The sequence below is a fragment of the Pseudomonas sp. LB-090624 genome, assembly GCF_003205205.1.
Classification (GTDB): domain Bacteria; phylum Pseudomonadota; class Gammaproteobacteria; order Pseudomonadales; family Pseudomonadaceae; genus Aquipseudomonas.
The window spans coordinates 113,174-339,033 of the sequence record NZ_QJRL01000003.1; the positions used below are offsets into that span (position 1 = coordinate 113,174).

Sequence of the window (225,860 nt, forward strand, 5' to 3'; positions counted from 1 at the left end):
ACAGCCGACCGGCCGACCGCCACGGCGTGGCCATCAGCGTCGTGGTACCGGCCAAGGTGCGCCCGAGGAAGGTATTCGATGCGCTGGAAAAGGCCTTGCAGGGCACAACTGCCCTGCTCGCCTCACCTGCGGCCAAGGTATCGGTGAAAACGTCCACGTTGGAGTCTGTGGAATACGAAGCCAGTGGCTTCATTGCCGAGGCTGCACGCAAGACCGAAACGCGCAACCAGCTGTTCGACCTGGCGCACCGCCATCTGGAGGCCAGCGGGGTGATGTGGAACGTCGATTTGACCCTGCCTGCGCGCAGCCGCCAGCGCGAGGTCCTGGACGAAGTGCGGGTGTTCCGCTCGCTGAGCGATGAGGAACGGGATGCGTTGAGCCAGCGCATGACCGCAGTGGAGTACCTGGCGGACCAGGTGATCCTCGGCGTGGGCGAGCATTCCGATCATTTGCTGGTGATTGGCAGCGGTGTGGTGTCGGCATCGGTGCGCGATGGCGAGAAGCTGCTGGAAGCCGGGCGCATGGGACCGGGTGAAGTATTGGGGGTCGAGGGGATCATCGACGAAGACAATTCGTTTGCCGAGTTCCGTACGCTGACCAGTTGCGTGCTGTACCGGATCGACAAGGAACAGGTGAAGACCTGTTTGCAGCAGCGTGGCGACGTGCAGACGGCGCTGAGCAAATTGCAGCGGTTCCGGCGGCAGAGCCGGGAGTCGTTGTTGCTGCAAAAGCCGACCTTGATCAAGAAAGGCGGCTTCCTCAGCTGGCTGCACAAGTAAGCCTGCGCCGGCCTCTTCGCGGGCGTGCCCGCGAAGAGGCCAGTGTCCTTACAACACTACCCTCAGACACTGCCCCGCGTGGTAAAGCGAGAAGCCGGACTCGTAGAACGCGGTCCGCAGCGAAGGTGCACTCACGCCGCTCATCGGCGAAAACGGAATCGGCAGGCTGTCCGCCTCACCCTTCAGCAGGAACTCGGCAAACGCCCGGCCAATCACGGTGCCGGTGGTATTGCCGCGCCCGTTGTACCCGGTCACTGCCACCAGCCCAGGCGCCGGCTCGAACAGGCGCATCAGGTGGTCGGGGGTGAAGTCGATGCAGCCGGTCCAGTGCATGTCCCACTCGACCTTGCCCAGCTCCGGGTAGTAATGGCTCTGAATGCGGTCAGCCCAGCTGCGCACGAACCAGGACGGTTTGTTGTCGACTCGGCCCAGGCTGCCGAGCAGCAGGCGGCCCTGGTCGTCACGGCGGATGCTGCTGAGCACGGTGCGGGTGTCCCACGAACCTTGCCCGTGTGGCAGCACCTTGTCGGCCGCCGCACCCTGCAGCGGTTTGGACGCCACCTGGTAGTAATAGCCGCGGAAGAACTGCTTCTGCAGGTTGCTCCAGTCGCCTTCGGTGTAAGCACCAGTGGAAATCACCACCTTGTCGGCGCGCACCGAGCCACGTGCCGTCTTCACCCGCCAGGCGTCGCCATCACGCTCCAGGCCTTCGACCGAGGACTGCTGGAACAGCTTGCCACCCAAGCGTGCCACGGCAGCTGCCAGGCCCTGGGTGTAGCCCATCGGGTTGATGGTGCCGGCGCGCCGGTCGAGCAGCGCGGCGGAAATCTTGTTGGTACCGCAGTATTCCTGGCATTGGGCGCCGGTCAGCAGCTCTACGTCGGCACCGCGGCGGCGCCATTGTTCGTGGCGGGCCTCGAGGTCGGCGATGCCGGTGGCGTTGTGCGCCATGTGCAGCGTGCCTTTGTGCTGGGCCTGGCAGTCGATGCCGAGCCGCTCGATCATGGCGAACACTTCAGCCGGGGCTTCGCCAAGCACCTTGTTCAGGCGGCTGCCCTGCTTCTGGCCAAGGGTGGCCTCGACGTCGTCGGGGCGGATCCAGGTACCGGCGTTGACCAGGCCGACGTTGCGCCCCGAGCCGCCGTGGCCGATCTTCCAGGCCTCCAGCAGGATCACTGACTTGCCCTGTTCGAGCAGGTGGATGGCCGCCGACAGGCCGGTAATACCGCCGCCGATCACACAGACATCAGCCTTGTGCTCACCGGCCAGGGCCTGGGCGGCGACGGTCGGTTTGCTGACGTGTTCCCACAAGCATTGTTGACGCAGTTCGGACATGGCCGGCTCCAGCAGTGTTGTTCTTGTAGCGGTTGGAGCGGCGCTGCCGCCCATTCGCCGGACAAGCCCGCTCCCACAGGGACCACACAGGCCTGAAGGCCAGCGGAGATCCTGTGGGAGCGGGCTTGCCCCGCGAACCGGGGGCCACGCCCCCGGCCATGCAACATCAATACATCAGTCGAACACGATACCCTGCGCCAACGGCAGTTCACGCGAGTAGTTCACAGTGTTGGTCTGGCGACGCATGTAGCCTTTCCAGGCATCCGAGCCCGACTCACGACCACCGCCGGTTTCCTTCTCGCCACCGAACGCACCGCCGATCTCAGCGCCGCTGGTGCCGATGTTGACGTTGGCGATACCGCAATCGCTCCCCGAAGCACTCTGGAAGCGCTCGGCTTCACGAATGTCGGTGGTGAAGATGCACGACGACAGGCCTTGTGGCACTTCGTTGTTCAGGCGCAGGGCCTCTTCGAAGTCGTCATAGGCCAGTACGTAGAGGATCGGGGCGAAGGTTTCGTGGCGTACCACGTCGCTTTGCGCCGGCATTTCGGCAATGGCTGGCGACACGTAGTAGGCGTTCGGGTACTGATCGGCCAGCTGACGCTCGCCACCAAACACCTGGCCACCTTCGTCGCGGGCCTTGGCCAGCGCGCCCTGCATGGCGTCGAACGACAGCTTGTCGATCAGCGGGCCAACCAGGTTGTCCTTGCGTGGGTCGCCGATGCGTACTTTGCCGTAGGCAGCTTTGACGCGGGCAACCACTTCGTCCTTGATCGAACGGTGCACGATCAGACGGCGCAGGGTGGTGCAGCGCTGGCCGGCGGTACCCACCGCAGAGAACAGAATGCCGCGCACGGCCAGGTCGAGGTCGGCGCTCGGGGCCAGAATCATGGCGTTGTTGCCGCCCAGTTCGAGGATGCTGCGGCCGAAGCGGGCAGCCACACGCGGGCCGACTTCGCGACCCATGCGGGTGCTGCCGGTGGCGCTGACCAGCGGTACGCGCGGGTCGTCGACCATGGCTTCGCCGGCTTCACGGCCGCCGATGACCAGTTGCGCCAGGCCAGCCGGAGCGTCGCCGAAGGCTTTCAGGGCTTTTTCGAACAGCGCCTGGCAGGCCAGGGCGGTCAGCGGAGTCTTCTCGGACGGCTTCCATACCACCGAGTTGCCGGCCACCAGGGCCAGGGCGGTGTTCCAGGCCCACACGGCAACCGGGAAGTTGAAGGCGCTGATAACCCCGACCACGCCCAGCGGGTGCCAGGTTTCACGCATGTGGTGGCCCGGGCGCTCGGAAGCGATGGTCAGGCCGTAGAGCTGGCGTGACAGGCCAACGGCGAAGTCGCAGATATCGATCATTTCCTGGACTTCACCCAGACCTTCCTGGGTGATCTTGCCGGCTTCGATCGAGACCAGCTCGCCGAGGTCGGCCTTGTGTTCACGCAGCACTTCGCCAAACAGACGCACCAGCTCGCCACGGCGTGGGGCCGGCACAGTGCGCCAGGCTTCGAAGGCGCTCTGGGCCTGATCGATGCGGGCGATGGTCTCGGCCTTGCCGAGCAGTTTCACCGAGGCGATCTGGCTGCCGTCGATCGGCGTGTGAACAGGGTAGTCGCCCTGGGTGTAAGCCTCGGCGGCAACGCCAAGGCGCTCGAGCAATCCAGCAACCATTTGTGCATCTCCTACATCGGTGATGGGGTGGAAAAATGATGTGGATCAGTATTAATCCGATCACATGGGTACAACAAACGACCTTTATTCCGCATATCATTCCGCCAGGTAATGATTTGAGCCGCAGAGACCACTATGTCCAAACGCCTGGTGCCCTCCATGACCGCCCTGCAGTGCTTTGAAGCTGCAGCCCGCCATTTGAGCTTTACCCGTGCCGCCGAAGAACTGCACCTCACCCAGAGCGCCGTCAGCAAGCAAGTGGCGCAGCTGGAAGACATGCTGCGCCATCACCTGTTCCTGCGCATCCGCCGGCGCTTGCAGCTAACCCCAGCCGGCAGCCTGTACCTGGCCGAGGTCAACAAAATCCTCACCCAGGTGGACATGTCCAGCCGCTACGTACTCACCTACGGCGAGCAGACCGAGATATTGAAGGTAGCCACTCAACCGAGTTTTGGCGTGCGCTGGTTGATCCCGCACCTCAAGGGGTTCGGCAAACGGCACAGCAATATCCACCTGGATATTCGCAACGAGATGGAACCGTTCGCCCTGCTGCAGGGCTCGGCTGACGTGGTGTTCTTCTATGGCCAAGGTACCTGGCCGGGGGCTACCTGCGTGGAACTGTTCCGCGAAGAAGTGGTGCCGGTATGCGCGCCGGAGCTGCTGGCCGGGCGTGAGCTTGGGGGTGCCGAGGAGCTGGCCGAGCTGGTACTGCTGCAAAGTACCTCGCGGCCGGAGGCCTGGCATGAATGGTTCCTGGAGCAGGACCTGCAGAGCGTCAGCGCCTACCACGGCCCGCGCTTCGATACGTTCTATATGGCGTTGAGTGCGGCACAGGCGGGGTGCGGGGTGGCATTGGTGCCACGTTATCTGGCCGCGAAGGAATTGGCGGACGGTAGCCTGGTGGTGCCGTGGAACCATGCGATGCGCAGCACCGGGGCGCATTACCTGGCGTATGCTGAGCATGCGGCGGAGGTTCCCAAGGTGCGGGCGCTGGTGGAGTGGATTCACGAACAGCTGCAGGCTTGAAGGGTCTAGCCGCGAAAGAGGTCTGAGGTCGATCAAAAAAGGAATGACACACTCACTTTTTTTCGCTTGTGAGCCAAGTGCATTCCCAGCTTTCATGTAAGCGTCCGAACCTAACCAGGAAGCTAGCGATGCCCGCCCATGATTTCGTCAGCCCCGACAGCATTCGCGCGCAGTTCTCTGCCGCCATGTCGCTCATGTACAAACAGGAAGTGCCGCTGTACGGCACGCTGCTGGAGCTGGTGAGCGAAATCAACCAGCAGGTCATGGCCCAACAGCCCGAGGTCGCCCAGGCCCTGCGCTGGACTGGCGAAATCGAGCGCCTGGACCACGAGCGCCATGGCGCCATCCGCGTTGGCACCGCCGAGGAACTGGCAACCATCGCCCGCCTGTTCGCGGTAATGGGCATGCAGCCGGTTGGCTACTACGACCTCAGCTCTGCCGGCGTGCCTGTGCATTCCACTGCCTTCCGCGCCGTGCACGAGCAGTCGCTGCACGTCAGCCCGTTCCGCGTATTCACCTCGCTGCTGCGCCTGGAGCTGATCGACAACCCGCAGCTGCGTGAGCTGGCACAGGGCATTCTGGCGAAGCGCCAGATCTTCACCGCCCGCGCCCTTGAACTGATCGCCCAGTGCGAGCGCGACGGCGGCCTGAACGCCGCAGACGCCGAAGCGTTCGTGCAGGAAGCGCTGCACACATTCCGCTGGCACCATGACGCCACCGTCACCGCCGAGCAGTACCAGCAGTTGCACGACCAGCACCGCCTGATTGCCGACGTGGTGGCCTTCAAGGGCCCGCACATCAACCACCTGACCCCCCGCACGCTGGACATCGATGCGATTCAGGTCGGCATGCCGGCCAAAGGCATCCCGCCAAAAGCCGTGGTCGAAGGCCCGCCCACCCGCCGCCACCCGATCCTGCTGCGCCAAACCAGCTTCAAGGCCCTGCAGGAAAAGGTCGCCTTCAGCGACCAACAGGGCAGCGAAGGCAGCCACACCGCGCGCTTTGGCGAGATCGAGCAACGGGGTGCGGCACTCACGCCGAAAGGCCGTCTGCTTTACGACAAGCTGCTTGATGCGACCCGCGCGGCCCTCGGTGGTGCACCGGCCGAAGCGAACGCCGAGCGCTACATGGCATTGCTGAAGGAAAGTTTTGCCGAGTTCCCGGATGACCTGGCGCAGATGCGCGAGCAGGGCCTGGCCTACTTCCGCTACTTCGCCACCGAGAAAGGCCTGGCTGCGCGGGACCAAGCTGGCCGCCCGACTACCCTGGAGGGCTTGATCGAGGCGGGCCATGTGCACTTCGAGGCACTGGTGTACGAGGACTTTTTGCCGGTGAGTGCGGCGGGGATCTTCCAGTCCAACCTGGGTGACGATGCGCAGGCCGAGTACGGCAGCAATGCCAACCGCGATGCATTTGAAGCGGCGTTGGGGCTGCAAGTGCAGGATGAGCTGGCGCTGTATGCACAGAGCGAGCGGCGCTCGCTGCAAGCCTGCGCGCAAGCATTGAACCTGGGTTCGATGTAAGCCTGTAGAGGGGCCGGGGGCGCCTGTGGGAGCGGGCGTGCCCGCCTCCACCAAGGTTTCTCAAGCCTTAGCGCTTGAGCACGAACGTTGCCCCTACAGGTACCATGCAGGCGGCTGTTTCAGCGGAAGCGGTCCACTTCCTGGCGCAACTGCGCCGCCAACCCTTCTAGTTCCCGTGCGGTAAACGCCAGCTCATTGGCCACCTCACGTTGCTCGCCGTTGGCCTGGGCAATGCTCTGCAAGTTGCGGCTGAGCACGGTCGCCGTGCTGCTCTGCTCCTGGGTCGCCGTACTGATCACAGCAAACTGCTCGCCCGCCGCGCGGCTTTGCTCGTCGATACGCGCCAGCGCCTCTGCCACCTTGTCATTACGCTCCAGACCTTCCTGCATCAGCTGGTTACCCTGCTCCAGCGTGGTGATGGCATGTCCGGTCTGCTGCTGGATGCTGGTGATCATCCCAGAGATCTCATCGGTGGCCTGGCGGGTTCGTGCTGCCAACCCACGCACCTCATCAGCCACCACTGCAAAGCCACGCCCCTGCTCACCGGCGCGGGCCGCCTCGATGGCCGCATTCAACGCCAACAAGTTGGTCTGCTCGGCAATTGCGGTGATCACGCTGATGATGCCGCCGATTTCTTGCGAACGGGCCCCCAGGCTATCCATCACCGTGGCGGTACCACCAAGGGCCTCGGCAATCTGCTTCAGCGAGCGCGATGCCTCATCCATGGCGCTGCGGCCGATGCGGGTCTGCTGGGCGTTATCGCGCGCCATACGCTCAGTGCCCGCCATGTTGTCGGCGATGTTCATGGATGTGGCGCTGAACTCCTCCACCGCACCAGCCATGCTGGTGATTTCGCCGGACTGCTGGTCCATACCCTCGCAAGCACCAGCAGACAAGCCGGACAGCGAACGGGCGCGGGTGCTGACTTGCTCGGAAGCGCTGCGGATATGCTCGACCATGGTCGACAACGCCTCGCCCATCTGGTTGAAGCTACGGGCCAGCTGGCCGATTTCGTCATGGCTGGTCACGCTCAGCCGCGCGTTCAGGTCGCCAGCTCCAAGCGCTTCGGCCTGACGCACCAGGTCGTCCAGCGGGCGCAACTTACGCCGCAGTAACCAGAGTGTGGCTGCCACAGCCAGCAGCATGGCCAGCAAGCTGCCAATGGCCAGGCGCAGGCCGACGCTCCAGGTCACCTCGCGAATTTCCGCCATCGGCATGCTCGCCACCACCGTCCACGGGCCTTCGGCAAAGGGCGCTGTGACCCTGTACAGCGGCTGCTCGGCATTGGCGGGCGGTACCAGCCATTGGCCCTTCTCGTCCTGCAACGCCAGCGAACCAGTCTGGCCGATGCGGAAGCGCTTGAGGTTGGCAAACTGGGCGTTCTGCGCGTCGGTGTAATCGAAACCGACGAACAACACGGCGATCACGCGGCCATTACTGTCGCTCACCGGCACGTAGCGGGTCATGTAGTTGCGCTCGAACAGCACGGCGCGGCCAACGTACATTTGCCCGGCCAGCAGCTTGGGGTAGGCCGGGTGCTGGCGATCGAGCTGGGTACCGATGGCGCGGCTGCCATCCTGCTTCTTCAAGTTGGTGCTGATGCGCACGAAGTCGTCGCCACTGCGCACGAACAAGGTGGCTATGCCAGCGGTCATCCGCTGGAATTCGTCCACCTGTTGAAAGTCGTTGTTCAGCAGGTGGTCGCCTTGGTACAAGGCCGGCGTGGCTTGCCCGGCGACCTGCACGGTCTCGCCAGCATGCAGCGACAGGCCCGAGGCGAAGCGGCTCTCGAACAGGCCGCTCAGGCGCTGGGTATTGTCCTTCAGCGAGCTGTGGAACGTGTCGAGCTGGTCGGCCAGCAGGCGCGCTTCACTGGCCAGGTGGGCCTGACGCGTGGCGAGGTTGGCATCGTCCAGCGAACGCAGGGCGAACAGGGTACTGCCGGATATCACCAACGCCAGCACGATGGCGAGGGCGACACCGAGTTGCGAGGCGATGCGGGCACGCGGTTGAGACATGGGAAGCTCCTGGCAAGAGGCCGGGATCATCCTGATCACGCTGACCGCCCGCATTCTTGTAGACGGGAAGCGCGCCCTCTTCCGGGACGCTGGTGCCAATGGATCGGCGTCGCTGGCAAATACTTGAGTGTCGGGCCGGGATATTCGCAAACGTTTTCCATCGTCTGTTCCGGCCTTCCCACAGGCACTGGCAGGGTCAGGCCGTGCGCACGGCTGCTCCTACAGGAGTTTGGCCTGTGCAGAAGATCAGACGGGTGGCAGGATTTCCACGTCGGGCAAGTCCATCGCCGCCACCTCCTGCTCAAGAAACGCGCTCAACCGCCGCAAGCGCTCCCCCCCGCGCCGGGTCCGCGGCCACACCAGGTAGTAATCCATGCCACTGGGCACTGCGGTCGGCCAAGGCAGGCTCAGGCGATTCTGCGCCACATCCTCGGCCACCATCAGCAAGTCGCCCATTGAAATCCCGTAGCCACGCGCTGCCGCAATCATGCCCAGCTCCAGGGTGTCGAATACCTGCCCCCCCTTGAGCGACACCTTGTCGCTGAGGCCCATGCGCTCCAGCCATTCGCGCCAGTCGCGTTTATCCACCGTGGGGTGCAACAGCTCGATGCCGGCAAGCCTGCAGACGTCCCAAGGTTCTTGGTCGAGCAGGTCTGGGGCACCGACGGGGATCAACAACTCCGGGAACAGCTTGCGCACCTCCCAGTCCGGCGGGAACACCCCGTCGCTGAGCAACACCGCACAATCGAACGGTTCCTGGCTGAAGTCCACATGGTCCACGTCCATCCAGGCGCTGGTCAGCTGCACCTCGTTACCCGGCTGCAGGTGGCGAAAGCGGCTCAGGCAGGCCAGCAACCAGCGCATGGTCAGGGTCGAAGGTGCCTTCATGCGCAGGATGTCATCTTCGCCACACAAGGTTTCGCAGGCCCGCTCGAACGCTGCAAACCCTTCACGCACCCCCGGCAGCAACACCCGCCCCGCCTCGGTCAGTTGCAGGCTGCGCCCGCTGCGCACGAACAGGCGACAGGCAAAATGCTCTTCCAGCGTGCGGATATGCCGGCTTACGGCACTTTGGGTAATCGACAGTTCTTCGCCAGCGCGGGTGAAGGAGCTGAGCCGTGCGGCAGCTTCGAATGCGCGTAGGGCATACAACGGTGGTAGCTGGCGTGGCATGAGGCACCTGCAAAATGGGCGTGAGGGCTGAATCACCAATGAGCATACATACATGAGTTCAAATCATGGCAACCATCGCTTTTATCCTTTTGTGCAAAGTTGACCGAAGCCTCAGAATCGCCCTTCGGTCATCACCCCAGGAAGAAGGACAGCCCTCATGCACGTTGCGCCCACCACAGAACTCAAGGCTTTGCTGCGCCTGGCCGGGCCGCTGATCGCCTCGCAGTTGGCGCACATGCTGATGGTACTGACCGACACCCTGATGATGGCTCGCATCAGCCCGCAAGCCCTGGCCGGTGGTGGCCTGGGGGCGGCAAGTTATTCGTTCGTGTCGATCTTTTGCCTGGGCGTGATCGCCGCGGTCGGCACCCTGGTCGCGATTCGCAAGGGCGCCAACGACATCGAAGGCGCCACGCGCCTGGCACAGAGCGGCCTGTGGCTGGCTTGGGGCCTGGCACTGTTCGCCGCGCTGGTGCTGTGGAACCTTGAACCGGTGCTGCTGCTGTTCGGGCAAAAACCCGAGAACGTGGCTTCGGCTGCGCAGTTCCTGACCCTGCTGCCGCTGGCCCTGCCGGGCTACCTGACCTTCATGGCCTTGCGCGGCTTCACCAGCGCCCTGGGCCGCTCGACCCCGGTGATGGTCATCAGCCTGGTAGGTACGGTGCTCAACTACCTGTTCAACGTGGCGCTGATCGAGGGCATGTTCGGCCTGCCCAAGCTGGGGCTGATGGGCATCGGCCTGGTCACCGCAGTGGTGTCGATGGGCATGGCCATCGCCCTGGCCTTGTACATCCGCTGGCACCCGGCCTACGCCGCCTATCCGCTGCGCAAGGGGCTGTCGCGCCCGTCGCTGCCGGCGCTGCGCGAACTGTGGCGGCTGGGCCTGCCGATTGGCGGCACGTACATGGTGGAAGTGGGCCTGTTCGCCTTCGCCGCGCTGTGCATGGGTGTGCTGGGCAGCACCGAACTGGCGGCGCACCAGATCGCCCTGCAGATCGTGTCCACGGCGTTCATGGTGCCGACCGGGCTGTCTTACGCAGTGACCATGCGCGTAGGCCTGTACTACGGCGCCGGTAACCTGCTGGCGGCGCGCAGCGCCGGGCGGGTGGGCATTGGCTTTGGCGCGACCATCATGTTTGCTTTCGCAGCGCTGTTCCTGCTGCTGCCCGATGCACTGGTGGGGTTGTTCATCGATCGGAATGACCCAGGCTTTGCAGCCATCTATCACCTGGCGGTGCAATTGGTGATGGTAGCCGCGTGGTTCGAGTTGTTCGATGGCATGCAGACCATTGCCATGGGCTCTATCCGCGGGCTGAAGGATGCCAAGACCACCTTCCTGATCGGGCTTTGCTGCTACTGGCTGGTGGGCGCGCCGAGTGCCTGGCTGTTCGCGTTCAACCTGGGTGGTGGGGCGGTCGGGATCTGGTGGGGCTTGGCGCTGGGCCTGGCGTGTGCGGCGGTGGCGCTGACGTTTGGCTTTGAGTGGCGGATGAAGCGGTTGATGAGAAAGGCTGGTGTGCCCGACAGGTCCGCAGTGCCAGTGTGATAGTCGGGGCTGCTCTGCCGCCCTACCGCAACACCAGGCCGCTCCCACATGGCATGGGGGAGCGGCCTGGTGTTGCGATGGAGGGCCAAGCTCTCCCCTGCGATGTCACAGGCTAACCAGCTTCGGCCTGCTGCAATCCAGCAGAAAATCGATCAACTCCGCCACCGGCAGCGGCTTGCTGACCAAAAAGCCCTGCACCTGGTCACACCCAAACCCGCGCAGCAATGCCAGCTGCTCTTCACTTTCCACCCCTTCAGCCACCACCTCGAGGTTGAGGTTGTGCGCCAGGTTGATCATGGCGTGCACCAGCTTGCGATTCTCTTCGCGCATCTCCATCTCGGCAACGAAGCTGCGGTCCACCTTGAGCAAGGTAATCGGCAGGCTGTTGAGGTGGACGAACGACGAAAAACCGGTGCCAAAGTCATCCAGCGAAAAGCGCACGCCCAACCGGCCGAGAGCGTCCATGGTCTGGCGCACCAGTTCGTTGCGGCGCATCACCGCCGTTTCGGTCAGTTCGAATTCCAGCCAGCGGGCGTCTACGCCGTGCTCGAGGATCAGCCGGCTCAAGGTGGCCAGCAACTGGCTGTCCTGAAACTGGCGGAAGCTCAGGTTGACCGCCATGTGCAGCGGCTCCAGGCCGCGCTCGCACAACGCCTGCATGTCGCGCAGGGCGCGGGAGATCACCCAGTAGCCCAACGGTACGATCAGCCCGCTCTGCTCGGCCAGCGGCACGAACTCGCTGGGCGGCAGCAACCCGCGCTCGGCATGCCGCCAGCGCACCAGCGCCTCAAGGCCGACGATACGCCCGTCAGCCAGGTTCAGCCGCGGTTGGTAGTGCAGTTCCAGTTCGTCACGGCGCAGGGCGCGGCGCAGCTCGCTTTCCAGGTCGGCGAGGCTGCGGGCGTTGCGGTTGATACGTTCATTGAAGACATGGAAGGTGCAGCCCTGGCTGCCCTTGGCCTGGCGCATGGCGATATGCGCGTGCCACATCAACGGGTCGGCGCCGCCCTGGGCACGAGCATGGGCCAGGCCCAGGCTGCAGCCTAGCAGCAGGCTTTCGCCGTCGATCCAGTAGGGTTCGGCCAGGGCCTCGACGATACGCTCGGCAATCCACTCGGCGCGGTTGGCGTCGCGGCGGGTGTCGATCAGCAAGGCGAATTCGTCGCTGCCCAAGCGTGCCAGTTGGTCGCCCGCCTCCAGCTGGTGCTTCAGCCGCGCCACCACCTGCAGGATCAGACGGTCGCCGCTCTGATGGCCAAGGGCATCGTTGACATGGCGAAAGTTGTCCAGGTCGAGATGGCCAAGGGCAATGCCACGGCCTTCATTCTCGGCCAGGCGTGCGGTAAGCAGGGCCTGGAAGCCTTGGCGGTTGGCGATGCCGGTCAGCGGGTCTTGCTCGGCCAGGCGTTGCAAGGTAGCCACCAGCACCCCGCGCTCACGCACATGGCGCAGTGAGCGGCGCAGGGTATCGGCGTTAAGCTGGCCACGTACCAGCCAGTCGCTGACACCGCTGGGTGCAGCCGCAGGCTCGTGGTCGAGCAGCAGGATCGTCGGCAGCTCGCAGCGCCCGGGCGCTGGTTGCAGTGCCGAGGTTGCCAGGATCACGGCTTGGCGGTCGTGGCTGAACAGGCTGTCCACCGCTTCCCAGTTCGGTGCGGTCAACAGCACTGCGCTGCCGTCCAGTGCCTGCACGCAATCGCGCAGCAGCACGGTCCATTCCGGCTCATCAGCCAACAGCAGCAAACGCAGAGGTTCGACAGGCGTGGACAAGCGGGCTCCTTAGGGCTTTACGGTGCTACGGGAGAGATCGGGTATGCTACTGCATTAATGAAAATGATTTACACTTTTATACATGCAGTGAAAGGTGCTGCGTCCCGACGTATTTTGTCGTGCATCCTGCGCGAAACCTGACCGGTCGGCAAATACGATTTTTCCAGTACATGGCATTAGTCTGACTAATACTCACGGCTGCACAAAAGTCTGACTCAGACGTCAGACGGTCGCGCCACAACCGCCCCATGCCTGTTAGAATGCGCGGCTATTTTCTGGCGACCCCCGGTTTCTAGCATGTCCCGACTCAATCCCCGGCAACAGGAAGCCCGTGACTACGTCGGCGGCCCTCTTTTGGTGCTCGCCGGTGCAGGTTCGGGCAAGACCAGCGTAATCACGCGCAAGATTGCCCACCTCATCCAGAACTGCGGCATCCGTGCCCAGTACATCGTCGCGATGACCTTTACCAACAAGGCCGCGCGCGAGATGAAGGAGCGAGTCGGGACTTTGCTGCGTCCGGGGGAAGGCCGCGGCCTGACGGTGTGCACGTTCCACAACCTGGGCCTGAACATCATCCGCAAGGAGCACGAGCGCCTGGGCTACAAGCCGGGTTTCTCGATCTTCGACGAGTCCGACATCAAGGCATTGCTGTCGGACATCATGCAGAAAGAATATTCCGGCGACGACGGCATCGACGAGATCAAGAACATGATCGGTGCCTGGAAGAACGACCTGATCCTGCCGCCAGAGGCCCTGGAAAAGGCGCGCAACCCGCGCGAGCAGACCGCCGCCATCGTCTACACCCACTACCAGCGAACGCTCAAGGCGTTCAACGCGGTGGACTTCGACGACCTGATCCTGCAGCCGGTCAAGCTGTTCCAGGAGCACCCCGAGGTGCTGGAGCGCTGGCAGAACCGTGTGCGCTACCTGCTGGTGGACGAATACCAGGACACCAACGCCAGCCAGTACCTGCTGGTAAAAATGCTGATCGGCATGCGTAACCAGTTCACCGTGGTGGGCGACGACGACCAGTCGATCTACGCCTGGCGTGGTGCGCGCCCCGAGAACCTGATGCTGCTCAAGGAGGACTACCCCTCCCTGAAGATCGTCATGCTCGAACAGAACTACCGCTCCACCAGCCGCATCCTGCGCTGCGCCAACGTGTTGATCGCCAACAACCCGCATGCGTTCGAGAAGCAACTGTGGAGCGAAATGGGCGTGGGCGACGAGATCCGCGTGATCCGCTGCAAGAACGAGGAAGCCGAGGCCGAACGTGTGGCCATGGAAATCCTCACCTTGCACCTGCGCACCAACCGCCCGTACAGCGATTTTGCCATCCTCTACCGGGGCAACTACCAGGCCAAGCTGATCGAGTTGAAGCTGCAGCACCACCAGGTGCCGTATCGCCTGTCGGGCGGTAACAGCTTCTTCGGCCGCCAGGAGGTCAAGGACCTGATGGCCTACCTGCGCCTGCTGGTGAACCCGGACGATGACAACGCCTACCTGCGGGTAATCAACGTACCGCGCCGCGAGATCGGCTCCACCACCCTGGAAAAGCTTGGCAACTATTCCACCGAGCGCGGCATTTCGATGTACGCCGCCAGCGAAGAGCTGGGCCTGGGCGAGCACCTGGACGCGCGCTACACCGAGCGCTTGCAGCGTTTCAAGCACTGGCTGGACGGGGTGCGCCACAAGGTTGCCCTGGAAGACCCGATTGCCGCACTGCATGAGATGATCCGCGACATCGACTACGAGAACTGGATCCGCCAGCAGACCGCCAGCGACAAAGCTGCCGAGTTCCGCATCAGCAACGTCTGGTTCCTGGTCGAAGCGCTGAAGAACACCCTCGAGAAGGACGAAGAGGGTGACATGACCATCGAGGACGCCATCGGCAAGCTGGTGCTGCGGGACATGCTCGAGCGCCAGCAGGAAGAGGAAGAGAACGCCGAGGGCGTGCAGATGATGACCCTGCACGCCTCCAAGGGCCTGGAATTCCCTTACGTGTTCATCATGGGCATGGAAGAGGAAATCCTCCCGCACCGCTCCAGCATCGAGGCCGATACCATCGAAGAAGAACGCCGCCTGGCCTACGTGGGCATCACCCGCGCGCGCCAGACCCTGGCCTTCACCTTCGCTGCCAAGCGCAAACAGTACGGTGAAATCATCGACTGCACGCCCAGCCGGTTCCTCGACGAACTGCCGCCGGACGACCTGGCCTGGGAGGGCCTCGACGATGCACCGGTCGAGGTTAAGGCCGCTCGCGGCAACAACGCCCTGGCCGATATCCGGGCAATGCTCAAACGCTGATCAACCATTACTCTTTAACTTTGCCGCCTCCAGCGGCAACCTTTGTTACATCGAGGAAATCACAGTGGAAGCACTGCATCAGAAGATTCGCGAAGAAGGCATCGTGCTTTCCGATCAGGTTCTCAAAGTCGACGCGTTTCTCAACCACCAGATCGATCCGGCGCTGATGCAGCTGATCGGTGACGAGTTCGCCCGCCTGTTCGCCGATGCCGGCGTGACCAAGATCGTCACCATCGAAGCCTCGGGCATTGCCCCGGCCGTAATGACCGGTCTGAAGCTTGGCGTACCGGTGATTTTCGCCCGCAAGCACCAGTCGCTGACCCTGACTGAAAATCTGCTGACCGCCTCGGTGTACTCCTTCACCAAGCAGACCGAGAACACCGTGGCCATTTCGCCGCGTCACCTCAACAGCAGCGACCGCGTGCTGGTGATCGACGACTTCCTGGCCAACGGCAAGGCCTCGCAGGCGCTGATCTCGATCATCAAGCAGGCTGGCGCCACCGTGGCGGGCCTGGGCATCGTGATCGAGAAGTCGTTCCAGGGCGGCCGTGCCGAACTGGACAGCCAGGGTTACCGCGTTGAATCGCTGGCCCGCGTGAAGTCGCTGGAAGGTGGTGTGGTCAGCTTCATCGAATAAACGCGGCACTGCTTCGCGGCCACGCCCGCGCCCACAGGCACAGCACAGTTATCGAACGCTGTGCTGTGCCTGTGGGCGCGGGCGTGGCCGCGAATGGCAGCACCCGTTTCATCTGGTTGCCACCAGCCCCGCCAGCAACAAGCGCTGGTAAAGTTCTTCTTTCAGCCCCTGCGGCTGCCCCAACTGCATACGCTCCAGGTGGCGCTCGTACCCCTCTGGCCCCGGCGCATCCAGCGCGGCCTTACCCAGCTCCAGCACCTCGCTCAGCTTGAACTTGCTCTTCAACCAGTTCAGCGCCCGCAACAGATCCCGCTCCTCGGCCGTAAAGTCCGTGCCCATCGGATACTCCGGGAACAGCCGCGCATGCTGTGCCCTGATCGCCTCCAGGCGTTGCGGGGTATTGTCGGTAAAGCGCGCCTCCAACTGAAAGTCGTCAGCAAGCTTGCCAGCTTCTTTGGCCTGCTTGATCAGGCCCGGCTGGAACCGCGAATCGCTCACCGCCAACAACCGCGCGATCACTTCGCTGTCAGTCTGCCCACGCAGGTCGGCAATGCCGTATTCGGTCACCACGATATCGCGAAGGTGCCGGGGGATGGTGCAGTGGCCATAGGTCCATAACAGGTTCGAGGTGACCTCTCCGCCCGCTTCACGCCAGCTGCGCAACAGCAGAATCGAGCGCCCGCCCTCCAGCGCATGGCCCTGGGCAACGAAGTTGTACTGCCCGCCCACACCACTGAGCACACGGCCGTCCTCCAGCTGGTCGGCCACTCCGGCGCCGAGGAGGGTCATGCCGAACGCAGTGTTGATGAAGCGCGCATCGCGACGCTGTCGGCGCTTGAGTTCCTCCTGCCCATAGAGCTCGTTGATGAAGCTGATACGGGTCATGAAAAATTGCGCACGCTGCTCCAGCGGCATCTCGCGCAAGCGCTGGTAGAACGCTTGCGGGCCGAGGAAAAAGCCGCCATGCAGTATTGCCCCCTGCTCGTCCGCCGGGCGTCGTAGCAGCCCTGCTTCGGCCAACACCAGCAGGCCGTTGACGAACATCTCGCTACAGCCATACAAGCCCTGGGCGAACGTATCCAGGCCTCCTTCCCGCTCGATCAGTGGCTGCCACGGGCCGACATCCAGCGCCTTGAGCACCGCACGGTAACCGGCGTTGTCCCCCTGGCGTGCCAGCAATGCCGCCGCAACTGCATCGCCCATGGCACCAATGCCAATCTGCAGGGTGCCGCCGTCACGCACCAGGCTGCTGGCGTGCAAGCCGATACAGTGATCCTGGATGCCGACCGGCATGTTCGGCGTGGAGAACAGGCGGTGTTGTTCCGCCTCATCCAGCAGCAGGTCGAAGGCATCGATGGGCAGCTCGGCATCGCCTGGCATGTAAGGCAGTTCGGCATGCACCTGGCCCAGCATGAGGATGGTTTCGCCAGCTGCCCGGCGCTTGGCAATCATCGGCAGCAGGTCGAGGGTGATGTCGGGGTTGCAGGCCAGGCTCAGGTGGACAGGCTTTTCGGGTGTGGCGGCCACCAACTGGGCAATCAGGTTCAAGCCCTTGGCGTTGATATCACGTGCGGCGTGGCTGTAGTTGCTGCTGACGTAGTCCTGCTGGGCCGATTCACTGTGCAGCAGGCTACCGGGCTGCATGAAGAACTGCTCGACACGGATGTTCGGTGGCAGGCTGTCGTTGCGCAGGTCTGCGAGGTAGCTGAGTTCTTCGTAGTCAGCGAAGACACGCTCGACGAAGGGTTCGAGAAAGCGCCGTTGCAAGCCATCGCCCAGCGGCGGGCGGCCAAGGGACAGGGCGGTATAGATGGTCAGGCGACGTTCGGGCAGCTCGCGTACACGGGCATAGAGCGCGTTGACGAAGGCATTGGGTTTGCCCAGGCCCAAAGGCAGGCCCATATGGATATGGGTTGGCAGCCGGGACAAGACCTGCTCGACAGCCTGGTCGATGGAGCAGAGGTGCATCAGGGCCTCCTGAAACATCCATGGGTTCAGGGGTTGGACATAGGGCTGAAGTAATTGGTTGCCGGCGAAGAGGCCGGCCAGGCAACAAAAAACAAAGCCCGCCATCAACGGCGGGCCTCATGCAATTCAGCTGTAAATCACAGCCCGGACATTTTCTTGATTGCCCCTTTCAGGTCTTCATCCGAGCAGTCGGCACAGGTGCCCTTCGGCGGCATGGCGTTGATACCGGTAATGGCCTTGGCCAGGATGCCATCCAGGCCGCCCTGGTGGTCGGCGCGTTCTTTCCACGCGGCGGCGTCACCAATTTTAGGCGCGCCGAGCAAGCCGCTGCCATGGCAGGCGTTGCAGTGCTTGGCGATGATCTCGTCCGGCGTCTTGGCACCTCCGCCACCAGCAGTTGCAGCCACTTCCATGCCTTTGCATTCCTGGCCCTGCACGCACACCTGGCCAACCGGCTCCAGGCGTTTTGCGATGTCGTCATTGGTCGCAGCGGTTGCGCTCATTGCCCAGAGGGCGAATACGGCTGCTGGTACGGCCAGCATCTTCTTGATTTGGTTCACGCGAACACCCTCATGGTGGCTAATCACGCTCGCGGCCACGGAACGGCGAGCGTTGAAAAGTATAGCGGGAACCCAGAGGCCGTGAAACGACCCTACACTGGAAAGGGGTATTGCCGAATCAATGCACTGCGCTGGATCAAAAGTTTGAAGGCGTCGCCGCACTGATCAGCCGCGCAGGCTGGTCAAACGGGTTGCGGAAGCGATGCGGCCGGGTGCTTTCGAAGTAGTAGCTGTCGCCTTCTTCAAGGATGAATATCTCGTTGCCGACCACCAGTTCCAGTCGGCCTTCCAGCAGGATGCCGGTTTCTTCGCCGTCATGGGTAAGCATCTCGGCACCGGTATCGGCACCCGGCGGGTACACCTCGGTGAGGAAAGCTATGGCGCGATTGGGGTGCGATTTGCCGACCAGTTTCATGGTGACCGCACCGTCCGAGATATCGATCAGTTCGTGCGCCTTGTAGACGATCTGCGCCGGGCTCTCCGTCTCCAACTCGACCGAAAAGAACTCGACCATCGACATGGGAATGCCGCTCAGCACCTTGCGCAGCGAGCTGATGGAGGGGCTGACGCTGTTCTTCTCGATCATCGAGATGGTGCTGTTGGTGACCCCGGCTCGCTTGGCGAGTTCGCGCTGGGACAGGCCCTTGAGCTTGCGGATGGCTTGCAGTCGTTCGCCGACGTCCAAAGCTGGAGCCTCCTGAAACGGTGAAAGGGGGTGGATGTGAACGATATCATGGCAATGCCGTTCAGTATTTACAACACACCGCCCCTCAACCTGTCCGCTTCAGCGTGTCATTCGCCGACGTAGTCCCGTGGTACCCGCTTCAGGTTGCAGAAGATCTGGTACGGAATGGTGCCCGCATGCGCGGCCACCTCACTGGCCAGCACCTGCTTGCCCCACAGCTCGACCGGGCTACCGACGGTGGCTTCAGGCACGTCGGTGAGGTCGATGCAGAGCATGTCCATCGACACTCGGCCGATCAGCTGGGTGCGCTTGCCGGCCACCAGCACCGGGGTGCCGTTGGGTGCCTGGCGCGGGTAGCCATCGGCATAACCCATAGCGACCACGCCGACACGGGTTGGCCGGGGGCTGACGAACTTGGCACCGTAGCCCACCGGCTCACCGGCGGGCAGCTCGCGCACGCTGATGACCCGCGATTGCAGCGTCATCACCGGTTGCAAGCGTTCGGCCTCGGCCTGGGGCTCGTCGAACGGCGAAGCACCGTACAGCATCAGGCCTGGGCGCACCCAGTCGCTGGGCGCTTGCGGCCAACCCAGAACGCCAGGGGAATTACGCAAGCTGCACTCGGCAGCCAAGCCCTGTCGGGCGGCTTCGAACACTGCGATCTGCTGCGCGGTGGCATCGGCGTCCAGCTCGTCGGCGCGGGCGAAGTGGCTCATCAGCACAATGCGTGAAACCTTGCCGCTGGCCAGCAGGCGCTGGTAGGCCTCGTGGTAGTCCTTGGGGTGCAGGCCGGCGCGGTGCATGCCGCTGTCCAGCTTCAACCAGACGGTCAGCGGCTTGTGCAGCTGGGTCTTTTCGATGGCTTCCAGCTGCCAAAGCGAGTGCAGCACGCACCACAGGTCGTGCTCGGCGATCAGCGCCAGCTCGCTGGCTTCAAAGAAGCCTTCCAGCAACAGGACCGGGGCCTTGATACCGGCGGCGCGCAATTCCAGCGCCTCTTCGATGCAGGCCACGGCAAAGCCGTCGGCTTCGGCCTCCAGGGCCAGGGCACAGCGCACGGCGCCGTGGCCGTAGGCATCGGCCTTGATCACGGCGAGGGCTTTGGCGCCGGTCAGTTCACGGGCCAGACGGTAGTTGTGGCGCAGGGCCTGGAGGTCGATCAGGGCGCGGGCGGGACGCATGGCGGCTGCCTTATGGTGGTTCACAGGTTGAAAACGGTGTTGGGTTCTTCGCGGCTAAAGCCGCTCCCACAGGGGACCGCACAATGTCCATGAACATGCGATCCTTGTGGGAGCGGCTTTAGCCGCGAATGAGCCGGCACAGGCTATTACTGCTGGTGAGCCGGCGCGCTTTGCCCGTGCTTGGCCACTTCCCGGCTGTTGCCATAACGGGAAATGTCCAGGCCTTCGGCACTGATCTGCGGCTTCTTGCGCGCAATCAGGTCGGCAAGCAGGCGGCCCGAGCCGCACGCCATGGTCCAGCCCAATGTACCGTGACCGGTGTTCAGGAACAGGTTGCGGAAGGCCGTGGCACCGACGATCGGCGTACCGTCCGGGGTCGCCGGGCGCAGGCCGGTCCAGAAGCTGGCCTGGCTCAAGTCACCGCCGCGAGGATAAAGGTCGTTGACGATCATCTCCAGTGTTTCGCGCCGGCGCGGGTTCAGCGACAGGTCAAAACCGGCGATTTCAGCCATCCCGCCAACGCGGATGCGGTTGTCGAAACGGGTGATCGCAACCTTGTAGGTTTCGTCGAGAATGGTCGAGGTCGGGGCCATGTCGGCGTTGGTGATCGGCACGGTCAGCGAATAACCTTTCAATGGGTACACCGGGGCCTTGATGCCCAGCGGCTTGAGCATCTGCGGCGAGTAGCTGCCCAGCGCCAGCACATAGCGGTCAGCGGTTTCCAGCTTGCCATCGATCCACACGCCATTGATACGGTCACCCGCGAAGTCCAGACGTTGGATGTCCTGGCCGAAGCGGAACTCCACGCCGAGCTTCAGCGCCATGTCGGCCAGCTTGGTGGTGAACAGTTGGCAATCGCCGGTCTGGTCATTTGGCAGGCGCAGCGCGCCCGCCAGGATGTCTTTCACGCCCGCCAGGGCGGGTTCGACGCGGGCGATGCCGTCGCGATCAAGCAGTTCATAGGGCACGCCGGACTGCTCGAGCACGGCAATGTCCTTGGCAGCAGCATCGACCTGGGCCTGGGTGCGGAACAGCTGGGTAGTGCCCAGGCTGCGGTTTTCGTAGTTGATGCCGGTTTCGGCGCGCAGTTCGTCGAGGCAGTCACGGCTGTACTCGGACAGGCGCACCATGCGCTCCTTGTTCACCGCGTAACGGCTGGCGGTGCAGTTGCGCAGCATCTGGGCCATCCACAGGTACTGGTCGACATCACCCGTGAGCTTGATCGCCAGAGGGGCGTGGCGCTCCAGCAGCCATTTGATGGCTTTCAGTGGCACGCCGGGGGCGGCCCACGGCGAGGCATAGCCGGGCGAGATCTGGCCGGCATTGGCAAAGCTGGTTTCCATGGCCACCGCTGGCTGGCGGTCGACCACCGTCACTTCGAAACCTTGCCGGGCCAGGTAGTAGGCACTGGCGGTTCCGATTACGCCGCTACCAAGTACCAGAACTCGCATCGTTGTATCCCTCATACGCGGCACGCCGCAGACTTTTATTGAAATGGCATGAATGGGCGCAGTATAAAAATTTGAGACCAGTGCAATTCACTATATAAAAGCCTATTATTGGCGAGAATTCTCGGCAAAAACGCCTTTCACGGAGGGGCATCCCCTATGAGAACCCAGCACCAGAGCAAGCGTGAACTGGACAAGATCGACCGTAACATCCTGCGTATCCTGCAGAATGACGGGCGTATTTCCTTCACCGAACTGGGCGAGAAAGTTGGGCTGTCCACCACCCCTTGCACCGAGCGGGTTCGCCGCCTGGAACGCGAGGGCATCATCATGGGCTACAACGCCCGCCTGAACCCGCAGCACCTCAAGGGCAGCCTGCTGGTGTTCGTCGAAATCAGCCTGGACTACAAGTCCGGCGACACCTTCGAGGAGTTCCGCCGCGCGGTGCTGAAGCTGCCGCACGTGCTGGAATGCCACCTGGTTTCCGGTGATTTCGACTACCTGGTGAAAGCGCGCATTTCGGAGATGGCTTCGTACCGCAAGCTGCTCGGCGATATCCTGCTGAAACTGCCGCACGTGCGTGAGTCGAAGAGCTACATCGTGATGGAAGAAGTGAAAGAGAGCCTCTGCCTGCCGATCCCGGACTGAGGCTAGACCAGCACCTGGCGGGTGGTGGCAATGAACTGGTGCACCAGTTGCTCGGCAGCAGGGTCGATCATCGGTTCTGGGCCACGGCCACGTGGGCAGGCCAGGCGCGGGGTAGTGCCAAACAGGCGGCAGATCATCGGCCGCTCCTCGTACACAGTGCACCCGTTGGGGCCCAGGTGCACGCAATCCAGGCGCTCCAGGGCGGCGTCCTGCTCGGCCTGGGACTTACGTGGCAGACGGGCCATTTCTTCCGCCGAGGTAGTGACCGGACCGCAACAGTCATGGCAGCCGGGTTCGCACTCGAATGAAGGGATGAGTTCGCGCAGGAAGTGGATCTTGTGGCGGTTGCAGGACATGGCTGAGTACAAAGTTGGAAACTGAGGTTGGATTATAGGGCCAATCGCCGGCAAGCCAGCGCCCACAGCCACACCACTGGTCTCGGGGACTGCACAGACCCTGCAAGGCTGGGTTGCTGGCGATGAGGCCGGTTGCCCACCCTAAAGCCCCGGCTTATCCTCCTCCCCTCGCCCACCAGCCACAGGACCGATGCAATGATCCACAGCGCGCAGCACGCCGCCTCCTACTACGCCGCCAGCAGCGCGCCACACCCGGATCATTCGTTTCTGCAAGGCGAACACAGCGCCGACGTATGCATCGTCGGCGGTGGCTACTCAGGCCTTAACACTGCCATCGAACTGGCCGAGCGCGGCTTCTCAGTTGTCCTGCTGGAAGCGCGCAAGCTCGGCTGGGGCGCCAGTGGGCGCAATGGCGGGCAGCTGATTCGCGGTGTCGGCCATGGCCTGGAGCAGTTTCTACCGGTCATTGGCGAGGACGGCGTGCGCAGCATGAAGCTGATGGGCCTGGAGGCCGTGCAGATCGTCCGCGAGCGGGTTGAAAAGCACGCCATCGCCTGTGACCTGACCTGGGGCTACTGCGACCTTGCCAACAAACCCGCCGAATTGCTGGGCTTTGCCGAAGACGCCGAAGCGCTGCGCAGCCTGGGCTATGCACATGAACTGCGCCTGGTCGGCAAGGACGATATCCACAGTGTGGTGGGTGCCGACTGCTATGTAGGGGGGCTGGTCGACATGGGCTCTGGGCATCTGCACCCGCTCAACCTGGCACTGGGCGAAGCCGCCGCAGCCGCCCGCCTGGGCGTCAAGTTGTTCGAGCAATCCGAAGTCACCCGCATCGACTATGGCACTGAAGTGCAGGTGCATACCGCCCAAGGCCGGGTGCGCGCCAAGACCTTGGTGCTGTGCTGCAACGCCTATCACAACAACCTCAACCGCGAACTGGGCGGCAAGGTGTTGCCAGCCGGCAGTTATATCATCGCCACCGAGCCGCTGGGTGAGGAGCGCGCCCGCAGGTTGCTGCCGCAGAACATGGCGGTGTGCGACCAGCGTGTGGCGCTGGACTACTACCGCCTGTCCGCCGACAACCGCCTGCTGTTCGGGGGTGCGTGCCATTACTCAGGGCGTGACCCGAGCGATATCGCCGCCTACATGCGGCCGAAGATGCTCAAGGTGTTCCCGGAGCTGGCCGACGTGCGTATCGATTACCAGTGGGGCGGCATGATCGGCATCGGTGCCAACCGCCTGCCACAGGTCGGCCGACTGGCCAGCCAGCCGAACGTGTATTACGCCCAGGCCTATTCGGGCCATGGGCTCAACGCCACCCACTTGGCGGCGCGCCTGCTGGGCGAAGCCATCAGTGGCCAGGAGAGCGGGCGTTTCGACCTGTTCGCCAAGGTGCCGCATATCACCTTCCCTGGCGGCCAGCACCTGCGCTCGCCGCTGCTGGCGTTGGGGATGCTCTGGCACAGACTCAAGGAATTGGTCTAGGGCCCTGTCCTGTCAGTCCCTCCAGAATGGTTTATGTCCCTCGATTCGGGCTTGCTCCCAGCTCAGCCCGACATCGCGTAACTCATCATCGGTCAACTGCAGCAGCGCCCTGCGGGTGTGCCAGCGATGCAGCATCAGCCCCCAACGCCCCAGCCCAGCCGGCGCATTGAAAACCCTGGCCTGCTGCCCGGCGTCCAGTTCCTTGGCCAACAGTTGCAAGCGCACATCGCTCATACCACCCATCACTGCACCCTCCCGTTCAGTTGATACCGTGGGGAAAGCATGCGCGTCGGCAGCGCCGGCAATACAGATCCAATACAGCCTTATTATTCCCATACAGAATTGGCCGACGACCTACTGAATGCTGTATTTTCACTTCAACTGTACCGGTCGCTGTCCCAAGGCAGCGTAGGAGTATGCCGTGACCCTGTACCTGAACCTCGCCGAACTGCTCGGCGCCCGCATCGAACAGGGCCTTTACCGCCCCGGCCAGCGCCTGCCGTCGGTGCGCGCCCTGAGCGTCGAGCACGGGGTCAGCCTGAGCACCGTGCAGCAGGCCTATCGCATGCTCGAAGACAGCGGCATGGTCTCGCCGCGGCCCAAGTCCGGCTATTTCGTCAGCGACCAACGGCAGTTGCCGGCACTACCCGCAGTCAGCCGCCCGGCCCAACGCCCGGTGGACATTTCGCAGTGGGAGCAGGTGCTGGAACTGGTACGAAGCAACCCGCGCCAGGATGTGGTGCAGCTGGGTCGCGGCATGCCCGATATCGACAGCCCCACCCTCAAGCCACTGCTGCGCAGCCTCGCGCAGTTGAGCCGCCGGCAGGACATGCCTGGCCTGTACTACGACAACATCCACGGCAACCTGGCCCTGCGCGAACAGGTAGCACGGCTGATGCTCGATTCCGGCTGCCGCCTGGGCCCGGCCGACCTGGTGATCACCACCGGCTGCCATGAAGCGCTGTCGTGCAGCATCCGCGCAGTGTGCGAACCAGGCGATATCGTCGCAGTCGACTCGCCCAGCTTCCACGGCGCCATGCAAACCCTCAAGGGGCTGGGCATGAAGGCGCTGGAAATCCCTACCGACCCGGTCACCGGCATCAGCCTGGAGGCACTGGAGCTGGCCCTGGAGCAGTGGCCGATCAAGCTTGTCCAGATCACCCCCAGCTGCAACAACCCGCTCGGCTACATCATGCCCGAAGCCCGCAAGAAGGCCCTGCTGAGCCTGGCCCAGCGCTACGATGTGGCCATTCTGGAAGACGATGTGTACGGCGACCTGGCCTACACCTACCCGCGCCCGCGAACCCTCAAGTCGTTCGACGACGATGGCCGCGTGCTGCTCTGCAGTTCGTTCTCCAAGACCCTCGCCCCCGGCCTGCGGGTTGGCTGGGTGGCGCCCGGCCGCTACCTGGAACGAGTACTGCACATGAAGTACATCAGCACCGGGAGCACGGCCAGCCAGCCGCAGCTGGCCATCGCCGACTTCATCGCTGGCGGGCACTACCAACCTCACGTACGGCGCATGCGCAGCCAGTATCAGCGTGGCCGCGACCTGATGAGCGACTGGGTAACCCGCTACTTCCCGGCGGGCACCCGGGTCAGCCGGCCGCAGGGCGGCTTCATGCTCTGGGTGGAATTACCCGAACATTTCGATACCCTGCGGCTGAACCGCGCTTTACTGGAGCAGGGCGTGCAGGTTGCCGTAGGCAGCATCTTCTCGGCTTCGGGCAAGTTTCGCCATTGCCTGCGCATGAACTTCGCCGCGCGGCCTACGCCGCAGATCGAAGCGGCCGTGCGCAAGGTAGGTGAAGCCGCCCTTCGTCTACTGGATGAAGAAAACGCCGACGCGTAACTTTGCACCGCCCGCCACGGTCCAACCCCTAGAGCCCATGCTGCACAGGACGATCCACCCTTGAGACTCCAGCGAGCCTTGCCTTTGCTGCTGATGTTGCTCGGCCTAGCCGGCTGTGCCAGTGTCAGCATGCCCCGCGAAACCAGCCAGGCGCTGCCCGCCAACGACTCGGCCTTCGGCCGCTCGGTGCTGCGCCAGGCCGCCCCCTACGGCGGTCGTTCGGGTTTTCGCCTGTTGCCCAACAGCAACGAGGCATTTCGCGCCCGTGCCGAGCTGATCCGCAACGCGCAAGGCAGCATCGACCTGCAGTACTACATCGTCCACGACGGCCTCAGCACCCGTGCCCTGGTGCATGAACTGCTGCGCGCCGCCGACCGTGGGGTGCGCGTGCGTATCCTGCTCGACGACACCACCAGCGATGGTCTGGACACCATCATGGGAACGCTCGACGCCCACCCGAATATCCAGATCCGCGTGTTCAACCCGCTGCACCTGGGCCGCAGCACCGGCGTGACACGTGCCGTTGGCCGGCTTTTCAACCTGTCACGCCAGCACCGGCGCATGCACAACAAGTTGTTCCTGGTGGACAACAGCATGGCCATCGTCGGCGGGCGCAACCTGGGTGACGAGTACTTCGATGCCGAGCCCAACCTCAACTTCACCGACATCGACCTGCTGGGTGTTGGCCCGATTGCCGAACAGCTCGGGCACAGCTTCGACCAGTACTGGAACAGCGCCCTGGCCCGGCCGATCACCGACTTCCTCTGGCATGACCCGGACGCCAGTGACCTGCGCGCCAGCCGCCACCGCCTGGAGGTGTCGCTGGCCGAAGCCAGGACCCAGCGCAAGGCCCTGTACGATCGCCTGATGGCCTATCAGTCGCGGCCGCACCTGGATGTGTGGCGCAACGAGCTGATCTGGGCCCACGCCCAGGCGCTGTGGGATGCCCCGAGCAAGGTGCTGGCCGACGATGAGCCAGACCCGCAGTTGCTGCTGAGTCAGCAATTGGCGCCAGACTTGGCCAGTGTGAAGCTCGAGCTGATGCTGACCTCGGCCTACTTCGTGCCGGGTGAACCGGGGCTGCTGTACCTGACCGGCCGTGCCGACGCCGGGGTTTCGGTGAAGCTGCTTACCAATTCGCTGGAGGCGACCGACGTGCCTGCGGTACACGGCGGTTATGCGCCCTATCGCCGGGCCTTGCTTGAGCACGGTGTAGAGCTTTACGAGCTTCGCCGCCAACCCGGTGACCCCAGCGCGGGCCGCTTGAGCTTCCGTGGAAGCTCGGATTCGAGCCTGCACACCAAGGCGATCGTGTTCGACCGGCGCAAGACCTTTATCGGCTCGTTCAACTTTGACCCGCGCTCGGTGCTGTGGAACACCGAGGTCGGGGTGCTGGTGGACAGCCCGGAGCTGGCCGAGTACACCCGCGAACTGGCCCAGCAGGGTATGGCCCCAGCGTTGAGTTACCAGGTGAAGCTGATGGGCGACAAGCTGGTATGGGCGACCGAGGACAATGGCCAGCAGCATGTACTGACCTCTGAGCCGGGCGGGATGTGGCGCAGGTTCAACGCCTGGATCAGCAAGGCGGTTGGCCTGGAGAAGATGTTGTAGCGGCATTTTCCGGGGGCATTCCACCTTTGTGGGGGCAGCCCTGCGCCGCGATCGGGCCGCAAAGCGGCCCCAGAATCTTCAGGCAGACACTGCCTCGAAAGCCCCACGCCGCTGGGTCAGCACCACCAATCCTGCAGCACCTGCGGCCATCAGCAGCAGCAACGCATGCCCGCTGATCCACTGGCTCCCCGCCCCCGCCAGCAATGGCCCAAGCAGGCAACCAATGCCCCAGAGCTGCGCCACATGGGCGTTGGCCCGCACCAGCTCGTCATCACGGTAGCGCTCGCCAATCAGCACCAGCGACAGCGTGAACAGGCCGCCGGCACTGGCCCCGAACAATACCCACAACGGCCAGATCAGCGGCGTGTGCAGCAACAGCGGAATCGCCAGGCTGGACACCAGCAAGGTCACCGCACAACCGGTGAACAGCGCGCGTCGCGACATGCGGTCAGCCAGCGCGCCAATGGGCAGCTGCAGCACCGCGTCGCCGACCACCACGGTACTGACCATGAACAGGGCGATTTCAGTGGTAAAGCCTTGCTGCAGACAATAGACCGGCAACAAGGTCAGGATCATCGCCTCGAATGAGGCAAACAGGGCAATGGCCCAGGCAATGACTGGCAAACGCCGGCAAAAGCCGAAAAGGTCGCCGAAACTGACGCTGCAGGCTTCGGTACTCGGCGCGCCGCCACGCCCCAGCAGCGCCAGCGGCGCAAGCAGCAACAGGCCGGTTGCGGCCCAGAAGCCGAAGTCGTCGCTGGAGCCGAGGAAGCCCAGCACCAGCGGCCCTGCCAGCTGGCTCAAGGCGTAGCTGCTGCCATACAGCGCCACCAGTCGGCCGCGCCATTGCTCGACCACTAGTTGGTTGATCCAGCTTTCGCCAAGGATGAACACCACAGTCAGGGACATGCCGATCATCAGCCGCAGCAGCAGCCACAAGGGATAGCTGGGCAGGAGTGCGACCAGGCCGATCGACAACGCCCCGCCCCACAGGCATATGCGCATGGCCGAAGGCACACCGACCCAGCCGGCCAGGCGGCTGGCCAAGCTGGCTCCGGCCAGAACGCCCAGGGCTGGCATCGCCGCCATCACGCCGATGGCGAAGCTGCCATAGCCCCAGGCCTCCAGGCGCAGGGATACCAGTGGCATGCTCACACCCAGCGCCAGGCCCACACTCAGCACCGAGGCCAGTACGGCGAAATAGGTACCCCAACGCATTGCAGCCTCCCAGGCAGGTTTTTCCAGGCCCATTCGCGGGACAAGCCCGCTCCCACAGGTCCCCTTGGCTGTTCAAAGGCAGCGGTACCTGTGGGAGCGGGCTTGTCCCGCGAATGGGCCGCAAAGCGGCCCCTGCTGGAATTACAGCTTGATCCAGGTCGCCTTCAGCTCAGTGTACTTCTCGAGTGCGTGCAGCGACTTGTCACGGCCGTTGCCCGACTGCTTGAAGCCGCCGAACGGCGCGGTCATGTCACCACCGTCGTACTGGTTGACCCAGACGCTGCCTGCGCGCACGGCACGGGCGGTCTTGTGGGCCTTGGAAATGTCCGAAGTCCAGATACCAGCCGCCAGGCCATAGGGCGTGTCGTTGGCTATGGCCACAGCTTCTTCGGCAGTGTCGAAGGCGATGACCGACAGCACTGGGCCGAAGATCTCTTCCTGAGCGATGCGCATGGCGTTGGTCACGCCGTCGAAGATGGTCGGCTCGACGTAGGTGCCGCCGGTTTCTTCCAGGGTACGCTTGCCGCCAGCCAGCAGCTTGGCGCCGTCCTTGTGACCTGCTTCGATGTACGACAGCACGGTGTTCATCTGCTGGGTATCGACCAAGGCACCGACAGTGGTCTGTGGGTCCAGCGGGTTGCCTGGTTTCCAGCCTTTCAGGGCCTCTACCACCATCGGCAGGAACTTGTCCTTGATCGAACGCTCGACCAGCAGGCGGGAACCTGCGGTGCACACTTCGCCCTGGTTGAAGGCAATGGCGCTGGCAGCAGCCTCAGCGGCAGCTTGCAGGTCTGGGGCGTCGGCGAAGACGATGTTCGGGCTCTTGCCGCCGGCTTCCAGCCAGATGCGTTTCATGTTCGACTCGCCCGCGTAAACCATCAGCTGCTTGGCGATCTTGGTCGAACCGGTGAACACCAAGGTGTCCACGTCCATGTGCAGGGCCAGGGCCTTGCCGACGGTGTGGCCGTAGCCTGGCAGCACGTTCAGCACGCCAGCCGGGATACCGGCTTCGATCGCCAGCTGGGCAATGCGAATGGCTGTCAGCGGCGATTTTTCGGACGGCTTGAGCACGACCGAGTTACCGGTGGCCAATGCAGGGCCGAGCTTCCAGCAGGCCATCAGCAGCGGGAAGTTCCAAGGTACGATGGCGCCGACCACACCTACCGGCTCGCGGGTAACCAGGCCAAGCTGGTCATGCGGGGTCGGGGCAACTTCGTCGTAGACCTTGTCGATGGCTTCGGCAGTCCAGTGAATGGCTTGGGCCGCACCTGGGATGTCGATGCTGGAGGAGTCGCCAATCGGCTTGCCCATGTCCAGCGTTTCCAGCAGCGCCAGCTCTTCGACGTTCTTGCGCAGCAGGTCGGCGAAGCGGATCAGCTTGGCCTTGCGCTTGGCCGGGGCCAGCTGCGACCAGACGCCGGAATTGAAGGTGGCACGGGCGTTTTCTACAGCGCGGTTGGCATCGGCCAGGTCGCAGCTGGCAACCTTGGCCAGGAAGCGTCCGTCGACCGGGCTCAGGCACTCGAAGGTTTCACCGGATACGGCATCGGTGTATTCGCCGTTGATGAAGGCACGGCCTTCGATCTTCAGTTGCTGGGCACGTTGTTCCCAGTCCGCACGGGTCAGGGTGGTCATACGAAACTCCTCCTCTTGTTTAGGTGCAACGCCGCACTGAGGACTCACAGGCGTTGTCAGAATTCTGGCCGGGCGACGACCGCACACTGGCAAGCGATACCCTAAACCAGCCCGTATAAACTATCAATATATTTGACACGAAAGGCCTAAAAGCCTACTGATGTTCATTTTATTAAACAAAAACAGGAGCCGCACCATGAGCATCGACAGCATCATCGACTTCGCACAGGTCATCACCGAAGCCGAACGTTACCGCCCGGCCGCGGAGAAAATCCTCAAGGGTGAGCCCGACCAGGCCGTCTACAACCATTACACCAGCCCATGCGGGCAGTTTGCAGCTGGCGTCTGGGAAGGTGAGGTGGGGCAGTGGACGGTGAGCTACACCGAGCATGAATACTGCGAGATCGTTCAGGGCGTTTCGGTGCTGCGCGACCAGGACGGCGGCGCGAAAACCCTGCGTGCCGGCGATCGGTTCGTCATCCCCGCCGGCTTCAAGGGCACCTGGGAGGTGCTGGAGCCGTGCCGCAAGATCTACGTGATGTTCGAGCAGAAGTAACTATGTAGCGCAGGGATGTTACAGGCATGCGTGAGGATGACCCTGCCCGTTTCGGGCCATTCAGCCTCACAAGGAAAATCAGCATGACCAACGAAGAAGTTCTGCAAACCCTCGCTCACCTGGTCGGCACCCGCTACGTGCCGGAGCTGAAAGGCACCATCTGCGCCCTCACCGGGCGCACTCGCGTGGTTGGCCCCAACGAGATATCCACCCGCGACTACGACGCCGAGCGCATCCAGATCAAGGCCGACGCCGACCTGACGATCCAGAGTTTCGCCTTCAACTGACCCTGCTGCAGCCAAAAAAAAACCCGCGTCCTTTCGGATGCGGGTTTTTTTTCAGGTCGCCGATCAATTACTTGATCTTGGCTTCCTTGTACACCACGTGCTTGCGAACAACCGGATCATATTTCTTGATCTCGATTTTGTCCGGGGTGGTGCGCTTGTTCTTGTCGGTGGTGTAGAAGTGGCCGGTACCGGCACTCGAAACCAGACGGATCAATTCACGCATGATGCTCTCCCTTAAACCTTGGCGCCAGCTTTACGGATGTCAACCAGAACGGCGTCGATGCCGCGCTTGTCGATGATACGCATGCCTTTGGCGGAAACGCGCAGACGCACGAAACGCTTCTCGGATTCAACCCAGAAACGGTGGTGCTGCAGGTTCGGCAGGAAACGACGACGGGTTTTGTTGTTTGCGTGGGAAATGTTGTTCCCGGTTACTGGACCCTTACCAGTAACTTGACAGACTCTCGACATGACTCAGCCCTCTAAAACCACATGCCCAACCCGGCATGGGTTGGCCGCTTAATCTCTCAGTCTTTGGCGCCTGGGCGCCGTGATTCTGGAGGTCTTATCGACCGGATCCGCTGATGCGACAGGCCGAGCCCCTAGAAAAGAGCGCTGCTTTATACCAGAAAGACTTGGTTGCAACAACAGTAGATGTACATTGCCGCAAGCCAGAACGCGCCGGGCCAGCATAGCGGCAGGCCCCGTCAGCCGTCGACCGCTCGTCGCCAGATTTGTAAAAAAGGGTGTGGTCATTTGCCAGCGGGCGCACTAGGGTAAGCCTTTTCCAGACTGCACTGGCAGATGGGCCATCTGACAGCCAAGGAGCCACGATGCGTGCCGCCGCCCTTTCGTTACTGTTCAACTCCCTGTTCGCCGCTGGCGCCCTGTTCACGGCCAGCGTTGCCCAGGCTGCGCCGCTGAGCGTTTGCAGCGAGGCCAGCCCCGAAGGCTTCGATGTGGTGCAGTACAACTCGCTGACCACCACCAATGCCACCGCCGACGTATTGATGAACCGCCTGGTAGAGTTCGACGCCGCCCAAGGCAAGGTGGTACCCAGCCTGGCCGCCAGCTGGACGGTATCGGCCGACGGCCTGGTGTATGAGTTCACCCTGCGTGACGGCGTGAAGTTCCACAGTACCCCGTACTTCAAGCCCAGCCGTGAGCTGAATGCCGATGACGTGCTGTTCAGCTTCCAGCGCATGCTCTACCCGGCGCATGCCTGGCACAAGACCGCGCCGGGCGGCTACCCGCATGCCCAGTCGCTGCAGCTGGGCAGCCTGATCAAGGCAATCGAGGCGCCGGCACCGAACACCGTACGCTTCACCCTCAGCCACCCGGATGCCACCTTCCTGGCCACCCTGAGCATGGGCTTCGCCTCGATCTACTCGGCCGAATATGCCGACAAGCTGCTCAAGGCCGGCACGCCAGAAAAGCTCAACAGCCAGCCGATCGGCACCGGTCCGTTCGTGTTCCAGCGCTTCCAGAAAGATGCCGTGGTGCGTTACCGCGCCAACCCGGACTATTTCGCTGGCAAGCCAGCCGTCGACCCGCTGATCTTCGCCATCACCACCGATGCCAACGTGCGGCTGCAAAAACTCAAGCGTGGCGAATGCCAGGTTGCCCTGTCGCCGAAGCCGCTGGACATTGCCGAAGCGGGTAAGGACGGCAACCTCAAGGTGGCCACCACGCCGGCATTCATGACTGCCTTCGTCGCCATGAACAGCCAACACCCGCCGCTGGACAAGCCGGAAGTGCGTCAGGCGATCAACCTGGCCTTCGACAGGCAGGCCTACCTCAAGGCCGTGTTCGAAGACTCTGCGGTGGCTGCCAACGGCCCCTACCCGCCTAATACCTGGAGCTACGCCAAGGACCTGCCCGGCTACCCGCTGGACCTGAAGAAAGCCAAAGCCCTGCTGGCCAAGGCCGGGCTGGCCGACGGCTTCAGTACCACCATCTGGACCCGGCCCTCGGGTAGCCTGCTCAACCCCAACCCCAGCCTTGGCGCGCAGATGCTGCAAGCCGACCTGGCGAAGATTGGCGTGAAAGCGGAGATCCGCGTGATCGAGTGGGGCGAACTGATACGCCGCGCCAAGGCCGGCGAGCATGACTTGCTGTTCATGGGCTGGGCGGGCGACAACGGCGACCCGGACAACTTCCTCAGCCCGCAGTTTTCCTGTGCAGCAGTGGGATCGGGGACCAATTTCGCGCGCTTCTGCGACAGCCGCCTGGACCAGCTGATCAGCGCCGGGCGCACCACGAATGACCAGAGTGTGCGTAGCCGGTTGTATCAGCAGGCGCAGACCTTGATTCAGCAGCAGGCGCTGTGGGTACCACTGGCGCATCCGACAGCGGCGACCTTGCTGCGCCAAGGCGTCGAGGGGTACCAGGTGAGCCCGTTCGGGCGGCTGGACTTCAGCAAGGTGACAGTGACCAAGTGAGTTTTGGGGCGCCTGCCTTAAGCGTTGTGGCGTCTGTGAGATCGAGCGCCGCCCGCGCGGCGCATCGCGAGCTGCGCTCGCTCCTACATTTTTTCGGGCCAGTAACGCCAGTGACAGGCGCGCGCGACCGCCTGGTTTGTACGACGCGATATCGCGCCATGCGCCAAGGCGTACGCGCGCAAATCCCACAGGAATAATTGGCCCGAAACAACCGTAGGAGCGAGCGCAGCTCGCGATGCGCCGCGCGGGCGGCGCTCGATCTCACAGACGCCACAAACCTCAAGACAGGCGCGTGCTAGCCCTGACCGCATTGACCTGCCTAAGCCACAATCCACCCATGCTCGACCATCGACAACGGCTCCCCGTCGCCAATGATGATGTGGTCCAGCACCCGCACGTCGATCAACGCCAGCCCCCGCTTCAGCGACAAGGTCAAATGCACATCGTCCTGGCTGGGCTCGTTGTTGCCTGAAGGGTGGTTGTGGCACAGGATCAACGCCGCCGCGTTGTGCAGCAGTGCCCGCCGCACGACCTCCCGCGGGTAGACACTGGCCCGGTCTATCGTCCCCCTGAACAGGATCTCAAACGCCAATGGGCGGTGCTTGGTATCCAGAAACAGGCAACCGAATACCTCACTGATCTCATGACGCAACATGGCCTTGAGATAGCGCCGCACCGCCGCAGGGCCCTCTAGCGCCGCTGCGCGCTCGAGGTTCTCATCCAGATAACGCCGGCCAATCTCCAACAGCGCCTGTAACTGTGCGTATTTCACGGTGCCAATACCCGGCTCGCGCAGCACCGCTTCGCGTTCGGCCTCAAGAAACTGCCTGAGCCCGCCAAAACGCACCAGCAGCCCTCGCGCAAGGTCCAGCACATTGCGCCCGGCAACCCCGGAGCCCAGCAGTACGGCAAGCAACTCTGCATCCGACAGCGCAGCAGCCCCTCGCTGCAACAACTTCTCCCTCGGCCGTTCTTCAGCCGGCCACTCCCTGATATTCATCCCTGCCCCTTGCTGCGGCCTATTTCGGCCCTGTGGTAATCTATTTCGCCTCGTACATGCGACGTTCTGCCGCAGGCATTTTCAAACGTCGCCGCCCGCTCTCACTGGAAAAAGGCAAGCCTATGCAGCGGCTGTATCGCAAGCGCATCGTTCTCGGCGTAGGTGGTGGCATTGCCGCCTACAAAAGCGCCGAGCTGATTCGCCGACTCCTGGAGCACGGCGCGCAGGTGCGCGTCGTCATGACCCGTGGTGGTGCCGAATTCATCACCCCGCTGACCCTGCAGGCGCTGTCGGGCCATCCGGTGCACATGGACCTGCTCGACCCGGCCGCCGAAGCGGCCATGGGCCATATCGAACTGGCCAAGTGGGCCGACCTGGTGCTGATCGCCCCAGCCACCGCCGACCTGATGGCGCGCATGGCCCAGGGGATGGCCGACGACCTGCTGACCACCCTGGTACTGGCCACCGATGCCACCGTTGCCGTGGCGCCTGCGATGAACCAGGCCATGTGGCGCGACCCGGCCACCCAGGCCAACCTCGACCTGCTCAAGAGCCGTGGGATCCAGGTGTTCGGCCCGGCCTCCGGCAGCCAGGCCTGTGGCGACGTCGGCCTGGGGCGCATGCTTGAAGCCACCGACCTGGCCTGGTGTGCCGCAGAAAGCTTCAAGCGCCAGGCACTGACCGGCAAGCACGTGCTGATCACCGCCGGGCCGACCCAGGAAAACATCGACCCGGTGCGTTACATCACCAATCATAGCTCCGGCAAGATGGGCTTCGCGCTGGCCGAAGCGGCCGCTGAAGCCGGGGCTCGGGTAACCCTCGTCACCGGTCCGGTGCACCTGCCAACCCCAGACCGTGTCAGCCGCATCGACGTGGTCAGCGCGCGGGACATGCTCTCGGCCTGTGAAGCGGCCATGCCGTGCGACCTGTTCATTGCCTCGGCAGCGGTTGCGGACTACCGCCCCGAAGTGGTTGCCACACAAAAACTGAAGAAAGATCCTACGACCGGCGACGGCATGCTGCTGCAGATGGTGCGCAATCCCGATATCCTTGCCACCATTGCTGGCCGCGCCGATCGCCCGTTCAGCGTCGGCTTTGCCGCCGAAACCGAGCACCTGCTCGATTACGCCACGCGCAAGCTCAAGGACAAGAACCTCGACCTGATCGTCGCCAATGATGTGGCCAACCCCAGCATCGGCTTCAACAGCGAAGAAAACGCCTTGACCGTGATCGACCGCCAGCAGCACCAGACTCTCTTCGCGCAGACCAGCAAGGGCAAGATTGCCCGGCAACTGGTCGCCTTCATCGCCGAACGGCTCAATCAGGTTCAATAAGTTACATGCACGCTCTTCAAGCCAAGATCCTCGACCCACGCCTGGGCAGCGAATTCCCGCTGCCGACCTACGCCACCCCCGGTTCCGCCGGCCTCGACCTGCGCGCCCTGCTGAAGGAGGACACGGTCCTCGAGCCGGGCCAGACCCTGCTGATCCCTACCGGCCTGTCGATCTATATCGGCGACCCAGGCCTGGCTGCGGTCATCCTGCCGCGCTCGGGCCTGGGCCATAAGCACGGCGTCGTGCTGGGCAACCTGGTCGGGCTGATCGACTCGGACTACCAGGGCGAACTGATGGTGTCGTGCTGGAACCGCGGCAACACCCCGTTCACCATCGCGGTTGGCGAACGTATCGCCCAGTTGGTGCTGGTACCGGTGGTACAGGCCCACTTCGACATCGTCGAGGCATTCGATGAAAGCCAGCGGGGCGCTGGCGGCTTCGGTCACTCCGGCAGCCACTGAGCCGGCAAATGACCGTTCGGGCCAAGGATGGCGAACTCTCTGGCGAAACCACCGTCCAAGCGTTCAGTTTGCGCCTGCCCAGAAAGCCTTTGACTAATGGAGCTTCCAGAGATGAACGACATGGCCCGCCTGGTCCCCGCCGCATTGCCAGACAGCATTTTCCGCGCTTATGACATCCGCGGCGTGGTCGGCAAGACCCTCCACGCCGAAACCGCCTACTGGATCGGCCGCGCCATCGGCGCACAGAGCCTGGCCCAAGGCGAACCGCAGGTTTCGGTAGGTCGTGATGGCCGCCTGTCCGGGCCGATGCTGGTCGAACAGCTGATCAAGGGCCTGGTTGACGCCGGCTGCCAGGTCAGCGACGTCGGCCTGGTTCCTACCCCGGCGCTGTACTACGCAGCCAACGTACTGGCCGGCAAGTCTGGCGTGATGCTGACTGGCAGCCACAACCCGTCGGACTACAACGGTTTCAAGATCGTCATCGCCGGCGACACCTTGGCCAATGAACAGATCCAGGCCCTGCTGACCCGCCTGAAAACCAACGACCTGACCCTGGCCGAAGGCCGCGTGGAAAAGGTCGAGATTCTTGACCGCTACTTCAAGCAGATTGTCGGCGACGTGAAGCTGGCGAAAAAGCTCAAGGTAGTAGTGGACTGCGGCAACGGTGCCGCCGGCGTGATTGCGCCACAACTGATCGAAGCCCTGGGCTGCGAGGTGATCCCGCTGTTCTGCGAGGTCGATGGCAACTTCCCCAACCACCACCCGGACCCGGGCAAGCCGGAAAACCTCGAAGACCTGATCGCCAAGGTCAAGGAAACCGGTGCCGACATCGGTCTGGCCTTCGACGGTGACGGCGACCGGGTCGGTGTAGTGACCAACACCGGCAGCATCGTCTACCCAGACCGCCTTCTGATGCTGTTTGCCCAGGACGTACTGGAGCGCAACCCGGGCGCCGAGATCATCTTCGATGTCAAATGCACCCGTCGCCTGACCCCGCTGATCGAACAGCACGGCGGCCGCGCACTGATGTGGAAAACCGGCCACTCGCTGATCAAGAAGAAGATGAAACAGACCGGTTCGCTGCTGGCTGGCGAGATGAGCGGTCACATCTTCATCAAGGAACGCTGGTACGGTTTTGACGACGGTATCTACAGCGCAGCACGCCTGTTGGAGATCCTCAGCAAGACCGAGCTGAGCGCCGAAAACCTGTTTGCCGCCTTCCCGAATGATATTTCCACGCCGGAAATCAATATTGATGTGACCGACGAGGGTAAATTCAGCATCATTGATGCACTGCAACGCGACGCCGACTGGGGCGAAGCCAACCTGACCACCATCGACGGTGTGCGGGTCGACTACGACCACGGCTGGGGCTTGGTTCGCGCCTCCAACACCACGCCGGTGCTGGTGCTGCGCTTCGAGGCCGACAGCGACGCCGAGTTGCAACGTATCAAGGATGTTTTCCGTACCCAGTTGCTGCGGGTTGAGCCTGAGCTGCAACTGCCGTTCTGACCGACTATCTGTTCCTTACAGGAGCCCTGCATGACCCTCGATCGCGATGCCGCTTCCCATGTAGCCGAGGTTTTGTCCGAAGCACTGCCTTACATCCGCCGCTTTGTCGGCAAGACCCTGGTGATCAAGTACGGCGGCAACGCGATGGAGAGCGAGGAGCTCAAGACCGGCTTCGCCCGTGACATCGTGTTGATGAAGGCTGTGGGCATCAACCCGGTGGTGGTCCACGGTGGTGGCCCGCAGATCGGCGACCTGCTCAAGCGCTTGTCGATCGAAAGCCACTTCATCGACGGCATGCGCGTCACCGACTCGGCGACCATGGACGTGGTGGAGATGGTGCTGGGTGGCCAGGTCAACAAGGACATCGTCAACCTGATCAACCGCCACGGCGGTAGCGCCATCGGCCTGACCGGCAAGGACGCGGAGCTGATCCGCGCACGCAAGCTTACCGTCAGCCGCCAGACGCCAGAGATGACCACCCCGGAAATCATCGACATCGGTCACGTCGGTGAAGTGGTGAGCGTGAACACCGACCTGTTGAACATGCTGGTGAAGGGCGACTTCATCCCGGTCATCGCGCCAATCGGCGTGGGTGCCAACGGTGAGTCTTACAACATCAACGCCGACCTGGTGGCGGGCAAGGTGGCCGAGGCGCTGAAGGCCGAGAAGCTGATGCTGCTGACCAACATCGCCGGCCTGATGGACAAGCAGGGCCAGGTCCTGACCGGCCTGACCACCGAGCAGGTCAACGAACTGATCGCTGACGGCACCATCTACGGCGGCATGCTGCCGAAGATCAAATGTGCGCTGGATGCGGTGCAGGGCGGCGTGAACAGCTCGCACATCATCGACGGTCGAGTGCCGAATGCAGTGCTGCTGGAGATCTTCACCGACAGCGGCGTGGGCACCCTGATTACCAACCGCAAACCGCGCTGATCATCGCATCTTCGCGGGTTTGCCCGCGAAGGGGCCGGAACAGGCAGCATAAAAAAGGCGACCTTCACCAGAAGGTCGCCTTTTTCATTTCCAGGCCAGGATCAAATCCCGTACTGCGCCCGGTAGGCCTCGACAGCCGGCAGGTGCTGCTTCAGCTGCGGATCGTCAGCCAGGAACTCCAGCACCTGGGTCAGCGAAACAATGCTGACCACCGGGATCCCGAAGTCGCGCTCCACTTCCTGAATCGCCGACAACTCGCCATTACCACGCTCTTCGCGGTTCAGCGCGATCAGCACGCCGGCGGCCTTGGCCTGCTGGGCGTTGATGATCTGCATGACCTCACGAATGGCGGTACCGGCAGTGATCACGTCGTCGATGATCAGCACTTCGCCGGCCAGCGGTGCGCCGACCAGGCTACCGCCTTCGCCGTGGTCCTTGGCTTCCTTGCGGTTGAAGCACCATGGCACGTCGAGCTGATGCTGGTCAGCCAGCGCCACGGCGGTGGTTGCCGCCAGCGGGATACCCTTGTAGGCCGGGCCGAACAGCACATCGAAGGGGATTTTGCTGTCGACGATGGCGGCGGCGTAGCAACGGCCCAGTTCAGCCAAGGCGGAACCGGTGTTGAACAGGCCGGCATTGAAGAAATACGGGCTGGTACGCCCCGATTTCAGGGTGAATTCACCGAAACGCAGTACCCCGCGATCGATGGCAAAACGGATAAAGTCGCGCTGATACGGCTGCATGAATAGTCCCGGACACCACGGATTTAGCTAAATGGGTTGAGCTCGGGTATCATACACGCACGAGATTTATGGGGCCATTTATGCGGATCATCAGTGTGAACGTAAATGGCATTCAGGCTGCAGCCGAGCGTGGTTTGCTCAGCTGGTTGCAAGCCCAGAATGCCGACGTCATCTGCCTTCAGGATACCCGCGCCTCGGCCTTTGAACTCGATGACCCAGCTTTCCAGCTCGATGGCTATTTCCTTTATGCCTGCGACGCGGAGGTGCCAGCCCAAGGTGGTGTGGCCCTTTACTCGCGCATGCAGCCCAAGGCAGTCATCACCGGCCTGGGCTTCGAGACAGCCGACCGCTACGGGCGTTACCTGCAAGCAGATTTCGACAAAGTCAGTATTGCCAGCCTGCTACTGCCTTCGGGCATGAACGGCGACGAAGACTTGAACCAGAAGTTCAAGTTGATGGACGACTTCGCCAAGTACCTGGACAAGCAGCGCCGCAAGCGTCGCGAGTACATCTATTGCGGCTCGTTCTATGTGGCGCAGCAGAAGCTCGACATCAAGAACTGGCGTGACAGCCAGCAGTCGCCGGGTTTCCTGGCACCTGAACGCGCCTGGATGGATGCGATAACTGGCGAAATGGGCTACGTCGATGCCCTGCGCGAAGTCAGCCGTGAGGGCGACCAGTACAGCTGGTGGCCGGACAACGAACAGGCCGAGATGCTCAACCTGGGCTACCGGTTCGACTACCAGATCCTCACGCCGGGCCTGCGCCGCTTCGTGCGCAATGCCCGCCTGCCGCGTCAGCCGCGCTTCTCCCAGCATGCGCCGCTGATTGTCGACTATGACTGGACGTTGACCATCTGACAGGCAGATACAAAAAAGCCGACAGTGATGTCGGCTTTTTCGTGTCTACAGCAACGGTCAGTCAGCCAGTGCGGCCTGCTGCAGTTCGAAGATATCAGTCATGCCTTTCTGCGCCAGGGCGAGCATGGCGTTGAAGTCTTCCGGCTGGAACGGCGCGCCTTCGGCGGTACCCTGTACCTCGATGAAACCACCGGCACTGGTCATGACCACGTTCAGGTCGGTTTCGGCGGCGGAATCTTCCAGGTAGTCCAGGTCGAGCACCGCTTCGCCCTGGTACATGCCGACAGATACGGCTGCGATCATGTGCTTGAGCGGGTTGCCGCCCTTGAGGCCGCCGCGCTTCTTGATCACTGCCAGGGCGTCGCACAGGGCGACCATGGCACCGGTAATGGACGCGGTACGGGTACCGCCATCGGCCTGGATCACATCGCAGTCGACGTACAGGGTGATGTCACCGAGCTTGCTCATGTCCAGCGCAGCACGCAGCGAGCGGCCAATCAGGCGCTGGATTTCCAGGGTGCGGCCACCCTGCTTGCCACGGCTGGCTTCGCGCTGGTTACGCTCGCCGGTGGAGCGCGGCAGCATGCCATATTCGGCGGTCAGCCAACCTTGGCCCTGGCCTTTGAGGAAGCGCGGCACACCGTTTTCCACGCTGACCGTGCAAATGACCTTGGTGTCACCGAACTCGACCAGTACCGACCCTTCGGCGTGCTTGGTGTAGTTGCGGGTGATGCGGATCGAGCGGAGCTGATCGGCGGCGCGACCACTTGGACGTTTCATCTGGGATACCTGTACTGGGACTTTGAATCTGCCGAGCATTATAGAGCCCGCAGCCCGGCGAGGACATGCCTATTGTCGTGCGCGGGGCTGCCCGTCGCCTTTTCCTACCACTGCAGCCACCCCTCGGTAACATAGGCGGATTGGGCGCCACGGCCCCACTGCGCTACAATCCTGCGCCTTGCAGCCGAAAGGCTCCCACCGTTCATTCAACTACGCGAGGTACTCCCCATGGTGCACAGCATGACCGCTTTTGCTCGTGTCGAGCGCGCCGGCAGCCAAGGCACCCTGGTCTGGGAGCTGCGCTCGGTCAACCACCGTTACCTGGAGCCGCACCTGCGCCTGCCCGAGGCCCTGCGCGACCTTGAAGGCGGCGTGCGTGAAGGCCTGCGCCAGGGCCTGTCGCGGGGCAAGGTGGAATGCACCTTGCGCCTGAACGAAGACAGCAATGGCAAACCCCTGAAGGTAGACCGCGAGCGTGCCGCGCAACTGGTGGCCGCCGCCGAAGAGGTGGCCGGCCTGATCAAGCAGCCCGCCCCGCTGAACCCGCTGGAAGTGCTGTCGTGGCCAGGCGTGCTAGTGGCCGACACCAGCGACCCGCAGGCGCTGAACGCCGAAGCCATGGCGCTGTTCGACGAAGCCTTGGCCGAACTCAAGGCCGGGCGCCAGCGCGAAGGCCAGGAACTGGCCCGGTTGATCAACGAGCGCCTGGACAACATGGCCGGCGAAGTCACCACTCTGCGCGCACTGGTGCCGCAGATGCTGGCGGCGCAGCGGCAGAAGATCCTCGACCGCTTCGGCGACATGCAGGCCGAACTCGACCCGCAGCGCCTGGAGCAGGAGATGGTACTGCTGGCACAGAAAAGCGACGTGGCCGAGGAACTCGACCGCCTCAGCACCCACGTTACCGAAGTACGCCGGGTGCTCAAAGGAGGTGGCGCCGCCGGCCGGCGCCTGGACTTCCTGATGCAGGAACTCAACCGCGAGGCCAACACCCTCGGCTCCAAGGCCTTCGACCCACGCAGCACGCAAGCGGCGGTCAACCTGAAGGTATTGATCGAACAGATGCGTGAACAAGTACAGAACATCGAGTAAGGCCACCCCGACCATGAACCACAGCAGCGGCACCCTCTACATCGTTTCGGCCCCTTCCGGCGCCGGCAAGACCAGCCTGGTCACCGCCCTGACCAAGGACGACCAGCAGATTCGCGTCTCGGTCTCGCACACCACCCGCGCCATGCGTCCGGGCGAGCAGCACGGGGTGAACTACCACTTCGTCGTCCACGAGGAATTCAAGGCACTGATCGCGCAAGGTGACTTCCTGGAACATGCCGAAGTGTTCGGTAACTTCTATGGCACTTCGCGCAGCGCACTGCAGCAGACCCTGGACCAGGGCTATGACCTGATCCTGGAAATCGACTGGCAAGGCGCCCAGCAGGTACGCAAGCTGATGCCGCAGGCACTGTCAGTGTTCATCCTGCCGCCAAGCCAGGAAGCGCTGCGCCAGCGTCTGGACGGCCGCGGGCAGGACAGCGAAGAGATCATTGCCGGGCGCATGAAGGAAGCGGTCAGCGAGATGGTGCACTACGACGAATATGACTACGTGATCATCAACGATGATTTCGACGCGGCGCTGGCAGACTTGAAAGCGGTGTTCCGTTCGAATCGCCTGCTGCTGAAGAAGCAGCAACAGCGCCACGGCGCATTGCTGAAACAGTTGGTTGGCTGAAAACGAAGGGGCCGCTTTGCGGCCCCTTCCAATTATTCCTGCAGGGGCAAGGTAGCCTGCTGGCGCAGGGTAGCCCCCAGGAAGTACGCCGGCGCGCGCATGCGCGACAGCATCATCAAGCCAATGCCAAGCGCCGAGATGATCGCGGCGATGACGAACACCAGCCCCAGCCCACCTACATGCGAGCCGCTGCCGAAATCCGGCGAAGCGCTATCGATGGCGGTACGCGCAAAGATCACCGACAGGATCACCCCTCCCACGAGCGGGCAAAGGCCGCGCATGATGAAGTGGCGCACGCTGTCGAACAGGCTGTCACGGAAATACCAGACGCAGGCAAACGCGGTCAGCGAATAGTAGAAGCAGATCATCATGCCAAGCGCGGTGATGGTATCTGCCAGCACGTTCTCGCTCAGGGTACGCATTGTCACGTAGAACAGGCCTGCCGCCAGGCCGGCGCAGATGGTGGCATAGCGTGGAGTCTGCGAACGTGGGCAGACGCTGGCGAACTTCGGAGGTACCGCGCCGTAGTATCCCATGGCCAACAGCGTGCGCGCCGGTGCCACGAAGGTTGACTGCAGAGACGCTGCCGTACTGGCCAGCACGGCAATGGACATCAGGATCGCCAACGGCCCCATGACCGGGCCTGCCAGGTGGGCGAACACGTTCTCCTGGATGCGTGGGTTGTTCAGCCCCAGGCCGGTTTCGCTGATACCGGCAAACTGCAGCGTGGCGATTGCGGTGAACAGGTACAGGCCGAGGATCAACATCACGGTCCAGGTGGCGGCCTTGCCCGGCACCTCTTCACTGCCTACCGACTCTTCGCTCACGGTCAGGCACGTGTCCCAACCCCAGAAGATGAAGATCGACAGCGACAGGCCGGCGGCAAAGGCCGAGAAGGATTCGACGCCGAACGGGTTGAACCAGGCGAAATCGAACTCCAGCGGTGGCGGCGCGGTGGTGCCACCGAAGGCGGCGAAGGCAAAGCCGATCAACACCAGCAACTGCAAGGCCACCAGGCCGTACTGCACGGTCATGGTGGTGGCAATGCCGCGACAGCAGATCCACACCGCCAGGGCGATGAACACGCAACAGGTCGTGATGTTGATCAACAGGTTGTCGGCCAACGCCGCCAGCTCATGCTTGCCGGTGATCTGGCCGAGGAACAGGTAGAAGAAGTCGACCGCCACCCCGGCCAGGTTGGACAGCACGATAGTGGTGGCAACGACCAGCCCCCAGCCACCGATCCAACCGATCATCGGCCCGAAGGCACGCGCCGACCAGGTAAACGACGTGCCGCTGTCAGGCTCTGCCGAATTCAGCTCGCGGTAACCCAGGGCCACCAGCAGCATCGGCAGGAAGCCGACGATGAACACGGCCGGCAGGTGGGCCCCCACCTCGCGCACGGTAGGGCCCAGGGCGCCGGTCAAGGTGTAGACCGGAGCGATGGTGGAAATGCCCAGCACCACGCTGGCCAGCAAGCCCAGGCGGCCTTGGGCCAGGCCCTTGCTGCGCTGAGTGTTTCCCGCGTCGGCCGCCACATCGGGTGGGCGGCCGGCTTCTGTGTAATTGCTCATGAGTATTTGCCGTAAATTTTGGAATTGTTTTCACAGGCCTTGCGTACAAGGCCCGCTTTCACTCATTGAAAGCTTGCTGTCGGGAACCAGTCATCCGAGACCTTCGGCTGACGCCAGAATCACTCCTGCCGTGCACCCTCCCGTGCTGCATAAGCAATGCAGGCCTCGCGAAACGCCTGAAACAGACGCAGCGAAACCGGGTTTTCATTGAAGCGCCACTCCGGGTGCCACTGCACACCAAGCACGAAGCCAGGCGCATCGGGCATGGACACTGCTTCGATCAGGCCGTCCGGGGCCCGTGCCTCGACGCGCAGCCCGGGGGCCAAGCGATCGATGCCCTGGCTGTGCAGCGAGTTGACCTCGAACTGCGCCGCCAGGCCTAGGCGCTCGAACAACCCGCCAGGCTCGAGGGCGACGGGGTGACGAGGGCCATATTGCACCTCCAGGGGTGCGTCCTCAGGTTCGCGGTGATCAAGGTAACCGGGCAGTTCCTGCACACGCTGATGCAGGCTGCCGCCAAGGGCCACGTTCAGTTCCTGATAGCCACGGCAGATGCAGAACACCGGCACGCCGGCAGCGATGGCCGCCTGCAGCAGCGGCAGGGTCAGGCGATCACGCGCCAGGTCATGACGGGTACCGTCCGCACTGGGGGCGCCATTGTAATGATGCGGTTCGATATTTGAAGGCGAGCCGGTAAAAACAATGCCGTGCAGCCGGGCCAGCAAAGCGTGCGTGTCGCTGCCGCCGTCACGGGCTGGCAAGATCAGCGGCAAGCCAGCAAAGCCGGCCGCCTCGACATACTTGTCGCCTACCGTGTGCGACGAGTTCTTCCCCACCTGCTGGCGGCAGGCGCTGACACCGATCAAGGGGACCGCAATTGCGCTCATGGGCTTACACCGTGTGCAGGTACCAGTTGTACTCAAGGTCGGAAATCGACACCTCGAACTCGGCCAGTTCGCTTTCCTTGCAGGCCACGAAGATATCGATGTAGTCCGGGCTGATGTATTGGTTGAGGACTTCGCTGTCGTCCAGCGCACGCAGGGCGTCGCGCAGGTTGTTCGGCAGGCTCTGCTCCAGCTGTTCGTAAGAGTTGCCTTCGATCGGCGCCTCGGGCTCGACCTTGTTGGTCAGACCGTGATGCACACCGGCCAGGATTGCCGCCAGCATGAGGTACGGGTTGGCGTCGGCGCCCGCCACGCGGTGCTCAAGGCGCACGTTGTCGCTGCTGTCGGTCGGTACGCGTACGGCGACGGTGCGGTTGTCCAGGCCCCAGCTTGGCGCATTGGGCACATAGAACTGCGCTCCGAAGCGACGGTAGGAGTTGATGTTCGGGCAGAGGAAGGCCATCGACGCCGGCATGGTTTCCAGCACGCCGCCGATCGCGTGGCGCAGCGTGTCGCTTTGCAGCGGGTCGTCGCTGGCGAAGATGTTCTTGCCGGTCTTCTTGTCCAGCAGCGAGATGTGCACGTGCAGCCCATTGCCGGCCTGGCCCGGGTAGGGTTTGGCCATGAAGGTGGTGTCCATTTCATGGTCGTAGGCAACGTTCTTGATAAGGCGCTTGAGCAGAATCGCGTAGTCGCAGGCCTTCAGCGGGTCGGCCACGTGGTGCAGGTTCACTTCGAACTGCGCCGGGGCGCTCTCCTTGACGATGGCATCGGCTGGCAGCCCCTGCTCCTTGGCCGCTTCGAGCATGTCTTGCAGGCAGTCGGCATACTCGTCGAGGTCGTCGATCAGGTATACCTGGGTCGACTGCGGGCGCTTGCCGGAGATCGGCGAACGCGGCGGTTGCGGGCGCCCGTTGAGGTTGTCCTGGTCGATCAGGTAGAACTCCAGCTCGAACGCGGCGCAGATATCCAGGCCCAGGTCGTCGAACTTGCTCACGATCTGGCGCAGCACTTCACGCGGGTCGGCAAAGAACGGCTGGCCATCCAACTCGTGCATGGTCATCAGCAGTTGGGCGGTCGGCCGCTTCTGCCACGGCTCGTCCGACAGCGTGCCGGGGATCGGGAAACAGATACGGTCGGCATCGCCGATGTCCAGGCCAAGGCCGGTGCTTTCAACAGTAGAGCCGTTGATGTCCAGGGCGAACAGCGATGCCGGCAGGTTGATACCCTTTTCGTACACCTTGTGCAGGCTGGCCCGCTCGATGCGCTTGCCACGCACCACGCCGTTCATGTCGGAGATCAGCAGATCGACGTACTGCGTGTCCGGATGGGCCTGGAGGAAGTCATTCATCTCGCTGGAAGAACTGGCGCACGGGGTTACCGACGTCATGGCTGTACATCCTTTGATTTGCTGCGGCGATGTGGGGATACGGCTGGCGCCTCACGGGCGACGATGGTTGCAGCTGTTGTTCTTTTCACTTTCCCATCGTGGGGACTGGTTACCCGACCGGACGCATTGATTCCGGGGGGCCGTTTCACTATAAAATGGCCCTGACGCAACAGACATTGGCAATTCGGCAAGCAGAGCGTGCACCAATGCAATATCAGATTACCCACGCCGACCTCTCCCTGGTCCTGGCACTGGAGCGCGGCCGCTCGCTGGCCAAGGCCGCCGAGCTGCTGAAAGTCGATGTATCGACCGTGTTCCGCTCAATCCGCAGGCTGGAATCGGCACTCGGCACCGCGCTGTTCGTAAAAAGCCGTAAAGGCTACCTGCCGACCGATACTGCCCAGGCCCTGGCTGAGCAGGCCGAACGCGCCGAACAGGCACTGGAAGCCGCGCGCATCGCCATGACCAGCGGCGAGCAAGTGGTTAGCGGCACAGTGCGCCTGACCTGCACCGAAGCGGTGATGCACAGCCTGCTGCTGCCGGCGCTGGCCGAGTTCATGCCCAACTACCCGGCCTTGTCGCTGGAGATGGGCACCTCCAATACGTTCGCCAACCTCAGCCGGCGCGATGCCGACATTGCCTTGCGCCTGACCAACACGCCGCCGGAGCATCTGGTGGGCCGCAACCTGGGCTCTACGTCCTATGTAGTTTGCGGCCAACCGCAGTGGCGCGAGCGCCTGGCCGAATCGCCCGCCGGCACGCCGTGGATCGCTCCTGACGACTCGATGCAGGACCACCCCACCGTGGTCTGGCGCAACCAGCAATACCCAGGGCTGAGCCCGCGCTACCAGTGCAGCAGCATGTCGACCATCGCCCAACTGGTGACCGCCGGGCTAGGCGTGGCGGCGCTGCCGGACTATATGGTGCATGCGCTGCCGGGTGTGGATGCGCTGAGCGGACCGTTGGCTGGCTGCGACACCCAGCTGTGGCTGCTGACCCGGCCGGATTGCCGGGCACTGCGCTCGGTGCAGACCTTGTTCGAAGAACTGACCCCCCGGTTGCGCGGCGCGATGCTCTGAGGTTATCGTCAGGCTCATCCATTGACGGCGTCTGTTCCGGCCGTTTCGCGGCGAAAGCCGCTCCCACTGGGTGCGGTCCTGGGCCTGAGGTTAACGTGGCCCGACAAAACAGCGCTTCCCTATTGGCTGGTGAATTTTTATACTATCGAGTCCGCCTGCCCATTATCGGGCTGCACGCCCACCGCATTTGCTACTGAGGAAGACCATGGCCCGCGTAACTGTTGAAGACTGCCTGGAACACGTGGATAACCGCTTCGAGCTGGTCATGCTCTCGACCAAGCGCGCTCGCCAGCTGGCGACCGGCGGCAAAGAGCCACGCGTTGCGTGGGAAAACGACAAGCCAACCGTTGTTGCCCTGCGTGAAATCGCCGAAGGCATCGTCACCAACGAGTTCATCGCCGCTGAAGAGATCGTCACCGAGGATCCGGTGTTCGCCGCGTTCGAGGACGAGAACAACGAGGCTGTCTGATTGATGCCAGGTCGACGTCGCACGGCGCAAGGCCCTCTTCCTCGGCAGGAGGTAAACCCATGCCGGGTATAGAAGCTTTGGCCGAACGGCTGTCGACCTATCTTGGCCCCGAACAGGTCAACCTGGTCCGGCGTGCCTATTTCTACGCCGAACAGGCTCACGATGGGCAGCGCCGCCGCAGCGGCGAGCCCTACGTGACCCACCCGCTGGCCGTGGCCAGCATCCTCGCTGACATGCACATGGACCATCAAAGCCTGATGGCGGCCATGCTGCACGACGTGATCGAAGACACCGGTATCGCCAAGGAAGCCCTCAGCCAGCAGTTTGGCGAGACCGTGGCCGAGCTGGTCGATGGGGTCAGCAAGCTGACCCAGATGAACTTCGAGACCAAGGCCGAGGCACAGGCCGAAAACTTCCAGAAGATGGCCATGGCCATGGCCCGCGATATCCGCGTGATCCTGGTCAAGCTGGCAGACCGCCTGCACAACATGCGCACCCTGGAAGTGCTGTCCGGCGAAAAGCGCCGGCGCATCGCCAAGGAAACCCTCGAAATCTACGCCCCCATCGCCAACCGCCTGGGCATGCACAACGTGCGCGTGGAGTTCGAGGACCTCGGTTTCAAAGCCATGCACCCAATGCGCTCCTCGCTGATTCATCGGGCAGTGAAAAGTGCACGCGGCAACCGTAAAGAAATTGTCGCCAAGATCGAGCACTCGCTGGCCAACTGCCTGGCTGCCGATGGCATCGAAGGCGAGGTAAGCGGCCGACAGAAGCACCTCTATGGCATCTACAAGAAGATGCGCGGCAAGCGCCGTGCCTTCAACGAGATCATGGACGTGTATGCGTTCCGCATCATCGTCGACAAGGTAGACACTTGCTACCGTGTGCTCGGCGCCGTACACAACCTGTACAAGCCACTGCCCGGTCGCTTCAAGGATTACATCGCGATTCCCAAGGCCAACGGCTACCAGTCGTTGCACACCACCCTGTTCGGCATGCACGGCGTGCCCATCGAAATCCAGATTCGCACCCGCGAAATGGAAGAGATGGCCAACAACGGCATCGCCGCGCACTGGCTGTACAAATCCAACGACGACGAGCAGCCCAAGGGTAACCACGCCCGCGCCCGCCAATGGGTCAAGGGCATCCTCGAACTGCAGCAACGGGCCGGTAACTCGCTGGAATTCATCGAGAGCGTGAAGATCGACCTGTTCCCGGACGAGGTCTACGTATTCACGCCCAAAGGCCGGATCATGGAGCTGCCCAAAGGCTCCACGGCCGTCGACTTCGCCTATGCAGTGCATACCGACGTTGGCAACAGCTGCATCGCCTGCCGCATCAACCGCCGCCTGGCGCCGCTTTCCGAACCGCTGCAAAGTGGCTCGACGGTGGAAATCGTCAGCGCCCCGGGCGCCCGGCCAAACCCGGCCTGGCTCAACTTCGTGGTTACCGGCAAGGCGCGCACGCACATCCGCCACGCGCTCAAGCAGCAGCGCCGCTCCGAGTCCATCAGCCTGGGCGAACGCCTGCTGAACAAGGTACTCACCGGCTTCGACAGCAGCCTGGAGCAAATCCCCCAGGAACGCACCCAGGCAATCCTCGCCGAATACCGCCTGGAGCTCATCGAAGACCTGCTCGAAGACATCGGTCTGGGCAACCGCATGGCCTACGTGGTCGCGCGCCGCTTGCTGTCGGCCGATGGCGAGCAGCTGCCGGCACCGGAAGGCCCGCTGGCGATCCGCGGAACCGAAGGCCTGGTGCTGAGCTACGCCAAATGCTGTACGCCGATCCCGGGCGACCCGATCGTCGGCCACCTGTCGGCGGGCAAAGGCATGGTCGTGCACCTGGAAAACTGTCGCAACATCAGTGAAATCCGCCACAACCCGGAAAAGTGCGTGCAACTCTCCTGGGCCAAAGACATCGCCGGTGAATTCAATGTCGAACTGCGCGTCGAACTGGAACACCAACGCGGCCTGATCGCCCTGCTGGCCAGCAGCGTCAACGCCGCCGACGGCAACATCGAGAAGATCAGCATGGACGAACGCGACGGCCGTATCAGCGTGGTCCAACTGGTGGTCAGCGTGCACGACCGCGTGCACCTGGCGCGTGTGATCAAGAAGCTTCGTACCCTGACCGGTGTGGTCCGCATCACCCGCATGCGTACGTAGTCCGCCAACCGCAAGGAGTCATCATGAGCAAGACCGTCATCAACAGCGACAAAGCCCCAGCTGCTATCGGTACCTACTCGCAGGCGATCAAGGCCGGCAACACCGTGTACATGTCCGGCCAGATTCCGCTGGACCCTAAAACCATGGAGCTGGTCGAAGGCTTCGAAGCCCAGACCGTGCAGGTTTTCGAGAACCTCAAGGCCGTTGCTGAAGCTGCTGGCGGCTCGTTCAAGGACATCGTCAAGCTGAACATCTTCCTCACCGACCTGAGCCACTTCGCCAAGGTCAACGAGGTGATGGGCCGCTACTTTGAGCAGCCCTACCCGGCCCGCGCCGCGATCGGCGTTGCCGCACTGCCAAAAGGCGCTCAAGTCGAAATGGACGCCATCCTGGTCATCGAATGATGCCCTTGGTGACGGGCGCCGCGCCCGTCACCTCCCCTTCCCTGCAAGGTTATCCCGTCATGCGTCAAGCACTGTCCCTCGCGCTGGCAGCCCTGCTACTGGGCGGCTGCGCCAGCCACAAACCTGAAGATTTCAACGGTACCTGGATCAACCAGGAAGCCATCACTGCTGCGGTCAAGGGCGGCAGCCTGCGCCAGGCGCTCAACGAGCACGGCCCGGTGTTCGAATGGAAGCTCGACGTTGCCAACCAGCAGGCTAGCTACAGCAATGGTTTCGAGGCCGCTGACGGCCAGCTGAGCGCCAAAGACAAGCAATGGCAGGCCAGCTTCGAGGGCGGCCAGACCGAGCAGCTGTCACTCGATGGTGACGAGCTGCAAGCCGTCGACCAGCGCGGCACCAAGCAGACCTTCGTCCGCGCCAAGGCACCGGCTACTGCCAATGTGCCGCTGGGCAGCAGCTTCGAGAAAGCGCTGTACCAGGCCTACCTGGGCGGCAATTGGAAGGTGGTCGAAGGCGAAGGAAAAGGTGCCAGCGTGCGCTTCAGCGACACCGGGAACGTCACCGGCCTACCGGGGCCGGACCGTTTCGCCCTGTGCCTGGCAGGTGACTGCGCGACCATGGGCGGTAGCAATGACAGCTTGTGGCTGGAGCGTAACCAGCGCGGCGCACCGTTCATCATCAAGCGTGATGGCGACAAGCTGGAGATTTTCCAGGCAGTGAACCGTGCCCAGCCAGATGAAATGCCGGAGCTGGCCGCAGGCAAGCGTCAGTGGGTGCTCGAGCGCAGCTGAGCCCTGCTGCATCTGCACTGAATGCACAGGCCTCTTCGCGGGTTGCCCCGCGAAGAGGCCAGCAGACTCAGCGCCCTCCTTTCAGGATGGCTGCATACCCTTCCTTGTAACTCGGATACCCCGGCGCCCAGCCCAGCGCCCGGGCCCGGGCATTGCTGCAGCGCTTGCTGCCCGTACGCCGCACCCGCTGCTCATCGGACCATTCGGTAACCCCCATGTACGCGCGTAGCCAGGCCACTACATCGGCCAGCGGCGCCGGGTCATCGTCCACGCCAATGTAGCAGTCGTCCAGCACCTTGCCATCAGCATCGGCCTGCAGCAGAAACGCCAACAGGCTGGCGGCATCCTCGGCATGAATGCGGTTGCCATACAGGGGCGGGTCCTGGGCCACACGGTAACCCTGGCGCACCTGGCTCAATAGCCATTCGCGGCCCGGGCCATAGATGCCGGTCAGGCGCACCACGCTCGCCGGAACACCACTGGCCAGCGCCAGTCGTTCAGCCTCCAGCATAACCCGCCCGGAATAACCTTCAGGCTCGGTGGCCGCCCCCTCCTCGACCCATTCGCCATCCTTTTGTGCATACACGCTGCTGCTGGAGACGAACAACAGGCGACGCGGGCGCTGACCACGCTCGGCCAGCCACGCCAACACATGGCGCAAGCCGTCAACATAGGCCGCCTGGTAACCCGCTTCGTCGTGCTGGCTGGCCGCCACGCAGTACACCAGGTAGTCCAGCGGCCCCTGTGGCCAGGCTGGCGGGATTGCCGGATCAGTCAAGTCCGCGGCAACTGGCTGGACGCCCGCAGGCAGCTGTCCGACAGAGCGGCGCAGGCCGCTCACCTGCCAGCCTTTGGCAATCATTTGCTGGGCCAGACGCCCACCCACATCACCACAACCCACCACCATCACGGAAAGGTCTGACATCTCTAAACTCCCTAGACCAATTGATCAGCCCGGCCACGCTACACGATGGGTGGCTAGACCATAGGCGAAAAAAGCAACAAGATTACTTTTGTTAACAAGAATTACTTGCAATAATGGCCGCCAATTTGTTCTCGGCCTACCTCGAGGCCTTGGAGAACGCTCACTCAATTTCTTCATCAGGTCCGGCCAGCATGACACGTATTCAACCTTCCGCTTCGCCAACCCCGTCGCGCGCCTGGCGCGCCATCGCCGCGCTGATGCTCAGCCTGGTGCTGGCCCCGGTGGCCATGGCCGATGAGCCGACCGCCAATGCCGCCGCGCCTGCCGCAGCCACTGCCCCGGCCGCACCTGCTGCAGCCCCTGCTGCCGATGCGCAGGCGCCTGCTGCCAACGCTGCTGCTGCCACCCCGGCCGATGCACAGACCCCAGCAGAGCCGAGCGCTCAAGCCCTGGTGGAGGACACCTCGCTGGGCATGGCCCACGACCTGTCTCCATGGGGCATGTACAAGAACGCCGACATCGTGGTGAAGATCGTCATGATCGGCCTGGCCATCGCCTCCATCATCACCTGGACCATCTGGATTGCCAAAGGCTTCGAGCTGATGGGCGCCAAGCGTCGCCTGCGTGGTGAGATCGCCCAGCTGAAGAAGTCCACCACCCTGAAAGAAGCCAGTGAAGCCACCAACAAGGAAGGCACCCTGGCTCACACCCTGGTCCACGACGCCCTCGAAGAAATGCGCCTGTCGGCCAACGCCCGCGAGAAAGAGGGCATCAAGGAGCGCGTCAGCTTCCGCCTGGAACGCCTGGTGCATGCCAGCGGCCGCACCATGAGCAGCGGTACCGGCGTACTCGCCACCATCGGTTCTACCGCGCCGTTCGTCGGCCTGTTCGGTACCGTGTGGGGCATCATGAACAGCTTCATCGGCATCGCCAAGACGCAGACCACCAACCTGGCTGTGGTTGCCCCAGGTATCGCCGAGGCGCTGCTGGCCACGGCCCTGGGCCTGGTCGCGGCAATCCCGGCAGTGGTCATCTATAACGTCTTCGCCCGCTCCATCGCTGGCTACAAGGCCCAAGTGTCCGATGCCTCCGCTCAGGTTCTGCTGCTGGTCAGCCGTGACCTGGACCACCAGGGCAGCGAGCGCGCCGCCCCGCACATGGTGAAAGTGGGGTAATCCATGGGCCTGCATCTCAACGAAGGTGGCGATGACCTCGCCGAAAACCACGAAATCAACGTTACGCCGTTCATCGACGTGATGCTGGTGCTGCTGATCATCTTCATGGTCGCAGCCCCTCTGGCCACGGTCGACATCAAGGTCGACCTGCCGGCCTCGACCGCCAAGCCGGCGCCAAGGCCCGAGAAGCCGGTGTTCGTCAGCGTCAAGGCCGACCAGAAGCTGTACGTCGGCGACGATCAGGTTGCAGCACCCGACCAGCTTGGCCCGATGCTCGACGCCAAGACCAAGGGTGACAAGGAAACCACCATCTTCTTCCAGGCCGACAAAGGCGTGGATTACGGTGACCTGATGGAAGTGATGAACAACATGCGCGCGGCCGGCTACCTGAAAGTCGGTCTGGTAGGTCTCGAGACGGCAGCCAAGAAATGACAAAACCGCGCTCTAACATGGCGCGCTACGGTGGCAGCCTGGCGATCGTGCTGGGCGTGCACGTGGTCGCCGTGCTGCTGACGCTCAACTGGTCGGTGCCACAGGCCATCGAACTGCCGCCGGCAGCGATGATGGTCGAACTGGCACCGTTGCCAGAGCCTGCGCCACCACCACCTCCAAAGGCGGCGCCGCAGCCACCGGCACCGGTCGAAGAACCGCCGCTGCCGAAGCTGGTGGAAGCGCCCAAGCCGAAGATTGCCATCCCCAAGCCGCCCAAGCCGAAGGCCAAGCCACAGCCGCCGAAGCCCGAGAAAAAGCCTGAGCCGCCGAAGGAAACACCGCCAACCGAGCAGACGGTAGACGCACCGCCGAGCAACACGCCACCGCAAAAGTCTGCGGCACCGGCACCGAGCATTGCGTCCAACAGCAACGCCCTGCCCACCTGGCAGAGTGACCTGCTACGCCATCTGGCCAAGTACAAGCGCTACCCGGAAGACGCGCGCCGTCGCGGCCTGCAGGGCATCAACCGCCTGCGCTTCGTGGTCGACGCCGAAGGCAAGGTGGTGTCGTATTCCATGGCGGGTGGATCGGGCAGTGCAGCACTGGACCGAGCGACCCTGGAAATGATCCGTCGAGCCGGCACGGTACCCAAGCCGCCACCCGAGTTGCTGAACAATGGCACGATCGAAGTCGTGGCACCGTTCGTCTACTCCCTGGACCGCCGCTGAGACTTTTGTTTCTGTCACAAATCGGTAAGTCTGATAACGTGCGTCTATCGATTGCAGCCGCTATGCTGGGCCCGCAACTTCATGGACGCACGTTATGACCCTCACAGAACTACGCTACATCGTCACACTCGCCCAGGAACAGCACTTCGGCCATGCCGCCGAGCGTTGCCACGTGAGCCAGCCGACCCTGTCGGTCGGTGTGAAGAAGCTTGAGGATGAGCTTGGCGTTCTGATCTTTGAGCGCAGCAAAAGCGCAGTACGCCTGACCCCGGTCGGCGAAAGCATCGTCGCCCAGGCACAGAAGGTACTGGAGCAGGCCCAGGGTATCCGCGAACTGGCCCAGGCCGGCAAGAACCAGCTGACTGCCCCGCTCAAGGTCGGTGCCATCTACACCGTGGGCCCCTACCTGTTCCCGCACCTGATCCCGCAGCTGCACCGCGTTGCCCCGCAGATGCCGCTGTACATCGAAGAAAACTTCACCCACGTACTGCGCGAAAAACTGCGGAACGGTGAACTGGACGCGGTGATCATCGCCCTGCCGTTCAACGAAGCCGATGTGCTGACCTTGCCGCTGTACGACGAACCGTTCTGCGCCTTGATGCCTGCCGACCACCCGTGGACGGCGAAAAAAACCATCGATACCGCCATGCTCAACGACAAGAGCCTGCTGCTGCTCGGTGAGGGCCATTGCTTCCGCGACCAGGTACTCGAAGCCTGTCCGACCCTGAACAAGGGTGGTGACGGCGCCCGGCACACAACGGTCGAATCCAGCTCGCTGGAAACCATTCGCCACATGGTGGCCTCAGGCCTCGGCGTGTCGATCCTGCCGCTGTCGGCAGTGCACAGCCATCATTACGCTCCCGGCGTGATCGAGGTGCGCCCGCTCACTGCACCGGCACCGTTCCGCACCGTGGCCATCGCCTGGCGCGCCAGCTTCCCTCGGCCCAAGGCCATCGAGATCCTCGCCGACTCGATCCGCCTGTGCTCGGTCGCCAAAGCCCCTGCGGAACAACCGGCCTGAGTCATGAGTGAGCTGTCGAACGTCCCGGTCACCGTCCTCAAGGGTGTTGGCGAGGCCATGGCGGAAAAACTCGCCAAGGTCGGCCTGGAAAATCTGCAGGACGTCCTGTTTCACTTGCCCCTGCGCTACCAGGACCGCACCCGTGTAGTGCCAATCGGCCAGCTGCGCCCCGGCCAGGACGCGGTGATCGAGGGCGTGGTCAGCGGTACTGACGTGACCATGGGCAAGCGCCGCAGCCTCGTGGTGCGCCTGGGCGATGGTAGCGGCGTGCTGACGCTGCGCTTCTACCACTTCAGCAACGCGCAAAAGGAAGGCCTCAAGCGGGGCACCCATCTACGCTGCTATGGCGAAGCCCGCCCCGGTGCTTCGGGCCTGGAAATCTACCATCCAGAATACCGTGCACTGAACGGCGACGAGCCGCCACCACCGGTCGAGCAGACCCTGACGCCGATCTATCCGTCCACTGAAGGTCTTACCCAGCAACGCTTGCGCCTGCTGTGCCAGCAAAGCCTTGGCATGCTCGGCCCCCGCAGCCTGCCCGACTGGCTGCCTGACGAACTGGCCCGCGATTACCAGCTGGCGCCGCTGGACGATGCCATCCGCTACCTGCACAACCCACCAGCCGATGCAGACCTCGAAGAGCTAGCCTTGGGCCACCACTGGGCGCAGCACCGCCTGGCCTTCGAAGAGTTGCTGGCCCACCAGCTGTCACAGCAGCGCCTGCGCGAAAGCCTGCGCAGCCTGCGCGCGCCAGTGCTGCCCAAGCCAACCCGCCTGCAGGCGCAATACCTGGCCAACCTGGGGTTCCAGCCGACCGGCGCGCAGCAGCGGGTCGCCAACGAGATTGCCTACGACCTCAGCCAGCACGAGCCGATGATGCGCCTGGTGCAAGGCGACGTTGGCGCCGGCAAGACCGTGGTCGCGGCGCTGGCCGCACTGCAGGCGCTGGAGGCCGGTTATCAGGTGGCGCTGATGGCGCCGACCGAGATCCTCGCCGAACAGCATTACATCACCTTCAAACGCTGGCTGGAGCCGTTGGGCATCGAAGTGGCCTGGCTGGCCGGCAAACTCAAGGGCAAGGCCCGGGCTGCGTCTCTGGAGCAGATCGCCAACGGTGCGCCGATGGTAGTCGGCACCCATGCGCTGTTCCAGGAAGAGGTGAAATTCAAGCACCTGGCGCTGGCGATCATCGACGAACAGCACCGTTTTGGCGTGCAGCAGCGCCTGGCCCTGCGCAAGAAGGGCGTGGCCGGCGAACTGTGCCCGCATCAGCTGATCATGACTGCCACGCCAATTCCGCGCACCCTGGCGATGAGCGCCTACGCCGACCTGGACACCTCGGTGCTCGACGAACTGCCGCCCGGTCGTACTCCGGTGAACACCGTGCTGGTGGCCGACAGCCGCCGCTTCGAAGTGGTCGAGCGGGTACGCGCCGCCTGCGCCGAAGGGCGCCAGGCCTATTGGGTATGTACCCTCATCGAAGAGTCTGAAGAGCTGACCTGCCAAGCCGCCGAAAGCACCTACGAGGAGCTAGGCAGCGCCTTGGGCGAGCTGCGGGTGGGGCTGATCCACGGCCGCATGAAGCCGGCGGAAAAAGCCGAAATCATGGCGCAGTTCAAGGCTGGCGAGCTGCAACTTCTGGTCGCTACCACGGTGATCGAGGTAGGCGTGGACGTGCCCAACGCCAGCCTGATGATCATCGAGAACCCCGAACGCTTGGGCCTGGCCCAGTTGCACCAGCTGCGCGGCCGAGTTGGCCGGGGCAGCGCCGTCAGCCATTGCGTGCTGTTGTATCACCCACCGCTGTCGCAGATCGGCCGGGAACGCCTGGGGATCATGCGCGAAACCAATGATGGCTTCATCATCGCCGAAAAGGACCTGGAGCTACGCGGCCCGGGTGAGATGCTCGGCACCCGCCAAACCGGCCTGTTGCAGTTCAAGGTCGCCGACCTGATGCGCGACGCCGATCTGCTGCCGGCTGTGCGCGACGCCGCCCAAGCCCTGATCGCCCGCTGGCCGGATCACGTCAGCCCGTTGCTGGATCGCTGGCTACGTCATGGCCAGCAATATGGCCAAGTGTGACGTCAGTCCCATAATGGATCCAGATTTGGCCCGAGGGTGGTTATACTTCGCATTTAAAAGAATCAGTGGATACGGACCATGACTGAAGTTGCCCTGGACACCGCAACCCCACACGCACCCCCCGTCATCAGGCAACTGCTCGACAAGCTCGGCGTGGCCTACAGCGAGGTTGTAGAACACCCGCACCTGCCGCCAGCCTCGCGGGTGCAGGCCGTGCTGCTCGACGACGAGGTCGGCGCCCTGATGGTGCTGTTCCCGCAGAGCCAGCTGCTGGACCTGAACCGCCTGGCCGAACTGACTGGGCGCAAACTCACGGCCGTGTCGGTGCCGCGCCTGAAGCATATGCTCGACAAGCACCAGCTCAAGGCCCTGCCGGGCATCCCGGCGCTGACCAGCTCGCCGTGTCAGTACGAAAAGAGCCTGCTCGACGTCGACACCGTGTTCATCGAGTCAGGCGAAGCCGGCCTGCTGCTGGAAATCGAACGCGCACACTTCAAGCGCATGCTGGCCAAGGCCAGCGAGAGCAGTTTCGGCCAGCAAGTCGAGGCGATCACCCCCAACCTCAACCGCCCCGATGACGACACCCGGGAAATCACCAATGCCGTGCAGGCTTTCACTGCCCGACGCATCCAGAAGCGCCTTGAAGAAACCATCGAAATCCCGCCGCTGGCCGATACCGCGCAAAAAATCATCAAGCTACGCGTAGACCCCAACGCCAGCATTGATGACATTACCGGCGTGGTCGAAACCGATCCGGCACTGGCCGCGCAGGTAGTGAGCTGGGCCGCGTCGCCCTACTATGCATCGCCGGGCAAGATCCGTTCGGTGGAAGATGCCATCGTGCGCGTGCTGGGCTTCGACCTGGTGATCAACCTGGCCTTGGGCCTGGCGCTTGGCAAGACCTTGAGCCTGCCCAAAGATCAGCCACAACAGGCTACGCCTTACTGGCAGCAATCCATCTACACCGCCGCCATCATCGAAGGCCTGACCCGTGCCATGCCACGTGCCGAACGCCCGGAGGCGGGCCTGACCTACCTGGCCGGGTTGCTCCACAACTTTGGCTACCTGTTGCTGGCGCACGTGTTTCCACCGCACTTCTCGCTGATCTGCCGCCACCTGGAGGTTAACCCGCACCTGAACCACACCTACGTGGAGCAGCACCTGCTGGGCATCAGCCGCGAGCAGATTGGCGCATGGCTGATGAAGCTGTGGGACATGCCTGAAGAGCTGTCGACAGCGCTGCGCTTCCAGCACGACCCGGCCTACGACGGCGAGTTGTCGGCATTCCCCAACCTGGTCTGCCTGGCGACTCGCCTGCTGCGCTCGCGGGGAATTGGCTCGGGGCCGTCGGAAGAGATTCCTGACGAACTGCTGGAGCGTCTGGGGGTTACCCGGGATAAGGCCGAGGATGTGGTGAGCAAGGTGCTGGAGGCCGAGAGCCTGTTGCGGGAACTGGCTTCGCAGTTTCACGCACCGCATTGAGCACGTGACCTGTGGATGCGGGCATGCCCGCCCCCACAGGTACAGCTGTCAGCAACCCTATTGGCTTCAGCCTTTCTTCTTCGGCTTCAGGTACCTCATCAAGCCCTGGAACCACATCACCAACGCCGGATTCCCCTTGATCTGGATGTTCTTGTCCTGAATCCCCTGCATGAACGCCAACTGCTTGTTGCCCGCCTGCATCGTGGCAAAGCCGTAAGCCGCGTCCTTGAAGGCAATGGCGAAGGCTGGCTGTGGATGAGCGCCGCCCTTGCTGGAGATGCGCTCGTTGTTGACGGTGAAGTGCCGGGCGACCTTGCCATCCAGGGTTTGCATCTGGAACACCAGGTCTTTGCCCTTGAGCTGCTGCTGGAACGCTGGGTTGTTGCGGCTGGCCCTGGCCATCAACAGCCCCATGGCCCAGAGAAGAAAGCGGAACTTCATCAACGCGCCTCGAATAAAAAGTGACTGAGGCGCGCAGTCTATCCTTTTCCAGAACTTTTTATGCAGGCTCGAAACATTTTGCCTGCAGAAAGCACAACGGGCGCCCTGAGGCGCCCGCTTGGCTGTTACCGCGGTTGTCAGGGAGCGATCACTTGCCTTTCTTGGCCGGTTTTGCCGGCGCATTGACGCTGTCGCGCAGGTTCTTGCCTGGCTTGAAGGCCACGGTATTGCTGGCCTTGATCTTGACCGGCTCGCCGGTTTGCGGGTTCTTGCCGGTACGCGCGCCGCGATGACGTTTTTCGAAAGTGCCGAAACCGACCAGGGTCACGGTGTCCTTGTCCAGGGCACCGGTAATGCTGTCGAGAATCGCGTTCAAAACCTGATTGGCCTTTTCCTTGGTCAGGTCAGCCTTATCGGCGATGACGGCGGCGAGTTCTGGTTTGCGCATAGTGAAGCCTCTTTGACGGAATTCTTGTTGTTATGCCGTGCTGCCTCTGGGAGCAGCGCTCAAGGCACCGCAGGCTCTAATCTGCGGCAGACGGGAGTGAGAATGGCACGAGCTCAGGGGCCGCGCCAGTATCTGGGCGGCCATTGTGCAGTCAACAACAGGATAAATCCGACAGAACGCGCGCTATTTACGCCATTACCGGTGGTAACTGGCGATTAAGTGCCAGCTTGTCCATGACGGCTGCCCCGGTCAGGGCGTAGCCCAGCAATTCGCCGTCGGCGCCGTAGCAGAGCACTTTGAGGTCACTACCCTGCCCCTCTACCTGCCAAGTACCTTCTCGCCCCGGCGGCGGCGGCGAAACCACCAGCGGACAAGCCGGGGTCTTGACGGTGATCGGCATCGGCCCGTAGGCCACCGCCGTCGGTTTGCCGGCCAGGGTTTGCGCCAACGCCCGGGCGCAGCTCATCAGCGGCATCACGTACAGCAGGTTGATACCCTCGACCTCGGCACAGTCGCCGAGGGCGAAGATGTTGGCGTGGGATGTACGCAGCTCGCGGTCAACGCTGACGCCACGATGGGTCTGCAAGCCGGCCGCGGCGGCCAGGTCGATGCGTGGGCGCAGGCCGATGGCCGACACCACCAGGTCGCAGGCAATCACGCGGCCATCCGACAGGTGCGCCTCCAGCCCGTGGGCTACCTGCTGCAGGCGCGTCAGCACAGGCCCCAGGTGGAAGCGTACACCCAAGCCCTCGAGCCCGCCCTGCACCGCCACCGCTGCGGCCGGGTGCAGCAGGGTCGGCATGATCTGTTCGCAGGGCGCCACCACGTCGACCTGGAAGCCGCCCAGGCTCATGTCGTTGGCGAATTCGCAGCCGATCAGGCCGGCACCGAGAATGAGCACGCGTTGTTTGCCGACAGCGGCGGCACGAAAGCGAGCGTAGTCCTCCAGGTCGTTGATCGGGAACACCAGATGGCTGCCATCGCCCTCGATTGGCACCTGCACGGTCTGCGCCCCCCAGGCCAACACCAGGTCGCGGTACTCCACAGCCTCTTCGCCGATCCAAAGGCGCTTATGGCCTGGGTCGATGCCGCTTATGCGGGTATGGGTGCGGATCTCGGCGTTCAGTTGCTCGGCCATGACGCCCGGCTCGGCCATGCACAAGCCATCGGCGTCCTTCTGCTTGGCATAGCCCATCGAGAGCATGGGCTTGGAATAGGACCGACCGTCGTCAGCGGTGATCAGCAGCAGCGGCGTTTGTGCATCGAGCTTGCGAAATTCACGGGCCAGGTTGTAGCCCGCAAGGCCGGTACCGATGATTACCACAGGGGACGTCATGTCGTGCTTGCCTCGCTTAGCCGATGGAGATCATTTCAAAGTCGCTTTTGCCGACGCCGCAGTCGGGGCACAGCCAGTCGGCTGGCACATCTTCCCAACGGGTGCCGGGGGCGATGCCGTCGTCGGGCCAGCCTTCGGCTTCGTCGTAGATCAGGCCACAGACAATACATTGCCACTTTTTCATCGGGTCTTTTTCCTCGGTTGGGGGCTGAAGCTTGGCTTTGTAGCGGCCCTGTCCCTAGTATGCAAGCAGTCGGGGCAATCATGCTAAGCTCGCCGCCTCTCTGGTTGTAACAAGCAGACTGACGTGTCGTACGAATCCCCGCAAGCAGCCGCTGTCGCGTGGCTGCCGTATTCGCAGCTGGCGACCGACATCGACCAGCCCACCCTTGACTGGCTGTTCGACGAAGGCTCGCTGACCCGCCGCCTGACTCGCCTGTCCCTTGACCACTTCTCGGTCACCCCGTTGTTCGAGGGCTGGCAGCCGTTGCGCGATGACGAGTGCCAAGCGCTGGGTATCGTTGCCGGCGCCGAAGGCTGGGTGCGTGAGGTGTACCTTCGCGGCCACGGCCAGCCTTGGGTGTTCGCCCGCAGCGTGGCCAGCCGCAGGGCGCTGGAGCGCGGCGGGCTGGACCTCGAAACCCTCGGCAGCCGCTCGCTGGGCGAGTTGTTGTTCTGCGACCAGGCATTCATCCGCCACCCGCTCGAAGTGTGCAGTTATCCACAGGCCTGGCTGCCGCCTGAAGCTGCGCATCCAGCACTGTGGGGCCGTCGCTCGCGCTTCGAGCGTGACGGCCTGGACCTGTTGGTGGCTGAAGTGTTCCTGCCGGCATTGTGGCAAGCGGCCAAAGAGGATAACCGCTGATGTACCTGCACCTGCTCAAGTCGCTCAACCGCCTGCACCCGCGGGCCTGGGACTTTGTTCAGCTAAGCCGCATGGACCGCCCGATTGGCATCTACCTGCTGCTGTGGCCCACCCTGTCGGCGGTGTGGATTGCCGGCAACGGCTCCCCCACCTTGGCCAACGTGCTGATTTTCGGCCTAGGCGTGGTACTGATGCGCGCAGCCGGCTGCTGTATCAATGACTTTGCCGACCGCAAGGTGGACGGCCACGTCAAGCGCACCGCCGACCGCCCCCTGGCCAGTGGCCGGGTGCGGCCACGCGAGGCGCTGGCGCTGTTCGCGATCCTGGTCGGGGTGAGCTTCCTGCTGGTGCTGTGCACCAACAGCCGCACTGTGTGGCTGTCGTTCGGCGCGGTGGCCCTGGCGTTCTGCTACCCGTTCATGAAGCGCTACACCTATTACCCGCAGGTGGTGCTTGGGGCGGCGTATTCCTGGGGCATCCCCATGGCCTTCACGGCTGCCGGCGGCGAGCTGCCGGCCAGTGCGTGGCTGCTGTACATCGCCAACCTGCTGTGGACAGTGGGCTACGACACCTACTACGCCATGGTCGACCGGGATGACGACCTGAAGATTGGTGTGAAATCGACCGCCATTCTGTTCGGCGATGCCGACCGCACCATCATCCTGACCTTGCAGTTGCTGTCGCTGGGCTGCCTGTTGCTGGCGGGTAGCCGCTTCGACCTCGGGGGCTGGTTCCACCTGGGGTTGCTGGGTGCGGTGGTGTGTTTTGCCTGGGAATACTGGTCGACGCGCAAGCTGGATAGAGAGTCGTGCTTCAAGGCGTTTCTGCACAACCACTGGGCCGGGATGCTGGTGTTCATCGGGGTGGTGCTGGACTACGCGTTGCGCTGACAGATCAACCTTGTGGAAGCGGCTTCACCCGCTCCCACAAGGTTACGCGGGGATGTTCAAGGCTTGGCGACGTGCCAGACGTCCTTCATGCCGTCACCGGTCATGTCGCCGGCTTTCTTGTCCTTGATGAAGGTGTACAGCGGCTTGCCGTCGTAGGCCCACTGCATCGAGCCGTCGTCGCGTTCGATCTGTGTCCACTTACCCTCGGCCTTTTCGCCAGCCGTCACCTTCAATGGCGGCCAGTTGGTAGCGCAATCGCCATTGCACATCGACTTGCCGCCCGCATCCTTGTCAAAGGTGTACAGCGTCATGCCGGCAGAATCGACCCACATGCCGTCCTTCTCCATTGCATGGTGGGCCGAGGCCACCCCCGGGAGCGCCAGCGCAGTGAAAAGGGCCATCCAGCTCAGCGTATGTCGTGTCATTGGATTCACCATTGTTTCGGGGGGAAATAAGTTCGAGTTGCCACAACTGCGGCCTTCTGAAGCCTAGTCCAGTCACGGAATGTCGCCAGAACGGCCAACACCCTGTCACACAGCTGCAATAATTCCGTTATCTAATGCGGGCCAAGACACCGAATCCAGGAGAGGTTTTGAGCATGGTTGGCAGGAACATTCTGATCGTCGACGACGAAGCGCCTATTCGCGAGATGATCGCCGTTGCCCTGGAAATGGCCGGCTATGACTGCCTGGAAGCGGAAAACTCCCAACAGGCCCACGCGATCATCGTCGACCGCAAGCCGGACCTGATCCTGCTCGACTGGATGCTGCCGGGCACCTCGGGCATCGAGCTGGCCCGCCGTCTCAAGCGCGACGAGCTGACGGGCGACATCCCTATCATCATGCTCACTGCCAAAGGTGAGGAAGACAACAAGATCCAGGGCCTGGAAGTGGGCGCCGACGATTACATCACTAAGCCGTTCTCACCGCGCGAGCTGGTCGCACGCCTGAAAGCCGTGCTGCGCCGCACCGGCCCGAGCGACAGCGAAGCACCGATCGAAGTCGGCGGCCTGCTGCTCGACCCAATCAGCCATCGCGTGACCATCGACGGCAAGCCGGCCGAGATGGGACCCACCGAATATCGCCTGCTGCAGTTCTTCATGACCCACCAAGAGCGTGCCTACACCCGTGGCCAGCTGCTCGATCAGGTGTGGGGCGGGAACGTGTATGTCGAGGAACGCACGGTCGACGTGCACATCCGACGCCTGCGCAAGGCGTTGGGTGAAGCCTACGAAAATCTGGTACAAACCGTCCGGGGCACTGGCTACCGCTTCTCGACCAAGAGCTGATCCGGCTCAAGAGCGCCAAGCTGCACGTCGTTGTACAAGGACCGTCAATTGAACCAGAACTGGCATGCGACCCTGATTCGCCACCTGCTGCTGCTGATTACCGTCTGCCTGATTGGCGGGCTGGTCAGCGGCTACTATGGCTGGAGCCTGGCCATCGGCCTGGCGCTCTACCTGGGCTGGACCCTCAAGCAACTGCTGCGCCTGCATGACTGGCTGCGCAACCACCAGCCCGACGAGGCACCGCCCGACGGCTACGGCCTGTGGGGCGAGGTTTTCGACAGCATCTACCACCTGCAACGCCGTGACCAGCGCGTGCGCGGCCGCCTGCAGGCAGTGATCGATCGGGTGCAGGAGTCCACCGCCGCGCTGCGTGACGCAGTAATCATGCTCGACAGCGACGGCAACCTGGAATGGTGGAACCGCGCCGCCGAAACCCTGCTGGGCTTCAAGACCCCGCAGGACGGCGGCCAGCAGGTGACCAACCTGGTGCGCCACCCGCGCTTCAAGGAATACTTCGAGGCAGAGAACTACCTCGAACCGCTGGAAATCCCTTCGCCGATCAACGACCGCATGCGGGTGCAGCTGCACATCACCCGGTACGGCAACAACGAGCACCTGATGCTGGTGCGCGATGTCACCCGCATCCACCAGCTGGAACAGATGCGCAAGGACTTCGTCGCCAACGTGTCGCACGAGCTGCGCACGCCGCTGACGGTGATCACCGGCTACCTGGAAACCCTGCTCGACAACGTCGAAGACGTCAACCCGCGCTGGGGCCGCGCCCTGCAGCAGATGAGCCAGCAAGGCTCGCGCATGCAAACGCTGCTCAACGACCTGTTGCTGCTGGCCAAGCTTGAGGCCACCGATTACCCGTCGGACAACCAGCCGGTGGCGGTCGACACCCTGCTCGCCTCGATAAAGAATGACGCCCAGGCCCTGTCTGGGCCGCGCAACCAGCGCATCACCCTGGAGGCCGCCCCCGGCATAAAACTCAAGGGCAGCGAGTCGGAGCTGCGCAGCGCCTTTTCCAACCTGGTGTTCAACGCAGTCAAGTACACCCAGGACGAAGGCAATATCCGTATCCGCTGGTGGGCCGATGCCCAGGGCGCGCACCTGTCGGTACAGGATTCGGGGGTTGGCATCGATGCCAAGCACCTGCCTCGCCTGACCGAGCGCTTCTACCGGGTGGATTCCAGCCGTGCTTCGAATACCGGCGGGACCGGGCTGGGGTTGGCGATCGTGAAGCATGTGCTGATGCGCCACCGTGGCAAGCTGGAAATCAGCAGTGTTCCAGGGCATGGCAGCACCTTCACCTGTCACTTTTCGCCAGCACAATTGGCCAACGGCAAGGCTTGAGAGGGGCGCTGCCGCGCAGCCCTTCGCGGGCCCGCCCACTCTCACAGAGGCCGCAACAAAGCCATCACCCTTTGCTTTTGCGGCCCCAGCCGCTACATTGAACCCCCTGTGCCAGCTTGAGCTGGCACTTTTTTTCTCCCTATATCAAAGACGGACCCCGTAAAAACTCCATCATGGACCCTTCCCCTGGTATCAGCCTCACCTCGTTATTCGCCGATTTCGGCATGATCATCTTTGCCTTCCTGCTGGTGCTGCTCAACGGTTTCTTCGTTGCCGCCGAGTTCGCCATGGTCAAGCTGCGCGCCACGCGTGTAGAGGCCATCGCCGAGCAGCATGGCTGGCGCGGCAACATCCTGCGCAAGGTACACAACCAGCTGGACGCCTACCTCTCAGCTTGCCAGCTCGGTATCACCCTCGCCTCGCTGGGCCTGGGCTGGGTCGGTGAACCGGCGTTCGCCCACCTGCTCGAGCCGCTACTGGCGTACTTCGGTGTCGACTCGCCCGAGCTGATCAAAGGCGTCTCGTTCTTCGTCGCCTTCTTCGTCATTTCGTACCTGCACATCGTGGTCGGCGAGCTGGCGCCCAAGTCCTGGGCCATTCGCAAGCCAGAGCTGCTGTCGCTGTGGACCGCTGTGCCGCTCTACCTGTTCTACTGGGCAATGTACCCGGCCATCTACCTGCTCAACGCCAGCGCCAACACCATCCTGCGCATTGCCGGCCAGGGCGAGCCTGGCCCGCATCACGAGCACCACTACAGCCGCGAAGAACTGAAGCTGATCCTGCACTCCAGCCGTGGCCAGGACCCAAGCGACCAAGGTATGCGTGTGTTGGCTTCGGCGGTGGAAATGGGCGAGCTGGAAGTGGTCGACTGGGCCAACTCGCGCGAGGACATGGTCACTATCGATGCCCAAGCGCCGCTGAAGCAGATCCTGGCCTTGGTGCGCCGCCACAAGTTCAGCCGCTACCCGGTGTACGATGCCGAACGCGAGGAATTCACCGGCCTGCTGCACATCAAGGACCTGCTGCTGGAACTGGCAGAACTCGAGCACTTGCCCGAAACCATCGACCTGGATGACCTCGCCCGGCCACTGGAGCGTGTATCGCGGCACATGCCGCTGGCCCAGCTGCTGGAGCAGTTCCGCAAGGGCGGCGCGCACTTCGTGCTGGTGGAGGAAGCTGACGGCAAGGTGATCGGCTACCTGACCATGGAAGACGTGCTGGAAGTGCTGGTGGGCGACATTCAGGACGAGCACCGCAAGACCGAACGCGGCATCCTCGCCTACCAGCCGGGCAAGCTGCTGGTGCGCGGCGACACGCCATTGTTCAAGGTCGAGCGCCTGCTGGGGGTCGACCTGGACCACATCGAAGCGGAAACTCTGGCGGGGCTGGTCTACGAGACCCTCAAGCGCGTGCCTGAGGAAGAGGAAGTGCTGGAGGTCGAAGGGCTGCGCATCATCATCAAGAAGATGAAGGGGCCGAAGATCGTGCTGGCCAAGGTACTCAAGCTGGATTGACGGTCAGGGGCTGCTATGCAGCCCCAAAACCTCAAGGGTTGCCCGCAGTAAAGTCCGGCAAGCCGCTGATCGGCCTGTCGAACCGGTAAGGTATCGACTCCAGCGCCAACCCCACGTTGCGCTGCACCACGAAATGCAAGTGCGGACCGGTGCTGTTGCCGGTATTGCCCGATTTGGCCAGCGTCTGCCCCTGCCGCACCCGCTGCCCCTCCGTCACCAACACTGATCCACGCATCAGGTGCAGGTACACGCCCATGGTGCCGTCCGCGTGCAGGATTCGCACAAAGTTGCCCGACGGATTGGGCTCACGCCCGCTCTGGCTATTTTGCGTCTTCACCACCACGCCTTCCCGCGCCGCGATAATCGGCGTGCCTTCAGGCATTGCAATATCCATGGCATAGCGCCCTTTGGGCCCAAAATGGCTGACACGGCCATTAGGGCCCTGGGTGACACGGAATGGCCCGCCCACCCACGGAAACGCATAGCGGAAGCCCTGGGGCCGCCTGCCGGGGTCACCCATGGCCTGCAGCAGGGTCGAACGGTAGTTCAGCAGCAGCCCGGGCCGGCCCCTGAGCACACTGAGCAGCTGCGTGGTGCGTGGTGCGTGGCGGCAGCAGCCTACGCACGATCCGTGGGGCATCGCCGCCCTGGGCATTCACCAGGTTGTCCAGGCGCAACTCGACCTCCACCGGCACATGCAGCTCATTACGGGCCGAGAAGCTGACACCACCTTGAAAGGTTTTCGCGTTCAGCAGCACCTGGCCCTCCAGCGTCTCCCCCATGGGCTCGAGCAGGACCAATGGCTTGGCGCCCGGGCCGGGCCGGTCGGAATAGGAGATCACCCCGGATTCGTCGGTGATCTTGTAAAGCGTCACACCCAGGCTGGACGCCGAGGCCATGAGCAATGCACAGAACAGCAGCAGGCGCGCGGGCATGATAGTGGCTTTTTGACAGTTATGATCTGTCGAAGCCTAGCAGCGGGTTTTGTGGCAGGTATTGCAGTTGGTCGGATGGCAGCGGCGCGGGCTTCCGACCCACTGCAATAGCGGCCACAAAACGCGGCGTGAAGCTGGGGTCAGGCGCCGGGGGTGAAATGCTTCTGCGCAGTGCCACGGGCAATCAGCCGCGACAGGTAGTCGAGCTTTTGCGCATCCTGGTCGACGAATTTGAACGTCAGCTGCAGCCAGTCGCTGTCCGGCTTGGGCTCCAGCGCTGCAACGGCATGCAGGTAACCGTTCAGGCGGGCAACCTCAGCGTTTTCCCCTTGCTCCAGGTCCAGTACTGCGCCTTCCAGCACCTGTGGCAGCACTTCACCACGACGCACCACCAGCAGCGCCTCCTTCAAGCTCAGCGCCTTGATCACGCATGGCTGGGTGCCACTTGCCAGGCGCAACTGGCCTTGGCCACGGCCGCTCGGCGCCGCGGCAGCAGGTGCCGGCGCACTGACGGGTGGCCTGGCAGGCGCCGCCGCTGGTGCAGGCGCTGCAACCTTGACCGCTTGCGGTTTGCCGGCAGTCAGTGCATTCAGCGAATCGTTGGCGAACGCCGGGTTGGCCCGCGCCGGACCGATGGCCATCAGGCTGTCGAGCTTGCCAATCTTGCTCAAGGCCTTTTTCACCTTGGTCAGCAACTGCTCGTTGGTGAACGGCTTGCCGACAAAGTCGGAAACACCCGCCTGAATCGCCTGGATGACGTTTTCCTTGTCGCCACGGCTGGTCACCATGATGAACTGCAGGTTCTTCAGCTCAGGCTGCTGGCGGCACCAAGTGAGCAATTCCAGGCCGGACATCTCCGGCATTTCCCAATCGCACAGGACCAGGTCAAACGCTTCCTTGCCGAGCAGGGCCATGGCCTTGCGGCCGTTGACCGCATCGTCGATCGCCATGCCCGGGAAGGCATTGCGCAGGCACTTGCGGACCAGGTCACGGATAAACGGGGCGTCATCCACGACCAGCACATTCACTTTACTCATCGATACTCCTTCTGAACCCGACTAGCCTACTGCCAAATACTGGCTATTTGCTACAACCTGGTCACGCCGGGACTTCATCACACTGTTCGCGGGTGCCTGCCGGCTCTCGACCGCAAACGAAAACGCCCGGCCAAGGCCGGGCGTCGATGCTCGGGAGCAACCTTACTTATCGTCAGATTCACCGGAAACATTAGCCTTTTCGCCGTCGGCGATCGCAGTGCCCTGCACTTCGGCAGTCATCCGCTTGAGCCCCATGTGGCGCACGTCGGTGCCGCGCACCAGATAGATCACCAACTCGGAGATATTGCGCGCATGGTCGCCAATCCGCTCCAGCGAGCGCAGCACCCAGATCACACTGAGCACCCGTGAGATCGAGCGCGGGTCTTCCATCATGTAGGTCACCAGCTCGCGCAGCGCGGTCTTGTACTCGCGGTCGATGGTCTTGTCGTACTGAGCCACCGACAATGCCAGGTCGGCGTCGAAGCGGGCAAAGGCGTCCAGCGCATCACGGACCATGTTGCGCACCTGGTCGCCAATGTGGCGGACTTCGACGTAGCCGCGCGGCGACTCGCCTTCTTCGCACAACTGGATGGCGCGACGGGCGATCTTGGTCGATTCGTCACCGATGCGCTCAAGGTCGATCACCGACTTGGAAATGCTGATGATCAGGCGCAAGTCAGAGGCCGCCGGCTGGCGACGGGCGAGGATGCGCAGGCACTCTTCGTCGATGTTGCGCTCCATCTGGTTGATCTGCTCGTCAACCTCGCGCACCTGCTGGGCCAAGCCCGAATCAGCTTCGATCAGCGCGGTAACCGCGTCGTTGACCTGTTTTTCCACCAGCCCGCCCATGGCCAGCAGGTGGCTGCGCACTTCTTCCAGCTCGGCGTTGAACTGCTGTGAAATATGATGGGTAAGGCTTTCTTTGTTGATCATCGTTTCGCTCCGCGAACAAGCTGCAAGCTTCAAATAATTCGTCTTGTACCCTGTGGGTGCGGGCATGCCCCCACCCACCGGGGCCGCAGGGCTGCTAGCCGTAGCGACCGGTAATGTAGTCTTCGGTCTGCTTCTTCGCCGGGTTGGTGAACAGGGTGTCGGTATCACCGAATTCGACCAGTTTGCCCATGTACATGAATGCGGTGTAGTCCGAAACACGGGCCGCCTGCTGCATGTTGTGGGTAACGATGACGATGGTGTACTTGGATTTCAGTTCGTAGATCAGCTCTTCAACCTTCAGGGTCGAGATCGGGTCCAGCGCCGAGCACGGCTCGTCGAGTAGCAGTACTTCCGGCTCAACGGCAATGGTGCGGGCGATGACCAGACGCTGCTGCTGGCCACCAGAAAGGCCCAGTGCCGATTCGTGCAGGCGGTCCTTGACCTCGTCCCACAAAGCCGCGCCCTTCAGCGCCCACTCGACCGCTTCGTCAAGCACGCGCTTCTTGTTGATGCCCTGGATACGCAGACCGTAGACCACGTTCTCGTAAATGGTCTTGGGGAACGGGTTGGGCTTCTGGAACACCATGCCCACGCGGCGACGCAATTCGGCCACGTCCTCACCCTTGCGGTAAATGTTGTTGCCGTACAGGTTGATAGCGCCTTCCACGCGGCAGCCGTCAACCAGGTCGTTCATGCGGTTGAAGGTGCGCAGCAGGGTCGACTTGCCACAGCCGGACGGCCCGATGAAGGCGGTCACGCGTTGCTTGGGAATGTTCAGGCTGACGTCGAACAGGGCTTGCTTGTCGCCATAGAACAGGCTCAGACCGGGCACTTCGATGGCCACGGTTTCTTCGGCCAGACGCAGGCCCTGCTTGTTGCGGCCCAGGGCAGACATGTCGATGCCATGGGTGTTGGAATCTTGCTGCATGGTCAACTCCATACGCTATCAAGTCGTTTCAAAGGGCCGCCCGGCCTGCGGGCGGCACGCATGCAATCAGGGTCAGCTGTCCAGTGCCTTGTACTTCTCGCGCAGGTGGTTCCGGATCCACACCGCCGAGAGGTTGAGGGCTGCAATCACCAGTACCAGCAATAGCGCCGTGGCATAGACCAGCGGCCGCGCGGCTTCGACGTTGGGGCTCTGGAAGCCGACGTCATAAATGTGGAAGCCCAGGTGCATGATCTTCTGGTCCAGGTGCAGGTACGGATAGTTACCGTCCACCGGCAGCGACGGCGCCAGCTTCACTACCCCCACCAGCATCAGCGGCGCCACTTCACCGGCGGCGCGGGCCACGGCGAGGATCATGCCGGTCATCATCGCCGGGCTGGCCATGGGCAAGACAATCTTCCACAGCGTCTCGGCCTTGGTTGCACCCAGCGCCAGCGAGCCTTCACGCACGGTGCGTGGAATGCGCGCCAGGCCTTCTTCGGTGGCGACGATCACCACCGGCACCGCCAGCAGTGCCAGGGTCAGCGATGCCCACAGCAGGCCCGGGGTACCCAGGGTCGGCGCCGGCAGCGCTTCGGGGAAGAACAGGCGGTCAATCGAGCCGCCCAGCACGTAGACGAAGAAGCCCAGGCCGAACACGCCGTAGACGATCGCCGGCACACCGGCCAGGTTGTTCACGGCAATACGGATCAGCCGGGTTACCGGCCCTTGCCTTGCGTACTCACGCAAGTAAACGGCAGCCAGCACACCGAACGGGGTGACGATTACGGCCATGATCAGGGTCATCATCACGGTCCCGAAGATGGCCGGGAAGATACCGCCCTCGGTGTTGGCTTCACGCGGGTCGTCGCTGAGGAATTCCCAGACCTTGCCGAAGTAGGTGCCCAACTTGGTGAACGCCGACATGCCGTTCGGCTGAATAGCGTGCACGACCTTGCTCAGGTTGATTTCCACTTCACGGCCATTGCCATCCCGGGCCACCAGGCTGTCGCGGGAGAATGCCTGGTGCAGGCCGGTCAGGCGGTCTTCGATAGCCTTGTAGCGGCTGTTCAGTTCGGCACGGTCGGCGTCCATGTCGGCCTGGGCGGCGGCATCCAGCTTGCCGTCCAGCTCCAGCTTGCGCGCTTGCAGGCGCAGGCGCTCAAGGCCATGGTTGATGGCACCGATGTCCTTCTTCTCCAGCTGCTGCAGCTCGTTGTTGAGCTGGTTGGCACGCTTGAGGCGGGCCTGCAGTTCGTTCCAGGCAGCGGGGCCTTCGGCAACCACGCGGCCTTGTTCCTTGACGCTGACCAGGTAGCCATAGAAGTTGCCCCACTCGCGGCGCTCGAGGGCCATCAGGTCGGCTGGGCGCTGTTCGTCCACCAGCCAGTCGCCGACCACCCAGGTGAAATCGCTGCCGTTGAGGTCGCGGTTACCTACCTTGATAAGCTCGCGGGTCATGAACTCCGGGCCCTGGTCCGGTACCGGCAGGCCGGCGCCTTTCAGACGGGCACGGGGTACTTCTTCCTTTTGCACTACTTCGCCGATGACGACATGGTCTACCTGGCCTGGCACCTTGTAGGTCGCCTGGACCAGGTCAGCTGGCCAGAAGTGGCCCAGGCCGCGCACGGCGATGACCGCCAGCAGGCCGACGGTCATGATCACCGCCATCGCCACCGCGCCGCCGCTCATCCAGACGCCTGGGGCGCCGCTCTTGAACCAGCCTTTGAGGGAAGCCTTTTTCACGGATCGCTACCTTTCTATCAAAGCGACGAGTATTTCTTGCGCAGACGCTGGCGAATCAGCTCGGCCAAGGTGTTCATGATGAAGGTGAACATCAGCAGCACCAGCGCGGCCAGGAACAGCACGCGATAGTGGCTGCCGCCGACTTCCGATTCGGGCATTTCCACGGCCACGTTGGCAGCCAGGGTGCGCATGCCCTCGAACAGGTTCATCTCCATCACCGGGGTGTTGCCGGTGGCCATCAGTACGATCATGGTCTCGCCCACCGCACGGCCCATCCCGATCATCAGCGCCGAGAAGATCCCCGGGCTGGCGGTGAGGATGACCACGCGGGTCAGGGTCTGCCAGGGCGTCGCACCCAGCGCCAGCGAGCCCAGGGTGAGGCTGCGCGGCACGCTGAATACGGCGTCTTCGGCGATGGAGTAGATGTTGGGAATAACCGCAAAGCCCATGGCGATACCCACCACCAGGGCGTTTCGCTGGTCGTAGGTGATCCCCAGGTCATTGGTAATCCACAGACGCATGTCGCCACCGAATAACCAGCTTTCCAGATGCGGGCTCATGGTCAGGGCGAACCAGCCGGTGAACAGGATGACCGGTATCAGGATCGCCGCTTCCCAGCCGTCCGGCACGCGCAGGCGAATCGATTCTGGCAGGCGGGTCCAGGTAAAGCCGGCCAGCAGAATGCCGAACGGCATCAGCAGGAATAGGCTGAACACACCTGGCAGGTGGCCTTCCAGGTAGGGGGCCAGGAACAGGCCGGCAAAGAAGCCAAGGATCACCGTCGGCATCGCCTCCATCAGCTCGATCACCGGCTTGACCTTGCGACGCATGCCGGGGGCCATGAAGTAGGCGGTGTAGATAGCGGCAGCGATGGCCAGCGGAGCCGCGAGGATCATCGCGTAGAACGCGGCCTTGAGGGTACCGAAGGTCAGGGGCGACAGGCTCAGCTTGGGCTCGAAGTCGGTGTTGGAAGCGGTCGATTGCCAGACGTATTTAGGCTCGTCGTAGTTCTCGTACCAGACCTTGCCCCAAAGCGCGCTGAAGGAGATTTCCGGGTGCGGGTTACGCAAGCTCAGCGGCAGCAGCTTGCCGCCTTGTTCGATGATGATGCGGTTGGCGCGTGGCGACAGGGCAAGGATGCCAGGGCCCTCGGTAACCGGTTCGACCAGCAGGGTACGGTGCGCGGTGCTGTGGAACACACCCAGCTTGCCCTCGGCGTCGAGGGCGATGAAGCCCTTGCGGCGCTCTTCGGCGTCGATCTGCACGACTGGCGCCTTGCCCAGCTGGAAGGTACGGATCTGTTTGAAGCGCGATTCGCCATCCGGGTCGCGGGCCATGAACCACTGGGCCAGGCCACCCTTGGAGTCACCGATGATCAGCGAGATACCACCCACCAACTGGCCGGTGGCGGTGACTTCGGTGTCTGCACTTTCGGACAGCTTGTAGCGGCCGTTAAGGCTCTTGTCGCGCAGGCTGAATACATCGGCCGTGGCACGGCCATTGATCACGTAAAGCCACTGCTGACGCGGGTCGATGAAGATGTTCTTCACCACTTCGGTCATCTGCGGCAGGACGATGCGGTTCTGCTCGGTGGTGACCTCTTCGGTCATCATGTTTTCGCTACGGGTCAGTTCCAACACCTGCAATTGCGCACCAGTGGAGCCGGCCAGCACCAGGGTGTCGCCATTGACGTTGACGCTGACGTGCTCCAACGCACGCCCCTGCTCGTCGAGCACGAACGGCTGCTCGCCGTACGGGTAGTCGATGTTGGCGGTGATGGTCTTCTTGTTGTCCGGGTAGGTGATCTTGTAGGTGTGGTGGAACACCAGCGCCTGACCGTTGGACAAGCCCAGCACCACCAGAGGGCTGCCCGGCTGGTCGGCACTGATCGAAGTGACCTGGGTGCCCGTTGGTACCGGCAGGTCAACACGCTTGAGCTCGTTACCGGTCTTGGTATCGAAGAACAATGCCTGGCCCTTGTCCGAAACCCGCATGCCCACCAGGTTCTGCTCTTCGAGCGCGATCATCAGTGGCTTGCCAGCATCCTGCTGCAGCCAGGTCGGCTCCAGGGTTTTCTTGCTGGTCAGTTCGGCACCCTGGAACAGTGGCAGCACCACGTAGGCCAGGTAGAAGAAGATCAGGGTGATGGCCGCCAATACGGCAAGCCCGCCCACCAGTACATACCAGCGGGTCAGGCGATCCTTGAGCGCACGCATGCGGCGCTTGCGTTGCAACTCGGGCGTATTGAAATCAATGCGCACGGGCTGGGAGTTTTGGGTCATGTTGGAATTGGCCAGATCATTCATGCGCACACCCTAGCGGTCCCGTGTGACAAAAACATTACAAAGTGGTGACGCGCGAAAGCCCGCCGCACAGGATACCTGGCTTCGGACCGGAACATCGTGGAAGAGGCCGGGCAGCGGCGCCGGCCTCCTCTTCAGTTACTTACTTCTTTGCAACGTTACCGGCATGCGACAGGCCCAGGTCAGCCAGGGTCTTCTCGACAACTTTAGCCGGCAGCGGGATGTAGCCATCCTTCACCACGACCTGCTGGCCAGCTTGCGACAGCACCAGTTTGACGAACTCGGCTTCCAGCGGGGCCAGAGGCTTGTTCGGGGCCTTGTTGACGTACACGTAGAGGAAACGCGACAGCGGGTAAGAGCCATTCAGGGCGTTGGTTTCGTTGTCTTCGACGAACTCGCCGCCTTCTTTCTTGGCCAGGGCTACAGTCTTGACGCTGGCAGTCTTGTAACCGATGCCCGAGTAGCCAATGCCGTTCAGCGAGGAGCTGATCGACTGCACGACCGAAGCCGAGCCAGGCTGTTCGTTGACGTTAGGCTTGAAGTCGCCTTTGCACAGGGCTTCTTCCTTGAAGTAGCCGTAGGTACCCGATACCGAGTTGCGGCCGAACAGCTGGATTGGCTTGTTGGCCAGGTCGCCGGTCACACCGACATCGCCCCAGGTCTTGATCTCGGCCTTGCCACCGCACAGGCGGGTGGAGGAGAAGATGGCGTCTACCTGAGCCATGGTGAGGCCCTTGATTGGGTTGTCCTTGTGCACGAACACGGCCAGGGCGTCGACGGCAACCGGGATGGCGGTCGGCTTGTAGCCGTACTTCTGCTCGAAAGCCTGCAGCTCGACGTCCTTCATCTTGCGGCTCATCGGGCCGAGGTTGGCGGTGCCTTCGGTCAGCGCAGGTGGCGCGGTCGAGGAGCCGGCAGCCTGGATCTGGATGTTTACGTTCGGATATTCCTTCTTGTAGGCCTCGGCCCACAGAGTCATGAGGTTCGCGAGGGTGTCGGAACCGACGCTGGAGAGGTTGCCCGAAACACCGGTGGTCTTGGTGTAGGTCGGGATCGCAGGATCGACAGCGGCTACCGCGTTGGCGGTTGCAACGCCAGCGGCGGCAAATGTGAGGGCCGCCATCAAACGCTTCAGTTTCATGCCTTGCTCCTAGCAGGAATATGGGGGTGCTGGATGGAACGGGCCCAAGTATCGGCAGGCCGCATGAATACGATATGACTTGAATATGACAAATGGATGAAAGGCCATCACCAACAATCGGGATGGCCATGGCAAAAATACTGCCTCAAAGCTCGCGGCGGTCCCTGAACATGATGTACAGAGGCACCACGCCAGCATCGGGAGGAAACACCACCACGTAGTCGTCGAACTCAACCTGGGACAAGTCCGCAAAACGGTCTATCAAAGGTACTTTCGGCATATGGAGGAAGCCGATGCTCGGGGGGCTCGCGAGATCCTTGAGCGCATTCGGCGCGCGGCCCTTCTGCCACAACACGGTCACAGGCGCCTTGCCCTCGCTGGTGAACGCAAAAACCTGCCGCGTGGCATCCCAGCCAGCCGCCCGAACTCGCACCCCTGAGGGGACAACCGCCCCCTGAGTGACTGTCATGACGACATGGGAGTATAGGGTAAACGGCTTGACGCCCACACTGGTGCCAGAACTAGTGCCGTGTACTGTTGAGCACAAGCGCACGGGCAATTCCACTTCAGCCCTTGCTGCCGCCAAGGCTGCCCAGTCCAGATCCTCGCCAGAGAGCATTTCAACCAGCGGCACCGTCATCGCAAAGCGGGGGTCATCGCTTGGCGTACCCAGCACGAATTCGACAACATCCGCATAGGTGCCGGGGTGTTGGCCTTCTACAGAGGTGGCCTGCCATGCCAGTTCTGCTGCTGCGGAGCGAAAAGTCTTGATCAGCTGATGCTGCTGTTGGGCCACCTCAAAGCTCAGGCCCTGCGCAGTCAGCAATGCCGGATGCAAACCTGCCGCCTGTGCATGCGCCTTTAACGTCAGTGGCCCATGGCCTGGTCCGGTTGCCGTGGTTCTGGCCAGTTGGGCGATACGCGCTTCCAGAGCTTCAATCAGCGTCACAGCTTGGGCGTACAAGCCGGGGTGGCGCGCTTGTGCCGCTGCCAATGCTTGGGCATGTAGTTGGCTACCTGCCGTGATTTCCTGCAGCACCACGGCCTGTATCGCCGCATTGAGAAACGGGCTGGAAGCATCCCGAACGGCGCCATCCCGAGCGAACCCGACCGACATCTGTAGCCGCTCGAGCTGGCTGACTGCACGCTTGGCTTGGTGCTGGGTGGTTTCCAGTGCACGCAGCGTGGCATGGCTTACGGTCAATTGCTGCTCTGGCGTGCTCGCGACAGGGTCAATGCCTAACTGCCGTTCAAGTGCTGTGAGTTGCAGCGCTGCCTGCTGCTGCGCAGCATGAACCTGTGCCACCAATTTGCGCACTTTCTCCAGGTTTTGGTTGGACGACCGGCTGGCACGCTGCTCGCGGGTCAGGTTCTGCTGGGGCGGTAGCGGCTGCACGGTCTGGCCCAGGAAGGCCGCGCGGCCGTTTTGCCGGTGCCATGCCTTTACCGTTTTAACGATGTAATCGGGAGAGTTGACGTTGCCAGTTTCGTCAGCGTTTGAGTAGAACAGGAGATCGCTGCCGGCGGGGTGGCCGACAATGTTGTTGAAGTGGGCGATCCACGCGTCATGCGAGGGCTTGTCGACATCTGCCTGCCAAATAGCTTCGACCAGACCAAGAAAGGAATGCTCTTCGTACTGCTCCAGGCGGGGTTTGAGTTCCATGTTACTTACCTCTTCATAGATACAGTCAAGGCAATTCAACTGTCAGCCGGCTGGTGAACCTGATCACGCATGCGATCGTAGCCAGATTCTTTCAATGCAAACGACAGCCCTATCACATTCAAGGCCACGTCATATTTCACGATGGCCACCAACCCTGCATGCCCTGCGAGGTCGAATTTGTCCCACCCACCAACCTTGCCCATAGGCAAAGGCATCATGAAGGGACCTTTCGAGTCAACTGGATCCCCCAAAATTTTCAGCGTTTGCTCGCGAGTAATACAGCTATCAAACGGCGGCGGAAGCTTATCCTGATAAACGGTTTTCGAAGTAGCTGTTGACGCGATGGAGATAATTACAGACTCAAACCTTCTATCTTCAGCCCAAAATCTCAAGTTCAACCCGGGCGCCGGACGCAAATATACAGATAACGCACCTGGATAAACTTCAATAAACTCAGTCAACCATGAGCCATCTTCGCGAATTAGTTCGTCTTGCGACTTCCCCAATTTTTTTAGATACGAATCCAGTTTTTGAGCATTCATTTATAAAGACCCTTCTGTTGATGGTGGGCGTGCAGCTGACGCCGGGCATTTTCAATTTCTGAATCGCTATATCCGTGCTCAAGCAACCCTGGCTTCAAGGCGTCCATATTGCTATCAACAGCTGCGCGGAGATCTGATGCATCTTTGCGCTGTTTTGCTGCATTATTTCGCCCTCCATATGTCTCACTGTACTTTCGATGCACTTCCACAGGGATCACTATGCTCGGCGCGGCCTCCAGCAGGCTCTTGATATCCTCCGGTGAAAGGTCAGGGTAGTTTTCAGTCAAAAAAATCTCGTAAGCTTTTCGTGACACAATGTGATCCACATCCATACGATCGTTGATGCTTCGGCGTCGTAAGTCCTTGTAATCACCGACCTCAAGCGGCCTGGCTGGCGTGTAGTTGACCAGCCCCGGTTCGGGTAGATCAGTTTCGCCTCCGAATCCAGGAATTATGGCCCCAGTTTCACTTGAAATTTCGCCCGGAAGTATTTCAAGACTTGGCCCCACGGGATCGGTGGGCGCGCCCGGGAGGATTCCCGGTAGCGAAGGTGCCACCGGCAAGCGCGTCGGACCGAGCAGTTCTGCACCAGGGGCCACCAGGGGTGTCCAGGTGCGCGTTGGCTGGCCTTGAACAACTGCCGGGTCAAAGGCCAGCGCCACACTGGAAGCGAACCAGGGCTGAAACGGCTGAGCGACTGTCAGCACGCCCTGGGCATCGGTGGGCCTGTGGATACTCAGTTGGTCGAGGTTATAGAGGCCGGAGCCAACGCCAACGGCAGATAGATGCCGGAGTTCGAACGACTGCCGTGCCCCGCTCCAACTCGCCCTCGGCGCAATAGGAGGAAAACCGTTGAGGATGCGCCGCTGGTTCAGTTCATCGAACTGCCCGAACAACGCCTGCTCCGCTGCGATAGCCCGCCATACCGCACTTTCGAAAGCCGGCATATCGGTGAACTGGCGGCCGCGCAGCTGGTTGCCAACCTGTGCCGGCACGGCCAAACCAGCAGCGGCCCCGTTGCCGGACCACCAGTTGCCAGCAACCGCTTGCCCTCTTCCGCTGACCACTCCGGTACCGGCTGGCGGCAGCACGAAAGAGAAATACTGAGGGGGTTGGCCAGGAATACAGACAATACAGTCGTCAAAGCGCAGGTCCACGCCTGCGCCAACCGGGACCACCTCCGGCGCAAGTGACAGCACTCTCCCTGTCGACCCACCTTCTACCGGCACGGCAGAACCACCGAGGACGATGGTTTTGTCAGAGGGCGTGGCGCCCTGGAGTCGGTAGGTTTCGGTCAGAGGATCGAAAACGGCATTTCTGACCCGTACCTCGGGCGCGATCCCGGCGCCTGTCGACGCCACCGCGACACCACTGCCTCCCGGCAGGTGCTCGATCTTGATGCGACTCGAGAGACGGGCCGAACCACCAGCATTGGCGATAGCCTGGAGGTCCTGCCCAGCCTCAACGCCCAGCAGATCAGCACGTACCCCCAGCCCTTCGAGTCGTCGCCGACGCTGGTCGGCAGTCAACTCGCCATCGCCCAGCACCGGGGAGTGCACCATAGCTGTAACCGACAGGCTAATGGCCTGACCGGCGCGTATCGCTGCGACCCTTAGCACTTCCTTGGCCGCATTGGCGATGGCCTGCTGGATGGCAGTAGCCACTTCCAACGCTACCTGTGCGCCGCCCTGGGTGAGCAACACACCACCGGCCTGGGCTGCACCAACTGGAGCCGTCAGCGTGGCGGCATCTCTCAGCCGCTGCAGTCGCTGGTCTTCATCCGCCTGTTGCTTGAAGCGAATCCGCGCTTCGCGCTGTTCAGCGTACTGTCGCTGCTGCTCCCGACTTGCCTCCCGCGCCTTCCAGACCTGCTCCTGCGCGGCATGTTCCACCAGCAACGCGGCCGAGCGCTCTGACAATTGCCTGATGGCCTCTTGCAGCAACCGGGCCTCCTGGGATGCCAGATAGGCTGCTTCCCAGTCGCGATGCAGTTGTTGCATCTGCACTGCGTTCGCCAGCTCTGACAGCCGCGCGGCATAGGCGTCCGCGCTTACACCCCGGTCAGCGAAAGCAGCCGCTCGTGCCTGATACTCGGTCAGCGCGCCTTGCTTTGCCGCAATGAGCCCTTCTGTCTCGTTACGTGCCTTGGTGATCTGGTAGAGCTGCCAGCGTTCGCTACCGTCATATTCTGGGCGCTTGCGTGCTGCATCGATTTCGCCTTGAAGCGCCTGGGTCAACCCCTGAGCCAGGCCTGCGAAGTGGGCGTCAAGCTGCACGCGCCGGTCTTCTCGTGCCTGGCTGTAGGCAGCTACTCGCTGCCGATGAGCGAGCGCTTGCGCTTCGGCGCGTTCAGCCGCAGCCGCGGCCTGGCGTGCTTGTTCTTCGGCCTGCGCCTTGGCCAGCGCAGCAGCGCGAGCTCTCGCCCGCTTTTTCCGGCGACGCCGGCTGGAACCACCAAAGCCACCACCGAAGCCACCGCCGCCGCCAATGCTGAAGAAGCCACCCCCGCCACCGCTTGAACCGGAAGAGCCTGGGGTGATAACTACGTCACCTGTTGAATTGTCGTTAAACGTGTTCTGAGCCATACAGGGTCTCCTTGTCTGTATGGCCGATCGTTGTGAAAAAGCCGTATGACGCTGCGTTACATATCTATCAACTCATATTTGAAACTCCACCCCTTCTATTTATTCACCAATACCAAACAAAGAAATGTCTTACTGATTATATTGATTCTTCTTACAGCGACACAAAACAGCACACAATGAAACAAATCCGCACTGGCGCAGAAAATCATTAAATGCAACTCTATGGATGAAGCATTTGCCACTTACATTTCAATTATTAGCAGCGAGCACCCATGCCTGAAAACATCACTCATGAGAAGACCTTCACCATGCCAACTATTTGGCCAGAGATCCTCATCAAGATACTCATAAGAAAATACCCGAAACTCAGCTTTGCCAAGACCAAAGAAATATTACTGCAAACACCCTCAATCGTTTTGCCCGAAGCCATACTGCCAAAATTCGATTTGGCATTTCACCTCATCAAGAACAAGAGGCATGCCGCAGGCGATCAACCTGGAGAGATATTGGCTGAGGTCGACCTTTTTTTCACCGCTTTGAACATAGCTTGGCCGGACAACGCTACACAACTCGGGAGCGCCAAGCAGAAGATAATCAGCCTTTATCAAAACGGGGGATGGGTAGAATGAACCAATCAATAATTGATTCCTGGATAGAGCGACTTGGCCACCCGCACGCGTCATTAGTAACGCTGGGCCATTTGCCAGATACACCTCTTGAAGTGGTATTCATGGGGCAAGAATCAGAAACTGCCACCCCTCTGCCCGGCCTCGAGCTGGAGTTTTCAACTGAGCCGTTAATTTTGAAGTGCGTGCATGTCAACGTGATCAGAACAATCCCCCAGGACCAACCCTATCAAGGCACGCTGCCCGATCGATTACAGGGACTTACAACCAGAAAAGAAGTCACCGAGAGATTCGGCCCTTCGTCCATGTCGCAGCCGCCCTTGCGAATGCCCTCCCCCTTGGGTGATACCGGGGGTTGGGACGTGTTTGCCTGGGAAAACACAAACAACGTCCCCACCTTCGTGATGGTTCAATACAACACCGATCTACAGGTTTGCGACTTGGCCTTCTTCAGGGAGGGCATCTGACCTGAAGCTCAACGTTTTTTCGCCAGCAAATAGAGGCCAACGAGCAAGCCGAGAACACACAAGCCAGCTACATAGTAGGCAGGCGCCATCGGGCTCACTTTCAGCAGCGCGGTCACCGCCATCGGCGTCAGCCCACCAAAGATCGCGTAGGCCACGTTGTATGAGAACGACAGCCCGCTAAAGCGGACCACCGCCGGGAATGCCTTGACCATCACATAAGGCACCGCGCCGATCACGCCCACGCACAGGCCGGTCAGCGCGTACAGCGGGAACAGCAGCTCGGGCCGGGTCGGCAGGCTGTGGTAGAAGGTCCAGGAGCTGGCCAGCAACAACAGGCTGCCGATCACGAACACTCGGCCCGCACCAAAGCGGTCGGCCAGGCTGCCGGCACCAATACAACCGAAGCTGAGCAACACGATGGCCAGGCTGTTGGCCTTGAGCGAGTCGGTCGGGCTGATGTGGTAGAAGCTCTGCAGCAGCGCCGGGGTCATCAGGATGACCACCACGATGCCGGCTGAAAGCAGCCAGGTCAGCAACATCGACAGGATGATCGGGCCACGGTGATCGCGCAGCACAGCGCGCAGCGGCAGCTCCTCGGCCAGCGCCTTGCGTTGCTGCATTTCGGCAAACACCGGGGTTTCGTGCAGCCAGCGGCGCAGGTACACCGAGAACAGGCCGAACACACCGCCAAGCAGGAACGGAATACGCCAGGCGTAGTCAGCCACTTCTTCCGCGCTGTACACGCTGTTGATCAGGGTCGCTACCAGCGAGCCCAGCAGGATGCCGGCAGTCAGGCCAGCGGTCAGAGTGCCGCAGGCATAGCCGGTGTTGCGAGCCGGCACGTGCTCGGAGACGAACACCCATGCACCCGGTACTTCACCGCCGATTGCCGCGCCCTGGATGACGCGCATCAACAACAGCAGGATCGGTGCCCACATGCCGATCTGCGCATACGTCGGCAGCAACCCCATGATCAGGGTCGGCAGGGCCATCATGAATATGCTCAAGGTGAACATCTTCTTGCGACCAAGCAAATCACCGAAGTGGGCCATGATGATGCCACCCAGCGGCCGCGCCAGGTAACCGGCGGCGAAGATCCCGAACGTTTGCATCAGCCGCAGCCACTCGGGCATGTCGGCCGGGAAGAACAACTTGCCCACCACCGTGGCGAAGAACACGAAGATGATGAAGTCGTAGAACTCCAGCGCGCCGCCCAGGGCGGACAGTGAGAGGGTCTTGTAGTCACTGCGGGTCAGCGGCCGCGAGGGCTGCTCGATACTGCTCGGCACGGAGGTCATCGCTCGTTGTTCTCTTTGTAGGGGCATGCAGGCCGCTTGGCGCGCGGCTTCTGAATTGGGAGAGAGGCGAAGATAGCAAATTGCCGAGCCGCGCTGAAAGCGATACAAAATCCCTCCAGATATTCATGAATGTGCGGTCGTCGCTGGCCGTTATGCTCTATATACTGGGGATTCGTAGGAAAAGGTTGCTGCTAGTGTGGGATGTTGTGCGAAAACGTCGGTCTTGATGTCAGACGGTTTCGCAGAGTTTCCCTACGGCCGCCCAGTGAAACGAAATCGGCGTAGTATGTTTCAAGCTGAATCGTTTACCCGGCCTTTGCGCCACACCAACGAAAGCGTCACGGGTCAGAGGCCCCATCGCATGATTGAGCTCGAACAAGAAGATCCTATCCCGCAAGGCGACCTGGCCTTGCAGATTACCGCGCTGCCGCGCGAGACCAACGGCTTTGGCGACATCTTCGGCGGCTGGCTGGTTGCCCAGATGGACTTGGCCGGCACTGCCATGGCCAGCCGCGTCGCCGGCGGCCGCGTGGCGACCGTGGCCATCGACCGCATGGCCTTTCTGGTACCGGTTGCGGTAGGCGCGCAGCTGTCGTTCTATACCCAGACGCTGGAAATCGGCCGCAGCTCGATCCAGATGATGGTCGAGGTGTGGAGCGACGACCCACTGTCCAGCGAATGGCGCAAGGTCACCGAAGCGGTATTCGTCTTCGTCGCCATCGACGGCAGTGGCCGCACCCGCTCCGTGCCTCGTCGCTGAGCCACGCCGGCGGTAAACTCATTGGATGAGCCAGGGTCCAAGGCCTTCTGGCAATACAATGAGACGAATGCAATGGCTACCTTCCAGGTCGTAACCGAGCAACATGGCGAACTGAACTGCTGGCGTATCAGCAGCGACCGCGCCGAACTCCTGATCGCCCAGCAGGGCGCGCAGATCCTCAGCTACCAGCGGGTCGGCGAGCCGCCGCTGCTGTGGCTGAGTGACCAGGCGATCTTCCGCGAGGGCAAGTCGGTCCGTGCCGGTGTGCCGGTGTGCTGGCCGTGGTTCGGCAACCTGCAGCGCAACCCCCAGGCCGTTCAGGCTATGTACCACGGCGAACAGGCGCCTGCTCACGGGCTGGCGCGCTCACGTGACTGGCAGCTGCTGGGTATCGAGGAAGCGGGCGAAAACCTACGCATCGAATTCAACCTCACAGAAGCCCAAGGCCACCTGCCCGACTGGCCGCACAATGTGGAACTCACGCTGGTAGTGGAGCTGGGCGAAGCGTTGGCGCTGAAACTCACAAGCCGCAACATGGGCGATAGCCCGGTTACCATCAGCCAGGCCCTGCACAGCTACTTTGCCGTCAGCGATGTGCGCCAGGCGCGTATCGAAGGGGTCGAGGGGCTGGGCTACATCGAGACTTTGGCCGACTGGGAGCAGCGCCAGCAGCAGGGGGCACTCGAGTTCGCCGGGGAGACGGACCGGATCTACCTCGACACCCCGCAAACGCTGAGCATTGTCGACCCGCATTGGAGCCGCCGTATTACCTTGACCAGCAGTGGCTCGCGCTCGGCGGTGATCTGGAACCCTTGGACCGATCGGGCCAGGGCATTGGCGGACATGGCTGATGATGGCTGGCAGCGGATGCTGTGCATCGAGACGGCGAATGTGTGGAATGACCTGGTGGACTTGAAGCCTGGGGCGAGTCATTCGCTGGGCGTCCAGATCGGTTGTGAAAATATCTGAGCCCTGCACTTTGCCGGCCTCTTCGCGAGCAAGCCCGCGGAGAGGCCGGGCCAATTATCAGAGGTCAGCGTCCTCCACCACCCTCACTTTCCCCGCATCGAGTGCATAGGCCGCGTCGGCCAGGTCATTGCTTACTTTTTCCACCTTCAGCTTGCCGCTGACCCATAGCGGGGTGTAGATGTCATCGATCTTCAGGCCTTTCGGGTAGCGCACCAGTACCAATTGGTTGGGCGGCGGTGGCGGCACATGGATGCACGCACCCGGATACGGCACCAGGAAGAACAATGTGCTGTTGCCCTTGGCGTCACTCTCCAGCGGCACAGGGTAGCCACCCAGACGGATGTCCTTGCCATTCATGGCCGGAACGGTCTTGGTCGAGTACATCACCGCGGGCAGGCCCTTGCTCTGCTTGAGGCCACCCTTGGCGGTAAAGGTGCCCATGGCTTCCGGAGAGTTGTGATCGATCTCGGGCATTTGCTCGAGCGCCTTCTGGTCCGACTTCGGCATCAACTCCAGCCAGTCGGTTTCGGGCAGTTCGGCATGGGCCAGGGTACTGGCCAACAGCAGGGGGATAAGAAAAAAGGCACGCATGGCAATGCTCGGCAACTCGGGTGAATTGCCGGGCATTCTAACCAGTATTCAGCGTTTCTTGATGAATCCGTAGATCACCAGAAGGACAACGGCACCGACCAGCGCGCCAAAGAAGCCCGCCGCCTGCCCGGCCTGGTAAATACCCAGGGCCTGGCCGCCATAGGTGGCCAACAGGGAGCCGGCGATACCCAGCAGGATGGTCATGATCCAGCCCATGCTGTCATCGCCCGGCTTGATGAAGCGGGCCAGCAGGCCGACGATGAGGCCGATGAAAATGGTTCCAATGATGCCCATGGCAATCCCTCTGCAGTGAATATGAAACAAGCCGAAGCCTAGACAGCACTTCGGCTTGTTGCCATTTCAGAGGGCATGGCGCATGTAGAAGTTCGATCAGTTGCTGATCAGGGCCTCTACTTCGGCAATCTTGCGCTCGAGGGTGGCCATGTCACGGCAGCGCAGGGTGGCGTGGCCAACCTTGCGGCCGACCTTGAAGGCCTTGCCGTAATGGTGCAGGTGGCAGTCATCGATGGCGACAACCTGCTCCACCGCCGGCACTTCGCCGATGAAGTTCAGCATCGCGCTCTCGCCCACCTTGGCAGTCGAGCCCAGCGGCAAGCCGGCAACGGCGCGCAGGTGGTTCTCGAACTGGCTGCACTCGGCGCCTTCGATGGTCCAGTGCCCGGAGTTATGTACTCGCGGGGCGATCTCGTTGGCCTTCAGGCCGCCGTCGACTTCGAAGAACTCGAAAGCCATCACGCCCACATAATCCAGCTTCTGCAGCACACGGCCGACGTAGTCTTCGGCCAGGGCCTGCAGCGGGTGTGCCTGGCTAGCCACCGACAGGCGCAGGATGCCGCTCTCGTGGGTGTTGTGCACCAGCGGGTAGAAGCGGGTTTCGCCATCACGGGCACGCACGGCCACCAGCGATACTTCGCCAGTGAACGGCACGAAGCCTTCCAGCAAGCACGGGACGCTGCCCAGTTCGGCGAAGGTGCCTACCACGTCTTCTGGCGTGCGCAGCACCTTCTGGCCCTTGCCGTCATAGCCCAGGGTGCGGGTTTTCAGCACGGCCGGCAGGCCGATGCTGGTCACTGCAGCGTCCAGGTCTGCCTGGGAGAGGATGTCCGCAAAGGCTGGGGTGGGGATACCCAGGTCGCGGAACATGCTCTTTTCGAACAGGCGGTCGCGGGCAATGCGCAACGCCTCGGCGCTGGGGTACACCGGCACGAACTGCGAGAGGAAGGCCACGGTCTCGGCCGGGACGCTTTCGAATTCGAAGGTGACCAGGTCGACCTCGTCGGCCAACTGGCGCAGGTGGTCCTGATCGCCATAGTCGGCACGCAGGTGCTCGCCCAGGGGCGCCGCGCAGGCGTCCGGTGCCGGGTCGAGGAAGGCGAAGTTCATGCCCAGCGGAGTACCCGCCAGGGCCAGCATGCGGCCCAGCTGGCCGCCACCGATTACACCGATCTTCATGGGTTGAGCCTCAAGCCTGGCGCGGGTCTGGATTATCCAGCACGGTGTCGGTCTGTTCCGTGCGGAACTGCTTCAGTGCCGCGTGATACTGCGGATACTTGGCGCCAAGGATGCTGGCCGACAGCAAGGCTGCGTTGACCGCGCCGGCACGACCGATGGCCAGGGTGGCAACTGGCACACCCGCGGGCATCTGCACGATCGACAACAGCGAATCGACGCCCGACAGCATCGACGACTGCACCGGCACACCCAGCACCGGCAGGTGGGTCTTGGCGGCGCACATGCCTGGCAGGTGGGCTGCGCCACCGGCACCGGCGATGATCACCTCGATGCCACGGCCCTCGGCCTCCTCGGCATACTGGAACAGCAGATCCGGGGTGCGGTGGGCGGAAACCACCTTCACTTCGTAGGGAATGCCGAGTTTTTCCAGCATATCGGCGGTGTGGCTAAGGGTGGACCAATCGGACTTGGAGCCCATGATCACGCCAACCAGTGCACTCATCGTCGAGCCTCTTCGCTTGTGCGCCCTTGGGCGCGTCAAAAAACAACAAGCCACGCGGGACGACCGGCGTGGCTTGTTTGCTGATCAGGACCGGACACATCCGGTCGAAAGGCCGCGCAGTATACCGTAAGGTGGTGCGTTTAAGGCACCCCGGCGACCAACTGTCGCCCCTTATTTTTCGGGGCTTTGACTGACTTTTGGGTCAACCGCTGCGGCACCCTCGAGCTTGCGCCACAACAGCCTGACATTGGCCTTGCGCACCAGCGCGCAGCGGTACAGGCGGATTTCCAGCGGCACGTGCCACTGGCTGCCGCCACAGATCGCCAGCTCACCCCGCTCAAGCTCGCCCCGCATCGACAGGCGCGGCACCCAGGCGATACCCATGCCTTCCAACGCCATGCTCTTGAGACTGTCGGCCATGGCGGTTTCATAAACGGTGGTATAGCGCAGATTGCGCTGGCGCAGCAGCAAGTTGACCGAACGGCCGAGGAAGGCGCCAGCGGAATAGGCCAGCAGCGGCACGCTGCCCTCGCCTTCCAGGTCGAACAATGGCTTGCCGTCATCATCCACGGCGCACACCGGCAGCATCTCGGTGTTGCCCATGTGCAGCGAGGGGAAGATCTCGGCGTCCATCTGCAAGGCTGCATCCGGGTCGTAGAACGCCAGCATCAGGTCGCAGCCACCTTCGCGTAATGCATGCACGGCATCCCCAACGTTAGTCGCAACCAGGCGGGTGGCGATGTTCAGCCCGTCGTGGCGCAACTGAGCCACCCATCGCGGGAAAAAGCCCGATGCCAGGGAGTGTGCCGCGGCGACCTGCACCACTTCGCCTTGCCCACCTTCAAGGTGATGCAAATGACGTAGAATTTCGCCCAACTGGTCGACAACGGTACGTGCTGTGACCAGAAATAGCTGCCCGGCCTCGGTCAGTTCGATCGGCGTGCGGGAACGATTCACCAGTTGCAGGCCCAAGGCCGCTTCAAGGCTGCGAATACGCCGGCTGAAGGCCGGTTGGGTGACGAAACGCCGCTCTGCCGCCTGGGAAAAACTGCGGGTAGCGGCCAGCGCGCTGAAGTCTTCCAGCCATTTGCTTTCGAGGTTCACAAAGCACATCTCCCGACGTGCACCAAAATGGAACACGCTCGAATGTCAATTGGCGTCACATGAAACACTATGCCGTTTGTGCATAGGTTAGCGTGCAACAGCATTGGCCGCAAAATCACCTTCAGGCCTAGGATTGGCGCCATTCCGGCATGTGCCGGGTCAAAATCGAGATGATATACATCATGTCCTCCGCTGCATCGTTCCGCGTCGAAAAAGATTTGTTGGGCACCCTCGAAGTTCCTGCTGATGCTTACTACGGCATCCAGACACTGCGCGCTGCCAACAACTTCCACCTCTCCGGTGTTCCGCTGTCGCACTACCCGAAACTGGTAGTCGGCCTGGCGATGGTCAAGCAGGCCGCTGCTGACGCCAACCGAGAGCTGGGGCACCTGAGCGATGCCAAGCATGCTGCCATCAGCGCTGCTTGCGGTCGACTGATCAAAGGCGACTATCACGAGCAGTTCGTGGTCGACATGATCCAGGGTGGTGCAGGTACTTCCACCAACATGAACGCCAACGAAGTCATTGCCAACATCGCGCTGGAGGCCATGGGCCACCAGAAGGGTGAATACCAGTACCTGCACCCGAACAACGATGTGAACATGGCGCAGTCGACCAACGACGCCTACCCGACTGCTATCCGTCTGGGCCTGCTGCTGGGTCACGACGCCCTGCTGGCCAGCCTCGACAGCCTGATCCAGGCCTTCGCTGCCAAGGGTAAAGAGTTCGACCACGTACTGAAAATGGGCCGTACCCAGCTGCAGGACGCGGTGCCAATGACCCTGGGCCAGGAATTCCGTGCCTTCGCCACCACCATGACCGAAGACCTGCAGCGCCTGCGCTCGCTGGCTCCGGAACTGCTGACCGAAATCAACCTGGGCGGTACCGCCATCGGCACCGGCATCAACGCCGACCCTGGCTACCAAGCCCTGGCCGTACAGCGCCTGGCAATCATCAGCGGCCAGCCGCTGGTACCGGCTGCCGACCTGATCGAAGCCACCTCCGACATGGGCGCTTTCGTGCTGTTCTCGGGCATGCTCAAGCGTACTGCGGTCAAGCTGTCGAAGATCTGCAACGACCTGCGCCTGCTGTCCAGCGGCCCGCGTACCGGCATCAACGAGATCAACTTGCCAGCGCGTCAGCCAGGCAGCTCGATCATGCCAGGCAAGGTCAACCCGGTTATCCCGGAAGCCGTGAACCAAGTGGCCTTCGCCATCATGGGCAACGACCTGGCCCTGACCGTCGCCGCCGAAGGTGGCCAGCTGCAGCTGAACGTGATGGAGCCGCTGATCGCCTACAAGATCTTCGACTCGATCCGCCTGCTGCAACGCGCCATGGACATGCTGCGCGAACACTGCATCGTCGGCATCACCGCCAACGAACAGCGCTGCCGTGAACTGGTCGAGCACTCGATCGGCCTGGTCACCGCCCTGAACCCATACATCGGCTACGAAAACGCCACCCGTATCGCCCGCGTTGCCTTGGAAAGCGGCCGCGGTGTGCTGGAACTGGTGCGCGAAGAGAAGCTGCTGGATGAAGAGATGCTTAACGACATCCTGCGTCCAGAAAACATGATCGCTCCACGTCTGGTTCCGCTGAAGGCGTAACCCGGCTGCTGCACACTGTCTCACCAGGTTAAGGGACTAGACACCTCTCAACCTTTCAAGGCCCGAGCCAATGCTTCGGGCCTTTTTTTTGCCTGATGGATTGTCGGCCCGGTAAGCGCCCGGAATTACGGCACACTACTTGCTCCGTAATGCATCCCAAGCAAAGGGATTACCCAGCATGCTGCACAGCCACCTGACCACCCTCAACGCGGTTTCGCTGATCCTCAACGTCTTCCAGGCAGACGGTTGCGAGGCTTCGGCGCTGTTGGCCGGCAGCGGCATCGGCCCGGCAGACCTAGGGCTCACCGATGCGCGCATCACTACCCAGCAGGAACTGCAGGTGTGCGCCAATGCCGTGGCCCGGCGCGAGGACATCGGCCTGGAACTGGGCCAACGCATGCATGTGTCATGCTACGGCATGCTCGGTTACGCCTTGCTCTCCAGTGCCACTTTGGGTGACGCCCTGCGCCTGGCGTTGCAGTATCCGGCACTGCTGGGAACAGTCTTCAAGCTGCGCTTGCGCGACGATGGGCAGCGCGTGTGGTTCAGCGCCAGCGATTATCACGACAGCCCGGCGCTGAGCGCTTTCAACGCCGAATTCTGCCTGGTGTCGTTGAAGGTTATCTGCGACGACCTGCTCGGCCGCCCACTACCACTGCTGGGGGCCCGCTTCGAACACCCTCGCCCGGGTTACCATATGCGCTATGCCGGTGCTTTCCAGTGCCCCATAAGTTTCGCTGCCGAGGACAACGCCTTCGCTTTCGAAAGGCGCTGGCTAGAGATGCCGTTGCCGCTGGCCGACCCGATCACCCACAAGGCCATGAGCGAACGCTGCCGACGCCTGAACCTGGAGTTCACCGGCCGGCAGGCCTGGCTGGGGAAAATTCGCCAATTGCTGGCGCAGCAACTGGACGCGGCCCCGGGGCTGGAAGGGCTGGCGCGGCAGATGAACTGCTCGTCGCGCACCCTGCGCCGGCATTTGCAGGCGCAGGGCTGCAGTTATCAACAGTTGCTGGATGAACTGAGGTTCGAGCGGGCCAAGCAGTTGCTGGCAGACGAGCAGATGCCGATCTACCGGATTGCCGAGACCTTGGGGTTCAGTGAAACAGCCAGTTTTCGACATGCCTTCCAGCGCTGGAGCGGCGTGGCGCCCAGCCATTTTCGCGGTTGACCTGTTGCGCCCCCTTCGCCTGCGAGCCCGCGAAGGGGCCGGCACAAACAATGCGGCCAAACAGCTTGGCCATATCGATCCCCTTTTGGCCGTTTGCGTCGTTCTCCGTTACTGACCCGCCCATGACAATGGACCCACGCCAGTACCCACCGGAGAACAACAATGCTGACGATCTATTCCGATGACCACCGCCTGCACCATGGCCGCTGCGAGCTGATCGACGGCAAGCTGATGCCCTGCTTCGAAATGCCTTCACGCGCTGACCATGTGCTCGATCAGGTGAAAAAGCGCAACCTGGGTGACATCCAAGGCCCCACCGACTTCGGCCGTGCGCCGCTGCTGCGTATCCACAGTGCCGACTACCTCGACTTCTTCGAAGGCGCCTGGGCGCGCTGGGCCGCCATGGGCCAGGAAGGCGACCTGCTGCCGTTCACCTGGCCTGCACGCACCCTACGCCAGGTAAAACCCACGGGCCTGCACGGCGAATTGGGCTACTACAGCTTCGACGCCGGCGCGCCGATTACCGCCGGTACCTGGCAGGCCGCCTACAGCGCCGCCCAGGTAGCCCTTACCGCTCAGGCAGCCATTCAGCAAGGCGCGCATTCCGCCTTTGCCCTGTGCCGCCCACCAGGGCATCACGCGGCTGGCGAAGTAATGGGTGGCTACTGCTACCTGAACAACGCCGCCATCGCCGCCCAGGCCTTCCTTGACCAGGGCCGGCGCAAGGTCGCCATCCTCGATGTCGACTACCACCATGGCAACGGCACCCAGGACATCTTCTACAGCCGCGACGACGTGTTTTTCGCCTCGATCCACGGCGACCCGCAGGACGAGTTCCCGTTCTTCCTCGGCTATGCCGATGAAACCGGTGAGGGTGCCGGCGAGGGCTGCAACATCAACTACCCCCTACCCGCCGGCAGCGACTGGGCCGCCTGGAGCACCGCCCTGGAAGATGCCTGCCAGCGCATCGCCCGCTATGACGCCGACGTGCTGGTGATATCGCTGGGCGTGGACACCTTCAAGGACGACCCGATCTCGCAGTTCAAGCTGGACAGCCCTGACTATCTGGAAATGGGCAAACGCATCGGTCAGCTCGGCAAGCCCACCCTGTTCGTGATGGAAGGCGGCTACGCTGTGGAAGAAATCGGTATCAACGCAGTCAATGTGCTGGAAGGCTTCCAGCGCGCCCAGCCAGGAGCCCGATAATGGTCCGACTCAAGCGCCTGCTCGCCCCGTTCATCGCTGCCACCCTGCTCACCGGAGCCCTGCAGGCCCAAGCCGAGCAGCGCACCCTGCGTGTGTATAACTGGTTCGATTACATCACCCCGCAGACCTTGACCGACTTCCAGAAGGACAGCGGCGTCAAGCTGGTATACGACATCTTCGATACCAACGAGGCCTTGGAGGCCAAGCTGCTAACCGGCAATTCCGGCTATGACGTGGTGGTACCGTCCAACGTGTTCCTCGCCAAGCAGATCGAAGCCGGGGTATTCCAGCCGCTGGACCGCAGCAAGTTGCCGAACTGGCAGCACCTGGACCCGTCGCTGATGAAGTTGATAGAAGCCAACGACCCAGGCAACAAGTTTGCTGTCCCGTACATGTACGGCACCGTGCTGATCGGCTTCAACCCGGCCAAGGTCAAGGCTGCGCTGGGCGACAACGCACCGGTGGACAGCTGGGACCTGATTTTCAAGGAAGAGAACATCGCCAAGCTCAAGCAGTGCGGTGTATCCCTGCTCGACTCGCCGTCCGAGATTCTGCCGTTGGCCCTACAGTATCTCGGCCTGCCACCGAACAGCGACAAACCGGCCGACTACAAGAAGGCCGAGGAGCTGATGCTGAAGATTCGTCCGCACATCACGTACTTCCACTCCTCGAAGTACATGGCTGACATGGCCAACGGCGATATCTGCGTGGCGGTGGGCTACAGCGGCAGCTTCTCGCAGGCCGCCAACCGCGCCAAGGAGGCAAAGAACGGCGTGGTGGTGGACATGCGCCTGCCCAAGGAGGGTGCGCCAATCTGGTTCGACATGCTGGCGATCCCTAAAAACGCGGCCAACCCGGATGATGCCCACGCGTTCATCAACTATCTGCTACGCCCAGAGGTGATTGCGCCGATCAGCGATTTTGTCGGCTACCCGAACCCGAACAAAGATGCCACCGACAAGGTGAACCCGGCGATTCGCAACAACCCCAACCTGTACCCAACGCCGGAGGCAATGGCCAGGTTGTACACGCTCAAGCCGTTGGCCCGGGATGCCGAGCGGGCCAGGACTCGGGCCTGGACGCGGATCAAATCCGGGACCTGAGTTTGCTTCTTCGCGGGTGAACCCACAGGGCGTGCGCCGACCTCAGATGCGGCGCAGCCCCTGTGAGAGCGGGTTCACCCGCGAAACGGCCGCCAAACCTTGCGCAATTTAATCAAGGCCTCGGCAATCTCCCCCTCCGGCACCGCAGCAAACCCCAGCACCAGCCCCGCGCGCTTATCCACAGGCACCTCGCTGTCCGCCAACCAGAAATTGCTTAGCGGCGTCACCTCCACCCCTACTGCCTCGGCCTTGGCCACCAGCGCCTGCTCCAGCGCAAAGTTATCCACATCCACTTTGACATGCAGCCCCGCCGCCACCTCGGGCATGGCTCCCAAGCCCGGAACATCCACAGGCCAGCCGGCGCAGAGCACATTGCGCCGGCTCAACGCCGCTTTACGCATACGCCGTATATGCCGCTGAAAATGTCCACGGGCCATGAACTCGGCCATCACGCACTGGCTGCTGACCTCCGAATGTCGCACCGCCAGCGCCCTGCCTTGGCTAAAGGCCTGCGCCAACTGCGGTGGCAGTACCAGGTAGCCCAGGCGCAGCGCCGGGAAGGCGATCTTGCCAAAGGTGCCGACGTACAGTACCCGACCATGCTGGTCTAGAGCTGCCAGCGGGGCAAGGGGCGCACCGCTGTAGCGGTACTCGCCATCGTAGTCATCCTCTATGACCCAGCCATCGTTGCGCTCAGCCCAGGCCAGCAACTCCAGACGACGTGCCAGGCTCATGGTCACTCCGGTCGGGTACTGGTGCGCAGGTGTGACATAGACCAGTCGGCAATCGGCCACTTGCCCCAGCCGATTGCAGTCCATTCCCTCTTCATCCACCGGCACACCGCACACCTTGGCACCCGCCAATGCAAAGGCGTGACCAGCCGCCCGATAGCCTGGGTTTTCCACAGCCACCGTGTCGCCAGGCTGCAACAGCAACTGTGCACAAAGGCTGATTGCCTGCTGCGCGCCACTGGTGATCACAATTTGTTCAGACGTGCAGCTCAACCCTCTTGACCGCCGCAGGTAGGCGGCGACCAGCTCGCGCAATGCAGGCTCGCCTGCGGGGTCACCATAGCCCAAATGCGCAGGAGATGGATTGCGCCAGAAACCCGCCTGCAGCTTGGCCCAAACGTCAAATGGGAACAAATCGAACGCAGGTATGCCGACACGAAATGCACGTGGCGCGCCACTTCTCGGCGGCGGCAAGTGGTTATTTTTCAGGCGCTGCAAAGGCTCGCTGAGAGGACGCTTGCTGGATAAATCCTCAGTATCATCAGAGTAAAATGTGGATAAACCTGTTGATAACCCCCGGGATAACCCTGTGGATACTTGTGTGGATAATTTCGGCAGCCGACTGACATATGTGCCATCGCCGACCCGGCTCTCGATGTAGCCCTCGGCATAGAGTTGGTCGTAAGCACGCACTACGCTGTTGCGTGACAACGCCAGCATAGCGGCCAGATCACGACTGGCCGGCAACCGCGTGCCACTGCTCAGGCGCCCGTCCAGTACGCGTGCGCGTAGCGCCTGGTAGAGCTGCTGGCTCAGCCCGCGGCGACGATCCAAGGTGATCCCGGCGGGGTCGAAAGGCAGGATGAGGGGGCGTTCGCTCATGGCATTGGACCTATGAAAACAGCCTGGAATGGCTCTTACTCAGAACCAATAGCCTGCCTAGGATGAAGCCATTCGACAAGGACCCCAGCCATGTACAACAGCAAGCCCCACCAGGAACACGACCTCGCTCGCCTGCATCAGCACATGCTCGACACCCGCCTGGCCGTGCTGGTCAGTCACGGCGAACAGGGCCTGCTGGCCACGCACCTTCCGGTTCTGGTGGATACCACCGAGGGCGAATTCGGTACCGTCTATGCTCACCTGGCACGGGCCAACCGCCAATGGCAGGACCTGGCGTTGGGGGCTGAAGCGATGCTGGTGTTCCCGGGGGCCGATGCCTATGTCAGCCCCAGCTACTACCCGAGCAAGGCCGATAACCCCAAAGTGGTGCCGACCTGGAACTACCTGGCCGTGCACGCCTATGGCGCGGCTGATGTAATCCACGACGCGGAGCCACTGCTGGCGATTGTCAGCCGCCTGACCGACCGGCATGAGCGCGGCCGCAGTGAACCGTGGAAAGTCACCGATGCCCCCGCCGACTACCTCGACGGCATGCTGCGCGCCATTGTCGGTATTCGCCTGCCGATCACCCGCCTGCAAGGCGCGCGCAAGCTCAGCCAGAACCGCTCCGAACAGGACATCATCGGCGTGCGCGAAGGCCTGAGCGCCAGCCCCGATCAAATGGACAACCAACTCGCCGCGCACATGCGCCAACTGTAAGGGAACAACCCCATGCCCAGCGTTACCCGGCGCCCCGTCACCGCCCAAGATCACGCCGCCTGGCATGCCCTGTGGCAAGCCTACCTGCACTTCTACGAAACCGAGATCGCCGATGACGTCAGCCTCAGCACCTGGCAGCGCCTGCTCGACCCCAGCGAACCCACCCATTCGGCGCTAGCCTGGATCGATGGCAAGGCCGTGGGTATGGTCAACTTCATCTACCATCGCTCCAACTGGAGCATCGAGAACTCCTGCTACCTGCAGGACCTATACGTGGATAGCACGCAGCGCGGACTGGGTATTGGCCGCCAGCTGATCGAGCACGTCTACACCACTGCCAAGGCCGACAACTGCATCAAGGTGCACTGGCTGACCCACGAAACCAACGCCACCGCCATCAGCCTGTACCAACAGGTTGCCGAGCGCTCGGGCTTCATTCAATTCCGCAAAGGCTTGTAGGTTGAACATGACAGATGCACTGAACTGGAAACCCGCCGCAACGCCCCAGGCCGAGCCGATAGAGGGCCGCTTCATTCGCCTTGAAAAGCTCGATCCCGCACGCCATGGCGATGACCTCTGGGAGGTATTGCAAGGCCCGGGCTCAGACCCCGTGCTATGGGACTACCTACCCTATGGCCCATTCAGCGAACGTGCCGCTTTCGACCGCTGGCTGGAAGGTAACGCCGCAGGCCGCGACCCGCTGTACTACACCGTCATCGACCGCCCCAGCGGCCAGGCCCAGGGAATTCTCAGCCTGATGTCGATCGTGCCCGACCACGGCCGCATCGAAATCGGCCACATCGCCTTCGGCGCCGCCATGCAACGCACGCCAAAGGGTACCGAGGCGGTGTACCTGCTGGGCAAACTGGGCTTCGAGCTGGGCAACCGCCGGCTGGAATGGAAGTGCAATAATGCCAATGCCCGCTCCAAGCGCGCGGCGGAGCGCTTTGGTTTTGTGTTCGAAGGGGTGTTCCGCAAGCACCTGGTCGTGAAAGACCACAACCGCGATACGGCGTGGTATTCGATTACCGATGATGAGTGGCCGCAAGTGGCTGCTGGGTTTGAGCGGTGGTTGAGCGAAACGAATCAGCAACCGGGTGGGCAGGTTGAAACCCTTGAGGTGTGCCGCAAAGGCTGAAAAAAAGGGGAGCATCCGCTCCCCAGAGGTAAACCGCTTGTAGATGAAGGGGGCTGAATCAGCCCTCGATCTCGATCAGGATCTCACCCGGCGTCACACGGTCGCCTTTGGCCACATGGATGGCCACGACCTTGCCAGCGATGGCGGCCTGCACTTCGGTCTCCATCTTCATGGCTTCGGTGATCAGCACCGCTTGGCCGGCCTTGACCATGTCGCCTTCCTTGACCAGCACATCGACAATGTTGCCTGGCATGTTGGTGCTGACGTGGCCCGGCGCGCTCGCTTGCTTGCGCTTGCTGCCGCCACCGCCGACAAACTCGTTGAGCGGCTCGAACACCACTTCTTCCGGCATGCCGTCGATCGACAGGTAGAAGTGACGCTTGCCTTCGGCCTTCACACCCACGCCAGTAATGTCGACGCGGTAGGTTTCGCCATGCACGTCAATGACGAACTCGGTCGGTACGCCTTCCCCGCCAGGGGCCGCCACGGCACCGGCTTCCGGAATCGGCAGCAGGGCTTCAGGGGTCAGCGTGCCGGCTTCGCGCTCTTCAAGGAACTTGCGGCCGATATCCGGGAACATGGCAAAGGTCAGCACGTCTTCTTCACAACGCGCCAGGGCGCCGATGTCGCCACGCAGCTTGGCCATTTCCGGCTTCAGCAGGTCGGCTGGGCGCACGTCGATCACTTCCTCGCTGCCGATGGCCTGGCGGCGCAGTTGCTCATTGACCACGCCCGGGGCCTTGCCGTAACCGCCTTGCAGGTACAGCTTCACCTCGTTGGTGATGGTCTTGTAGCGCTCGCCGGCCAGCACGTTGAAGAACGCCTGGGTACCAACGATCTGCGAAGTCGGGGTTACCAACGGCGGGAAACCAAGGTCTTCACGCACACGCGGAATCTCGGCCAGTACTTCGTTCATGCGGTTGAGCGCGCCCTGCTCCTTGAGCTGGTTGGCGAGGTTGGAAATCATGCCGCCCGGCACCTGGTTGACCTGCACACGCGTGTCCACGGCGGTGAACTCGCTTTCGAACTGGTGGTACTTCTTGCGCACGGCATAGAAGTACAGGCCGATTTCCTGCAGCAGCTCCAGGTCCAGGCCGGTGTCGAACTCGCTGCCTTTGAGCGCAGCAACCATCGACTCGGTACCCGGGTGGCTAGTGCCCCAGGCGAAGCTGGAGATAGCGGTGTCGATGTGGTCGGCGCCGTTTTCCACAGCCTTGAGCTGGCACATGGCAGCCAGGCCGGCGGTGTCGTGCGAGTGGATGAACACCGGCAGCGACTGCTCGGCCTTCAGCGCCCGGACGAGTTCGCCGGTAGCGAACGGCGTCAGCAGGCCGGCCATGTCCTTGATCGCGATCGAGTCACAACCCATGGCTTCCATCTGCTTGGCCTGGTTCACGAAGGCTTCGATGGTATGCACCGGGCTGACGGTGTAGGCGATGGTGCCCTGAGCGTGTTTGCCAGCAGCCTTGACCGCCTCGATGGCCACACGCAGGTTACGCACATCGTTCATGGCGTCGAAAATGCGGAACACGTCAATGCCGTTGACCGCCGCCTTGGCAACGAAGGCCTTGACCACGTCATCGCTGTAGTGCCGGTAGCCCAGCAGGTTCTGGCCGCGCAGCAGCATTTGCAGGCGGGTGTTGGGCAGCGCTGCACGCAGCTTGCGCAGTCGCTCCCACGGGTCTTCCTTGAGGAAACGCACACAGGCGTCGAAAGTGGCGCCGCCCCACATTTCCAGCGACCAGTAGCCAACCTTGTCGAGCTTGTCGCAGATCGGCAGCATGTCTTCGGTACGCATGCGGGTAGCCAGCAGAGACTGGTGGGCGTCGCGCAGGATCGTGTCGGTTACGTGAATTTTCTTGGACATTATGGGGTTCCTCACAGGCCTGCGTGGGCGGCGATGGCGGCGGCGATGGCCAGGGCCAGCTCTTCGGGTTTGCGCTTGATCGAGTAGTTGGTCAGTTCCGGGTGGCTTTCAACGAAGCTGGTGTTGAACTGGCCGCTACGGAATTCCGGATTGCGCAGAATTTCCTGGTAGTACGCGGCGGTGGTCTTCACCCCTTGCACGCGCATGTCGTCCAGGGCCCGCAGGCCGCGGTCCATGGCTTCTTCCCAGGTCAACGCCCACACCACCAGTTTCAGGCACATGGAGTCGTAGAACGGTGGAATGGTGTAGCCGGTGTAGATCGCCGTATCGGTACGCACGCCCGGGCCACCGGGGGCGTAGTAACGGGTGATCTTGCCGAAGCTGGGCAGGAAGTTGTTTTTGGGGTCTTCCGCGTTGATCCGGAACTGCAGCGCATAACCGCGGTGCTGGATATCTTCCTGCTTTACCGAAAGCGGCAGGCCAGATGCAATGCGGATCTGCTCACGGACAATGTCGATACCGGTAATTTCTTCGGTGATGGTGTGTTCCACCTGCACCCGGGTGTTCATTTCCATGAAGTACACCTCGCCATCGGCGAGCAGGAACTCCACGGTACCGGCGTTCTCGTAGTTCACCGCCTTGGCTGCACGCACCGCCAGGTCGCCGATGTAGGCGCGCTGCTCGGGGGTGAGCTGTGGGCTTGGGGCAATTTCGATGAGCTTCTGGTTACGGCGCTGGATCGAGCAGTCGCGCTCGAACAGGTGCACCACGTTGCCGAAGCTGTCACCGAGGATCTGCGCTTCGATGTGCTTGGGGTTGACGATGCACTTTTCCAGGAACACTTCGGCCGAACCAAAGGCCTTGGTCGCCTCGGAAATTACCCGCGGGAAGTTCTGTTCCAGTTCTTCACGGCTGTTGCAGCGACGAATGCCGCGGCCGCCACCACCGGAGGTCGCCTTGAGCATCACCGGGTAACCGATACGCTCACCCTCACTCAGGGCTTCATGGATATCGGCCACGTTACCTTCGGTGCCCGGGGTTACCGGCACACCAGCGGCAATCATGGTGCGGCGCGCTTCGGTCTTGTCGCCCATGCGGCGAATCACGTCGGCGGCCGGGCCGATGAACTTGATTCCGCGCTCGGCGCAGATCTCTGCCAGTTCGGCGTTCTCCGACAGGAAACCATAGCCCGGGTGCAGGGCATCGCAGCCTGTTTCCACAGCCAGGTTCACCAGCTTGCGCGGGTTCAGGTAACCGGCCAGCGGCTCGGTACCAATGCTGTGTGCTTCGTCGGCACGCTTGACGTGCAAGGCGTGGCGGTCGGCGTCGGAATAGATCGCTACCGAGCGAATGCCCATCTCGGCGCAGGCACGCACGATCCGAACTGCGATTTCACCTCGGTTGGCGATCAGGATTTTTTTTATCACTGGAGTCTTCCCAAAGCCGTAGGAACAGTCGAGCCGGTTCTACCGGTCGGCGCGTGACCAGACGTTGCTGGCCAGTCGCACAATCACCCTAGCGCTGTAGGTCGATAAACAAAAATCAATATTTGTTAGGGGCTGTATTAGCAAAAGCTTATAGTTAGGTAACAAGGTATTGCCGAAGAGCCCCTATAAAATGCGTAAGTCCTTGATGCGTATGACTTTGCGTCAATTGCAGATCTTCAATGAGGTATGCGATTTGCGTTCTTATAGCCGGGCGGCCGAGGAGATGGCGCTGACGCAACCCGCCGTAAGTCTACAAATCCGCCAGCTTGAAGAGCTGATTGGCCAGCCGCTGTTCGAGTATGTGGGCAAAAAGCTGTACCTGACCGAAGCGGCCGAGGCCCTGCAGCGCGCCAGCCGCGACATTTTCGGGCGCCTGGAGAGCCTGGACATGCAGTTATCGGACATGCAGGGCTCACTGCAGGGGCAGTTGAAGCTGGCGATCGAGTCCAGTGCCAAGTACTTCGTGCCACACCTGTTCGCCGCCTTCAAGCAGCGTCACCCGGAGGTCAACCTGACCCTCACGGTGGTCAACCGCGCTCAGGCCATCCGCCGCCTTTCCGACAACCGCGACGACCTGATCATCATGTCCATGGTGCCGCAGGACATGGGCCTGGAATTTCTGCCGTTCCTCAACAACCCGATAATCGCCGTTGCTCCCCCCGAGCATCCGCTGTGCAAACTGGAACAACTGCGCCTGCAGGACCTGGAGCCTCACACCCTGCTGGTGCGCGAGCAGGGCTCGGGCACGCGCAAGGCGTGTGAAGAGTACTTCAAGGACAAGCGCGTGCACTTCACCCAAACCCTCGAAGTGGCCTCGGCCGATGCCCAGCGCGAATGCGTGATTGCCGGGCTGGGCATCGCCCTGTTGACCCGCCATGCGGTGAACCTCGAGCTGGCTACGGGCGTACTGAAAGAGCTACCCGTGGAGGAGCTGCCCCTGTACCGCAGTTGGTGCGTGGTGCAGGCCAAGGCCAAGCGGCAGTCACCGGTGGCTTTGGCCTTTCTGGCGTTCATCCGCGGCGAACGTGCGCTGATCAGCGCGCTGGTTGAGCGTTTTTCGGGGAAATTGCCGCCGATGCCTGCCACACCGTGAGTTCCTGCAGCTCGGGGTAATCCGCCAAGTCGCGCAGCAGTTGCCGCTGGTCGCAATAGCTCTCGATCGCGCGGCGGTACTCCATGCGGCGCTGGTCCTTTTCCTGCTGCTTGCGAGCTTTGGCGTTGGGTTGGTACGTTCCGTCGAAGTCACGAGCCATTGCCTGTCTCCCAGATAGGATGCGGGAACTTCAGACTGGCCTTAGAGGTTTACGGTTTGGCTGAGGAATGGTGACAAAATCGTGAATCTTCACTGCCTGTGCCAGCCATGAGGCCAGCACAGGCCATTCATCTCAATCGTCGGTAGCCTTGATCGACTTGGGCGACAAACGCAGGCTGCGCAAGCTGCGCTTCACGCTCTTGAGGTGGTTGACCAGGCTCGGCCCGCGCGCCATGGCCACGCCCATGGCCAGCACGTCGATCACTACCAGGTGGGCGATCCGCGAGGTGAGCGGGGTATAGATTTCGGTGTCTTCATGCACGTCGATCGCCAGGTTGACGGTCGACAACTCGGCCAGAGGCGTCTGGCTGGGGCACAGGGTTATCAGGTTGGCACCACTCTCACGCACCAGGTTGGCGGTGATCAGCAGGTCTTTGGAGCGTCCCGACTGGGAAATACACACCGCCACATCGCCTGGTTTCAGGGTAACGGCCGACATTGCCTGCATGTGCGGGTCGGAATATGCCGCCGCGCTGAGCAGCAGGCGGAAGAACTTGTGCTGGGCATCGGCAGCCACCGCGCCGGAGGCACCAAACCCGTAGAACTCCACACGCTGCGCCTGGGCCATGGCGCTCACCGCCTGTTGCAGCGCCTGCGGGTCAAGATGCTCGCGCACTTCCATCAGGGTGTGCAGGGTGGTGTCGAAAATCTTCAGGCTGTAGTCGGCGACCGAGTCGTCTTCATGGATGGCGAACTGGCCAAAACTGGCCCCGGCAGCCAGGCTTTGCGCCAGCTTCAGCTTCAGGTCCTGAAAGCCCGAGCAACCAATCGCTCGGCAGAATCGCACGATGGTCGGTTCGCTGATACCCACACTGTGCGCCAAGTCGGCCATTGAGCTGTGCATGACGGCAGCCGGGTCGAGCAGCACGTGGTCGGCCACTTTCAATTCCGATTTGCGCAGCAGGTGGCGCGATTGGGCGATATGTTGCAACAGATTCACGGGCTGGACTCGGTTATGATCGGCTGGCCGGGTTGTAGCTTTCTTGTAGTTATACTACATGGACGCCAACCCGCCCAGTTAAACGAACGTGGAGAGTGGCGGTTTGACTATTCCTTGCGACATTCTGGTCTTCGGCGGTACCGGCGATCTGGCCCTGCACAAATTGCTTCCGGCGCTCTACCACCTGTTTCGCGAGGCCCGTCTGAACCCTGCCGTGCGGGTCATCGCGCTGGCCCGACGCAACATGCCGCGCAACGACTACCTGAAACTCGCCGAACGCCATTGCCGTGCACAGGTTGCCCGCAGCAACTTCGATGAAGAAGTCTGGCAGCGGTTTTCCGCGCGGCTCGACTATTTTCCCATGGATGCCTCGCAGAGCGCCGACTTTGGCCGCCTGGCACGCTACCTGGGCGAGCCTGGTGGGCTGACGCGCATCTTTTACCTGGCCACGGCACCCAACCTGTTCGTACCGATTGCCAACCACCTGCGCGTTGCCGGCCTGGCCGACAGCGAAGCGCGCATCGTGCTGGAAAAGCCCATCGGCCACTCGCTGGAATCGGCCACCGCCATCAACGAAGCGATTGGCGCGGTGTTCGAGGAAAAACAGGTGTTCCGCATCGACCACTACCTGGGCAAGGAAACCGTGCAGAACCTGATGGCGCTGCGCTTCGCCAACGCCCTGCTGGAGCCGGTGTGGCGCAACAGCCAGGTCGATCATGTGCAGATCAGCGTCTGCGAGACGCTGGGTGTAGAGAACCGCGGTGCCTACTACGACCGCGCCGGGGCAATCCGCGACATGCTGCAAAACCACCTTCTGCAGCTGCTGTGCCTGGTTGCCATGGAACCACCGGCGCAGTTCGAGGCCGAGGCGGTACGCGACGAAAAGGTGAAGATCCTGCGCGCGCTCAAGCCGATCACCGGCCAGGACGTGCAGGACAAGACCGTGCGCGGCCAGTATGGGGCCGGGCGAATCGGCGGCCAGGAAGTGCCGGCCTACTACTTCGAAAAGGACGTGGACAACGACAGCGACACTGAAACCTTCGTCGCCATCGAGGCCCACATCGACAACTGGCGCTGGGCGGGCGTGCCGTTCTACTTGCGTACCGGCAAGCGCATGGCGCGGCGTTCGTCGCAGATCGTCATCCAGTTCAAACCGGTACCGCACGAGCTGTTCAGCGGGGGCCAAGTCAACCAGTTGCTGATTCAGCTGCAACCGGACGAACGCATCAGCCTGCGCATGATGACCAAGAGCCCGGGCAAGGGCATGCGCCTGGAGCCGGTGGACCTGGACTTGAACCTGGCTCAGGTATTCAGCCAGACCCGCCGCTGGGAAGCCTACGAGCGCCTGTTGCTGGATGTGCTGGAAGGCGATTCGACACTGTTCATGCGCCGCGACGAAGTGGAAGCAGCCTGGGCCTGGGTCGATTCCATGCTCAAGGGCTGGGAAGAGCACTTTCAGGCACCTCGGCCCTACGCTGCTGGCAGCAATGGCCCGGAGCAGGCCAATCAGTTGCTGGCACATACCGGCAGGGCATGGTTGCGCTGAGCACCCTGCACCCATCGTGAAAGCCAGAACCGTCCTGGCCGATGGGTGGCAGCGCGAGAGGTGAACATTTATACAGTAGGCATTTGCCCCTGCCCTTGCCTCGCCCTAGAATGGCCCGATGCGCACAGACGACCTCTCCCTCCTGCTGAACTCCCTCAACGATGCCCAACGCCAGGCCGTAGCGGCCACGCTGGGGCGTCAACTGGTGCTTGCCGGCGCCGGTTCCGGTAAAACCCGCGTGCTGGTGCACCGCATCGCCTGGTTGATCCAGGTGGAGCAGGCCTCGCCGCACTCGATCCTGTCGGTGACCTTCACCAACAAGGCTGCAGCAGAAATGCGCCAGCGGATCGAGCAACTGCTGGGCATCAACCCGGCAGGCATGTGGGTCGGCACCTTCCACGGCCTCGCCCATCGCCTGCTTCGGGCTCACTGGCAGGAAGCGCGGCTGGTGCAGAACTTTCAGATCCTCGACAGCGACGACCAGCAGCGCCTGATCAAGCGGGTGATGCGCGAGCTGGGCCTGGACGAGCAGAAGTGGCCAGCACGCCAGGCCCAATGGTTCATCAACGGGCAGAAGGACGAGGGCCTGCGCCCGCAGCATATCCAGGCTGGCGGCGACCTGTTCCTGGCGACCATGCGCGAAGTCTATACCGCCTACGAACAGGCCTGCGAACGTGCCGGTGTCATCGATTTCTCCGAACTGCTGCTGCGCGCCCTGGACCTGTGGCGCGACCACCCCGGCCTGCTGGAGCACTACCAGCGGCGCTTCCAACATGTGCTTGTAGACGAATTCCAGGACACCAACGCCGTTCAGTACGCCTGGCTGAGATTGTTGGCGCGGGGTGGTGCCAGCCTGATGGCGGTGGGCGATGATGACCAGTCGATCTACGGCTGGCGCGGCGCCAAGATCGAGAACATTCACCAATACACCGCCGATTTCCCCGACGCCGAAATGATCCGCCTGGAGCAGAATTACCGCTCCACCGGGGGCATCCTCAAGGCGGCCAACGCACTGATCGCCAACAACAGCGGCCGCCTGGGCAAGGAGCTGTGGACCGACATGGGCGAAGGCGAACCGCTGACCCTGTACGCGGCCTACAACGAGCATGACGAAGCGCGCTACGTGGTAGAAACCATCGAAAGCCTGGTCAAGCAGGGGAATACGCGTAACGAAATCGCCATTCTGTACCGCTCCAACGCCCAGTCGCGGGTGCTGGAAGAAGCCTTGCTGCGCGAACGCATTCCCTACCGTATCTATGGCGGCCAGCGTTTCTTCGAACGCGCCGAAATCAAGAACGCCATGGCATACCTGCGGTTGATCGAGGGGCGTGGCAACGATGCCGCTCTGGAACGGGTAATCAATGTGCCGCCGCGCGGCATTGGCGAAAAAACCGTCGAGGCCATCCGCGAGCACGCCCGCCACAGCCAGCTCTCCATGTGGGAAGCCATGTGCCAGCTGCTGGCCGCCAAGGCCCTGAAAGGCCGCGCCGCCAGTGCCCTGGGCGCCTTCGTCGAGCTGATCGAGGGGCTGGCGACCAAGGTGGTGGACATGCCGCTGCATACCATGACCCAGACCACTATCGAGCAGTCCGGACTGATCACCTATCACCAGGAAGAAAAGGGTGAAAAGGGCCAGGCACGGGTAGAAAACCTTGAGGAACTGGTCAGCGCAGCGCGCAACTTCGAATCCACAGAAGAAGACGCCGACCTCTCGCCGCTTTCCGCCTTCCTTGGCCACGCCTCGCTGGAAGCCGGCGATACCCAGGCCGACGAGCATGAAGACAGTATCCAGCTGATGACCCTGCACAGCGCCAAGGGTCTGGAGTTCCCGTATGTGTTCCTGGTGGGTATGGAAGAAGGCCTGTTCCCGCACAAGATGAGCCTGGAAGAACCTGGCCGCCTGGAAGAAGAACGCCGCCTGGCCTATGTGGGCATCACCCGTGCCATGCGCCAGCTGGTGATGACCTACGCTGAAACACGTCGCCTGTACGGCAGTGAGACCTACAACAAGGTGTCGCGTTTCGTACGCGAGATTCCGGCGGGTCTGGTTCAGGAAGTGCGCCTGTCCAATAGCGTCAGCCGCCCGTTCGGCGGCGCGAAAACGGCCTCCAACAGCAACTTGTTCGCCAACGCCAGCATTCCACAGACCGCCTTCAACCTCGGCCAGCGGGTGCAGCATTCGGTGTTTGGCGAGGGTGTAATCCTCAACTTCGAGGGCTCCGGCGCGCAGGCACGGGTGCAGGTGAATTTTGCCGAAGGCAGCAAGTGGCTGATGCTGGGGTACGCCAAGCTCGAGGCCCTCTGAACCTGCCGCTGGCCGCACCTGCGAGAGCCTGCACCGCCAAGTTTGCAACTTCAGGCAAAAGCTCGAAACATTATGTTGCTGGTCATGCGGCCACGAACCTGTGCAACATGATGCGCGTGCAATCCACAATAGGGGATATCCCACTTATGCAACGTTTTCTTAGCATCGCACTGGCGCTCTGCGTCGGCCTGACGCTGAGCCTGGACGCCAACGCCAAGCGTTTCGGCGGCGGCAAGAGCTCGGGCTCCGCGCCTATCCACCAGACCCGCCAGGCCACGCCAACCACGCCTGCCGCCGCGCCGACCGCTCCTGGTCGTGCAGCTCCGGCGGCCAGCGGTGCTTCGCGCTGGTTGGGCCCACTCGCCGGCCTGGCCGCGGGTGGCCTGCTGGCGTCCATGTTCATGGGCGACGGTTTCGAAGGTTTCCAGATCATGGACTTCCTGATCATTGCGCTCATCGCCTTCCTGGTGTTCCGCTTCATCGCCGCACGCCGTCGCCAGCAGCAGCCGCAAATGGCTATGCCGGGCCACGCCCCCATGCAGCGTGAAGCTCACGGTCAGCCTGCCCAGCCGTCGATCTTCGGTGGTTCGGCTGCGCCTGCCGCCGCCGCTGCCCCGGTGATCAATGCCCCGGCCTGGTTCAATGAGCAGAGCTTCCTGGCTGCCGCCCGCAACCACTTCCAGTCGCTGCAGCAGCACTGGGATGCCAATGAAATGGACAAGATCGCCGAGTTCGTCACCCCGCAAATGCTTGAATTCCTCAAGCGCGAGCGTGCCGAACTGGGTGACGGCTTCCAGTCCACCTACATCGATAACCTTGAAGTGCAGCTGGACGGCGTCGATGATCGTGCCGACCGCACTGACGCTACCCTGACCTTCCGTGGCGTGTCGAAGAACTCGCGCTTCGACCAAGGCGAAGTGTTCAGCGAAAGCTGGCACATGGTTCGCGCCCCGGGCGAGAACCAGCCGTGGCTGGTTGCCGGTATCCGTCAAAACGGCTAACCGCTGAGTGCTGCACCAAAAACCCCGGACCTGCTCCGGGGTTTTTGCTTTTGCCAGAGTGGCCTACTAGGGTATAACGCGCAGCGTTGTCATCTAGGTCAGAGGAAGTGAACCGTGGAAGAAGTGATCGAACAACTCCGTGAAGCCAATGAGCCGGTACCGGTGCCTCTGGAGCTGCCCGATGAGGACCAGCTGGTAGAGATCGAAGAACAGCTGTTCATTAACATTCCATACGTGTTCAAAGAATTTCTGCTAACCGTGAGTGACGTGGTTTACGGCTCTCTTGAGCCCGTCACTTGTACTGACCCACATTCACACACGTACCTGCCAGAAGTTGCCGCTACCGCTTGGGATGCGGGCGTTCCCCGCGAGCTGATCCCGTTGTGCCAGGACGGCGACGACTATTACTGCGTCGAAGAAGACGGAACCGTGGTGCTATGGAGCGCCGAAGACGAAATCGTCGGCGAGGAAAGCTGGGAATCGGTGTGGCACTGGGCGCGGGATGTCTGGCTGGAGAGCTGATTGCCCCCTGGATGAGCCGGGACTGGAACATATGGCTTAGTGCCATCTATGTAGTAAAATCGCCAGGCTTCCTGCGCCTGGCGACATCGCTACCGCTCCATCCCCTCGGACGACGGTGAAAGCTTGCGCAGGGAGCGTGATCCCTTCTCAGTGCGAATTCTCGCGGCTGTTTTCCAGCGTCTCGAGCAAGGCAATCTGCATCCGCGTATGCACGCGGATGAACCAGCGCCACAACAGCGCCACCACCACCGCAGCCACTACGGCAATGACCAGCAGTAGTTCGCTGGTCGGCAGGATGCTCGCCGACAACGCTGATAGCAGCAGGAAAATCACCAGCAGCGACAACAGCGGAATGACCTCGGCAATCACACGGCGCACACGCTGGGTATGCCGCCCGGCCATTTCCGGCTTCACCCCCATCTCCGCCAGTAGCATCGACAGCGCCTTGAGTTTGCGGTACGCGGCGATCAAAAATGGCAGCGACAGCAGCAACGCCGCGCCCCAGATCACTGCTTTCTGTTGGCTGGCATCGCTTACCCATTCACTGAGCCAGTTGCCGATACGCCCGGCGAAGTAGCCACCACTGAAGAAGATGGCGATGACCAACGCCAGATTAACCCCCACCTGCAACAGGATGCGCCGGATCATGGCCGCCACCATGGCGCTCTCGCCCTGCGGCTGAATGTTGCGCAGCCACTCGCCATATAACGACAACACCCGCGCCAGGCGGCGGGGCACCACATTGCCCAGCTTATGCGACAGCGGGTCGGCAGCACGGATCAGGTACGGCGTCAGCAGCGTGGTGATTGCCGATACGGCGACCGCCACCGGGTAGAGGAAGTCGCTGGTTACCTGCAGGGTCATGCCCAGTGCAGCGATGATGAAAGAGAACTCGCCGATTTGCGAAAGGCCCATGCCCACGCGCAACGAGGTCCGTCCGTCATTGCCTGCAATGAACGCCCCCATGCCGCAGGACAGCATCTTGCCCAGCACTACGGCAAGGGTGATGACCACGATTGGCCAGGCGTAGTCGACCAGGACCTGCGGGTCGATCATCAGACCGATGGCAACGAAGAAGATGGCGCTGAACAGGTCGCGTACCGGCTCGATCAGGCGCTCGATCTTCAGCAACTGGCGCGACTCGGCCATGATCGCGCCGATCAGGAAGGCGCCTAGCACCATGCTGTACTCCAGTTTCACTACCAGCAGGCAGAAGCCGAAACACAGGCCCAGCACGGTAATCAGCAACATCTCGTTGCTTTCGAACTTGGCCACATAGGCCAACAGCCTTGGCACCAGCAGGATGCCGATGACCAAGGCAACGATCATGAACAGCGACAGCTTGCCAACGGTGGAGAACACCTCGCCCGAGCTCACCGTACCGCTGACGGCGATGCCCGAGAGCAGGGCGATGATGCCGATGCCAAGGATGTCCTCGACGATCAACACACCGAAGATCAGCTGGGCAAAGCGCTCGTTTTTCATCTTCAGGTCGTTGAGCGCCTTGACGATGATGGTGGTCGAAGAAATGGCCAGGATGGCGCCAAGGAACAGTGAGTCCATGGTGTTCCAGCCGAACCAGCGGCCGATCTCGAAACCGATCCAGATCATCAGCACGATTTCCAGGAACGCCGCGATAAATGCAGTCGCCCCCACCTTGAACAGCTTGCGCAAGCTGAACTCAAGCCCCAGGCAGAACATCAAGAAGATCACCCCCAGTTCGGCCAGGGTCTTGATGGTGTCTTCATCGTGGATCAGGCCAAACGGCGGGGTGTGCGGGCCAATGATGAAGCCGGCGACAATGTAGCCCAGCACCACCGGCTGCTTGAACCGGTGGAACAGAATGGTCACCACGCCAGCGACCAGCATGATGACTGCCAGGTCCTGGATGAAGCTGATGGCATGCATGGCGTGATACTCCTTTTCTCGTCTTTTTCTGGATGCCTGGGCAGACCGCTCCGCTGCCAAGGCGTCCTTGAGCGAGCAGCACGTACATACTGTATTGAATGCCGGAAGGCCCACATTGCGTGGGCGTACTCAGGGTAACATCGCGATACGCGGCAAAAAGCCGATGCAATATGCAGAAACAGATCGGCCGGAAAAGCACCGCTGATGGCATGATCAGCGTGACGATGGCGCGTCAGCCAACGTCCCGTATCAGCAAGGCATATTCAAAAGAGGGGAACAGAAGTGTCAGCAGATAACGCCCTCCATTCGCCCGATTCAGCGCAACCTAACCGTGAGCACACTATGGAACCTGGAAACGCCCAGCTGAGCATGACCGTCCTGATGACCCCGGACATGGCCAACTTTTCTGGCAACGTACATGGCGGCACCCTGCTCAAGTACCTCGACGAGGTGGCCTACGCGTGCGCCAGCCGCTATGCCGGCAGTTATGTGGTGACTTTGTCGGTAGACCAGGTGATCTTCCGCGAACCGGTACATGTAGGAGAGCTGGTGACCTTCCTGGCATCGGTCAACTACACCGGCAACACCTCGATGGAGGTGGGTATCAAGGTGGTGACCGAAAACATCCGCGAGCGCTCGGTGCGCCATTCGAACAGTTGCTTCTTCACCATGGTCGCAGTCGACGACAACCGCCGGCCGGTGCCGGTGCCGCCGCGCCAGCCGCACACCAGCGAAGAAAAGCGCCGCTTCCTGCAAGGCCAGCAGCGCCGCCAGATTCGTCAGGAGCTGGAAAAGCGCTACCAGGACCTGAAAACCGACGCCAACTAGAACGCCAGCAACTGCGCCTCGAAGCGCACCCGTGGATGCGCGATACGGTCCTGGGCCCGAATTAGCTGCAGTTCGTAGCTGGCGCAGGCCTGGGTTTCCAGCAGTACTTCGTGCACCGCAGCGGCGGTGAACTCAAACGCCTGCACCCAGGTATCGCCGAGCAGCGCGCGGGCCAGGAACAACCCGGAAGTCAGGTCCCCCACCCCCACCGGCTGGCGTGGGAACGCCAGCATCGGGCGGCGCAAGTGCCAGCTGTGTTCGGCGGTGACCAGCAGCATTTCGAACTGGTCCTCGGCACGGCCGGGGTAAGCCAGGTGCTTGACCAGCACCACCTGCGGCCCGCGCTGCAGCAAGCTGCGCGCCATGTCTACGCAATCCTCAAGTGACTGCGCTCGGCGCCCACAGAAGCTATCCAGCTCCAGCTGGTTGGGGCACAGGATGTCGGCCCTGGCAGCAGCTTCATCGAGCAGGAACTCACTGACTTCCGGTGGCACGATGCAGCCCTTTTCCGGGTGCCCCATGACTGGGTCGCACAGGTACAAGGCTTTAGGGTTCACCGCCTTGATCCGCTCGACGCCGGCCAAAATCGCCCGGCCCTGTTCGGCACTGCCCAGGTAGCCCGACAGCACCGCATCGCAGTGGCCCAACTCGCCAATGTTGGAAATGCCTTGCACCAACGCAGGAATTTGCGCCGGGGCAAGCACTTCGCCCGCCCACTGGCCATACTGTGTGTGATTGGAGAACTGCACGGTATTGAGCGGCCAGACATTGACCCCGATACGCTGCATGGGAAACACCGCGGCGCTGTTGCCGGCGTGGCCGAACACCACATGGGACTGAATGGCGAGCAGGTGCGGGGTACGTTTCATGCGGGAGGTTTCCAAAGCTGTTTCAGGGATTGTGCGCAGCGCAGTATGAACTCGATTGCCACCTGTACGACAGGCCAGGGACGCAGTTAAGCTGGATCTACCTGTTTGGAGCATATGCAAATGTTGACCCTGGAGAACCTCTTCGTCCTGATGCTGGTAGCCACGGCAGGCGCCTGGTTGTGGCACAACCACGGGTTGCGCGAAAAAGCCCTGGAGCGGGTCAAACAGCATTGCGCCAAGCTCGACCTTGAGCTGCTCGACGACGCCGTTGCGCTCAAGCGCATAGCCTTCGTCCGCGATGCCAACGGCCGCAAGCGCCTGGCGCGCATCTACGCCTTCGAGTTCACCGTTACCGGCGAGCAGCGCCACCCCGGTACCGTGACCCAGTTCGGCGCGCACAGCGTGCATATCGAGCTTGCGCCCTACCCGTTCGAAATCAAGACCCCGCCACGTACCGACAATGTCATCGAGATGCAGCAGTGGCGCCAGGAGCACAATCGCTGGCGTAATTGATCAACTGACGCGGCATTCACGCAACCCGGCGTGCAAAGCGGGTTGGGGTTGCGGGTGGTCGAAAATCAGCTCGATCCGGCTGTCTCTGCGCCAGTCACTGGGCTGCCAGGCGGGTAAGTTCCCGTCCAGCCCATTGAATGACTGCCAACCTTCCAAACTGTGGATAACTCCCTTGGCGCGACGCCAGGGCAAAGTGCGCAAGAACGCTTCCAGCCGTTGTGGATAAAACTGCTGGCTGGGGTGCCAGCGCCAGCCAATGCTCCACCCTCCCTCCCCGTCTTGGGCAAGACAGATCGGCTGGCTGGGATCGGTCCATAGCACGGCTGGCGCACTCTCAAGATTGTCGACAATCTCAATATCGCGAAATGGGCTGTCAACAATCTGCAAAGGCGCTGTGGGCAGGCCTGCAAGCGGTAGCTCCCCTTGCACGATCCAGATAATTTTCTTGTCTTTAAATTTATTAGTTATCAACAACTTAAATGATTCATCCACAGCCTCAGACTTGTTGAAAATCACATTATCCGAGGCGTTGAATGCTTGCTGCTGGGCGTCTGGAAGCGGCTCGTTACGAACCATGGCCTGGGCATCCAGAACAGTCAAAAGCGGCTGGATTGTCAGCACTCCGGCCCAAGGCGCCGCTTGCAGTTTGACCAATAACTCAAGCGGATGGCCTAAGCCAGAAGGCTCGATGAACAACCGATCAGGGCGGGATTTACGTAACAAACGGCCCAGCCCCACCTGGAATGGCATACCGTTGACGCAGCACAGGCAGCCGCCCGCGACTTCACCGATGGCAATGCCGTCTTCATCACGGCTGAGCAAGGCCGCATCCAGGCCTACCAGGCCGAACTCGTTGATCAACACCGCCCAGCGTTCATTGGCAGGGCGTTGGGCCAGCAGGTGGCGGATCAGGGTGGTCTTGCCGGCACCTAGCGGCCCGGCAATCACGTGGGTGGGGATGTTCTGCAGCATGGGTTGGCTTCAGGCGATTGCAATATCTAACTATGCGCTGTCAGGCCAGCCAGTCAAGGCTGAGCAACAGGCGCGCCTGCTGCCCCGAAGGCGAGCGGTGGACGAGTCCCGCCCCTTCGTTACCCTGCCATTTTTCGCCCTTGAGCACCGCCACTTCACCGGCCAGCAGTTGCTGAATGTTATCCACATACCGATCAGCTGTGGGTAACTCACTGCGCGTGCTTTGCTGCTCCTGCAACCACTCGCTACCGGGGCCCACGTAAGTGGTGAGCAGCCTTAGTGGAACGTTATCCACATGGAAGCGCGGGCACATCGGGTTGTGCAGTACCCGCAGACGCAAACCGACCCGCCGTGCACCCACCAGGCACGTATAAGCCGCCACCAACCAGGTTACATCGGCAACGAAGGCCTCGTAGCCTTGCAACTCCGCAGCTTCGCGCAGCAGGTCAGGCAGTATCGGCGTGTTTTGCTCGTCCACATCGATCACCCGCTGATCGGCGAGCGGCACGCCAAGGCTTATCACCAGGTCGGCAAAGTCTTCCAGCTGTGGCGGCAAGCGCCGGCGCCATACGGCTAAATTAACGCCATCCCGAAGTACTTCAGTCAGCACCTGTGGGTTTTCGCCCGACACCTGGAAAATATCCACAGGCCGGTGTGCCAGGTTCATGCCGCCACCTCATCGTGCCAGGGGCCAAACGGGTCAGGCAGTCGCAACCACCCCATATGCCCCAGACCCATTTCTTCATCCGTCAACAAGCAGGCATCAAGGGCTGTGGATAGTTTGTCGAAGTCAATATTTTGCCCTATGAACACCAGCTCCTGACGGCAGTCACCCGTTTCGGGGATCCAGTGCTTGAGAATCGCGCTGGTGTTATCCACATCTTGCGGCCACTGGTCGCGCGGCACGAAGCGCCACCAGCGCCCGGCCAGGCCATAGCGCATCATCCCTCCAGCCTGCGACCAGCTTCCGGCTTCCTGATATTTACTGGCCAGCCAGAAAAAGCCTTTGGAACGCAACAGCCGACCGTTGCTCCAGTGCGTGTGGATAAAGTTGAAAAAGCGCTGTGGATGAAACGGTCGACGCGCCTGCCAGGTTGTTGCAGCGATCCCGTACTCTTCGGTTTCCGGCACATGCTCACCGCGCAGCTCCTGCAGCCAGCCTGGCGCCTGGGCAGCCTGGTCGAAGTCGAACAAACCGGTATCGAGGATGCGCGCCAGCGGCACCTGGCCCATGACCATGGGTATGATCTGCGCCCGGGCATTGAGGCTGCGCAAAATAGCAGTGAGCTCTTCGCGCTCATGCTGGCTGATCAGGTCGATCTTGCTCAGCAGCAGCACATCGGCAAACTCGACCTGCTCGATCAACAGGTCAGTGATGGAGCGCTCGTCTTCTTCGCCCAGGGTTTCGCCGCGGCTGGCCAGGCTGTCAGCGGCCTGGTAATCACGCATAAAGTTCAGGCCATCGACCACGGTAACCATGGTGTCTAGCCGCGCCATGTCTGAGAGGCTTCGGCCCTGCTCATCACGGAAGGTGAAGGTTTCAGCCACCGGCAGAGGCTCGGAGATACCGGTGGACTCGATGAGCAGGTAATCGAAACGTCCCTCCTCTGCCAGCCGTGCTACCTCTTCGAGCAAGTCTTCACGCAGCGTGCAGCAGATGCAGCCGTTGCTCATCTCCACCAGTTTTTCTTCGGCACGGTTGAGGCTGACATTGCGCTGCACCTCGCTGGCGTCGATGTTGATCTCACTCATGTCATTGACGATCACCGCAACCCGCAGGTTGTCGCGGTTACGCAGCACATGGTTGAGCAAGGTGCTTTTGCCGGCGCCAAGAAATCCGGACAGCACGGTGACGGGTAAACGGTTGGACATGGGCAAAACCTCTTCAGGCGAGCGCATTCGAAACGATGCATTGCACAATGTTATAAAGTAACAATACAATTTCGCCAAGTCGTAATCGACAGACGCGTGCTCACTGGGGATGAAACATGAAACTGCCTTGCGTCATGGTGATGCTGATGCTTGCGATGCCCACCTCGCTGCTAGCCATGCCACAAAGCAGTGGCCTGGCGCTGTGTACCCGCAGTGCAATGCTGATCGCTTGCCAGGATGGCAAGGGCAGTTACTACAGCGTGCGCAGCGAAGGCAGCACGTTGTTCCTGCGCGGCTACGACTTCAGTAGCCAACGCCTGTGGGCACAAACAAACAGCCGCTACGGCACGCTAACCTTTTTCACCGGCCTGGCCAGCGACGGGGAGGCTTGGGTGGGCTACAGCCGCCGCGTCGGCTGGACCACCCTGAACCGCGTGTCCAGTTCCAGCGGCCAACGCTTCAAGCTGCATTGCAGTTTGATCGGCGGTTGCCGTTGATGCCTCCTTTTTTGATTGGAAAGCCAGATGACCCAGCTCAAGCTCCCAGACATCGCCGCACAAACCCAGCAGTACACTTTGCCGTTGAGCTGGGTGGGCATGTGTGGAATCGCCTTGCCAGTGCAATTCGAGGGGCGCATCGCTGCCGCCAATATCGATGCCGGGGTCAGCTTGGTGGATGGTTGTTCTCGCGGTATCCATATGTCGCGGCTGTACCTTGCCTTGGAATCGCTGGAGAATCAGGCGCTGACTCCAATCGCAATCCACCGGCTTTTGCTGGATTTTCTGAGCAGCCATGAAGGGCTTTCCTCGGCAGCCTATCTACGTATCAGCTTCGAACACTTGCTAAAACGACCCGCCTTGATCAGTCCGCTGGCGGGCTGGAAAAGCTATGCCGTGACGGTCGATGCCAGAATCTTGGATGGAATGTTCCACGTGGAACTATCCGTTTCCGTACCATACTCATCGACTTGCCCATGCTCGGCGGCACTGGCGCGACAATTGATTCAGCAGCAGTTCCTAGCGGACTTCAGCGAGCAGCAGGTCGACAAGTCTGCGGTGCTGCAATGGCTAGGCACTGCCGAAGGCATCGTGGCTACGCCCCACAGCCAGCGCAGTGCAGCGCATGTTCAGGTGCGGCTACGCCATAACCAGCCGGTATTGCCAGTTACCGAATTGATAGATGGTATCGAGAGGAGCTTGGGGACCGCGGTGCAAACCGCAGTGAAGCGAGCAGACGAACAAGCGTTTGCGTTGTCCAATGGGCAGAACCTGATGTTCTGCGAAGATGCAGCTCGGCGCCTGCACCAAGCACTGCGCCAAGTTGAATGGAGCACTGCTTTCAAGCTGCGCGTGGAACATGCAGAAAGCCTGCATGCCCACGACGCGGTTGCCACAAGCCAGTGGCAGTGGGGGCTCAACTGCGCGGCTTGACCGTACCGCAGTCATTGCCCAACCACACCGCCCGGGTGTTCATGCTGCCTTGCTGCTGCACACCCGAAGCGTTGAAAGTGCCACTCACCTGCGTAGTGAATTCGCGGTCACTGAGGAATGTGGCCTGGCCGGTGCCCTGTGCTTTCGGGCAGCTGAACTGGAACTTCCAGACATTGCCGGTACGGTCGGTAATTTTCTGAGTGCAGCCTGACTTGGGGTCCTGCAACGGGATGTCATTGGTCGCCACTTGCTCTGGTGTCAGGCACGAACGAACGCCTTTGCCACCGACAGTCACCCCCTGTTTAGCCAACATCCCTTCCATCATTGCGCGCTGCTCCGGCGGCAGGTTCTTAAGCTGGCCAAGCATGAACTCCATGTCGGGCAGCGGCTTGCCATCGACCTGCATGTTGCTGGTAGTCAGCTCCCACAAACCTGGTTGTAGCATCTGGGCATGCACCAATGGGCTGCTCAAACCTAGGGCCAACGCCAACAGTGGCAGACGAATCTTCATGGACGAACGCTCCTGGAAAAAAGCCGGCCAAGCGGGCCGGGCTGAGCCTTAGACGCCAAATCCACCTGCGGGTTGCAAGGTGGACCGGGAACGTGTTCTGTTACCTCAAGTGTATTCGGCAAGCAGGATGCAAATGGATTACCACAGCCCCTACTTCTTCGGTTACCTACTCGGCCTGATCCACCTGCTGGGTATCGTTGCCGCGCTTCACGCACTGTTCACCGTGCGCACAGCCCAAGGCGCAATTGCCTGGGCCATGCCATTGTTCTTCATCCCCTACCTGACCTTGATCCCCTACCTGGTTTTTGGCGCCCGCTCGTTCTATGCCTACATCAAGGCGCGACGGCAAGCCAATCAGGAAATGCACGTGGCCATGGCCAACCTCAACTGGCGCCCTTGGGTTGAAGAAGCCCTGACTGCCCGCGAATCACAAAGCTATGTGGCGTTGCGCGCCATGCCTAAGCTGGGGCGTATGCCTTGCCTGGCAAACAACCAAGTGAAGCTGCTGATCAATGGCAAAGCCACCTTCGATGCCATCTTTGCAGCCATCGAGAAAGCCCAGGACGTGGTGCTGGTGCAGTTCTTCATCATCCATGACGACACCCTTGGCAAGGCACTGCAGGAACTGCTGTTGCGCAAAGCCGCCGAAGGGGTAAAGGTTTTCGTGTTGTATGACCGCGTGGGCAGCCATGCCTTACCGGCCAGTTACAGCCAGGTACTGCGTGAGGGCGGAGTACAGATTCATGCGTTCGCTACTCGCCGTGGCTGGTTCAATCGCTTCCAGGTGAACTTCCGCAATCATCGCAAGATCGTGGTGGTGGATGGCCTGCTCGGTTTTATCGGCGGGCACAACGTGGGGGACGAGTACCTGGGTGCGCACCCGCATCTTTCCCCCTGGCGCGACACCCATGTGCAAATCGGCGGGCCAGTGCTTGCCTGCCTGCAAGAGTCGTTTGCCGAGGACTGGTATTGGGCCACGCGCCAGCTACCTCCGCTGATTCTTCCAGATACCTACCCGGACAACGGCGTGTTGTGCCAAGCGCTCGCCAGCGGCCCGGCCGACCCACAGGAAACTTGCTCGTTGTTCTTCCTCGAAGCAATTCATTCGGCCACCCGCAGGGTGTGGATTACCAGCCCGTATTTCATTCCTGACGAAGCGGTGTTCGCCGCATTGCGGCTGGCGGTATTGCGCGGGGTCGATGTACGGGTGCTGATTCCATCGAGGCCAGACCACCGTATCGTCTATGCCGCATCCAGCCTGTTCGCCTTCGAAGCAGTACGCGCGGGGGTACGCATGTTCCGTTACCAGCCGGGCTTCTTGCACCAGAAAGTGGTGCTGGTGGATGACGATGTCAGTGCCATTGGCAGTGCCAACCTGGACAACCGCTCGTTCCGCCTGAACTTCGAAATTACCCTGCTTACCGTAGACCGGGCGTTTGCAGATCAGGTCGAGCATATGCTGAACGATGACTTTGAACAGTCGCGGGAGATAACCGCTGAGGACAGCCGCGATACCCACCGGCTGCAGCAATTGGGGATGCGTATTGCACGGTTGATCTCGCCGATTCTCTAACGCTGGAGGCAGGACCTCGCGCCACCCGCTTGCGTTGCGAAGGGGCCGGTCAAGCTGAGCGAACCTTTCAGCTTGACCGGCCCCTTTGCAACGCAAAGCTGTTAACGCATGTAGAAGGTGATCTAGCGGTACAGATCCTCGCGGGTCCATGGCAGATCATGGTGCCCATCGGCATACGGCTTCACAGCCAGAATCTGGTGCAGATTGATCCAGCCTTTCTGAAACGCATAAGCACACCCGGCCAGGTACAACCGCCAGATTCGCAGGGTTTTCTCGGGCACCAGCGCGGCCGCTTTGTGCAGCTGGTTCTCCAGGTTCTCACTCCAGTGATGCAGGGTCTTGGCGTAATGCAAGCGCAGGCTTTCCACGTCCACCACCTCCAGCCCCGCTTCGCAGATACTGGCGCTGATCATCGACAAATGCGGCAGCTCCCCGTGAGGAAACACGTAGCGGTCGATAAACTCGCCAGCACCCCGCCCGACCGGCCGGCCATCGACGTGCTTGGCGGTGATGCCGTGGTTCATCACCAGCCCGCCCTCCCTCACCGCCCCAAACAGCTTCTGGCAATACAGCGCCAAGTTGGCGTGCCCAACGTGCTCAAACATGCCCACGCTGACGACTTTGTCGAAGCGACCATCCTGGGGCAAGTCGCGGTAGTCCAGGATCTGCAGGTCGACCTTGTCGGCAAGGCCCTCTGCTTTGACGCGTTGGCGACCAAGCTTGAGCTGCTCTTTGCTCAGGGTGATGCCAAACACCTTGGCGCCATACTCACGGGCAGCGAAACGCGCCAGCCCACCCCAGCCACAGCCCACATCCAACAGGTAGTCGCCCGCATCCAGGCGTAGCTTGCGGCACAAGTGATCGAACTTGTCCTGCTGGCCTTGATCCAGGGTGTTGTCCGGTTCGCGGAAGTAGGCACACGAATAGGCCATGTCCTTGTCCAGCCACAGCTGGTAAAACTCGTTGGACACATCATAGTGATAGGAGATGGCTTCGGCGTCCGTGCTCTTGTCGTGAGACAGCCGTTGCGGTGGCGTTTCGTCCTCGTCCTTCAGCAATGCGTCACTCAGTTCATCGCATACGCGGATGGCCTCACCAATATCGCCTTCCAGCTCCAGCTTGCCTTCAACGAACGCAGTGCCCAGCTGGTCCATGCTTGGGTGAGTCAGCTGGCTGATCAGTTGCGGTTCCTTGACCAGGATCGTGACCTGCGGGCTAGGCCCCAGATCGAACTGATTACCGTCCCAAAGTTTCAGCCGCAGCGGCAGATGCAAGCTCTGCAGTGCCGGTGGAAGTTGCGCAAGCATGAACGACCCTCCAAATCCGTATATGGCCACGACGCCTTATATTTCGAACGTTGCCGGATCAGAGTAGTTCATTCGTGGGATGTTTCCTCTAAACACGACCATGGTCTAGAACCAACTGGTCTTATTCGCATATCAGATTGTATACAATTTCCGCATCTCAGCTTAACCTTGTGCCCCTCTCGCGCTTCTACATCCTGGAGTTGAACCCATGAAATCCTATGACGTGGTGATCATCGGCGGTGGCCCTGGTGGCTACAATGCGGCCATCCGCGCTGGCCAGCTGGGCCTGAGCGTAGCCTGTGTGGAAGGCCGCTCGACCTTGGGCGGCACCTGCCTGAATGTCGGCTGCATGCCGTCCAAGGCACTGTTGCATGCTTCTGAATTGTACGAAGCGGCTGGCGGCGACGAATTCGCCCACCTCGGTATCGAAGTAAAGCCCACCCTCAACCTCGCCCAAATGATGAAACAAAAGGACGAGAGCGTGACCGGCCTGACCAAGGGCATCGAATATCTGTTTCGCAAGAACAAGGTCGACTGGATCAAGGGCTGGGGCCGCCTGGACGGTGTCGGCAAGGTCGTGGTCAAAGCTGAAGACGGTAGCGAGACAGCGCTGCAGGCCAAGGACATTGTCATTGCGACCGGCTCCGAGCCCACCCCGCTGCCAGGTGTGACCATCGACAACCAGCGCATCATTGACTCGACCGGCGCACTGTCCCTGCCACAAGTGCCCAAACACCTGGTCGTCATCGGCGCCGGCGTGATCGGCCTTGAACTGGGTTCGGTCTGGCGACGCCTGGGTAGCCAGGTTACGGTCATCGAATACCTCGACCGGATCTGCCCAGGCACCGACACCGAAACCGCCAAAACCCTGCAGAAGGCCCTGGCCAAGCAAGGCATGGCATTCAAGCTGGGCAGCAAAGTGACCCAAGCCACGGCCAGCGCCGATGGCGTGAGCCTGACACTGGAGCCTGCCGCTGGCGGTCCTGCAGAGTCACTGCAAGCCGACTACGTGCTGGTGGCTATCGGTCGCCGCCCCTACACCAAAGGCCTGAACCTTGAAAGCGTGGGCTTGGAAACCGACCAGCGCGGCATGCTCGGCAACCAGCACCATCGCACCTCTGCGCCGGGCGTGTGGGTGATTGGTGACGTCACATCCGGCCCGATGCTGGCGCACAAGGCCGAAGATGAAGCAGTAGCCTGCATCGAGCGCATCGCTGGCAAGCCCCACGAGGTCAACTACAACCTGATCCCTGGTGTGATTTACACACGCCCGGAGCTGGCTACCGTGGGCAAGACCGAAGAGCAGCTGAAAGCCGAAGGGCGTGCCTATAAGGTAGGCAAATTCCCCTTCACCGCCAACAGCCGCGCCAAGATCAACCATGAAACCGAAGGCTTCGCCAAAGTCATCGCTGATGCCGCAACCGATGAAGTGCTGGGTGTACACCTGGTGGGCCCAAGCGTCAGCGAAATGATTGGGGAGTTCTGCGTGGCCATGGAGTTCTCGGCCTCTGCAGAAGACATCGCCCTCACCTGCCACCCGCACCCGACCCGCTCCGAGGCGTTGCGCCAGGCAGCGATGAATGTGGATGGCATGGCCATGCAAATCTGATGGGGCACATTCGCAGCGTCAGGCTACTCTCTGTCGCACTTGGCGCTGCGGAACACTGCCCTCCAGCAGATCGCGCGCCGGCTGGCATGAACGTGCTTGTCTCCGGGAAGTGGTGCTGAAGTCGAGGCCTTTGTCCCGGGTGGCGTTACCAATCAGGGTTTCGCGATCTGAAAGTAAAATGCCCTCCGGATGGAGGGCATTTTGGATTTAGAGAATTAAACCTGTCGCGATCGAGCTACGGATTCTGGGGCCTGTAGCCTCGTTTGAAGATAACGCAAAACTGTCGCCATCTGCGAAAAGCTCGGCCCGGACAGTTGTCCTAGGGAATTAAAACTGTCGCAGCCACGGACGACGAGGCTTTGGTGCCGGATTAGCAGCACCGGCGGCTTGTGAATGGTTTCGGATAAGAGCTTCGTTGGCGCATGAAGATCCTGGCCGAAAAGGCTGATCGCGTCCGCTTAAAAATACGCGGACACCATCGCCCTAAATGCTGGGGTTCGGAAGGTGAGTCCGCCAGACGCTTACCATTCACAGGGTAGGTGGACATCACTCTGTATGAAAGCTCGGGGATTGGCGTCACGAAATGCAAAAAACCGCCACATAAGCGGCGGTTTTCATACACAGGAATGGCTATTGTCTATCAGGCACCGAAGCCCGCACGTTCACGACCAGCCTGCTCCATCTTACGTTTTTTTGCGGCTCGCTCGGTATCCCGATCATTCAGGAATTCGCGTAGGTGGCTCTGGTGCTCTTCGCTCGCCAAAGCCGCGGCTTCAAATGTCGGGTCTAGCTCGTACTTATCTGAAGATTTTTCCTTCTTCGCGTAGACCGACTTACCACCAACGTAGAGGGTTATAGCCATGAATTTGATCCTTGCAGGATGAAATCGAGATCTCTCTGCCTTAAATATTCGACTGCCGATTCCTGGATGCGTTCTAGGCATTCCAGAATGTCATCGTAAGCGTGCTCAAGCGTGTCATCGAGCGGCATGGTTCCGTCAATGATTATAACGATTGGCCGAATTTTAGCCATCTCCCCATGAACCTTGTCGAGGAACGGCGCTTTAGGCCGAGGCGTGAGCACCTTTGCGATAGGGAATCCTACGCGAGGTGTCAGCCGAAAGCACATGAACCATTTGACAGGTTCCCACATCCTTTCCAACGCGTGTAGGGCGATGTTTTCGCTCCAAGGAAGCGTTGCCGCAACCGCGCCCTCAGCCCAAGCAATACCTGCCGCGGATCCACTCAAAGGGAGGGTGATCTTGCTATCAGAATGCTGATCTGAAAAACCGGACCCAGATACAAGAGACAAGCTGTTCATCGCCCCTGACCGTTGGGCACCGATTGCTACGCGGATAGTGTGGTCCTCAAGTGACTCGGTGTACCAACGGCCCCGATATTCAGCCAGCTTAGCCATGACACCAGCATGCAGAACCTCAGTCGCATCGTCGATCAAAGCCGGATACGTGGTGAGCTCTTTTTTCAACTGATGGGTCACTTGGTGCCGAGATCTCCGAACCTCTTCATAAATTTTGTCTATTGGCGCATCAAACTCCAAAAGGTTCAAACGACACCTAAGCGGAATCTTGATTATCCGGCCGACAGCTCGTGTGTGAATCTCTCCGGTGCCTGAAACAATGGCATTGATGATTGAGCCTAGCCAATGCTTGGCTTTTTGGGGCCCGGGGACTACTTCAGGGCTGATCCCCAATGCAATGGTCGTCGTGCCAGGATAGATAAGCCGTTCCTCATCAAAGGGCCATGCCGGAAGGTTGGACATCAGCCCACCGTCGAAAAAACGCCCTGAGACGTAGCGATCGAGGTTTTCAGTGCTGCGACGAAATTTCAGTGCCCACGGACGGAAAATGACTGGAAGACAAATCGAGGCGGCAACGGCGTCAGCCACCGGTGTATCTGGAGTGCGCTCAAAGCAGAACAGCTCCAAGCACTCTCCCAAAATATTTGTCGAGATGATTTTGAGAGGCAGTCCGTTGTGGTCCTGGAGGTCCCGGAAGGTGATGTTCTCCTTCTCGACCCCTAGCTTAACTCGAATCGCACCATCGATCAGACGACGAACCGCTTCAACCGTTGAAATTCCTTGGGATACCCAACGAACGGCCCAGCACATCACCAGCACACCGATGGATGAAAAAATTGCGACTATCTGAGCAATTGTCGGACATGTCGCTAGTAGCCCGAAAAAGGAAACTAAGGCGATAAGCGGCCACGGGGCGTCGGGTAGGCGCTTGGCGTAAGGGGCGATTTTTTTAAGGTAGTAGCCTTTGACTTCCCGAAGACGATCGGGAACAGCTCGCCCAATCGTCAGAATTCGCCAAGCCTTTTTAGTAAAAATGTCCGTTGCTCGGTTTATACCGAAACGAGGCGTAATGGACTGGAAAAGATGAGTTTCGTTTTCTGGATCAACTAGCTCATCGCCAGTGTAACCGGCGGCGATGAGCGCAGCGATCATAGATCCAGCCGAGGTACCGGCAACGCCCTTGATATCTAGGTTGAGGTCATTGATAGCGAGCAACGCGCCAGCATGAACTACCCCCTTCGCTCCGCCGCCTTGAAAAGCGAGAAAAACGGGATACCTACTTTCCATAGCTTCAACCCTGGGTCATTCCAATTAAGAACCGTGCTCAAGACGACGTACGCGCCCCTACCAGGACACTGGCGTTGCCACGGCTTTAGGTGATGATGCAGCTTTCTGAAGGGGCAAAAGTGTATTCCATGTGCTGGCGATCTGCTATAGATTCACAGGTCCCACCGGTCGCCTGCCCGAGCTCATGAAGCTTTAGCGCGGTAGCTGCCTGCCCCCCAAAATCTGTCTGTGGTGGAAATATGCAAAATCCCGAAGTGCTCGATACGCCCGCTACCCGCCTCACAGGTATGGAGCTAGCAGACGGATGGTTTGTGGAAGAGCTGCTTGCCTGTGGAAGAGCCAGCTCAGACAGCTCCGGGGGCACCTACTCCGTTTCATATCGTGTTCGGAAAGGAAACTCAGTGGCTTTTCTCAAAGCCCTTGATCTAGACAGTGTCATCAAGGATGAAGGGGACGACGACTTCATAGGCAGCATCAATCGTGCTACCCAAGCATTCGGTGACGAAAAAACCCTTAACGAGCTTTGCGCGAAGAGCCGGATGCGCCAGGTAGTCACAATTCTCGGACACGGAGATGTGAAGGTTGATAAAAAACCGGAAGACCACATGCCTCGCGTGGCATATCTCATACTTGAGCTCGCCGACGGCGGAGATGTTCGGAACCACGTCGCTCGAATCTCAAACGACGACTACGCAAAAAAATTTAGCTATTTGAAAGATGTGGTTTTAGGTATTGGGCAGCTTCACAGTGAAGGTATCAGCCACCAAGACCTAAAGCCTTCGAACGTGATGGTATTCTTCCTCGCAGGAGCCAAAATTGGCGACTTGGGACGCGCTGCGGTACAAGGATATGGAAAAAGTGCGTTCGAGCAATGCATTGTTGCTGGCGATTTTAGCTACGCCCCCCCTGAGCAACTGTACGGCCATATTCCAACTGAATGGATTGACCGTAGACAACGGGCAGATATCTACCAGTTAGGCTCACTTGTGGCATTCCTTCTGTTTGGAGTAACGGTAAACAATATAATTAAAGAGCTACTGCCACCCGTTGTGGGGCCAAAGCACTGGTTTCCAGAGGAAGGGGGAGAGAGCAGCTACAATCAAGCGCTGCCTTATTTGGAATCAGCTTTTTTTGAAGGTTTGCAGAAATACAAGACCGCACTTCCCACTTGGGCAGCCGAAAAGGTAGTCAGCCTGATAACTCAATGTTCGCACCCTGACTACTCGAAACGCGGTGCAAAGCAGATCCTTGGCAAAGGGGATCAATTGGGATTAGGCCTAAATCGCTTTGTGAGCGCGTTGGAAAATTTGCGAACTGAGGCAAAAAAACAAGCCATTCTTCAAGCAAAAAGGCAGGAAAAAGTATGAGCTTTAGCAAGGAAGAGTCTGACAGGAAAGTCATACCGCTCTGGGACTCCTCGAAGCTAGCCTCATCACTGGCAGAGAACTCAGCCATCCGGTCTACTAATCACCAAACGACGGACGTTTCGGAGTCTGAAAGACTGATGGAGGAGTTCTCCAGGTCATCAGCCGTGGGTACAGCGATCGAACTTTTGAACTCAGCCAAGCTTGAAAATAACCGTAAGGGGGAGCTTCTTGCATCTCGCCGAATTATTGAAGACGGATGCTTGCCTGCTTCGGTGATTTCTATGGCGCGAATCACCCTGGAAGAAGAACAGGCCCCCTTGGAGGCGACGGATCCGAAGGACCGTATTAAAGCGATTCGAAAAAGTCTTATTGATAGTCCGAAAAATACATTGGCGTGGGTAGACTTGGCGCGCGAATATATTTCCTTAGGCCAAGGCGAGCCGGCCGAGCGGGCTATGATAGTTGCCCTAGGACTAGCCCCAAACCATCGATGGGTCTCACGAGTTGCATCAAGGCTATACATCCATCTTGGAGACATCGAGCGCTCACATTATTTGTTAGCTAGGCATCCTGCGATTAAGACCGATCCTTGGATTGCATCGGCCGAATTAGCTGTCTCTCAAATGATCGGGAAAGTCAGCAAAAATCTTACGTCTGCTCGCCGAATTCATGAACTTGGGTTACACCCTAGGCATACCACCGAGCTCGCGAGTTCATTGGGCACGCTTGAAATTGAAAGTGGCGCGATAAAGCGCGCCAAGAAGTATATTCGTGATTCGCTTGTGCACGCCAATCGAAACACTCTAGCCCAGGCATTATGGGCTGAGCAACGCCATGACATAAAATCCGATCATCACTCGCAAGTTAAAAGTTTAGAGATTGCTTATGAAGCGAAAGCGAGAGAGAGCTATATTCAAGGTGAAGCCGAACCGGCTATTGCACATGCATTAGACTGGTTCGCCGCCGAACCCTTTTCCAGCAAACCACCAGTATTGGCTAGCTACATCGCGTCACTGGATGACCAATATGAGCTAATTATAGATATAACGAAGAAGGGGCTGATAGCGAACCCAAACAACTCTATACTGAAGCTGAATCGTGCGTATGCAGAGCTGGCAATGATTACGCCACTCCACCCATCAGAACAAGATAGGGAAAAACTTCCGACATGGATAACTCTATTCACGGAAGAGCTAAAAGAAGGTGGCTCACATCACGCGCAAGCGCTAGCTAACTTCGGCATACTTTGCTATCGAATGGGAATGCTAGAAGAGGGAAGGAAATATTACGAGGCAGCTGAAAGAGTATGCCAAGCTGAAAGCTATCGAGATCCCGTTCTATGCACTATTTATCACGCGCGCGAAGCACTTTTGGCAAAAGCCGAATGGGCTACAACGATACTGGAACGTGCACGTGCGATCACTCAAAAAACAGCTGACGTTGGGAAACTTGAGGGCTCTGGCAGCTTGGAAAAAGTCAATCAACTTCACGCTAGCCCGGATCATTATAGAGCTATATTCAAGATACCTGATACCTCAACTACTAAGCCAACTAAAAATCCCGGCCATTTGGAGTTTGCCGACTCAATACTATCTGGATTGAGTTTTCACCTTCCAGGGGACTTCAAGCTCCGTTAAAAGCGGCGGTATAGAACACTCGAACAACCCCGCAGGAACGAGCTTCTTCACTGTGGGGCAGTGACAGGTCAATACTTTAATGATATATAAACGATTTCATGTCCATCAAGCACTCGTTTGATTGGAGTAATCTCCCCCTCAGAAAGCCAGCGTAACCTGTCTACCCTCCAATCCATAAAATTCACGAGCAAATTGCGGTCAACATATGAGCGCAGAGATTCATCAGGTTGGATACGCAACAGCATTGATGGGTTGGCCCTCAGCGACTGATGCCGCGTCATCGTTCAAAGGTTGCGGTTGAGCATCCAACGCCAGATATCAGGTGTAAAAAAGGCACCCAAAGGTGCCTTTTCGGAAGGTTCGAGGAGTAGTCGCAGCGATCCTTTAACTCCCAGCCTTGCGACCTTGGGTTCAGAATCCGACTGGCTTTGCCCGTCGTCACTACTTCAGAGAAACCAGCATTCTCTGCTGCCGAAATTGCGGGGGGGCCTTGCTGGTACCCAGTCCCAACGGATGCGCAGTTGCAGTCCTCGACTACAAGCCTATACCGGGTGACACGCGTGTCAATTACATTCTGAGGCGTAATTCAAAGTCGGGACAATGGGGTGCATCACTGCACCCCGCCAACCCGAATTGGTCCCGAACAGGATTACCTGCCTGCGACAGCTTTAATTCCCGTGCGACAGGTTTAATTCCCTAAATCCATTTTAGCAACGTGCAGCTACCTGTTATTCGACAGTAACGGACTTGGCCAGATTCCGAGGCTGGTCAACGTCAGTCCCCTTGAGTACGGCCACGTAATACGAAAGCAGCTGCAGTGGAATGGTGTACAGGATCGGCGCCAGGGCGTCCGCGATGTGCGGCACCTTGATCACGTGGGTGCCTTCGCCATTGGTCAAGCCTGCTTGCTCGTCAGCGAATACCACCAGCTCGCCGCCACGGGCACGCACTTCCTGCAGGTTGGACTTCAGCTTTTCCAGCAGTTCGTTGTTCGGTGCAACGGTAACCACCGGCATGTCGTTGTCTACCAGCGCCAGCGGGCCGTGCTTCAGCTCGCCTGCCGGGTAGGCTTCAGCGTGGATGTAGGAGATTTCCTTGAGCTTGAGTGCACCTTCCATCGCCACCGGGTACTGCGCACCGCGGCCGAGGAACAGGGTGTGGTGCTTGTCGGCAAACAGCTCGGCGATCTTCTCGACGGTCGCGTCCATGGCCAGTGCCTCGCCCAGGCGGGTAGGCAGACGGCGCAGTTCTTCCACCAGCTCGGCTTCGACACCGGCTTCCAAGGTACCGCGCACCTGGCCCAGCGCCAAGGTCAGCAGCATCAACGATACCAGCTGTGTAGTGAAGGCCTTGGTCGAAGCAACGCCGATCTCCGGGCCGGCGAGGGTCAACAGGGTCAGGTCCGATTCACGTACCAGCGAGCTGATACCGACGTTGCAGATTGCCAGGCTGCCAAGGAAACCCAGTTCCTTGGCGTTGCGCAGCGCGGCCAGGGTGTCGGCAGTTTCACCGGACTGCGAGATGGAGACGAACAGGGTATCCGGCTGCACCACCACCTTGCGGTAACGGAACTCGCTGGCCACTTCAACCTGGCATGGGATGCCGGCCAGGCTTTCCAGCCAGTAGCGGGCGACCATACCAGCGTGGTAGCTGGTGCCGCAGGCAACGATCTGCACGTTGCGCACCTTGGCGAACAACTCCGCAGCGTTCGGGCCGAAGGCTTGGACCAGCACATTATCCTTGCCCAGGCGACCTTCCAGGGTGCGCTGGACAACGCTTGGCTGCTCGTGGATTTCCTTGAGCATGAAGTGGCGGTAGTTACCCTTGTCCGCAGCTTCAGCGCCTTCATGGTACTGCACGGTTTCGCGCTGGACCTTGTGGCCGGCCTGGTCCCAGATGGTGACCTGCTCACGACGGATCTCGGCGATATCGCCTTCTTCCAGGTACATGAAGCGGTCCGTGACCTGGCGCAAGGCCAATTGGTCGGACGCCAGGAAGTTCTCACCCAAGCCCAAGCCGATAACCAGCGGGCTGCCGCTGCGTGCGGCTACCAGGCGGTCAGGCTGCTTGGCGCTGATAAGGGCCAGGCCGTAAGCACCATGCAGGCGCTTCACTGCGGCCTTGAGGGCATCGGCCAGGTCCGGAATGCTCTTCAGGGTGTGCTGGATCAAGTGCACGATGACTTCGGTGTCAGTCTGCGAAGTGAAGACATAGCCTAGGCCCTTCAACTCTTCGCGCAGCTCTTCATGGTTCTCGATGATGCCATTGTGCACAACGGCCACTTCGTTGCCAGAGAAGTGCGGGTGGGCGTTGCCTTCGGTTGGCGCGCCGTGGGTAGCCCAACGCGTGTGGGCGATGCCCAACTGGCCAGCCAGCGGGTCTGCAGCGACAGCAGCTTCCAGCTCACTGACCTTGCCGATGCGGCGGCGGCGATGCAGCTCACCATTCTGGGATAGCACGGCCAGGCCAGCGCTGTCGTAACCGCGGTACTCAAGACGCTTGAGGCCTTCGATCAGGATGGCGGTGATATTGCGTTCGGCGACGGCACCAACGATTCCACACATAGTTATTGCTCCTGGCTGATCGCGGCGCAGATCAGGTTGATGCCGCGGGCTTGAATTTGTTCGCGTGCCGCTGCGGGCAGGCGCTCATCTGTAATAAGGGTGTGCACGCTGCCCCAGGGCAACTCAAGGTTGGGGATCTTGCGCCCCACCTTGTCCGACTCGACCATGACGATCACTTCACGGGCCACTTCGGCCATGACCCGGCTCAGGCCGAGCAACTCGTTGAAGGTGGTGGTACCCCTGCCGAGATCGATGCCATCGGCACCGATGAACAACTGGTCGAAATCGTAGGAACGCAGGACATGCTCGGCGACCTGACCCTGAAACGACTCGGAATGCGGGTCCCAGGTACCACCGGTCATCAACAGCACCGGCTCGTGTTCAAGGTCGCAAATGGCACGGGCCACATTAAGCGAGTTGGTCATCACCACCAGACCAGGCTGGCGCCCCAGCTCGGGGATCATCGCCGCCGTGGTGCTGCCACTGTCGATGATGATGCGCGCATGCTCGCGGATACGCCCTACCGCTGCCCGGGCGATGGCCTTCTTGTAGGAAGACACGGGCTGGGCGGGCTCACCCAGCAGTTCTTGGGGCACCGGTACTGCACCACCGTAGCGGCGCAGCAACAGGCCGTTGGTTTCCAGCGCGGCGAGGTCTTTGCGTATGGTCACTTCCGATGTTTCGAAACGCTTGGCCAAGGCGTCCACGCTCACCTCGCCCTGCTCATTGAGCAAAGCGAGGATATTGTGCCGACGTTGTGGGGTGTTTCGTTTCGACATGAGCGGTTAAGTTTCGATTCGAAAGATAATGATGGCAATCAAAACTCAAGATGGGCGGCTCGTCAAGTTCCACCTGCCCTGTGGATAATTTTTTTGGCACAGGCCGGGCTCTTTGAGGGAGCAACCTAGTGCCGCAAATGGTGGAGAAGTGGCCTTAGAGATCGGGAGGGAGGCAGCAACTTGAGCGCTTATGTAAAGCCGATCGCGCTATCAGCGCCGCTCCTGGAGCCACCACAAGACGCTCAAAAAAAAGCCGACTTATTCACACAAGTCGGCTTTCGATCGAAACATCTGTGGAAAACTCAATTCTTCTTGAGTTTTTCCGGTCGCTTCCAGCCCGAAATATTGCGCTGGCGTGCACGGCCCACCGCCAGATCGCCGGCTTCGACAGTTTGGGTAATGGTCGAACCGGCAGCAGTGGTGGCCCCAGCCTGGATTTCCACAGGCGCGACCAGGGAATTATTCGAACCGATGAACACGTCCTCGCCCATTACGGTCTTGAACTTGTTGGCGCCATCGTAGTTACAGGTGATGGTACCCGCGCCGATATTGGTGCGCGCGCCAATCTCGGCATCCCCCAGGTAGGTGAGGTGGCCAGCCTTGGCGCCTTCACCCAGGTGGGCATTTTTCAGTTCGACGAAGTTACCCACATGGGCCTTGGCCTCCAGCACGCTGCCCGGGCGCAGGCGGGCGAACGGACCAGCATCGCTGCCCTCGCCCATCACGGCACCTTCCAGGTGGCTGTTGGCCTTAACCACCGCACCTTTGCGCAGGGTGGTGTTCTTGATCACACAGTTAGGGCCAATCTGCACGTCGTCCTCGATGACCACCTTGCCTTCGAGAATCACGTTGATGTCGATGAGTACATCACGACCAACGGTCACTTCACCGCGCACATCGAAGCGGGCTGGATCACGCAGTGTCACACCCTGGGCCATCAGCCGACGGCCTTCACGCAGTTGGTAGTGGCGCTCAAGCTCGGACAGCTGGCGGCGGTCGTTGGCGCCCTGCACTTCCATCGGGTCGTGGGGCTGTTCGGTTGCCACCACCAGGCCATCGGCCACGGCCATGGCAATGACATCGGTCAGGTAGTATTCGCCCTGGGCGTTGTTGTTCGACAGGCGGCCCATCCAGTCGGCGAGGCGCGCGGCCGGCAGGGCCAGAATACCGGTGTTGCCTTCCTTGATTGCTCTCTGCGCGTCGTCGGCGTCCTTGTGCTCAACGATGGCAGTGACCTGGCCTTGCTCGTCACGAACGATACGGCCATAGCCAGTCGGGTCGTCGAGCGTGACGGTAAGCAGGCCCAATTGCTGGTCGTTGGCTTTGGCCAACAGACGCTGCAGGGTTTCCACTTCGATCAGCGGCACATCGCCGTACAGTACCAGCACGGTGTCGGCGGTGAGCGCCGGGAGGGCTTGGGCAACCGCATGGCCGGTACCCAGCTGCTTGTCCTGCATGACGAAATTCAGGTCGTCAGAAGCCAGGCGCTCTCGCACCAACTCGGCCCCATGACCAATGACCACATGAATCCCCTGCGGCTGCAACTGGCGTGCACTGTGGATAACATGGCCAAGCATGGAGTTGCCGGCTACCGGGTGCAGTACCTTGGGCAGGGCCGAGCGCATGCGGGTGCCTTGGCCGGCGGCGAGAATAACGATATCGAGTGACATTACTGGCTACCAATCCTGGGCGGTCAGTGAAATGACCGGTTCTATGAGTTTCACAAAAGAAAAAGGGTAGCCGATGGCTACCCTTTAACTCAATCGCAACGCAAGTACGCGGCCAAAGCCGGATTACTTGCCTCTGCGCATTTGCTGGACAGTACGCAGCTGAGCTGCAGCCTCGGCCAGACGTGCGGCAGCTGCGCCGTAGTCGAAATCCGAGCCTTTAGTGTTCAGCGCGTTCTCGGCAGCCTTGAGGGCTTCCTGAGCCTGAGCTTCGTCCAGGTCGGCAGCACGTTGTACGGTGTCGGCAAGAACCTTCACCATGTTCGGCTGCACTTCGAGGAAGCCACCGGAGATGTAGAACACCTCTTGAGTGCCACCCTGCTTGGTCAGCGTGATCGGACCTGGCTTGAGATTGGTGATCAGCGGCGCGTGGCCTGGAGCGATACCCAGATCGCCCAGGTTGCCGTGCGCTACTACCATCTCGACCAGGCCGGAGAAGATTTCTCCTTCCGCGCTGACGATGTCGCAATGGACTGTCATAGCCATCTGCTTGCCTCAACCTGATTAGCGCCCCTTGCGGGGCGCCGGGATTACAGTTTCTTGGCTTTCTCGATCGCTTCGTCGATGCTGCCGACCATGTAGAACGCTTGTTCTGGCAGGTGGTCGTAGTCACCTTTGAGGATGCCGCTGAAGCCAGCGATGGTGTCTTTCAGGGAAACGTACTTGCCTGGCGAACCGGTGAAGACTTCGGCCACGAAGAACGGCTGCGACAGGAAGCGCTGGATCTTACGAGCGCGGGCTACCAGTTGCTTGTCGCTTTCGGACAGTTCGTCCATACCCAGGATCGCGATGATGTCCTTCAGCTCTTTGTAGCGCTGCAGAACATACTGAACGCCACGAGCGGTCTCGTAGTGCTCGTTGCCGATCACGTTCGGGTCCAGCTGGCGCGAAGTCGAGTCCAGTGGATCAACCGCTGGGTAGATACCCAGGGAGGCGATGTCACGGGACAGAACGACGGTGGCGTCCAAGTGGGCGAAGGTGGTCGCTGGCGACGGGTCGGTCAAGTCGTCCGCAGGTACGTATACGGCCTGAACGGAGGTGATCGAACCTTCCTTGGTGGAGGTGATGCGCTCTTGCAGAACGCCCATCTCTTCAGCCAGGGTCGGCTGGTAACCTACTGCCGAAGGCATACGGCCCAGCAGTGCGGATACTTCGGTACCGGCCAGGGTGTAACGATAGATGTTGTCGACGAACAGCAGAACGTCGTTACCTTCGTCACGGAACTTCTCAGCCATGGTCAGGCCGGTCAGCGCTACGCGCAGACGGTTTCCTGGTGGCTCGTTCATCTGACCGTAGACCAGCGCTACCTTGTCGAGAACGTTGGAGTCCTTCATCTCGTGGTAGAAGTCGTTACCCTCACGAGTACGCTCACCCACACCAGCGAACACGGAATAACCGCTGTGTTCCATGGCGATGTTACGGATCAGTTCCATCATGTTTACGGTCTTGCCTACACCGGCACCACCGAACAGACCAACTTTACCACCCTTGGCGAACGGGCAAACCAGGTCGATAACCTTGATGCCAGTTTCCAGCAGGTCGTTGCCACCAGCCTGGTCAGCGAACGAAGGCGCTGGCTGGTGGATACCGCGACGCTCTTCTTCGCCGATCGGGCCGGCTTCGTCGATCGGGTTGCCCAGTACGTCCATGATGCGGCCCAGAGTGGCCTTACCAACAGGAACGGAAATGGCAGCGCCGGTGTCGACGACATCCAGACCGCGCTTCAGGCCTTCGGTCGAGCCCATCGCAATGGTACGAACCACGCCGTCGCCCAGCTGCTGCTGAACTTCCAGGGTGGTTTCCGCGCCTTGTACTTTCAGCGCGTTGTAAACACTCGGTACGCTGTCACGTGGGAATTCCACGTCGATGACGGCGCCGATGATTTGAACGATACGTCCGCTACTCATAGCTGGATCCTCTGAATTTTTGAACCGTTAAACCGCGGCAGCGCCGCCGACGATTTCCGAGATCTCCTGGGTGATCGCAGCCTGACGCGCCTTGTTGTAGATCAATTGCAGCTCTTTGATCAAATCACCGGCGTTGTCTGTGGCGTTCTTCATGGCGATCATCCGGGCCGCTTGTTCAGCAGCGTTGTTCTCGACCACCGCCTGGTAGACCTGCGACTCCACGTAACGCACCATCAAGCCGTCCAGCAGCTCTTTTGCGTCGGGTTCGTACAGGTAGTCCCAGTGGTGCTTGAGTTCCTGATCCGGGGTTGCCACCAACGGTACCAATTGCTCGACCGTCGGTTTTTGGGTCATGGTGTTGATGAACTTGTTCGAAACCACCGAAAGGCGATCGATACGGCCATCCATGTAGGCGTCCAGCATAACTTTGACGGAGCCGATCAGATCATTGATCGATGGCTCTTCGCCCAGGTGGCTGATCGCGGCTACAACGTTGCCGCCAAAGATGCGGAAGAAAGTCGCACCCTTGCTGCCGATCACGCACAGGTCGATTTCAACGCCCTGTTCGCGGTTTTCGCTCATGTCCTTGACCAGGGCCTTGAACAGGTTGGTGTTCAAGCCACCGCACAGACCACGGTCACTGCTCACCACGATATAACCGGCGCGCTTTACAGGGCGCTCGATCATGAACGGGTGGCGGTATTCCGGGTTGGCGTTGGCCAGATGACCGATCACCTGGCGGATACGCTCCGCGTAAGGACGGCTAGCAGCCATGCGCATTTGTGCCTTGCGCATTTTGCTGACCGCCACTTTCTCCATGGCGCTGGTAATTTTTTGCGTGCTTTTGATGCTCGCAATCTTACTGCGAATCTCTTTTGCGCCTGCCATGTATCACCTATCAGGTTAGCAAGCGGGGGCCGGAGCCCCCGCTGCGGCTTACCAGGTCTGGGTGGCCTTGAACTTCTCGATACCGGCTTTCAGGCCAGCGTCGATTTCGTCGTTGAAGTCACCCTTCACGTTGATCTTCGCCATCAGGTCGGCGTGATCACGGTTGAAGAAGGCGATCAGCGCTTGCTCGAAGCTACCGACCTTGGAGACTTCCACGTCAGTCAGGAAACCACGCTCAGCGGCATACAGCGACAGGGCCATGTCCGCGATGGACATCGGCGCGTACTGCTTCTGCTTCATCAGCTCGGTTACGCGCTGACCATGCTCCAGCTGCTTGCGGGTCGCTTCGTCCAGATCGGAAGCGAACTGGGCGAATGCAGCCAGTTCACGGTACTGAGCCAGAGCGGTACGAATACCACCGGACAGCTTCTTGATGATCTTGGTCTGAGCGGCACCACCTACGCGGGATACCGAAACACCGGCGTTAACTGCAGGGCGGATGCCCGAGTTGAACATGGCCGATTCCAGGAAGATCTGACCGTCGGTGATGGAAATCACGTTGGTCGGAACGAACGCAGAAACGTCGCCAGCCTGGGTTTCGATGATCGGCAGGGCGGTCAGGGAACCGGTCTTGCCAGTGACTGCGCCGTTGGTGAACTTCTCGACGTACTCTTCGGAAACGCGCGATGCACGCTCCAGCAGACGGGAGTGGAGATAGAACACGTCACCTGGGTACGCTTCACGTCCTGGTGGACGGCGCAGCAGCAGGGAGATCTGACGGTAGGCAACGGCCTGCTTGGACAGGTCATCGTAAACGATCAGGGCGTCTTCACCGCGGTCACGGAAGAACTCGCCCATGGTGCAGCCGGCGTATGGCGCCAGGAACTGCAGTGCGGCGGATTCCGAAGCACTGGCAACGACCACGATGGTGTTGGCCAGGGCGCCGGTTTCTTCCAGCTTGCGAACGATGTTGGCAACGGTGGAACGCTTCTGGCCGACTGCAACATAAACACAGAAAATACCGGAGTCTTTCTGGTTGATGATGGCGTCGATGGCCATGGCGGTCTTGCCGATCTGACGGTCACCGATGATCAGCTCGCGCTGGCCACGGCCGACAGGGATCATGGCGTCGACGGACTTGTAGCCAGTCTGTACAGGCTGGTCTACCGACTTACGCCAGATCACGCCTGGAGCCACTTTCTCGACGGCGTCGGTCTGGGTGTTGCCCAGAGGACCTTTGCCGTCGATCGGGTTACCCAGTGCGTCAACGACGCGACCCAGCAGTTCCTTACCAACTGGAACTTCCAGGATGCGGCCGGTGCACTTGGCGCTCATGCCTTCGGCGAGGGTGTCATAGGCACCCAGGATCACTGCACCTACGGAGTCTTGCTCCAGGTTCAGGGCCATGCCGTAGACGCTGCCAGGGAACTCGATCATTTCGCCGTACATGACGTCGGCCAGACCGTGGATCCGCACGATACCGTCGGATACCGAAACAACGGTACCTTCGTTACGGGCTTGGGAGCTCACATCGAGGTTATCGATGCGGCCCTTGATGATTTCACTAATTTCGGAAGGATTGAGTTGCTGCATTGCTCTGCTGCCCCTTCAAACTCAAGATTTCAATGCTTCGGCCAGTTTCGCGATTTTGCCGCGAACAGAGCCATCGATTACCAGGTCACCAGCGCGGATGACGACGCCGCCAATCAGGCTGGCATCCTCCGACGCGTGCAGGCGCACTTCCTGGCCTAACCGTGCACTGAGAACCTTGGCGAGTTTGTCTTGCTGTTCTTGGTTCAACGCGAAGGCACTGGTGACTTCCACGTCCACGGATTTCTCTTGCTCGGCCTTGTACAGGTCGAACAGGGCGGCAATCTCCGGCAGGAGCAGGAGACGGTCGTTTTCCGCGGCAACATGAATGAAATTCTGTGCCTGTGCATTGAACTTGTCACCGCACACGTCAATGAACGTGGCGGCCTTTTCTGCGCTCGTCAGTCGCGGGGCCTTGAGCAGGCGCTGCATGGTGTCGTCTTGCGACACCGCAGCAGCCAGGCCGAGCATGGCTGACCAATTGGCCAGTTGCTGATGGGCCTGGGCATGCTCAAAGGCAGCCTTAGCGTAAGGTCGGGCCAACGTGGTCAGTTCTGCCATGATCGCCCTCGCTTAAATTTCAGCGGCCAGTTTGTTAACCAGCTCCGCATGCGCGTTTTGATCGATTGTGGCGCCAAGGATCTTTTCAGCACCACCAACGGCCAGGGCACCCACTTGGGCACGCAGGGCGTCTTTGGCGCTGTTCAGTTCCTGTTCGATCTCGGCCAGAGCCTGAGCCTTCACACGGTCAGCTTCGACGCGGGCCTGTTCACGGGCTTCCTCGACAAGCTGAGCAGCGCGTTTCTTGCTTTGCTCAATGATTTCGGCTGCCTGTGCTTTAGCTTCACGCAGTTGCTGACCCGCTTTTTCTTGGGCCAGCTCCAGGTCGCGAGCTGCGCGGTTGGCAGCGTCCAAGCCGTCGGCAATCTTCTTTTGACGCTCTTGCAGGGCAGTGATGACCGGAGGCCATACGTACTTCATGCAGAAGAGTACAAAAATCAGGAAGGCAACGGATTGGCCAATCAGGGTTGCATTAATATTCACGCCAACACCTCGCTCGGTCTTTGGTTCATCACAGCTATCAACTCGTGGTTAACGAGTGATTAGCCGGCGATTTGACCAACGAACGGATTCGCGAAGGTGAAGAACAGAGCGATACCAACACCGATCATGGTTACGGCGTCGAGCAGACCGGCAACGATGAACATTTTAACCTGCAGCATTGGAACCATTTCTGGCTGGCGAGCAGCGCCTTCCAGGAATTTGCCGCCCAGCAGGCCGAAACCAATGGCGGTACCCAGAGCACCCAGGCCGATCAGCAGAGCAACAGCGATAGCGGTCAGACCAACTACAGTTTCCATCTTTCCTCCCGACTTTTACGTCGTATTGGTTAGGTTTTTAAGTTGAAGCGGTAAAACAAATCGTTTGGTACAGCATGCCCTTGCGGACTTTTTAAGCCCTCCCCCCAAACGAGCGGGGAAGGCTATCAGACACGCCAGGCGGTCTTAATGGTTATCTTCGTGCGCCATCGACAGGTAGACGATGGTCAGCATCATGAAGATGAAAGCTTGCAGGGTGATGATCAGGATGTGGAACACGGCCCACGCCCATTGCAGCACCACACCCAGGCCGCTCAGCCAGAGCAGGCCGGAGCCGAACATGACGGCGATCAGGATGAACACCAGCTCGCCGGCGTACATGTTGCCGAACAGACGCAGTGCCAGCGAGATCGGCTTGGCGATCAGGGTGACGAATTCCAGCAGGAAGTTGACCGGAATCAGCAGGATCTGCACGAAGATGTTCTTGCTACCGAACGGGTGCAGGGTCAGCTCACCGATGAAACCGCCCAGGCCCTTGACCTTGATGCTGTAGAAGATGATCAAGGCGAACACGCAGAAGGCCATGGCCAGGGTCGCGTTCGGGTCGGTGGTCGACACGGCGCGGAACGGAATGTGCGGATCACCGGAAATCCAGATGGCCAGCTGAGGAATCCAGTCGACCGGTACCAGGTCGACGGCGTTCATCAGGAATACCCAGACGAAGATGGTCAGCGCCAGCGGTGCAATCACCGGGCTACGGCCGTGGAAGGAATCCTTCACGCTGCCGTTGACGAAGTCGACCATCACTTCCACGAAGTTCTGCAGGCCGCCAGGCTGGCCGGAAGTCGCCTTCTTGGCCGCCATGCGGAAGATGAACAGGAAGATCAGACCCAGCGCGACGGACCAACCCAGGGTGTCCAGGTGGAACGCCCAGAAGCCCATTGCCTTGGCTTCTGCAGCCGAATGGGCAAAGCCCCAGCTGCCGTCTGGTAGTTGACCGTAGGTCAGGTTCTGCAAGTGGTGCTGGATATAGCCCGAAGCGGTTTCTGCTGCCATGGTTGCCTCAAACGCCCTAAGGTCTCGAAAGTCTTTTATTCATCAGCAGGGGCGCGAACCAGCTGACCAAAAGGGTCAACACGAAGACGCCGAAGACTGCTAACGGCGCCAGTGGCTTCACTCCTGCGAAGGTCAGTGCAAAAAGCACTGCCGTCAAAATCATCTTGCCTGCCTCGCCAGCGTAAAACGACTTGACGATGGCTTGTGCCGCCCGAGCTCCGCTGAAGCGAAAAGCCTTCCAGGCGAAATACACATTAGGCAGCCAGGCAATCAAACCTCCGCAAAGGCCTGAATATCCACTGACCGCCCCTTTCCACTGCCACAACACCAAGGTTGCCAGCAGGAATACGACGAATTGAGCCAGCAGTACCGGAAAAACCGCCCAGCGATGGAAAGGCAGGCGGTTTGGCGTGCGGATTTCCATCACAACTGCTCCTCGGAAGTCGACCAGCAAGTCAGTTATGACTTGGCATAATTTGTGCCGACAAAATGCGCGCAGAGTATAGGGGTGGATTAACCCCTATTCAACTATTCGGTAGTGATTTCCGACTGCGCGCTACAACAGGAATTGTTTCAGCGGATGTGAGCAAGCACGCCTTGCAACTCGTCAAGCGAGTTGTAGCGAATAACCAACTGGCCTTTGCCCTTGTTGCCATGACGGATCTGCACGGCCGAGCCCAGGCGCTCTGCGAGCCGCTGTTCAAGGCGTGCGATATCCGGATCAGGTTTGCTCGGTTCGACCGGATCAGGCTTGTCGCTGAGCCACTGGCGAACCAGTGCTTCAGTTTGGCGCACAGTGAGGCCGCGTGCGACAACATGACGCGCCCCCTCCTCCTGACGGCTCTCGTCCAGACCGAGCAATGCGCGGGCGTGGCCCATTTCCAGATCGCCATGGGCGAGCATGGTCTTGATCGCCTCGGGCAGACTAATCAGGCGCAGCAGGTTAGCCACGGTCACCCGCGACTTGCCCACGGCATCCGCTACCTGTTGCTGGGTCAGCTCAAACTCTTGCTGCAGGCGCTGCAGGGCCAGAGCCTCTTCCAGTGGGTTGAGGTCTTCGCGCTGGATGTTCTCGATCAGCGCCATGGCAATGGCAGCTTCGTCAGCCACTTCACGGACCATGGCCGGGATGGTGTCCAGGCCGGCCTGCTGGGTGGCGCGCCAACGGCGCTCACCGGCAATGATCTCGTAACGGTTGTCGCCGATCGGACGAACCACGATCGGTTGCATCACGCCATGGCTGCGAATCGAGTGCGCAAGCTCTTCCAGCGCCTGAGGGTCCATGTCCCGGCGTGGCTGGTACTTGCCACGCTGGATCAGTTCGACCGGCAGGTGTTGCAGTTCTTTCTGGTCGATCTTCACAGCCTGCTCTTCGAGCGCGCTGACGGAGGGACCACTGAGCAGTGCATCCAACCCACGTCCGAGACCCCGTTTCTTGACGGCCATACGGATTCCTTAAGTTGTTTGTGCAGTGCGTGATTGACGGCGCTGACGGCGAACCAGTTCACCCGCCAGGGCCAGATACGCCAGCGCGCCGCGCGATTGCTTGTCGTAAGCCAAGGCCGGCATGCCGAAGCTAGGGGCCTCGGCCAGGCGAATGTTGCGTGGAATGACGGTGTCGTACAGCTGTGGGCCGAAGTGCTCTTTCAACTGCGCCGAAACATCGTTGTTCAGGCTCAGGCGTGGGTCGTACATGGTCCGCAGCAGGCCTTCGATCTTCAACTCCGGGTTCAGCCGGGCGGCGATGCGTTTGATGTTATCCACAAGGTCGCTGAGACCTTCCAGCGCGTAGTACTCGCACTGCATGGGGATGATCACGCCATCGGAAGCGACCAGCGCATTGAGCGTCAGCATTGACAGCGACGGCGGGCAGTCGATGAGGATGTAGTCGTAGTTTTCGCGGATCGGCGCCAGCGCGTTGCGCAGGCGGCTTTCCTTGACCTGCATTTCCAGCAGCACCACTTCGGCGGCGGTCAGGTCACGGTTGGCCGGAAGCAGCTGGAAACCACCATGCTCGGAGTAATGCATGGCCTGAGCCAGGTCACATTCCCCGATAAGCAGGTCGTAGACCGAGTGCTCGAGCTCATGTTTGTCCACACCGCTGCCCATGGTGGCGTTGCCCTGCGGATCGAGGTCGATCAGCAGCACACGACGCTTTGTCGCGGCCAGCGAAGCGGCGAGATTGATACAGGTGGTGGTCTTGCCTACACCACCTTTCTGGTTCGCGATTGCGAATACCTTAGCCATTGATGCGCGTGTTCCCAGTCATGCCTTGCGGCGCAGTATCAGCAGATGGCGCTGGCCCTGGCAACCCGGAACGGTCAGGGCCTGTTCGCTTTCCACTGTGAAGTCTGCGGGCAATGCTACCAGTTCATCGGCAGGATGCAGCCCCTTCATTGCAAGCCATTGCGTCCCGGTGTCGCCCAGGTGGCGGGTCCAGTTGGTGAAGTTCTCCATGCTGCTGAAAGCACGAGAAATGATTCCGTCGAACGCTTGTGCTGGCTGGAAGGCCTCTACCCGGCTGTGGATAACCGCGAGGTTGTCCAGCTTGAGCTCCATTTTCACTTGGGTCAGGAAGCGGGTTTTCTTGCCATTGGCGTCCAGCACAGTGACACGCTTGTGTGGATGCAGGATAGCCAGCGGGATGCCGGGCATGCCACCGCCGCTGCCAACATCCAACCAGTTGTCACGGTCGCTGTGGATAAACGACATGATGCTAAGACTGTCGAGCAGGTGACGCGAGACCATCTCGTCTGGGTCGCGCACGGCAGTCAGGTTGTAGGCTTTGTTCCATTTGATCAACAGAGCGAGGTAGCCAAGCAGCTTCTCGTGCTGCTCGGCAGTCAGCTCGACACCAAGCTGTCGTGCACCTGTGGACAACTCTTCAGCGTGTTGCGGGGTGACCAGGGAACTCAAGCGCTTTGCTCCAATTCGCGGCCAGCGCCGCGTTTTTTCAAGTGAATCAGCAACAGGGAAATCGCCGCCGGGGTCACACCCGGGATACGCGAAGCCTGCCCCAGCGTCTCCGGTCGGGTCTGGCTCAGCTTGCCCTGTATCTCTTTGGACAGGCCGGAAATCGACGTGTAGTCGATATCCACAGGCAGGCGGGTGTCTTCGCTGGCACGCAGTCGGGCAATTTCATCCTGCTGGCGGTCGATGTAACCGGCGTACTTGGTGCGGATTTCGACCTGCTCGGCAACCTGTGGATCGATCGCTTCACCGCCAGTCGCTTCGATCAGGCCGGCGTAGTCGATTTCTGGGCGTGCCAGCAGGTTGAGCAGGCTGTACTCGTGGCTCAGCGGAGTGCCGAATTTATCCACAACCGCCTGGCCTTGCTCGGTATTCGGGCGAACCCAAGTCGATTTCAAGCGCTGTTCCTCACGCTCGATACCGTCGCGCTTGGCGCAGAACGCGGCCCAGCGCTGGTCATCGATCAGGCCCAGTTCACGGCCCTTTTCGGTCAGGCGCAAGTCGGCGTTGTCTTCGCGCAGTATCAGCCGGTACTCGGCACGCGAGGTAAACATGCGGTACGGCTCCTGGGTACCCAAGGTAATCAGGTCGTCCACCAGTACACCGATGTAAGCCTCGTCACGGCGCGGGCACCAGCTGTCACGGCCCTGCGCCCGCAGTGCGGCGTTGGTCCCGGCCAGCAGGCCTTGGGCACCGGCTTCTTCGTACCCGGTGGTGCCGTTGATCTGCCCGGCGAAGAACAGGCCGCCGATGACTTTTGTCTCGAGGCTGTACTTGAGATCACGCGGGTCGAAGTAGTCGTACTCGATGGCGTAGCCGGGGCGCACGATGTGGGCGTTTTCCATGCCACGGATGGAACGCACGAGCTCCAACTGCACGTCGAATGGCAGCGAAGTGGAGATTCCGTTGGGGTACAGCTCATGGGTGGTCAGGCCTTCCGGCTCAATGAACACCTGGTGGCTTTCCTTGTCGGCGAAGCGGTGGATCTTGTCTTCGATCGACGGACAGTAGCGTGGACCGACCCCTTCGATCACGCCCGAGTACATCGGCGAACGATCGAGGTTCGAGGCAATGATCTCGTGAGTGCGTGCGTTGGTATGGGTAATCCAGCAACTCACCTGGCGCGGGTGCATGTCGGCATTGCCCATGAACGACATCACCGGGATCGGGGTATCGCCTGGCTGCTCGGTCATGACCGAAAAGTCCACCGAACGGCCATCAATGCGTGGCGGGGTCCCGGTTTTCAGGCGGCCGACGCGCAGCGGCAGTTCACGCATGCGGTGGGCCAGGGCAATCGAAGGCGGGTCACCGGCGCGACCGCCGGAATGGTTTTGCAAACCGATGTGGATAAGACCGCCGAGGAAGGTGCCGGTGGTGAGTACCACTGATTCTGCGAAGAAACGCAGGCCCATCTGGGTCACTACACCTTTGACCTGATCCTGCTCGACGATGAGGTCATCGCAGGACTGCTGGAATATCCACAGGTTCGGCTGGTTTTCCAGGATTTCACGCACCACTGCCTTGTAGATGGCGCGGTCGGCCTGCGCACGGGTGGCGCGTACGGCCGGGCCCTTGCGGTTGTTCAGAACGCGGAACTGGATGCCGCTCTTGTCGGTGGCCAGCGCCATGGCGCCGCCGAGGGCATCGATCTCTTTGACCAGATGGCTTTTGCCAATACCGCCGATAGCGGGGTTGCAGCTCATGTGACCGAGGGTTTCCACGTTATGGGTCAACAGCAGGGTTTTCACACCCATGCGTGCAGACGCAAGCGCAGCCTCGGTACCGGCATGGCCGCCGCCGATGACGATCACTTCAAAACGGGAAGGGAAATCCACCACGCACCTCGTGCCTGTTTTTGCGAATAGAGAAGGTAAGCGGACAAGTATAGGGACTTACCCCCCCTTAAAGAAACCGTCTGAGCAAATTTTGACCAGTCTGTGGATGAATGGCAAACAACAGAAATCAAAGAGGAAAAATTTAAAAAAGCTTTGTTTTTATGTTTATTCTTATGCACACCCATATCTGTGGATAAAGCTCTACAGCCCATATCTCACGCTGTGTATAGAGAAATTAAACCCTGTGTCTGGAGTGCCATGAGGGCTATGGATAACCCATTTTAGCCTGTGGATTAAATGCCTATTTACCCACAGGGCGCTTTGTCCTCAGAAAAAAAGCCTGCTTATCAACGGAGCTGAAGCCGGGTTTTCCACAGGGCTCCTGACGGCGAATCGGCGCCGGTGATCGAATTTTTTTCTTCCGTCATTGGCTTTTTGGCAAGTAATCCCCTCATACAGAAGGACCTCCTCACAAAAAAACGGATGGCGTTAACGCTGGGAGCCGCTTTTCGAGCATGAGGTCAGCGTGACAACTGCCTAAATGCCAGGCAAAAAAAAGCCGCTCCAGAGGGAGCGGCGTTTGGCTGGGGATGGCTGTGGATTACTTTCCGATGCAGAAGCTGGAGAAAATCCGCCCCAGCAGGTCGTCCGAGCTGAATGCACCGGTGATCTCACCCAGGGCGTGCTGAGCCTGGCGCAGGTCCTCCGCCAACAGCTCTCCCGCGCCCGCCAGCGTCAGTTGTGCGCGGCCGTGTTCCAGGTGCTCACTGGCCTGGCTCAAGGCATCCAGATGGCGCCTACGAGCGCTGAAACCGCTCTCGGCGGTCTGCTCGTAACCCATACAAGCTTTCAGGTGGTCGCGCAGCAACTGCAGGCCCGCATCGTCACCTTTGGCGCTGAGAGTGATTGTGACGTGACCGTCATCGCACTGTTCCAGCGCCACCCGCTCACCGCTCAGGTCAGCCTTGTTACGAATCAGCGTGACCTTGGCCGGGTCCGGGCGCTGGTCGAGAAACTCTGGCCACAGGGCGAACGGGTCACTGGCCTCGGGGGCAGTGGAGTCGACCACCAGCAGCACCCGGTCCGCTTCGCCGATGGCCTTGAGCGCGCGTTCTACGCCGATCTTTTCCACATGGTCATCAGTAGTGCGCAAACCAGCTGTATCGACGACATGAAGCGGCATCCCGTCGATGTGGATATGTTCGCGCAGGATGTCCCGGGTGGTGCCAGCGATATCAGTGACGATGGCAGCTTCGCGCCCGGCCAACTGGTTCAGCAGGCTCGATTTGCCGGCATTGGGCCGCCCAGCGATGACCACGGTCATGCCGTCACGCAGCAGCGCACCCTGCCCGGCTTCGCGCTGCACGGTGGATAACTCGCCGCGCACTGCATCGAGCATCGACAACACGTGGCCATCGGCGAGGAAATCGATTTCCTCCTCTGGGAAGTCGATCGCTGCTTCAACGTAGATACGCAGGGCAATCAACGCCTCGGTCAGGCTGTGCACACGTTTGGAGAATTCACCTTGCAGCGAGCGCAGGGCATTGCGCGCGGCCTGGCTGGAACTGGCCTCGATCAGGTCGGCAATAGCTTCGGCCTGGGCCAGGTCAAGCTTGTCGTTGAGGAATGCGCGCTCGCTGAACTCGCCCGGCCGGGCCAGCCGGCAGCCGACTTGCACACAGCGCTGCAACAGCATGTCCAGAACCACCGGGCCACCGTGGCCCTGAAGTTCAAGCACATCCTCGCCAGTGAACGAATTCGGCCCGGGAAAATACAACGCGATGCCTTCGTCCAGTACCAGCCCTTCCTCGTCGCGGAATGGACCGTAGTGGGCGTGGCGCGGGGTAAGTGTACGACCGGTGATCAACTGGCCGGCCTTGGCAGCCAGCGGGCCGGACAACCTGACAATCCCCACACCACCGCGGCCCTGGGCGGTAGCAATGGCGGCGATGGTTTCACGCACAATGTTCATGCTCGAAAGCCTCTACGACAAAAACGACAGATAGCAAAAACGCCCCACTAGGGGGCGTTTTTTATTCACAGGCTAGCGCAGTAGCCCGTCAAGCAGCAGCTTTTTTCGTTGCTGCTTCAATACGACGGGTAATGTACCACTGCTGCGAAATCGACAAGCAGTTGTTCACAACCCAGTACAGGACCAGACCAGCCGGGAACCACAGGAAGAAGAAGGTGAAGATGATTGGCATCATTTTCATCACCTTGGCCTGCATCGGATCCGGCGGCGTCGGGTTCAGGCGCTGTTGGATGAACATGGTGGCGCCCATGATGATCGGCAGGATGAAGAACGGATCCTTGATCGACAGGTCAGTAATCCACAGCATCCATGGGGCCTGGCGCATTTCCACACTTTCCAGCAGCACCCAGTACAGAGCCAGGAACACCGGCATCTGCACCAGGATCGGCAGGCAGCCACCCAACGGGTTGATCTTCTCTTTCTTGTACAGCTCCATCATTGCCTGGGACATCTTCTGGCGGTCATCACCGAAGCGTTCCTTCAGAGCGGCAAGTTTTGGAGCAACGGCACGCATACGCGCCATGGAGCGGTAGCTGGCAGCCGACAGTGGGAAGAACAGGCCTTTGATCAGCATGGTCAGCACGATGATCGACCAGCCCCAGTTGCCCAGCAGGCTGTGGATATGTTGCAGCAGCCAGAAGATCGGCTGGGCGATGAACCACAGGAAGCCGTAGTCGACGGTCAATTCCAGGCCTGGGGACAACTCTTTCAGCTTGGACTGGATCTTCGGGCCAGCGTACAGCATGGCACTGGTTTCGACCTTACCACCTGCAGGTACGTTAAGCGCCGGACCGGTGTAGCCGATGATGTAGTTGCCCTGGCTGTCCTTACGGGTCTGGACAACGTTGTTGTCCGACTTGGCCGGAATCCAGGCAGTCACGAAGTAGTGCTGAAGCCAGGCCACCCAGCCGCCAGACACATTTTCTTTCAAACTACCTTTGTCGATGTCCTTCATCGAGACCTTTTTGTAAGGCTCGGCAGCTGTCCACAGGGCTGCACCCAGGTAGGTTGCGGTACCGGTAGCAGTGCTGGAAGAAGGATCGCCGCTGGCATCACGCTTGAGCTGGGCAAACATGTTGCCGCTCCAGGCCTGGCCGCTCTGGTTGTCGATCAGGTAGCTGACATTCAGGTCGTATTCACCGCGCTTGAAGCTGAAGCGCTTGATGTAGTTGACGCCGTTATCGCTGAACTTCAGGTCGACCACCAGTTGCTGCTGGCCGTCAGCCAGTTGGTAGCTCTTCTGTTCTGCGGCATACAGCGGGCGGCCGCTGGCGCGGGCATCCGGGCCGTTGGCACCGGTAAGGCCGCTTTGTGCCAGGTAGACACGCTCGCCACCATTGTCGAACAACTGGAATGGAATGTCCGGGTGGTCCTGACGGCGTGGGTACTTGGGCAGATTCAACTGGACGATGTCACCACCGACCGGATCGATAGCCAGTTCCAGAACGTCGGTCTTGACTCGGATCAGGTCCTTGCTGAGTGCGACCGGTGCCAGTTCGGCAGGGCTCGATTCGGCGTTGGCGCTCGGTACATCGGCGCTGACACCGTTGTTACCGGCCGGCACGCCATCGGGCAAGCCCGGAGCAACAGTGCTGGCAGCAGTATTCTGAGTCGGCAGGGCAGCCTGGCCGTAGTCATCGTTCCACTTCAGGACCATGACGTAGGACACGACTGCCAGCGCGGCGATCAGGATCGTGCGTTTAATATCCATGATTACTCGGCTATCGAAGAAGTTCGGGAGGAAGGAGCGGGTGGAACGGGGTCGAAACCGCCGTCATTCCACGGATGACAACGCCCCAGGCGACGAACGGCCAGCCACCCACCACGCCAGATGCCATGGTTTTCGATGGCTTCATATGCGTAACAGGAGCAACTGGGGAAGAAACGACAGTGATTGGCCATCAGAGGACTAATGGCATAACGGTAAAACTGGATCGGAACGAGTGCCAGTTTACGCATCTTGGCTGTCTACCCCTGCGGAATCGGCGATCACTGCTGGGGTTGGCCGGCTGCGCGCCAGGCGTTTCCAGAGCTTGCCAAAGTGTTGGTGCAATTCCGGGTTTTCTACCTCACCCAATCCCTTGCGCGCGACGATCACGATGTCCAACCCGGCAAGCATGTGCTGGTTCAGACGAAAGGAATCGCGCATCAAGCGCTTGAGGCGATTGCGTTGAACGGCGAGCTTGACGCTCTTCTTGCCGATCACCAGGCCGAGGCGTGGGTGATCAAGGCCGTTCTCGCGAGCAAGGATCAGCAGGTTTTTCCCTGGAACCTTGCCGGTTGGGGAGTCGAAGACCGCTTTGAAGTGCCGGGGTGTAAGCAGTCGCTTTTCCCGACTGAAGTCCTGACTCACCACCTGTGCCGAAAAATCAAATGGCCAGACGCTTACGGCCTTTGGCACGACGACGCGACAGAACAGCACGGCCGTTCTTGGTAGCCATACGGGCACGGAAACCGTGAGTGCGCGCGCGCTTGATGGTGCTTGGTTGGAAAGTACGTTTCATGGCGTGTTACCTGGTTTGTCGACGACGGGCCGGGATGGCCCCCTTTTTAAGAGACCGGCGATTCTAGAGAAAGCAAGCCCGTAGGTCAATTTCCAACCAGTCTTTCCATATAGAGCATGTGATGGACGGTGCCTGTGGGTGGCTCACCGACTGCTGGTTGATCGGACACATGAATCGGGGACAACATGAAAAAAAAAGAGAGACATATAAAAAGCTTTTCTGAAGAACTTATAAATCTTAGGTGGGCCACTGTCTGTGGATAACATGCTATAGGCCAGTAAATACGGGCTGTACAGAATTTTACAACCGTGTTCTCAACCGGTGCTCCGCTTGTTCCCATCGTGCGCAGAAGCTGTGGATGAAATCGTCGATTATCCACAGGCAAGTTATCCACAGGTCGGCACCCAGGGTTGTGCATAGCCCTCAGTGTCGGTTATCCACAGGGTTTATTCACAGCGCGGGAAAGACGTTTTGGTCGATAAATGGCTGTTTTGTCATGGATCCTAACGTGTCCACATGTGGATAACTGAACGCTCGACCGGTACAATGGCGGTTTGTTTTTGCCTCATCCGGCTTTCAAACTCAGGGGATATCCGTGTCAGTGGAACTTTGGCAGCAGTGCGTAGAGCTTCTGCGCGATGAACTGCCTGCCCAGCAATTCAACACCTGGATCCGTCCGCTACAGGTCGAAGCCGAAGGCGACGAGTTGCGCGTCTATGCGCCTAACCGTTTCGTTCTCGATTGGGTCAATGAAAAGTACCTGGGCCGCTTGCTCGAGCTGTTGGGGGAAAATGGCAGCGGTATTGCACCGGCCCTCTCCTTGTTGATAGGCAGTCGTCGCAGTTCTGCGCCGCGTGCTGCACCCAACGCGCCGGTAAGCGCGGCGGTGGCTGCTTCGCTGGCGCAAAACCACGCGCAGAGCCAGCCCCAAAAAGTTGTGTCGGCAGTAGCGGCGGTGGATCCGGTCCCGGTCAGCGCTGCCGAGCCTGTGCTCGTCGATGAAATGGCTGAGCCGTCCACACGCGACAGCTTCGATGCCATGGCTGAACCAGCCCCGGCCCCAGCCAGTAGTGGCCGGACCGAGCAGCGCACCGTGCAGGTTGAAGGTGCGCTCAAGCACACCAGCTACCTGAACCGAACTTTCACCTTCGACACATTCGTCGAAGGCAAGTCGAACCAGCTGGCACGTGCGGCTGCCTGGCAAGTAGCGGATAACCCCAAGCATGGCTATAACCCGCTGTTCCTTTATGGTGGCGTAGGCCTGGGTAAAACCCACCTCATGCACGCTGTGGGTAACCATCTGCTAAAGAAGAACCCGAATGCCAAGGTCGTGTATCTGCATTCGGAGCGTTTCGTGGCCGACATGGTCAAGGCGCTACAGCTCAACGCCATCAACGAATTCAAGCGCTTCTATCGCTCGGTGGATGCGTTGCTGATCGACGATATCCAGTTCTTCGCCCGTAAAGAGCGCTCGCAGGAAGAGTTTTTCCACACCTTCAATGCCCTGCTTGAGGGTGGTCAGCAGGTAATCCTGACCTCCGACCGTTACCCCAAGGAGATCGAAGGCCTGGAAGAGCGCCTGAAGTCACGCTTTGGCTGGGGGCTGACGGTTGCTGTCGAGCCGCCAGAACTGGAAACACGCGTGGCGATCCTTATGAAGAAGGCCGACCAGGCCAAGGTCGAGCTGCCGCATGATGCCGCCTTCTTCATTGCCCAGCGCATCCGTTCCAACGTACGTGAACTTGAAGGTGCACTGAAGCGGGTGATCGCGCATTCGCACTTCATGGGTCGCGACATCACCATCGAGCTGATTCGCGAGTCGCTGAAGGATCTGCTGGCGCTGCAAGACAAGCTGGTCAGTGTGGATAACATTCAGCGTACCGTCGCTGAGTACTACAAGATCAAGATCTCCGATCTGTTGTCCAAGCGGCGTTCGCGTTCTGTCGCGCGTCCGCGGCAGGTGGCCATGGCCCTGTCCAAGGAGCTGACCAACCACAGTCTGCCGGAAATCGGCGACATGTTCGGTGGCCGCGACCATACGACCGTGCTGCACGCCTGCCGCAAGATCAATGAACTGAAGGAATCCGACGCGGACATCCGCGAGGACTACAAGAACCTGCTGCGGACGCTGACGACCTGATGGCCGTCTGCGCAGCTAATTGAAGGCAAGGGACTAGACCATGCATTTCACCATTCAACGCGAAGCCCTGTTGAAACCCCTGCAACTGGTCGCCGGTGTCGTCGAGCGCCGTCAGACCTTGCCGGTCCTGTCCAACGTATTGCTGGTCGTGCAAGGCCAGCAACTGTCGTTGACCGGTACCGACCTGGAGGTCGAACTGGTAGGCCGCGTGCAACTTGAAGAACCAGCCGAGCCTGGCGAGATCACGGTCCCGGCGCGTAAGCTGATGGACATCTGCAAAAGCCTGCCTAACGACGCCCTGATCGATATCAAGGTCGATGAGCAGAAATTGTTGGTAAAGGCCGGCCGCAGCCGCTTCACCCTGTCGACCCTGCCAGCCAACGACTTCCCGACTGTGGAAGAAGGCCCTGGTTCGCTGACCTGCAACCTGGAGCAGAGCAAGCTGCGCCGCTTGATCGAGCGCACCAGCTTCGCCATGGCTCAGCAGGACGTGCGGTATTACCTCAATGGCATGCTGCTGGAGGTTTCCCGCAACACCCTGCGTGCAGTGGCTACTGATGGTCACCGTCTGGCGCTGTGCTCCATGACCGCGCCGATCGAGCAGGATGATCGCCACCAGGTGATCGTGCCGCGCAAAGGCATCCTGGAACTGGCGCGTCTGCTGACCGACCCGGAGGGCATGGTCAGCATCGTCCTGGGCCAGCATCACATCCGCGCGACCACCGGTGAGTTCACCTTCACCTCCAAACTGGTCGATGGCAAGTTCCCTGACTACGAGCGCGTATTGCCCAAAGGTGGCGACAAACTGGTGGTGGGTGATCGTCAGGCGCTGCGTGAAGCATTCAGCCGCACTGCGATTCTTTCCAACGAAAAGTACCGCGGTATCCGCCTGCAACTGGCGGCCGGCCAATTGAAAATCCAGGCCAACAACCCCGAGCAGGAAGAGGCTGAAGAAGAAATCAGTGTGGACTACGAAGGTGGCTCGCTGGAAATCGGCTTCAACGTCAGCTATCTGCTGGACGTGCTGGGCGTGATGACTACCGAGCAAGTTCGTCTGATCCTGTCGGATTCCAACAGCAGCGCTCTGCTGCAGGAAGCTGGCAATGACGATTCTTCCTACGTTGTCATGCCGATGCGCCTGTAACTGTAGCCAGGCGAAATGTCCCTTCGACGTATCATGGTCACCGCGGTGCGCAACTTGCACCCGGTGACTCTCTTACCCTCCCCCCGCATCAACATCCTTTACGGCGCCAATGGCAGTGGCAAGACCAGTGTGCTGGAAGCCGTGCACCTGCTTGGACTCGCGCGCTCATTCCGCAGTACCCGCTTGAACCCTGTCATTCAGTACGAGCAGTCTGCTTGTACCGTGTTTGGCGAGGTGCTGCTGACGGAAGGTGGCACCAGCAACCTCGGTGTGTCACGGGAGCGTCAGGGGGAGTTCACGATTCGCATTGATGGGCAGAACGCACGCAGCGCTGCCCAGTTGGCAGAGTTGTTGCCGTTGCAGCTCATCAACCCGGACAGTTTCCGGCTGTTGGAGGGAGCCCCCAAAATACGTCGCCAGTTTCTGGATTGGGGGGTGTTCCACGTGGAACCTCGCTTTCTGCCAGCCTGGCAACGGCTGCAGAAGGCGCTGCGGCAGCGGAACTCATGGTTGCGGCATGGTACACTTGACCCAGCTTCGCAAGCCGCCTGGGACCGGGAATTGTGCCTGGCCAGTGCGGAAATAGATGAATACCGTCGCAACTACATCAAGGCCTTGAAGCCCGTCTTCGAGCAAACCCTGAGCGAACTGGTCGAGCTGGACGGGTTGACCCTGAGCTACTACCGAGGCTGGGACAAGGACCGGGAACTGCAGCAAGTACTCGCCTCCTCTCTCCTTCGCGATCAGCAGATGGGCCATACCCAGGCCGGTCCGCAGCGTGCTGATCTGCGTCTTCGTCTGGCTGCCAACAACGCAGCAGACATCCTGTCGCGTGGTCAGCAGAAGCTTGTGGTGTGCGCATTGCGCATTGCCCAAGGCCACCTCGTCAGTCAGGCTCGCCGCGGTCATTGTATTTATCTCGTGGATGACTTGCCGTCCGAGCTGGACGACCAGCATCGCCGCGCGTTGTGCCGCTTGCTTGAAGAATTACGCTGCCAGGTGTTTATCACCTGTGTAGATCACGAACTACTGAGGGAAGGCTGGCAGACGGAAACGCCAGTTGCTTTGTTCCACGTGGAACAAGGCCGTATCACCCAGACCCACGACCATCGGGAGTGAAGGCATGAGCGAAAATCAAACGTACGACTCCTCCAGCATCAAGGTGCTGAAAGGTTTGGATGCCGTACGCAAGCGTCCCGGCATGTACATTGGCGACACCGATGATGGTAGCGGCCTGCACCACATGGTCTTCGAGGTGGTCGACAACTCCATCGACGAAGCCCTCGCCGGTCACTGCGATGACATCACGGTCATCATCCACCCGGACGAATCCATCAGTGTGCGCGACAACGGTCGCGGCATTCCGGTTGACGTGCATAAAGAAGAAGGCGTTTCCGCAGCTGAAGTCATCATGACTGTGCTGCACGCTGGCGGTAAATTCGACGATAACTCCTACAAGGTATCCGGCGGTCTGCACGGTGTAGGTGTTTCGGTTGTGAACGCCCTGTCCGAGCAGCTGGTACTGACCGTTCGCCGTAGTGGCAAAATCTGGGAGCAGACCTACGTTCACGGTGTTCCACAAGCGCCAATGGCGGTTGTCGGTGACAGCGAAACGACGGGTACCCACATCCACTTCAAGCCATCGGCTGAAACCTTCAAGAACATCCACTTCAGCTGGGACATCCTGGCCAAGCGTATCCGCGAGTTGTCGTTCCTCAACTCGGGCGTAGGCATTTTGCTGAAGGATGAACGCAGCGGTAAGGAAGAGTTCTTCAAATACGAAGGCGGCCTGCGTGCGTTTGTCGAGTACCTGAACACCAACAAGACTCCGGTCAACTCCCAGGTGTTCCACTTCAATGTCCAGCGCGACGACGGCGTGGGCGTAGAAGTTGCCTTGCAATGGAACGACAGCTTCAACGAGAACCTGCTGTGCTTCACCAACAACATTCCGCAGCGTGATGGTGGTACTCACCTGGTGGGCTTCCGTTCTTCCCTCACCCGTAGCTTGAACAGCTACATCGAGCAGGAAGGCCTGGCCAAGAAGAACAAGGTTGCGACCACAGGCGACGACGCCCGTGAAGGCCTGACCGCGATTATCTCGGTGAAGGTTCCGGATCCTAAGTTCAGCTCGCAGACCAAAGACAAGCTGGTTTCCTCGGAGGTGAAAACCGCCGTGGAACAAGAGATGAACAAATACTTCGCCGATTTCCTGCTGGAAAACCCGAACGAAGCCAAGGCCGTCGTTGGCAAGATGATCGACGCTGCCCGTGCACGGGAAGCGGCCCGTAAAGCCCGTGAGATGACTCGCCGCAAAGGCGCGCTGGACATCGCCGGCCTGCCGGGCAAACTGGCTGACTGCCAAGAGAAAGACCCTGCCCTTTCCGAACTGTATCTGGTGGAGGGTGACTCCGCAGGTGGTTCGGCCAAGCAAGGTCGAAACCGCCGCACCCAGGCTATCCTGCCGCTGAAGGGCAAGATCCTCAACGTCGAGAAGGCTCGTTTCGACAAGATGATCTCGTCCCAGGAAGTGGGCACGCTGATCACGGCACTGGGTTGCGGGATCGGTCGCGAAGAGTACAACATCGACAAGCTGCGCTATCACAACATCATCATCATGACCGATGCTGACGTTGACGGTTCGCACATCCGTACTTTGCTGCTGACCTTCTTCTTCCGTCAGTTGCCGGAGCTGGTCGAGCGCGGCTACATCTACATTGCCCAGCCTCCACTGTACAAGGTGAAAAAAGGCAAACAGGAGCAGTACATCAAGGACGACGAGGCCATGGAAGAATACATGACCCAGTCGGCTCTGGAGGACGCGAGCCTGCACCTGGACGAGTCAGCGCCAGCAGTTTCTGGTGTGCAGCTGGAAAGCCTGGTGAATGAATTCCGCAGTGTCATGAAGACACTCAAGCGCCTGTCGCGTTTGTACCCGGAAGAACTGACCGAGCACTTCGTCTACCTGCCTGAGGTGACCCTGGAACAGTTGGGTGACCACGCGGTGATGCAAGCATGGCTGGCCCAGTTCCAGGCGCGTCTGAACTCCAACCAGAAGTCTGGCCTGGCTTACAGCGCCAGCCTGCGCGAAGACAAAGAGCGCAACGTATGGCTGCCGGAGGTAGAAATCACCTCCCACGGCCTGGCTAGCTACATCACGTTCAACCGGGACTTCTTTGGCAGCAATGACTACCGGACCGTAGTCAACATTGGTGCCAAGCTTTCTAGCCTGCTGGGTGAAGGTGCTTACGTGCAACGTGGTGAACGCCGCAAGGCAATTGTCGAGTTCAAGGAAGGCCTGGACTGGCTGATGAACGAGACCACCAAACGTCATACCATCCAGCGATACAAAGGGCTGGGTGAGATGAACCCAGACCAGTTGTGGGAAACCACCATGGACCCGGCTGTCCGCCGCATGCTCAAGGTCACCATCGAGGATGCGATCGCTGCTGACCAGATCTTCAACACCCTGATGGGTGACGCAGTCGAGCCGCGTCGTGAGTTCATCGAGAGCAACGCGCTGTCGGTGTCGAACCTGGATTTCTGATCAGGTTGTAGTTTGCAGCCACTAAAAAGCCCGCTGATGCGGGCTTTTTAGTGGCTGCAAAAAATCAGTAGCCGGTAAGAATGTTAACGATCACGCCACTGGCAATAGCCACCAGCACATAGTCGCCGTTCACATACAGCCAACGATGATCACGTGGTGGCGCATACAGGTGGCGCGCTTTCCAGTCGGTTACCCAATAACGGTCGCCACGGTAATGTGGATCAACTGCATGACCACGCTGCCACTGCTGGTGCGGTACTGGCATGCCTTGTTGTGGACGGAAGTTCGGGTCACGGTAAGCGGGACCGTGGCCATTGTCATGTCGGCCCTGTTGCTGGGGCTGACCATGTGGCGGGTTGCCCTGATGCGATGGCCCGCCATCATGTCGGTCGGGTGGGCCCGGCTGCGCGAAGCTGGCCAGCGGTGCGCTGAACATCAGCGCGGCGCAGATCACGGTTAGGGTCTTTTTCATTTGATGCGGTCCTCTGCCGGTTATCGCCTGGCGAGCATGGATGCCAGATTCGGTTAACTGATAAGACCACGATTTTTTGCGTTTAATGTCAGGACTCAGGTAAAGGTCCGGTAAAGTCTGCCGCTGTTTCAGTTAAGCCCAAGCGCTTTCAAGCGGCGATACAGCGTGCGCTCACTGATGCCAAGATGGCTGGCCAGTTCGCTGCGCGAGCCCTTGAACTGTTCCAGTGCCTGCGCCACCTCACCTAGGTTGTTGCGACGGTCACCTGTCACAGCCGCCCCGGCTGGCCCGATATCTGCTTGCAAGTGTTCAGGTCGGATCAGCCCGTCATCGGCGAACAGACGGGCTCTTTCCAGTATGTTGCGCAGCTCGCGGATATTGCCCGGAAATGGATGTAACCCCAGTTGCTGTAAGGCATCGTCACTCAGCCTGGGCGTTGGCTTTCCGGTCATGGACATGCGCTGCAGCAGGCTCTGTGCGAGCAGGGGTAGGTCTTCCACCCGCTCGCGCAATGCCGGCAGGCGGATCGGAAAGCCGCTGATGCGGTAGTACAGGTCTTCACGGAAGGAGCCTTGCTCAACCATCTGCTTGAGCGGCTTGTGGGTGGCCGATACCAGGCGGAAATCCGAATGCACCGTGCGCAGGCTGCCCACCGGGCGAAAGCTGCCAGACTCGATCAGACGCAGCAACTTCACCTGCATCGCCAGCGGTACTTCGCCAATTTCATCGAGGAACAGGGTGCCCCCATGGGCCGCCTCAGCCAGGCCGATCTTGCGTTGGTTGGCACCGGTGAATGCACCCTTCTCGTAACCAAACAGCTCACTCTCGAACAACGACTCAGACAGACCTGTGCAGTCGACCACCACCAGCGGCCCATTCGCTCTGGGACTGCCCATGTGTACCGCGCGAGCGAACAGTTCTTTACCGCTCCCCGACTCCCCCTGCAGCAGCACCGGAATCTGCGCTGGCGCCGCCCGTTGCAGGCTGGCCAAGGCGGCCTTGAAGGCGGGGGCGCGCCCCACCAGGCCCTGCTCCTGAGGCTGCGCTGACGCGAGGGTGATGGTGGTCAGTCGTTCGACAAAGGCCACCACGCAGCCCTGTTCATCCAGGATCGGCCGCAGTTCCACATCCACATGCTCGGGGCCACGTGGAGTGTGATGAATGTGCAACACACGCTCGGGCACTTTGCTCTCCCACGCCTTGCGCATGGGGCAATGCTCGCCAGCCTGGTCGCATGGCACGGCATAGTGGTGCGAGACCTTGTGGCACTTTTCGCCCAGCGGCGCCTGGTCCTGCTGGCCGAACTGGCGGCGGTAGGCCGCATTGGCAGCCAGGATGTTGTAGTGGGTGTCCAGCACGATAGTCGGCAGGGCATCGTGCTCAAGGTAGGAAACCAGAGCTAGGATGATGGGATGGGTTTGAGGCATGACGACACCATTGGGATGACTGGCGCAGGGTAACAAGGACTGCCAAACACTGCCATTGGCTGACAGTCGACTGCCATCCACGCTGTCAGTTTCGCCAACCGCTGTCAGCAACGAGCCAGATTCATTGGACCATGCGCCGATAGAAGCCTGGCATGCATCTTGATGAACCTCCTGGTACTGCCTCCGCCCCACAAGGCGCGGCGGATAAATTGGAGAACGTGATGATCATCGGCAACAACCTTCACGTGGACGCTTTCTTCGACAAGGCGACCTCGACCATCAGCTACTTGGTCATGGACCATGAGACCCGGCAATGCGCATTGATCGACAGCGTGCTGGATTACGACCCGAAGTCCGGGCGCACCTGCAGCGCCTCGGCGGATCGTCTGATCGAGCGTGTGACCGAATTGAATGCCAGCGTGCGCTGGATTCTGGAAACACATGTGCACGCCGACCATCTTTCAGCAGCGGCCTACCTGAAGGAAAAACTTGGGGGGCATACCGCCATCGGCGCGCACATCACCCAGGTGCAGAAAGTGTTCGGTGCCCTGTTCAACGCCGAGCCTGGATTTGCCCGCGATGGCAGCCAGTTCGATGTGCTGCTCGAAGATGAAGAAGTCATCCGCATTGGTAACCTGCACGCGCGGGCGCTGCATACGCCAGGGCATACACCTGCGTGCATGAGTTTCATGATCGAAGACGCCGGCGAGATCGCGGTGTTCGTGGGCGACACCCTGTTCATGCCCGACTACGGTACTGCCCGATGCGACTTCCCTGGTGCCGATGCCCGGACCTTGTACCGTTCGATCCGTCGTCTGCTGGCTTTCCCCGACCAAACCCGGCTGTTCATGTGCCACGACTACCTGCCAGATGGCCGCGACATGCAGTACGTCACCACCGTAGCCGAGCAGCGCGCCAGCAACATTCATATTCACCAAGGCGTAGATGAGGACAGTTTCGTCGCCATGCGCGAAGCCCGTGACAAGACCCTCGACATGCCCGTGCTGATCCTGCCTTCGGTACAGGTGAACATGCGCAGTGGCCAGCTCCCCACGCCGGAAGAAAACGGCGTGAGTTACCTGAAAATTCCGCTGAACAAGCTGTAACCGCCCTGCCCCATAATCAGATTCCAGGATTTACCGCCATGCCCGCCTTGTTGTCCCCTGCCAATACCGATCACCATAAAGTACTCATCGTCGGTGCCGGTGCCGCTGGTATCGCCACTGCTTCCAGCCTGATCAGCCGTGACCCGTCACTGGACATTGCCTTGATCGACCCCGCCGAAGTGCATTACTACCAACCCGGCTGGACCATGGTCGGTGCCGGTGTGTTCAAGGCACCGAGCACGGCGCGCACCATGGCCTCGACCATTCCGCGCGGTGTGCGCTGGATCAAGGCGCGCGTTCAGGGCTTCGAGCCTTTGGGCCAGCTGGTCATGCTCGACGATGGCCGCGCCATCAGTTATGAACAATTGGTGGTCTGCCCCGGGCTCAAGCTGGACTGGGCGGCCATCAACGGGCTCAGCGAGACCCTTGGCCGTAACGGTGTCACCTCCAATTACCGCTACGACTTGGCGCCCTACACCTGGGAGCTAGTGCAAAAGCTCACGCAAGGTCGTGCCCTGTTCACCCAGCCGCCCATGCCGATCAAGTGTGCCGGCGCGCCGCAGAAGGCGCTGTACCTGTCGTGCGACCACTGGCTTCGCAACGGCCATCTGGGGGCGGTGAAAGCCAGCTTCTTCAATGCCGGTGCCGTGTTGTTCGGTGTGGCGGACTACGTCCCTGCGCTGATGAAGTACATCGAAAAGTATGCGGTGGACCTCAATTTCTCTCATCGGCTGACAGCCGTGGACGGCCCGAACCAGCGCGCTACCTTCGTCCGTAGCCTGGCCGACGGCAGCAGTGAGACGCGCATTGAAGCCTTCGACATGCTGCATGTAGTGCCGCCGCAGGTAGCGCCGGACTTCATTCGCGAAAGCCCGTTGGCCGATGGCGCCGGTTGGGTCGATGTCGACCCGCACACCCTGCGCCACCGCAAATACACCAACGTTCATGCCCTGGGCGATGTCGCCAACACCAGCAATGCCAAGACCGCTGCAGCTGCACGTAAGCAGGCCCCCGTCGTGGCTAACAACGTGCTGGTGGCGCTGGGCAGGTTGCCGACCCTGGCCCGTTACGACGGCTATGGCTCGTGCCCGCTTACCGTCGAGCGCGGCAAGATCGTTTTGGCCGAATTCACCTACGGCGGCAAGCTGGCGCCGAGCTTCCCCGGTTGGCTGCTGGATGGTCGCAAGCCGACGCGCCTGGCCTGGTGGCTCAAGGCGCAGGCGCTGCCCCCGCTGTACTGGCAAGGCATGCTCAAGGGCCGCGAATGGCTGGCGCGGCCACAGCCGCTGGCAGCCGAGGGTGGGCAGTGATCGAACATCAATTGTTGGGTGCGGGCCTGGGGGCAATCATCGGTGCAGTACTAGCGTTGACCGGCGCAGGCGGAGGCATTCTCGCCGTGCCGTTGCTGGTATTTGGCCTTGGGCTATCAATGGTCGAGGCGGCCCCGGTCGGCCTGCTGGCAGTGGGCATGGCGGCGGCGGTGGGCGCTGTCCTGGGTTTGCGCCAAGGCTTGGTACGCTACCGCGCAGCGCTGTTCATTGCAGTGATTGGTGTCGCGGCAGCGCCGTTGGGGTTGATGCTGGCGCACCGTTTGCCGAATACGCCCTTGCAGTTGGTGTTCGCCGGGGTGCTGGTTCATGCCTGTCTGCGTATCTGGCGCAAGGCGGCCAAAGAGCTGCGCGGCGAAGCCAACGATGCCCATCGCTACATTGAACCCTGTGTGTTGAACCCGCTCCAGGGCCGGTTACGCTGGACCCTGCCTTGCGCGAGAGCATTGGCGTTAACGGGGGCACTATCCGGGTTATTGTCCGGTCTGCTTGGCGTCGGTGGAGGGTTCGTCATTATCCCGGCCCTTAACCGTTACACCAACCTGCGTATGGCCAGCATCGTTTCCACGTCATTGGCTGTGATCGCCCTGGTCTCTACCGGCAGTGTGGTCAGCGCCAGCCTTGCGGGTGTCCTGCATTGGCAAATTGGCGGCCCGTTTGCCGCCGGTGCAGTGCTTGGCTTGCTGTTGGTAAGGCCGCTGGCGAGGAGGTTGGCCGGGCCGCGCCTGCAGCAGATGTTTGCGGTAGCAGGTTGGGCCGCTGCCCTGCTGCTGGGCAGCAAGGCGCTACTGAGCTAGCAGCTCGCTTTGTTGTTCTGCGCACAGCGCCAGCAGATAGTCCCACACTACCCGCAGTCGTACCGACTTGTGCAGCTCGCGGCGGGTGCAGATCCAGTAGCTGCGCTGGATGGTCTCGCCAGGCAGCACACGTACCAGGGTCGGGTCGTGGCGGGCCATGTAGTTGGGCAGCACGGCAATGCCCAGACCGGCGCGGGCGGCGGCTTGCTGGGCGATCACGCTGGTACTGCGAAACACCACGTTGGGTGCTCGGCAGAAGCTGTTGAGAAACAGCAACTCCTGGCTGAACAGCAAGTCGTCGACGTAGCCAATCCAGCTGTGCCGAGCCAGGTCCTCTCGGTTGCGCAGTGGCGGTGCGCGGTCCAGGTAAGCCTGGCTGGTATACAGCGCCAGCCGATAGTCGGTGAGTTTGCGAGTAATCAGCAGGTCGGCGTTGGGCCGCTCAAGGTGGATGCTGATCTCCGCTTCGCGGTTGAGGATGCTGACGAACCTTGGCACTGCGACCAGTTCCACCTCCAGCCCGGGGTAACGCTCGAACAATGCGTTCATGCGGGGGGTGAAAAACATGATGCCGATGCCTTCGGTCACCCCCAGGCGAATCTTCCCCAGCGGGGTGATGGCCTGGGTGATCTCTTCCTGGGCCAGCAGGGCGACGTTCTCCATGGCTTCGGCGTGCTTGAGCAGCGCCTGCCCCGAGGGGGTCAGCTCATAGCCCTGCGCGTGCTGCACGAAAAGCGCAGTACCCAAGCTCTGCTCAATGTTCTCGATGTGCCGGGCCACGGTGCTGTGGGTGGTGTTGAGGCGTTTGGCGGCGCTGAGCAGGCGGCCGCTGCGCTGCAACTCGAGGAAAAACCGCAGATCGTTCCAGTCGAACATGCTGATCCTTGTGGCTGTTCGTCCCGCCCTCTTCGCAGGCATGCCGGCTCCCATCGAGACAGCGAAACCTGACGGTGACGCGATAACTGTGGGGAGCGAGCCAGCCCGCGAATAGGTCGGTCCAGGATTACCCCTGTGCTAAAACGCACAACGGCTGCGCGAAATCTCGTGTTTCCTCCACGAAATTACTCACTAAGATGAATCGGGACAAGAATAATAATCAGGCCCGAGGTTGCACATGCCATCAGCCGATTCTGTCTTCGATTACGTGGTCGTTGGGGCCGGTCCAGCGGGGTGCCTGCTGGCCAACCGTTTGTCCGCCAACCCTGATTGTCGGGTACTGCTGCTGGAAGCGGGCGGTCGCGACAATTATCCGTGGATTCACATTCCGGTCGGTTACCTCCACTGCATCGGCAACCCGCGCACCGACTGGTGTTTCAAAACCGAGGTACAGCCTGGCTTGGGCGGTCGCTCATTGGGTTATCCACGCGGCAAGGTGCTCGGTGGCTGTTCCTCTATAAATGGCATGATTTACATGCGTGGCCAGGCCGCCGACTACGACCATTGGGCCGAGCAAGGCAACGACGGTTGGGCATGGAGGGACGTGCTGCCGCTGTTCAAAGCCAGTGAAAACCACTTTGCCGGCGCCAGCGAACATCATGGCGGCGACGGCGAGTGGCGGGTCGAGCGCCAGCGCTACAGTTGGCCGATCCTCGATGCCTTCCGCGATGCCGCCGAGCAAAGCGGCATTGGCAAGGTGGATGACTTCAACACCGGCGACAACCAGGGCTGTGGATACTTTCAGGTGAACCAGCGCAGTGGTGTGCGCTGGAACGCTTCCAAGGCTTTTCTGCGGCCGATCAAGCACCGCGCCAACCTTACCGTGCTGACCGGTGTGCAGGTTGATCAGATACTACTCAACAACACTCGCGCCCGTGCAGTGAAGGCATTCTGGCAAGGTGCCTGGCACGAGTTTTCCGCGCGTCGTGAGATCATCCTCTGCGCTGGGGCAGTCGGTTCGCCCGGCATTCTGCAGCGCTCCGGTATTGGCCCGCGGCAGTTGCTGGAAAGTTTGGGCATTGGCGTGCGCCACGACATGCCCGGCGTTGGGGGTAACTTGCAGGACCACTTGCAACTGCGGCTGATCTACCAGATTCGCAATACCCGTACCTTGAACCAGATGGCCAACAGCCTGTGGGGCAAGATGGGCATGGGCCTGCGCTACCTCTACGACCGCAGCGGTCCGCTGGCCATGGCGCCGAGCCAGCTGGGCGCGTTTGTACGTTCCAGCCCGGATCAAGCCACCGCAAACCTGCAGTATCACGTGCAGCCACTGTCTCTTGAGCGCTTCGGCGAGCCCTTGCATCAATTCCCGGCCTTCACCGCTTCGGTATGCAATCTGCGCCCGGCCAGCCGCGGACGGGTCGATATCCGCAGCACCGACATGAACAGCCCTCCGCTGATCGACCCCAACTACCTCAGTGACCCCCAAGACCTGCGCGTCGCCGCCGATGCCATCCGGCTTACCCGGCGTATCGTCCAGGCCCCTGCCCTGGCCGCTTTCGAACCCAAGGAATACCTGCCGGGCCCCACCCTGCAATCCGAGCAGGACCTGTTCGAAGCTGCCGGCCAGATCGGCACTACCATTTTTCACCCGGTGGGTACCTGTCGCATGGGCACTGGGGAAATGGACGTTGTGGATAACCAGTTGCGCGTGCGTGGCATCCCAGGCTTGCGCGTGGCCGACGCCTCGATCATGCCGCAGATCACCTCGGGCAATACCTGTTCCCCCACCCTGATGATCGCCGAGAAGGCGGCCCAACTGATCCTCAAAGGAGCTGCTACCCAGACCTACTTGAACGAAGACGTGTTACCGACCCCCTGACCCGGGTGCGTGCAGTAGCGGCAGCTTGCGGTCGAAAGCTGCCGACAGTGGAACAACAAGAATAATCACTGTGGCCTGCGGGCCGAGGACAGCAACGATGTCGGATTACATCCAAGAGCAGGGTGCGGCGGCCAGCAGCACCAGCCGCCGTGAAGAACGCAAGATCATTTTCGCGTCATCCCTCGGGACGGTTTTCGAGTGGTATGACTTTTTTCTCTATGGCGCGCTGGCAGCGGTCATCAGTAAGCAGTTCTTCGCTGGCGTGAACGACACCACCGCGTTCATCTTCGCCCTCATGGCGTTTGCTGCGGGCTTTCTGGTGCGGCCGTTCGGCGCGCTGGTGTTCGGCCGGCTGGGCGACATGATCGGGCGCAAATACACCTTTCTGGTCACTATCGTCCTGATGGGCCTGTCCACCTTCGCCGTGGGCTTGTTGCCCACCTACGCCAGCATCGGCATTGCCGCACCGATTATCCTGGTGATCCTGCGCATGCTCCAAGGGTTGGCGCTGGGCGGTGAATATGGCGGTGCGGCGACCTATGTGGCCGAACATGCGCCGCCCGGCAAGCGTGGCTTCCATACCGGTTTCATTCAGTCCACCGCTACTTTGGGCCTTTTGCTGTCGTTGCTGGTGGTACTGGGGAGCCGCTATGTCAGTGGGGACCAGTTCGAAACCTGGGGCTGGCGCCTGCCGTTCCTGCTGTCGATCGTGCTGCTGGCTATCTCCACCTGGATCCGCATGAGCATGCATGAGTCGCCGGCCTTCGTGAAAATGAAGGCCCAAGGCAAGGTCAGCAAGTCGCCAATCCGAGAGTCGTTTACTTCCTGGCCAAACCTTAAAGTAGTGCTTACCGCGCTGTTCAGTATCAATGCCGGTCAAGCGGTAACTTTCTACACCGCACAGTTCTACGTGTTGTTCTTCATGACCCAGATGCTGAAGATGGACCCGGCCCAGGCCAACACCCTGCTGATCATCAGTGTGGTGATCGGTGCTCCGTTCTTTGTGTTCTTCGGGTGGTTATCGGACCGTATCGGGCGCAAGCCGATCCTGATGCTCGGCCTGCTGCTGGCCACCGTGCTGTACTTCCCGCTGTTCAAGGCGCTGAGCCACTACGCCAACCCACAGATCGATGCCGCCAGCCGGCAGGCGCCGATCGTGGTTACTGCTGACCCACAAGGTTGTACCTTCCAGTTTGACCCGGTCGGCAAGGCACGTTTCGATAGCCCGTGCGATAAGGTCAAGACCTTCCTCGTCAAACAGGGCCTCCCCTACCGCGCGGTAAGCGTGGCTGGCAGCGAGGTGGTGGTCAACATTGGTGACAAAACCATCAACGGCTTCGACGAAGCGGCCATGCGATCGGCGGTGGAGCAGGCGGGCTATCCGGCCAAGGCCGACCCTGCACAGGTCAACCAGGTGATGGTGGTGGTGCTCATCGTAGCGATGATCCTGATTGCGACCATGACCTACGGCCCGTTGGCGGCGGTGATGGTCGAGCTGTTCCCGACCCGTATCCGCTACACCTCTATGTCGTTGCCCTACCACATCGGTAATGGCTGGTTCGGTGGCTTCTTGCCGACCGTGTCGTTCGCGCTGGTGGTGTACACCGGGGATATATTCTACGGTCTGTGGTACCCAGTGCTGGTGACCGGGATTAGCCTGGTTGTGGGGATTTTCTGCCTGAAAGAAACCAAGGATGTAGATATCGACAAGATCTGAAGGCCTTCTACACTGGCTGCAGGGTATAAAAAAACCGGCTGTAAAAGCCGGTTTTCTTATCCCCTGAAAAAACTTATGCACGTTTTTCAAGAAAATGTCATACAAAAAAATAAACAGCTAATTCAACGACTTAGGCATCACTCCGAGCATTTTGTCGAAAAACTGCTCACAAGTTATCCACAGATGGTCAGGCCATTTGCTCCTGGGGTTTTTCCTCCGCTGGCGGCAGTGAACCCATGGCCCGCTGTGTCGCTTCGTTCCACGCTGCAGCACGGTCGTTGAGTTCGGCAATGGCGCGTGGCCCCGTACCGTTGGCATACATCGGCTCGCCAATCACCACCTCGATGGTGCCGGCGCGCTTGCCCCACCCGGTCTTCGGCCAGAACTTGCCCGCATTGTGGGCAATCGGCAGAACCGGCAGCCCGGCATTCACCGCCAACGCGGTACCGCCGCGCGAGAATTTGCCGACGGTGCCAAATGGCACGCGGGTACCTTCCGGGAAGATCAGCACCCAAGTCTTCTGCTTGAGCAGCTCGTCACCCTTGCTGGCCACCTGGCGCAGCGCCTCCTTCGGGTTATCGCGGTTGATCGCGATCGGCCGCAGCATGGCCATGGCCCACCCGAAAAACGGCACATACAGCAGCTCGCGCTTGAGCACTTGGCTCAGCGGCGAGAAGTACTGGGACAGGAAGAAGGTTTCCCAGGTGCTCTGGTGGTTCGACAGGATCACGCAAGGCTCAGCCGGCACGTTCTCGGCGCCAGTGATCTTGTAATCGATGCCCAGGATGGTGCGCACCAGGAACAGCGCGCAGCGGCACCAGTACACGTTGATGAACTTGTAGCGCTTGGGGAACGACAAAAATGGCGCGACGAAGAAGCTCAGCGAGCACCACAGCAGCGAACTGGTGCCCAGCAGCAGGTAAAAAAGAAAGATTCTGATCGCCTGCAGGATCGACATAGTGGCTCGTACCATTGCGGGGCATGCCCGCCTGTGAAAAATGCGCCCGAAGGCGCACTGTTTAAATTAGTTCTCTGGCGATAGCTGCCAGATCGTCGAAAATCAGTGTAGTTTCAGGGACGCCTTTTTCCAGGGTCCGCTCACCCTTGCCGGTTTTCACCAACACGGGTTGTGCACCGACGGCCAGGGCGGCCTCCAGGTCACCTTTGCTGTCGCCTACGAACCAGACCCCTTCAAGGCAAACCTGGTAATGCTCGGCGATCGCCCGCAGCATGCCGGGTTTAGGCTTGCGGCATTCGCAGCCTTCGTCTGGCCCGTGCGGGCAATAGACGATATGGCCCACCTCGCCGCCCTGCTCTGCCACCAGTGCGCGCAGGCGCGCGTGCATGGCTTCGAGGGTTGCCAGCGGATAGAAGCCACGGGCAATGCCGGACTGGTTGGTGGCCACGGCCACCGTCCAGCCCGCCTTGCTCAACTGCGCGATCGCTGCGACCGAGCCAGGGATCGGAATCCACTCTTCCAGCGTCTTGATGTAGGCGTCGGAGTCGTAGTTGATCACCCCGTCACGGTCGAGAATCAGCAGTTTCAAGGTTTACCCCAGCAGCGAAATATCAGCCACACCCAGGAACAGGCCGCGCAGGCGGCTGAGCAGGGCATAACGGTTGGCACGTACCTTGGCGTCTTCGGCGTTGACCATCACCGCCTCGAAGAAGGCGTCGACCGGGTCGCGCAGGGCTGCCAGGCGGGCCAGCGATTCACTGTACTGGCGTGCAGCAGCCATCGGTTGCACGGCCTGGTCGGCCTGCTGGATGGCCGAGTACAGGGAGAACTCGTTGGCATTGTCGAAGTACTTCGGCTCGACCTGCTCGGCGATGGCGCCCTCGGCTTTGCTCAGCAGGTTCGACACGCGCTTGTTCACCGCTGCCAGGGCCTCGGCTTCCGGCAGCTTGCGGAACGCCTGCACGGCCTGAACGCGCTGGTCGAAGTCCAGTGCGGAGCCTGGCTGCAGGGCACGTACCGACAGGTAGGTGGCAACGTCGATACCTTCGTCTTCGTAGCGCGCACGCAGGCGGTCGAAGATGAATTCCAGCACCTGGTCAGCCAGGCCGGCGGCCTTGACCTTGGCGCCGAATTGCTTGACCGCGAACTCGACTGCACCGGTCAGGTCCAGGTCCAGTTGCTTCTCGATCAGAATCCGCAGCACGCCCAGGGCGGCACGGCGCAGGGCATAGGGGTCTTTACTGCCGGTAGGCAGCATGCCGATGCCGAAGATGCCCACCAGGGTGTCGAGCTTGTCGGCGATGGCTACGGCAGCACCGGTGAGGGTCTGCGGCAGCTCGGCGCCTGCACCGCGCGGCATGTACTGCTCGTTCAGGGCCAGTGCGACGTCTTCCGGCTCACCGTCGTTGAGCGCGTAGTAGTAACCGGCAACACCCTGCATTTCAGGGAATTCACCGACCATCTCGGTAGCCAGGTCGCACTTCGACAGCAGGCCGGCACGGCCAGCGCGCTGGGCGTCGCCGCCGATCAGCGGGGCAATGAAGGCGGCCAGCTTGGAAACACGTTCCGCCTTGTCGTACACGGTGCCGAGCTGAGCCTGGAACACCACGTTCTTGAGGCGCTCGTTGAAGGTTTCCAGTGGCTGCTTCTTGTCCTGCTTGAAGAAGAACTCGGCGTCGGTCAGGCGCGGGCGTACGACCTTTTCGTTGCCCTGCACGATCTGCTTCGGGTCGCGGCTTTCGACGTTGGCCACGGTAATGAAGCGCGGCAGCAGCTTGCCTTCGCTGTCCAGCAGGCAGAAGTACTTCTGGTTATCCTGCATGGTGGTGATCAGGGCTTCTTGCGGCACGTCGAGGAAACGCTCCTCGAACGAGCACACCAGCGGCACCGGCCATTCGACCAGTGCGGTCACTTCGTCCAGCAGCGCCGGTGGAACGATGGCCGTGCCTTCCTGCTGCATGGCCAGCTCTGCGGTACGCTTGCTGATCAGCTCGCGGCGCTCGGCGAAGTCGGCCAGGACGTAGGCCTTGCGCAGGTCTTCGACGTAGTTGGCCGGGGTGGTGATGAGCACGTTTTCCGGATGGTGGAAGCGGTGGCCACGGGATTCACGGCCGGCCTTTTGCGACAGGATGGTGCAGTCGACCACCTGATCGCCCATCAGCATCACCAGCCATTGGGTCGGGCGCACGAACTCTTCACGGCTGGCCGCCCAGCGCATGCGCTTGGGAATCGGCAGGTCGTTCAGCGAATCTTCGACGATGGTCGGCAGCAGCCCAACGGTAGCCTTGCCCGGGATGTGCTGGGAGAAGCGCAGTTTGGGGCCGCTCTGGTCGATCTCGGCCAGATCCACGCCGCACTTCTTGGCGAAGCCCAGGGCAGCCTGGGTTGGCTCGCCTTCGGCGTTGAAGGCAGCTTGCAGGGGTGGACCATCGATATTGATGCTGCGGTCAGGCTGCTGCACGTCCAGCTGGCGGATGAGCACCGCCAAGCGACGCGGCGCGGCGTATACCTGCTTGCCGGTGTAATTCAGGCTAGCCGCCTGCAGGCCTTTCTCGATGCCGGCCAGGAAGGCGTCGCCGAGGCTGGCGAGGGCCTTGGGAGGCAGCTCTTCGGTGCCCAGTTCTACCAGGAAATCTTGAGCACTCATTGTGCAGCCTCCAGCTTAGCCAACACTTCGTCACGCAGTTCAGGGGTGGCCATCGGGAAGCCCAGGCGTGCGCGGGCTTGCAGATAGCTTTGCGCCACGTCCCGGGCCAGGGTACGAACACGCAGGATGTAGCGCTGGCGCTCGGTTACCGAGATGGCGCGGCGGGCGTCCAGCAGGTTGAAGGTGTGCGAGGCCTTCAGCACCATTTCATAGGTCGGCAGCGGCAGTTCCAGCTTGATCAGGCGGTTGGCTTCGCTTTCGTAGAAGTCGAACAGTTCGAACAGCTTGTCGACGTTGGCGTGTTCGAAGTTGTAGGTCGACTGTTCCACCTCGTTCTGGTGGAAAACATCACCGTAGGTGACCTTGCCGAACGGGCCGTCGGCCCACACCAGGTCGTACACCGAGTCGACGCCCTGGATGTACATGGCCAGGCGCTCGAGGCCGTAAGTGATTTCACCAGTGACCGGGTAGCACTCGATACCACCTACCTGCTGGAAGTAGGTGAACTGGGTGACTTCCATGCCGTTCAGCCAGATTTCCCAGCCCAGGCCCCAGGCGCCGAGGGTTGGCGACTCCCAGTTGTCTTCGACGAAACGAATGTCGTGCACCAGCGGGTCCAGGCCAATGGCTTTCAGCGAGCCGAGGTACAGCTCCTGGAAGTTGGCCGGGTTTGGCTTGAGCACCACCTGGAACTGGTAGTAGTGCTGCAGGCGGTTGGGGTTTTCGCCATACCGCCCGTCGGCAGGGCGACGGCTAGGCTGCACGTAGGCGGCGTTCCAGGTTTCTGGACCCACCGCGCGCAGGAATGTAGCGGTGTGGAAAGTGCCGGCGCCTACTTCCATATCGTAGGGCTGAAGCACCACACAACCTTGAGCTGCCCAGTAGTTTTGCAGGGCGAGGATCAGGTCTTGGAAGGTACGCACGGCTGGCGTAGGCTGGCTCACGAAATTCACCTGTATCTGGGGATGCGGATGTAAAGAGCGGGAGTATAACCTGATTCGCCTCGCCCTCTACTCATTGGAGCCTTATGCCACGCTGCTTTTGGTGTACCGACGATCCGTTGTACCAGGCCTACCATGACCAGGAATGGGGAACGCCCCAGCGTGACCCGGCGTTGCTGTTCGAGATGCTTTTGCTCGAAGGGTTCCAGGCAGGGCTGTCTTGGATCACCGTTTTGCGCAAACGCGAGCGTTATCGTGAGGTGATGTTTGGCTTCGACCCGGTAAAACTTGCCGCCATGCGCGATGAACGCATCGAAGAGTTGATGCAGGACGCCGGCATCATTCGCAACCGCCTGAAGCTCAAGGCTGCCCGGCGCAATGCGCAGGCCTGGCTGGCTGTGGATAACCCCGTCGATTGGCTGTGGTCGTTCGTTGGTGGCGCGCCGAAGATCAACCACTTCACCGACCGCAGCGAAGTGCCAGCGGTGACCGATGAAGCCAAGGCCATGAGCAAGGCCCTGCAAAAAGCCGGCTTCACGTTCGTCGGCCCGACCATTTGCTACGCCTTCATGCAGGCCACCGGCATGGTCATGGACCACACCACCGATTGTGATCGCTACGCCGCCTTGGTGCGCTGAGGGGTTACAATGCGCGCCTTGCTGAAATAAGGAATTCGCCTGTGGAAAAGTTCAAGGGCGCCCTGATGGTCGGGGTGCTGCGTCTGTTCGCCAAGCTGCCCTGGGGCGCAGTGCAGCGCGTGGGTGCCGGTATCGGCTGGCTGATGTGGAAGATCCCCAACGGTTCGCGCAACGTGGTGCGGATCAACTTGGCCAAGTGTTTTCCCGAAATGGACCCGGTTGCCCGTGAGCAACTGGTCGGCCAGGCCCTGCGGGATATCGGCAAATCCTTTGTCGAAAGCGCCTGTGCCTGGATCTGGCCGCCCCAGCGTTCGCTGGAACTGGTCAAGGAAGTGTACGGCCTGGAAGTCCTGCAGCAGGCTCTGGCCTCGGGCAAGGGCGTGGTTGGCATCACCAGCCACCTGGGCAACTGGGAAGTGCTGAACCACTTCTATTGCAACCAGTGCAAACCGATCATCTTCTACCGCCCGCCGAAACTGAAGGCGGTGGATGACCTGCTACGCGAGCAGCGTGTGCAGATGGGCAACCGCGTGGCGCCTTCGACCAAGGAAGGCATCCTCAGCGTGATCAAGGAAGTGCGCCGAGGGGGCCAGGTGGGGATCCCGGCCGACCCGGAGCCGGCGGAATCGGCAGGCGTGTTCGTGCCTTTCCTCGGCACTCAGGCGCTGACCAGCAAGTTCGTGCCGAACATGCTGGCGGGAGGCAAGGCGGTGGGCGTGTTCCTGCATGCCTTGCGGCTGCCGGATGGCTCGGGTTTCAAGGTGTTCCTCGAAGCTGCGCCGGAAGAGATGTACAGCACCGACGTGAACGTGTCGGCGGCGGCGATGAGCAAAGTGGTCGAGCGTTATGTGCGCGAGTACCCGAGCCAGTACATGTGGAGCATGAAGCGCTTCAAGAAGCGCCCGGCTGGCGAGCCGCGCTGGTATTAAGCCGTTCAACGCCCTCTATAGGAGCGGGTAAACCCGCTCCTACAGGGACCGCGTCAAGCCGATGTCTTGTTCAGCTTCTTGAGAAAAACGGTCATCTCTTTTTCGGCCTGCTTGTCGCCATGGGCCTGCGCCGCCACGATACCGTCTTCCCAGGCCTTACGCGCCGCCGCCAGGTCACCCTGCAACTGATACGCCTTGCCCAGCAGCTTCCACGCCGCGGAATACTTCGGGTCCTGCTCTACACAGCGGGCCAGGTGCACCGCCGCTTCAGCACCATTGCCTTCATCCAGCCAGGCCTTGCCCAGGCCAAACCGCAGCAACGGGTTATCCACACCCTTGGCCAGCATTTTCTCCAGCGACTCGCGCATGCCCTTTTCTCCTAGAAGAAACTCAAGCCGACGTGGAACAGCTTCTCCACATCACGAATATGCTTTTTATCCACAACGAACAGGATCACATGGTCACCCGATTCGATCATGGTGTCGTCGTGGGCAATCATTACCTCTTCGTCACGGATGATCGCGCCGATGGTGGTTCCTGGTGGCAGGGCAATGTCCTCGATCGCCTTGCCGACCACCTTGCTCGACTTCGAATCGCCATGTGCCACCGCCTCGATCGCTTCGGCCGCACCGCGGCGCAGCGAGTGCACGCTGACAATGTCGCCCCGGCGCACGTGCGCCAGCAGGGTGCCGATGGTGGCCAGCTGGGGGCTGATGGCAATGTCGATATCGCCGCCCTGCACCAGGTCTACATAAGCCGGGTTGTTGATGATGGTCATCACTTTGCCCGCGCCCAGGCGCTTGGCCAGCAGCGACGACATGATGTTGGCTTCGTCGTCGTTGGTCAGGGCCAGGAAAATATCGGCATCCGCGATGTTCTCTTCAAGCATTAGATCTTTGTCAGAGGCGCTGCCCTGGAGCACCACGGTGCTTTCCAGGGTATCGGAGAGGTGCCGGCAGCGGGCCGGGCTCATCTCGATGATCTTCACCTGGTAGCGGCTTTCGATGGCTTCGGCCAGGCGCTCGCCAATTTGTCCGCCGCCGGCGATGACGATGCGCTTGTTGGTTTCGTCGATACGGCGCAGCTCGCCCATCACCGCACGGATGTCCTTCTTCGCCGCAATGAAGAACACCTCGTCGTCGGCTTCGATCACCGTGTCGCCTCGGGGGGTAATCGGCCGGTCGCGGCGGAAGATGGCCGCCACGCGGGTGTCGACGTTGGGCATGTGGGCGCGGATCTGGCGCAGCTGCTGGCCGACCAGCGGGCCGCCATAGTAGGCCTTCACTGCCACTAGCTGAGCCTTGCCTTCGGCAAAGTCGATGACCTGCAGCGAGCCTGGGTGTTCGATCAGGCGCTTGATGTAGTTGGTCACTACCTGTTCGGGGCTGATCAGTACGTCGACCGGGATATGGTCATTGTCGAACAGCTCTTCACGGGTCAGATAGGACGACTCGCGCACCCGGGCGATTTTGGTCGGGGTGTGGAACAGCGAATAGGCCACCTGGCAGGCGACCATGTTGGTCTCGTCGCTGTTGGTTACCGCCACCAGCATGTCTGCGTCGTCGGCACCGGCCTGGCGCAGCACCGTCGGCAGCGAGCCGCGGCCCTGCACCGTGCGTATGTCCAGGCGGTCGCCCAGATCGCGCAGGCGGTCGCCATCGGTATCGACCACCGTAATGTCGTTGGCTTCGCTGGCCAGGTGTTCCGCCAGCGTACCGCCCACCTGCCCTGCGCCGAGGATGATGATTTTCATCCGCTACTCCCTACCCTTTTGTGCTTACCCGCGCGAGGCGGCGATCTTGATCAGCTTGGCATAGTAGAAGCCATCATGGCCGCCTTCCTGGGCCAGCAGCTGGCGGCCGTGGGGCTGGCGCAGACCGGCTTCGGTGGCCAGGTCCAGCTCCCGGGCGCCCGGGGTGCGGGCGAGGAAAGCGTCGATCACTTCGGTATTCTCGGTTGGCAGGCTAGAGCAGGTGGCGTACAGCAGCATGCCGCCCACTTCCAGGGTCGGCCACAAGGCATCGAGCAGTTCGCCTTGCAGGGCGGCCAGGGCCGGGATGTCGTCGGCCTGGCGGGTGAGCTTGATGTCCGGGTGGCGGCGGATTACGCCGGTGGCCGAGCAGGGCGCGTCGAGAAGGATGCGCTGGAATGGCTTGCCGTCCCACCAGCTGGCGGTATCGCGGGCATCGCAGGCGATCAGTTCGGCGTCCAGTTGCAGGCGATCGAGGTTCTCGCGCACGCGGGTCAGGCGCTTGGCTTCGAGGTCGATGGCCGTCATGTGGGCCAGGCCCGGTTCGGCTTCAAGCAGGTGGCAGGTCTTGCCGCCAGGCGCGCAGCAGGCGTCGAGCACACGCTGGCCGGGCGCCAGTTCGAGCAGGTCGGCGGACAGTTGCGCGGCTTCGTCCTGCACGCTCACCCGGCCTTCGGCAAAGCCCGGCAGGCCGCGCACGTCGCAGGCTTCGGCCAGGACGATGCCGTCACGGCTGTACTGGCAGGCGCTGGCACCAATGCCCGCTTCGGCCAGCAGCGCCAAGTAGGCATCGCGGCTGAGGTGGCGGCGATTGACCCGCAAAATCATCGGCGGGTGAGCGTTGTTGGCAGTGCAGATGGCTTCCCACTGCTCTGGCCAGAAGGCCTTCAGCGATTTTTGCAGCCAGCGCGGGTGGGCGGTCCGCACCACCGGGTCGCGCTCCATGCTGGCGAGCAGGTCCTCGCCCTCGCGCTGAGCGCGGCGCAGTACGGCATTGAGCAGGCCCTTGGCCCACGGCTTCTTCAGTTTGTCGGCGCAGCCTACCGTTTCACCGATGGCGGCGTGGGCCGGAACCCGGGTGTAGAACAGCTGGTACAGGCCAACCAGCAGCAGCGCTTGCACATCGGCGTCGGCGGCCTTGAATGGCTTTTGCAGCAACTGCGCGGCCAGCAGGTCGAGGCGAGGCTGCCAGCGGGCGGTGCCGAACGCCAGGTCCTGAGTCAGGCCACGGTCGCGTTCGTCGACTTTGTCCAGTTGGGCCGGCAGCGAGCTGTTCAGCGACGCTTTGCCGCTGAGTACAGCGGCAAGGGCCCGGGCGGCGGCGAGGCGCGGGTTCATTGGCCCAGCACCTTGCCGGCGGCGAACTTCTCGCGGCGGCTGTTGAACAGGTCGCTGAAGTTCAGTGCCTTGCCACCAGGCAATTGCAGGCGGGTCAGGCTCAGCGACTGGTCACCGCAGGCGACCACCAAGCCGTCCTTGCTGGCGGAAAGGATCTCACCGGGGGCGCCGTTGCCTGTGGACAAGTTGGCGGCCAGCACCTTCACGCTTTCGCCATCCAGGGTGCTGTGGCACACCGGCCACGGGTTGAAGGCACGGATCAGGCGCTCCAGTTCGAGGGCCGGACGGCTCCAGTCGATGCGCGCTTCGTCCTTGTTCAGCTTGTGCGCATAAGTGGCCAGTGCATCGTCCTGCACCTCGCCTTGCAGCGAACCGTCGGCCAGGCCGGCGATGGCCTGTACTACTGCCGGCGGGCCCATCTGCGCAAGTCGGTCGTGAAGGCTGCCACCCGTGTCGTCGGCGCTGATCGGGGTGACCACCTTGAGCAGCATCGGGCCGGTGTCCAGGCCGGCTTCCATGCGCATCACGGTCACGCCGCTTTCGGCGTCACCGGCTTCCACAGCACGCTGGATCGGCGCCGCACCGCGCCAGCGTGGTAGCAGGGAGGCGTGGCTGTTGATGCAGCCCAGGCGCGGGATATCCAGCACGGCTTGCGGCAGGATCAGGCCATAGGCGACCACCACCATCAGGTCGGGCTTGAGCGCGGCCAGTTCGGCCTGGGCATCGGCGTTGCGCAGGGTCTGTGGCTGGAACACCGGGATGTCATGGGCCACGGCCAGCGCCTTGACCGCGCTTGGCATCAGCTTCTGGCCACGGCCGGCAGGGCGGTCGGGCTGGGTGTAGACAGCCACGACCTCGTACGGGCTGTCGAGCAGGGCCTTGAGGTGTTCGGCGGCAAACTCTGGAGTGCCTGCAAAGACGATGCGCATGGAGTTCTCGCTTCAAAAAAGAAAAAGGCTTGCCGGAGCAAGCCTTCTGGAAGGTGGGGATCAGGCTTGCTGGCGGTGCTGTTTTTCCAGCTTCTTTTTGATCCGGTCGCGCTTGAGCTGCGACAGGTAGTCGACGAACAGCTTGCCGTTGAGGTGATCGAACTCGTGCTGTACGCACACTGCCAGCAGGCCTTCACATTCCAGTTCGTACGGCTTGCCATCGCGGTCCTGGGCCTTCACCCGTACCCGCAGCGGGCGGTCGACGTTCTCGTAGAAGCCGGGTACCGACAGGCAGCCTTCCTGGTACTGGCCCATGTCGTGGGTCAGCTCTTCGACCGTGGGGTTGATGAAGACGCGCGGTTCGCTACGGTCTTCGCTGAGGTCCATGACCACGACCTGCAGGTGTACGTTGACCTGGGTGGCGGCCAGGCCGATGCCAGGGGCTTCGTACATGGTTTCAAACATGTCGTCGATCAGCTGACGCAGGGCGTCGTCGAACACCGTCACCGGCTTGGCGATGGTGCGCAGGCGCGGGTCCGGGAATTCGAGAATGTTCAAGATGGCCATAAGGTCAGGCAGTCACTGTGCGTTCGGTTGAAAACTGAGCACACATAATAAAGGGAAAAGGGAATTTCAGCACCTGTGAAAGCTGGTCTAGGGTTTTCAGGGCTTGCTTATGGCCCATTCGATGGACAGGTTGTCAAAGCGTTATCAACAAAGTTATCCACAGTTTGTGCCACGTCGATGGCCCTTTTTTGATCAAGGATGATCCCCATGTTGAGTCACCATTCGTCGCCGCTTCCACCTGCCGAGCTGGAGGCGCGATTACGCCTGCATCGTCTGCCGGAGACCGGATTGCGACGCTTTCGTACCTTGTTGGAGGCCTTCGGCAGTGCCTCTTCTGCACTGTGCGCACCGGCCGGCGCCTGGCGTGCGTTGGGCGTACCCCAGGCCAGTATCGATGCCCGGCGCAGCGCCGAAATTCGCGAGGGCGCATTGGCCGCAATGGCCTGGCTAGAGCGCCCTGGCCAGCATTTGCTAATGTTTGACGGCCCTGGCTACCCGCCACTGCTGGCCGAAATCGATGACGCTCCGCCGCTGCTTTTCATCGCCGGTGACCCTGCCCTGCTCGAACGCCCGCAGCTGGCAATTGTGGGCAGCAGGCGTGCTTCACCCCCGGCAATCGATACCGCTGCAGCCTTTTCCCGATACCTGGCGCAGGCCGGCTTCACTATCACCAGCGGGCTGGCCGTGGGTATTGACGGTGCCGCTCATCGGGCTGCGCTCCAGGCCGGTGGGAGCACGATCGGGGTGCTTGGCACGGGGCTGCAAAAACTTTATCCACAGCGGCACGCAGCCCTCGCGCAGGCGATGATCGACAACGGTGGCGCGCTGGTTTCGGAGTACCCGCTGGATGCCGGGCCACTGCCTGGCAACTTCCCTCGTCGCAACCGCATCATCAGCGGGCTTTCGCTTGGTGTGCTGGTGGTCGAAGCCAGCCTGGCCAGTGGTTCGCTTATCACGGCGCGCCTGGCGGCAGAACAAGGCCGCGAGGTATATGCCATACCGGGCTCCATCCACCACCCCGGCGCCAAGGGCTGCCATCAGTTGATTCGCGACGGTGCGTTGCTGGTGGAAACCGTGGAGCAGATCATGGAAAGCCTGCAGGGCTGGCAGAACCTGCCGCCCGCAGTTGTGGATAAATTCGATCACCCGCTGCTTGCCTTGCTGCATGCAGCGCCCCAAACCACTGAAAGCCTGGCCCATTGCAGCGAGCAGCCACTGGCCGAAGTGCTGGCGCAGCTGACCGAGCTCGAGCTCGAAGGCCGTGTCAGCAACGAAGCCGGGCGTTGGTTTGCCCGCGCGGGCTAAGTACACTGCTCACAGGCAATGTTTATAGGCGGAGAAACAGCAATGGTGAGCAGTTTTCGTGTGCAACAAGCCGCACGTGAGATCCGGGCGGGCGCAGTAATCGCCTACCCGACGGAAGCGGTCTGGGGCCTGGGCTGCGACCCATGGAACGAGGACGCGGTGTATCGCCTGCTGGCACTGAAGTCGCGGCCTGTGGATAAAGGGCTGATTCTGATCGCTGACAACATCCGCCAGTTCGACTTCCTGTTCGAGGACTTCCCCGAAGACTGGATCGACCGCATGGGCAGCACCTGGCCGGGGCCGAATACCTGGCTGGTGCCGCACCAGGACCTGCTGCCCGAGTGGGTGACCGGGCAGCATGACACGGTGGCGCTGCGGGTCAGTGACCACCCGGTGGTGCGTGAACTGTGCGCACTGGTGGGGCCGCTGATTTCCACCTCGTGCAACCCTGGCGGGCGCCCGGCGGCGAAGACCCGCTTGCGGGTTGAGCAGTACTTCCATGGCCAGTTGGACCTGGTGCTTGGCGGGGCGCTGGGCGGGCGGAAAAACCCCAGTGTGATTCGCGACCTGGTAACCGGCGAAGTCGTTCGGCCGGGCTGACATCTTTCCACAAGCCTTCCGCAGATTTTTCTGATTTGTCTCGGTTGGCGGGCGATTGTGTGAGGGCTGACGGGTGCCAGCCTTGAAGCTCTCTTCGCCTGTGAGATCGAGCGCCGCCCGCGCGGCGCATCGCGAGCTGCGCTCGCTCCTACCTTTGTTTCGGGCCAGTCATGCCTGTGACAGGCGCGCGCGACCGCCTTGTTTCTACGACGCGATATCGCGCCATGCACCAAAGCGTTCGCGCGGAAATCCCCCAGAAATCATTGGCCCGAAACAAACGTAGGAGCGAGCGCAGCTCGCGATGCGCCGCGCGGGCGGCGCTCGATTTCACAGGCGCTGAAACTCTCAAGGCAAGCGCCTGGCCGCCCTGACGCAATTCCCCGCGTTTCTCAAGGCAACAAAACAGTCGACCCCACAGTCCGCCGCGCCGACAACTCAGCCTGTGCCTTGGCCGCCTCGCTCAATGGATATCGCTGCTGGATATCCACACCCAGCTTGCCACTCGCAATCATCGCAAACAGGTCATCGGCCATGGCCTGGGTGTTCTCGGCATTATTCGCATAGGTCGCCAAGGTCGGCCGTGTGACGTACAGCGAGCCCTTCTGCGCCAGGATCCCCAGGTTCACTCCGCTCACCGCGCCCGAAGCATTGCCGAAGCTCACCATCAACCCGCGTGGCTGCAGGCAGTCCAGCGAGGTCAGCCAGGTGTCGGCGCCCACGCCGTCATACACCACCGGGCATTTTTTGCCGTCGGTCAGCTCCAGCACCCGCTTGGCCACGTCTTCATGGCTGTAGTCGATGGTCGCCCAAGCCCCCAGGGCCTTGGCGCGCTCGGCCTTCTCGGCAGAACTCACGGTGCCGATCAGCTTGGCGCCCAGGGCCTTGGCCCACTGGCAGGCCAGCGAACCGACGCCACCCGCTGCGGCGTGGAACAGGATCACATCCCCCGCCTTCACCTCGTAGGTCTGCTTCAGCAGGTATTGCACGGTCAAACCTTTGAGCATCACCGCTGCCGCCTGCTCGAAGCTGATGTTGTCGGGCAGCTTGACCAGGTTGGCTTCCGGTAGCGTATGCACCTCGCTGTATGCACCCAGCGGGCCACCGGCATGGGCCACGCGGTCACCCACCTTCAGGCGGGTCACTCCCTCGCCCACGGCCTCGACTACGCCGGCCGCCTCGGTACCCAGGCCCGAAGGCAGGGACGGCGGTGCATACAGCCCGCTGCGAAAGTACGTGTCGATGAAATTCAGGCCGATTGCATGGTTGCGCACACGCACCTGCTGGGGCCCGGGTGGGGCGGGTTCGAAGTCCACAAACTGCAGCACTTCCGGGCCGCCATGCTGGCTGAACTGGATACGCTTGGCCATCTCGCACTCCTGTAGTCGGGATCGGAAAAGGCCTTCTATCGGACGCCTTTGCTTGATCGCCGTCAACTGCGGCGCGCGCGCTGGCGGTGGTATGCTACGCGGCGAATTCTTCCCTGCCCGTTCCTGGTGACCCGATGACTAGCCGCACCGAGGCCGTGAAAGCCTACCTGCTCGACCTGCAAGACCGCATCTGCTCTGCCCTCGAAACCGAAGACGGCGGCGCCCGCTTCGTCGAGGACGCCTGGGTGCGCGAAGCCGGGGGCGGGGGCCGTACGCGGGTGATCGGTGACGGCAAGCTGATCGAGAAGGGCGGGGTCAACTTCTCTCATGTGTTTGGTGCCGGCCTGCCGCCATCGGCCAGCGCCCACCGCCCCGAACTGGCGGGCCGTGGCTTTGAGGCCTTGGGCGTGTCGCTGGTGATCCACCCGCACAACCCGCATGTGCCGACCTCCCATGCCAACGTGCGGTTCTTCATCGCCGAAAAAGAAGGTGAAGAGGCTGTGTGGTGGTTTGGTGGCGGCTTTGACCTGACGCCGTACTACGGCCATGAAGAAGACTGCATCCACTGGCACCGCGTGGCCGAACAGGCCTGCGCACCGTTCGGCGCCGACGTGTACCCGCGCTACAAGGCCTGGTGCGACCGCTATTTCCACCTCAAGCACCGTGGCGAGCCACGCGGCATCGGCGGCCTGTTCTTTGATGACCTGAACGAGTGGGACTTCGACACCTGCTTTGCCTTCATCCGCGCCATTGGCGATGCCTTCGTCGATGCCTACCTGCCGATCGTCCAGCGCCGCAAGGACACGCCTTACACCCCGCAGCAGCGCGAGTTTCAGGAGTACCGTCGCGGCCGCTACGTTGAGTTCAACCTGGTCTACGACCGTGGCACCCTGTTTGGCCTGCAGTCGGGCGGGCGTACCGAGTCCATTCTCATGTCGCTGCCACCGCAGGTACGCTGGGGCTATGACTGGAAGGCCACGCCTGGCACTGAAGAAGCACGCCTGACCGAATACTTCCTGCAAGACCGCGACTGGCTTGGCCAGTAAGCCTGTGGACAACCAAGGAGCCGTCATGGACCAGTACGTCGTTTTTGGTAACCCTATCGGCCACAGCAAGTCGCCGCTGATCCACCGCCTGTTCGCCGAGCAGACCGGCGAAGACCTGCAATACGCCACTCTGCTCGCGCCACTGGACGAGTTCAGCGACTGCGCGCGCGGCTTTTTCAAGCAAGGCAGCGGCGGCAACGTCACCGTGCCGTTCAAGGAAGAGGCCTACCGCCTGTGCGACAGCCTGACCCCCCGGGCCCAGCGCGCGGGTGCAGTGAACACGCTGAGCAAGCTGGCTGATGGCACCTTGCAGGGCGACAACACCGATGGTGCAGGCCTGGTGCGTGACTTGACGGTGAATGCCGGGGTCGAGCTGGCCGGCAAGCGTATTCTTATCCTGGGTGCCGGTGGCGCGGTACGTGGGGTGCTGGAGCCGATTCTGGCCCACAAGCCGCAGTCGCTGGTCATCGCCAACCGTACTGTGGAAAAGGCCGAGCAGCTGGCGCGTGAGTTCGATGAACTCGGGCCGGTGGTGGCCAGCGGGTTCGCTTGGTTGCAGGAGCCGGTGGATGTGATCATCAACGCCACTTCGGCGAGTTTGGCTGGTGAATTGCCACCTATTGCCGACAGTCTGGTCGAGGCGGGTCGGACGGTTTGCTACGACATGATGTATGGCAAGGCGCCGACGCCGTTTTGCCAGTGGGCTACCAAGCTGGGGGCTGCCAAGGTACTGGATGGGTTGGGGATGCTGACTGAGCAGGCGGCCGAAGCCTTCTTTATCTGGCGTGGCGTGAGGCCGGACACGGCGCCGGTGTTGGCTGAACTACGCCGGCAACTCGCTCGGGGCTGAGATGGCCGGGGCCGCTTTGCGGCCCTATCGCGACGCAAGGCCGCTCCCACAAAGTAAGTCGTACGCCGCTCTCTGTGGGAGCGGCCTTGCGTCGCGATAGGGCTGCAAAGCAGCCCCAGGACCCAACCTCACTCCTCAAACCGGATTGGGCACAACTCCACCCCTTCCAGCTTCTGCAATTCCTCGATCACCTGCGGCCTGGCCCGGTGCAAGGTCAAGCTCCCCCCCAATCGACGCAACCGCCGTGCCTCGCGGTGCAACATATCCACACCGGAATAATCGATAAAATTCACCTGCCGCGCATCGATCACTACATGCGGCCCCTGGCAGCGCTGCAGGCGCACCTGCAGGTAATGCGCCGCACCAAAGAAAATCGACCCACCTACCCGCAAGACATCCGCGTCCCCTTCGCGGCTTTGCTGCACCCGTGGCCGTGAGGTGCGTTTCAGATAAAAGAACAGTGATGCCAGCACACCGGCATAAATGGCCGTCTGCAACTCCAGCAGCAAGGTCGCCGTCGCCGTCAATGCCATCACCAGGAACTCCGAGCGGCTGACCCGGAACAGCGCGCGGATGGCCCTGTGGTCAACCAACCCCCAGCAGATCAGCAGAATACTGCCAGCCATCGCTGGAATCGGCAGGTGCGCGATCAACCCGGCGCCGCCAACGGCGAACAGCGCCACCCACAGCGCCGAGAACACCCCGGCCATAGGCGAGCGGGCGCCCGCCTCATAGCTCAGGCCCGAGCGGGTGAAGGAACCAGCAGACAGGTAACCAGAGAAAAACGCTCCGGCAATGTTGGACAGCCCCTGTGCTCGAATTTCCTGGTCAGGCTCGATCAGCTGTTCCGACCGGGCCGACAATGAACGGGCGATCGACAGACTGGTGACCAGCCCCAGCATCCCCACCGCCACGGCACTGGGCAGCAGCCGCAGTATCAATTCCACGTCCAACAAGGGCAGCGGGCTGAAGGGCGGCAGTTGCCCGGTGAATGCGGTCACCCTTGGCACATGACCAAACCAGCCCGGCAGTAGCCATGCCAGCAGGCTGACTACGATCAGGCTTATCAACAGGCTGGGCCAGCGTGGGCGCCACAGTTTGAGAACCACGCCAATCACCACAGTGGCCAGGCCAAGGATTAGCGACGGCAGATCGACCTCACCGGCATGGCTGGCCAGGTCTTGCACGGTCTTCAACGCCGTGGACTGGCTGGGCAGGTCCATGCCCAGCAGGTTCGGCAGTTGGCCCAGGGCGATGACGATGGCTGCGCCGAGGGTGAAACCCAGCACCACGGAATGCGATACGAAGTTGACCAACGCGCCAAAGCGCAGCAGCCCTAGCAGCAATTGGAAGATGCCGCCGAGGAAGGTGAGCAGCAGCACCAGGGTGATGTAGTCGGCACTGCCGGCCACGGCCAGTGGGCTGATGCTGGCGTAGAGCACGATGGAAATGGCCGCGGTCGGGCCGCAGATCAGGTGCCAGGAAGAACCCCACAGGCAAGCGATCAGCACTGGAACGATGGCGGCGTACAGCCCGTATTCGGCGGGCAGGCCGGCGATCAGAGCGTAGGCAATGGATTGCGGTAGGGCGAGGATGGCACCGCTCAGGCCCACGAGCAGATCCTGGCGCAGGCTGCGGCCCGACTGGCGGGGAAGCCAGGTGAGGAAGGGCAGCAGCAAAGAGAGGCGATGCATGGGTTATCCACAATCCTTAAGGGTGCGCCAAGCCCTGCGGGAGCGGGCGCGCCCGCTCCCGCAGGGTTGGGGTGTTGCTTTGTAAGATTACAGTTTGGCTTGGACGGCCTCCAGGGCATCACCATCAGCCTTGGTGGTAACTCCGGCCAACCACCCCTCCAACCGTTCAGGATGCGCTTTCACCCATGCCCTGGCCGCCTCATCGAAGCTGATCTTCTTGTCCACCACCTCTGCCATGATGCTGTTTTCCATGTCCAGTGTGAACTTGAGGTTACCCAGCAGCTTCGCGGCATTCGGGCAGGCTTGTGGATAACCTTTGCGGGTAAGCGTGTACACCTCGCCCTTGCTGCCGAACCACTTTTCCCCACCGGTCAGGTAATGCATTTTCAGCTTCACGTTCATCGGGTGCGGGGTCCAGCCGAGGAAGGTGATGAACTGCTGCTTTTTCACCGCACGGTCGACCTGCGCCAGCATCGCCTGCTCGCTGGACTCGACCAGCTTCCACTGGCCGAGGTTGAATTCATTCTTGTCGATGATTTCCTTCAGCGACAAGTTGGCCGGTGCACCAGAGCCGATCCCGTACAGCTTGTTGTCGAACTGGTCGGCATGCTTCTGCAGGTCGGCAAAATCCTTCACCCCGGCATTCCATACGTAGTCGGGCACTGCCAGGGTGAACTCGGTGCCTTCCAGGTTGCGTGACAACTGCTGCACATCGCCATTAGCGATGAACTTGTCATGGAAGCCCTGTTGCGCCGGCATCCAGTTGCCAAGGAACGCATCGACCCGGCCGTCCTTGAGGCCGCCGTAGATGATCGGTACGGCGAGGCTGTCGATCTTCACTTGGTAGCCCAGGCTTTCCAGCAACAGGCGGGCGACAGCGTTGGTGGTGGCGATGTCGCTCCAGCCGGGGTCGGCCATTTTCACGGTGCTGCATTGAGCATCGCTGTCGGCAGCGTGGGCTGTGGCGGTACCCAGGCCCAAGGCCAGGGTGAATACGGCGGCGGAGAACTTGTGCATGACGGCCTCTCTTCTCAATCCATGGGTGCGGGCTGTGGATAACGTGCCTTGCGCTCGAGGTCGTCGAGATCGATGTGGTTACGCATGTACTGTTGGCTGGCGTCCACCAGCGGTTGATGGTCCCAGCTTTTCAGCTTGCCGATGGCCAGCGCCTCGGCCACCAGGCGGCGGCGCCGCTGGCTGGCCAGTACCTGCTGGCGCAGGCTGGGGATGTCCCAGCGCTGCCGCGCTTCATCGACAAATGCCTGCAGCAGCGCCTGGTGGTCCGGGCTGCTGGTGAGGTTCTCCCGCTCGTGCGGGTCGCGGCTCAGGTCATAGAGTAGGCAAGGGTCGTCTTCGCTGTACACGAATTTATAAGGCCCACGGCGGATCATCATGAGTGGGCCGACGGTGCCTTCGGCCATGTACTCGCCAATCACTTCGTCGTGGCCGCCCTGCCCCTGGAGGTGGCCAAGCAGCGAGTGGCCGTCCAGGTGCAGCTGGTTATCCACACCACCACCGGCCAGTTCGACCAAGGTCGGCAGCAAGTCGCAGGTCGATACCGATGCACTGACCCGGCCTGCGGCAAAGCGTGTCGGGGCATGGACCAGCAACGGCACCCGTGCCGACATCTCGAACCAGTGCATCTTGTACCAGAGGCCCCGCTCGCCAAGCATATCGCCGTGGTCGCCGGAGAACACGATCACGGTGTCATCGGCCAGGTTGCATTCCTCCAGGGTCTGCAACAGCTGGCCGATGTTGTCGTCGATGTAGCTGCAGGCACCGAAGTAGGCTCGGCGGGCATCGCGGATCTTTTCCACAGGCAGCGGCTTGTTCCACAGGTCGTATACCTTCAGCAGGCGCTGGGAATGCGGGTCGAGCTCTGCCTGGCTGAATTCGGCGCGGGGCATAGGGATATCCACACCCTCGTAGCGATCCCAATAGCGCTTTGGAATGGTGTACGGATCATGCGGGTGGGTCATCGACACGGTCAGACAGAACGGCCGGCCATCGTTTTCGCGCACATGGTCATAGAGGTACTGGCGCGCCTTGAACACGACTTCCTCGTCGAAATCCAGCTGGTTGGTGCGTACGCATGGCCCGGCCTGCAATACCGAGGACATGTTGTGGTACCAGCTTGGGCGCACGTCGGGCTCATCCCAGTTCACCGCCCAGCCATAGTCGGCCGGGTAAATGTCGCTGGTCAGGCGTTCTTCGTAGCCGTGCAGCTGGTCCGGGCCGCAGAAGTGCATCTTGCCCGACAGCGCGGTGCGGTAGCCCAAGCGGCGCAGGTAGTGGGCGTAAGTGGGTACGTCGGCGGGGAAATCGGCAGCGTTGTCGTAGGCGCCGATGCGGCTGGGCAACTGCCCGCTGACCAGGGTGAAGCGCGACGGCGCGCACAGCGGGCTGTTGCAGTAGGCCGAGTCGAACACCACCGCCTGCTCGGCCAGGCGGCTCAGGTGTGGCATTTGTATCGGCGACGGGCCGTAGATCGGCAGCAAGGGTGCGGCCATCTGGTCGGCCATGATGAACAGGATATTCGGGCGCGTCATGGTGGCTTCCATCGTTGAGGATTATGCGAACCGCTTGCCTACCAAGATGCGACTGTGAATAACATGGGTAAAGCCCATGGCGGGCAATGACTGGGATTAGCCAAGCTTATGTTTGAGCACCTTGCCGAGCTGTCGCTGGATACCTTGCGCGTCTTCGAAGCTGCTGCGCGTCTGCGCGGCTTTACTGCAGCGGCGCTGGAGCTGGGCACTACGCAGCCGGCCGTCAGCCAGCAGGTGAAACGGTTGGAGGCGCAGTTGGGTACGCGCCTGTTCGATCGTATTTACCGGGGTATCGAACTGACCGAGGTCGGCCAGGTGTTGTTCGAACAGGTGCACCAGGGGCTGCAGGCCATGGATGACGGTATTGCCCAGGCCGGCGGGCGCGGCCAGCGCGAAGTGCTGCAGGTGGCCACCGACTTTGCCTTTGCGGCGTTCTGGTTGATGCCAAGGCTGCAGCGCTTTCATGAGGCTTATCCACAGGTGGATGTGAGCTTGGTGACGGGTGAGCGCAGCCAGGGCATGTTGCGCCCGGACATCGATGTGGCGGTGCTGTTTGGCGATGGACGCTTTCACCAAGGAGAAAGCCGCTGGCTATTCGATGAGGAAGTGTTCCCGGTGTGCAGCCCCCATCTGATTCATGGCAAAGCCTTGTCTGCTTTGGCTTTGCAACGATTGCCGCTGCTGCATTTGAAGGGTGAGCAGGCCAGCCGCTGGTTTGACTGGGCGGGGGTATTTCGTGGGTTTGGTGTGGACAGCCCACCGCCGGCGGGGCAGTTGCGGTTTGATAACTATACCTTGCTGATTCAGGCAGCGATTGCCGGGCAAGGGGTGGCGATTGGCTGGGCGCACCTGGTGGATGGGTTGGTGGAGCAAGGGTTGCTGTGTCGGCCGCTGGAGGGGAGTTTACGCTCGGCGCGCGGGTATTACGCGGTGTTGCCACCGCGCAAGCGGCGTGGGGCGTTGATCGAGCGGTTTGTGGATTGGCTGGAGCAGGAGCGCAGCCATTGAGGTCTTGCGGCCCGGACGGTCTAGATAACGAAGTTCAGATGCTCGCCGCGGTGCAGATCCAGCTCCAGCATATCAACCATCCCTGCCGCAACACGTGCCCACCCCGCCTCTGGCAGCTCCTGTGGCGCATTGATCAGTGTCCAGTGCAATGCACTGCGCTGCAGCCCATCAACCACGTGGTCGACACATTCCCGCTCCCCTTCGCTGTACTTGGCCGGCTGATCCAGCACATCGAAATCGCCCACCAACAACAGCCGGCGTATAGTCGTACGCGCAAGCCCCGCCACCAGCGCCTCGCTCAAGCGTGCCTGCCCCGGCAGGTCACCCGGCGCCAGCGCTGGTAACACGGCAATAACCGCCGAGCCGCCCGCTGCGCCCTGCTCCGCCTGGTCGGCATCTCCCAGCCCGCCTATCTTGAAATGCAAGCCAGGGCGTGGCGAGTGACGGTTGAGGTCGTCGACCACTGCGGTGACTTCGTGCTGGCGCGACAGCAGCTCGACCGTCAGGGCATTGCCCAGGCTGCTTTCAGGCCCGAACAAGACCAGCTTGAACACTGGGGTTTCGGCGTTTTTCACTGCATCACTCCCTTTGCAGGTGGTGATGGTTGGACCGCACTCAGGAGTTATCGTGCAGAGGATCAAGGGTTACCACGCCCACATTTACTACGATGCGTCGACCATGGAGCAGGCGCGTGAACTATGCGAGGAAGCGGCGCGGCTATTCCCTGTGACCATGGGGCGCATGCACCAGAAACCGGTGGGGCCGCACCCGGACTGGAGTTGCCAGCTGGCGTTCGGGCCTGAAGTGGTAGGGGTGGTCTTGCCTTGGCTGGCGTTGTACCGCAAGGGCCTGGTGGTATTCATGCATCCGGAAACCGGGGATGAACTGGCGGACCATCGGGATCATGCGATCTGGATGGGGGCCGTGCGGCCATTGAAGTTGTCGATTTTTGGTGGGTAGATTTGTATTGCCTGTGCCGGCCTCGTTCGCGGCGCAAGGCCGCTCCTACAGGGTATTGCGATCACCTTGCAGGAGCGGCGTTGTGCCCTCGCAATCAATTGCGAGCTGAGCGCACCCCTTCAGCCAGTGCCGAGCACAGGCTCAATACATCGGTCACCGCCTGATCTGCACGCTTGGCCTGAGCGATCTTGTCGACCAGCGCCGAGCCCACCACCACGCCATCAGCCAGGCGGGCGATGTTCGCTGCCTGTTCCGGCGTGCGAATGCCGAAGCCAACGCTGATCGGCAGATCGGTATGCCGGCGCAGGCGGTCAATCGCCTCGGTCACATGCTCGGTGGTCGCCGAGCCGGCACCGGTCACACCGGCCACCGACACGTAGTAGACGAACCCGGAGCTGCGCTCCAGCACCCGCGGCAGGCGGGCATCGTCGGTGGTCGGGGTGGTCAGGCGGATGAAGTCGATGCCCGCAGCCTGGGCCGGGGTGGCCAGTTCGGCGTCGTGCTCTGGCGGCAGATCGACGATGATCAAGCCATCGACCCCTGCTTCCTTGGCTTCAGCCACGAACGTGTCCACGCCAAAGCGATGGATCGGGTTGTAGTAGCCCATCAGCACGATCGGCGTGGTCTGGTTATCCACACGGAATTCGCGAACCATCTGCAGCGTCTTAGCCAGGGTCTGGCCGGCTTCCAGGGCGCGTAGGGTGGCGAGCTGGATGGCCACGCCGTCGGCCATCGGATCGGTGAACGGCATGCCCAGTTCGATGACGTCGGCGCCAGCGGCCGGCAGGCCTTTGAGGATCTGCAGTGAGGCGTCGTAGCCCGGGTCGCCTGCGGTAACGAAGGTGACCAGTGCCGAGCGGCCTTCGGCTTTCAGCTCGGCGAAGCGTTGTTCAAGACGGCTCATGCCTGTTTCTCCTGGGCGGCCATGTGGTTCATGACGGTTTGCATGTCTTTGTCACCGCGCCCCGACAGGCAGATCACCATCAGGTGGTCCTTGGGCAGCTTCGGTGCGCGCTTGATCGCTTCGGCCAGGGCGTGGGAGCTTTCCAGGGCCGGGATGATGCCTTCCAGACGGCAGGTGGCGTGGAACGCATCCAGCGCCTCGTCGTCGGTGATGCTGACGTATTCCACGCGCTTCACTTCGTGCAGGTAGGCGTGCTCCGGGCCGATACCTGGGTAGTCGAGGCCGGCGGAAATCGAGTGGGCGTCGGTGATCTGGCCGTCTTCGTCCTGCAGCAGGTAGGTCCGGTTGCCGTGCAAGACGCCCGGTACGCCGCCGTTCAGGCTGGCGGCGTGCTTGTCGGTATGCACGCCGTGGCCACCGGCTTCGACGCCGATGATTTGCACGCTTGGTTCTTCGAGGAACTCATGGAACAGCCCCATCGCGTTGGAGCCACCGCCAACGCAGGCGATCAGGCTGTCCGGCAGACGGCCTTCCTTCTCCTGCAACTGGGCGCGGGTCTCCTTGCCGATGATCGACTGGAAGTCGCGGACCATTGCCGGGTATGGGTGCGGGCCTGCCACGGTGCCGATCAGGTAGAAGGTGTCGTCGACGTTGGTCACCCAGTCACGCAGGGCTTCGTTCATGGCGTCTTTGAGGGTGCCGGTGCCAGCGGTAACCGGGACGATTTCGGCGCCCAGCAGCTTCATGCGGAACACGTTGGCCTGCTGTCGCTCGATATCGGTGGCGCCCATGTAGATCACGCATGGCAGACCGAAGCGTGCGGCGACGGTGGCAGTGGCCACGCCATGCATGCCGGCGCCGGTTTCGGCTATCAGGCGTTTCTTGCCCATGCGCTTGGCCAGCAGTACCTGGCCAATGCAGTTGTTCACCTTGTGCGCGCCGGTGTGGTTGAGTTCTTCACGCTTGAAGAAGATTTTTGCGCCGCCGCAGTGTTCGGTGAGGCGCTCAGCGAAGTACAGCGGGTTGGGGCGGCCAATGTAGTCGCGCTGGAAGTAAGCCAGTTCTTCGAGGAACTTAGGGTCTGCCTTGGCCGCTTCGTATTCGCGGGCCAGGTCCAGCACCAGTGGCATCAGGGTTTCGGCCACGTAGCGGCCGCCGAACGAGCCGAACAGGCCGTTGGCGTCGGGGCCGGGGCGGTATTGGGACTGGGTCATGGGGCGCTCCAGGGCGTAATGAATGAGTGATGGGCTTTACTCTAACCACGGCAAGCCCGTCTGAAAACCGATAAGATTGCGCAAACTTGTCAGAAAAACTCACAGGTATCATGGCCCACGACCTCCCTCCCCTGAATGCCCTCCGCGCCTTTGAGGCAACCGCCCGGCTCAACAGCGTCAGTCAGGCGGCCGAGGCGCTGCATGTCACTCATGGCGCCGTGAGTCGGCAGATCAAGGTGCTGGAAGAACACCTGGGGGTGGCCCTTTTCGTAAAGGACGGGCGTGGCATCAAACTCACAGATGCCGGCGTGCGCCTGCGTGATGCCAGTGGCGAAGCCTTCGACCGCCTGCGCAGCGTGTGTGCCGAACTGAGCCGGGATGTCAGTGAAGCGCCATTTGTACTGGGCTGCTCGGGAAGCCTGCTGGCGCGCTGGTTCATCCCGCGGCTTGGACGGCTCCAGGCGGATTTACCCGAATTGCGTCTGCATCTTTCAGCCGGTGAAGGTGATCTCGACCCGCGGCGGCCGGGGCTGGACGCGCTGCTGGTGTATGCCGAGCCGCCGTGGCCGGCGGACATGCAGGTACATGTACTGGCTGAAGAACGAATAGGGCCGGTCTTGAGCCCACATTTCTCAGGTTTCGAACGTTTGCAGGGGGCACCTGCCCGAGCGCTGATGGGTGAAGCCCTGCTTCACACCACATCGCGGCCGCAAGCCTGGCCTACCTGGGCGGAGCAGCAGGGGCTTGAGCCAACGGCCATCCACTACGGCCAGGCCTTCGAGCACCTTTACTACCTGCTGGAAGCCGCAGTGGCGGGTTTGGGCGTGGCGATCGCGCCACAGCCGCTGGTCGCTGATGACCTGCGGGCGGGTCGCCTGAGTGCGCCGTGGGGCTTCTCCCCTACCCCAGCGGCGCTGGCGCTATGGGTGCCCCGACGCGCCGCGGACGGGCGCGCCGAGCAGCTGGCGCAATGGTTACGGGCGGAGTTGGTGCGGCAGGGCGCTTAGTTGCGCTTGGTCAGCAGGTACGCCGCGAGCAGACCCAGCGCCCCAATAGCTACACCTGCGGTGGTATAGGGATGCTCCTGGGCGTAGTCGCGGGTGGCGATACCGGTCTGGCGGGTGCGCTGTTTCACTTCTTCATACGCATCGCTCAGCAGGCTGCGCGAATGGCGCAGGGCACTCTCAGCGTTGCTGCGCATGGCCTTGACTGACTTCTGGGTTTCTTCGGAGGCATCGTGCTTCAGGTTCTCCAGGCTTTTCAGCAGGCTTTCGATCTCTGCTTCCATGCTTTCCAGGGACGTTTTACGCAGCGAGTTGCGGTGCATGTTGACTCTCCTTTGCAGTATGGGCTGTAAGGATTGCGACCCTTCGGCTGCGGGAAAGTGCGATCGAACTTTCGCTGACGGTGACAGCTCGCAGGTAAACCAGGCCTGCGCTGCTAGGCTCAATTCCATTGTCACCCAAGGAGAGTGCTCATGACCGATCATCACACCTACAAGAAGATCGAACTGGTGGGGTCTTCCCCAACCAGCATCGAAGAGGCGATCAACAATGCCCTGGCCGAAGCCGGCAAGAGCATCAAGCACCTGGAGTGGTTTGAAGTGGTCGATACCCGTGGCCATATTCGCGATAACAAGGCTGCACATTTCCAGGTCACGCTGAAGGTTGGCTTCCGTATCGCCAATAGCTGATACATCGCCAGGCTGGAACAGCCTGGCGGGATGGGGTATTTAGGAAAAGGGCGCCTAGGCGGGCGCCCTTTCTGATTTCATCTGCACAAGGAATGCGAGTGATGACCAAACTGATTCTGGCGCTGGGCCTGATGACCTTGGCTGGCAGTGCGCTGGCAGCGGGCAAGCCGTGTGAGGAGCTGAAGGCGGAAATTGCCGCCAAGCTGGATGCCAAGGGGGTCACCGGCTACAAGCTTGAGATCGTCGACAAAGGCGAACCGGCAGGCAAGGTGATTGGTAGCTGCGAGGCGGGTACCAAGGAAATTGTGTATCGCCGCGGTTGAGTGCTGGCGTGTTCACGGGTTTGCCCGCTCCCACAGGTTCGCCACAGACTCAAGCGTCCGTGCAGTTCCTGTGGGAGTGGGCAAGCCGCAAGCTCACTCGGTTTTCAGGGCCTGCGCCAACAATTCATAGGACCGGATCCGGTCTGCATGCTCGTACAGGTCGCAGGTAAAGATCAGCTCATCCGCCCCGGTCTGCTCCAGCAGCACCTCCACCTTGGCCCGCACCTTCTGCGGGCTGCCGATCATCGCCAAGCCCAGGAAACTGCTCACCGCATCGCGCTCGTGGGGTAGCCACAAGCCATCCATGCTCTCCACCGGCGGCTTCTGCATCAGGCTTTGCCCGCGAATCAGCGCGAGAATGCGCTGGTACACCGAGGTCGCCAGGTACTCGGCCTTCTCATCTGTCTCTGCCACAACCATGGGAATGCCCAGCATCACATACGGTTTGTCCAGCGTGGTGGAAGGCTTGAAGTGATTGCGGTACACGCGGATGGCCTCGTGCATGTAGCGTGGCGCAAAGTGCGAGGCGAAGGCATAACGCATGCCGCGCATGCCGGCCAGCTGGGCGCTGAACAGGCTGGAGCCCAGCAGCCACATCGGCACATCGGTGTCGTGCCCAGGCACGGCGATCACTTTTTGATCATCAGTCCGCGGGCCGAGGTAGCGTGACAACTCCTCGACATCGTCCGGGAAGTCGTCAGGGCCGCCGGCGCGATCGCGGCGCAGGGCATAGGCGGTCATCTGGTCGGAACCTGGGGCACGGCCCAGGCCCAGGTCGATACGCCCAGGGTATAGGCTGGCCAGGGTGCCGAACTGCTCGGCAATCACCAGCGGCGCATGGTTGGGCAGCATGACACCACCAGAACCCACGCGAATAGTGGAGGTGCCACCGGCCAGGTAGCCGATCAGAACCGAAGTGGCAGAGCTGGCGATGCCGTCCATGTTGTGGTGTTCGGCCACCCAGAAGCGGTTGTAGCCAAAGCGCTCGACGTGCTGCGCCAGGTCCAGCGAGTTGCGCAGCGACTGTGCCGGGCCGGCGTCGGCGCGAACGGGCACCAAATCGAGGGTGGAAATCTTCAAGTCACGCAGCTGCGTCATGGGGCCTCCGCAAGAGTGATTGGCCAGAGGCCTTTAAGACTCTGTATGGGCGTATTCGACGGATTCAATGGTTGCCGTGTGATTGCTCTGAACTTGCCGTAGGCGACTGACCTCTGAACCCATAAGCACGTAACCAGCGACAAGGAGGCATCATGAAAAAGACAGCATCGGCAATATGGCAAGGTGGTTTGAAAGAAGGCAAGGGTTTGCTTTCGACTGAAAGCGGCGCACTCAAGCAGAACCCTTATGGCTTCAATACCCGTTTCGAGGGCACGCCAGGAACCAACCCGGAAGAGTTGATCGGGGCGGCGCATGCCGGGTGCTTTTCGATGGCACTGTCCATGATGCTAGGCGAGGCAGGGCTCACTCCTGACAGAATCGACACGGCAGCCGAAGTGACGCTTGAAAAGCAGGCAGATGGCTTTGCCATTACCGCTGTGCACCTGGTGCTCAGGGCCAAGGTGCCTGGCGCCACCGAGGCGCAATTCATGGAGATCGCCAACAAAGCGAAGGAAGGCTGCCCGGTGTCCAAGGTACTGAATGCAAAGATCAGCCTGGATGCTGCGTTGGTGGGCTGAGGCGGCGCAACGATGGCAGTTTGCTGTAGTCTAAACAGCGTCGGCAGCACAACTGCCCTTTCAGGAGCCGTTCCATGATTCGCGTAGCAATCGCCGTGATGGCTTCGCTGGTCGCCACGTCCGCGTTGGCGGCGGTGAAGCCGTGCGAGGAACTAAAAGCCGAGATCGAGGCCAAGATCCAGGCCCAAGGGGTAGCATCCTACACCCTCGAAATCGTGGCCAACAGCGAGGTCAAGGACCAGAACATGGTGGTCGGGACTTGCGATGGTGGGACCAAGAAAATCATTTACCAGAAGAATGATCGGTAGGGTCCCGGACCTTGGGGCCGCTTGGCGGCCCCAGGTTCACGGAATGCAGAACACCTCGCTAGGCTCGTTCACCAGCACCTTGCGGCTTGCGTCATACAGCAGCACCTGCGGTTCCATCACCGGCGCCCGTGCTTCCAGACGATAACGCTCACCGGCCTTGAAGTCGTCAAAGCGCACGGTCAGGTAGCAGGTACGGTCCCGTGGCTCACTCATGATGCCGCCCGAGTAAATCTCGTAATCGAAGCGCACCACCAGTTCGTGCTTGCCCGGCGTTACCTGGAAGTAGCGGCCGTCATCCAGACGCTTGCCATCCAGGCGGTCGGCCATGATCACCCGGCCAGGGGTCATGGTGTAGAGGTCGACCCAGGCCTGCTTGGGGTCGACGGGCGGCAAGGGGCTGGCGCAAGCCCCCAGTGCACTGAGGGCGATCAGCATCATGGGCTGGCGCATGGCAAAGCTCCCACTTGCGATTTACACGCTATAAGCATAGCGCCGTTTGCGCGTGTCAGGTGCGCTGGCAACCCGCCGGCAGGCCTTGGCCAAGCAGTTTCTGCTGCTGGTCGTAGAGTTTGATCCAAGGACGAAAGCCGATGCTGCCGGCTTGCAGTTGGTAGCGCTGCCCGGCGCTGAAGTCCTTGAAGGTCAGTTTCACCTGGCAATCGCGCCACAGCGGCTCTTCGACCGGGCCGATGTTGCTGGGGGTAACCGGGAACTGGTAGCGCACGGTCAGCTCATGGCTACCGGGTTGCACTTCAAAATACCGGTTGTCGGCCCAGTCACGTTCATCCACCTGCACAGCATCAAGCGAGGTGTTGTCGTAGGGGGTGAGGTCGATCCAGGCCTGGTTAGGGTCCGGATCTGGCAACGTCGAACAGGCAGATATCAGCATCAGTGAACCGGCGACCCACAATGCACGCATGGCGAAACTCCCCCTTGGCGAGATAGTCTTGGAGCGAAGTCAGCCTTGAGCGAGTCAGACAGTCCCGGATGCTTCGACTTTTTCTTATGCAGCGCTCAGGCCCTGGGGCACTCGACCGCGTTTTCACCCATTTGGTTCCGCTGGCGGCTGCGCTTCTGCTGAGCGGTTGCAGCAGCGCCGCCTACTACGGGCAGCTGGCGCAGGGGCAGTGGCAGTTGTTGCAGGCGCGGCAACCGGTGGAACAGGTAGTCGCTGACCCGGCTACCCCGCCAGCGTTGCGCGCCCACCTGCAACGGGCTGAACAGGCGCGGGTTTTTGCCAGCCAGCAATTGAAACTGCCCGACAACCGCAGCTACCGGGTCTATGCCGACCTGGGCCGCCCGTACGTGGTCTGGAACGTGTTCGCCACGCCCGAGCTGTCGTTGCAGCCGGTGACGCACTGCTTCCCGATTGCCGGATGCGTGGCCTACCGTGGCTACTATCAGCAAGGGGCAGCGCGTGGGGCGGCGGCACTGATGCGCCAGGGCGGGCTGGATGTGTACGTCGGCGGGGTGGAAGCCTATTCAACCCTGGGCTGGTTCGATGACCCGATCCTGTCTTCGATGATGGGCTGGGGTGACGAGCGCCTGGCGACCTTGATCTTCCATGAGCTGGCCCATCAGCGTTTCTATGTGCAGGACGACACCGAGTTCAACGAGTCGTTTGCCTCGTTTGTCGAGCAGGAAGGCACGCGGCAATGGCGAGCGGCACGTGGCCTTGCGGCGGTTGGCGGGGATCAGGGAAAGCAGCGCGACCAGTTTATCCGCCTGGTGCTGGGCAGCCGTGAGCGATTGCAGGCGATTTATGCAGGGCCGTTGGATGATGCGCACAAGCGCCAGGCCAAACAGCGCGAGTTTGAGCGTTTGAGGCGTGAATACCGGCAGGTGCGTGATGGCCAGTGGGGCGGTGACAAGCGCTATGACGCCTGGATGTATGGGCCGATGAATAACGCCAAGCTGTTGCCGTTCGGGCTCTATGATCAGTGGGTGCCGGCGTTTGCGGCGCTGTTTCGTGACGCGGGTGGGGATTGGGCTCGGTTTTACGAGCGGGTCGAGCAGTTGGGGCGGTTGTCTACTGAAGAAAGAAAAGCGGCGCTGCAGCGTCTGATGGTTAGCCAGTGAGGTAAGGGGCCGCTTTGCGGCCCATCGCGACACAAGGCCCCCACAAAGGCCCTGCGTACGCCGATCGATGTGGAAGGGCCGGCAGCAAAGCAGCCCTGCTGGCACTCAAGGCTTGCTAAAAGCCTGATGCAAATCGGCTACCGTGGCGAAGTGGAAAGCGGGTTCTTCCGCCATCAACTCTTCGCTGGTACCAAACCCATACCCCACCGCTACGGCCTGCAAGCCATTGCTGTGCGCGCCGATCAGGTCATGCTTGCGGTCCCCGATCATCAGGGTTTGCGCCGGGTCCAGCCGTTCTTCATCCAATAAATGGCGAATCAGCTCGACCTTGTTGGTGCGCGTGCCGTCCAGTTCGCTGCCGTAGATCACCTTGAAGTGGTGGTCGAAGGCGAAATGCCGGGCGATTTCGCGGGCGAATTCCCACGGCTTGGAGGTGGCGATGTACAGCGTGCGGCCCTGCCCGTTCAGGGCTTCGAGCAACTCCGGCACACCTTGGAACACCAGGTTCTCGTACAGGCCGGTGACGCGGAAACGCTCCCGGTAGAAGTTCACCGCATCCCAGGCCTTGGCTTCGTCGAAGCTGTAGAACTGCATGAAAGCCTGCAGCAAGGGTGGGCCGATGAAGTGTTCGAGGCGGGCCAGGTCCGGTTCGTCGATGCCCAGCTTGGCCAGGGCGTACTGGATCGAGCGTGTGATGCCCAGGCGTGGGTCGGTCAGGGTACCGTCGAGGTCGAAAAGGATGTTTTGCTGGTGCATGTAAAGGGTTCCACTTCAGTGCTGCGTGGCCATCTTCGCGGACCTGCCCGCGAATGCGCTCATTCAGGTTGATCGTAGCCTTCGGCCAGGTGCTGGTCCTTGAGCTTCACATAATTGCCGGCGCTGTAGGCAAAGAACGCACGCTCCTTGTCGTTCAGCAACCGGGCCTGTTTTACCGGGCTGCCCATATACAGGTAGCCACTGACCAGGCGTTTGCCGGGCGGTACCAGGCTTCCGGCACCGATGACCACTTCGTCCTCGACGATGGCGCCGTCCATGATGGTGCTGCCCATACCCACCAGAATGCGATTGCCCAAGGTGCAGCCATGCAGCATCACTTTGTGACCGATGGTCACTTCGTCGCCGATGATCAAGGGGAACCCGTCGGGGTTGAACGGGCCAGCGTGGGTGATGTGCAGCACGCTGCCATCCTGCACGCTGGTGCGCGCACCGATACGGATGCGGTGCATGTCGCCGCGTATTACTGTCAGTGGCCAGATCGAGCTGTCTTCGCCGATCTCCACGTCGCCCAACACCACCGCCGAACGGTCGACGAATGCCTTGGGCCCCACTTTTGGAGTGTGTTGCTGGAAGCTGCGAATGGCCATGATAGCGTCTCTCATCTGTGCCGATAGGCAGGCTGCCTGCTGCGGTCGGCGTCGATTGTAATTAAGATGGGGCAGTGTTTCTTCTGCCAAGGTATCCGAACCGTGAGTGCGAACAACCCACTTCTGCAGTCCTACGATCTGCCGCCCTTCTCGCAAATCCGTGCCGAACACGTGTTGCCGGCGATCGAAGCGATCCTGGCCGACAACCGTAAAGCCATTGCCGAGATCCTCGAAAAGCAGGGCAACAACCCTACCTGGGCCGGCTTGGTGCTGGCCATGGACGAACTGAACGACCGCCTGGGCGCCGCCTGGAGCCCGGTCAGCCACCTCAATGCGGTGTGCAACAGCGCCGAGCTGCGCGAGGCTTACGAGTCTTGCCTGCCAGCCCTGAGCGCCTACTCTACCGAACTGGGCCAGAACCGTGCGTTGTTCGAAGCCTACCAGGCGTTGATCAACAGCCCTGAGGCTGCCAGCTTCGACGTGGCGCAAAAGACTATCCTCGAGCACGCCCTGCGTGACTTCCGCTTGTCGGGTATCGACCTGCCGGCGGATAAGCAGCAGCGCTACGCCGAAGTGCAGAGCAAGCTCAGCGAGCTGGGCAGCCGCTTCTCCAACCAGCTGCTCGACGCCACTCAGGCCTGGACCAAGCACGTTACCGATGAAGCTGCACTGGCCGGCCTGACCGACTCGGCCAAGGCGCAGATGGCCGCCGCCGCCCAGGCCAAGAGCCTCGATGGCTGGCTGATCACCCTGGAGTTCCCCAGCTATTACGCGGTCATGACCTACGCCAGCGACCGCGCCCTGCGCGAAGAGGTGTACGCGGCCTATTGCACCCGCGCCTCGGACCAGGGCCCGAACGCCGGCCAGAACGACAACGGCCCGGTGATGCAGGACATCCTCGACCTGCGCCAGGAGCTGGCCGAGCTGCTGGGCTACCAGAACTATGCAGAGCTGAGCCTGGCGACCAAGATGGCCGAGTCCAGCGACCAAGTGCTGAGCTTCCTGCGTGACTTGGCCAAGCGCTCCAAGCCGTTCGCCGCCCAGGACCTGCAGCAGCTCAAGGCCTATGCTGCCGAGCAGGGCTGCCCTGAGCTGGCCAGCTGGGACGCCGGCTACTATGGCGAGAAACTGCGAGAGCAGCGCTACAGCGTGTCGCAGGAAGCCCTGCGTGCCTACTTCCCGATCGACAAGGTGCTGGGTGGCCTGTTCAGCATCGTGCAGCGCCTGTACGGCATTGAAATCGCCGAGCTCAAGGGCTTCGACAGCTGGCACCCGGACGTGCGCCTGTTCGAAATCAAAGAAAACGGCCAGCATGTCGGCCGCTTCTTCTTCGACCTGTATGCCCGCGCCAACAAGCGCGGCGGTGCCTGGATGGACGGCGCCCGCGACCGTCGCCGCACTGCCGCCGGCCAGCTGCAGAGCCCAGTGGCCAACCTGGTGTGCAACTTCACCCCCGCCGCGCCTGGCAAACCAGCATTGCTGACCCACGATGAGGTCACCACCCTGTTCCACGAATTTGGCCATGGTCTGCATCACATGCTGACCCGCATCGAGCATGCCGGTGTGTCCGGCATCAATGGCGTGGCGTGGGATGCGGTCGAGCTGCCAAGCCAGTTCATGGAAAACTGGTGCTGGGAGCCTGAAGGCCTTGCCCTGATCTCCGGCCATTATGAAACCGGTGCGGCCCTGCCCCAGGACCTGCTGGACAAGATGCTGGCGGCGAAGAACTTCCAGTCGGGCATGATGATGGTGCGCCAGCTGGAGTTCTCGCTGTTCGACTTCGAGCTGCATGCCAGCCATGGCGATGGCCGCAGCGTGCTGCAGGTGCTTGAAGGCGTGCGCGATGAGGTGTCGGTCATGCGCCCTCCCGCGTACAACCGCTTCCCGAACAGCTTTGCGCACATCTTTGCGGGCGGTTACGCGGCCGGCTACTACAGCTACAAATGGGCCGAAGTGCTGTCGGCTGACGCCTTCTCGCGCTTCGAGGAAGAAGGCGTACTGAATGCCGAGACCGGCCGCGCCTTCCGTGAGGCAATTCTGGCCCGCGGCGGCTCGCGCGAGCCGATGGAGCTGTTCGTCGACTTCCGTGGCCGTGAGCCATCCATCGATGCATTGCTGCGCCACAGTGGCCTGACCGAGGCCGTGGCGGCATGAGTGAGGTAGCTGTGAACAAAACCAAGAAACGCTTCATTGCCGGGGCCGTGTGCCCGGCATGCAGCGAGCCCGACAAGTTGATGATGTGGAACGAAGACGATGTACCGCACCGCGAGTGCGTGGCCTGCGGCTTTACCGACACCCTCAACGAGCAGGGCTTGTCGGTGCCGAAGGAGCTCGGCACCCGGGTCAACCATCTGCAACCGAAAGCCGCCCCGGCCAAGGTTCAGACGGTGCAATTCTTCCCTAATCCGAAGCTGAAGAAGCCGGAGTAGGCCCACGCCTGTCGGACCAGAGGCGCTGGTGGAATCACGGTTGACGATATACTGTATGTAAATACAGTATTGGAGTTGACCATGATTCCTCCTGCACCGCAAAAGGGCCGTGGTACGGCACACAACCCCCACAACCGCTTCGCGCCGAACCACTCGGTAGCAGAGGATGATGGCTGGTACCAAGAAGTGCCGCCAAGCCAAGGGACCGAGGTGCGGATCGAGACGGCAAAGTCGGTGATCAGCCGCAACACCTCACCTGATCTGCCCTTCGACCGATCCATCAACCCTTACCGCGGTTGCGAACACGGCTGTATTTATTGCTATGCCCGCCCCTCCCACGCGTACTGGGATCTGTCCCCTGGGCTGGATTTCGAGACCAAGCTCATTGCCAAGACCAACGCTGCCGAGGTGCTGGCGCAGCAATTGAGCAAACCGGGCTATGTGTGTGCGCCGATCAACCTGGGCTCCAATACCGATCCATACCAGCCCATTGAGCGGGATCAGATGCTCACGCGTCGCCTGCTTGAGGTGCTGCTGCGTTTTCGCCATCCGGTGACCATCGTCACCAAGGGCTCGCTGGTACTGCGCGACCTCGACCTGCTCGCCGAGATGGCCCGCCAGCGCCTGGCAAGGGTGATGATCAGCCTGACCACGCTGGACGACGACCTCAAGCGCGTGCTCGAACCCCGGGCGGCCTCACCCGGTGCGCGGCTGCGTGCCATCCGGGTATTGCGTGACGCGGGCGTGCCTGTGGGGGTGCTGTGCTCGCCGATGATTCCGATGATCAACGACAGTGAACTCGAACGCCTGCTGGAGGCGGCCAAGGAGGCCGGTGCGCAAAGTGCGGCCTACATGATGCTGCGGCTGCCGCTGGAGGTGGCGCCGTTGTTTGAGCAGTGGTTGCAGGATCATTACCCGCAGCGGGCAACGCATGTCCTGAGCCTGATTCGCCAGACCCGTGGTGGCGAGCTGTATGACAGCCGCTTCGGCGCGCGCATGCGCGGTGAAGGGGTGTTTGCCGAATTACTGGCCCAGCGCTTCGCCAAGGCCATGAAACGCCTTGAGTTCGAGGGGCGGGATGCGCAGGCGCTGGATTGCTCCGCATTCTGCCGTCCGGGTGGGCAGATGGCGTTGTTCTGAAATACCACAGGGCTGCGCTCCTGCAGTGGGCGTATTGCCAGCCCCGAATCCCACTCATCCAAGTTGATAATTGCGCTAATACATATTGGCAACTGATGTTTTTTTGCTATTATTCAGTTCCCGCCTTTTTCATCTGGAACGCCCGTTCTAGAGCCCTCGAATTAAGTTTCAGTTAAGTTTTCCCCGCTAGCGTAGGAAACCAGTCCACACCGACTGTGATCTATGGTCCGTGCGAGTCATCTAATACCCTGCATAGCCAGAATCTTTCACCGGTAAAATGGATTTACCTACACACCGTCAAGAGGATGAATCATGCCCGTCAAGGACCCATCCAAGGTCGTACCGCAGGTCCCCGCGGAAAGCGCCGATGCTGCTTTTAAGCACATCGTCGACGGCTTCCTGCGCTTTCACCATGATGTGTTCCCCGATCAGCAAGAGCTGTTCAAGAAACTCGCCACCGCGCAAACGCCTCGCGCCATGTTCATTACCTGCGCCGATTCGCGCATCGTGCCCGAGCTGATCACTCAGAGCTCGCCAGGCGACCTGTTCGTGACCCGTAACGTGGGTAACGTGGTACCGCCTTACGGCCAGATGAACGGCGGCGTTTCCAGCGCCATCGAATACGCCGTAATGGCGCTTAAAGTGCACCACATCATCATCTGTGGTCACTCTGACTGTGGCGCCATGCGTGCAGTACTCAACCCGCAGTCGCTGACCAAGATGCCTACCGTCGGCGCCTGGTTGCGCCACGCTGAAGTGGCTCGCACCGTGGTCGAGAACAATTGCTCCTGCGGCAGCGAGCACGAGACGATGCAAGTGCTGACCAAAGAGAACGTGATCGCCCAGCTGCATCACTTGCGCACCCATCCTTCGGTGGCTTCGCGCCTGGCAGCCGGTGAGCTGTTCATTCATGGTTGGGTGTACGACATCGAGACCAGCAAGATCGAAGCCTACGACGCTGCCAGCGACAGCTTCATGCCCTTGGCCGCTGGTGAACCAGTTCCCTGCGCCACTCCGAGAGGCCGCTACTAAGCGACCCGTCCGCCGCTAGAACCTTGATAGCCGGCTGCACCCTGTAGGGGTGTGGCGCGGCCTTCGGCTGCCTTGAATTCCCTGACTGCCCTGCCGGCGTGCTCGCTGGCGGCCCGCGCCTGCGCGCCTGTCAGGGGCAAACGTGCCCACGGCCAGGGGAATGGCCGTGCGACTAGAGAAAGGAGAAACACGGTGAACATTACACAGTTGAAAGCGGCCCTGCCGCGTGAGTTGCTGGCGTCGGTGGTGGTCTTCCTGGTGGCCCTGCCGTTGTGCATGGGCATTGCGATCGCTTCTGGCATGCCGCCGGCAAAAGGCCTGATTACCGGGATTATCGGCGGTATTGTCGTCGGTTTCCTGGCCGGGTCCCCACTACAGGTCAGCGGCCCCGCTGCCGGTCTGGCGGTACTGGTGTTCGAGCTGGTACGCCAGCACGGCATGGCCATGCTCGGGCCAATCCTGTTGTTGGCCGGCGTATTGCAGTTGCTGGCCGGTCGCTTGCGCCTGGGCTGCTGGTTCCGCGTGACCGCGCCGGCGGTGGTTTACGGCATGCTCGCGGGGATTGGCGTGTTGATCGTGCTTTCGCAGGTGCATGTGATGTTCGACACGGCGCCGCAACCGTCGGGCCTGCAGAACCTGCTGGAATTCCCGGCAACTTTGTCGGCAGCCCTGCCACAGGAGAGCACGGGCTCCGGCTGGATGGCCGGTGCGCTGGGGCTTGGGACCATCGCCATCATGTGGGGCTGGGAGCGCTTGCGGCCGCAGCGGCTGCGTTTCGTGCCGGGTGCATTACTCGGCGTGGCCAGCATGACCGCTATCAGCATGTGGCTAGCCTTGCCGGTGAACCGTGTGCAGGTACCGGCTGACCTGTCCGAGGCCATCGACTGGCTTCGTCCGGAGGACCTGATGCAGCTGGCCGACCCTACCCTGCTGGTCGCCGCCTTTGCCCTGGCGTTCATTGCCAGTGCCGAAACCTTGCTGTCGGCCGCAGCAGTGGACCGCATGCACAGCGGCCAGCGTTCGGACTTCGACCGCGAGCTGTCGGCCCAGGGTATCGGCAACATGCTGTGCGGGGTGCTCGGTGCCCTGCCGATGACCGGGGTGATCGTGCGCAGCTCGGCCAACGTCCAGGCCGGGGCACAAACCCGGGCGTCGGCGATCTTCCATGGCTTGTGGTTGCTGGCCTTCGTGGTAGCGCTGAGCAGCGTGCTGCAGCAGATCCCGGTGGCGAGCCTGGCGGGGGTGCTGGTGTTTACCGGGGTCAAACTGGTCGACTTCAAGGCATTTCGCGGGCTGGGCCGTTATGGGCGCATGCCGATGTTCACGTACGCGGCGACTGCGCTGGCGATCATCTTCACCGACCTGCTGACCGGTGTACTGCTGGGCTTTGCCCTGACCTTGCTGAAGCTGGCGTTCAAGGCGGCGCGGCTGAAGATCAACCTGGTGAGCCTGGCCAAGGATGGGCACATGGAGTTGCGCCTCAGCGGCGCGGCGACGTTCCTGAAGGTGCCGGCGCTGACCCAGGTGCTGGATACCGTACCGGCGGGCACCACGCTGCATGTGCCGCTGGGGAACCTGAGCTATATCGACCACTCGTGCCTTGAGTTGCTGGAGGACTGGAGCCGCAGCAATTCTGCCAATGGGTCACGGTTGCTGATAGAGCAGCGGCGCCTGAAGCGGCGGATCGAGGGGCGCTTGCGGACCACGGCGGGGGTTGGGGCATAGGGCCGCCGTCATTGTTGCCTGATCCGGCCTCTTCGCGGGCTCGCCCGCTAAAGGCCGGGACAGGAAAATCAGGCTGGCTGCCCTAGCTCGACACCTAGCTGGCGCGACAGGCAAGGCCAGCGCTTCCACGCCTCGCCGGTGGCCGGGCTGCTCAGTTTCTCCCGATAAGCCTCCACCGATTCAACCGCAAAGCTCTCGTCGTTGAGCATTTCGTCAACCGAGTGGTGCACCACTTCATCCAGCTGGTTGGCAAAGCTTTCGCCAATCAACTGGTGGGCGATCAGGTTGGCGACAGTGGTGTCGACCGGAATCAACGGCTGCTGGAAATGGCGGATGTACAGGTCGTTCACCTCTTCCACCAGGCGGTGTGCCAAGTAGGCCTCGTCCAGCAGGCAGTCCAGGCCGACATGACCTTGCATCACGCTGGGCGGCTGCAGAAAGTAGGCCTCGGCAATTTTCAGCACAGGTGTGATCTGCGATTCGATGCCGGCCTCGCGGGCGACCTCGTGGGCGGCCTCCAGCAGTTCCGGAACCTGGTCAATGTAGGCGCTGACGAAGCGCGCCAAAGTACCCTGGGCGTCCTGCTCAGGCAGTTGGATCGAGGGATGCAGGTGGGGCAGTTGCAGCTCGAGACGCAGTTTCAATTGGCCGGTCTGGCCTTCATGTTGATGGGCTTGGCTTACCTGCTCGCGTACAGCAGCGATGTTCATGACAACTCCAGGGACATTACGTTTCAAACGGAAGACACTAAATTAGCTCGGTATACAGAATACCTAAGACGTATTTGTTATAAATCACGCAAACGTGTGCGCAATCAGGCATATCGGATTGCCATTATTTGGCCATACCCTATCAAGCACGCGGTTTTCGGGCTATTTCCTCTTTTCATGAAGTTCATTTCACAGGCTTCATTGCGTGCCATTGGTCGCTGTCTATACTCCCGTTGAACGTGATTCGTTGATGAGGCCCAGCTGCTTTTAGCAGGGGCTCGGTCGTCGAAGCCAGGCAGTCTTGACCGCCGTTCCCTCTTGCCGCAGGCCACGCCTCCGGGACAACAAGAACGAGAAGGGGAACCCGCAATGATGCGACATCCACATGTCTGGATGGGCCTCCTGTTGTGGTCGGTTTTTGGTCAGGCCAACGCTGCCTGGACCGTGAACATGCACCCGGGGGCGACGGAAGTCTCCAACGCCGTCTTCGACCTGCACATGATCATCTTCTGGATCTGCGTGATCATCGGCATCGTGGTGTTTGGCGCGATGTTCTGGTCGATGGTCATCCACCGTCGCTCCACCGGCCAACAGGCCGCGCACTTCCACGAGCACACCTGGGTGGAAATTCTCTGGACCGTGATCCCGTTCCTGATCCTGGTGGCCATGGCCATCCCGGCCACCAAGACCCTGATCGACATCTACGACGCCAGTGAGTCGGACATCGACATCCAGGTCACCGGCTACCAGTGGAAGTGGCATTACAAGTACTTGGGCCAGGACGTGGAGTTCTTCAGCAACCTGGCCACCCCCGCCGAGCAGATCCACAACCAAGCGCCCAAGGACGAGCACTACCTGCTTGAGGTCGACCAGCCGCTGGTGCTGCCGGTGGGCGCCAAGGTGCGCTTCCTGGTGACTGCTGCCGACGTGATTCATTCCTGGTGGGTGCCGGCCTTCGCGGTAAAGCGCGACGCCATCCCCGGTTTCGTCAACGAAGCCTGGACCCGTATCGAAAAACCCGGCATCTACCGCGGCCAGTGTACCGAGCTGTGCGGCAAGGACCACGGCTTCATGCCGGTGGTGGTCGAGGTCAAGTCCAAGGCCGACTACGACACCTGGCTGGGCGAGCGCAAGGCTGAAGCCGCCAAGCTCAAGGAACTGACCAGCAAGGAATGGACCCTGGAAGAGCTGGTGGAGCGCGGCGACAAGGTCTACCACACCACCTGCGTAGCCTGTCACCAGGCCGAAGGCCAAGGCCTGCCGCCGATGTTCCCGGCGCTCAAGGGCTCGAAGATTGCCACCGGGCCGAAGGAAGGCCATCTGGGCATTGTCTTCCATGGCAAACCCGGCACGGCCATGGCCGCTTTTGGCAAGCAGCTGTCGGAAGTCGATATCGCTGCTGTGGTCACCTACGAGCGCAATGCCTGGGGCAACAACAAAGGCGACATGGTCACGCCCAAGGACGTGCTGGCGCTGAAGCAGGCAGAAGCCAAGTGAACCGGGTTACTCGCGGCAATCAACGGATTGCAGGAGACAGGACATGAGTGCAGTGATCGACGACCACGCCCACGGCCACGACCATGCGCACGGCCCGGCCAAGGGCTTGATGCGCTGGGTGTTGACCACCAACCATAAAGACATCGGCACGATGTACCTGTGGTTCAGTTTCATCATGTTCCTGCTGGGTGGCTCGTTCGCCATGGTGATCCGGGCCGAGCTGTTCCAGCCTGGCTTGCAGATCGTGGAGCCGGCGTTTTTCAACCAGATGACCACCATGCATGGTTTGATCATGGTGTTCGGGGCGGTGATGCCGGCCTTCGTCGGCCTGGCCAACTGGATGATCCCGTTAATGATCGGCGCGCCCGATATGGCGCTGCCGCGGATGAACAACTTCAGCTTCTGGCTGCTGCCGGCGGCCTTCCTGCTGCTGGTCTCGACCCTGTTCAGCCCGGGCGGCGGGCCGAACTTCGGCTGGACCTTCTACGCCCCGCTGTCCACCACCTATGCACCTGCCAGCGTCACCTTCTTCATCTTCGCCATCCACCTGATGGGCATCAGCTCGATCATGGGCGCGATCAACGTGATCGCCACCATCCTCAACCTGCGTGCGCCTGGCATGACCCTGATGAAGATGCCGTTGTTCGTCTGGACCTGGCTGATCACGGCATTCCTGCTGATTGCCGTGATGCCGGTGCTGGCGGGCGTGGTGACCATGATGCTGATGGATATTCACTTCGGCACCAGTTTCTTCAGCGCGGCCGGTGGCGGTGACCCGGTGCTGTTCCAGCACGTGTTCTGGTTCTTCGGCCACCCCGAGGTGTACATCATGATCCTGCCGGCTTTCGGCGCGGTCAGCTCGATCATCCCGGCATTCTCGCGCAAGCCGCTGTTCGGCTACACCTCGATGGTGTACGCCACCGGCGCCATCGCCTTCCTGTCGTTCATCGTGTGGGCTCACCATATGTTCGTGGTCGGCATCCCTGTAGTCGGCGAGCTGTTCTTCATGTACGCCACCATGCTGATTGCCGTGCCCACCGGGGTGAAGGTGTTCAACTGGGTCAGCACCATGTGGGAAGGTTCGCTCACCTTCGAAACGCCGATGCTGTTCGCCATTGCCTTCGTCATCCTGTTCACCATCGGCGGCTTCAGCGGGTTGATGCTGGCGATTGCCCCGGCGGACTTCCAGTACCACGACACCTACTTCGTGGTGGCGCATTTCCATTACGTGCTGGTGCCTGGGGCCATCTTCGGCATCTTCGCTTCGGCCTACTACTGGCTGCCCAAGTGGACCGGCCACATGTACGACGAAACCCTCGGCAAGCTGCATTTCTGGCTGTCGTTCATTGGCATGAACATGGCCTTCTTCCCCATGCACTTCGTTGGCCTGGCGGGCATGCCGCGGCGTATCCCCGACTACAACCTGCAGTTCGCCGATTTCAACATGGTGTCGTCGATCGGCGCGTTCATGTTTGGCGCCACTCAGATCTTCTTCCTGTTCATTGTCATCAAGTGCATCCGTGGTGGCGCGCCGGCACCGGCCAAACCCTGGGATGGCGCCGAGGGCCTGGAATGGTCGATTCCTTCACCGGCGCCCTACCACACCTTCCAGACTCCACCGGAAGTGAAATAGGAACCCTGCCATGAAAGGCCTTTCGCTGAAGCGCCTGGTAACGCGCCTGTTGATGCTGACGGTGGTGATGTTCGCCTTCGGTTTCGCCCTGGTGCCGATCTATGACGTGATGTGCAAAGCGTTCGGTATCAACGGCAAGACCGGCGGCCAATACGAAGGTAGCCAGGTCAGTGACCCGACGCGTGCTGTGCGGGTGCAGTTCATGTCGACCAATGCCAGCGACATGGTCTGGGACTTCTACTCCACTGCCGACCAGCTGGAGGTCAACCCCGGGGCGGTGAACCAGATGATCTTCATTGCCCACAACCCGACCGACCGGCCGATGAGTGCGCAGGCAATACCCAGCATTACCCCGGCCGAGGCCGCGGCGTACTTCCACAAGACCGAGTGCTTCTGCTTTACCCAGCAGGTGCTGCAGCCCGGCGAACGCATCGAGATGCCGGTGCGCTTCATCGTTGACCGCGACCTGCCGGCCAGCGTTAAGCACCTGACACTGGCCTACACCTTGTTCGACATCACCGCTCGCCACCCGCCGGTCGCGCATGTTGCGACCCAGGACGTCCAGGGCGCCCGTTAAGGGAAGGAGAACAGCAATGGCAAGTCATGAGCACTATTACGTCCCGGCGCAGAGCAAATGGCCGATCATCGCCACCCTCGGCATGTTCATCACGGTGTTTGGCCTGGGCACCTGGTTCAACGACATGAAGGCCGGCCACCCGGACTCGCATGGGCCACTGATCTTCTTTGTTGGTGCGTTGTTCCTGGCCTATATGTTGTTCGGCTGGTTCGGGGCGGTGGTCAAGGAAAGCCGTGCAGGGCTGTACAGCCCGCAGCTGGACCGCTCGCTCCGCTGGGGCATGAGCTGGTTCATCTTTTCCGAGGTGATGTTCTTCCTGGCCTTCTTCGGCGCGCTGTTCTACGTGCGTGTGCTGGCAGGGCCATGGCTGGGGGGGGAAGGTGCCAAGGGCGTGGCGCACATGCTGTGGCCGAGTTTCGAGTTCACCTGGCCGCTGCTGCATACGCCAGACCCGAAACTGTTCCCGCCGCCCAAGGAAGTGATCGACCCGTGGCACCTGCCGCTGATCAACACCATCCTGCTGGTCAGCTCCAGCGTGACCATCACCCTCGCCCATCACGCCTTACGCCGTGACCACCGTGGGCCGCTGAAACTCTGGATGGCGCTGACCATCCTGTTGGGCATCAGCTTCATCGCGCTGCAAGCCTTCGAGTATCACGAAGCCTATACCAAGCTGGGGCTGACGCTGGGTTCGGGCATTTACGGGGCGACGTTCTTCATGCTCACCGGCTTCCACGGTGCGCACGTGACCTTGGGCACCATCATCCTGATCGTGATGTTCGTGCGGATCATGCGGGGGCACTTCAACCCAGCGAAACATTTCGGCTTCGAGGCGGCCAGTTGGTACTGGCATTTCGTCGATGTGGTGTGGGTGGGGTTGTTCATCTTTGTGTATGTGCTTTAAGGCCCATGCAGATTCAGAAGGGAGCATGTGAAACCAGCTGACCACTCATGAAACCCCAGGCGACCAGGCCGATGGTCAGGGCCGCCAGGGTCACTCGCACTGTCAGCGCTTTCAGCAGGCGGGTCGAGTTTTCGTCGTCCTTGACCAGGAACACCAGGCCACTGAGCAGGCTGGCAATCGTGGCCAACAGCATCAGGACAATCGCGGCCTTGAGCATGGCGCTTCTCCGGGGGGATGCGGTGATGTGGATAAGTATAGCGAGCCGCCGATGAGGCCGTTTCGCCCAGGCTGGGTGCCGACTCTGGTGGTGCTTGCGCTGCTGCCGGGGTTGATCGCGCTTGGCTGCTGGCAACTGGGTCGCGCCGAGGAAAAGCGTGCGCTGCTGGCCAGCTATGCCGAGCGGCGTATCGAAGCGCCATTAGCCATTGCCCAGCTGACCGGCAGCCAGGACAACACCTTCCGCCGCGTGCACCTGTACGGCCGCTTCGACGCCGATCACAGCCTGCTGCTGGACAACCGCATGCGCGATGGCCAGGCCGGCGTAGAGCTGCTGCAACCCTTCCATGACCAGGCCAGCGGCTTGTGGGTGCTGGTCAATCGCGGTTGGCTACCCTGGCCAGATCGCCGCGTGCCTGTGCACTTCGACACGCCTGCCCAGGCCTTGGCACTGGACGCTGCGGTGTACGTCGCACCCGGTAACACCTTCCAGCTGCACCCGGACCCGGTTGGCGGTCAGTGGCCCCACCTGCTGACCGCCGTCGACGCCGCTCAGCTTTGGCCGCAGCTGGATCGGGAAGGTTTCGCCCACGAACTACGCCTGGAACCCGGCCCGGCTACCTATCGCCTGGACTGGCCGATCGTGGCCATGGGCCCGGAAAAACACGTGGGCTATGCCGTGCAATGGTTTGCCCTGGCTACTGCTTTGGTCCTGCTCTACCTCTATTTCGGCTGGCACCACAACAAGGAGAAACGCCATGGCCACCGCCACTCCACTGGACGTGCCTGAACGTAGCAAACCCAGAGCCCGCGGGCGTTTGCAGCTATTGTTGATCCTGCTGGTGGTGCTTGGGCCAATGATCCTGGCCACGAGCATGTACAAGCTCAAGTTCTGGGTGCCGGAAGGCCGCAGCTACCACGGCGCCATGATCGGCAACGGGCAAAGCCGTGCCGATCTTGGCGTGGCTGGCCAGGACGAGCGCTGGCAGTTGCTGGTCAGCGCGCCGCAGGCCTGTGCCGAAGATTGCCAGCGCTTGGTTTATCTGGCCCGGCAGATCCAGGTCGGCCTGGGGCGCGATGCCAGCCGTGCCAGCCATGCGCTGGCTAGCGCCCAGCCGCTGAGCACCGATTATCAGGCCCTGCTCGGCCGCGAGTACCCGCAATTGCAACGCTACCCGCTGGATGCGCAGCGCTACCTGAAGCAGGTCGGCGAGGCTGCCCCGCAGTTATGGATTGTCGACCCGCACGGCAACCTGGTACTGCGCTACGGCGACAAGGTCAATGGCAAGCATGTGCTGGATGACCTGCGCCACCTGCTCAAGCTGTCCAACATCGGCTAGGAGCCTGCCATGGCCAGACCCGGATTTCGCCTTGCTGTGTTCGCCACCCTGCTGGCACTGCTGGTTGTCCTGCTCGGTGCCTATACCCGGCTGACCCACGCCGGCCTCGGCTGCCCTGACTGGCCGGGTTGCTACGGCTTCATCAGCGTGCCCAAGAGCGAAGCGCAGCTGGCTCATGCCGAGCTGCACTTCCCTGAGCACCCTGTGGAAGCTGCCAAGGGTTGGGCCGAGATGGTTCATCGCTACTTCGCCGGTACCCTGGGCGTGGTAATCGCCCTGCTCGCCTTTCAGGCGATACGCCGACATGCCCGCGATGGCCAGCCGTATCGCCTGCCAGTGCTGTTGCTGGGGGTAGTGTTGGCCCAGGCGGCTTTTGGCATGTGGACGGTCACCCTGAAGCTATGGCCACAGGTGGTCACCGCGCACTTGCTGGGTGGTTTCACCACGCTGAGCTTGCTATTCCTGTTATCCCTGCGTCTGTCCCGCGCTTTTGCGCCATTGCCCAAATTACCTTTGAGCCTGCGCCGGATCGCTGCGCTGGCCCTGCTGGTAGTCATCGGGCAGATTGCCTTGGGCGGCTGGGTCAGTGCCAACTACGCGGCGGTTGCCTGTATCGACCTGCCGACCTGCCATGGCCAGTGGTGGCCGGCGGCGGACTTCAGCAACGGCTTCCACCTGACCCAGCACGTCGGCCCCAACTACCTGGGCGGGCAACTGGACAGTGATGCGCGCACGGCCATTCATATCAGCCATCGCCTGGGAGCGCTGTTGGTGACCTGCGTGCTGCTGATGCTCAGCTGGAAGCTGCATCGCTGTGGCCTTGCCAACCTGGCGCGGCTGGTGTTGCTGGCGCTGGCCGTGCAGGTGGGCCTGGGGATCAGCAACGTGCTGCTGCATCTGCCGTTGGCGGTGGCCGTGGCGCACAACGCTGGCGGCGCACTGTTGCTGCTGAGCATGGTGCTGGTGAACTACCGCATTCGGGTGGTCGACAAGGTGCGCGTAGGTGTCGGCCACGGCTGGCGCCTGCGGCCGGTGACCGGCGTAGGCATCTCCCATCACATGAGGAACGATTCGTGGCGACGCTTCTGAGCGCACGGCGGGCCACCTGGCGCGATTACCTGGAAATGACCAAGCCCAAGGTGGTGGTGCTGATGTTGATCACCTCGCTGGCGGGCATGTTCCTCGCCACCCGCGCGGGGGTGGGTTGGAGTGTGCTGCTGTTCGGCAACCTGGGCATTGGCCTGTGTGCCGGTGGTGCGGCGGTGGTCAACCATGTGGTGGACCGGCGCATCGACGCGCTGATGGCGCGTACTCGCAAGCGGCCGCTTGCCCAGCGCCGGGTCGAGCCGCTGCCGGCGCTGCTGTTCGCCCTAGCCCTTGCGCTATTGGGCATGGCCCTGCTGTTGGTGTTCACCAACACGCTCACCGCCTGGCTGACTTTGGCTTCGCTGCTTGGTTATGCCGTGCTCTACACAGGCTTTCTCAAGCGTGCCACGCCGCAAAACATCGTTATCGGGGGCTTGGCTGGCGCTGCCCCGCCCTTGCTCGGCTGGGTTGCGGTAAGCGGCCACGTCAGCGCCGAGCCTTTGTTGCTGGTGCTGATCATCTTCGCCTGGACTCCACCGCACTTCTGGGCACTGGCCATCCACCGCAAGGAGGAGTACGCCAAGGCCGATATCCCGATGCTGCCGGTGACCCACGGCGAGCGCTACACCAAGCTGCATATCCTGCTCTACACCCTGATCTTGCTGGCGGTGAGCCTTTTGCCTTATGCCATTCACATGAGCGGCCCGCTGTACCTCACCTGTGCCTTGGCCTTGGGGCTGCGCTTCCTGCAATGGGCCTGGGTGTTGTACCGTGGCAGCCGGCCGCACGCGGCGATTGGCACCTTCAAGTACTCTATCGCCTACTTGTTCGCGCTGTTCATCGCGTTGCTCCTCGACCACTACCTGTTGCTGAACCTATGACCCGAACCCAGAAAACCGTCTTCATTCTCGTTGCCTTGGTCGCGTTGATCCTGGGCCTGACCGTCAACAAGGTGCTCAATGGCCGCGACCAGCCCAACCCCACCGAACTGATCGACGCCGGCATTATCCTGTTGCCGCAGAGCCGCACCGTGGCCGACGTGACCATGACTGACCAGAACGGCCAGCCGGTGCAGCTGGATGATCTGAAGGGCAAATGGTCGCTGCTGTTCTTTGGCTACACCTACTGCCCGGACATCTGCCCGACCACCTTGGCCCAGTTGCGCCAGGTGAAGAGCGAGCTACCCAAGGAAGCCGTCGACCGGTTGCAGGTGGTATTGGTGAGCGTGGACCCGAACCGCGATACGCCGAATCAGCTGAAGCAGTACCTGGGCTATTTCGACAAGGACTTTGTCGGGGTGGCGGGGTCGATCGAGGACACCCAGAAGCTGGCCAATGCCTTGAGCATCCCGTTCATTCCGGCGGATACCAGCAAGCCGGGGTATACCGTGGATCACAGCGGCAACCTGGCGATTGTCGGGCCGGATGGGCGTCAGCGCGGGTTCATTCGGGCGCCGTTCAACAACCAGAAGCTGGTGGCGCAGTTGCCCGGGCTTGTGAAGCGGGATTGAGAATGCTGGGCCTGCTGCGCAGGCCTATCGCGACACAAGGCCGCTCCCACATGGGTCGGCGTACGCCTTACCTTGTGGGAGCGGGCTTGCCCCGCGAAGAATCCAGCGCGATGTGACGCCTTAGAACGCCGGGACCACAGCGCCTTTGTATTTCTCGGTGATGAACTGCTTCACTTCAGGCGAGTGCAGCGCGGCTGCGAGTTTTTTCATCGCATCGGAGTCCTTGTTGTCCGGGCGGGCAACCAGGATGTTCACGTAAGGCGAGTCGCTGCCTTCGATAGCCAGAGCGTCTTTCTCAGGGTTCAGCTTGGCTTCCAGCGCGTAGTTGGTGTTGATCAGGGCGGCATCGACCTGGGTCAGCACGCGCGGGATGGTGGCGGCTTCCAGCTCACGGAACTTGACGTTCTTCGGGTTCTCCACCACATCCTTCACGGTCGACAGGATGTTCTTGTTGTCCTTCAGCTTGATCACGCCGGCCTTGTCCAGCAGCAGCAGGGCGCGGCCGCCGTTGGTAGCATCGTTGGGGATGACCACGGTGGCGCCGGAGGACAGCTCGTCCAGCTTCTTGATCTTGGTCGAGTACACGCCCAGCGGTTCGATATGCACGCCGGCCACGCTCACCAGGTTGGTGCCCTTGGCCTTGTTGAACTCATCCAGGTACGGCTGGTGTTGGAAGAAGTTGGCGTCCAGGCGCTTTTCCGCAACTTGCACGTTTGGCTGGATGTAGTCGGTGAACTCCTTGACCTTCAGCTCAACGCCCTCTTTCGCCAGTGCAGGTTTGACGAAGTTGAGGATTTCAGCGTGCGGTACCGGGGTGGCAGCGACGGTCAGGGTTTCGGCGGCATTGGCCGAAAAGGCCGCGACAGCGGCGACAACAGCAAGCAGCTTCTTCATTGATCACTCCTTGTGAGGGCCGCGACGGCCCCCGAACGGGTCGGCCGGGCCGACCCCATTGGGGTTACTTACGGGAAAAATGCACGACCAGTTTGTCGCCAACGCTTTGCAGTACTTGAACCAGTACCAGCAGCAGTACCACGGTCACCACCATCACGTCGGTCTGGAAACGCTGGTAACCGAAGCGGATGGCCAGGTCGCCCAGGCCGCCAGCGCCGACCACACCGGCCATGGCGGTGTACGAAACCAGGGTGATGGCGGTCACGGTAATGGCCGCGAAGATGCCCGGGCGGGCCTCTGGCAGCAGCGCGCTGGTGATGATCTGGCGGGTGGTAGCGCCCATCGATTGGGTGGCTTCGATGATGCCGCGATCCACTTCACGCAGGGCGGTTTCCACCAGCCGTGCGAAGAACGGCGTGGCGCCCACTACCAGCGGCGGGATGGCGCCGGCAACGCCCAGCGAGGTACCGGTGATCAGTACGGTGATCGGGATCATCACGATCAGCAGGATGATGAACGGCAGCGAGCGCAGGATGTTGACCACCAGCGACAGCAGCGCGTACACGCCCTTCTGTTCGAACATCTGTTTTGGCCCGCAGAGGAACAGCAGCACGCCCAGCGGCAGGCCCAGCAGCACGGTAAAGAACAACGAGCCGAACAGCATGATCATGGTGTCGATGGTGGCCAGCCAGATTTCGGCCCAGTCGACATTGGCAAAGAAATTCAGGGCGTCCATCAACGCAGTACCTCCATATGTACGTCAGCTGCCTTGAAGCGGGCGAATGCCGCTTCCATGTCACCGCCGATCAGGGCGAGGGTGAGCTGGCCATAGGGGATATCCTTGATGCGGTCGATGCGCCCGGCGAGGATGCTGTAGTCCACACCTGTTTCACGGGCTACGGTGCCCAGCAGCGGTGCATAGGTGGCGTCACCCTGGAAGGTCAGGCGCACGATGCGGCCTGGCACGTGGGCGAAATCGTCGCGCTGCTCGCCTTCGTCGACTTGCTCGTCTTCCTGGACGAAGCGCTTGGTGGTGGCGTGCTGCGGGTGCAGGAACACGTCAGCCACCGAGCCTTGTTCGACGATCTGGCCGGCGTCCATTACCGCCACGCGGTCGCAGACCCGGCGGATCACGTCCATTTCGTGGGTGATCAGCACGATGGTCAGCTTCAGCTCACGGTTGATCTCGGCCAGCAGTTGCAGGACCGAGGCCGTGGTTTGCGGGTCGAGGGCGCTGGTGGCCTCGTCGCACAGCAGGATCTTCGGGTTGGTGGACAAGGCGCGGGCGATGCCGACACGCTGCTTCTGGCCACCGGACAGCTGCGCCGGGTACTTTTTGGCGTGGTCCGACAGGCCGACGCGAGCCAGCAGTTCGGTGACGCGCTTGTCGATTTCGCTGCGCGACAGCTCGCCTGCCAGGGTCAGCGGCAGGGCGACGTTGTCGGCGACGGTCTTGGAGGCCAGCAGGTTGAAGTGCTGGAAGATCATGCCGACCTGCTGGCGGAAGCCGCGCAGCTGGTTGGCGTTGAACGCGGTGACGTCTTCGCCGTCGACGATGATCTTGCCGCCGGAAGGCTCTTCCAGACGGTTGATCAGGCGCAGCATGGTGCTTTTGCCTGCGCCGGAATGGCCGATCAGGCCGAACACCTGGCCATCTTCGATGGTCAGGCTGGTCGGATTCAGTGCGGGGATTTCCCTACCGGCAACGCGGTAGGTTTTATGTACCTGTTGGAACTCGATCACGTAGCGAACCTTGTGGGGCGCATGGAATTGGGGTCAGCGGTTAGCTGGGGTCGCGCATTTTAGCCTTTTCCCATAGCTGTTCTTAGCATTTATTTCGTAATGCACCAATCCTTCGGGCATATCGCGACAACCGGTAATCCTGATTGAACGCTCGCCAAAGCCCTCTAGTCACTACTTGAACAAGCCCCAACGGGCACGCCTGAAGACTGATGAGGAGAGCCGACCCATGCCCAGCAAGAAAACGGACGCGCCCAAGCACAGCGAGGCCGCCGGAACCCAGACCCCCGACCGGGCCAACACCAATGCCAAGCTGCAGAGCCTGGAGGGTTTTCGCAGCGATGCCACCGGCCAGGCGTTGCGCACCAACCAGGGGGTGAAGATTGCCGATAACCAGAACAGCCTCAAAGCTGGTGCGCGTGGGCCTTCGCTGCTTGAAGACTTCATCATGCGCGAGAAGATCACCCATTTTGACCATGAGCGCATCCCTGAGCGTATCGTGCATGCCCGCGGCACCGGTGCGCACGGTTATTTCCAGAGCTACGGCTGCCATGCCGAGCTGACCAAGGCCGGTTTCCTGCAGGACCCTGAGAAAATCACTCCGGTTTTCGTGCGCTTTTCGACGGTGCAGGGGCCACGTGGTTCGGGGGACACGGTACGCGATGTACGCGGCTTTGCCGTCAAGTTCTATACCGATGAGGGTAATTTCGACCTGGTTGGCAACAACATGCCGGTGTTCTTCATCCAGGATGCCATTAAGTTCCCGGACTTTGTGCATGCAGTGAAGCCTGAACCGCATAACGAAATGCCTACTGGCGGCTCGGCCCATGACACGTTCTGGGACTTCGTTTCGCTGGTGCCGGAGTCGGCGCACATGGTGATCTGGGCCATGTCCGACCGGGCCATCCCGCGCAGCTTGCGAATGATGGAAGGTTTTGGCGTACATACTTTCCGCTTGATCAACGCCGAGGGTGTGGCCACCTTCGTCAAGTTCCACTGGAAACCGCGCCAAGGCGTTCATTCGGTATTGTGGGACGAAGCGCAAAAGCTGGCAGGCAAGGACACCGACTACCACCGCCGCGACTTGTGGGAAGCAATCGAGACCGGTGACTACCCGGAATGGGAACTGGGGGTGCAGATCGTGCCCGAGGCCGATGAACACAAGTTCGACTTCGACCTGCTCGACCCGACCAAGATCATCCCCGAAGAGCTGGTACCGGTGACGCTGCTGGGCAAGATGGTGCTTAACCGCAACCCTGACAACTTCTTTGCTGAAACCGAGCAGGTTGCGTTTTGCCCGGGGCATATCGTGCCGGGTATCGACTTCACCAACGACCCCCTGCTGCAGGGCCGGCTGTTCTCATACACCGATACGCAGATCAGCCGGTTGGGCGGGCCGAACTTCCATGAAATCCCGATCAACCGGCCGGTGGCACCGAACCACAGTGGCCAGCGCGATGCCATGCACCGCATGACCATCGACAAGGGCCGGGCCTCGTACGAGCCCAACTCGATTGATGGTGGCTGGCCGAAGGAAACACCGCCTGCGGCACAGGACGGCGGTTTCGAGAGTTATCAGGAGCGTATCGACGCGCACAAGATCCGCCAGCGCAGCGAGTCGTTTGGCGACCACTTCTCGCAGGCACGGTTGTTCTTCCAGAGCATGAGCCCGACCGAGCAGCAGCACATCATCAAGGCCTATAGCTTCGAACTGGGCAAGGTGGAGCGGGAAAACATCCGTGCGCGGCAAGTTAACGAGATCCTCGCCAATATCGATCTGAAGCTGGCGGCGGCTGTGGCGGCGAACCTTGGGCTACCGGCGCCCAAGCAAGGTACGGTCAAGGTGAAAGGCAGCAAGCTGGCGCAGTCCAAGGCGTTAAGCCAGATGAATCACCCCGGCTCAGTAGGCATCAAGGGGCGCAAGATCGCCGTGTTGATAGCCGATGGTGTGGATTCAGCAAGTGTCGACCGGCTGGTGAAGGCGCTGGAGGCGCACAGTGCGCGGCCAATGCTGCTGGGGCCTACCTCGGCGCCGGTGAAGGCGGCGGATGGCAAGCAGTTGCCGGTGGATGCGTCGATGGAGGGGATGCCGTCGATCATGTTCGATGGCATTGTCGTGCCCGGGGGCGATGCTGCAACGAACGCCTTGGCGGCCAGCGGATTGGCCAAGCACTTCCTGCTGGAGGGGTACAAGCATCTGAAGGCGTTGGTGTTGACCAAGGCCTTGGTCAAAGCGCTGGGGCTCAAGGAAGACAAGGGATTACTGGTGGGGGATGAGCAGAAGACCGTTGATGCCTTTGTGAAAGCGGTCGAGGGGCATAGGGTGTGGGAACGGGAGGCGGCTGCGGAGGCGGTACCGGCCTAAGGCACGCTTTGCATACCGTCACCGGCAAGCCAGCTCTCACAGGTACATCACTGCCCGTCAGACTGTACCTGTGGGGGCTGGCTGCCGGCGATAGGGCTGTAAAGGTTTACTGCTGATGTGGGACCAGAACCACCTGCGCCGGCAGCGAGCGCTGGATTTCATGCTTTTGCTTCAAATCGAACCCGCTGTCGATCTTGCGCACGCGCTTCTCCAGCAACGTCTTCAGCCAAGGCGCATCCTCGGTGCGCGGCACCTGGAACACCACCTCGCATTGGTAACTCACTACATCGGCGGCAATCTCGTCCAGCTGGCGACGCATGGCGCGGCTGTCGGTGGTCTTCAAGGCCACCACGGTGCTGGGCGCAGTTGGGTCGATGATGCGTGCCTTGGGCTTGGCCTCGGCTGCCTTCAGCGCCGCCTCCGCCTTCTCCAGCTCGGCCTTGCGCGCTTGGGTTACAGCGTCGCCACCGGTCACCGCCGGGGCCTGTGGCATGAGCGCACGGGCACGGGCCAGGGCAGTTGCCGCCGCATTCACATCGCCCTTTTGCAGGACGATCTGGCTACGTTGCAGGTAAGCCTCGGCCAGTTGTCGCTGATATTGCTCCAGACGCGCGTCATCGGGCGCCTGGGCCTGCAGGGTCGTCAACTGGTCTTCGGCGGTGGCCAGCTCGTTGCTGGCAATGTTCTGTTGCAACTGCTGCCAGGCATCGGCTTGGGCAGGTGCGGTGGCCTGCTCTACCGGCGCGCTGGAGCAGGCAGCCAGGAACAGGGAAAACGCGGCAACAAGCAGATAACGGGAGGCGAACGGCTTCATTCCTGCGACTCTCTATTTGCGCAAAAAGCGAGCAAGTCTACACCCAGGTGCGCACGCTCGAAAACAGGTCTTACAGACCCTTTACCTGGCAAAAGGTTGCAAGGCGTGCCTGCGCACGCCCTGTGTTCAGCGCTTTGGCAACGCCAGGCTCAGCAAGAATAGCACTGCTGCACAGACCACGATCGACGGCCCTGCTGGGGTGTCCTTGAACCAGGACATGGCCAAACCGCCACAGACGGCGGCGATGCCCAGCAGGCTGGCGCCCAGCGCCATCTGTTCGGGCGAGCGGGCGTGACGCTGCGCCGCAGCAGCGGGGATGATCAGCAGCGAGGTGATCAGCAACACGCCGACGATCTTCATGGCCACGGCTATTACCACGGCAATCAGCAGCATCAGCGCCATGCGCAGGCCGGCCACCGGCAGGCCTTCGACCATGGCCAGTTCTTCGTGCACGGTAACCGCCAGCAGCGGCCGCCACAGCGCGGCAAGCAGCAACAGCACCAGCGCACTGCCGCCGAGGATCCAGGCCAGGTCGGTGGGGCTTATGGCCAGCAGATCGCCGAACAGGTAGGCCATCAAGTCGATGCGCACATCGTGCATGAAGCTCAGCACCACCAGGCCCAGTGACAAGGTGCTGGGGGCCAGGATGCCGAGCAAAGTGTCCGAGGCCAATGGCTGGCGTTGCTGCAAGGTCACCAGCAGGATCGCCAGCAACAGGCAGCCGACGGTTACCGCCAAGGCCGGGCTTACGTCCAGCACGAAACCCATTGCCACGCCAAGCAGCGCGGCGTGGGACAGGGTGTCGCCGAAATACGCCATGCGCCGCCACACCACGAAAGAGCCAAGCGGGCCCGCAACGACTGCCAGGGAAAGGCCCGCAAGCAAGGCGTAAAGAAGAAAATCAGCCATGCTTGCAGTGCTCTCCGTGGACATGGTTGCCAGGCGCCACGACCGAGCCGTGCAGGTCGTGGCTGTGGTCGTGGTGGTGGTGGTAAACGGCCAGGCTAGGGGCGTTCTGGCCGAACAGTTCGACGAAGGCCGGGTCGTTGCTGACTTGCTCCGGGTGGCCCGAGCAGCACACGTGGCGGTTCAGGCACACCACCTGGTCGGTGGCGCTCATCACCAGGTGCAGGTCGTGCGACACCATCAATACGCCGCAGCCGTGGCGATCGCGCAGGCGGGTGATGAGGTTGTACAGCTCGGTCTGGCCAACCACGTCCACGCCTTGTACCGGCTCGTCGAGCACCAGCAGCTGGGGCTCGCGCAGCAGCGCGCGGGCCAGCAGCACGCGCTGCATTTCGCCACCGGAAATGGTCTGGATCGGGCTGTCGATGACCTGCTCGGCACCCACTTCCTGCAGCGCCGACAGGGCTGCCGCGCGGTCTACCCCGGGCACCAGGCGCAGAAAGCGCAGCACCGACAGCGGCAGCGTGGCATCGACCTGAATCTTCTGCGGCATGTAGCCAATGCGCAGCTTCGGCTTGCGCCATACCTTGCCGCGGTGCGGCTTGAGCAGACCGAGCACGGCACGTACCAAGGTAGTCTTGCCCGCGCCGTTGGGGCCGATCAGGGTGACGATCTGGCCCGGAGCTACCGACAGGTCGATGCTGTCGAGCACCGCCTCGCCGGCAAAGGTGACGCCGACCTGCTCCAGGCGGATCAGTGCGTTGCTCATGCCGCACTCCGGCAGTTGCCGCACAGCCCCACCACTTCCACGGTCTGGGTCTCTACCGTGAAGCCTACGCCCTTGGCGCTGGTGATGATGGCCTCGCTGATGCTGCTCTGTTCCAGTTCGATGGCCACATGGCATTCACGGCAGATCAAAAACTGGCCCTGATGCACATGCTCCGGGTGGCTGCAGCCGATGAAGGCGTTGAGCGAGGCGATGCGGTGGACCAGGCCGTTTTCCAGCAGGAAGTCGAGCGCGCGGTACACCGTAGGCGGGGCAGCGCGGCGGCCATCCTGCTCGCTGAGCACGGCGAGGATGTCGTAGGCACCCAGCGGCTTGTGGCTTTGCCAAACCAGCTCCAGCACACGGCGGCGCAGCGCGGTCAGGCGCAGGCCCTGCCGCGTGCACAAGGCGTCGGCTTCAGCCAGTGCGCTATGGACGCAATGGGAGTGATCGTGAGGGCGGTTGGCCAGCGGCGTGATGGACATGGGCAGCGACGGTTCTGGATGGAGACGTTATTATGTTACCTGTTTCTCACGACTCGAGTATTCACCGTGTCCCGACTTCTAGCCCTTTTTGTCGTATTCATCGCATGCTCGGCCCAAGCCGATGTGCGCGTGCTGACCAGTATCAAGCCGCTGCAGCAGATTGCCGCTGCCGTTCAGGAGGGTGTCGGCAGCCCTGATGTATTGCTGCCGCCCGGTGCTTCGCCGCACCACTACGCGCTTCGCCCGTCCGACGTACGGCGGGTAGGTGATGCCGACTTGCTGTACTGGATCGGCCCGGACATGGAGAACTTCCTGTCCCGCGTATTGGGTAGCCGGAGCAAGGCTACCGTAGCTGTGCAGTCGCTGCCTGGCATGAAGCTGCGCCATTTTGGCGAGGACAGTCATTCCCATGAGGAAGCGGACCACGACGATCATGACCACGACCATCGCCCAGGCAGCCTGGATGCGCACCTGTGGCTATCGTCGGTCAATGCGCGGGTGATCGCGGCAAAAATGGCGGCTGACCTGGCCCAGGTAGATCCGGCTAATGCTACCCGCTACCAGAGCAACCTGAACGCCTTCAATGAACGCCTGAATGCACTTGATGGGCGGATCAAGGCGCGGGTGGCCGGCATTGCCGACAAGCCGTACTTCGTGTTCCACGAGGCCTTCGATTACTTCGAGGCAGAATATGGCCTGAAGCACACCGGCGTGTTCAGCGTGGCGACCGAGGTGCAGCCGGGGGCGCAGCATGTGGCCGCCATGCGCAAACGCTTGCAGGAAGTAGGCAAGACCTGCGTGTTCAGCGAGCCCCCACTGCGGCCGCGTTTGGCCGAAACCCTGACTGCCGGCTTACCGGTGCGCCTGGCGGAGTTGGATGCCTTGGGCGGTACCGACCCTGTGGATGCCAAGGGCTACGAGCGCTTGCTGGAAAAGCTGGGCGGTGATCTGGCAGGCTGCCTGGAACAGTTGTAAGCCTGTACCGGCCCCTTCGCGGGTGAATCCGTGCCCACAGGTTCTGCACAGGCCTAAGGCTGTCGCTATCCCTGCGGGAGCGGGTTCACCCGCGAGGAAGCAGACGCCCTCTACAGAGCGAACGGCAGGTGCAAAGCCACCTGCTGGCGCTGCGCCAGACGCACTTCGAACTCGCTCGGGTCATGGATCATTACATCCATTCCGGCAAAAGATTCCGCCGCAATCAGGCGCGACAGCCAGAAGCGCACGCAGCCTACGCGCAACATTTCCGGCCACAGCTCGGCCTCGGCGGCAGTGAAAGGCCGCAGCGCCGCATAGGCTGCCAGCAGCGCCTGGGCGCGCGGCATATCGATTGCGCCATGCTCATCCAGGCACCAGTCGTTCACGGTGATGGCGATGTCATACAGCATGGGCCCGGAGCAAGCGTTGTAGAAGTCGATCACGCCGGTCAGGTGGGTGCCTTCGAACATCACGTTGTCGCGGAACAGGTCGGCATGCAGGTTGGCCCGTGGCAATGCCAGGATCTGTGCCTTGTGTGCGCCGATTTCGTCCAGCGCTGGCTGCAGTAGCGCGGCTTGTTCGGCAGTCAGGCGTGGCAGCAACTCGGCACCCGAGGCCAGCATCCAGTCCAGGCCGCGGTCGGTGCGGCGCTCGATGATGTGTTCGCGGGTCGCCAGGTGGATGTGCGCCAGCAGCTCGCCGACCTGGGCGCAGTGCTGGGCGTTGGGGGCCTTGATGTGCTTGCCCGACAGGCGTGGTTGCAGCAATGCAGGCTTGCCGCACAGCTCGCGCAGGCCGTTGCCGTCGCGGTCACGAATGGCATACGGCACCGGCATGTCGGCCGCGTGCAGGGTGTCGAGCAGTTCGATGAAGAACGGCATGTCCTCGCTCGGCCCACGCTCGATCAACGTCAGGACGAACTCCCCCTGTTCGAGGCTGACGAAGAAATTGCTGTTCTCGGTACCGGCGGCAATGCCCTGGAAGTCGAGCAGACGGCCCAGCTCGTACGGCGCCAGAAAGGTTTCCAGCTCAGGCCGGGTCACGGGGGTGAAGACTGACATGATGAAAAATTGCCCATACGGGCACTTCCGCCGGGAAGTGCCGGGTTGATGTGAACGGTGCGCGCGTCAGATTACCACTCGAAGATCTTCCAGGACGGTATCAGCATGTCCGGCTGGTCGGATCGAATGAAATTGGCATCGGTGCCATCGGCGCGTACCAGGAAATAAGGCTTGCCGTTTTTCGGTGTGATCTTGATCGCATACAGGAAACCGTTCTGCCGGTATTCCTGGATGGTTTTGTCGCCTTCCGTGCGAATGGTCACCTCGGGATCGGCCGAGGGGGCGTCGTCCGCCGCCAGGGTGACGACAGGCGTGGTTGCCAACAGGCCGAGCAGTAACAGGCGATTGAGTGTACGCATGATAACCTAGTCCCTTTGTCGTCAATGATTCTGGCTATTCTAGCGCCGGACCCGTCGAAAAGGTTGATTCTGCTCATGAGCCAAGCGCCCCTCGTCCTGGTGGACGGTTCCTCCTACCTGTACCGCGCCTTCCACGCCCTGCCGCCGCTCACCACGTCCAAGGGCATGCCGACCGGTGCGGTGAAAGGTGTGCTGAACATGCTCAAGAGCCTGCGCAAGCAATACCCCGACAGCCTGTTCGCGGTGGTATTCGACGCCAAGGGCGGTACCTTCCGTGATGCCATGTTCGCCGAATACAAGGCCAACCGTCCCAGCATGCCCGACGACCTGCGGGTACAGGTCGAGCCGCTGCATGCCAGTGTCAAGGCACTTGGCTACCCGCTGCTGTGCGTCGAAGGGGTCGAGGCCGATGACGTGATCGGTACCCTGGCACGCAGCAGCGCCGCCCTGGGCCGCCCGGTGATCATCTCGACCGGTGACAAGGACATGGCCCAACTGGTGGACGGCCACATTACCTTGGTCAACACCATGACGGGTAGCGTGCTGGACGTGGCTGGCGTGCACGAGAAATTTGGCGTCGGGCCTGAACATATCATCGACTTCCTCGCCTTGATGGGTGACAAGGTCGATAACATTCCCGGTGTGCCGGGTGTGGGCGAAAAAACTGCTGTGGGGCTGCTGACGGGTATCGGTGGCGGCCTCAGCGACCTCTACGCCAACCTGGACAAGGTCCCGACATTAACCATTCGCGGCGCCAAGACCCTGCCGGCCAAGCTGGAAGAGCACCGTGACTCGGCGTTCCTTTCCTATGAACTGGCCACCATCAAGTGTGACGTGCCGCTTGATGTCGAGGTCGAGGCGCTGGTGTGCGGTGAGCCCGACCGCGATGCGTTGCTGGCGCTGTACACCGAGATGGAGTTCAAGAGCTGGGTCGCCGAGGTGCAGCGCGATGCAGCCAGGGCCGGTGATGACATTGCGCCGGCTGCAGAGCCGGCGGCCAAGGTCGAGCCAAAATACGAAACCATCCTCGACCAGGCTCGTTTCGACGTTTGGCTGGAGAAGCTGCGCCAGGCGCCGCTGTTCGCCTTCGATACCGAGACCACCGGTCTGGACGCCCAGCAGGCACAATTGGTTGGCCTGTCGTTCGCGGTCGAACCGCATGAGGCCGCCTATGTGCCGCTGGCCCACGATTACGAAGGCGCGCCGGCGCAGCTGGACCGCGACGCTGTGCTGCTGGCGTTGAAGCCGCTGCTGGAAGACCCGGGCAAGGCCAAGGTCGGGCAGAACGCCAAGTACGATATCAATATCCTCGCCAACAATTCGCCAGCGATCGAGATGCGCGGCGTGGCCTACGACACCATGCTCGAGTCGTATGTGCTCAACTCCACTGCGACCCGTCACGACATGGACAGCCTGGCGCAGAAGTACCTCGACCACAGCACCATCGCCTTCGAGGACATCGCCGGCAAGGGTGCCAAGCAACTGACCTTCAACCAGATCAACCTGGACAAGGCCGGCCCGTACGCCGCTGAAGACGCTGATATCACTCTGCGCCTGCATCACGCGCTGCAGGCCCGTCTGACGCAGACACCAAGCTTGCAGCCGGTGCTGATGGACATCGAGATGCCGCTGGTGCCGGTGCTGGCCAAGATTGAGCGCCAGGGCGCACTGGTCGATGCTGCACTGCTGCGGGTGCAAAGCGGTGAGCTGGGCGTGAAGATGGCCGAGCTGGAACAGCGCGCTTACCAACTGGCGGGTGAGGAGTTCAACCTCGGCTCGCCCAAGCAGCTTGGCGCAATCCTTTATGACAAGCTGGGCATGCCAGTACTGAGCAAGACCGCCAAGGGCCAGCCCTCCACTGCCGAAGCGGTACTCGACGAGTTGGCCGAGCAGGGCTACCCGCTGCCTGAAGTGCTGATGCAGTACCGCAGTTTGAGCAAGCTGAAAAGCACCTACACCGATAAACTGCCGGGGCAAATCAACCCGCGCACTGGGCGTATCCACACCTCCTACCAGCAGGCGGTGGCGGCTACCGGCCGGCTGTCGTCGAGCGACCCTAACCTGCAGAACATTCCGATCCGCACTGCCGAAGGCCGGCGTATCCGCCAGGCGTTTGTTGCAAGCCCCGGCTACAAGCTGCTGGCGGCGGACTACTCGCAGATCGAACTGCGCATCATGGCCCACCTGGCCAAGGACGAAGGCTTGCTGCACGCCTTCCGCAACGACCTTGACGTACACCGCGCCACGGCTGCCGAAGTGTTCGGCGTGGCGCTGGAAGATGTCACTACCGACCAGCGTCGTAAAGCCAAAGCCATCAACTTCGGCCTGATCTATGGCATGAGCGCGTTTGGCCTGGCGAAGCAGATCGGCGTCGACCGCAAGCAGTCGCAGGACTACATCGACCGTTACTTCGCCCGCTACCCAGGCGTGTTGGCCTACATGGAGCGCACCCGCGCCCAGGCCGCCGAGCAAGGCTTTGTCGAAACCCTGTTCGGTCGCCGCCTGTA

General features: G+C 61.4%; 213 protein-coding genes and 3 pseudogenes (2 of these 216 running past the window's edge). 100 read left to right on the plus strand and 116 right to left on the minus strand.

Annotated elements, in window-relative coordinates; translation table 11 throughout:
* A protein-coding gene (locus DMX11_RS04395) for a mechanosensitive ion channel family protein (RefSeq protein WP_110743393.1) crosses the window boundary here: on the plus strand, positions 1 to 779 show its 3' portion. The gene continues 649 nt to the left of window position 1, outside the view; 779 of the gene's 1,428 nt are visible here — the last part of the coding sequence; the start codon falls outside the window, past its left edge; its stop codon occupies positions 777 to 779.
* A 48-nt stretch (positions 780 to 827) separates the two neighbouring features.
* Here DMX11_RS04395 and DMX11_RS04400 read toward each other — a convergent pair whose 3' ends face one another.
* Both DMX11_RS04400 and DMX11_RS04410 read right to left on the minus strand, forming a co-directional pair.
* Complete coding sequence (locus tag DMX11_RS04400; RefSeq protein ID WP_110743394.1) at positions 828 to 2,114, minus strand: FAD-binding oxidoreductase; 1,287 nt, start codon at positions 2,112 to 2,114, stop codon at positions 828 to 830.
* Between the two features lie 174 nt (positions 2,115 to 2,288).
* Positions 2,289 to 3,779, minus strand: a complete 1,491-nt coding sequence (locus tag DMX11_RS04410) for an aldehyde dehydrogenase family protein (RefSeq protein ID WP_016712672.1) — start codon at positions 3,777 to 3,779, stop codon at positions 2,289 to 2,291.
* Positions 3,780 to 3,914: 135 nt separating this feature from the next.
* Between DMX11_RS04410 and DMX11_RS04415 the strand changes: the two genes are divergently transcribed.
* Both DMX11_RS04415 and DMX11_RS04420 read left to right on the plus strand, forming a co-directional pair.
* Complete coding sequence (locus DMX11_RS04415; protein WP_110743396.1) at positions 3,915 to 4,805, plus strand: LysR family transcriptional regulator; 891 nt, start codon at positions 3,915 to 3,917, stop codon at positions 4,803 to 4,805.
* A gap of 128 nt (positions 4,806 to 4,933) precedes the next feature.
* Positions 4,934 to 6,328: a VOC family protein gene (locus DMX11_RS04420; protein ID WP_110743397.1), complete on the plus strand. Its 1,395-nt coding sequence runs from the start codon at positions 4,934 to 4,936 to the stop codon at positions 6,326 to 6,328.
* A gap of 119 nt (positions 6,329 to 6,447) precedes the next feature.
* Here the strand turns inward: DMX11_RS04420 and DMX11_RS26370 are convergent, their stop codons facing one another.
* The 3 genes and pseudogenes from DMX11_RS26370 to DMX11_RS04430 form a co-directional block, all read right to left on the minus strand.
* On the minus strand, positions 6,448 to 7,308 hold the full coding sequence (locus tag DMX11_RS26370; RefSeq protein WP_371921782.1) for a methyl-accepting chemotaxis protein: 861 nt from the start codon (positions 7,306 to 7,308) through the stop codon (positions 6,448 to 6,450).
* Positions 7,303 to 8,400, minus strand: a pseudogene (locus DMX11_RS26375) (Cache 3/Cache 2 fusion domain-containing protein); the annotation flags it as partial. The gene DMX11_RS26370 and the pseudogene DMX11_RS26375, both read right to left, overlap by 6 nt.
* A gap of 192 nt (positions 8,401 to 8,592) precedes the next feature.
* The gene (locus DMX11_RS04430) at positions 8,593 to 9,519 is read right to left on the minus strand and encodes a LysR substrate-binding domain-containing protein (protein WP_110743399.1); all 927 of its coding nucleotides are present in this window, start codon (positions 9,517 to 9,519) and stop codon (positions 8,593 to 8,595) included.
* A 157-nt stretch (positions 9,520 to 9,676) separates the two neighbouring features.
* Between DMX11_RS04430 and DMX11_RS04435 the strand changes: the two genes are divergently transcribed.
* Positions 9,677 to 11,065 carry a NorM family multidrug efflux MATE transporter gene (locus tag DMX11_RS04435; protein ID WP_110743400.1) on the plus strand — a complete coding sequence of 463 codons (1,389 nt, stop codon included), beginning with the start codon at positions 9,677 to 9,679 and terminating at the stop codon, positions 11,063 to 11,065.
* 105 nt (positions 11,066 to 11,170) lie between these two features.
* Here the strand turns inward: DMX11_RS04435 and DMX11_RS04440 are convergent, their stop codons facing one another.
* Positions 11,171 to 12,835 carry a bifunctional diguanylate cyclase/phosphodiesterase gene (locus DMX11_RS04440; protein ID WP_110743401.1) on the minus strand — a complete coding sequence of 555 codons (1,665 nt, stop codon included), beginning with the start codon at positions 12,833 to 12,835 and terminating at the stop codon, positions 11,171 to 11,173.
* 297 nt (positions 12,836 to 13,132) lie between these two features.
* Between DMX11_RS04440 and rep the strand changes: the two genes are divergently transcribed.
* Positions 13,133 to 15,142: a DNA helicase Rep gene (rep, locus tag DMX11_RS04445; RefSeq protein WP_105947259.1), complete on the plus strand. Its 2,010-nt coding sequence runs from the start codon at positions 13,133 to 13,135 to the stop codon at positions 15,140 to 15,142.
* 64 nt (positions 15,143 to 15,206) lie between these two features.
* Entirely contained in the window at positions 15,207 to 15,779 is a 573-nt protein-coding gene (locus DMX11_RS04450) for a xanthine phosphoribosyltransferase (RefSeq protein ID WP_003253535.1), read from the plus strand.
* Positions 15,780 to 15,887: 108 nt separating this feature from the next.
* Here the strand turns inward: DMX11_RS04450 and DMX11_RS04455 are convergent, their stop codons facing one another.
* From DMX11_RS04455 to dadA, 5 genes are all read right to left on the minus strand, one after another.
* Positions 15,888 to 17,747, minus strand: a complete 1,860-nt coding sequence (locus DMX11_RS04455) for an acetyl-CoA hydrolase/transferase C-terminal domain-containing protein (protein ID WP_110743600.1) — start codon at positions 17,745 to 17,747, stop codon at positions 15,888 to 15,890.
* Positions 17,748 to 17,884: 137 nt separating this feature from the next.
* Complete coding sequence (locus DMX11_RS04460) at positions 17,885 to 18,289, minus strand: cytochrome c5 family protein (RefSeq protein WP_110743601.1); 405 nt, start codon at positions 18,287 to 18,289, stop codon at positions 17,885 to 17,887.
* A 154-nt stretch (positions 18,290 to 18,443) separates the two neighbouring features.
* Positions 18,444 to 18,992: a cupin domain-containing protein gene (locus DMX11_RS04465; RefSeq protein WP_110743402.1), complete on the minus strand. Its 549-nt coding sequence runs from the start codon at positions 18,990 to 18,992 to the stop codon at positions 18,444 to 18,446.
* 107 nt (positions 18,993 to 19,099) lie between these two features.
* Positions 19,100 to 20,173 (minus strand): alanine racemase, encoded by a 1,074-nt coding sequence (gene alr / locus DMX11_RS04470; RefSeq protein WP_110743403.1) that lies wholly within the window; start codon positions 20,171 to 20,173, stop codon positions 19,100 to 19,102.
* Between the two features lie 146 nt (positions 20,174 to 20,319).
* On the minus strand, positions 20,320 to 21,624 hold the full coding sequence (dadA, locus tag DMX11_RS04475; RefSeq protein WP_003253522.1) for a D-amino acid dehydrogenase: 1,305 nt from the start codon (positions 21,622 to 21,624) through the stop codon (positions 20,320 to 20,322).
* A 156-nt stretch (positions 21,625 to 21,780) separates the two neighbouring features.
* On the opposite strand from dadA, the gene dadR reads away from it, so the two are divergent.
* Entirely contained in the window at positions 21,781 to 22,269 is a 489-nt protein-coding gene (dadR, locus tag DMX11_RS04480) for a transcriptional regulator DadR (protein ID WP_003258963.1), read from the plus strand.
* A gap of 2 nt (positions 22,270 to 22,271) precedes the next feature.
* On the opposite strand, the gene DMX11_RS04485 is transcribed toward dadR, so the two are convergent.
* Positions 22,272 to 22,625, minus strand: coding sequence for a YkgJ family cysteine cluster protein (locus DMX11_RS04485; RefSeq protein WP_110743404.1), 354 nt, complete (start codon positions 22,623 to 22,625; stop codon positions 22,272 to 22,274).
* Between the two features lie 195 nt (positions 22,626 to 22,820).
* On the opposite strand from DMX11_RS04485, the gene DMX11_RS04490 reads away from it, so the two are divergent.
* Positions 22,821 to 24,113 carry an FAD-binding oxidoreductase gene (locus DMX11_RS04490; protein WP_110743405.1) on the plus strand — a complete coding sequence of 431 codons (1,293 nt, stop codon included), beginning with the start codon at positions 22,821 to 22,823 and terminating at the stop codon, positions 24,111 to 24,113.
* A 12-nt stretch (positions 24,114 to 24,125) separates the two neighbouring features.
* On the opposite strand, the gene DMX11_RS04495 is transcribed toward DMX11_RS04490, so the two are convergent.
* Positions 24,126 to 24,356: a DUF1127 domain-containing protein gene (locus DMX11_RS04495; RefSeq protein WP_110743406.1), complete on the minus strand. Its 231-nt coding sequence runs from the start codon at positions 24,354 to 24,356 to the stop codon at positions 24,126 to 24,128.
* 178 nt (positions 24,357 to 24,534) lie between these two features.
* Here DMX11_RS04495 and DMX11_RS04500 point away from each other — a divergent pair, with 178 nt between their 5' ends.
* Both DMX11_RS04500 and DMX11_RS04505 read left to right on the plus strand, forming a co-directional pair.
* Positions 24,535 to 25,965, plus strand: a complete 1,431-nt coding sequence (locus tag DMX11_RS04500; protein WP_110743407.1) for a PLP-dependent aminotransferase family protein — start codon at positions 24,535 to 24,537, stop codon at positions 25,963 to 25,965.
* A gap of 60 nt (positions 25,966 to 26,025) precedes the next feature.
* Positions 26,026 to 27,576 (plus strand): phospholipase D family protein, encoded by a 1,551-nt coding sequence (locus DMX11_RS04505; RefSeq protein ID WP_110743408.1) that lies wholly within the window; start codon positions 26,026 to 26,028, stop codon positions 27,574 to 27,576.
* Positions 27,577 to 27,654: 78 nt separating this feature from the next.
* Here the strand turns inward: DMX11_RS04505 and DMX11_RS04510 are convergent, their stop codons facing one another.
* Complete coding sequence (locus DMX11_RS04510; RefSeq protein WP_110743602.1) at positions 27,655 to 28,794, minus strand: MFS transporter; 1,140 nt, start codon at positions 28,792 to 28,794, stop codon at positions 27,655 to 27,657.
* A 141-nt stretch (positions 28,795 to 28,935) separates the two neighbouring features.
* Entirely contained in the window at positions 28,936 to 30,429 is a 1,494-nt protein-coding gene (locus DMX11_RS04515; protein WP_010955785.1) for an aldehyde dehydrogenase, read from the minus strand.
* Positions 30,430 to 30,625: 196 nt separating this feature from the next.
* Here DMX11_RS04515 and DMX11_RS04520 point away from each other — a divergent pair, with 196 nt between their 5' ends.
* Entirely contained in the window at positions 30,626 to 30,985 is a 360-nt protein-coding gene (locus DMX11_RS04520) for a cupin domain-containing protein (protein WP_110743409.1), read from the plus strand.
* 83 nt (positions 30,986 to 31,068) lie between these two features.
* Positions 31,069 to 31,272, plus strand: a complete 204-nt coding sequence (locus tag DMX11_RS04525) for a hypothetical protein (protein WP_110743410.1) — start codon at positions 31,069 to 31,071, stop codon at positions 31,270 to 31,272.
* A gap of 67 nt (positions 31,273 to 31,339) precedes the next feature.
* Here the strand turns inward: DMX11_RS04525 and rpmG are convergent, their stop codons facing one another.
* Positions 31,340 to 31,495, minus strand: a complete 156-nt coding sequence (gene rpmG / locus DMX11_RS04530) for a 50S ribosomal protein L33 (protein WP_003253507.1) — start codon at positions 31,493 to 31,495, stop codon at positions 31,340 to 31,342.
* A gap of 11 nt (positions 31,496 to 31,506) precedes the next feature.
* Entirely contained in the window at positions 31,507 to 31,743 is a 237-nt protein-coding gene (gene rpmB / locus DMX11_RS04535; protein WP_003253504.1) for a 50S ribosomal protein L28, read from the minus strand.
* Between the two features lie 362 nt (positions 31,744 to 32,105).
* Here rpmB and DMX11_RS04540 point away from each other — a divergent pair, with 362 nt between their 5' ends.
* Positions 32,106 to 33,713 carry an ABC transporter substrate-binding protein gene (locus DMX11_RS04540; protein WP_110743411.1) on the plus strand — a complete coding sequence of 536 codons (1,608 nt, stop codon included), beginning with the start codon at positions 32,106 to 32,108 and terminating at the stop codon, positions 33,711 to 33,713.
* 319 nt (positions 33,714 to 34,032) lie between these two features.
* Here the strand turns inward: DMX11_RS04540 and radC are convergent, their stop codons facing one another.
* Entirely contained in the window at positions 34,033 to 34,713 is a 681-nt protein-coding gene (gene radC, locus DMX11_RS04545) for a DNA repair protein RadC (protein ID WP_061204041.1), read from the minus strand.
* A 122-nt stretch (positions 34,714 to 34,835) separates the two neighbouring features.
* Here radC and coaBC point away from each other — a divergent pair, with 122 nt between their 5' ends.
* The 4 genes and pseudogenes from coaBC to argB all read left to right on the plus strand — a co-directional run bounded on the left by coaBC (position 34,836) and on the right by argB (position 38,956).
* Positions 34,836 to 36,047: a bifunctional phosphopantothenoylcysteine decarboxylase/phosphopantothenate--cysteine ligase CoaBC gene (coaBC, locus tag DMX11_RS04550; RefSeq protein ID WP_110743412.1), complete on the plus strand. Its 1,212-nt coding sequence runs from the start codon at positions 34,836 to 34,838 to the stop codon at positions 36,045 to 36,047.
* 5 nt (positions 36,048 to 36,052) lie between these two features.
* Positions 36,053 to 36,508, plus strand: coding sequence for a dUTP diphosphatase (dut, locus tag DMX11_RS04555; RefSeq protein WP_110743413.1), 456 nt, complete (start codon positions 36,053 to 36,055; stop codon positions 36,506 to 36,508).
* Positions 36,509 to 36,652: 144 nt separating this feature from the next.
* Positions 36,653 to 38,020: pseudogene (locus DMX11_RS04560) on the plus strand (phosphomannomutase/phosphoglucomutase); the annotation flags it as partial.
* 30 nt (positions 38,021 to 38,050) lie between these two features.
* Entirely contained in the window at positions 38,051 to 38,956 is a 906-nt protein-coding gene (gene argB / locus DMX11_RS04565; RefSeq protein ID WP_004575216.1) for an acetylglutamate kinase, read from the plus strand.
* Positions 38,957 to 39,057: 101 nt separating this feature from the next.
* Here argB and pyrE read toward each other — a convergent pair whose 3' ends face one another.
* Positions 39,058 to 39,699: an orotate phosphoribosyltransferase gene (gene pyrE / locus DMX11_RS04570; RefSeq protein ID WP_014861506.1), complete on the minus strand. Its 642-nt coding sequence runs from the start codon at positions 39,697 to 39,699 to the stop codon at positions 39,058 to 39,060.
* 80 nt (positions 39,700 to 39,779) lie between these two features.
* Between pyrE and DMX11_RS04575 the strand changes: the two genes are divergently transcribed.
* Complete coding sequence (locus DMX11_RS04575; RefSeq protein WP_003253401.1) at positions 39,780 to 40,559, plus strand: exodeoxyribonuclease III; 780 nt, start codon at positions 39,780 to 39,782, stop codon at positions 40,557 to 40,559.
* A 57-nt stretch (positions 40,560 to 40,616) separates the two neighbouring features.
* On the opposite strand, the gene rph is transcribed toward DMX11_RS04575, so the two are convergent.
* Complete coding sequence (gene rph, locus DMX11_RS04580; protein ID WP_110743415.1) at positions 40,617 to 41,339, minus strand: ribonuclease PH; 723 nt, start codon at positions 41,337 to 41,339, stop codon at positions 40,617 to 40,619.
* 228 nt (positions 41,340 to 41,567) lie between these two features.
* Here rph and DMX11_RS04585 point away from each other — a divergent pair, with 228 nt between their 5' ends.
* Both DMX11_RS04585 and gmk read left to right on the plus strand, forming a co-directional pair.
* The gene (locus DMX11_RS04585) at positions 41,568 to 42,431 is read left to right on the plus strand and encodes a YicC/YloC family endoribonuclease (protein WP_110743416.1); all 864 of its coding nucleotides are present in this window, start codon (positions 41,568 to 41,570) and stop codon (positions 42,429 to 42,431) included.
* Positions 42,432 to 42,444: 13 nt separating this feature from the next.
* Positions 42,445 to 43,065: a guanylate kinase gene (gene gmk / locus DMX11_RS04590; protein ID WP_110743417.1), complete on the plus strand. Its 621-nt coding sequence runs from the start codon at positions 42,445 to 42,447 to the stop codon at positions 43,063 to 43,065.
* Between the two features lie 32 nt (positions 43,066 to 43,097).
* On the opposite strand, the gene DMX11_RS04595 is transcribed toward gmk, so the two are convergent.
* The 3 genes from DMX11_RS04595 to DMX11_RS04605 all read right to left on the minus strand — a co-directional run bounded on the left by DMX11_RS04595 (position 43,098) and on the right by DMX11_RS04605 (position 46,913).
* Positions 43,098 to 44,639 (minus strand): APC family permease, encoded by a 1,542-nt coding sequence (locus DMX11_RS04595; RefSeq protein ID WP_110743418.1) that lies wholly within the window; start codon positions 44,637 to 44,639, stop codon positions 43,098 to 43,100.
* Positions 44,640 to 44,758: 119 nt separating this feature from the next.
* Positions 44,759 to 45,526 (minus strand): gamma-glutamyl-gamma-aminobutyrate hydrolase family protein, encoded by a 768-nt coding sequence (locus DMX11_RS04600; RefSeq protein WP_110743419.1) that lies wholly within the window; start codon positions 45,524 to 45,526, stop codon positions 44,759 to 44,761.
* Positions 45,527 to 45,530: 4 nt separating this feature from the next.
* Positions 45,531 to 46,913: a glutamine synthetase family protein gene (locus DMX11_RS04605; protein ID WP_110743420.1), complete on the minus strand. Its 1,383-nt coding sequence runs from the start codon at positions 46,911 to 46,913 to the stop codon at positions 45,531 to 45,533.
* A gap of 206 nt (positions 46,914 to 47,119) precedes the next feature.
* Between DMX11_RS04605 and DMX11_RS04610 the strand changes: the two genes are divergently transcribed.
* From DMX11_RS04610 to DMX11_RS04630, 5 genes are all read left to right on the plus strand, one after another.
* Positions 47,120 to 47,992 (plus strand): LysR family transcriptional regulator, encoded by an 873-nt coding sequence (locus tag DMX11_RS04610; RefSeq protein WP_110743421.1) that lies wholly within the window; start codon positions 47,120 to 47,122, stop codon positions 47,990 to 47,992.
* 205 nt (positions 47,993 to 48,197) lie between these two features.
* Positions 48,198 to 48,461, plus strand: a complete 264-nt coding sequence (rpoZ, locus tag DMX11_RS04615; RefSeq protein WP_003253383.1) for a DNA-directed RNA polymerase subunit omega — start codon at positions 48,198 to 48,200, stop codon at positions 48,459 to 48,461.
* Between the two features lie 59 nt (positions 48,462 to 48,520).
* Positions 48,521 to 50,629 (plus strand): bifunctional GTP diphosphokinase/guanosine-3',5'-bis pyrophosphate 3'-pyrophosphohydrolase, encoded by a 2,109-nt coding sequence (spoT, locus tag DMX11_RS04620; protein WP_110743422.1) that lies wholly within the window; start codon positions 48,521 to 48,523, stop codon positions 50,627 to 50,629.
* A 23-nt stretch (positions 50,630 to 50,652) separates the two neighbouring features.
* On the plus strand, positions 50,653 to 51,033 hold the full coding sequence (locus DMX11_RS04625; RefSeq protein WP_009684531.1) for a RidA family protein: 381 nt from the start codon (positions 50,653 to 50,655) through the stop codon (positions 51,031 to 51,033).
* 59 nt (positions 51,034 to 51,092) lie between these two features.
* Positions 51,093 to 51,824, plus strand: a complete 732-nt coding sequence (locus tag DMX11_RS04630) for a hypothetical protein (RefSeq protein WP_110743423.1) — start codon at positions 51,093 to 51,095, stop codon at positions 51,822 to 51,824.
* Between the two features lie 67 nt (positions 51,825 to 51,891).
* Here the strand turns inward: DMX11_RS04630 and DMX11_RS04635 are convergent, their stop codons facing one another.
* The gene (locus DMX11_RS04635) at positions 51,892 to 52,749 is read right to left on the minus strand and encodes an SDR family oxidoreductase (protein ID WP_110743424.1); all 858 of its coding nucleotides are present in this window, start codon (positions 52,747 to 52,749) and stop codon (positions 51,892 to 51,894) included.
* A gap of 191 nt (positions 52,750 to 52,940) precedes the next feature.
* On the opposite strand from DMX11_RS04635, the gene exbB reads away from it, so the two are divergent.
* The 6 genes from exbB (at position 52,941) to DMX11_RS04665 (ending at position 59,669) form a co-directional block, all read left to right on the plus strand.
* The gene (gene exbB, locus DMX11_RS04640) at positions 52,941 to 53,924 is read left to right on the plus strand and encodes a tonB-system energizer ExbB (RefSeq protein ID WP_110743603.1); all 984 of its coding nucleotides are present in this window, start codon (positions 52,941 to 52,943) and stop codon (positions 53,922 to 53,924) included.
* 3 nt (positions 53,925 to 53,927) lie between these two features.
* Entirely contained in the window at positions 53,928 to 54,356 is a 429-nt protein-coding gene (gene exbD / locus DMX11_RS04645; RefSeq protein ID WP_003253367.1) for a TonB system transport protein ExbD, read from the plus strand.
* A complete protein-coding gene (locus tag DMX11_RS04650) occupies positions 54,353 to 55,084 on the plus strand; it encodes an energy transducer TonB (RefSeq protein ID WP_110743425.1) in 732 nt (243 codons plus the stop codon). Before exbD ends, DMX11_RS04650 begins: the two co-directional genes overlap by 4 nt.
* 94 nt (positions 55,085 to 55,178) lie before the next feature.
* Complete coding sequence (locus DMX11_RS04655; RefSeq protein WP_110743426.1) at positions 55,179 to 56,105, plus strand: hydrogen peroxide-inducible genes activator; 927 nt, start codon at positions 55,179 to 55,181, stop codon at positions 56,103 to 56,105.
* Between the two features lie 3 nt (positions 56,106 to 56,108).
* Positions 56,109 to 58,187: an ATP-dependent DNA helicase RecG gene (gene recG / locus DMX11_RS04660; RefSeq protein ID WP_110743427.1), complete on the plus strand. Its 2,079-nt coding sequence runs from the start codon at positions 56,109 to 56,111 to the stop codon at positions 58,185 to 58,187.
* 78 nt (positions 58,188 to 58,265) lie between these two features.
* Positions 58,266 to 59,669, plus strand: coding sequence for an aminoacyl-tRNA deacylase and HDOD domain-containing protein (locus DMX11_RS04665; protein ID WP_110743428.1), 1,404 nt, complete (start codon positions 58,266 to 58,268; stop codon positions 59,667 to 59,669).
* Between the two features lie 66 nt (positions 59,670 to 59,735).
* On the opposite strand, the gene DMX11_RS04670 is transcribed toward DMX11_RS04665, so the two are convergent.
* The 4 genes from DMX11_RS04670 to DMX11_RS04685 all read right to left on the minus strand — a co-directional run bounded on the left by DMX11_RS04670 (position 59,736) and on the right by DMX11_RS04685 (position 62,078).
* A complete protein-coding gene (locus DMX11_RS04670) occupies positions 59,736 to 60,110 on the minus strand; it encodes a helicase (protein ID WP_110743429.1) in 375 nt (124 codons plus the stop codon).
* Positions 60,111 to 60,258: 148 nt separating this feature from the next.
* Complete coding sequence (locus DMX11_RS04675) at positions 60,259 to 60,558, minus strand: HU family DNA-binding protein (RefSeq protein ID WP_003253355.1); 300 nt, start codon at positions 60,556 to 60,558, stop codon at positions 60,259 to 60,261.
* A gap of 187 nt (positions 60,559 to 60,745) precedes the next feature.
* Entirely contained in the window at positions 60,746 to 61,894 is a 1,149-nt protein-coding gene (locus tag DMX11_RS04680) for an NAD(P)/FAD-dependent oxidoreductase (protein ID WP_110743430.1), read from the minus strand.
* A gap of 16 nt (positions 61,895 to 61,910) precedes the next feature.
* On the minus strand, positions 61,911 to 62,078 hold the full coding sequence (locus DMX11_RS04685) for a rubredoxin (protein WP_110743431.1): 168 nt from the start codon (positions 62,076 to 62,078) through the stop codon (positions 61,911 to 61,913).
* Positions 62,079 to 62,201: 123 nt separating this feature from the next.
* Here DMX11_RS04685 and DMX11_RS04690 point away from each other — a divergent pair, with 123 nt between their 5' ends.
* Positions 62,202 to 62,759: a chorismate lyase gene (locus DMX11_RS04690; RefSeq protein ID WP_110743432.1), complete on the plus strand. Its 558-nt coding sequence runs from the start codon at positions 62,202 to 62,204 to the stop codon at positions 62,757 to 62,759.
* Positions 62,759 to 63,649, plus strand: a complete 891-nt coding sequence (ubiA, locus tag DMX11_RS04695) for a 4-hydroxybenzoate octaprenyltransferase (protein ID WP_110743433.1) — start codon at positions 62,759 to 62,761, stop codon at positions 63,647 to 63,649. The genes DMX11_RS04690 and ubiA overlap by 1 nt, the downstream gene beginning before the upstream one ends.
* Positions 63,650 to 63,705: 56 nt before the next feature.
* Here ubiA and DMX11_RS04700 read toward each other — a convergent pair whose 3' ends face one another.
* Positions 63,706 to 64,074, minus strand: a complete 369-nt coding sequence (locus DMX11_RS04700; RefSeq protein ID WP_110743434.1) for a hypothetical protein — start codon at positions 64,072 to 64,074, stop codon at positions 63,706 to 63,708.
* 173 nt (positions 64,075 to 64,247) lie between these two features.
* Between DMX11_RS04700 and phoB the strand changes: the two genes are divergently transcribed.
* From phoB to DMX11_RS04715, 3 genes are all read left to right on the plus strand, one after another.
* Positions 64,248 to 64,937: a phosphate regulon transcriptional regulator PhoB gene (gene phoB / locus DMX11_RS04705; RefSeq protein ID WP_003253341.1), complete on the plus strand. Its 690-nt coding sequence runs from the start codon at positions 64,248 to 64,250 to the stop codon at positions 64,935 to 64,937.
* Between the two features lie 48 nt (positions 64,938 to 64,985).
* Positions 64,986 to 66,293, plus strand: coding sequence for a phosphate regulon sensor histidine kinase PhoR (gene phoR / locus DMX11_RS04710; protein ID WP_110743435.1), 1,308 nt, complete (start codon positions 64,986 to 64,988; stop codon positions 66,291 to 66,293).
* A 173-nt stretch (positions 66,294 to 66,466) separates the two neighbouring features.
* The gene (locus tag DMX11_RS04715) at positions 66,467 to 67,807 is read left to right on the plus strand and encodes a hemolysin family protein (RefSeq protein ID WP_110743436.1); all 1,341 of its coding nucleotides are present in this window, start codon (positions 66,467 to 66,469) and stop codon (positions 67,805 to 67,807) included.
* 31 nt (positions 67,808 to 67,838) lie between these two features.
* On the opposite strand, the pseudogene DMX11_RS04720 reads toward DMX11_RS04715, so the two are convergent.
* From DMX11_RS04720 to DMX11_RS04760, 10 genes and pseudogenes are all read right to left on the minus strand, one after another.
* Positions 67,839 to 68,742 (minus strand): annotated as a pseudogene (locus DMX11_RS04720) (peptidoglycan DD-metalloendopeptidase family protein).
* Positions 68,743 to 68,882: 140 nt separating this feature from the next.
* A complete protein-coding gene (locus DMX11_RS04725; RefSeq protein WP_110743437.1) occupies positions 68,883 to 69,779 on the minus strand; it encodes a response regulator in 897 nt (298 codons plus the stop codon).
* A gap of 162 nt (positions 69,780 to 69,941) precedes the next feature.
* Positions 69,942 to 70,712 carry a phosphate signaling complex protein PhoU gene (gene phoU, locus DMX11_RS04730; RefSeq protein ID WP_110743438.1) on the minus strand — a complete coding sequence of 257 codons (771 nt, stop codon included), beginning with the start codon at positions 70,710 to 70,712 and terminating at the stop codon, positions 69,942 to 69,944.
* Between the two features lie 94 nt (positions 70,713 to 70,806).
* Positions 70,807 to 71,640 carry a phosphate ABC transporter ATP-binding protein PstB gene (gene pstB / locus DMX11_RS04735; protein ID WP_110743439.1) on the minus strand — a complete coding sequence of 278 codons (834 nt, stop codon included), beginning with the start codon at positions 71,638 to 71,640 and terminating at the stop codon, positions 70,807 to 70,809.
* Positions 71,641 to 71,712: 72 nt separating this feature from the next.
* Positions 71,713 to 73,329 (minus strand): phosphate ABC transporter permease PstA, encoded by a 1,617-nt coding sequence (pstA, locus tag DMX11_RS04740; protein WP_177410710.1) that lies wholly within the window; start codon positions 73,327 to 73,329, stop codon positions 71,713 to 71,715.
* Positions 73,330 to 73,400: 71 nt separating this feature from the next.
* A complete protein-coding gene (locus tag DMX11_RS04745; RefSeq protein WP_110743441.1) occupies positions 73,401 to 75,689 on the minus strand; it encodes an ABC transporter permease subunit in 2,289 nt (762 codons plus the stop codon).
* A gap of 139 nt (positions 75,690 to 75,828) precedes the next feature.
* Positions 75,829 to 76,827, minus strand: coding sequence for a phosphate ABC transporter substrate-binding protein PstS (locus DMX11_RS04750; RefSeq protein WP_110743442.1), 999 nt, complete (start codon positions 76,825 to 76,827; stop codon positions 75,829 to 75,831).
* Positions 76,828 to 76,972: 145 nt separating this feature from the next.
* Positions 76,973 to 78,490 (minus strand): S-type pyocin domain-containing protein, encoded by a 1,518-nt coding sequence (locus DMX11_RS04755; RefSeq protein ID WP_110743443.1) that lies wholly within the window; start codon positions 78,488 to 78,490, stop codon positions 76,973 to 76,975.
* 35 nt (positions 78,491 to 78,525) lie between these two features.
* Entirely contained in the window at positions 78,526 to 79,032 is a 507-nt protein-coding gene (locus tag DMX11_RS25845) for a DUF6392 family protein (protein WP_146230337.1), read from the minus strand.
* Entirely contained in the window at positions 79,029 to 81,617 is a 2,589-nt protein-coding gene (locus DMX11_RS04760; protein WP_256590502.1) for an S-type pyocin domain-containing protein, read from the minus strand. Before DMX11_RS04760 ends, DMX11_RS25845 begins: the two co-directional genes overlap by 4 nt.
* A 272-nt stretch (positions 81,618 to 81,889) precedes the next feature.
* Between DMX11_RS04760 and DMX11_RS04770 the strand changes: the two genes are divergently transcribed.
* Positions 81,890 to 82,246: a hypothetical protein gene (locus DMX11_RS04770; RefSeq protein WP_110743445.1), complete on the plus strand. Its 357-nt coding sequence runs from the start codon at positions 81,890 to 81,892 to the stop codon at positions 82,244 to 82,246.
* Positions 82,243 to 82,710, plus strand: coding sequence for a hypothetical protein (locus DMX11_RS04775; protein ID WP_146230338.1), 468 nt, complete (start codon positions 82,243 to 82,245; stop codon positions 82,708 to 82,710). Before DMX11_RS04770 ends, DMX11_RS04775 begins: the two co-directional genes overlap by 4 nt.
* Before the next feature lie 8 nt (positions 82,711 to 82,718).
* Here the strand turns inward: DMX11_RS04775 and DMX11_RS04780 are convergent, their stop codons facing one another.
* Positions 82,719 to 84,008 carry an MFS transporter gene (locus tag DMX11_RS04780; protein ID WP_110743447.1) on the minus strand — a complete coding sequence of 430 codons (1,290 nt, stop codon included), beginning with the start codon at positions 84,006 to 84,008 and terminating at the stop codon, positions 82,719 to 82,721.
* Positions 84,009 to 84,369: 361 nt separating this feature from the next.
* Here DMX11_RS04780 and DMX11_RS04785 point away from each other — a divergent pair, with 361 nt between their 5' ends.
* Together DMX11_RS04785 and DMX11_RS04790 are read left to right on the plus strand one after the other, a co-directional pair.
* Entirely contained in the window at positions 84,370 to 84,768 is a 399-nt protein-coding gene (locus tag DMX11_RS04785; RefSeq protein WP_003253317.1) for an acyl-CoA thioesterase, read from the plus strand.
* A 72-nt stretch (positions 84,769 to 84,840) separates the two neighbouring features.
* Positions 84,841 to 85,737 carry a D-hexose-6-phosphate mutarotase gene (locus DMX11_RS04790; protein ID WP_110743448.1) on the plus strand — a complete coding sequence of 299 codons (897 nt, stop codon included), beginning with the start codon at positions 84,841 to 84,843 and terminating at the stop codon, positions 85,735 to 85,737.
* A 57-nt stretch (positions 85,738 to 85,794) separates the two neighbouring features.
* Here the strand turns inward: DMX11_RS04790 and DMX11_RS04795 are convergent, their stop codons facing one another.
* The 5 genes from DMX11_RS04795 to DMX11_RS04815 form a co-directional block, all read right to left on the minus strand.
* Positions 85,795 to 86,328, minus strand: a complete 534-nt coding sequence (locus tag DMX11_RS04795; RefSeq protein WP_177410704.1) for a DUF3299 domain-containing protein — start codon at positions 86,326 to 86,328, stop codon at positions 85,795 to 85,797.
* A gap of 48 nt (positions 86,329 to 86,376) precedes the next feature.
* Positions 86,377 to 86,622 (minus strand): GlsB/YeaQ/YmgE family stress response membrane protein, encoded by a 246-nt coding sequence (locus tag DMX11_RS04800; RefSeq protein WP_010955824.1) that lies wholly within the window; start codon positions 86,620 to 86,622, stop codon positions 86,377 to 86,379.
* A 96-nt stretch (positions 86,623 to 86,718) separates the two neighbouring features.
* The gene (locus DMX11_RS04805) at positions 86,719 to 87,801 is read right to left on the minus strand and encodes a 5-(carboxyamino)imidazole ribonucleotide synthase (protein WP_110743449.1); all 1,083 of its coding nucleotides are present in this window, start codon (positions 87,799 to 87,801) and stop codon (positions 86,719 to 86,721) included.
* A gap of 10 nt (positions 87,802 to 87,811) precedes the next feature.
* Positions 87,812 to 88,303, minus strand: coding sequence for a 5-(carboxyamino)imidazole ribonucleotide mutase (purE, locus tag DMX11_RS04810; protein WP_003253304.1), 492 nt, complete (start codon positions 88,301 to 88,303; stop codon positions 87,812 to 87,814).
* A gap of 171 nt (positions 88,304 to 88,474) precedes the next feature.
* Positions 88,475 to 89,407: a LysR substrate-binding domain-containing protein gene (locus tag DMX11_RS04815; protein ID WP_177410705.1), complete on the minus strand. Its 933-nt coding sequence runs from the start codon at positions 89,405 to 89,407 to the stop codon at positions 88,475 to 88,477.
* Between the two features lie 182 nt (positions 89,408 to 89,589).
* Here DMX11_RS04815 and aspA point away from each other — a divergent pair, with 182 nt between their 5' ends.
* The 4 genes from aspA to DMX11_RS04835 all read left to right on the plus strand — a co-directional run bounded on the left by aspA (position 89,590) and on the right by DMX11_RS04835 (position 94,494).
* On the plus strand, positions 89,590 to 91,014 hold the full coding sequence (gene aspA, locus DMX11_RS04820) for an aspartate ammonia-lyase (protein ID WP_110743606.1): 1,425 nt from the start codon (positions 89,590 to 89,592) through the stop codon (positions 91,012 to 91,014).
* Positions 91,015 to 91,192: 178 nt separating this feature from the next.
* The gene (locus tag DMX11_RS04825) at positions 91,193 to 92,185 is read left to right on the plus strand and encodes an AraC family transcriptional regulator (RefSeq protein ID WP_110743451.1); all 993 of its coding nucleotides are present in this window, start codon (positions 91,193 to 91,195) and stop codon (positions 92,183 to 92,185) included.
* A 162-nt stretch (positions 92,186 to 92,347) separates the two neighbouring features.
* A complete protein-coding gene (locus DMX11_RS04830) occupies positions 92,348 to 93,391 on the plus strand; it encodes a histone deacetylase family protein (protein ID WP_110743452.1) in 1,044 nt (347 codons plus the stop codon).
* Positions 93,391 to 94,494, plus strand: a complete 1,104-nt coding sequence (locus tag DMX11_RS04835) for a polyamine ABC transporter substrate-binding protein (RefSeq protein ID WP_110743453.1) — start codon at positions 93,391 to 93,393, stop codon at positions 94,492 to 94,494. The genes DMX11_RS04830 and DMX11_RS04835 overlap by 1 nt, the downstream gene beginning before the upstream one ends.
* A 74-nt stretch (positions 94,495 to 94,568) precedes the next feature.
* On the opposite strand, the gene DMX11_RS04840 is transcribed toward DMX11_RS04835, so the two are convergent.
* A complete protein-coding gene (locus tag DMX11_RS04840; RefSeq protein ID WP_110743454.1) occupies positions 94,569 to 96,107 on the minus strand; it encodes a PLP-dependent aminotransferase family protein in 1,539 nt (512 codons plus the stop codon).
* Positions 96,108 to 96,197: 90 nt separating this feature from the next.
* Here DMX11_RS04840 and DMX11_RS04845 point away from each other — a divergent pair, with 90 nt between their 5' ends.
* The 3 genes from DMX11_RS04845 to DMX11_RS04855 are packed head-to-tail and all read left to right on the plus strand — an operon-like array spanning position 96,198 to position 97,965.
* Positions 96,198 to 96,827 (plus strand): FMN-binding negative transcriptional regulator, encoded by a 630-nt coding sequence (locus tag DMX11_RS04845; RefSeq protein ID WP_110743455.1) that lies wholly within the window; start codon positions 96,198 to 96,200, stop codon positions 96,825 to 96,827.
* 12 nt (positions 96,828 to 96,839) lie between these two features.
* Positions 96,840 to 97,286, plus strand: a complete 447-nt coding sequence (locus tag DMX11_RS04850) for a GNAT family N-acetyltransferase (RefSeq protein ID WP_110743456.1) — start codon at positions 96,840 to 96,842, stop codon at positions 97,284 to 97,286.
* A gap of 7 nt (positions 97,287 to 97,293) precedes the next feature.
* Entirely contained in the window at positions 97,294 to 97,965 is a 672-nt protein-coding gene (locus tag DMX11_RS04855) for a GNAT family N-acetyltransferase (RefSeq protein WP_110743607.1), read from the plus strand.
* 58 nt (positions 97,966 to 98,023) lie between these two features.
* Here DMX11_RS04855 and oadA read toward each other — a convergent pair whose 3' ends face one another.
* Together oadA and DMX11_RS04865 are read right to left on the minus strand one after the other, a co-directional pair.
* Positions 98,024 to 99,832 (minus strand): sodium-extruding oxaloacetate decarboxylase subunit alpha, encoded by a 1,809-nt coding sequence (gene oadA, locus DMX11_RS04860; RefSeq protein ID WP_110743457.1) that lies wholly within the window; start codon positions 99,830 to 99,832, stop codon positions 98,024 to 98,026.
* 11 nt (positions 99,833 to 99,843) lie between these two features.
* On the minus strand, positions 99,844 to 101,259 hold the full coding sequence (locus DMX11_RS04865; RefSeq protein ID WP_110743458.1) for an acetyl-CoA carboxylase biotin carboxylase subunit: 1,416 nt from the start codon (positions 101,257 to 101,259) through the stop codon (positions 99,844 to 99,846).
* A 205-nt stretch (positions 101,260 to 101,464) separates the two neighbouring features.
* Between DMX11_RS04865 and DMX11_RS04870 the strand changes: the two genes are divergently transcribed.
* On the plus strand, positions 101,465 to 102,412 hold the full coding sequence (locus DMX11_RS04870; protein WP_177410711.1) for a LysR family transcriptional regulator: 948 nt from the start codon (positions 101,465 to 101,467) through the stop codon (positions 102,410 to 102,412).
* Here the strand turns inward: DMX11_RS04870 and DMX11_RS04875 are convergent.
* Positions 102,354 to 102,572 (minus strand): PA3496 family putative envelope integrity protein, encoded by a 219-nt coding sequence (locus DMX11_RS04875; RefSeq protein ID WP_110743460.1) that lies wholly within the window; start codon positions 102,570 to 102,572, stop codon positions 102,354 to 102,356. The two genes, DMX11_RS04870 and DMX11_RS04875, sit on opposite strands and share 59 nt — an antisense overlap.
* A gap of 132 nt (positions 102,573 to 102,704) precedes the next feature.
* Positions 102,705 to 103,571, minus strand: a complete 867-nt coding sequence (gene hexR / locus DMX11_RS04880) for a transcriptional regulator HexR (protein ID WP_003253273.1) — start codon at positions 103,569 to 103,571, stop codon at positions 102,705 to 102,707.
* 103 nt (positions 103,572 to 103,674) lie between these two features.
* Between hexR and zwf the strand changes: the two genes are divergently transcribed.
* The 4 genes from zwf to DMX11_RS04900 all read left to right on the plus strand — a co-directional run bounded on the left by zwf (position 103,675) and on the right by DMX11_RS04900 (position 108,945).
* Positions 103,675 to 105,117 carry a glucose-6-phosphate dehydrogenase gene (zwf, locus tag DMX11_RS04885; protein WP_110743461.1) on the plus strand — a complete coding sequence of 481 codons (1,443 nt, stop codon included), beginning with the start codon at positions 103,675 to 103,677 and terminating at the stop codon, positions 105,115 to 105,117.
* 118 nt (positions 105,118 to 105,235) lie between these two features.
* A complete protein-coding gene (gene uvrD / locus DMX11_RS04890) occupies positions 105,236 to 107,422 on the plus strand; it encodes a DNA helicase II (RefSeq protein WP_110743462.1) in 2,187 nt (728 codons plus the stop codon).
* A 146-nt stretch (positions 107,423 to 107,568) separates the two neighbouring features.
* Positions 107,569 to 108,423 carry a Tim44 domain-containing protein gene (locus DMX11_RS04895; protein ID WP_110743463.1) on the plus strand — a complete coding sequence of 285 codons (855 nt, stop codon included), beginning with the start codon at positions 107,569 to 107,571 and terminating at the stop codon, positions 108,421 to 108,423.
* Positions 108,424 to 108,537: 114 nt separating this feature from the next.
* On the plus strand, positions 108,538 to 108,945 hold the full coding sequence (locus DMX11_RS04900) for an SMI1/KNR4 family protein (RefSeq protein ID WP_110743464.1): 408 nt from the start codon (positions 108,538 to 108,540) through the stop codon (positions 108,943 to 108,945).
* A gap of 147 nt (positions 108,946 to 109,092) precedes the next feature.
* Here the strand turns inward: DMX11_RS04900 and DMX11_RS04905 are convergent, their stop codons facing one another.
* The gene (locus tag DMX11_RS04905; RefSeq protein WP_110743465.1) at positions 109,093 to 110,853 is read right to left on the minus strand and encodes a cation:proton antiporter; all 1,761 of its coding nucleotides are present in this window, start codon (positions 110,851 to 110,853) and stop codon (positions 109,093 to 109,095) included.
* A gap of 342 nt (positions 110,854 to 111,195) precedes the next feature.
* On the opposite strand from DMX11_RS04905, the gene DMX11_RS04910 reads away from it, so the two are divergent.
* The gene (locus tag DMX11_RS04910; RefSeq protein ID WP_110743466.1) at positions 111,196 to 111,681 is read left to right on the plus strand and encodes an acyl-CoA thioesterase; all 486 of its coding nucleotides are present in this window, start codon (positions 111,196 to 111,198) and stop codon (positions 111,679 to 111,681) included.
* On the opposite strand, the gene pdxY is transcribed toward DMX11_RS04910, so the two are convergent.
* Positions 111,678 to 112,550, minus strand: coding sequence for a pyridoxal kinase PdxY (gene pdxY, locus DMX11_RS04915; RefSeq protein WP_110743467.1), 873 nt, complete (start codon positions 112,548 to 112,550; stop codon positions 111,678 to 111,680). The genes DMX11_RS04910 and pdxY overlap by 4 nt on opposite strands.
* Before the next feature lie 120 nt (positions 112,551 to 112,670).
* Here pdxY and DMX11_RS04920 point away from each other — a divergent pair, with 120 nt between their 5' ends.
* Positions 112,671 to 113,063, plus strand: coding sequence for a DUF3301 domain-containing protein (locus tag DMX11_RS04920; RefSeq protein WP_110743468.1), 393 nt, complete (start codon positions 112,671 to 112,673; stop codon positions 113,061 to 113,063).
* Here the strand turns inward: DMX11_RS04920 and DMX11_RS04925 are convergent, their stop codons facing one another.
* Genes DMX11_RS04925 through zigA form a run of 3 tightly spaced genes read right to left on the minus strand, consistent with a single transcriptional unit; the run spans position 113,064 to position 115,907 of the window.
* On the minus strand, positions 113,064 to 114,035 hold the full coding sequence (locus DMX11_RS04925) for a GTP-binding protein (protein WP_110743469.1): 972 nt from the start codon (positions 114,033 to 114,035) through the stop codon (positions 113,064 to 113,066). It lies immediately after the preceding gene.
* A 40-nt stretch (positions 114,036 to 114,075) separates the two neighbouring features.
* Entirely contained in the window at positions 114,076 to 114,702 is a 627-nt protein-coding gene (locus tag DMX11_RS04930; RefSeq protein ID WP_110743470.1) for a DUF1826 domain-containing protein, read from the minus strand.
* Positions 114,699 to 115,907, minus strand: coding sequence for a zinc metallochaperone GTPase ZigA (gene zigA, locus DMX11_RS04935; protein ID WP_110743471.1), 1,209 nt, complete (start codon positions 115,905 to 115,907; stop codon positions 114,699 to 114,701). The genes DMX11_RS04930 and zigA overlap by 4 nt, the downstream gene beginning before the upstream one ends.
* Positions 115,908 to 116,023: 116 nt before the next feature.
* On the opposite strand from zigA, the gene DMX11_RS04940 reads away from it, so the two are divergent.
* Together DMX11_RS04940 and folE2 are read left to right on the plus strand one after the other, a co-directional pair.
* Positions 116,024 to 116,404: a glutamine synthetase gene (locus DMX11_RS04940; RefSeq protein ID WP_110743472.1), complete on the plus strand. Its 381-nt coding sequence runs from the start codon at positions 116,024 to 116,026 to the stop codon at positions 116,402 to 116,404.
* 27 nt (positions 116,405 to 116,431) lie between these two features.
* Positions 116,432 to 117,337, plus strand: coding sequence for a GTP cyclohydrolase FolE2 (gene folE2 / locus DMX11_RS04945; RefSeq protein WP_110743473.1), 906 nt, complete (start codon positions 116,432 to 116,434; stop codon positions 117,335 to 117,337).
* Here folE2 and DMX11_RS04950 read toward each other — a convergent pair.
* Entirely contained in the window at positions 117,321 to 117,848 is a 528-nt protein-coding gene (locus tag DMX11_RS04950; RefSeq protein WP_110743474.1) for a DUF3617 domain-containing protein, read from the minus strand. The genes folE2 and DMX11_RS04950 overlap by 17 nt on opposite strands.
* A gap of 133 nt (positions 117,849 to 117,981) precedes the next feature.
* Here DMX11_RS04950 and cls point away from each other — a divergent pair, with 133 nt between their 5' ends.
* Positions 117,982 to 119,421 carry a cardiolipin synthase gene (gene cls, locus DMX11_RS04955; protein WP_110743475.1) on the plus strand — a complete coding sequence of 480 codons (1,440 nt, stop codon included), beginning with the start codon at positions 117,982 to 117,984 and terminating at the stop codon, positions 119,419 to 119,421.
* A gap of 122 nt (positions 119,422 to 119,543) precedes the next feature.
* Here the strand turns inward: cls and cfaB are convergent, their stop codons facing one another.
* The gene (gene cfaB, locus DMX11_RS04960) at positions 119,544 to 120,728 is read right to left on the minus strand and encodes a C17 cyclopropane fatty acid synthase CfaB (protein ID WP_110743476.1); all 1,185 of its coding nucleotides are present in this window, start codon (positions 120,726 to 120,728) and stop codon (positions 119,544 to 119,546) included.
* 208 nt (positions 120,729 to 120,936) lie between these two features.
* Between cfaB and lpdA the strand changes: the two genes are divergently transcribed.
* On the plus strand, positions 120,937 to 122,337 hold the full coding sequence (gene lpdA / locus DMX11_RS04965) for a dihydrolipoyl dehydrogenase (RefSeq protein ID WP_110743477.1): 1,401 nt from the start codon (positions 120,937 to 120,939) through the stop codon (positions 122,335 to 122,337).
* 640 nt (positions 122,338 to 122,977) lie between these two features.
* Here lpdA and DMX11_RS04970 read toward each other — a convergent pair.
* Positions 122,978 to 123,199, minus strand: coding sequence for a hypothetical protein (locus tag DMX11_RS04970; RefSeq protein WP_110743478.1), 222 nt, complete (start codon positions 123,197 to 123,199; stop codon positions 122,978 to 122,980).
* Positions 123,190 to 124,941, minus strand: coding sequence for a patatin-like phospholipase family protein (locus tag DMX11_RS04975; protein WP_110743479.1), 1,752 nt, complete (start codon positions 124,939 to 124,941; stop codon positions 123,190 to 123,192). The genes DMX11_RS04970 and DMX11_RS04975 overlap by 10 nt, the downstream gene beginning before the upstream one ends.
* A gap of 239 nt (positions 124,942 to 125,180) precedes the next feature.
* Between DMX11_RS04975 and DMX11_RS04980 the strand changes: the two genes are divergently transcribed.
* Both DMX11_RS04980 and DMX11_RS04985 read left to right on the plus strand, forming a co-directional pair.
* The gene (locus DMX11_RS04980; RefSeq protein WP_110743480.1) at positions 125,181 to 126,308 is read left to right on the plus strand and encodes a protein kinase; all 1,128 of its coding nucleotides are present in this window, start codon (positions 125,181 to 125,183) and stop codon (positions 126,306 to 126,308) included.
* Complete coding sequence (locus tag DMX11_RS04985; protein WP_110743481.1) at positions 126,305 to 127,945, plus strand: hypothetical protein; 1,641 nt, start codon at positions 126,305 to 126,307, stop codon at positions 127,943 to 127,945. The genes DMX11_RS04980 and DMX11_RS04985 overlap by 4 nt, the downstream gene beginning before the upstream one ends.
* A gap of 728 nt (positions 127,946 to 128,673) precedes the next feature.
* Here the strand turns inward: DMX11_RS04985 and glmS are convergent.
* The 21 genes from glmS to rpmH form a co-directional block, all read right to left on the minus strand.
* Entirely contained in the window at positions 128,674 to 130,509 is a 1,836-nt protein-coding gene (gene glmS / locus DMX11_RS04990; protein ID WP_110743482.1) for a glutamine--fructose-6-phosphate transaminase (isomerizing), read from the minus strand.
* 2 nt (positions 130,510 to 130,511) lie between these two features.
* Positions 130,512 to 131,288 (minus strand): DeoR/GlpR family DNA-binding transcription regulator, encoded by a 777-nt coding sequence (locus DMX11_RS04995; protein ID WP_110743483.1) that lies wholly within the window; start codon positions 131,286 to 131,288, stop codon positions 130,512 to 130,514.
* Between the two features lie 302 nt (positions 131,289 to 131,590).
* Positions 131,591 to 132,958 (minus strand): bifunctional UDP-N-acetylglucosamine diphosphorylase/glucosamine-1-phosphate N-acetyltransferase GlmU, encoded by a 1,368-nt coding sequence (glmU, locus tag DMX11_RS05000; protein WP_110743484.1) that lies wholly within the window; start codon positions 132,956 to 132,958, stop codon positions 131,591 to 131,593.
* 123 nt (positions 132,959 to 133,081) lie between these two features.
* Positions 133,082 to 133,501 carry a F0F1 ATP synthase subunit epsilon gene (locus DMX11_RS05005; protein WP_029886844.1) on the minus strand — a complete coding sequence of 140 codons (420 nt, stop codon included), beginning with the start codon at positions 133,499 to 133,501 and terminating at the stop codon, positions 133,082 to 133,084.
* Positions 133,502 to 133,545: 44 nt separating this feature from the next.
* Positions 133,546 to 134,922 carry a F0F1 ATP synthase subunit beta gene (gene atpD, locus DMX11_RS05010; RefSeq protein ID WP_110743485.1) on the minus strand — a complete coding sequence of 459 codons (1,377 nt, stop codon included), beginning with the start codon at positions 134,920 to 134,922 and terminating at the stop codon, positions 133,546 to 133,548.
* 27 nt (positions 134,923 to 134,949) lie between these two features.
* Positions 134,950 to 135,810, minus strand: coding sequence for a F0F1 ATP synthase subunit gamma (gene atpG / locus DMX11_RS05015; RefSeq protein WP_009684663.1), 861 nt, complete (start codon positions 135,808 to 135,810; stop codon positions 134,950 to 134,952).
* 48 nt (positions 135,811 to 135,858) lie between these two features.
* Entirely contained in the window at positions 135,859 to 137,403 is a 1,545-nt protein-coding gene (gene atpA, locus DMX11_RS05020) for a F0F1 ATP synthase subunit alpha (protein ID WP_110743486.1), read from the minus strand.
* A gap of 21 nt (positions 137,404 to 137,424) precedes the next feature.
* Positions 137,425 to 137,961: a F0F1 ATP synthase subunit delta gene (locus tag DMX11_RS05025; protein ID WP_003253191.1), complete on the minus strand. Its 537-nt coding sequence runs from the start codon at positions 137,959 to 137,961 to the stop codon at positions 137,425 to 137,427.
* Positions 137,962 to 137,973: 12 nt separating this feature from the next.
* A complete protein-coding gene (locus tag DMX11_RS05030; RefSeq protein WP_003253189.1) occupies positions 137,974 to 138,444 on the minus strand; it encodes a F0F1 ATP synthase subunit B in 471 nt (156 codons plus the stop codon).
* Positions 138,445 to 138,503: 59 nt separating this feature from the next.
* Positions 138,504 to 138,761 (minus strand): F0F1 ATP synthase subunit C, encoded by a 258-nt coding sequence (atpE, locus tag DMX11_RS05035; RefSeq protein ID WP_003097235.1) that lies wholly within the window; start codon positions 138,759 to 138,761, stop codon positions 138,504 to 138,506.
* Between the two features lie 144 nt (positions 138,762 to 138,905).
* On the minus strand, positions 138,906 to 139,775 hold the full coding sequence (gene atpB / locus DMX11_RS05040) for a F0F1 ATP synthase subunit A (RefSeq protein WP_110743487.1): 870 nt from the start codon (positions 139,773 to 139,775) through the stop codon (positions 138,906 to 138,908).
* Positions 139,776 to 139,791: 16 nt separating this feature from the next.
* Complete coding sequence (locus tag DMX11_RS05045; protein ID WP_009684665.1) at positions 139,792 to 140,199, minus strand: F0F1 ATP synthase subunit I; 408 nt, start codon at positions 140,197 to 140,199, stop codon at positions 139,792 to 139,794.
* Between the two features lie 149 nt (positions 140,200 to 140,348).
* A complete protein-coding gene (locus DMX11_RS05050) occupies positions 140,349 to 141,221 on the minus strand; it encodes a ParB/RepB/Spo0J family partition protein (RefSeq protein WP_110743488.1) in 873 nt (290 codons plus the stop codon).
* Between the two features lie 9 nt (positions 141,222 to 141,230).
* Positions 141,231 to 142,022 carry a ParA family protein gene (locus tag DMX11_RS05055; RefSeq protein WP_012274913.1) on the minus strand — a complete coding sequence of 264 codons (792 nt, stop codon included), beginning with the start codon at positions 142,020 to 142,022 and terminating at the stop codon, positions 141,231 to 141,233.
* 18 nt (positions 142,023 to 142,040) lie between these two features.
* The gene (gene rsmG, locus DMX11_RS05060) at positions 142,041 to 142,691 is read right to left on the minus strand and encodes a 16S rRNA (guanine(527)-N(7))-methyltransferase RsmG (RefSeq protein WP_110743489.1); all 651 of its coding nucleotides are present in this window, start codon (positions 142,689 to 142,691) and stop codon (positions 142,041 to 142,043) included.
* Positions 142,688 to 144,580, minus strand: coding sequence for a tRNA uridine-5-carboxymethylaminomethyl(34) synthesis enzyme MnmG (mnmG, locus tag DMX11_RS05065; protein ID WP_110743608.1), 1,893 nt, complete (start codon positions 144,578 to 144,580; stop codon positions 142,688 to 142,690). The genes rsmG and mnmG overlap by 4 nt, the downstream gene beginning before the upstream one ends.
* 601 nt (positions 144,581 to 145,181) lie before the next feature.
* Positions 145,182 to 146,552 carry a tRNA uridine-5-carboxymethylaminomethyl(34) synthesis GTPase MnmE gene (gene mnmE, locus DMX11_RS05070; RefSeq protein ID WP_110743490.1) on the minus strand — a complete coding sequence of 457 codons (1,371 nt, stop codon included), beginning with the start codon at positions 146,550 to 146,552 and terminating at the stop codon, positions 145,182 to 145,184.
* A gap of 88 nt (positions 146,553 to 146,640) precedes the next feature.
* A complete protein-coding gene (gene yidC / locus DMX11_RS05075) occupies positions 146,641 to 148,323 on the minus strand; it encodes a membrane protein insertase YidC (RefSeq protein WP_110743491.1) in 1,683 nt (560 codons plus the stop codon).
* A 2-nt stretch (positions 148,324 to 148,325) separates the two neighbouring features.
* Positions 148,326 to 148,571, minus strand: a complete 246-nt coding sequence (gene yidD / locus DMX11_RS05080; RefSeq protein WP_003253169.1) for a membrane protein insertion efficiency factor YidD — start codon at positions 148,569 to 148,571, stop codon at positions 148,326 to 148,328.
* Positions 148,564 to 148,968, minus strand: a complete 405-nt coding sequence (gene rnpA / locus DMX11_RS05085; protein ID WP_110743492.1) for a ribonuclease P protein component — start codon at positions 148,966 to 148,968, stop codon at positions 148,564 to 148,566. The genes yidD and rnpA overlap by 8 nt, the downstream gene beginning before the upstream one ends.
* Before the next feature lie 13 nt (positions 148,969 to 148,981).
* Entirely contained in the window at positions 148,982 to 149,116 is a 135-nt protein-coding gene (gene rpmH / locus DMX11_RS05090; RefSeq protein WP_003253163.1) for a 50S ribosomal protein L34, read from the minus strand.
* 595 nt (positions 149,117 to 149,711) lie between these two features.
* Here rpmH and dnaA point away from each other — a divergent pair.
* The 4 genes from dnaA to gyrB are packed head-to-tail and all read left to right on the plus strand — an operon-like array spanning position 149,712 to position 155,944.
* Positions 149,712 to 151,256, plus strand: a complete 1,545-nt coding sequence (dnaA, locus tag DMX11_RS05095; RefSeq protein ID WP_110743493.1) for a chromosomal replication initiator protein DnaA — start codon at positions 149,712 to 149,714, stop codon at positions 151,254 to 151,256.
* Positions 151,257 to 151,296: 40 nt separating this feature from the next.
* On the plus strand, positions 151,297 to 152,400 hold the full coding sequence (dnaN, locus tag DMX11_RS05100) for a DNA polymerase III subunit beta (protein WP_110743494.1): 1,104 nt from the start codon (positions 151,297 to 151,299) through the stop codon (positions 152,398 to 152,400).
* Between the two features lie 15 nt (positions 152,401 to 152,415).
* Complete coding sequence (gene recF / locus DMX11_RS05105; protein ID WP_110743495.1) at positions 152,416 to 153,519, plus strand: DNA replication/repair protein RecF; 1,104 nt, start codon at positions 152,416 to 152,418, stop codon at positions 153,517 to 153,519.
* Positions 153,520 to 153,523: 4 nt separating this feature from the next.
* Entirely contained in the window at positions 153,524 to 155,944 is a 2,421-nt protein-coding gene (gene gyrB, locus DMX11_RS05110) for a DNA topoisomerase (ATP-hydrolyzing) subunit B (RefSeq protein WP_110743496.1), read from the plus strand.
* A gap of 64 nt (positions 155,945 to 156,008) precedes the next feature.
* Here the strand turns inward: gyrB and DMX11_RS05115 are convergent, their stop codons facing one another.
* Together DMX11_RS05115 and DMX11_RS05120 are read right to left on the minus strand one after the other, a co-directional pair.
* Entirely contained in the window at positions 156,009 to 156,416 is a 408-nt protein-coding gene (locus DMX11_RS05115; protein ID WP_110743497.1) for an RcnB family protein, read from the minus strand.
* 128 nt (positions 156,417 to 156,544) lie between these two features.
* The gene (locus tag DMX11_RS05120; protein ID WP_110743498.1) at positions 156,545 to 157,843 is read right to left on the minus strand and encodes a sigma-54-dependent Fis family transcriptional regulator; all 1,299 of its coding nucleotides are present in this window, start codon (positions 157,841 to 157,843) and stop codon (positions 156,545 to 156,547) included.
* Between the two features lie 221 nt (positions 157,844 to 158,064).
* Here DMX11_RS05120 and DMX11_RS05125 point away from each other — a divergent pair, with 221 nt between their 5' ends.
* Genes DMX11_RS05125 through DMX11_RS05135 form a run of 3 tightly spaced genes read left to right on the plus strand, consistent with a single transcriptional unit; the run spans position 158,065 to position 161,074 of the window.
* Positions 158,065 to 158,949, plus strand: coding sequence for an MBL fold metallo-hydrolase (locus DMX11_RS05125; RefSeq protein ID WP_110743499.1), 885 nt, complete (start codon positions 158,065 to 158,067; stop codon positions 158,947 to 158,949).
* A 38-nt stretch (positions 158,950 to 158,987) separates the two neighbouring features.
* A complete protein-coding gene (locus DMX11_RS05130) occupies positions 158,988 to 160,259 on the plus strand; it encodes an FAD/NAD(P)-binding oxidoreductase (protein ID WP_110743500.1) in 1,272 nt (423 codons plus the stop codon).
* Positions 160,256 to 161,074 carry a sulfite exporter TauE/SafE family protein gene (locus DMX11_RS05135; RefSeq protein WP_110743609.1) on the plus strand — a complete coding sequence of 273 codons (819 nt, stop codon included), beginning with the start codon at positions 160,256 to 160,258 and terminating at the stop codon, positions 161,072 to 161,074. The genes DMX11_RS05130 and DMX11_RS05135 overlap by 4 nt, the downstream gene beginning before the upstream one ends.
* On the opposite strand, the gene DMX11_RS05140 is transcribed toward DMX11_RS05135, so the two are convergent.
* Positions 161,063 to 161,950, minus strand: coding sequence for a LysR family transcriptional regulator (locus tag DMX11_RS05140; RefSeq protein WP_110743501.1), 888 nt, complete (start codon positions 161,948 to 161,950; stop codon positions 161,063 to 161,065). The genes DMX11_RS05135 and DMX11_RS05140 overlap by 12 nt on opposite strands.
* Before the next feature lie 238 nt (positions 161,951 to 162,188).
* On the opposite strand from DMX11_RS05140, the gene DMX11_RS05145 reads away from it, so the two are divergent.
* Together DMX11_RS05145 and DMX11_RS05150 are read left to right on the plus strand one after the other, a co-directional pair.
* Entirely contained in the window at positions 162,189 to 163,835 is a 1,647-nt protein-coding gene (locus tag DMX11_RS05145) for a GMC family oxidoreductase (protein ID WP_110743502.1), read from the plus strand.
* A 97-nt stretch (positions 163,836 to 163,932) separates the two neighbouring features.
* Positions 163,933 to 165,552, plus strand: a complete 1,620-nt coding sequence (locus tag DMX11_RS05150; RefSeq protein ID WP_110743503.1) for an MFS transporter — start codon at positions 163,933 to 163,935, stop codon at positions 165,550 to 165,552.
* Positions 165,553 to 165,739: 187 nt separating this feature from the next.
* Here DMX11_RS05150 and DMX11_RS05155 read toward each other — a convergent pair whose 3' ends face one another.
* From DMX11_RS05155 to glyQ, 4 genes are read right to left on the minus strand one after another with little or no spacing between them, the layout of a single operon-like run.
* Positions 165,740 to 166,525 carry a 1-acyl-sn-glycerol-3-phosphate acyltransferase gene (locus tag DMX11_RS05155; protein ID WP_110743504.1) on the minus strand — a complete coding sequence of 262 codons (786 nt, stop codon included), beginning with the start codon at positions 166,523 to 166,525 and terminating at the stop codon, positions 165,740 to 165,742.
* A 46-nt stretch (positions 166,526 to 166,571) separates the two neighbouring features.
* Positions 166,572 to 167,099: a D-glycero-beta-D-manno-heptose 1,7-bisphosphate 7-phosphatase gene (gene gmhB, locus DMX11_RS05160; protein ID WP_110743505.1), complete on the minus strand. Its 528-nt coding sequence runs from the start codon at positions 167,097 to 167,099 to the stop codon at positions 166,572 to 166,574.
* A 3-nt stretch (positions 167,100 to 167,102) separates the two neighbouring features.
* A complete protein-coding gene (gene glyS / locus DMX11_RS05165) occupies positions 167,103 to 169,157 on the minus strand; it encodes a glycine--tRNA ligase subunit beta (protein ID WP_110743506.1) in 2,055 nt (684 codons plus the stop codon).
* Positions 169,154 to 170,101, minus strand: coding sequence for a glycine--tRNA ligase subunit alpha (glyQ, locus tag DMX11_RS05170; RefSeq protein WP_003253126.1), 948 nt, complete (start codon positions 170,099 to 170,101; stop codon positions 169,154 to 169,156). Before glyQ ends, glyS begins: the two co-directional genes overlap by 4 nt.
* 83 nt (positions 170,102 to 170,184) lie before the next feature.
* On the opposite strand from glyQ, the gene DMX11_RS05175 reads away from it, so the two are divergent.
* Together DMX11_RS05175 and DMX11_RS05180 are read left to right on the plus strand one after the other, a co-directional pair.
* Complete coding sequence (locus DMX11_RS05175; RefSeq protein ID WP_110743507.1) at positions 170,185 to 170,736, plus strand: DNA-3-methyladenine glycosylase I; 552 nt, start codon at positions 170,185 to 170,187, stop codon at positions 170,734 to 170,736.
* 41 nt (positions 170,737 to 170,777) lie between these two features.
* The gene (locus DMX11_RS05180; protein ID WP_110743508.1) at positions 170,778 to 171,665 is read left to right on the plus strand and encodes a lysophospholipid acyltransferase; all 888 of its coding nucleotides are present in this window, start codon (positions 170,778 to 170,780) and stop codon (positions 171,663 to 171,665) included.
* Positions 171,666 to 171,718: 53 nt separating this feature from the next.
* On the opposite strand, the gene DMX11_RS05185 is transcribed toward DMX11_RS05180, so the two are convergent.
* The 5 genes from DMX11_RS05185 to def are packed head-to-tail and all read right to left on the minus strand — an operon-like array spanning position 171,719 to position 176,249.
* Positions 171,719 to 172,033, minus strand: coding sequence for a tetratricopeptide repeat protein (locus DMX11_RS05185; protein ID WP_060538151.1), 315 nt, complete (start codon positions 172,031 to 172,033; stop codon positions 171,719 to 171,721).
* 11 nt (positions 172,034 to 172,044) lie between these two features.
* A complete protein-coding gene (trkA, locus tag DMX11_RS05190; protein ID WP_012269873.1) occupies positions 172,045 to 173,418 on the minus strand; it encodes a Trk system potassium transporter TrkA in 1,374 nt (457 codons plus the stop codon).
* Positions 173,419 to 173,442: 24 nt separating this feature from the next.
* Entirely contained in the window at positions 173,443 to 174,753 is a 1,311-nt protein-coding gene (gene rsmB, locus DMX11_RS05195) for a 16S rRNA (cytosine(967)-C(5))-methyltransferase RsmB (protein ID WP_110743509.1), read from the minus strand.
* Positions 174,750 to 175,682 carry a methionyl-tRNA formyltransferase gene (fmt, locus tag DMX11_RS05200; protein ID WP_110743510.1) on the minus strand — a complete coding sequence of 311 codons (933 nt, stop codon included), beginning with the start codon at positions 175,680 to 175,682 and terminating at the stop codon, positions 174,750 to 174,752. Before fmt ends, rsmB begins: the two co-directional genes overlap by 4 nt.
* A gap of 60 nt (positions 175,683 to 175,742) precedes the next feature.
* A complete protein-coding gene (gene def / locus DMX11_RS05205; protein WP_016712797.1) occupies positions 175,743 to 176,249 on the minus strand; it encodes a peptide deformylase in 507 nt (168 codons plus the stop codon).
* Between the two features lie 207 nt (positions 176,250 to 176,456).
* Here def and dprA point away from each other — a divergent pair, with 207 nt between their 5' ends.
* Positions 176,457 to 177,554 carry a DNA-processing protein DprA gene (gene dprA / locus DMX11_RS05210; protein WP_110743511.1) on the plus strand — a complete coding sequence of 366 codons (1,098 nt, stop codon included), beginning with the start codon at positions 176,457 to 176,459 and terminating at the stop codon, positions 177,552 to 177,554.
* A gap of 42 nt (positions 177,555 to 177,596) precedes the next feature.
* The gene (locus DMX11_RS05215) at positions 177,597 to 178,154 is read left to right on the plus strand and encodes an L-threonylcarbamoyladenylate synthase (RefSeq protein ID WP_110743512.1); all 558 of its coding nucleotides are present in this window, start codon (positions 177,597 to 177,599) and stop codon (positions 178,152 to 178,154) included.
* A gap of 389 nt (positions 178,155 to 178,543) precedes the next feature.
* Here DMX11_RS05215 and DMX11_RS05220 read toward each other — a convergent pair whose 3' ends face one another.
* A complete protein-coding gene (locus DMX11_RS05220) occupies positions 178,544 to 179,521 on the minus strand; it encodes an NADPH:quinone reductase (RefSeq protein WP_110743513.1) in 978 nt (325 codons plus the stop codon).
* 134 nt (positions 179,522 to 179,655) lie between these two features.
* On the opposite strand from DMX11_RS05220, the gene hemF reads away from it, so the two are divergent.
* Entirely contained in the window at positions 179,656 to 180,567 is a 912-nt protein-coding gene (hemF, locus tag DMX11_RS05225; protein WP_110743514.1) for an oxygen-dependent coproporphyrinogen oxidase, read from the plus strand.
* Positions 180,568 to 180,592: 25 nt separating this feature from the next.
* Positions 180,593 to 181,417: a shikimate dehydrogenase gene (gene aroE / locus DMX11_RS05230; protein WP_110743515.1), complete on the plus strand. Its 825-nt coding sequence runs from the start codon at positions 180,593 to 180,595 to the stop codon at positions 181,415 to 181,417.
* Positions 181,418 to 181,545: 128 nt separating this feature from the next.
* Here aroE and DMX11_RS05235 read toward each other — a convergent pair whose 3' ends face one another.
* The 3 genes from DMX11_RS05235 to betC all read right to left on the minus strand — a co-directional run bounded on the left by DMX11_RS05235 (position 181,546) and on the right by betC (position 185,660).
* Positions 181,546 to 183,111: a SulP family inorganic anion transporter gene (locus tag DMX11_RS05235; RefSeq protein WP_110743516.1), complete on the minus strand. Its 1,566-nt coding sequence runs from the start codon at positions 183,109 to 183,111 to the stop codon at positions 181,546 to 181,548.
* Between the two features lie 87 nt (positions 183,112 to 183,198).
* Positions 183,199 to 184,128, minus strand: a complete 930-nt coding sequence (gene choX, locus DMX11_RS05240; protein WP_110743517.1) for a choline ABC transporter substrate-binding protein — start codon at positions 184,126 to 184,128, stop codon at positions 183,199 to 183,201.
* Positions 184,129 to 184,142: 14 nt separating this feature from the next.
* Entirely contained in the window at positions 184,143 to 185,660 is a 1,518-nt protein-coding gene (gene betC / locus DMX11_RS05245; protein WP_110743518.1) for a choline-sulfatase, read from the minus strand.
* A gap of 108 nt (positions 185,661 to 185,768) precedes the next feature.
* Here betC and DMX11_RS05250 point away from each other — a divergent pair, with 108 nt between their 5' ends.
* A complete protein-coding gene (locus DMX11_RS05250) occupies positions 185,769 to 186,668 on the plus strand; it encodes a LysR family transcriptional regulator (protein WP_110743519.1) in 900 nt (299 codons plus the stop codon).
* A 20-nt stretch (positions 186,669 to 186,688) separates the two neighbouring features.
* Here the strand turns inward: DMX11_RS05250 and DMX11_RS05255 are convergent, their stop codons facing one another.
* Positions 186,689 to 187,243, minus strand: a complete 555-nt coding sequence (locus DMX11_RS05255) for an NAD(P)H-binding protein (RefSeq protein WP_110743520.1) — start codon at positions 187,241 to 187,243, stop codon at positions 186,689 to 186,691.
* Between the two features lie 52 nt (positions 187,244 to 187,295).
* On the opposite strand from DMX11_RS05255, the gene DMX11_RS05260 reads away from it, so the two are divergent.
* Positions 187,296 to 187,628, plus strand: coding sequence for a DOPA 4,5-dioxygenase family protein (locus tag DMX11_RS05260; RefSeq protein ID WP_110743521.1), 333 nt, complete (start codon positions 187,296 to 187,298; stop codon positions 187,626 to 187,628).
* 94 nt (positions 187,629 to 187,722) lie between these two features.
* On the opposite strand, the gene trpA is transcribed toward DMX11_RS05260, so the two are convergent.
* Positions 187,723 to 188,532 carry a tryptophan synthase subunit alpha gene (gene trpA / locus DMX11_RS05265; RefSeq protein ID WP_110743522.1) on the minus strand — a complete coding sequence of 270 codons (810 nt, stop codon included), beginning with the start codon at positions 188,530 to 188,532 and terminating at the stop codon, positions 187,723 to 187,725.
* Positions 188,529 to 189,746, minus strand: coding sequence for a tryptophan synthase subunit beta (gene trpB, locus DMX11_RS05270; protein WP_110743523.1), 1,218 nt, complete (start codon positions 189,744 to 189,746; stop codon positions 188,529 to 188,531). The genes trpA and trpB overlap by 4 nt, the downstream gene beginning before the upstream one ends.
* Before the next feature lie 110 nt (positions 189,747 to 189,856).
* On the opposite strand from trpB, the gene DMX11_RS05275 reads away from it, so the two are divergent.
* Positions 189,857 to 190,753 carry a LysR family transcriptional regulator gene (locus DMX11_RS05275; RefSeq protein ID WP_110743524.1) on the plus strand — a complete coding sequence of 299 codons (897 nt, stop codon included), beginning with the start codon at positions 189,857 to 189,859 and terminating at the stop codon, positions 190,751 to 190,753.
* Here DMX11_RS05275 and DMX11_RS05280 read toward each other — a convergent pair.
* Positions 190,750 to 191,073 (minus strand): YqjD family protein, encoded by a 324-nt coding sequence (locus tag DMX11_RS05280; protein WP_110743525.1) that lies wholly within the window; start codon positions 191,071 to 191,073, stop codon positions 190,750 to 190,752. The genes DMX11_RS05275 and DMX11_RS05280 overlap by 4 nt on opposite strands.
* A 150-nt stretch (positions 191,074 to 191,223) precedes the next feature.
* Between DMX11_RS05280 and DMX11_RS05285 the strand changes: the two genes are divergently transcribed.
* Positions 191,224 to 191,439 carry a dodecin gene (locus DMX11_RS05285; protein ID WP_003253076.1) on the plus strand — a complete coding sequence of 72 codons (216 nt, stop codon included), beginning with the start codon at positions 191,224 to 191,226 and terminating at the stop codon, positions 191,437 to 191,439.
* A gap of 101 nt (positions 191,440 to 191,540) precedes the next feature.
* A complete protein-coding gene (locus DMX11_RS05290) occupies positions 191,541 to 191,762 on the plus strand; it encodes a DUF1161 domain-containing protein (RefSeq protein ID WP_110743526.1) in 222 nt (73 codons plus the stop codon).
* 93 nt (positions 191,763 to 191,855) lie between these two features.
* Here DMX11_RS05290 and DMX11_RS05295 read toward each other — a convergent pair whose 3' ends face one another.
* Positions 191,856 to 192,860 (minus strand): LLM class flavin-dependent oxidoreductase, encoded by a 1,005-nt coding sequence (locus tag DMX11_RS05295; protein WP_110743527.1) that lies wholly within the window; start codon positions 192,858 to 192,860, stop codon positions 191,856 to 191,858.
* 152 nt (positions 192,861 to 193,012) lie between these two features.
* Between DMX11_RS05295 and DMX11_RS05300 the strand changes: the two genes are divergently transcribed.
* Positions 193,013 to 193,438 carry an OsmC family protein gene (locus tag DMX11_RS05300; protein ID WP_110743528.1) on the plus strand — a complete coding sequence of 142 codons (426 nt, stop codon included), beginning with the start codon at positions 193,013 to 193,015 and terminating at the stop codon, positions 193,436 to 193,438.
* Between the two features lie 74 nt (positions 193,439 to 193,512).
* Positions 193,513 to 193,746, plus strand: a complete 234-nt coding sequence (locus tag DMX11_RS05305) for a DUF1161 domain-containing protein (protein ID WP_110743529.1) — start codon at positions 193,513 to 193,515, stop codon at positions 193,744 to 193,746.
* A gap of 36 nt (positions 193,747 to 193,782) precedes the next feature.
* Here the strand turns inward: DMX11_RS05305 and DMX11_RS05310 are convergent, their stop codons facing one another.
* Positions 193,783 to 194,196, minus strand: coding sequence for a hypothetical protein (locus DMX11_RS05310; RefSeq protein WP_110743530.1), 414 nt, complete (start codon positions 194,194 to 194,196; stop codon positions 193,783 to 193,785).
* 55 nt (positions 194,197 to 194,251) lie between these two features.
* Positions 194,252 to 194,665 carry a hypothetical protein gene (locus tag DMX11_RS05315; protein WP_110743531.1) on the minus strand — a complete coding sequence of 138 codons (414 nt, stop codon included), beginning with the start codon at positions 194,663 to 194,665 and terminating at the stop codon, positions 194,252 to 194,254.
* 86 nt (positions 194,666 to 194,751) lie between these two features.
* On the opposite strand from DMX11_RS05315, the gene DMX11_RS05320 reads away from it, so the two are divergent.
* Positions 194,752 to 195,825, plus strand: coding sequence for an aminopeptidase (locus DMX11_RS05320; protein ID WP_110743532.1), 1,074 nt, complete (start codon positions 194,752 to 194,754; stop codon positions 195,823 to 195,825).
* Between the two features lie 105 nt (positions 195,826 to 195,930).
* On the opposite strand, the gene DMX11_RS05325 is transcribed toward DMX11_RS05320, so the two are convergent.
* On the minus strand, positions 195,931 to 196,581 hold the full coding sequence (locus DMX11_RS05325) for an HAD family hydrolase (protein WP_110743533.1): 651 nt from the start codon (positions 196,579 to 196,581) through the stop codon (positions 195,931 to 195,933).
* A 59-nt stretch (positions 196,582 to 196,640) separates the two neighbouring features.
* The gene (locus DMX11_RS05330; protein WP_110743534.1) at positions 196,641 to 197,189 is read right to left on the minus strand and encodes a gamma carbonic anhydrase family protein; all 549 of its coding nucleotides are present in this window, start codon (positions 197,187 to 197,189) and stop codon (positions 196,641 to 196,643) included.
* 66 nt (positions 197,190 to 197,255) lie between these two features.
* Between DMX11_RS05330 and prlC the strand changes: the two genes are divergently transcribed.
* From prlC to DMX11_RS05355, 5 genes are all read left to right on the plus strand, one after another.
* Complete coding sequence (gene prlC, locus DMX11_RS05335) at positions 197,256 to 199,343, plus strand: oligopeptidase A (RefSeq protein ID WP_110743535.1); 2,088 nt, start codon at positions 197,256 to 197,258, stop codon at positions 199,341 to 199,343.
* Positions 199,340 to 199,618, plus strand: coding sequence for a YheV family putative zinc ribbon protein (locus DMX11_RS05340; protein WP_110743536.1), 279 nt, complete (start codon positions 199,340 to 199,342; stop codon positions 199,616 to 199,618). The genes prlC and DMX11_RS05340 overlap by 4 nt, the downstream gene beginning before the upstream one ends.
* Before the next feature lie 81 nt (positions 199,619 to 199,699).
* Complete coding sequence (locus tag DMX11_RS05345; protein ID WP_110743537.1) at positions 199,700 to 200,758, plus strand: PA0069 family radical SAM protein; 1,059 nt, start codon at positions 199,700 to 199,702, stop codon at positions 200,756 to 200,758.
* A gap of 312 nt (positions 200,759 to 201,070) precedes the next feature.
* Positions 201,071 to 201,790: a carbonic anhydrase gene (locus DMX11_RS05350; protein ID WP_110743538.1), complete on the plus strand. Its 720-nt coding sequence runs from the start codon at positions 201,071 to 201,073 to the stop codon at positions 201,788 to 201,790.
* Positions 201,791 to 201,982: 192 nt separating this feature from the next.
* A complete protein-coding gene (locus DMX11_RS05355) occupies positions 201,983 to 203,515 on the plus strand; it encodes a SulP family inorganic anion transporter (RefSeq protein WP_110743539.1) in 1,533 nt (510 codons plus the stop codon).
* 68 nt (positions 203,516 to 203,583) lie between these two features.
* On the opposite strand, the gene DMX11_RS05360 is transcribed toward DMX11_RS05355, so the two are convergent.
* Positions 203,584 to 204,225, minus strand: coding sequence for a hypothetical protein (locus DMX11_RS05360; RefSeq protein ID WP_110743540.1), 642 nt, complete (start codon positions 204,223 to 204,225; stop codon positions 203,584 to 203,586).
* Between the two features lie 369 nt (positions 204,226 to 204,594).
* Here DMX11_RS05360 and coxB point away from each other — a divergent pair, with 369 nt between their 5' ends.
* From coxB to DMX11_RS05380, 4 genes are read left to right on the plus strand one after another with little or no spacing between them, the layout of a single operon-like run.
* Complete coding sequence (gene coxB, locus DMX11_RS05365) at positions 204,595 to 205,722, plus strand: cytochrome c oxidase subunit II (RefSeq protein ID WP_110743541.1); 1,128 nt, start codon at positions 204,595 to 204,597, stop codon at positions 205,720 to 205,722.
* 43 nt (positions 205,723 to 205,765) lie between these two features.
* Positions 205,766 to 207,355 (plus strand): cytochrome c oxidase subunit I, encoded by a 1,590-nt coding sequence (gene ctaD / locus DMX11_RS05370; RefSeq protein WP_003253037.1) that lies wholly within the window; start codon positions 205,766 to 205,768, stop codon positions 207,353 to 207,355.
* 10 nt (positions 207,356 to 207,365) lie between these two features.
* Positions 207,366 to 207,932, plus strand: a complete 567-nt coding sequence (locus DMX11_RS05375) for a cytochrome c oxidase assembly protein (protein ID WP_110743542.1) — start codon at positions 207,366 to 207,368, stop codon at positions 207,930 to 207,932.
* A gap of 16 nt (positions 207,933 to 207,948) precedes the next feature.
* Positions 207,949 to 208,836: a cytochrome c oxidase subunit 3 gene (locus tag DMX11_RS05380; protein WP_110743543.1), complete on the plus strand. Its 888-nt coding sequence runs from the start codon at positions 207,949 to 207,951 to the stop codon at positions 208,834 to 208,836.
* 13 nt (positions 208,837 to 208,849) lie between these two features.
* On the opposite strand, the gene DMX11_RS05385 is transcribed toward DMX11_RS05380, so the two are convergent.
* Complete coding sequence (locus DMX11_RS05385) at positions 208,850 to 209,053, minus strand: twin transmembrane helix small protein (protein WP_110743544.1); 204 nt, start codon at positions 209,051 to 209,053, stop codon at positions 208,850 to 208,852.
* 51 nt (positions 209,054 to 209,104) lie between these two features.
* Between DMX11_RS05385 and DMX11_RS05390 the strand changes: the two genes are divergently transcribed.
* The 5 genes from DMX11_RS05390 to DMX11_RS05410 are packed head-to-tail and all read left to right on the plus strand — an operon-like array spanning position 209,105 to position 212,988.
* Positions 209,105 to 209,842 carry an SURF1 family protein gene (locus DMX11_RS05390; protein WP_110743545.1) on the plus strand — a complete coding sequence of 246 codons (738 nt, stop codon included), beginning with the start codon at positions 209,105 to 209,107 and terminating at the stop codon, positions 209,840 to 209,842.
* On the plus strand, positions 209,811 to 210,392 hold the full coding sequence (locus DMX11_RS05395; RefSeq protein ID WP_110743546.1) for a hypothetical protein: 582 nt from the start codon (positions 209,811 to 209,813) through the stop codon (positions 210,390 to 210,392). Before DMX11_RS05390 ends, DMX11_RS05395 begins: the two co-directional genes overlap by 32 nt.
* Positions 210,393 to 210,401: 9 nt before the next feature.
* Positions 210,402 to 211,481 (plus strand): heme A synthase, encoded by a 1,080-nt coding sequence (locus DMX11_RS05400; protein WP_110743547.1) that lies wholly within the window; start codon positions 210,402 to 210,404, stop codon positions 211,479 to 211,481.
* On the plus strand, positions 211,466 to 212,359 hold the full coding sequence (cyoE, locus tag DMX11_RS05405; protein WP_110743548.1) for a heme o synthase: 894 nt from the start codon (positions 211,466 to 211,468) through the stop codon (positions 212,357 to 212,359). Before DMX11_RS05400 ends, cyoE begins: the two co-directional genes overlap by 16 nt.
* The gene (locus DMX11_RS05410) at positions 212,356 to 212,988 is read left to right on the plus strand and encodes an SCO family protein (protein ID WP_110743549.1); all 633 of its coding nucleotides are present in this window, start codon (positions 212,356 to 212,358) and stop codon (positions 212,986 to 212,988) included. The genes cyoE and DMX11_RS05410 overlap by 4 nt, the downstream gene beginning before the upstream one ends.
* Positions 212,989 to 213,108: 120 nt before the next feature.
* Here the strand turns inward: DMX11_RS05410 and DMX11_RS05415 are convergent, their stop codons facing one another.
* The 3 genes from DMX11_RS05415 to DMX11_RS05425 form a co-directional block, all read right to left on the minus strand.
* Entirely contained in the window at positions 213,109 to 213,882 is a 774-nt protein-coding gene (locus DMX11_RS05415) for a MetQ/NlpA family ABC transporter substrate-binding protein (RefSeq protein ID WP_110743550.1), read from the minus strand.
* A 64-nt stretch (positions 213,883 to 213,946) separates the two neighbouring features.
* Positions 213,947 to 214,618: a methionine ABC transporter permease gene (locus tag DMX11_RS05420; protein ID WP_056793728.1), complete on the minus strand. Its 672-nt coding sequence runs from the start codon at positions 214,616 to 214,618 to the stop codon at positions 213,947 to 213,949.
* On the minus strand, positions 214,618 to 215,625 hold the full coding sequence (locus DMX11_RS05425) for a methionine ABC transporter ATP-binding protein (protein WP_110743551.1): 1,008 nt from the start codon (positions 215,623 to 215,625) through the stop codon (positions 214,618 to 214,620). The genes DMX11_RS05420 and DMX11_RS05425 overlap by 1 nt, the downstream gene beginning before the upstream one ends.
* A gap of 175 nt (positions 215,626 to 215,800) precedes the next feature.
* Here DMX11_RS05425 and katE point away from each other — a divergent pair, with 175 nt between their 5' ends.
* Complete coding sequence (gene katE, locus DMX11_RS05430; protein ID WP_256590505.1) at positions 215,801 to 217,987, plus strand: catalase HPII; 2,187 nt, start codon at positions 215,801 to 215,803, stop codon at positions 217,985 to 217,987.
* Between the two features lie 106 nt (positions 217,988 to 218,093).
* Here katE and DMX11_RS05435 read toward each other — a convergent pair whose 3' ends face one another.
* From DMX11_RS05435 to zur, 4 genes are all read right to left on the minus strand, one after another.
* The gene (locus tag DMX11_RS05435) at positions 218,094 to 218,801 is read right to left on the minus strand and encodes a PA5502 family lipoprotein (protein WP_110743553.1); all 708 of its coding nucleotides are present in this window, start codon (positions 218,799 to 218,801) and stop codon (positions 218,094 to 218,096) included.
* A gap of 126 nt (positions 218,802 to 218,927) precedes the next feature.
* Positions 218,928 to 219,710: a zinc ABC transporter permease subunit ZnuB gene (gene znuB, locus DMX11_RS05440; RefSeq protein WP_110743554.1), complete on the minus strand. Its 783-nt coding sequence runs from the start codon at positions 219,708 to 219,710 to the stop codon at positions 218,928 to 218,930.
* On the minus strand, positions 219,703 to 220,476 hold the full coding sequence (gene znuC / locus DMX11_RS05445; protein WP_110743555.1) for a zinc ABC transporter ATP-binding protein ZnuC: 774 nt from the start codon (positions 220,474 to 220,476) through the stop codon (positions 219,703 to 219,705). Before znuC ends, znuB begins: the two co-directional genes overlap by 8 nt.
* The gene (zur, locus tag DMX11_RS05450; RefSeq protein ID WP_110743556.1) at positions 220,473 to 220,958 is read right to left on the minus strand and encodes a zinc uptake transcriptional repressor Zur; all 486 of its coding nucleotides are present in this window, start codon (positions 220,956 to 220,958) and stop codon (positions 220,473 to 220,475) included. Before zur ends, znuC begins: the two co-directional genes overlap by 4 nt.
* Positions 220,959 to 220,976: 18 nt before the next feature.
* Here zur and DMX11_RS05455 point away from each other — a divergent pair, with 18 nt between their 5' ends.
* Entirely contained in the window at positions 220,977 to 221,933 is a 957-nt protein-coding gene (locus tag DMX11_RS05455) for a zinc ABC transporter substrate-binding protein (RefSeq protein ID WP_110743557.1), read from the plus strand.
* A gap of 110 nt (positions 221,934 to 222,043) precedes the next feature.
* Here DMX11_RS05455 and DMX11_RS05460 read toward each other — a convergent pair whose 3' ends face one another.
* Both DMX11_RS05460 and DMX11_RS05465 read right to left on the minus strand, forming a co-directional pair.
* Complete coding sequence (locus tag DMX11_RS05460; RefSeq protein WP_110743558.1) at positions 222,044 to 222,994, minus strand: homoserine kinase; 951 nt, start codon at positions 222,992 to 222,994, stop codon at positions 222,044 to 222,046.
* 71 nt (positions 222,995 to 223,065) lie between these two features.
* Positions 223,066 to 223,353: a DUF2782 domain-containing protein gene (locus tag DMX11_RS05465; protein WP_003252997.1), complete on the minus strand. Its 288-nt coding sequence runs from the start codon at positions 223,351 to 223,353 to the stop codon at positions 223,066 to 223,068.
* Positions 223,354 to 223,428: 75 nt separating this feature from the next.
* Between DMX11_RS05465 and polA the strand changes: the two genes are divergently transcribed.
* A protein-coding gene (gene polA, locus DMX11_RS05470) for a DNA polymerase I (protein ID WP_110743559.1) crosses the window boundary here: on the plus strand, positions 223,429 to 225,860 show its 5' portion. Its footprint extends 316 nt past the window's final position; only the first 2,432 of its 2,748 coding nucleotides appear in the window; it begins with the start codon at positions 223,429 to 223,431; the stop codon falls past the right edge of the window.

Excerpts from the sequence above, each read along its gene's own strand:
- rph (WP_110743415.1), bottom strand. The coding sequence starts at position 41,339 with ATGAAACGTCCAAGTGGTCGCGCCGCCGATCAGCTCCGCTCGATCCGC.
- choX (WP_110743517.1), bottom strand. The coding sequence starts at position 184,128 with ATGCACAAGTTCTCCGCCGCCGTATTCACCCTGGCCTTGGGCCTGGGT.
- dut (WP_110743413.1), top strand. The coding sequence starts at position 36,053 with ATGCACGCTCTTCAAGCCAAGATCCTCGACCCACGCCTGGGCAGCGAA.
- DMX11_RS04460 (WP_110743601.1), bottom strand. The coding sequence starts at position 18,289 with ATGCTGGCCGTACCAGCAGCCGTATTCGCCCTCTGGGCAATGAGCGCA.
- DMX11_RS05185 (WP_060538151.1), bottom strand. The coding sequence starts at position 172,033 with ATGCGCGAGTCGCTGGAGAAAATGCTGGCCAAGGGTGTGGATAACCCG.
- DMX11_RS04980 (WP_110743480.1), top strand. The coding sequence starts at position 125,181 with ATGCAAAATCCCGAAGTGCTCGATACGCCCGCTACCCGCCTCACAGGT.
- DMX11_RS04610 (WP_110743421.1), top strand. The coding sequence starts at position 47,120 with ATGCAATATCAGATTACCCACGCCGACCTCTCCCTGGTCCTGGCACTG.
- yidC (WP_110743491.1), bottom strand. The coding sequence starts at position 148,323 with ATGGATATTAAACGCACGATCCTGATCGCCGCGCTGGCAGTCGTGTCC.
- zigA (WP_110743471.1), bottom strand. The coding sequence starts at position 115,907 with ATGTCCAACCGTTTACCCGTCACCGTGCTGTCCGGATTTCTTGGCGCC.
- DMX11_RS05290 (WP_110743526.1), top strand. The coding sequence starts at position 191,541 with ATGACCAAACTGATTCTGGCGCTGGGCCTGATGACCTTGGCTGGCAGT.
- atpA (WP_110743486.1), bottom strand. The coding sequence starts at position 137,403 with ATGCAGCAACTCAATCCTTCCGAAATTAGTGAAATCATCAAGGGCCGC.
- DMX11_RS05155 (WP_110743504.1), bottom strand. The coding sequence starts at position 166,525 with ATGGTACGAGCCACTATGTCGATCCTGCAGGCGATCAGAATCTTTCTT.
- trpA (WP_110743522.1), bottom strand. The coding sequence starts at position 188,532 with ATGAGCCGTCTTGAACAACGCTTCGCCGAGCTGAAAGCCGAAGGCCGC.
- DMX11_RS05350 (WP_110743538.1), top strand. The coding sequence starts at position 201,071 with ATGCCCGTCAAGGACCCATCCAAGGTCGTACCGCAGGTCCCCGCGGAA.
- DMX11_RS05005 (WP_029886844.1), bottom strand. The coding sequence starts at position 133,501 with ATGGCTATGACAGTCCATTGCGACATCGTCAGCGCGGAAGGAGAAATC.
- DMX11_RS04850 (WP_110743456.1), top strand. The coding sequence starts at position 96,840 with ATGCCCAGCGTTACCCGGCGCCCCGTCACCGCCCAAGATCACGCCGCC.
- DMX11_RS04805 (WP_110743449.1), bottom strand. The coding sequence starts at position 87,801 with ATGAAGATCGGTGTAATCGGTGGCGGCCAGCTGGGCCGCATGCTGGCC.
- DMX11_RS05375 (WP_110743542.1), top strand. The coding sequence starts at position 207,366 with ATGAAAGGCCTTTCGCTGAAGCGCCTGGTAACGCGCCTGTTGATGCTG.
- pstA (WP_177410710.1), bottom strand. The coding sequence starts at position 73,329 with ATGAGCGGCGGCGCGGTGGCGATGGCGGTGATCATGACCGTCGGCCTG.
- phoB (WP_003253341.1), top strand. The coding sequence starts at position 64,248 with ATGGTTGGCAGGAACATTCTGATCGTCGACGACGAAGCGCCTATTCGC.
- DMX11_RS04685 (WP_110743431.1), bottom strand. The coding sequence starts at position 62,078 with ATGAAAAAGTGGCAATGTATTGTCTGTGGCCTGATCTACGACGAAGCC.
- DMX11_RS04830 (WP_110743452.1), top strand. The coding sequence starts at position 92,348 with ATGCTGACGATCTATTCCGATGACCACCGCCTGCACCATGGCCGCTGC.
- DMX11_RS04490 (WP_110743405.1), top strand. The coding sequence starts at position 22,821 with ATGATCCACAGCGCGCAGCACGCCGCCTCCTACTACGCCGCCAGCAGC.
- DMX11_RS04430 (WP_110743399.1), bottom strand. The coding sequence starts at position 9,519 with ATGCCACGCCAGCTACCACCGTTGTATGCCCTACGCGCATTCGAAGCT.
- DMX11_RS04700 (WP_110743434.1), bottom strand. The coding sequence starts at position 64,074 with ATGACACGACATACGCTGAGCTGGATGGCCCTTTTCACTGCGCTGGCG.
- DMX11_RS05025 (WP_003253191.1), bottom strand. The coding sequence starts at position 137,961 with ATGGCAGAACTGACCACGTTGGCCCGACCTTACGCTAAGGCTGCCTTT.
- DMX11_RS04455 (WP_110743600.1), bottom strand. The coding sequence starts at position 17,747 with ATGCACCTCTGCTCCATCGACCAGGCTGTCGAGCAGGTCTTGTCCCGG.
- DMX11_RS04655 (WP_110743426.1), top strand. The coding sequence starts at position 55,179 with ATGACCCTCACAGAACTACGCTACATCGTCACACTCGCCCAGGAACAG.
- recG (WP_110743427.1), top strand. The coding sequence starts at position 56,109 with ATGAGTGAGCTGTCGAACGTCCCGGTCACCGTCCTCAAGGGTGTTGGC.
- DMX11_RS05460 (WP_110743558.1), bottom strand. The coding sequence starts at position 222,994 with ATGTCAGTCTTCACCCCCGTGACCCGGCCTGAGCTGGAAACCTTTCTG.
- exbB (WP_110743603.1), top strand. The coding sequence starts at position 52,941 with ATGACACGTATTCAACCTTCCGCTTCGCCAACCCCGTCGCGCGCCTGG.
- phoU (WP_110743438.1), bottom strand. The coding sequence starts at position 70,712 with ATGATCAACAAAGAAAGCCTTACCCATCATATTTCACAGCAGTTCAAC.
- DMX11_RS04515 (WP_010955785.1), bottom strand. The coding sequence starts at position 30,429 with ATGACCACCCTGACCCGTGCGGACTGGGAACAACGTGCCCAGCAACTG.
- DMX11_RS04510 (WP_110743602.1), bottom strand. The coding sequence starts at position 28,794 with ATGCGTTGGGGTACCTATTTCGCCGTACTGGCCTCGGTGCTGAGTGTG.
- DMX11_RS05340 (WP_110743536.1), top strand. The coding sequence starts at position 199,340 with ATGAGTGAGGTAGCTGTGAACAAAACCAAGAAACGCTTCATTGCCGGG.
- spoT (WP_110743422.1), top strand. The coding sequence starts at position 48,521 with ATGCCGGGTATAGAAGCTTTGGCCGAACGGCTGTCGACCTATCTTGGC.
- glyS (WP_110743506.1), bottom strand. The coding sequence starts at position 169,157 with ATGAGTGCTCAAGATTTCCTGGTAGAACTGGGCACCGAAGAGCTGCCT.
- glmS (WP_110743482.1), bottom strand. The coding sequence starts at position 130,509 with ATGTGTGGAATCGTTGGTGCCGTCGCCGAACGCAATATCACCGCCATC.
- DMX11_RS05345 (WP_110743537.1), top strand. The coding sequence starts at position 199,700 with ATGATTCCTCCTGCACCGCAAAAGGGCCGTGGTACGGCACACAACCCC.
- DMX11_RS05285 (WP_003253076.1), top strand. The coding sequence starts at position 191,224 with ATGACCGATCATCACACCTACAAGAAGATCGAACTGGTGGGGTCTTCC.
- rsmB (WP_110743509.1), bottom strand. The coding sequence starts at position 174,753 with ATGAACCCGCGCCTCGCCGCCGCCCGGGCCCTTGCCGCTGTACTCAGC.
- DMX11_RS04925 (WP_110743469.1), bottom strand. The coding sequence starts at position 114,035 with ATGCTGCAGAACATCCCCACCCACGTGATTGCCGGGCCGCTAGGTGCC.
- pdxY (WP_110743467.1), bottom strand. The coding sequence starts at position 112,550 with ATGAAACGTACCCCGCACCTGCTCGCCATTCAGTCCCATGTGGTGTTC.
- aspA (WP_110743606.1), top strand. The coding sequence starts at position 89,590 with ATGTCCTCCGCTGCATCGTTCCGCGTCGAAAAAGATTTGTTGGGCACC.
- DMX11_RS05235 (WP_110743516.1), bottom strand. The coding sequence starts at position 183,111 with ATGCATCGCCTCTCTTTGCTGCTGCCCTTCCTCACCTGGCTTCCCCGC.
- DMX11_RS05310 (WP_110743530.1), bottom strand. The coding sequence starts at position 194,196 with ATGCGCCAGCCCATGATGCTGATCGCCCTCAGTGCACTGGGGGCTTGC.
- coaBC (WP_110743412.1), top strand. The coding sequence starts at position 34,836 with ATGCAGCGGCTGTATCGCAAGCGCATCGTTCTCGGCGTAGGTGGTGGC.
- DMX11_RS05380 (WP_110743543.1), top strand. The coding sequence starts at position 207,949 with ATGGCAAGTCATGAGCACTATTACGTCCCGGCGCAGAGCAAATGGCCG.
- pyrE (WP_014861506.1), bottom strand. The coding sequence starts at position 39,699 with ATGCAGCCGTATCAGCGCGACTTTATCCGTTTTGCCATCGATCGCGGG.
- DMX11_RS04985 (WP_110743481.1), top strand. The coding sequence starts at position 126,305 with ATGAGCTTTAGCAAGGAAGAGTCTGACAGGAAAGTCATACCGCTCTGG.
- DMX11_RS04495 (WP_110743406.1), bottom strand. The coding sequence starts at position 24,356 with ATGGGTGGTATGAGCGATGTGCGCTTGCAACTGTTGGCCAAGGAACTG.
- DMX11_RS04755 (WP_110743443.1), bottom strand. The coding sequence starts at position 78,490 with ATGGAACTCAAACCCCGCCTGGAGCAGTACGAAGAGCATTCCTTTCTT.
- DMX11_RS04895 (WP_110743463.1), top strand. The coding sequence starts at position 107,569 with ATGCAACGTTTTCTTAGCATCGCACTGGCGCTCTGCGTCGGCCTGACG.
- DMX11_RS05055 (WP_012274913.1), bottom strand. The coding sequence starts at position 142,022 with ATGGCTAAGGTATTCGCAATCGCGAACCAGAAAGGTGGTGTAGGCAAG.
- DMX11_RS04790 (WP_110743448.1), top strand. The coding sequence starts at position 84,841 with ATGGCTACCTTCCAGGTCGTAACCGAGCAACATGGCGAACTGAACTGC.
- DMX11_RS04520 (WP_110743409.1), top strand. The coding sequence starts at position 30,626 with ATGAGCATCGACAGCATCATCGACTTCGCACAGGTCATCACCGAAGCC.
- DMX11_RS05390 (WP_110743545.1), top strand. The coding sequence starts at position 209,105 with ATGAGGCCGTTTCGCCCAGGCTGGGTGCCGACTCTGGTGGTGCTTGCG.
- dadA (WP_003253522.1), bottom strand. The coding sequence starts at position 21,624 with ATGCGAGTTCTGGTACTTGGTAGCGGCGTAATCGGAACCGCCAGTGCC.
- DMX11_RS04905 (WP_110743465.1), bottom strand. The coding sequence starts at position 110,853 with ATGCATGCCATCAGCTTCATCCAGGACCTGGCAGTCATCATGCTGGTC.
- DMX11_RS04650 (WP_110743425.1), top strand. The coding sequence starts at position 54,353 with ATGACAAAACCGCGCTCTAACATGGCGCGCTACGGTGGCAGCCTGGCG.
- cfaB (WP_110743476.1), bottom strand. The coding sequence starts at position 120,728 with ATGCTTGCGCAACTTCCACCGGCACTGCAGAGCTTGCATCTGCCGCTG.
- DMX11_RS05175 (WP_110743507.1), top strand. The coding sequence starts at position 170,185 with ATGCCACGCTGCTTTTGGTGTACCGACGATCCGTTGTACCAGGCCTAC.
- def (WP_016712797.1), bottom strand. The coding sequence starts at position 176,249 with ATGGCCATCTTGAACATTCTCGAATTCCCGGACCCGCGCCTGCGCACC.
- argB (WP_004575216.1), top strand. The coding sequence starts at position 38,051 with ATGACCCTCGATCGCGATGCCGCTTCCCATGTAGCCGAGGTTTTGTCC.
- DMX11_RS04585 (WP_110743416.1), top strand. The coding sequence starts at position 41,568 with ATGGTGCACAGCATGACCGCTTTTGCTCGTGTCGAGCGCGCCGGCAGC.
- DMX11_RS04420 (WP_110743397.1), top strand. The coding sequence starts at position 4,934 with ATGCCCGCCCATGATTTCGTCAGCCCCGACAGCATTCGCGCGCAGTTC.
- DMX11_RS05275 (WP_110743524.1), top strand. The coding sequence starts at position 189,857 with ATGGCCCACGACCTCCCTCCCCTGAATGCCCTCCGCGCCTTTGAGGCA.
- trkA (WP_012269873.1), bottom strand. The coding sequence starts at position 173,418 with ATGAAAATCATCATCCTCGGCGCAGGGCAGGTGGGCGGTACGCTGGCG.
- DMX11_RS04635 (WP_110743424.1), bottom strand. The coding sequence starts at position 52,749 with ATGTCAGACCTTTCCGTGATGGTGGTGGGTTGTGGTGATGTGGGTGGG.
- DMX11_RS05435 (WP_110743553.1), bottom strand. The coding sequence starts at position 218,801 with ATGAAGCCGTTCGCCTCCCGTTATCTGCTTGTTGCCGCGTTTTCCCTG.
- DMX11_RS04995 (WP_110743483.1), bottom strand. The coding sequence starts at position 131,288 with ATGTCGAAACGAAACACCCCACAACGTCGGCACAATATCCTCGCTTTG.
- znuC (WP_110743555.1), bottom strand. The coding sequence starts at position 220,476 with ATGAGCAACGCACTGATCCGCCTGGAGCAGGTCGGCGTCACCTTTGCC.
- zur (WP_110743556.1), bottom strand. The coding sequence starts at position 220,958 with ATGTCCATCACGCCGCTGGCCAACCGCCCTCACGATCACTCCCATTGC.
- DMX11_RS05120 (WP_110743498.1), bottom strand. The coding sequence starts at position 157,843 with ATGCCTCAAACCCATCCCATCATCCTAGCTCTGGTTTCCTACCTTGAG.
- DMX11_RS05300 (WP_110743528.1), top strand. The coding sequence starts at position 193,013 with ATGAAAAAGACAGCATCGGCAATATGGCAAGGTGGTTTGAAAGAAGGC.
- DMX11_RS04855 (WP_110743607.1), top strand. The coding sequence starts at position 97,294 with ATGACAGATGCACTGAACTGGAAACCCGCCGCAACGCCCCAGGCCGAG.
- DMX11_RS05250 (WP_110743519.1), top strand. The coding sequence starts at position 185,769 with ATGTTTGAGCACCTTGCCGAGCTGTCGCTGGATACCTTGCGCGTCTTC.
- DMX11_RS04670 (WP_110743429.1), bottom strand. The coding sequence starts at position 60,110 with ATGAAGTTCCGCTTTCTTCTCTGGGCCATGGGGCTGTTGATGGCCAGG.
- DMX11_RS05280 (WP_110743525.1), bottom strand. The coding sequence starts at position 191,073 with ATGCACCGCAACTCGCTGCGTAAAACGTCCCTGGAAAGCATGGAAGCA.
- DMX11_RS05330 (WP_110743534.1), bottom strand. The coding sequence starts at position 197,189 with ATGGCCATTCGCAGCTTCCAGCAACACACTCCAAAAGTGGGGCCCAAG.
- DMX11_RS04970 (WP_110743478.1), bottom strand. The coding sequence starts at position 123,199 with ATGGCTATAACCCTCTACGTTGGTGGTAAGTCGGTCTACGCGAAGAAG.
- rep (WP_105947259.1), top strand. The coding sequence starts at position 13,133 with ATGTCCCGACTCAATCCCCGGCAACAGGAAGCCCGTGACTACGTCGGC.
- cls (WP_110743475.1), top strand. The coding sequence starts at position 117,982 with ATGGATTACCACAGCCCCTACTTCTTCGGTTACCTACTCGGCCTGATC.
- trpB (WP_110743523.1), bottom strand. The coding sequence starts at position 189,746 with ATGACCCAGTCCCAATACCGCCCCGGCCCCGACGCCAACGGCCTGTTC.
- DMX11_RS04780 (WP_110743447.1), bottom strand. The coding sequence starts at position 84,008 with ATGACCTCCGTGCCGAGCAGTATCGAGCAGCCCTCGCGGCCGCTGACC.
- DMX11_RS05420 (WP_056793728.1), bottom strand. The coding sequence starts at position 214,618 with ATGGACGCCCTGAATTTCTTTGCCAATGTCGACTGGGCCGAAATCTGG.
- dnaN (WP_110743494.1), top strand. The coding sequence starts at position 151,297 with ATGCATTTCACCATTCAACGCGAAGCCCTGTTGAAACCCCTGCAACTG.
- alr (WP_110743403.1), bottom strand. The coding sequence starts at position 20,173 with ATGCGTCCCGCCCGCGCCCTGATCGACCTCCAGGCCCTGCGCCACAAC.
- DMX11_RS05145 (WP_110743502.1), top strand. The coding sequence starts at position 162,189 with ATGCCATCAGCCGATTCTGTCTTCGATTACGTGGTCGTTGGGGCCGGT.
- DMX11_RS04760 (WP_256590502.1), bottom strand. The coding sequence starts at position 81,617 with ATGGCTCAGAACACGTTTAACGACAATTCAACAGGTGACGTAGTTATC.
- DMX11_RS04485 (WP_110743404.1), bottom strand. The coding sequence starts at position 22,625 with ATGTCCTGCAACCGCCACAAGATCCACTTCCTGCGCGAACTCATCCCT.
- ubiA (WP_110743433.1), top strand. The coding sequence starts at position 62,759 with ATGTACCTGCACCTGCTCAAGTCGCTCAACCGCCTGCACCCGCGGGCC.
- dprA (WP_110743511.1), top strand. The coding sequence starts at position 176,457 with ATGTTGAGTCACCATTCGTCGCCGCTTCCACCTGCCGAGCTGGAGGCG.
- DMX11_RS04715 (WP_110743436.1), top strand. The coding sequence starts at position 66,467 with ATGGACCCTTCCCCTGGTATCAGCCTCACCTCGTTATTCGCCGATTTC.
- yidD (WP_003253169.1), bottom strand. The coding sequence starts at position 148,571 with ATGCGTAAACTGGCACTCGTTCCGATCCAGTTTTACCGTTATGCCATT.
- DMX11_RS05455 (WP_110743557.1), top strand. The coding sequence starts at position 220,977 with ATGGAGACGTTATTATGTTACCTGTTTCTCACGACTCGAGTATTCACC.
- DMX11_RS04595 (WP_110743418.1), bottom strand. The coding sequence starts at position 44,639 with ATGAGCAATTACACAGAAGCCGGCCGCCCACCCGATGTGGCGGCCGAC.
- prlC (WP_110743535.1), top strand. The coding sequence starts at position 197,256 with ATGGGGCAGTGTTTCTTCTGCCAAGGTATCCGAACCGTGAGTGCGAAC.
- DMX11_RS04870 (WP_177410711.1), top strand. The coding sequence starts at position 101,465 with ATGCGTATGACTTTGCGTCAATTGCAGATCTTCAATGAGGTATGCGAT.
- DMX11_RS04750 (WP_110743442.1), bottom strand. The coding sequence starts at position 76,827 with ATGAAACTGAAGCGTTTGATGGCGGCCCTCACATTTGCCGCCGCTGGC.
- DMX11_RS05140 (WP_110743501.1), bottom strand. The coding sequence starts at position 161,950 with ATGTTCGACTGGAACGATCTGCGGTTTTTCCTCGAGTTGCAGCGCAGC.
- DMX11_RS04875 (WP_110743460.1), bottom strand. The coding sequence starts at position 102,572 with ATGGCTCGTGACTTCGACGGAACGTACCAACCCAACGCCAAAGCTCGC.
- hemF (WP_110743514.1), top strand. The coding sequence starts at position 179,656 with ATGACTAGCCGCACCGAGGCCGTGAAAGCCTACCTGCTCGACCTGCAA.
- folE2 (WP_110743473.1), top strand. The coding sequence starts at position 116,432 with ATGACCCAGCTCAAGCTCCCAGACATCGCCGCACAAACCCAGCAGTAC.
- DMX11_RS05050 (WP_110743488.1), bottom strand. The coding sequence starts at position 141,221 with ATGGCCGTCAAGAAACGGGGTCTCGGACGTGGGTTGGATGCACTGCTC.
- DMX11_RS05045 (WP_009684665.1), bottom strand. The coding sequence starts at position 140,199 with ATGGAAATCCGCACGCCAAACCGCCTGCCTTTCCATCGCTGGGCGGTT.
- purE (WP_003253304.1), bottom strand. The coding sequence starts at position 88,303 with ATGAGTGCACTGGTTGGCGTGATCATGGGCTCCAAGTCCGATTGGTCC.
- DMX11_RS05465 (WP_003252997.1), bottom strand. The coding sequence starts at position 223,353 with ATGCGTACACTCAATCGCCTGTTACTGCTCGGCCTGTTGGCAACCACG.
- rpmG (WP_003253507.1), bottom strand. The coding sequence starts at position 31,495 with ATGCGTGAATTGATCCGTCTGGTTTCGAGTGCCGGTACCGGCCACTTC.
- DMX11_RS04410 (WP_016712672.1), bottom strand. The coding sequence starts at position 3,779 with ATGGTTGCTGGATTGCTCGAGCGCCTTGGCGTTGCCGCCGAGGCTTAC.
- pstB (WP_110743439.1), bottom strand. The coding sequence starts at position 71,640 with ATGCAGCAAGATTCCAACACCCATGGCATCGACATGTCTGCCCTGGGC.
- DMX11_RS26370 (WP_371921782.1), bottom strand. The coding sequence starts at position 7,308 with ATGGGCGAGGCGTTGTCGACCATGGTCGAGCATATCCGCAGCGCTTCC.
- betC (WP_110743518.1), bottom strand. The coding sequence starts at position 185,660 with ATGACGCGCCCGAATATCCTGTTCATCATGGCCGACCAGATGGCCGCA.
- atpB (WP_110743487.1), bottom strand. The coding sequence starts at position 139,775 with ATGGCAGCAGAAACCGCTTCGGGCTATATCCAGCACCACTTGCAGAAC.
- DMX11_RS05305 (WP_110743529.1), top strand. The coding sequence starts at position 193,513 with ATGATTCGCGTAGCAATCGCCGTGATGGCTTCGCTGGTCGCCACGTCC.
- DMX11_RS04525 (WP_110743410.1), top strand. The coding sequence starts at position 31,069 with ATGACCAACGAAGAAGTTCTGCAAACCCTCGCTCACCTGGTCGGCACC.
- DMX11_RS05220 (WP_110743513.1), bottom strand. The coding sequence starts at position 179,521 with ATGGCCAAGCGTATCCAGTTCAGCCAGCATGGCGGCCCGGAAGTGCTG.
- DMX11_RS05125 (WP_110743499.1), top strand. The coding sequence starts at position 158,065 with ATGATCATCGGCAACAACCTTCACGTGGACGCTTTCTTCGACAAGGCG.
- mnmE (WP_110743490.1), bottom strand. The coding sequence starts at position 146,552 with ATGAACATTGTGCGTGAAACCATCGCCGCCATTGCTACCGCCCAGGGC.
- DMX11_RS04795 (WP_177410704.1), bottom strand. The coding sequence starts at position 86,328 with ATGCGTGCCTTTTTTCTTATCCCCCTGCTGTTGGCCAGTACCCTGGCC.
- DMX11_RS04625 (WP_009684531.1), top strand. The coding sequence starts at position 50,653 with ATGAGCAAGACCGTCATCAACAGCGACAAAGCCCCAGCTGCTATCGGT.
- uvrD (WP_110743462.1), top strand. The coding sequence starts at position 105,236 with ATGCGCACAGACGACCTCTCCCTCCTGCTGAACTCCCTCAACGATGCC.
- DMX11_RS25845 (WP_146230337.1), bottom strand. The coding sequence starts at position 79,032 with ATGAATGCTCAAAAACTGGATTCGTATCTAAAAAAATTGGGGAAGTCG.
- DMX11_RS04785 (WP_003253317.1), top strand. The coding sequence starts at position 84,370 with ATGATTGAGCTCGAACAAGAAGATCCTATCCCGCAAGGCGACCTGGCC.
- DMX11_RS04630 (WP_110743423.1), top strand. The coding sequence starts at position 51,093 with ATGCGTCAAGCACTGTCCCTCGCGCTGGCAGCCCTGCTACTGGGCGGC.
- DMX11_RS05325 (WP_110743533.1), bottom strand. The coding sequence starts at position 196,581 with ATGCACCAGCAAAACATCCTTTTCGACCTCGACGGTACCCTGACCGAC.
- dadR (WP_003258963.1), top strand. The coding sequence starts at position 21,781 with ATGAGAACCCAGCACCAGAGCAAGCGTGAACTGGACAAGATCGACCGT.
- DMX11_RS05385 (WP_110743544.1), bottom strand. The coding sequence starts at position 209,053 with ATGCTCAAGGCCGCGATTGTCCTGATGCTGTTGGCCACGATTGCCAGC.
- atpD (WP_110743485.1), bottom strand. The coding sequence starts at position 134,922 with ATGAGTAGCGGACGTATCGTTCAAATCATCGGCGCCGTCATCGACGTG.
- DMX11_RS04680 (WP_110743430.1), bottom strand. The coding sequence starts at position 61,894 with ATGACGTCCCCTGTGGTAATCATCGGTACCGGCCTTGCGGGCTACAAC.
- DMX11_RS05130 (WP_110743500.1), top strand. The coding sequence starts at position 158,988 with ATGCCCGCCTTGTTGTCCCCTGCCAATACCGATCACCATAAAGTACTC.
- radC (WP_061204041.1), bottom strand. The coding sequence starts at position 34,713 with ATGAATATCAGGGAGTGGCCGGCTGAAGAACGGCCGAGGGAGAAGTTG.
- glmU (WP_110743484.1), bottom strand. The coding sequence starts at position 132,958 with ATGTCACTCGATATCGTTATTCTCGCCGCCGGCCAAGGCACCCGCATG.
- DMX11_RS04800 (WP_010955824.1), bottom strand. The coding sequence starts at position 86,622 with ATGGGCATCATTGGAACCATTTTCATCGGCCTCATCGTCGGCCTGCTG.
- DMX11_RS04920 (WP_110743468.1), top strand. The coding sequence starts at position 112,671 with ATGTTGACCCTGGAGAACCTCTTCGTCCTGATGCTGGTAGCCACGGCA.
- DMX11_RS05395 (WP_110743546.1), top strand. The coding sequence starts at position 209,811 with ATGGCCACCGCCACTCCACTGGACGTGCCTGAACGTAGCAAACCCAGA.
- recF (WP_110743495.1), top strand. The coding sequence starts at position 152,416 with ATGTCCCTTCGACGTATCATGGTCACCGCGGTGCGCAACTTGCACCCG.
- DMX11_RS05415 (WP_110743550.1), bottom strand. The coding sequence starts at position 213,882 with ATGAAGAAGCTGCTTGCTGTTGTCGCCGCTGTCGCGGCCTTTTCGGCC.
- DMX11_RS04840 (WP_110743454.1), bottom strand. The coding sequence starts at position 96,107 with ATGAGCGAACGCCCCCTCATCCTGCCTTTCGACCCCGCCGGGATCACC.
- znuB (WP_110743554.1), bottom strand. The coding sequence starts at position 219,710 with ATGGCTGATTTTCTTCTTTACGCCTTGCTTGCGGGCCTTTCCCTGGCA.
- atpE (WP_003097235.1), bottom strand. The coding sequence starts at position 138,761 with ATGGAAACTGTAGTTGGTCTGACCGCTATCGCTGTTGCTCTGCTGATC.
- DMX11_RS04605 (WP_110743420.1), bottom strand. The coding sequence starts at position 46,913 with ATGACGTCGGTAACCCCGTGCGCCAGTTCTTCCAGCGAGATGAATGAC.
- DMX11_RS05115 (WP_110743497.1), bottom strand. The coding sequence starts at position 156,416 with ATGAAAAAGACCCTAACCGTGATCTGCGCCGCGCTGATGTTCAGCGCA.
- DMX11_RS04600 (WP_110743419.1), bottom strand. The coding sequence starts at position 45,526 with ATGAGCGCAATTGCGGTCCCCTTGATCGGTGTCAGCGCCTGCCGCCAG.
- DMX11_RS04825 (WP_110743451.1), top strand. The coding sequence starts at position 91,193 with ATGCTGCACAGCCACCTGACCACCCTCAACGCGGTTTCGCTGATCCTC.
- gyrB (WP_110743496.1), top strand. The coding sequence starts at position 153,524 with ATGAGCGAAAATCAAACGTACGACTCCTCCAGCATCAAGGTGCTGAAA.
- DMX11_RS04930 (WP_110743470.1), bottom strand. The coding sequence starts at position 114,702 with ATGAACCTGGCACACCGGCCTGTGGATATTTTCCAGGTGTCGGGCGAA.
- DMX11_RS04910 (WP_110743466.1), top strand. The coding sequence starts at position 111,196 with ATGGAACCTGGAAACGCCCAGCTGAGCATGACCGTCCTGATGACCCCG.
- DMX11_RS04770 (WP_110743445.1), top strand. The coding sequence starts at position 81,890 with ATGCCTGAAAACATCACTCATGAGAAGACCTTCACCATGCCAACTATT.
- DMX11_RS05360 (WP_110743540.1), bottom strand. The coding sequence starts at position 204,225 with ATGAACATCGCTGCTGTACGCGAGCAGGTAAGCCAAGCCCATCAACAT.
- DMX11_RS05320 (WP_110743532.1), top strand. The coding sequence starts at position 194,752 with ATGCAGCGCTCAGGCCCTGGGGCACTCGACCGCGTTTTCACCCATTTG.
- DMX11_RS04575 (WP_003253401.1), top strand. The coding sequence starts at position 39,780 with ATGCGGATCATCAGTGTGAACGTAAATGGCATTCAGGCTGCAGCCGAG.
- DMX11_RS04415 (WP_110743396.1), top strand. The coding sequence starts at position 3,915 with ATGTCCAAACGCCTGGTGCCCTCCATGACCGCCCTGCAGTGCTTTGAA.
- DMX11_RS04775 (WP_146230338.1), top strand. The coding sequence starts at position 82,243 with ATGAACCAATCAATAATTGATTCCTGGATAGAGCGACTTGGCCACCCG.
- DMX11_RS05400 (WP_110743547.1), top strand. The coding sequence starts at position 210,402 with ATGGCCAGACCCGGATTTCGCCTTGCTGTGTTCGCCACCCTGCTGGCA.
- oadA (WP_110743457.1), bottom strand. The coding sequence starts at position 99,832 with ATGTCCAAGAAAATTCACGTAACCGACACGATCCTGCGCGACGCCCAC.
- DMX11_RS04540 (WP_110743411.1), top strand. The coding sequence starts at position 32,106 with ATGCGTGCCGCCGCCCTTTCGTTACTGTTCAACTCCCTGTTCGCCGCT.
- DMX11_RS05295 (WP_110743527.1), bottom strand. The coding sequence starts at position 192,860 with ATGACGCAGCTGCGTGACTTGAAGATTTCCACCCTCGATTTGGTGCCC.
- rpmH (WP_003253163.1), bottom strand. The coding sequence starts at position 149,116 with ATGAAACGTACTTTCCAACCAAGCACCATCAAGCGCGCGCGCACTCAC.
- rpmB (WP_003253504.1), bottom strand. The coding sequence starts at position 31,743 with ATGTCGAGAGTCTGTCAAGTTACTGGTAAGGGTCCAGTAACCGGGAAC.
- DMX11_RS05215 (WP_110743512.1), top strand. The coding sequence starts at position 177,597 with ATGGTGAGCAGTTTTCGTGTGCAACAAGCCGCACGTGAGATCCGGGCG.
- DMX11_RS04845 (WP_110743455.1), top strand. The coding sequence starts at position 96,198 with ATGTACAACAGCAAGCCCCACCAGGAACACGACCTCGCTCGCCTGCAT.
- DMX11_RS04835 (WP_110743453.1), top strand. The coding sequence starts at position 93,391 with ATGGTCCGACTCAAGCGCCTGCTCGCCCCGTTCATCGCTGCCACCCTG.
- DMX11_RS05315 (WP_110743531.1), bottom strand. The coding sequence starts at position 194,665 with ATGCGTGCATTGTGGGTCGCCGGTTCACTGATGCTGATATCTGCCTGT.
- DMX11_RS05150 (WP_110743503.1), top strand. The coding sequence starts at position 163,933 with ATGTCGGATTACATCCAAGAGCAGGGTGCGGCGGCCAGCAGCACCAGC.
- DMX11_RS04950 (WP_110743474.1), bottom strand. The coding sequence starts at position 117,848 with ATGAAGATTCGTCTGCCACTGTTGGCGTTGGCCCTAGGTTTGAGCAGC.
- fmt (WP_110743510.1), bottom strand. The coding sequence starts at position 175,682 with ATGCGCATCGTCTTTGCAGGCACTCCAGAGTTTGCCGCCGAACACCTC.
- lpdA (WP_110743477.1), top strand. The coding sequence starts at position 120,937 with ATGAAATCCTATGACGTGGTGATCATCGGCGGTGGCCCTGGTGGCTAC.
- DMX11_RS04745 (WP_110743441.1), bottom strand. The coding sequence starts at position 75,689 with ATGAATGATCTGGCCAATTCCAACATGACCCAAAACTCCCAGCCCGTG.
- ctaD (WP_003253037.1), top strand. The coding sequence starts at position 205,766 with ATGAGTGCAGTGATCGACGACCACGCCCACGGCCACGACCATGCGCAC.
- DMX11_RS05410 (WP_110743549.1), top strand. The coding sequence starts at position 212,356 with ATGACCCGAACCCAGAAAACCGTCTTCATTCTCGTTGCCTTGGTCGCG.
- DMX11_RS04435 (WP_110743400.1), top strand. The coding sequence starts at position 9,677 with ATGCACGTTGCGCCCACCACAGAACTCAAGGCTTTGCTGCGCCTGGCC.
- rpoZ (WP_003253383.1), top strand. The coding sequence starts at position 48,198 with ATGGCCCGCGTAACTGTTGAAGACTGCCTGGAACACGTGGATAACCGC.
- DMX11_RS04940 (WP_110743472.1), top strand. The coding sequence starts at position 116,024 with ATGAAACTGCCTTGCGTCATGGTGATGCTGATGCTTGCGATGCCCACC.
- exbD (WP_003253367.1), top strand. The coding sequence starts at position 53,928 with ATGGGCCTGCATCTCAACGAAGGTGGCGATGACCTCGCCGAAAACCAC.
- DMX11_RS04675 (WP_003253355.1), bottom strand. The coding sequence starts at position 60,558 with ATGCGCAAACCAGAACTCGCCGCCGTCATCGCCGATAAGGCTGACCTG.
- gmk (WP_110743417.1), top strand. The coding sequence starts at position 42,445 with ATGAACCACAGCAGCGGCACCCTCTACATCGTTTCGGCCCCTTCCGGC.
- DMX11_RS04400 (WP_110743394.1), bottom strand. The coding sequence starts at position 2,114 with ATGTCCGAACTGCGTCAACAATGCTTGTGGGAACACGTCAGCAAACCG.
- DMX11_RS04725 (WP_110743437.1), bottom strand. The coding sequence starts at position 69,779 with ATGAGTAAAGTGAATGTGCTGGTCGTGGATGACGCCCCGTTTATCCGT.
- aroE (WP_110743515.1), top strand. The coding sequence starts at position 180,593 with ATGGACCAGTACGTCGTTTTTGGTAACCCTATCGGCCACAGCAAGTCG.
- coxB (WP_110743541.1), top strand. The coding sequence starts at position 204,595 with ATGATGCGACATCCACATGTCTGGATGGGCCTCCTGTTGTGGTCGGTT.
- atpG (WP_009684663.1), bottom strand. The coding sequence starts at position 135,810 with ATGGCAGGCGCAAAAGAGATTCGCAGTAAGATTGCGAGCATCAAAAGC.
- DMX11_RS04975 (WP_110743479.1), bottom strand. The coding sequence starts at position 124,941 with ATGGAAAGTAGGTATCCCGTTTTTCTCGCTTTTCAAGGCGGCGGAGCG.
- DMX11_RS04665 (WP_110743428.1), top strand. The coding sequence starts at position 58,266 with ATGACTGAAGTTGCCCTGGACACCGCAACCCCACACGCACCCCCCGTC.